The 228,085-nt window shown below is 68.8% G+C and carries 208 protein-coding genes and 1 pseudogene (2 of these 209 running past the window's edge); 127 read left to right on the forward strand and 82 right to left on the reverse strand.

The window, feature by feature from the left end; genetic code table 11:
* Positions 1-523, forward strand: the 3' portion of a protein-coding gene (locus tag ABD210_RS18830) for an alpha/beta hydrolase (RefSeq protein WP_344112983.1). The gene continues 290 nt to the left of window position 1, outside the view; the window shows 523 of its 813 coding nt (coding positions 291-813); its start codon lies beyond the left edge, outside the window; the stop codon is at positions 521-523.
* On the opposite strand, the gene ABD210_RS18835 is transcribed toward ABD210_RS18830, so the two are convergent.
* Together ABD210_RS18835 and ABD210_RS18840 are read right to left on the reverse strand one after the other, a co-directional pair.
* The gene (locus ABD210_RS18835) at positions 498-1,373 is read right to left on the reverse strand and encodes a PaaX family transcriptional regulator (protein WP_344112984.1); all 876 of its coding nucleotides are present in this window, start codon (positions 1,371-1,373) and stop codon (positions 498-500) included. The genes ABD210_RS18830 and ABD210_RS18835 overlap by 26 nt on opposite strands.
* The gene (locus tag ABD210_RS18840) at positions 1,370-2,161 is read right to left on the reverse strand and encodes an SDR family NAD(P)-dependent oxidoreductase (protein ID WP_344112985.1); all 792 of its coding nucleotides are present in this window, start codon (positions 2,159-2,161) and stop codon (positions 1,370-1,372) included. Before ABD210_RS18840 ends, ABD210_RS18835 begins: the two co-directional genes overlap by 4 nt.
* 185 nt (positions 2,162-2,346) lie before the next feature.
* Between ABD210_RS18840 and ABD210_RS18845 the strand changes: the two genes are divergently transcribed.
* The gene (locus ABD210_RS18845; RefSeq protein WP_344112986.1) at positions 2,347-3,996 is read left to right on the forward strand and encodes an AMP-binding protein; all 1,650 of its coding nucleotides are present in this window, start codon (positions 2,347-2,349) and stop codon (positions 3,994-3,996) included.
* Position 3,997: 1 nt separating this feature from the next.
* Here the strand turns inward: ABD210_RS18845 and ABD210_RS18850 are convergent, their stop codons facing one another.
* From ABD210_RS18850 to ABD210_RS18860, 3 genes are read right to left on the reverse strand one after another with little or no spacing between them, the layout of a single operon-like run.
* Complete coding sequence (locus tag ABD210_RS18850) at positions 3,998-4,933, reverse strand: acyl-CoA dehydratase activase (RefSeq protein ID WP_344112987.1); 936 nt, start codon at positions 4,931-4,933, stop codon at positions 3,998-4,000.
* Positions 4,930-6,279, reverse strand: a complete 1,350-nt coding sequence (locus tag ABD210_RS18855) for a 2-hydroxyacyl-CoA dehydratase subunit D (RefSeq protein ID WP_344112988.1) — start codon at positions 6,277-6,279, stop codon at positions 4,930-4,932. Before ABD210_RS18855 ends, ABD210_RS18850 begins: the two co-directional genes overlap by 4 nt.
* 47 nt (positions 6,280-6,326) lie before the next feature.
* Entirely contained in the window at positions 6,327-7,490 is a 1,164-nt protein-coding gene (locus ABD210_RS18860) for a 2-hydroxyacyl-CoA dehydratase subunit D (RefSeq protein ID WP_344112990.1), read from the reverse strand.
* A 169-nt stretch (positions 7,491-7,659) separates the two neighbouring features.
* Between ABD210_RS18860 and ABD210_RS18865 the strand changes: the two genes are divergently transcribed.
* The 8 genes from ABD210_RS18865 to ABD210_RS18900 all read left to right on the forward strand — a co-directional run bounded on the left by ABD210_RS18865 (position 7,660) and on the right by ABD210_RS18900 (position 16,425).
* Positions 7,660-8,814: an acyl-CoA dehydrogenase family protein gene (locus ABD210_RS18865; RefSeq protein WP_344112993.1), complete on the forward strand. Its 1,155-nt coding sequence runs from the start codon at positions 7,660-7,662 to the stop codon at positions 8,812-8,814.
* Positions 8,811-9,725, forward strand: a complete 915-nt coding sequence (locus ABD210_RS18870) for an LLM class flavin-dependent oxidoreductase (RefSeq protein ID WP_344112995.1) — start codon at positions 8,811-8,813, stop codon at positions 9,723-9,725. The genes ABD210_RS18865 and ABD210_RS18870 overlap by 4 nt, the downstream gene beginning before the upstream one ends.
* 5 nt (positions 9,726-9,730) lie before the next feature.
* Positions 9,731-10,726: a zinc-binding dehydrogenase gene (locus ABD210_RS18875; RefSeq protein ID WP_344112997.1), complete on the forward strand. Its 996-nt coding sequence runs from the start codon at positions 9,731-9,733 to the stop codon at positions 10,724-10,726.
* A complete protein-coding gene (locus ABD210_RS18880; protein WP_344112998.1) occupies positions 10,726-11,508 on the forward strand; it encodes an enoyl-CoA hydratase/isomerase family protein in 783 nt (260 codons plus the stop codon). The genes ABD210_RS18875 and ABD210_RS18880 overlap by 1 nt, the downstream gene beginning before the upstream one ends.
* 121 nt (positions 11,509-11,629) lie before the next feature.
* Positions 11,630-12,715 (forward strand): hypothetical protein, encoded by a 1,086-nt coding sequence (locus tag ABD210_RS18885; protein WP_344112999.1) that lies wholly within the window; start codon positions 11,630-11,632, stop codon positions 12,713-12,715.
* A gap of 116 nt (positions 12,716-12,831) precedes the next feature.
* Entirely contained in the window at positions 12,832-13,797 is a 966-nt protein-coding gene (locus ABD210_RS18890) for a ring-cleaving dioxygenase (RefSeq protein WP_344113000.1), read from the forward strand.
* Positions 13,797-14,429, forward strand: coding sequence for an alpha/beta hydrolase (locus ABD210_RS18895; protein WP_344113001.1), 633 nt, complete (start codon positions 13,797-13,799; stop codon positions 14,427-14,429). Before ABD210_RS18890 ends, ABD210_RS18895 begins: the two co-directional genes overlap by 1 nt.
* A 70-nt stretch (positions 14,430-14,499) precedes the next feature.
* Positions 14,500-16,425: a glycoside hydrolase family 15 protein gene (locus tag ABD210_RS18900; protein WP_344113003.1), complete on the forward strand. Its 1,926-nt coding sequence runs from the start codon at positions 14,500-14,502 to the stop codon at positions 16,423-16,425.
* A gap of 12 nt (positions 16,426-16,437) precedes the next feature.
* Here ABD210_RS18900 and ABD210_RS18905 read toward each other — a convergent pair whose 3' ends face one another.
* The 8 genes from ABD210_RS18905 to ABD210_RS18940 all read right to left on the reverse strand — a co-directional run bounded on the left by ABD210_RS18905 (position 16,438) and on the right by ABD210_RS18940 (position 25,722).
* A complete protein-coding gene (locus ABD210_RS18905; RefSeq protein ID WP_344113004.1) occupies positions 16,438-17,778 on the reverse strand; it encodes a dihydrolipoyl dehydrogenase family protein in 1,341 nt (446 codons plus the stop codon).
* A complete protein-coding gene (locus ABD210_RS18910) occupies positions 17,775-18,407 on the reverse strand; it encodes a VOC family protein (protein WP_344113005.1) in 633 nt (210 codons plus the stop codon). Before ABD210_RS18910 ends, ABD210_RS18905 begins: the two co-directional genes overlap by 4 nt.
* A gap of 89 nt (positions 18,408-18,496) precedes the next feature.
* A complete protein-coding gene (locus ABD210_RS18915) occupies positions 18,497-19,237 on the reverse strand; it encodes an orotate phosphoribosyltransferase (protein WP_344113007.1) in 741 nt (246 codons plus the stop codon).
* 243 nt (positions 19,238-19,480) lie between these two features.
* Complete coding sequence (locus ABD210_RS18920; protein ID WP_344113008.1) at positions 19,481-19,834, reverse strand: VOC family protein; 354 nt, start codon at positions 19,832-19,834, stop codon at positions 19,481-19,483.
* A gap of 57 nt (positions 19,835-19,891) precedes the next feature.
* On the reverse strand, positions 19,892-22,618 hold the full coding sequence (locus tag ABD210_RS18925; RefSeq protein ID WP_344113010.1) for a helix-turn-helix transcriptional regulator: 2,727 nt from the start codon (positions 22,616-22,618) through the stop codon (positions 19,892-19,894).
* 116 nt (positions 22,619-22,734) lie between these two features.
* Entirely contained in the window at positions 22,735-23,634 is a 900-nt protein-coding gene (locus ABD210_RS18930; protein WP_344113012.1) for a universal stress protein, read from the reverse strand.
* A 554-nt stretch (positions 23,635-24,188) separates the two neighbouring features.
* Positions 24,189-24,650, reverse strand: a complete 462-nt coding sequence (locus ABD210_RS18935) for an organic hydroperoxide resistance protein (protein WP_425552686.1) — start codon at positions 24,648-24,650, stop codon at positions 24,189-24,191.
* A gap of 298 nt (positions 24,651-24,948) precedes the next feature.
* Positions 24,949-25,722 (reverse strand): IclR family transcriptional regulator, encoded by a 774-nt coding sequence (locus ABD210_RS18940; protein WP_344113013.1) that lies wholly within the window; start codon positions 25,720-25,722, stop codon positions 24,949-24,951.
* 137 nt (positions 25,723-25,859) lie between these two features.
* Between ABD210_RS18940 and ABD210_RS18945 the strand changes: the two genes are divergently transcribed.
* Positions 25,860-27,122, forward strand: a complete 1,263-nt coding sequence (locus tag ABD210_RS18945; RefSeq protein ID WP_344113014.1) for a DUF6986 family protein — start codon at positions 25,860-25,862, stop codon at positions 27,120-27,122.
* 12 nt (positions 27,123-27,134) lie between these two features.
* On the opposite strand, the gene ABD210_RS18950 is transcribed toward ABD210_RS18945, so the two are convergent.
* From ABD210_RS18950 to ABD210_RS18995, 10 genes are all read right to left on the reverse strand, one after another.
* Positions 27,135-28,490 carry an 8-oxoguanine deaminase gene (locus ABD210_RS18950; protein ID WP_344113016.1) on the reverse strand — a complete coding sequence of 452 codons (1,356 nt, stop codon included), beginning with the start codon at positions 28,488-28,490 and terminating at the stop codon, positions 27,135-27,137.
* Positions 28,491-28,500: 10 nt separating this feature from the next.
* Positions 28,501-29,406, reverse strand: coding sequence for a factor-independent urate hydroxylase (gene pucL, locus ABD210_RS18955; RefSeq protein ID WP_344113017.1), 906 nt, complete (start codon positions 29,404-29,406; stop codon positions 28,501-28,503).
* Between the two features lie 4 nt (positions 29,407-29,410).
* Positions 29,411-29,743, reverse strand: a complete 333-nt coding sequence (gene uraH / locus ABD210_RS18960; RefSeq protein WP_344113018.1) for a hydroxyisourate hydrolase — start codon at positions 29,741-29,743, stop codon at positions 29,411-29,413.
* Entirely contained in the window at positions 29,740-30,261 is a 522-nt protein-coding gene (gene uraD, locus ABD210_RS18965) for a 2-oxo-4-hydroxy-4-carboxy-5-ureidoimidazoline decarboxylase (RefSeq protein ID WP_344113020.1), read from the reverse strand. The genes uraH and uraD (ABD210_RS18965) overlap by 4 nt, the downstream gene beginning before the upstream one ends.
* 3 nt (positions 30,262-30,264) lie before the next feature.
* Positions 30,265-31,569, reverse strand: coding sequence for a guanine deaminase (guaD, locus tag ABD210_RS18970; RefSeq protein ID WP_344113022.1), 1,305 nt, complete (start codon positions 31,567-31,569; stop codon positions 30,265-30,267).
* A complete protein-coding gene (gene xdhC, locus ABD210_RS18975) occupies positions 31,566-32,393 on the reverse strand; it encodes a xanthine dehydrogenase accessory protein XdhC (RefSeq protein ID WP_344113023.1) in 828 nt (275 codons plus the stop codon). The genes guaD and xdhC overlap by 4 nt, the downstream gene beginning before the upstream one ends.
* A 17-nt stretch (positions 32,394-32,410) precedes the next feature.
* Complete coding sequence (xdhB, locus tag ABD210_RS18980) at positions 32,411-34,813, reverse strand: xanthine dehydrogenase molybdopterin binding subunit (protein WP_344113024.1); 2,403 nt, start codon at positions 34,811-34,813, stop codon at positions 32,411-32,413.
* On the reverse strand, positions 34,810-36,342 hold the full coding sequence (locus tag ABD210_RS18985; RefSeq protein WP_344113026.1) for a xanthine dehydrogenase small subunit: 1,533 nt from the start codon (positions 36,340-36,342) through the stop codon (positions 34,810-34,812). The genes xdhB and ABD210_RS18985 overlap by 4 nt, the downstream gene beginning before the upstream one ends.
* Positions 36,339-38,264 (reverse strand): 2-oxo-4-hydroxy-4-carboxy-5-ureidoimidazoline decarboxylase, encoded by a 1,926-nt coding sequence (gene uraD / locus ABD210_RS18990; protein ID WP_344113027.1) that lies wholly within the window; start codon positions 38,262-38,264, stop codon positions 36,339-36,341. The genes ABD210_RS18985 and uraD (ABD210_RS18990) overlap by 4 nt, the downstream gene beginning before the upstream one ends.
* A gap of 140 nt (positions 38,265-38,404) precedes the next feature.
* Positions 38,405-39,973 (reverse strand): PucR family transcriptional regulator, encoded by a 1,569-nt coding sequence (locus ABD210_RS18995; protein ID WP_344113028.1) that lies wholly within the window; start codon positions 39,971-39,973, stop codon positions 38,405-38,407.
* Positions 39,974-40,187: 214 nt separating this feature from the next.
* Between ABD210_RS18995 and ABD210_RS19000 the strand changes: the two genes are divergently transcribed.
* The 6 genes from ABD210_RS19000 to ABD210_RS19025 are packed head-to-tail and all read left to right on the forward strand — an operon-like array spanning position 40,188 to position 47,074.
* Positions 40,188-41,048, forward strand: a complete 861-nt coding sequence (locus ABD210_RS19000) for a hydroxypyruvate isomerase family protein (RefSeq protein ID WP_344113030.1) — start codon at positions 40,188-40,190, stop codon at positions 41,046-41,048.
* Entirely contained in the window at positions 41,045-41,944 is a 900-nt protein-coding gene (locus ABD210_RS19005; RefSeq protein ID WP_344113031.1) for a 2-hydroxy-3-oxopropionate reductase, read from the forward strand. The genes ABD210_RS19000 and ABD210_RS19005 overlap by 4 nt, the downstream gene beginning before the upstream one ends.
* Before the next feature lie 13 nt (positions 41,945-41,957).
* Complete coding sequence (gcl, locus tag ABD210_RS19010) at positions 41,958-43,733, forward strand: glyoxylate carboligase (protein WP_344113032.1); 1,776 nt, start codon at positions 41,958-41,960, stop codon at positions 43,731-43,733.
* Positions 43,734-43,743: 10 nt separating this feature from the next.
* Positions 43,744-44,904, forward strand: coding sequence for a glycerate kinase (locus ABD210_RS19015; RefSeq protein ID WP_344113033.1), 1,161 nt, complete (start codon positions 43,744-43,746; stop codon positions 44,902-44,904).
* Positions 44,901-46,244 (forward strand): allantoinase AllB, encoded by a 1,344-nt coding sequence (allB, locus tag ABD210_RS19020; RefSeq protein WP_344113035.1) that lies wholly within the window; start codon positions 44,901-44,903, stop codon positions 46,242-46,244. The genes ABD210_RS19015 and allB overlap by 4 nt, the downstream gene beginning before the upstream one ends.
* A complete protein-coding gene (locus ABD210_RS19025; RefSeq protein WP_344113036.1) occupies positions 46,241-47,074 on the forward strand; it encodes a bifunctional allantoicase/(S)-ureidoglycine aminohydrolase in 834 nt (277 codons plus the stop codon). Before allB ends, ABD210_RS19025 begins: the two co-directional genes overlap by 4 nt.
* On the opposite strand, the gene ABD210_RS19030 is transcribed toward ABD210_RS19025, so the two are convergent.
* From ABD210_RS19030 to ABD210_RS19055, 6 genes are all read right to left on the reverse strand, one after another.
* Positions 47,067-48,716 carry an APC family permease gene (locus tag ABD210_RS19030; protein WP_344113038.1) on the reverse strand — a complete coding sequence of 550 codons (1,650 nt, stop codon included), beginning with the start codon at positions 48,714-48,716 and terminating at the stop codon, positions 47,067-47,069. The genes ABD210_RS19025 and ABD210_RS19030 overlap by 8 nt on opposite strands.
* A 65-nt stretch (positions 48,717-48,781) precedes the next feature.
* Positions 48,782-49,660, reverse strand: coding sequence for a metal ABC transporter permease (locus tag ABD210_RS19035; RefSeq protein WP_344113039.1), 879 nt, complete (start codon positions 49,658-49,660; stop codon positions 48,782-48,784).
* Positions 49,657-50,544: a metal ABC transporter permease gene (locus tag ABD210_RS19040; protein WP_344113041.1), complete on the reverse strand. Its 888-nt coding sequence runs from the start codon at positions 50,542-50,544 to the stop codon at positions 49,657-49,659. Before ABD210_RS19040 ends, ABD210_RS19035 begins: the two co-directional genes overlap by 4 nt.
* Positions 50,544-51,437 carry a metal ABC transporter ATP-binding protein gene (locus ABD210_RS19045; RefSeq protein WP_344113044.1) on the reverse strand — a complete coding sequence of 298 codons (894 nt, stop codon included), beginning with the start codon at positions 51,435-51,437 and terminating at the stop codon, positions 50,544-50,546. Before ABD210_RS19045 ends, ABD210_RS19040 begins: the two co-directional genes overlap by 1 nt.
* Complete coding sequence (locus ABD210_RS19050; RefSeq protein WP_344113045.1) at positions 51,434-52,399, reverse strand: metal ABC transporter solute-binding protein, Zn/Mn family; 966 nt, start codon at positions 52,397-52,399, stop codon at positions 51,434-51,436. Before ABD210_RS19050 ends, ABD210_RS19045 begins: the two co-directional genes overlap by 4 nt.
* A 114-nt stretch (positions 52,400-52,513) precedes the next feature.
* Positions 52,514-54,037, reverse strand: a complete 1,524-nt coding sequence (locus tag ABD210_RS19055; protein ID WP_344113046.1) for an alpha-N-arabinofuranosidase — start codon at positions 54,035-54,037, stop codon at positions 52,514-52,516.
* Between the two features lie 112 nt (positions 54,038-54,149).
* Here ABD210_RS19055 and ABD210_RS19060 point away from each other — a divergent pair, with 112 nt between their 5' ends.
* The 4 genes from ABD210_RS19060 to araA are packed head-to-tail and all read left to right on the forward strand — an operon-like array spanning position 54,150 to position 59,091.
* Positions 54,150-55,217, forward strand: a complete 1,068-nt coding sequence (locus tag ABD210_RS19060; RefSeq protein WP_344113047.1) for a LacI family DNA-binding transcriptional regulator — start codon at positions 54,150-54,152, stop codon at positions 55,215-55,217.
* 30 nt (positions 55,218-55,247) lie between these two features.
* A complete protein-coding gene (locus ABD210_RS19065; RefSeq protein ID WP_344113048.1) occupies positions 55,248-56,927 on the forward strand; it encodes a ribulokinase in 1,680 nt (559 codons plus the stop codon).
* Positions 56,924-57,595, forward strand: coding sequence for an L-ribulose-5-phosphate 4-epimerase (locus ABD210_RS19070; protein WP_344113049.1), 672 nt, complete (start codon positions 56,924-56,926; stop codon positions 57,593-57,595). The genes ABD210_RS19065 and ABD210_RS19070 overlap by 4 nt, the downstream gene beginning before the upstream one ends.
* Positions 57,592-59,091: an L-arabinose isomerase gene (araA, locus tag ABD210_RS19075; RefSeq protein ID WP_344113050.1), complete on the forward strand. Its 1,500-nt coding sequence runs from the start codon at positions 57,592-57,594 to the stop codon at positions 59,089-59,091. The genes ABD210_RS19070 and araA overlap by 4 nt, the downstream gene beginning before the upstream one ends.
* A gap of 264 nt (positions 59,092-59,355) precedes the next feature.
* On the opposite strand, the gene ABD210_RS19080 is transcribed toward araA, so the two are convergent.
* From ABD210_RS19080 to ABD210_RS19105, 6 genes are all read right to left on the reverse strand, one after another.
* Entirely contained in the window at positions 59,356-59,697 is a 342-nt protein-coding gene (locus ABD210_RS19080; RefSeq protein ID WP_344113051.1) for a hypothetical protein, read from the reverse strand.
* The gene (locus tag ABD210_RS19085; RefSeq protein WP_344113052.1) at positions 59,684-59,977 is read right to left on the reverse strand and encodes a hypothetical protein; all 294 of its coding nucleotides are present in this window, start codon (positions 59,975-59,977) and stop codon (positions 59,684-59,686) included. The genes ABD210_RS19080 and ABD210_RS19085 overlap by 14 nt, the downstream gene beginning before the upstream one ends.
* A gap of 2 nt (positions 59,978-59,979) precedes the next feature.
* Positions 59,980-61,209 (reverse strand): Nramp family divalent metal transporter, encoded by a 1,230-nt coding sequence (locus ABD210_RS19090; RefSeq protein WP_344113053.1) that lies wholly within the window; start codon positions 61,207-61,209, stop codon positions 59,980-59,982.
* On the reverse strand, positions 61,206-61,646 hold the full coding sequence (locus ABD210_RS19095; protein WP_344113054.1) for a hypothetical protein: 441 nt from the start codon (positions 61,644-61,646) through the stop codon (positions 61,206-61,208). Before ABD210_RS19095 ends, ABD210_RS19090 begins: the two co-directional genes overlap by 4 nt.
* Positions 61,647-61,723: 77 nt before the next feature.
* Positions 61,724-62,206, reverse strand: coding sequence for a CinA family protein (locus tag ABD210_RS19100; RefSeq protein ID WP_344113056.1), 483 nt, complete (start codon positions 62,204-62,206; stop codon positions 61,724-61,726).
* A 405-nt stretch (positions 62,207-62,611) separates the two neighbouring features.
* Positions 62,612-63,142, reverse strand: coding sequence for a type 1 glutamine amidotransferase domain-containing protein (locus ABD210_RS19105; RefSeq protein WP_344113057.1), 531 nt, complete (start codon positions 63,140-63,142; stop codon positions 62,612-62,614).
* A gap of 182 nt (positions 63,143-63,324) precedes the next feature.
* Here ABD210_RS19105 and ABD210_RS19110 point away from each other — a divergent pair, with 182 nt between their 5' ends.
* Positions 63,325-64,347, forward strand: a complete 1,023-nt coding sequence (locus ABD210_RS19110) for a fatty acid desaturase family protein (protein ID WP_344113058.1) — start codon at positions 63,325-63,327, stop codon at positions 64,345-64,347.
* 78 nt (positions 64,348-64,425) lie between these two features.
* Positions 64,426-65,841 carry a sensor histidine kinase gene (locus ABD210_RS19115; protein WP_344113059.1) on the forward strand — a complete coding sequence of 472 codons (1,416 nt, stop codon included), beginning with the start codon at positions 64,426-64,428 and terminating at the stop codon, positions 65,839-65,841.
* Here the strand turns inward: ABD210_RS19115 and ABD210_RS19120 are convergent.
* Genes ABD210_RS19120 through ABD210_RS19130 form a run of 3 tightly spaced genes read right to left on the reverse strand, consistent with a single transcriptional unit; the run spans position 65,795 to position 68,047 of the window.
* Complete coding sequence (locus ABD210_RS19120; protein ID WP_344113060.1) at positions 65,795-66,502, reverse strand: phosphatase PAP2 family protein; 708 nt, start codon at positions 66,500-66,502, stop codon at positions 65,795-65,797. The two genes, ABD210_RS19115 and ABD210_RS19120, sit on opposite strands and share 47 nt — an antisense overlap.
* Positions 66,503-66,505: 3 nt before the next feature.
* A complete protein-coding gene (locus ABD210_RS19125) occupies positions 66,506-67,183 on the reverse strand; it encodes a response regulator transcription factor (RefSeq protein WP_344113062.1) in 678 nt (225 codons plus the stop codon).
* A gap of 57 nt (positions 67,184-67,240) precedes the next feature.
* Positions 67,241-68,047: a PIG-L deacetylase family protein gene (locus ABD210_RS19130; RefSeq protein ID WP_344113063.1), complete on the reverse strand. Its 807-nt coding sequence runs from the start codon at positions 68,045-68,047 to the stop codon at positions 67,241-67,243.
* 138 nt (positions 68,048-68,185) lie between these two features.
* On the opposite strand from ABD210_RS19130, the gene ABD210_RS19135 reads away from it, so the two are divergent.
* The 7 genes from ABD210_RS19135 to ABD210_RS19165 are packed head-to-tail and all read left to right on the forward strand — an operon-like array spanning position 68,186 to position 75,124.
* The gene (locus ABD210_RS19135; protein WP_344113064.1) at positions 68,186-69,184 is read left to right on the forward strand and encodes a lysylphosphatidylglycerol synthase domain-containing protein; all 999 of its coding nucleotides are present in this window, start codon (positions 68,186-68,188) and stop codon (positions 69,182-69,184) included.
* On the forward strand, positions 69,181-70,428 hold the full coding sequence (locus ABD210_RS19140; RefSeq protein WP_344113065.1) for a glycosyltransferase family 4 protein: 1,248 nt from the start codon (positions 69,181-69,183) through the stop codon (positions 70,426-70,428). Before ABD210_RS19135 ends, ABD210_RS19140 begins: the two co-directional genes overlap by 4 nt.
* Complete coding sequence (locus ABD210_RS19145; protein WP_344113067.1) at positions 70,382-70,930, forward strand: DedA family protein; 549 nt, start codon at positions 70,382-70,384, stop codon at positions 70,928-70,930. The genes ABD210_RS19140 and ABD210_RS19145 overlap by 47 nt, the downstream gene beginning before the upstream one ends.
* Entirely contained in the window at positions 70,927-72,300 is a 1,374-nt protein-coding gene (locus ABD210_RS19150; protein WP_344113068.1) for an FAD-binding oxidoreductase, read from the forward strand. The genes ABD210_RS19145 and ABD210_RS19150 overlap by 4 nt, the downstream gene beginning before the upstream one ends.
* Entirely contained in the window at positions 72,297-73,016 is a 720-nt protein-coding gene (locus ABD210_RS19155; RefSeq protein ID WP_344113070.1) for an SDR family NAD(P)-dependent oxidoreductase, read from the forward strand. The genes ABD210_RS19150 and ABD210_RS19155 overlap by 4 nt, the downstream gene beginning before the upstream one ends.
* Positions 73,017-73,064: 48 nt before the next feature.
* Entirely contained in the window at positions 73,065-74,222 is a 1,158-nt protein-coding gene (locus tag ABD210_RS19160; RefSeq protein ID WP_344113071.1) for a phosphodiester glycosidase family protein, read from the forward strand.
* Positions 74,222-75,124: a decaprenyl-phosphate phosphoribosyltransferase gene (locus ABD210_RS19165; RefSeq protein WP_344113073.1), complete on the forward strand. Its 903-nt coding sequence runs from the start codon at positions 74,222-74,224 to the stop codon at positions 75,122-75,124. The genes ABD210_RS19160 and ABD210_RS19165 overlap by 1 nt, the downstream gene beginning before the upstream one ends.
* Here the strand turns inward: ABD210_RS19165 and ABD210_RS19170 are convergent.
* On the reverse strand, positions 75,121-76,422 hold the full coding sequence (locus ABD210_RS19170) for a sensor histidine kinase (protein ID WP_344113074.1): 1,302 nt from the start codon (positions 76,420-76,422) through the stop codon (positions 75,121-75,123). The two genes, ABD210_RS19165 and ABD210_RS19170, sit on opposite strands and share 4 nt — an antisense overlap.
* Before the next feature lie 101 nt (positions 76,423-76,523).
* Here ABD210_RS19170 and ABD210_RS19175 point away from each other — a divergent pair, with 101 nt between their 5' ends.
* The 7 genes from ABD210_RS19175 (at position 76,524) to ABD210_RS19205 (ending at position 85,640) form a co-directional block, all read left to right on the forward strand.
* Complete coding sequence (locus ABD210_RS19175) at positions 76,524-77,201, forward strand: hypothetical protein (RefSeq protein ID WP_344113075.1); 678 nt, start codon at positions 76,524-76,526, stop codon at positions 77,199-77,201.
* Entirely contained in the window at positions 77,201-77,863 is a 663-nt protein-coding gene (locus tag ABD210_RS19180) for an ABC transporter ATP-binding protein (RefSeq protein WP_344113078.1), read from the forward strand. Before ABD210_RS19175 ends, ABD210_RS19180 begins: the two co-directional genes overlap by 1 nt.
* Positions 77,860-78,567: an ABC transporter ATP-binding protein gene (locus tag ABD210_RS19185; protein WP_344113079.1), complete on the forward strand. Its 708-nt coding sequence runs from the start codon at positions 77,860-77,862 to the stop codon at positions 78,565-78,567. Before ABD210_RS19180 ends, ABD210_RS19185 begins: the two co-directional genes overlap by 4 nt.
* Positions 78,564-81,224 carry an ABC transporter permease gene (locus ABD210_RS19190; RefSeq protein WP_344113081.1) on the forward strand — a complete coding sequence of 887 codons (2,661 nt, stop codon included), beginning with the start codon at positions 78,564-78,566 and terminating at the stop codon, positions 81,222-81,224. Before ABD210_RS19185 ends, ABD210_RS19190 begins: the two co-directional genes overlap by 4 nt.
* Positions 81,225-81,272: 48 nt before the next feature.
* Positions 81,273-82,001 carry a response regulator transcription factor gene (locus ABD210_RS19195; protein WP_344113083.1) on the forward strand — a complete coding sequence of 243 codons (729 nt, stop codon included), beginning with the start codon at positions 81,273-81,275 and terminating at the stop codon, positions 81,999-82,001.
* An 88-nt stretch (positions 82,002-82,089) separates the two neighbouring features.
* Positions 82,090-83,679 (forward strand): MBL fold metallo-hydrolase, encoded by a 1,590-nt coding sequence (locus ABD210_RS19200; RefSeq protein ID WP_344113084.1) that lies wholly within the window; start codon positions 82,090-82,092, stop codon positions 83,677-83,679.
* A 242-nt stretch (positions 83,680-83,921) separates the two neighbouring features.
* On the forward strand, positions 83,922-85,640 hold the full coding sequence (locus tag ABD210_RS19205; RefSeq protein WP_344113085.1) for an HNH endonuclease signature motif containing protein: 1,719 nt from the start codon (positions 83,922-83,924) through the stop codon (positions 85,638-85,640).
* Between the two features lie 278 nt (positions 85,641-85,918).
* On the opposite strand, the gene ABD210_RS19210 is transcribed toward ABD210_RS19205, so the two are convergent.
* The 19 genes from ABD210_RS19210 to ABD210_RS19300 form a co-directional block, all read right to left on the reverse strand.
* Positions 85,919-86,683, reverse strand: coding sequence for a sugar transferase (locus ABD210_RS19210; protein ID WP_344113087.1), 765 nt, complete (start codon positions 86,681-86,683; stop codon positions 85,919-85,921).
* 16 nt (positions 86,684-86,699) lie between these two features.
* On the reverse strand, positions 86,700-87,776 hold the full coding sequence (locus ABD210_RS19215; protein ID WP_344113088.1) for a hypothetical protein: 1,077 nt from the start codon (positions 87,774-87,776) through the stop codon (positions 86,700-86,702).
* A complete protein-coding gene (locus ABD210_RS19220) occupies positions 87,773-89,110 on the reverse strand; it encodes an oligosaccharide flippase family protein (protein ID WP_344113089.1) in 1,338 nt (445 codons plus the stop codon). The genes ABD210_RS19215 and ABD210_RS19220 overlap by 4 nt, the downstream gene beginning before the upstream one ends.
* A complete protein-coding gene (locus ABD210_RS19225; RefSeq protein WP_344113091.1) occupies positions 89,107-90,399 on the reverse strand; it encodes an O-antigen ligase family protein in 1,293 nt (430 codons plus the stop codon). Before ABD210_RS19225 ends, ABD210_RS19220 begins: the two co-directional genes overlap by 4 nt.
* Positions 90,400-90,404: 5 nt before the next feature.
* Positions 90,405-91,457 carry a phosphotransferase family protein gene (locus ABD210_RS19230; RefSeq protein WP_344113093.1) on the reverse strand — a complete coding sequence of 351 codons (1,053 nt, stop codon included), beginning with the start codon at positions 91,455-91,457 and terminating at the stop codon, positions 90,405-90,407.
* Positions 91,454-91,891 carry a hypothetical protein gene (locus ABD210_RS19235; protein ID WP_344113094.1) on the reverse strand — a complete coding sequence of 146 codons (438 nt, stop codon included), beginning with the start codon at positions 91,889-91,891 and terminating at the stop codon, positions 91,454-91,456. The genes ABD210_RS19230 and ABD210_RS19235 overlap by 4 nt, the downstream gene beginning before the upstream one ends.
* On the reverse strand, positions 91,888-93,048 hold the full coding sequence (locus ABD210_RS19240; RefSeq protein ID WP_344113096.1) for a glycosyltransferase: 1,161 nt from the start codon (positions 93,046-93,048) through the stop codon (positions 91,888-91,890). Before ABD210_RS19240 ends, ABD210_RS19235 begins: the two co-directional genes overlap by 4 nt.
* On the reverse strand, positions 93,048-94,061 hold the full coding sequence (locus ABD210_RS19245; RefSeq protein ID WP_344113098.1) for a hypothetical protein: 1,014 nt from the start codon (positions 94,059-94,061) through the stop codon (positions 93,048-93,050). The genes ABD210_RS19240 and ABD210_RS19245 overlap by 1 nt, the downstream gene beginning before the upstream one ends.
* A 5-nt stretch (positions 94,062-94,066) precedes the next feature.
* Positions 94,067-95,326 (reverse strand): hypothetical protein, encoded by a 1,260-nt coding sequence (locus ABD210_RS19250; RefSeq protein WP_344113099.1) that lies wholly within the window; start codon positions 95,324-95,326, stop codon positions 94,067-94,069.
* A gap of 28 nt (positions 95,327-95,354) precedes the next feature.
* Positions 95,355-99,581: a right-handed parallel beta-helix repeat-containing protein gene (locus ABD210_RS19255; RefSeq protein ID WP_344113100.1), complete on the reverse strand. Its 4,227-nt coding sequence runs from the start codon at positions 99,579-99,581 to the stop codon at positions 95,355-95,357.
* 26 nt (positions 99,582-99,607) lie between these two features.
* Positions 99,608-101,071, reverse strand: coding sequence for an RtcB family protein (locus ABD210_RS19260; RefSeq protein WP_344113101.1), 1,464 nt, complete (start codon positions 101,069-101,071; stop codon positions 99,608-99,610).
* A gap of 25 nt (positions 101,072-101,096) precedes the next feature.
* Positions 101,097-102,581, reverse strand: coding sequence for a polysaccharide biosynthesis protein (locus tag ABD210_RS19265; RefSeq protein WP_344113102.1), 1,485 nt, complete (start codon positions 102,579-102,581; stop codon positions 101,097-101,099).
* Positions 102,578-103,801 (reverse strand): DegT/DnrJ/EryC1/StrS family aminotransferase, encoded by a 1,224-nt coding sequence (locus ABD210_RS19270; RefSeq protein WP_344113103.1) that lies wholly within the window; start codon positions 103,799-103,801, stop codon positions 102,578-102,580. The genes ABD210_RS19265 and ABD210_RS19270 overlap by 4 nt, the downstream gene beginning before the upstream one ends.
* A gap of 94 nt (positions 103,802-103,895) precedes the next feature.
* A complete protein-coding gene (locus ABD210_RS19275; protein WP_344113104.1) occupies positions 103,896-104,591 on the reverse strand; it encodes a response regulator in 696 nt (231 codons plus the stop codon).
* 74 nt (positions 104,592-104,665) lie between these two features.
* Positions 104,666-105,313: a response regulator transcription factor gene (locus ABD210_RS19280; RefSeq protein WP_344113105.1), complete on the reverse strand. Its 648-nt coding sequence runs from the start codon at positions 105,311-105,313 to the stop codon at positions 104,666-104,668.
* The gene (locus tag ABD210_RS19285) at positions 105,310-105,933 is read right to left on the reverse strand and encodes a sensor histidine kinase (protein ID WP_344113106.1); all 624 of its coding nucleotides are present in this window, start codon (positions 105,931-105,933) and stop codon (positions 105,310-105,312) included. Before ABD210_RS19285 ends, ABD210_RS19280 begins: the two co-directional genes overlap by 4 nt.
* Positions 105,934-106,191: 258 nt before the next feature.
* The gene (locus tag ABD210_RS19290) at positions 106,192-107,532 is read right to left on the reverse strand and encodes a right-handed parallel beta-helix repeat-containing protein (protein WP_344113107.1); all 1,341 of its coding nucleotides are present in this window, start codon (positions 107,530-107,532) and stop codon (positions 106,192-106,194) included.
* An 83-nt stretch (positions 107,533-107,615) separates the two neighbouring features.
* On the reverse strand, positions 107,616-108,716 hold the full coding sequence (locus ABD210_RS19295; RefSeq protein ID WP_344113108.1) for a sensor histidine kinase: 1,101 nt from the start codon (positions 108,714-108,716) through the stop codon (positions 107,616-107,618).
* Positions 108,688-109,353, reverse strand: coding sequence for a response regulator transcription factor (locus ABD210_RS19300; protein ID WP_344113109.1), 666 nt, complete (start codon positions 109,351-109,353; stop codon positions 108,688-108,690). The genes ABD210_RS19295 and ABD210_RS19300 overlap by 29 nt, the downstream gene beginning before the upstream one ends.
* 154 nt (positions 109,354-109,507) lie before the next feature.
* On the opposite strand from ABD210_RS19300, the gene ABD210_RS19305 reads away from it, so the two are divergent.
* Positions 109,508-109,672 (forward strand): hypothetical protein, encoded by a 165-nt coding sequence (locus tag ABD210_RS19305; RefSeq protein ID WP_344113110.1) that lies wholly within the window; start codon positions 109,508-109,510, stop codon positions 109,670-109,672.
* Here ABD210_RS19305 and ABD210_RS19310 read toward each other — a convergent pair.
* Entirely contained in the window at positions 109,665-111,323 is a 1,659-nt protein-coding gene (locus ABD210_RS19310; RefSeq protein WP_344113111.1) for a phosphatidylglycerol lysyltransferase domain-containing protein, read from the reverse strand. The genes ABD210_RS19305 and ABD210_RS19310 overlap by 8 nt on opposite strands.
* A gap of 150 nt (positions 111,324-111,473) precedes the next feature.
* On the opposite strand from ABD210_RS19310, the gene ABD210_RS19315 reads away from it, so the two are divergent.
* Positions 111,474-112,937 carry a glycosyltransferase family 87 protein gene (locus tag ABD210_RS19315; protein WP_344113113.1) on the forward strand — a complete coding sequence of 488 codons (1,464 nt, stop codon included), beginning with the start codon at positions 111,474-111,476 and terminating at the stop codon, positions 112,935-112,937.
* Here the strand turns inward: ABD210_RS19315 and ABD210_RS19320 are convergent.
* The 5 genes from ABD210_RS19320 to ABD210_RS19340 are packed head-to-tail and all read right to left on the reverse strand — an operon-like array spanning position 112,934 to position 118,043.
* Positions 112,934-113,863, reverse strand: coding sequence for a pyridoxal-phosphate dependent enzyme (locus ABD210_RS19320; RefSeq protein ID WP_344113114.1), 930 nt, complete (start codon positions 113,861-113,863; stop codon positions 112,934-112,936). The genes ABD210_RS19315 and ABD210_RS19320 overlap by 4 nt on opposite strands.
* 8 nt (positions 113,864-113,871) lie before the next feature.
* Entirely contained in the window at positions 113,872-114,576 is a 705-nt protein-coding gene (locus tag ABD210_RS19325; RefSeq protein ID WP_344113115.1) for an ATP-grasp domain-containing protein, read from the reverse strand.
* Entirely contained in the window at positions 114,473-116,116 is a 1,644-nt protein-coding gene (locus tag ABD210_RS19330; RefSeq protein ID WP_344113117.1) for a glycosyltransferase 87 family protein, read from the reverse strand. Before ABD210_RS19330 ends, ABD210_RS19325 begins: the two co-directional genes overlap by 104 nt.
* Positions 116,116-117,396, reverse strand: a complete 1,281-nt coding sequence (locus ABD210_RS19335) for a DUF2064 domain-containing protein (RefSeq protein ID WP_344113119.1) — start codon at positions 117,394-117,396, stop codon at positions 116,116-116,118. Before ABD210_RS19335 ends, ABD210_RS19330 begins: the two co-directional genes overlap by 1 nt.
* Positions 117,393-118,043, reverse strand: a complete 651-nt coding sequence (locus ABD210_RS19340; RefSeq protein ID WP_344113120.1) for a glycosyltransferase family 2 protein — start codon at positions 118,041-118,043, stop codon at positions 117,393-117,395. Before ABD210_RS19340 ends, ABD210_RS19335 begins: the two co-directional genes overlap by 4 nt.
* 122 nt (positions 118,044-118,165) lie before the next feature.
* Between ABD210_RS19340 and ABD210_RS19345 the strand changes: the two genes are divergently transcribed.
* Genes ABD210_RS19345 through ABD210_RS19355 form a run of 3 tightly spaced genes read left to right on the forward strand, consistent with a single transcriptional unit; the run spans position 118,166 to position 120,010 of the window.
* On the forward strand, positions 118,166-118,864 hold the full coding sequence (locus ABD210_RS19345) for a response regulator transcription factor (protein WP_344113121.1): 699 nt from the start codon (positions 118,166-118,168) through the stop codon (positions 118,862-118,864).
* Positions 118,861-119,805: a sensor histidine kinase gene (locus tag ABD210_RS19350; protein WP_344113122.1), complete on the forward strand. Its 945-nt coding sequence runs from the start codon at positions 118,861-118,863 to the stop codon at positions 119,803-119,805. The genes ABD210_RS19345 and ABD210_RS19350 overlap by 4 nt, the downstream gene beginning before the upstream one ends.
* Positions 119,741-120,010 carry an ATP-binding protein gene (locus ABD210_RS19355; RefSeq protein ID WP_344113123.1) on the forward strand — a complete coding sequence of 90 codons (270 nt, stop codon included), beginning with the start codon at positions 119,741-119,743 and terminating at the stop codon, positions 120,008-120,010. Before ABD210_RS19350 ends, ABD210_RS19355 begins: the two co-directional genes overlap by 65 nt.
* A gap of 630 nt (positions 120,011-120,640) precedes the next feature.
* Here ABD210_RS19355 and ABD210_RS19360 read toward each other — a convergent pair.
* Positions 120,641-121,711 (reverse strand): NAD-dependent epimerase/dehydratase family protein, encoded by a 1,071-nt coding sequence (locus ABD210_RS19360; protein WP_344113125.1) that lies wholly within the window; start codon positions 121,709-121,711, stop codon positions 120,641-120,643.
* Complete coding sequence (locus ABD210_RS19365; RefSeq protein WP_344113127.1) at positions 121,708-122,502, reverse strand: S-methyl-5'-thioadenosine phosphorylase; 795 nt, start codon at positions 122,500-122,502, stop codon at positions 121,708-121,710. Before ABD210_RS19365 ends, ABD210_RS19360 begins: the two co-directional genes overlap by 4 nt.
* Before the next feature lie 184 nt (positions 122,503-122,686).
* Between ABD210_RS19365 and ABD210_RS19370 the strand changes: the two genes are divergently transcribed.
* Both ABD210_RS19370 and ABD210_RS19375 read left to right on the forward strand, forming a co-directional pair.
* Complete coding sequence (locus tag ABD210_RS19370; protein ID WP_344113128.1) at positions 122,687-123,172, forward strand: hypothetical protein; 486 nt, start codon at positions 122,687-122,689, stop codon at positions 123,170-123,172.
* 2 nt (positions 123,173-123,174) lie between these two features.
* Positions 123,175-124,158 carry an RNA polymerase subunit sigma-70 gene (locus tag ABD210_RS19375; protein ID WP_344113129.1) on the forward strand — a complete coding sequence of 328 codons (984 nt, stop codon included), beginning with the start codon at positions 123,175-123,177 and terminating at the stop codon, positions 124,156-124,158.
* Here ABD210_RS19375 and ABD210_RS19380 read toward each other — a convergent pair.
* Entirely contained in the window at positions 124,140-125,795 is a 1,656-nt protein-coding gene (locus ABD210_RS19380) for a bifunctional 3'-5' exonuclease/DNA polymerase (protein WP_344113131.1), read from the reverse strand. The genes ABD210_RS19375 and ABD210_RS19380 overlap by 19 nt on opposite strands.
* Before the next feature lie 158 nt (positions 125,796-125,953).
* Between ABD210_RS19380 and ABD210_RS19385 the strand changes: the two genes are divergently transcribed.
* The 5 genes from ABD210_RS19385 to ABD210_RS19405 all read left to right on the forward strand — a co-directional run bounded on the left by ABD210_RS19385 (position 125,954) and on the right by ABD210_RS19405 (position 130,270).
* A complete protein-coding gene (locus ABD210_RS19385; RefSeq protein ID WP_344113132.1) occupies positions 125,954-127,309 on the forward strand; it encodes an aminotransferase-like domain-containing protein in 1,356 nt (451 codons plus the stop codon).
* A gap of 75 nt (positions 127,310-127,384) precedes the next feature.
* Positions 127,385-128,287 carry a pyridoxal 5'-phosphate synthase lyase subunit PdxS gene (pdxS, locus tag ABD210_RS19390; protein WP_344113134.1) on the forward strand — a complete coding sequence of 301 codons (903 nt, stop codon included), beginning with the start codon at positions 127,385-127,387 and terminating at the stop codon, positions 128,285-128,287.
* Positions 128,284-128,865 carry a DUF6891 domain-containing protein gene (locus tag ABD210_RS19395; protein ID WP_344113136.1) on the forward strand — a complete coding sequence of 194 codons (582 nt, stop codon included), beginning with the start codon at positions 128,284-128,286 and terminating at the stop codon, positions 128,863-128,865. The genes pdxS and ABD210_RS19395 overlap by 4 nt, the downstream gene beginning before the upstream one ends.
* 10 nt (positions 128,866-128,875) lie before the next feature.
* Complete coding sequence (pdxT, locus tag ABD210_RS19400) at positions 128,876-129,475, forward strand: pyridoxal 5'-phosphate synthase glutaminase subunit PdxT (RefSeq protein WP_344113138.1); 600 nt, start codon at positions 128,876-128,878, stop codon at positions 129,473-129,475.
* A 33-nt stretch (positions 129,476-129,508) separates the two neighbouring features.
* Complete coding sequence (locus ABD210_RS19405) at positions 129,509-130,270, forward strand: YebC/PmpR family DNA-binding transcriptional regulator (protein WP_344113139.1); 762 nt, start codon at positions 129,509-129,511, stop codon at positions 130,268-130,270.
* Here ABD210_RS19405 and ABD210_RS19410 read toward each other — a convergent pair.
* Complete coding sequence (locus tag ABD210_RS19410) at positions 130,251-130,751, reverse strand: phosphate-starvation-inducible PsiE family protein (RefSeq protein ID WP_344113141.1); 501 nt, start codon at positions 130,749-130,751, stop codon at positions 130,251-130,253. The two genes, ABD210_RS19405 and ABD210_RS19410, sit on opposite strands and share 20 nt — an antisense overlap.
* 170 nt (positions 130,752-130,921) lie before the next feature.
* Between ABD210_RS19410 and ABD210_RS19415 the strand changes: the two genes are divergently transcribed.
* From ABD210_RS19415 to ABD210_RS19470, 12 genes are all read left to right on the forward strand, one after another.
* On the forward strand, positions 130,922-131,383 hold the full coding sequence (locus ABD210_RS19415; protein WP_344113142.1) for a hotdog fold domain-containing protein: 462 nt from the start codon (positions 130,922-130,924) through the stop codon (positions 131,381-131,383).
* A gap of 41 nt (positions 131,384-131,424) precedes the next feature.
* Positions 131,425-132,594 carry a GNAT family N-acetyltransferase gene (locus ABD210_RS19420; protein ID WP_344113143.1) on the forward strand — a complete coding sequence of 390 codons (1,170 nt, stop codon included), beginning with the start codon at positions 131,425-131,427 and terminating at the stop codon, positions 132,592-132,594.
* A gap of 69 nt (positions 132,595-132,663) precedes the next feature.
* The gene (locus ABD210_RS19425; protein ID WP_344113144.1) at positions 132,664-133,137 is read left to right on the forward strand and encodes a DUF2231 domain-containing protein; all 474 of its coding nucleotides are present in this window, start codon (positions 132,664-132,666) and stop codon (positions 133,135-133,137) included.
* Between the two features lie 135 nt (positions 133,138-133,272).
* The gene (ruvC, locus tag ABD210_RS19430; protein WP_344113145.1) at positions 133,273-133,869 is read left to right on the forward strand and encodes a crossover junction endodeoxyribonuclease RuvC; all 597 of its coding nucleotides are present in this window, start codon (positions 133,273-133,275) and stop codon (positions 133,867-133,869) included.
* Positions 133,866-134,468: a Holliday junction branch migration protein RuvA gene (ruvA, locus tag ABD210_RS19435; RefSeq protein ID WP_344113147.1), complete on the forward strand. Its 603-nt coding sequence runs from the start codon at positions 133,866-133,868 to the stop codon at positions 134,466-134,468. Before ruvC ends, ruvA begins: the two co-directional genes overlap by 4 nt.
* Positions 134,469-134,471: 3 nt before the next feature.
* Positions 134,472-135,524 (forward strand): Holliday junction branch migration DNA helicase RuvB, encoded by a 1,053-nt coding sequence (gene ruvB, locus ABD210_RS19440; RefSeq protein WP_344113148.1) that lies wholly within the window; start codon positions 134,472-134,474, stop codon positions 135,522-135,524.
* 167 nt (positions 135,525-135,691) lie between these two features.
* A complete protein-coding gene (gene yajC, locus ABD210_RS19445; RefSeq protein WP_344113149.1) occupies positions 135,692-136,150 on the forward strand; it encodes a preprotein translocase subunit YajC in 459 nt (152 codons plus the stop codon).
* An 81-nt stretch (positions 136,151-136,231) separates the two neighbouring features.
* On the forward strand, positions 136,232-137,977 hold the full coding sequence (gene secD, locus ABD210_RS19450; protein WP_344113150.1) for a protein translocase subunit SecD: 1,746 nt from the start codon (positions 136,232-136,234) through the stop codon (positions 137,975-137,977).
* Complete coding sequence (gene secF, locus ABD210_RS19455) at positions 137,977-139,158, forward strand: protein translocase subunit SecF (RefSeq protein ID WP_344113151.1); 1,182 nt, start codon at positions 137,977-137,979, stop codon at positions 139,156-139,158. Before secD ends, secF begins: the two co-directional genes overlap by 1 nt.
* Positions 139,158-139,697: an adenine phosphoribosyltransferase gene (locus tag ABD210_RS19460; RefSeq protein ID WP_344113152.1), complete on the forward strand. Its 540-nt coding sequence runs from the start codon at positions 139,158-139,160 to the stop codon at positions 139,695-139,697. Before secF ends, ABD210_RS19460 begins: the two co-directional genes overlap by 1 nt.
* Positions 139,698-140,027: 330 nt before the next feature.
* Entirely contained in the window at positions 140,028-142,226 is a 2,199-nt protein-coding gene (locus ABD210_RS19465) for a RelA/SpoT family protein (protein ID WP_344113153.1), read from the forward strand.
* A 310-nt stretch (positions 142,227-142,536) separates the two neighbouring features.
* Positions 142,537-143,193, forward strand: coding sequence for a hypothetical protein (locus ABD210_RS19470; protein ID WP_344113154.1), 657 nt, complete (start codon positions 142,537-142,539; stop codon positions 143,191-143,193).
* A gap of 317 nt (positions 143,194-143,510) precedes the next feature.
* On the opposite strand, the gene ABD210_RS19475 is transcribed toward ABD210_RS19470, so the two are convergent.
* Positions 143,511-144,779: a DUF349 domain-containing protein gene (locus tag ABD210_RS19475; protein WP_425552688.1), complete on the reverse strand. Its 1,269-nt coding sequence runs from the start codon at positions 144,777-144,779 to the stop codon at positions 143,511-143,513.
* A gap of 209 nt (positions 144,780-144,988) precedes the next feature.
* Here ABD210_RS19475 and ABD210_RS19480 point away from each other — a divergent pair, with 209 nt between their 5' ends.
* The 16 genes from ABD210_RS19480 to ABD210_RS19555 all read left to right on the forward strand — a co-directional run bounded on the left by ABD210_RS19480 (position 144,989) and on the right by ABD210_RS19555 (position 162,092).
* Entirely contained in the window at positions 144,989-145,678 is a 690-nt protein-coding gene (locus ABD210_RS19480) for an MBL fold metallo-hydrolase (RefSeq protein WP_344113156.1), read from the forward strand.
* Positions 145,679-145,764: 86 nt separating this feature from the next.
* A complete protein-coding gene (hisS, locus tag ABD210_RS19485) occupies positions 145,765-147,120 on the forward strand; it encodes a histidine--tRNA ligase (protein WP_344113158.1) in 1,356 nt (451 codons plus the stop codon).
* Entirely contained in the window at positions 147,117-148,913 is a 1,797-nt protein-coding gene (gene aspS / locus ABD210_RS19490) for an aspartate--tRNA ligase (protein WP_344113159.1), read from the forward strand. Before hisS ends, aspS begins: the two co-directional genes overlap by 4 nt.
* A 312-nt stretch (positions 148,914-149,225) precedes the next feature.
* Positions 149,226-150,188 (forward strand): glycoside hydrolase family 19 protein, encoded by a 963-nt coding sequence (locus tag ABD210_RS19495; RefSeq protein ID WP_344113160.1) that lies wholly within the window; start codon positions 149,226-149,228, stop codon positions 150,186-150,188.
* Positions 150,189-150,410: 222 nt separating this feature from the next.
* Positions 150,411-151,268, forward strand: a complete 858-nt coding sequence (locus ABD210_RS19500; protein WP_344113161.1) for an alpha/beta hydrolase — start codon at positions 150,411-150,413, stop codon at positions 151,266-151,268.
* A gap of 58 nt (positions 151,269-151,326) precedes the next feature.
* Positions 151,327-151,998: a GntR family transcriptional regulator gene (locus tag ABD210_RS19505; RefSeq protein ID WP_344113163.1), complete on the forward strand. Its 672-nt coding sequence runs from the start codon at positions 151,327-151,329 to the stop codon at positions 151,996-151,998.
* Between the two features lie 261 nt (positions 151,999-152,259).
* On the forward strand, positions 152,260-153,942 hold the full coding sequence (locus ABD210_RS19510; RefSeq protein WP_344113164.1) for an ABC transporter substrate-binding protein: 1,683 nt from the start codon (positions 152,260-152,262) through the stop codon (positions 153,940-153,942).
* The gene (locus ABD210_RS19515) at positions 153,942-154,874 is read left to right on the forward strand and encodes an ABC transporter permease (RefSeq protein WP_344113165.1); all 933 of its coding nucleotides are present in this window, start codon (positions 153,942-153,944) and stop codon (positions 154,872-154,874) included. The genes ABD210_RS19510 and ABD210_RS19515 overlap by 1 nt, the downstream gene beginning before the upstream one ends.
* Complete coding sequence (locus ABD210_RS19520; RefSeq protein WP_344113168.1) at positions 154,871-155,833, forward strand: ABC transporter permease; 963 nt, start codon at positions 154,871-154,873, stop codon at positions 155,831-155,833. The genes ABD210_RS19515 and ABD210_RS19520 overlap by 4 nt, the downstream gene beginning before the upstream one ends.
* A complete protein-coding gene (locus ABD210_RS19525) occupies positions 155,830-157,863 on the forward strand; it encodes a dipeptide ABC transporter ATP-binding protein (protein WP_344113170.1) in 2,034 nt (677 codons plus the stop codon). Before ABD210_RS19520 ends, ABD210_RS19525 begins: the two co-directional genes overlap by 4 nt.
* A 3-nt stretch (positions 157,864-157,866) precedes the next feature.
* Positions 157,867-158,793, forward strand: coding sequence for an acetamidase/formamidase family protein (locus ABD210_RS19530; protein ID WP_344113171.1), 927 nt, complete (start codon positions 157,867-157,869; stop codon positions 158,791-158,793).
* Positions 158,790-159,785 carry an alpha/beta fold hydrolase gene (locus tag ABD210_RS19535; RefSeq protein ID WP_344113173.1) on the forward strand — a complete coding sequence of 332 codons (996 nt, stop codon included), beginning with the start codon at positions 158,790-158,792 and terminating at the stop codon, positions 159,783-159,785. Before ABD210_RS19530 ends, ABD210_RS19535 begins: the two co-directional genes overlap by 4 nt.
* 13 nt (positions 159,786-159,798) lie before the next feature.
* Positions 159,799-160,731 (forward strand): proline iminopeptidase-family hydrolase, encoded by a 933-nt coding sequence (locus ABD210_RS19540; protein WP_344113174.1) that lies wholly within the window; start codon positions 159,799-159,801, stop codon positions 160,729-160,731.
* Positions 160,732-160,819: 88 nt separating this feature from the next.
* Positions 160,820-161,104 (forward strand): VOC family protein, encoded by a 285-nt coding sequence (locus ABD210_RS19545; protein WP_344113175.1) that lies wholly within the window; start codon positions 160,820-160,822, stop codon positions 161,102-161,104.
* Positions 161,105-161,464: 360 nt separating this feature from the next.
* Positions 161,465-161,818, forward strand: coding sequence for a GntR family transcriptional regulator (locus tag ABD210_RS19550; RefSeq protein ID WP_344113176.1), 354 nt, complete (start codon positions 161,465-161,467; stop codon positions 161,816-161,818).
* A gap of 148 nt (positions 161,819-161,966) precedes the next feature.
* Positions 161,967-162,092 (forward strand): hypothetical protein, encoded by a 126-nt coding sequence (locus tag ABD210_RS19555; protein WP_344113177.1) that lies wholly within the window; start codon positions 161,967-161,969, stop codon positions 162,090-162,092.
* A gap of 47 nt (positions 162,093-162,139) precedes the next feature.
* Here the strand turns inward: ABD210_RS19555 and ABD210_RS19560 are convergent, their stop codons facing one another.
* The 4 genes from ABD210_RS19560 to ABD210_RS19570 form a co-directional block, all read right to left on the reverse strand.
* Positions 162,140-163,378, reverse strand: a complete 1,239-nt coding sequence (locus ABD210_RS19560; RefSeq protein WP_344113179.1) for a vanadium-dependent haloperoxidase — start codon at positions 163,376-163,378, stop codon at positions 162,140-162,142.
* A 99-nt stretch (positions 163,379-163,477) separates the two neighbouring features.
* On the reverse strand, positions 163,478-163,549 hold the full coding sequence (locus ABD210_RS32490; protein ID WP_425552712.1) for a putative leader peptide: 72 nt from the start codon (positions 163,547-163,549) through the stop codon (positions 163,478-163,480).
* A 100-nt stretch (positions 163,550-163,649) separates the two neighbouring features.
* A complete protein-coding gene (locus ABD210_RS19565; RefSeq protein ID WP_344113180.1) occupies positions 163,650-164,846 on the reverse strand; it encodes an MFS transporter in 1,197 nt (398 codons plus the stop codon).
* A 53-nt stretch (positions 164,847-164,899) separates the two neighbouring features.
* A complete protein-coding gene (locus tag ABD210_RS19570) occupies positions 164,900-165,505 on the reverse strand; it encodes an AMIN-like domain-containing (lipo)protein (RefSeq protein ID WP_344113182.1) in 606 nt (201 codons plus the stop codon).
* 137 nt (positions 165,506-165,642) lie between these two features.
* Here ABD210_RS19570 and ABD210_RS19575 point away from each other — a divergent pair, with 137 nt between their 5' ends.
* Positions 165,643-166,440 carry a GNAT family N-acetyltransferase gene (locus ABD210_RS19575; protein WP_344113183.1) on the forward strand — a complete coding sequence of 266 codons (798 nt, stop codon included), beginning with the start codon at positions 165,643-165,645 and terminating at the stop codon, positions 166,438-166,440.
* Positions 166,441-166,494: 54 nt separating this feature from the next.
* On the forward strand, positions 166,495-168,996 hold the full coding sequence (secA2, locus tag ABD210_RS19580; RefSeq protein ID WP_344113185.1) for an accessory Sec system translocase SecA2: 2,502 nt from the start codon (positions 166,495-166,497) through the stop codon (positions 168,994-168,996).
* Between the two features lie 44 nt (positions 168,997-169,040).
* Here secA2 and ABD210_RS19585 read toward each other — a convergent pair whose 3' ends face one another.
* Positions 169,041-170,201: an acetamidase/formamidase family protein gene (locus ABD210_RS19585; protein ID WP_344113186.1), complete on the reverse strand. Its 1,161-nt coding sequence runs from the start codon at positions 170,199-170,201 to the stop codon at positions 169,041-169,043.
* Positions 170,202-170,381: 180 nt separating this feature from the next.
* Here ABD210_RS19585 and ABD210_RS19590 point away from each other — a divergent pair, with 180 nt between their 5' ends.
* The 14 genes from ABD210_RS19590 to aroB all read left to right on the forward strand — a co-directional run bounded on the left by ABD210_RS19590 (position 170,382) and on the right by aroB (position 185,145).
* Positions 170,382-171,776, forward strand: coding sequence for a replication-associated recombination protein A (locus ABD210_RS19590; RefSeq protein WP_425552689.1), 1,395 nt, complete (start codon positions 170,382-170,384; stop codon positions 171,774-171,776).
* A gap of 192 nt (positions 171,777-171,968) precedes the next feature.
* Positions 171,969-172,235 carry a nuclear transport factor 2 family protein gene (locus tag ABD210_RS19595; RefSeq protein WP_344113188.1) on the forward strand — a complete coding sequence of 89 codons (267 nt, stop codon included), beginning with the start codon at positions 171,969-171,971 and terminating at the stop codon, positions 172,233-172,235.
* A gap of 761 nt (positions 172,236-172,996) precedes the next feature.
* Positions 172,997-173,959, forward strand: a complete 963-nt coding sequence (locus ABD210_RS19600; protein WP_344113190.1) for a hypothetical protein — start codon at positions 172,997-172,999, stop codon at positions 173,957-173,959.
* Between the two features lie 90 nt (positions 173,960-174,049).
* Positions 174,050-174,472 carry a DUF948 domain-containing protein gene (locus ABD210_RS19605; protein ID WP_344113192.1) on the forward strand — a complete coding sequence of 141 codons (423 nt, stop codon included), beginning with the start codon at positions 174,050-174,052 and terminating at the stop codon, positions 174,470-174,472.
* Positions 174,469-174,726, forward strand: a complete 258-nt coding sequence (locus ABD210_RS19610; protein ID WP_344113193.1) for a DUF6167 family protein — start codon at positions 174,469-174,471, stop codon at positions 174,724-174,726. The genes ABD210_RS19605 and ABD210_RS19610 overlap by 4 nt, the downstream gene beginning before the upstream one ends.
* A 5-nt stretch (positions 174,727-174,731) precedes the next feature.
* Positions 174,732-177,401, forward strand: coding sequence for an alanine--tRNA ligase (gene alaS, locus ABD210_RS19615; protein ID WP_344113195.1), 2,670 nt, complete (start codon positions 174,732-174,734; stop codon positions 177,399-177,401).
* A gap of 40 nt (positions 177,402-177,441) precedes the next feature.
* Positions 177,442-177,900, forward strand: a complete 459-nt coding sequence (ruvX, locus tag ABD210_RS19620) for a Holliday junction resolvase RuvX (protein ID WP_344113198.1) — start codon at positions 177,442-177,444, stop codon at positions 177,898-177,900.
* Positions 177,897-179,093 (forward strand): endolytic transglycosylase MltG, encoded by a 1,197-nt coding sequence (gene mltG / locus ABD210_RS19625; protein ID WP_344113199.1) that lies wholly within the window; start codon positions 177,897-177,899, stop codon positions 179,091-179,093. Before ruvX ends, mltG begins: the two co-directional genes overlap by 4 nt.
* Positions 179,093-179,917: a shikimate dehydrogenase gene (locus ABD210_RS19630; RefSeq protein ID WP_344113200.1), complete on the forward strand. Its 825-nt coding sequence runs from the start codon at positions 179,093-179,095 to the stop codon at positions 179,915-179,917. Before mltG ends, ABD210_RS19630 begins: the two co-directional genes overlap by 1 nt.
* Positions 179,904-181,370: an FAD-binding oxidoreductase gene (locus ABD210_RS19635; protein ID WP_344113201.1), complete on the forward strand. Its 1,467-nt coding sequence runs from the start codon at positions 179,904-179,906 to the stop codon at positions 181,368-181,370. Before ABD210_RS19630 ends, ABD210_RS19635 begins: the two co-directional genes overlap by 14 nt.
* 99 nt (positions 181,371-181,469) lie before the next feature.
* On the forward strand, positions 181,470-182,177 hold the full coding sequence (locus ABD210_RS19640) for a prepilin peptidase (RefSeq protein ID WP_344113203.1): 708 nt from the start codon (positions 181,470-181,472) through the stop codon (positions 182,175-182,177).
* A 168-nt stretch (positions 182,178-182,345) separates the two neighbouring features.
* Entirely contained in the window at positions 182,346-183,548 is a 1,203-nt protein-coding gene (gene aroC, locus ABD210_RS19645) for a chorismate synthase (protein WP_344113205.1), read from the forward strand.
* Complete coding sequence (locus ABD210_RS19650; RefSeq protein ID WP_344113206.1) at positions 183,545-184,045, forward strand: shikimate kinase; 501 nt, start codon at positions 183,545-183,547, stop codon at positions 184,043-184,045. Before aroC ends, ABD210_RS19650 begins: the two co-directional genes overlap by 4 nt.
* Positions 184,042-185,145 (forward strand): 3-dehydroquinate synthase, encoded by a 1,104-nt coding sequence (gene aroB / locus ABD210_RS19655; protein WP_344113207.1) that lies wholly within the window; start codon positions 184,042-184,044, stop codon positions 185,143-185,145. The genes ABD210_RS19650 and aroB overlap by 4 nt, the downstream gene beginning before the upstream one ends.
* A gap of 4 nt (positions 185,146-185,149) precedes the next feature.
* On the opposite strand, the gene ABD210_RS19660 is transcribed toward aroB, so the two are convergent.
* Both ABD210_RS19660 and ABD210_RS19665 read right to left on the reverse strand, forming a co-directional pair.
* On the reverse strand, positions 185,150-186,082 hold the full coding sequence (locus tag ABD210_RS19660; RefSeq protein ID WP_344113208.1) for a hypothetical protein: 933 nt from the start codon (positions 186,080-186,082) through the stop codon (positions 185,150-185,152).
* Entirely contained in the window at positions 186,079-186,684 is a 606-nt protein-coding gene (locus ABD210_RS19665; protein WP_344113210.1) for an RNA polymerase sigma factor, read from the reverse strand. The genes ABD210_RS19660 and ABD210_RS19665 overlap by 4 nt, the downstream gene beginning before the upstream one ends.
* Positions 186,685-186,871: 187 nt before the next feature.
* On the opposite strand from ABD210_RS19665, the gene aroQ reads away from it, so the two are divergent.
* Positions 186,872-187,318, forward strand: coding sequence for a type II 3-dehydroquinate dehydratase (aroQ, locus tag ABD210_RS19670; RefSeq protein ID WP_344114123.1), 447 nt, complete (start codon positions 186,872-186,874; stop codon positions 187,316-187,318).
* Between the two features lie 61 nt (positions 187,319-187,379).
* Positions 187,380-188,591 (forward strand): methyltransferase, FxLD system, encoded by a 1,212-nt coding sequence (gene fxlM, locus ABD210_RS19675; RefSeq protein WP_344113212.1) that lies wholly within the window; start codon positions 187,380-187,382, stop codon positions 188,589-188,591.
* A gap of 84 nt (positions 188,592-188,675) precedes the next feature.
* On the opposite strand, the gene ABD210_RS19680 is transcribed toward fxlM, so the two are convergent.
* Positions 188,676-189,686: a polyadenylate binding domain-containing protein gene (locus ABD210_RS19680; RefSeq protein WP_344113214.1), complete on the reverse strand. Its 1,011-nt coding sequence runs from the start codon at positions 189,684-189,686 to the stop codon at positions 188,676-188,678.
* A gap of 157 nt (positions 189,687-189,843) precedes the next feature.
* Between ABD210_RS19680 and efp the strand changes: the two genes are divergently transcribed.
* Together efp and nusB are read left to right on the forward strand one after the other, a co-directional pair.
* Positions 189,844-190,407 (forward strand): elongation factor P, encoded by a 564-nt coding sequence (efp, locus tag ABD210_RS19685; RefSeq protein ID WP_344113215.1) that lies wholly within the window; start codon positions 189,844-189,846, stop codon positions 190,405-190,407.
* Positions 190,408-190,441: 34 nt separating this feature from the next.
* Positions 190,442-190,852 carry a transcription antitermination factor NusB gene (nusB, locus tag ABD210_RS19690; protein WP_344113217.1) on the forward strand — a complete coding sequence of 137 codons (411 nt, stop codon included), beginning with the start codon at positions 190,442-190,444 and terminating at the stop codon, positions 190,850-190,852.
* Between the two features lie 216 nt (positions 190,853-191,068).
* On the opposite strand, the gene bldD is transcribed toward nusB, so the two are convergent.
* On the reverse strand, positions 191,069-191,581 hold the full coding sequence (gene bldD, locus ABD210_RS19695; RefSeq protein ID WP_026163359.1) for a transcriptional regulator BldD: 513 nt from the start codon (positions 191,579-191,581) through the stop codon (positions 191,069-191,071).
* A gap of 212 nt (positions 191,582-191,793) precedes the next feature.
* Here bldD and pyrR point away from each other — a divergent pair.
* The 19 genes and pseudogenes from pyrR to ABD210_RS19790 all read left to right on the forward strand — a co-directional run.
* Positions 191,794-192,354: pseudogene (gene pyrR / locus ABD210_RS19700) on the forward strand (bifunctional pyr operon transcriptional regulator/uracil phosphoribosyltransferase PyrR); the annotation flags it as partial.
* 167 nt (positions 192,355-192,521) lie between these two features.
* Positions 192,522-193,562 carry an aspartate carbamoyltransferase catalytic subunit gene (locus ABD210_RS19705; RefSeq protein ID WP_344114124.1) on the forward strand — a complete coding sequence of 347 codons (1,041 nt, stop codon included), beginning with the start codon at positions 192,522-192,524 and terminating at the stop codon, positions 193,560-193,562.
* On the forward strand, positions 193,559-194,851 hold the full coding sequence (locus ABD210_RS19710; protein ID WP_344113218.1) for a dihydroorotase: 1,293 nt from the start codon (positions 193,559-193,561) through the stop codon (positions 194,849-194,851). The genes ABD210_RS19705 and ABD210_RS19710 overlap by 4 nt, the downstream gene beginning before the upstream one ends.
* Positions 194,848-195,339 carry a PH-like domain-containing protein gene (locus ABD210_RS19715; protein ID WP_344113220.1) on the forward strand — a complete coding sequence of 164 codons (492 nt, stop codon included), beginning with the start codon at positions 194,848-194,850 and terminating at the stop codon, positions 195,337-195,339. The genes ABD210_RS19710 and ABD210_RS19715 overlap by 4 nt, the downstream gene beginning before the upstream one ends.
* Positions 195,336-196,484: a glutamine-hydrolyzing carbamoyl-phosphate synthase small subunit gene (gene carA, locus ABD210_RS19720; RefSeq protein ID WP_344113221.1), complete on the forward strand. Its 1,149-nt coding sequence runs from the start codon at positions 195,336-195,338 to the stop codon at positions 196,482-196,484. Before ABD210_RS19715 ends, carA begins: the two co-directional genes overlap by 4 nt.
* Positions 196,484-199,885, forward strand: a complete 3,402-nt coding sequence (gene carB / locus ABD210_RS19725; RefSeq protein WP_344113223.1) for a carbamoyl-phosphate synthase large subunit — start codon at positions 196,484-196,486, stop codon at positions 199,883-199,885. Before carA ends, carB begins: the two co-directional genes overlap by 1 nt.
* A gap of 5 nt (positions 199,886-199,890) precedes the next feature.
* Complete coding sequence (locus tag ABD210_RS19730) at positions 199,891-200,991, forward strand: quinone-dependent dihydroorotate dehydrogenase (RefSeq protein WP_344113224.1); 1,101 nt, start codon at positions 199,891-199,893, stop codon at positions 200,989-200,991.
* A gap of 31 nt (positions 200,992-201,022) precedes the next feature.
* Entirely contained in the window at positions 201,023-201,880 is an 858-nt protein-coding gene (gene pyrF / locus ABD210_RS19735) for an orotidine-5'-phosphate decarboxylase (protein ID WP_344113225.1), read from the forward strand.
* 365 nt (positions 201,881-202,245) lie between these two features.
* The gene (locus ABD210_RS19740; protein ID WP_344113226.1) at positions 202,246-203,079 is read left to right on the forward strand and encodes an alpha/beta fold hydrolase; all 834 of its coding nucleotides are present in this window, start codon (positions 202,246-202,248) and stop codon (positions 203,077-203,079) included.
* A gap of 299 nt (positions 203,080-203,378) precedes the next feature.
* Entirely contained in the window at positions 203,379-203,747 is a 369-nt protein-coding gene (locus ABD210_RS19745) for a hypothetical protein (RefSeq protein ID WP_344113227.1), read from the forward strand.
* Between the two features lie 384 nt (positions 203,748-204,131).
* A complete protein-coding gene (locus tag ABD210_RS19750) occupies positions 204,132-204,503 on the forward strand; it encodes a hypothetical protein (RefSeq protein WP_344113228.1) in 372 nt (123 codons plus the stop codon).
* Between the two features lie 59 nt (positions 204,504-204,562).
* Positions 204,563-204,877, forward strand: a complete 315-nt coding sequence (gene mihF, locus ABD210_RS19755; protein WP_344113230.1) for an integration host factor, actinobacterial type — start codon at positions 204,563-204,565, stop codon at positions 204,875-204,877.
* 233 nt (positions 204,878-205,110) lie between these two features.
* Complete coding sequence (gmk, locus tag ABD210_RS19760; RefSeq protein ID WP_344114126.1) at positions 205,111-205,668, forward strand: guanylate kinase; 558 nt, start codon at positions 205,111-205,113, stop codon at positions 205,666-205,668.
* A 2-nt stretch (positions 205,669-205,670) separates the two neighbouring features.
* On the forward strand, positions 205,671-205,976 hold the full coding sequence (gene rpoZ / locus ABD210_RS19765; RefSeq protein ID WP_112238107.1) for a DNA-directed RNA polymerase subunit omega: 306 nt from the start codon (positions 205,671-205,673) through the stop codon (positions 205,974-205,976).
* Between the two features lie 10 nt (positions 205,977-205,986).
* A complete protein-coding gene (coaBC, locus tag ABD210_RS19770; protein ID WP_344113232.1) occupies positions 205,987-207,243 on the forward strand; it encodes a bifunctional phosphopantothenoylcysteine decarboxylase/phosphopantothenate--cysteine ligase CoaBC in 1,257 nt (418 codons plus the stop codon).
* A gap of 60 nt (positions 207,244-207,303) precedes the next feature.
* The gene (locus tag ABD210_RS19775; protein ID WP_344113233.1) at positions 207,304-208,452 is read left to right on the forward strand and encodes a winged helix DNA-binding domain-containing protein; all 1,149 of its coding nucleotides are present in this window, start codon (positions 207,304-207,306) and stop codon (positions 208,450-208,452) included.
* Positions 208,453-208,569: 117 nt separating this feature from the next.
* On the forward strand, positions 208,570-208,893 hold the full coding sequence (locus ABD210_RS19780; RefSeq protein WP_344113235.1) for a winged helix-turn-helix transcriptional regulator: 324 nt from the start codon (positions 208,570-208,572) through the stop codon (positions 208,891-208,893).
* A gap of 198 nt (positions 208,894-209,091) precedes the next feature.
* On the forward strand, positions 209,092-210,285 hold the full coding sequence (gene metK, locus ABD210_RS19785; RefSeq protein ID WP_344113236.1) for a methionine adenosyltransferase: 1,194 nt from the start codon (positions 209,092-209,094) through the stop codon (positions 210,283-210,285).
* Between the two features lie 162 nt (positions 210,286-210,447).
* Positions 210,448-212,487 (forward strand): primosomal protein N', encoded by a 2,040-nt coding sequence (locus ABD210_RS19790; RefSeq protein ID WP_344113237.1) that lies wholly within the window; start codon positions 210,448-210,450, stop codon positions 212,485-212,487.
* A 107-nt stretch (positions 212,488-212,594) separates the two neighbouring features.
* Here ABD210_RS19790 and ABD210_RS19795 read toward each other — a convergent pair whose 3' ends face one another.
* A complete protein-coding gene (locus ABD210_RS19795; RefSeq protein ID WP_344113238.1) occupies positions 212,595-213,593 on the reverse strand; it encodes an ArsR/SmtB family transcription factor in 999 nt (332 codons plus the stop codon).
* Between the two features lie 81 nt (positions 213,594-213,674).
* On the opposite strand from ABD210_RS19795, the gene ABD210_RS19800 reads away from it, so the two are divergent.
* The gene (locus ABD210_RS19800) at positions 213,675-214,901 is read left to right on the forward strand and encodes an MDR family MFS transporter (protein WP_344113239.1); all 1,227 of its coding nucleotides are present in this window, start codon (positions 213,675-213,677) and stop codon (positions 214,899-214,901) included.
* A gap of 81 nt (positions 214,902-214,982) precedes the next feature.
* Positions 214,983-215,606: an HAD family hydrolase gene (locus tag ABD210_RS19805; RefSeq protein ID WP_344113240.1), complete on the forward strand. Its 624-nt coding sequence runs from the start codon at positions 214,983-214,985 to the stop codon at positions 215,604-215,606.
* A gap of 172 nt (positions 215,607-215,778) precedes the next feature.
* Here the strand turns inward: ABD210_RS19805 and ABD210_RS19810 are convergent, their stop codons facing one another.
* Together ABD210_RS19810 and ABD210_RS19815 are read right to left on the reverse strand one after the other, a co-directional pair.
* Positions 215,779-216,978: a hypothetical protein gene (locus ABD210_RS19810; RefSeq protein WP_344113242.1), complete on the reverse strand. Its 1,200-nt coding sequence runs from the start codon at positions 216,976-216,978 to the stop codon at positions 215,779-215,781.
* A 4-nt stretch (positions 216,979-216,982) separates the two neighbouring features.
* Positions 216,983-217,882, reverse strand: a complete 900-nt coding sequence (locus ABD210_RS19815; protein WP_344113243.1) for a C39 family peptidase — start codon at positions 217,880-217,882, stop codon at positions 216,983-216,985.
* Positions 217,883-217,943: 61 nt separating this feature from the next.
* On the opposite strand from ABD210_RS19815, the gene ABD210_RS19820 reads away from it, so the two are divergent.
* The 5 genes from ABD210_RS19820 to ABD210_RS19840 all read left to right on the forward strand — a co-directional run bounded on the left by ABD210_RS19820 (position 217,944) and on the right by ABD210_RS19840 (position 222,437).
* A complete protein-coding gene (locus ABD210_RS19820) occupies positions 217,944-218,183 on the forward strand; it encodes a hypothetical protein (protein WP_344113244.1) in 240 nt (79 codons plus the stop codon).
* A 314-nt stretch (positions 218,184-218,497) separates the two neighbouring features.
* A complete protein-coding gene (def, locus tag ABD210_RS19825) occupies positions 218,498-219,046 on the forward strand; it encodes a peptide deformylase (RefSeq protein ID WP_344113245.1) in 549 nt (182 codons plus the stop codon).
* Entirely contained in the window at positions 219,043-219,972 is a 930-nt protein-coding gene (gene fmt / locus ABD210_RS19830; RefSeq protein WP_344113246.1) for a methionyl-tRNA formyltransferase, read from the forward strand. The genes def and fmt overlap by 4 nt, the downstream gene beginning before the upstream one ends.
* The gene (locus ABD210_RS19835; RefSeq protein WP_344113247.1) at positions 219,969-221,387 is read left to right on the forward strand and encodes an RsmB/NOP family class I SAM-dependent RNA methyltransferase; all 1,419 of its coding nucleotides are present in this window, start codon (positions 219,969-219,971) and stop codon (positions 221,385-221,387) included. Before fmt ends, ABD210_RS19835 begins: the two co-directional genes overlap by 4 nt.
* Before the next feature lie 54 nt (positions 221,388-221,441).
* Positions 221,442-222,437 carry a DMT family transporter gene (locus tag ABD210_RS19840; RefSeq protein WP_344113248.1) on the forward strand — a complete coding sequence of 332 codons (996 nt, stop codon included), beginning with the start codon at positions 221,442-221,444 and terminating at the stop codon, positions 222,435-222,437.
* Positions 222,438-222,508: 71 nt separating this feature from the next.
* On the opposite strand, the gene ABD210_RS19845 is transcribed toward ABD210_RS19840, so the two are convergent.
* Positions 222,509-223,483 carry a DMT family transporter gene (locus ABD210_RS19845; RefSeq protein ID WP_344113249.1) on the reverse strand — a complete coding sequence of 325 codons (975 nt, stop codon included), beginning with the start codon at positions 223,481-223,483 and terminating at the stop codon, positions 222,509-222,511.
* Positions 223,484-223,993: 510 nt separating this feature from the next.
* Here ABD210_RS19845 and ABD210_RS19850 point away from each other — a divergent pair.
* The 4 genes from ABD210_RS19850 to ABD210_RS19865 form a co-directional block, all read left to right on the forward strand.
* Positions 223,994-225,202: a cysteine desulfurase-like protein gene (locus tag ABD210_RS19850; RefSeq protein WP_344113251.1), complete on the forward strand. Its 1,209-nt coding sequence runs from the start codon at positions 223,994-223,996 to the stop codon at positions 225,200-225,202.
* A gap of 55 nt (positions 225,203-225,257) precedes the next feature.
* On the forward strand, positions 225,258-225,470 hold the full coding sequence (locus tag ABD210_RS19855; RefSeq protein WP_344113252.1) for a hypothetical protein: 213 nt from the start codon (positions 225,258-225,260) through the stop codon (positions 225,468-225,470).
* Positions 225,471-225,633: 163 nt separating this feature from the next.
* Positions 225,634-227,337, forward strand: coding sequence for an alpha-amylase family protein (locus tag ABD210_RS19860; RefSeq protein ID WP_344113254.1), 1,704 nt, complete (start codon positions 225,634-225,636; stop codon positions 227,335-227,337).
* A gap of 48 nt (positions 227,338-227,385) precedes the next feature.
* Positions 227,386-228,085 carry the 5' portion of an ROK family transcriptional regulator gene (locus ABD210_RS19865; RefSeq protein WP_344113255.1) on the forward strand. 605 nt of this gene lie beyond the right edge of the window, so only the first 700 of its 1,305 coding nucleotides appear in the window; the start codon lies at positions 227,386-227,388; its stop codon lies beyond the right edge, outside the window.

Here is a 228,085-nt window from a genome sequence, read left to right on the forward strand (position 1 = left end):
CGGCCTGCCACTCGCACTGATCGGCCATTCGCTGGGTGGCATCATCTCGACCCGCTTCGCGCAGTTGTATCCCGGTGAACTCGCCGCTCTGGTCCTGACCGGTCCCGTGGTGGGTGGCAACCCGGCGTTCGAGGCCCTGCTCGCCATGGACCCGATGCCGATCGTGCCCATCGACCCAGCGATGCTGTCGCGCGATCCCGCCACCGGCGAGGCGTATCTGGCCGATCCTCTCGTCTACCACGGCCCGCTGACCCGGCAGACGCTGACGGCGATCTTCGCGTCGGTCGACGTGATCGCCGCCGGTCCGTCGCTCGGCGATCTGCCCACCTTGTGGTTGCACGGCGAGAACGACCCGCTCGCGCCGTACGACGTGACAGCCAAGGCCTTCGAGCACCTGGCCGGCACCGCGTTCGAACAGAAGAAGTACGACGGCGCCATGCACGAGATCCTCAACGAGACCAACAAGGACGAGGTCATCGGCGACATACTGACCTTCCTCAGGTCGTCGGTACGCCCGCGTTGATCTCGTCGAAACGGGCCCGGACGGTTGGTGTCCACTGCGCGCGGAGTACCTCGATCCGGCGGGCCGCCCGACGGCCGATCCAGTCGGGTAGGAGCGCCTCGGGCAGCTGAGGATCGGTGCGGGGGAGTTCCTGCCATTCGCTGACCATTCGCACGTGGGCGAAGAGAGTCTCGTCGCCTCCGCCCGGCCTCAGGTCCGCCATGGCCGCCAGGAGCTGCTCGTAGTGCTCGCTCAGTGCTTGCAGGTCCCATCCCTTCGCAACGATGTCGGACTCGGAGATTCCAAGGCTCTTCACGGTGCCGACGAAGCCGATCATGTGCTGCTCGAGGCCCAGTTCGCCGATCAAAGCCGCGACCTCATCCGCGCGTTCCACGTGCGGGCTGAGCCAGAGTCCGGGCGCCGGGTTGCCGAACCCGGCCCAGGTGAGGCCGGCGTACAGGGGGCGACGGGAGTTGCGGTGAGAGTGCGGGATGTTCGTCAGGACGGACAGCCAGCTCCCGTCCCAGCTGCTGAAGGGGTCGCTGAGTGAGTAGACGCGCGGAGAGCCGGAGTCGAAGATGTGCAGGAGCTTGGGACTCAGCGACCAGCAGACCTCGCGTCCGCGTCGCGTCGGGATGATCCAGTCCGAAGCAGCTGCGCGAGCGATTGCCTGTCGTGCGGTCTGCTCCTCGATGCCCAGCCCCTTGAGGATGTACACGAGGGCGGAGGTCCAGACTGGCCGCCGGGTCGGCCACACCAGCTCGCCCAGGATGGTGACCAGCAGGGAGCGGGCGCTGCCAGGTGTCAGTGAGCCGTTCTCGGGCTTGATCAGCAGCGAGACGGGCGGGGCGCTTCGTCGGGTCGACATCATGCGGCCGAGATGCCGCCGTTCACGCTGATCGCCTGGCCGGTCAGCCGGGCTGCTCCCGGGCCGCCCAGGAACACGATCAGCGAGGCCAGGTCGTCCGGCTCGGCCACGCCCAGGTGGGCCAGTTCGGCGGCCTTCTCGAAGAGGCGCTTGCTGAAACCGTCGCGCAGAACGTTCTCGGCGGTCGGGGTGCCCGCGATCAGGGACGGCGTGACGACGTTGACCCGGATCCCGTCCCGCTTGGCCTCGATCGCGGTCACCCGGGAGAACATCACGATCGCGGCCATCGCGGCGCCGAGCACGCTCTCGCCTGGCGTCGCGACCTTCGCGGCGTCCGAGGCGATGTTCACGATGCTCCCGCCGCCCTGCTCCCGCATCACGGGCAGCACCTCGCGGGTCAGCAGCATCGGCGGAAGGGCCTGGCCGAGCAGGATGCCGGCGATGTCGGCGGGCGGCGTGCGGTGCAGGAGGTCCGGCTGGTACGCCGACGTGACCGAGCTGACCAGGACGTCGAGCGCGCCCAGGGCCTGGTGTGCCTCGGTGATGGCCTCGTGGACCCGGTCCGGGTCGCCGGCATCGGTGGCCAGGAACACCACCTGGGCGTCGGGGCACCGCTGGGCGACAGCTTGGCGGGCTGCCTCGCCGCGTTCCTTGTCTCGGGCCAACAGGGCCAGACGCCGAACGCCCGCGTCCACAAAGGCGAGGGCGCTCGCGAGGCCCACACCTGACGTGCCTCCGGCGATGACGACAGCGGAGTCGGCGTAGGTGCGGACGACGGGTGAAGTGGGCATCGTGCCTCCTGTTTGCTCTTTGCTGAGTCTACATCTACGGACATTCAGTCACTCGGTGTGTCGAGCATGGAGCAACCGTAGAAAAGGCCTGACCATTCGTTTACATGGTCTGACCAAACGGCTATGGTCGAGTGGCCGGGTTCGAGACCGAGCCCCGTTCGCTGTCGTGCTGAGGAGAGCCGGTCATGGTCAAGACGACATTGCTGGAGACGTCCCACTGGCCCGCGGAAGCCGGTGAGGTCCGCGACATCACTGTGTGCGAGATCCTTCGGCACGCGGCCGCCACGGTCCCGGACCGGACGGCACTGGTGGGCTGCGTCGAGGATCCGGCCGCACGACGGCAGTGGACCTACGCCGAGTTCGTGGCCGATTCCGAGCGGGCTGCCCGCGCGCTCCTGGCCAGGTTCTTGCCGGGTGACCGGATCGCCGTCTGGGCTCCGAACAGCGCCGAGTGGATCATCCTCCAGCAGGGCATCAGCATGGCCGGCATGGTCATGGTTGCCCTCAATCCGGCCTACCGAGCCCGGGAGCTGGAGTTCGTACTGCGGCAGGCGGGCGCCGTCGGGCTGTTCTGTGTCGACTCTTATCGCGGGTGCGATATGCCGGAGCTTGCCGCGAGCCTCCGCCCGCGGCTGCCGCAACTGCAGGAGGTCTTGTCCTTCGACCAGTGGGATGAGTTCCTCGCGAGTGGCGACGCGCGCCAGGAGCTGCCGACGGTCGATCCCTACGACATGATCCAGGTCCAGTACACGTCCGGTACGACGGGCTTCCCCAAGGGCGCCATGCTCCATCACATGGGCCTGGTCAACGAAGCGAACTTCGTCGCCGAACGGGCCGGGATGTCCGATGGCGGCGTGTACATCAACGCCATGCCGATGTACCACATCGGCGGCGGCGCGGTGACGTCGTTCGGCGCCTGGGCGAAGCGAGGCACCTTCGTCATCCTGCCCGGCTTCGACCCCGGACTGATGCTGGAGGCCTTCGAGACTTATCGGGGCACCCACACCCTCGTGGTGCCCACCATGCTGATCGCCTTGCTGAACCATCCCGACCTCGCCAAGCGCGACCTGTCCAGCCTGCAGACGATCCTGAGCGGCGCGGCATCTGTTCCCGCCGCCCTCGTCCGCAAGACCACCAAGCTGCTGGGTTGCCAGTTCAGCATCCTGTTCGGTCAGACGGAGACGCACGGCGTGATCAGCCAGACGCGGGTCACCGACAGCCCGGAGGACCAGGCGGACACCGTCGGCATTCCGCTGCCCCGGCTGGAGGTCAAGATCGCCGACCCCGTCACGGGCGAGCCAGTTCCGGTCGGCGCGCAGGGCGAGATCTGCTGCCGCGGTTACCAGAACATGCTCGGGTACTACGAGATGCCCGCCGACACGGCGGCCACGATCGACGAGGACGGCTGGCTGCACATGGGCGATGTCGGCTCGATCGACGAGCGCGGCTTCGTCCGTGTCACCGGCCGGGTGAAGGACATGATCATCCGCGGCGGGCTGAACCTGTACCCGGCCGAGATCGAGGCAGCCCTGCAGGAACATCCCGCCATCGAGACCGCCGCCGTCATCGGCGTACCGGACGAGAAGTGGGGTGAGGAGGTGGGAGCGGTGGTGCGGCTCCGGGCCGGGTTCGACCGGCCGAGCGTCGCCGAGCTCACGGGCTTCCTCCGCGATCAGATGGCCGCGCACAAGACTCCGCACTACTGGACCTTCGTCGAGGAGCTCCCGATGACCTCGACCGGCAAGATCCAGAAGTTCGTCCTGCGCGACCTTGTGGTCAAAGGTGATCTCGTGTTCGACGAAGTCAGGCCGGCGACTGCTGCCAGCGAGGGGTAGCTCAGCCCCGGCGTACGGCGATCGCCTGGCCGAGGTCGACGGTCGACGAAGGCGTGCCGTCGCAGTCCACGCATGAGTGGTCCGGCGGGGTCGCCTGCGGAAACAGCTGGTCGGCGGCGGCCACGTCGTGCGGCGCTGGTTGTGCGCTCGCGTCCCGGGCCGCGGATTCCATTGCCAGCAAGGCCGCGCCGTACGCGCCGGTGATCTGTGGACGTTCGGGCACGACGATCTCGTGGTCGAGTGCCTCGGCAAGGTAGTGAACGGCCGCGGGGTTCCGCGCGACCCCACCCGTGAGGACCACCGGCGTACGGCGTCCTACCTGGGCCACGAGCGCAAGGGTGCGTCCCGCGATCGCGCGGTGGACCGAGGAGGCGATGTCCTCGATCGGAAGTCCCTGGGCGAGCAACGAGACGATCTCCGTCTCCGCGAAGGTCGCGCACATGCTGCTGACCTCGAGGTCGCGGCTGCCCTGCAAAGCCAATGGACCGAGATCGTCGAGGTCGCACTCGATCGCGCGCGCGAGCACCTCGTAGAACCTCCCGGTGCCGCTCGCACACCGATCGTTCATCGCGAAGTCCTCGACGAGACCGTCCTCGTCGACGGCGATGGCCTTGCTGTCCTGGCCCCCGATGTCGATGACGAGGCGTACTCCGGGGCACATGGCGGCCGTGCCGCGTCCGTGGCAGGTGATCTCGGTGAAGGTGCGCTGCACCCCGGGCACCAGGCGTCGCCCGTAGCCGGTGGCGATCGTGCCGGCGACATCATCGGCGTACAGGCCTGCCTCGTCGAGGGCTCGCTCGACGGCGCGCTGCATTCCCTGACGGCTGACGGCGCCCATCTGCACGGTACTGGCAGCGAGGATCGCGCCCAGGTCGTCGATGACGACCGCCTTGGCTGTCGTCGATCCCAGGTCGACGCCCATATACCTCGCAGTCATGTGCGCGCTCCGGCTAGGCGCCCACCCCGCTCGCGCTGTACGTCGATCGTCTCGAGCATCGCTACCAGCCGGCTCTCGAGGATCTCGTCCTTGTAGAAGGAGGCGTCGGCCACGTCTCCTTCGAAGAAGATCGACGGAATGCCGAGCTTCTGCTGGGCGGAGCGCGCCAGCAGCCGCTGCGGTCCGGTGAACGCGCGGCAGGTCCTGGTCGAGTGGAAGACGATGCCGTCGACGTCGTACTCCTCGCAGTCGCGCAGGGTGAGGTAGTCGAGCGTCTTGGTGCCGTGGTTCGTCGGGCAGAGCAGGTAGTGCTGGGCCATCCCGAGCAGCGGGTCCTCGGTGTCGATCAGGTGCGGCTCCTGCCAGAACGCGTTGTGGATGTAGCGGCCGCAGAGCACCGCGGCGCCGTGCTCGGCGAACTTCCGGGACAGGAACCCGAGCTTGTTCCAGTTCATGATGCCGTCGAAGTACAGCCGGTACTTCTCGTCCTTGACGCCTGAGATGCCGGCGTCGAGCCGGCCCTTGATCTCGTCGCGGACGCTGCCGAAATAGTCGACCAGGGCCTGGTCGCCGGGGAGGAAGTTGATCGGTGCGACGCAGGCGATCCAGTCCCAGAAGGTCGCCGGGGCGGGCTTGGCCTTGCAGAGGTCGAGACCTTCGCGCCGCAGCTCGGCGGCTCGCTTGATGTAGGTCATGCTCTCGCTGAGGGCGTCGTAGTCGAACGGACGGCCCGTCTGGGCCTCGATGAACGAGATCAGCTCGCGCAGCTGTTCGGCGACGAAACGCGAGGCGTCCTCCCACTCCGCGCCGGTCAGGTAGCCGGAGTCGGGTTTGTTCCCCCACAGGAACGGGTGGGAGATGTTGAAGATCGGCAGCTGCTTGCCGAAGACCCGGTACGAGATCCCGTCCCACTGCTGGCCCGTGCTGCAGCCGGCGTAGTTGTTGACGAAGAAGTCCGGCGCGGGAAGTCTCGCCGCCAGTTCCTTCTGGTCGTTCAGCCCGACGACGCCGTTCTGCGAGCCATCCGTCCCTTGGAGGGTGAGCACCGAGCAGCCGAGATGGGTCCGCGAGTAGGAGCAGAGCTCGGCGTTGTAGCCGTACTCCGCGCCGGCCAGCTGGGCCGGTCCCTCGAGCTGCTGGGCGGCCAGCCTGGCGGCGAACGCCTCGCCGTGGCACCAGGCCAGACCGGCTGCCTGGAAGATCGGGTTCAGGGCGCCGCCGTTGTACCAGACGATCTGCTTGCCCTGCTCCCGTGCCGTGAACAGGTCGTCCCAGTAGTTGGTGATCAGCTGTCCACCGGCCCGGGTGACGGACAGCCTGTTCGATCGGTCCTCGATGGTCTGCATGATCTGGTCAACTCTCTGCCGAGTGCTGGGGTGTCGGGGTCAGGCCGTCAGGCCGGTACTGGTCGCTTGCGCAGCGTGCGCTCGACGAGTGCCTCGATCCGGGTGCGGAAGGACTCCAGCGGCATGCCCTCGTGCTCGGTCTCGAGCTGCAACTGCGGGATGCCCGCGGCCTCCAAGCCCTTGCGGAGCTCCGGGTAATAGAGCATGTGCGGCTCGCAGAACTTGGGCAGCAGATGGATGACCGCCTCGGCCCCGCTCCGTCGTACGGCGTCGACCAGGTAGACGTCCCAGTCGGCGTCCTGCTGGACGCGGGTGGGGCACGGGATGGTGACGTTGCGCTGGGAGTACCAGCGAGCCAGGGCATCGAGCGGATCGCCGGTCTCGTCGACGTCGGTCGAGACGTACCGGCGGCCGTGGAAGAGGTCGTCGTCCACCACGATCGCTCCGCTGTCCTCGATCGCCTCGAGGAGCTCGCGCTTCGGGGCGTGGCACAGGTGACCGGACAGGTGGACCCGGACCCGGTCGTCGCGGGGAGCGGCCGGCGCCGCGGAGGCGGCATCCCGCAGCAGCGCGTGGTGCTCGACGGGATCCATCACCATGCTGGAGGTGACGAGATCCTGGAGCTGTCCAGGGGTGAACGCCGTGCTCCCCGTACTGCGCTCGTCGAACAAGCTCCTGAGAAGCCGCCGGTCCCGGTTGTGCGCCTCGATGCTGGTGCGTAGGTCCGCTTCACCGACCTGGTGTCCGGTGAAGGACGCGAACTCGGTGCGGAACTCGGCCATCATCTCGGCAACCCGGCGGGGCGCCCACGAGTCGTTCATCGAGCTGTTCAGCATCCCGAAGAACACCGGGGTGTCGGGGAGCAAGGCGCGCACCACGTCCGCGGCCCCGATCAGCTGGATGCAGTGATCGGCCATGAAGATCGCGTCGTAGGAATCGAAGCGACCGGTGGCGGCCTGATCGGCGAGGTTGCGGGTGTAGCCGCAGTAGAACTCGGCCAGCAGCGATCGCCCTTCGGTGACGGGTATCTGGTCGTCCTGGACCACGACGGGCAGGGTTCCCGCGGCGTGGGCGATCTCGCGCGGGAAGTTCATCGGCAAGACCCCGACAACCTTCTGGCCAGGGTGATCCACCCGCCACTGGTCGACGTACCGGCGTGGGTCCCGCGCTACTTCGCTGAGCCGCGCGAGCGCAGCGGTCGCGTCCGGCATGAGCACTCCTCTGGCTGTGGGCTCTGGTCTGATGATCTACTGATCCTGAGATCGAGTCACCTAGACTGTAGAACAATGTCCTGCCTCCGTGAAGAGGGTGGTGCGGTCATGCCATCTAAAGGTATGTTTGGTCAGTCCATTTATGACAACGGCCAGACAAGGAGTCGGGATGCTCTCGTTCGCCTTCAGCGCCGAGCAGGAGGAGTTCCGCCGGCAGTTGCGGAAGTTCGCCGAGGCCGAGCTCGTGCCGCACTACCGGCAGCGCGCCGCCCGAGCGGAATTCTCGTTCGAGGCACACAGGCAACTCGCGGCACTCGGAGTGCTCGGCATCGGGCTCCCCGAGGAGTACGGCGGAACCGGTGAACCTGACCCGATCACGCTCGGGCTCGCTACCGAGGCCCTGGCGTACGGCGACGTCAACGTGGCGGCGGCGCCGGTACAGGTCGGGCTGGTCGCTTCGCAGCTTGCCTGGGGTGGGCGGAAGGCCGTGGTCGACGCGTGGCTGCCGCGGCTGATCGCCGGCGAGGTGGTTGCGGCCATCGCCGTGACCGAGCCGTCGGGTGGGTCGGATGTCGCCGCGCTGCGAACTGAGGCGAGGAAGGTTTCCGACGGGTGGCTGCTGGCCGGCGAGAAGATCGCGATCACCCACGCGACCTCGGCGGCGGTCGGCCTAGTCTACGCCCGCGAGCCCGGCTCCAAGGGGCACGACGGGATCAGTTGCTTCGCGGTCGATCTCGACAGTGACGGCGTTCACCGGACCCACACGCCGGGGATGGGTGCGCTTCCGCTGTGCTGGGGCGGCCTGTCGTTCGAGGACGTCTTCATTCCCGAGGACAGTCTCGTCGGGGAACTCGGACGCGGCTTCGCGGGTGCGATGTCCCACTTCGACTTCAGCCGCCCAGCCCTTGGCTTGCTGTGCCTGGGTGCCGCCCAGGCCAGCATCGACGAGGCAGCCGACTGGGCCACCAAGCGGGAAGCCTTCGGGCGCCCGTTGGCAGCGTTCCAGGGCGTATCGTTCCCGCTCGCCGAGCACGCGACGTACCTGGAGGCCGCGCGCTGGCTGTGCTACCGGTCGCTGTGGACCAGGGACACCGGCGGCCGGCATACGCAGTACGCCGCGATGTCGAAGTGGTGGCCGCCGATCGTGGCCAAGGATGCGATCGAGGCGGCCATCGTGACGTTCGGCAATCTCGGGTACTCCACCGAATTGCCACTTCAGCAGCGCTATCGCGACGTGGCGAGTTACCTGATCGCGGACGGCACGGCCGGTATTCAGAAGCGGATCATTGCCACCGCGATGATGGGACGGGCAGCAGCTCAATGAAGCTCGGCATCTCCGTGCAGGACAGCCTGCTGACCGCGGATCCGGCTGCCAGACGGAGCATCCTTGCTCATGTCGCAGACGCAGGCCTGGACCACGTCACGGTCGGCGACCACCTCAGTTTCCACGACGGCGCCGGCTTCGATGGGCTGGTGTCGGCGACCTCCGTGCTGTCGACCGACGACAACCTCGAGGTCCTCGTCGGGATCTACCTCGCCGGCCTGCGCCACCCGGTGGCAACCGCGCGACAGCTGTCGACGATCTCCCAGCTCGCGCCCGGCCGGCTGGTCCTCGGGGTAGGCGTCGGCGGGGAGGACCGCAGCGAGATCTCCAACGCGGGGGTCGATCCCAGGACTCGGGGTCGGCGGCTCGACGAAACGCTCGGCCTGCTGCACCGCCTGGCCACCGGGGACGCCGTCGACCACGAGGGGGAGTTCTTCACCCTGACCGGCGCGCGGATCCGACCGGCGCCAGAGCCTCGGATCCCGTTGGTCATCGGGGGTTCCGGCGACGCCGCCATCCGCCGTACGGCGAAGTACGGCGACGGGTGGCTGGGGCTCTTCTGCTCGGCACGGCGCTACCGGGACACCGTGCAGCAGATCCTCGCCGCGACCGACCGACGACCCACGTGGTTCGGCCTGAGCATGTGGTGTGGATTCGGACCGAACAACGACCGGGCCGGCGAGCTGCTCGGCCGACGGCTGGAGTCGCTCTACAACCTGCCGGCCGCGAAGTTCCAGCACGTCACGGCCGCTGGGACTGCGGAGCAGGTGGCAGAGCGGCTCGCGCCGTATCTCGACGCCGGGGCGCGTCACCTCAGCATCGTGCCTGTCGCCGAATCGCCGCACGACGGGATCGAGGCGGTGGCCGAGGTCAGACGGTTGCTCTTGGCAAGCTCTGTGACGACGGGCTGATCGTCGTGCGGGCAGTCGTGCAAACCGAGTTCGGCGGACCCGAGGTGCTCATCCCGGGCGACTACCCGGATCCCGTGGTGGCAAAGGGCTGGGAGATCGTCCGGCTGAAGGCCGCGGCGCTCAACTGGCACGATGTGCTGGTCAGGCAGGGCCGGTACGGATCGTCCTTGCCCCATGTGCCGGGCGCCGACGGCGCCGGTACGACCGACACGGGTGACGAGGTCTTGGTGGTCCCCTCCCTCTGGTGGGGCGATGACGAATCCGCCCCCGGTCCGCGCTGGGAGATCCTCGGCGACCGGAGGCCGGGAACATACGCCGAACTCGTGCGGGTTCCCCGCGAGTGCGTCGTACCCAAGCCGCCGGGATTGTCCTGGGCCGAGGCGGCATCCCTCCCGTTGGTCGGCCTCACGACGTACCGGGCCTTGTTCTCAAGGGCAAAACTGCGCCCCGGCGAATCCCTGCTGGTGTTGGGTGCGGGTGGTGGTGTCGCCACCATGGCGATCTCGCTGGGCGCCGCAGTCGGATGCACCGTGATGGTCACTTCGTCATCGACCGGGAAGATCGACCGCGCCCGCGAGCTGGGAGCCTCCGGCGGCGTCCGGTACGACGAACCCGGCTGGCCGCTGGCGGCCAAGGACCTCACCCCTGGTGGTCGCGGCTTCGACGTGGTTCTGGACTCGGTCGGTAGCTGGCGTGACTCCATCCAGACGCTGCGCCCCGGCGGGCGGCTCGTCGTACTCGGCGCCTCTCGCGACGAGCAGGCAACCGTTGACGTGCGGCCGTTCTACTTCGGTCAGTACGACCTGCTCGGCACCACCATGGGCAGCCTGCGCGACTTCGCCGGGCTGCTGCGGCTGATTGACGAACATGACGTTCCACCGCCCGTCATCGACCGGACGTTTCCATTGGACGAGGCGGCTGCGGCGCACAACTATCTCGAGAGCGGTGCCGGCTTCGGCAAGGTTGTCCTCGAGCTGACCCCGGAAAGGACCTACGGCTGATGTCGAGTCACGTGCGATATGAGCTCGACGACCAGGGGGCTGCCTTTCTGACCCTGGATGCTCCGGAGACGCGGAACGCGCTGAGCGACGACCTGCTCGACGACTTGCTGGCGGCCCTCGAGCGGGCGGGCGCCGACGACGCAGTACGGGTTGTGGTGATCGGCTCGTCGCACGAGCGGATCTTTTCGGCCGGCGGGGACCTCAAGGCGTTCGCCGACGACAGCCCCACCCTCACCAAGTACGCCGGGCTGGACCGGTTCCCGAGGCTCTACCAAACCATCGGGGGGCTCGGGAAGCCGGTGATCTGCGCGGCCGGTGGCGACGTGCTCGCGGGGGCGTTCGGGCTGGCACTGGCGTGTGACCTGGTCATCGCCAAGGAGGGGGTCCGGTTCGGGTGTCCCGAGATCAACGTCGGGGTGTTTCCGTTCATGATCTCGGCGCTGATCTACCGCAACATCGACCGGATGAAGGCCAACGAGCTGATGATGATCGGGGACCTGATCGACGCCGCGGAGGCGCAACGGCTCAACATCGTGAACGCCGTCGTGCCTGCCGCGGACTTCGACCAGGTCGTCCGGGCCTGGGCACACAAGGTGGCCGGCAAGTCTCCGCTGCTGATGCGGATGGGCAAGGACGCGATCAACGCCACCCGGGACATGAGCCTGCCGGCCGCCCTCGGAGCTCTCCGCTCCCAGCTCGCTCTCGCCTTCACCACGGCTGACCTCAAGGAGGGTGTCGCCGCGTTCCAGGACAAGCGCGCGCCGGTCTGGAAGCTGCGCTGAGCTATGAATCGAGATAGACGGTTTTCAGCTGCTGGTAGCCGCAGAGCACCGTGTGGGAGCGGAGGGGCACGTATCGCGCCTACGATCGTTCCACGAGTGACTGTCCCAGGGGGATGGGCCGATGGGCGTCGACGTCGTGTTCTGGAGCGTGGTGCTGGCGCGCTTCGTGCTGCCCCTGTTCATCCCGAAGTATCCACTGCCCGCGATCATCGGCTGCCTGGTGTTGGACGCGGCCGACCAGACGATCTTCCAGGCGTTCGGGTTCAATCCGCCGTTCTACCAGAGCTATGACAAGGCGATGGACGTGTTCTACCTGTCCGTGGCTTATACAGCCAGCTTGCGCAACTGGACGAATGTGTCGGCGTTCCGGATCAACCGCTTCCTGTTCTTCTACCGGCAGATCGGTGTGGTGGCTTTCGAGCTGAGTGGCCTGCGGTGGCTGCTGCTGGTGTTCCCGAACACGTTCGAATACTTCTTCATCGCCTACGAAGCGATTCGCTCGCGCTGGAACCCGTTGCGGTGGGGGTTCAGGTTCTGGCTGATCGTCGCCGGCGCGATCTGGGTCTTCATCAAGTTGCCGCAGGAGTACTGGGTGCACATCGCGCAGCTCGACGTGACCGACACGATCAGAGACGTGCCCTGGTTCGGTCCCGCGCTCGCCGCCGGCATCCTCGTGCTCATCTCGGTCGCGCTGTTCGTCGTACGCCCTCGGTTGCCGCAGGGTGACTGGTCGTTGCGGCTCGCGGCCGACCCGTTGCCGGTCGCGATCGACGAGGCGACTGAGCGGGCCGCGTACCACGCTGCGCACGGGAAGGTCTTCGACGAGGCGGCCCTGGAGAAGATCTTCCTGATCGGGCTGATCAGCGTGATCTACGGACGGGTCCTGCCTGGGGTCGAGGCGACCAGCCTGCAGATCTTCCTCAGCGTCGCCTTCTACGCGATCATCAACGCCGCGCTCGGACTGTGGGCGGCGAAGCGCGGTAACTCCTGGGAGTCGGCGGGAGTGTCGTTCGCAGTCGTCTTCGCAACCAACGTCGTACTGGTCGCGATCGCGGACCTTCTGCTCTCGCGGGGACAGGGCCGCCTTCGGTTGATCGACACGCTGTTCTTCGTCTTCCTGTTCAGCATCCTGACGACCCTCTACGACCGCTACCGCCCCATCCACGACTATCGCGTCGAGACGGCGAGGACCGAATCGACCACCTGAGGACGAACCTCCATCCTCAGATTGGTGCCGTCGCTCCGTGGCGGCAGCCGACGTCCGGTCGTAGTGTCGAGGAGGGGCGGCCGATGTCGTCCCGGGTCTGCTGGGAGGGATGAGCGATGGTTGATTCGGTCGCACCGCACGGGCTCCACCACGTAACTGCCATTGCGGAGGATCCGCAGCGCAACGTCGATTTCTACACCACGGTGCTGGGGCTGCGCCTGGTCAAACGGACCGTCAACTTCGACGCCCCGGACACCTATCACCTGTACTACGGCGACGCCTCGGGCAAGCCCTCTACTCTGTTGACGTTCTTCCCCTGGCCGGGAGCGCCGACGGGCAAGCAGGGGACCGGTCTCACGACAGCCACCGCGTTCAGCGTGCCCCCGGAGTCCCTCGGCTGGTGGCAGCAGCGACTGCAGAGCCTCGGCGTAGACGCGGACGAGCCGGTCGCCGGCGCCGACGAGGAGGTTCTGAGGCTGCGCGATCCCGACGGCTTGGTGATCGAGCTGGTCGCGTCCGACGGTGACACCCGATCCGGTTGGGACGGCGTCGCCGCCATACCGTTCGACAACGCGATCCGCGGCCTCTTCTCGGTCACCATGACGGAGCAGTTGCTCGATCCGACGGCCGAAATGCTCGCGGGCCTGCTGGGGATGCGGCACGGCCAGGACACCACCGATGGGTCACGGTTCGTGATGTCCGGCGGAGCTCAGGGCACGGCGGTGGATGTCCGGCCCAGCAACGTGTCTCGCGGGGTCCAGGCAGCCGGAACGGTCCACCACATTGCCTTCCGCGCACCTGACGGCGAGACCCAGGCGAAGTGGCGCCTCGAGCTGATCGAGGCCGGAGTACAGGTCACCGAGATCCTCGACCGGCAGTACTTCACCTCGATCTACTTCCGTGAACCGGGCGGGGTCCTGCTGGAGATCGCTACCGACCAGCCGGGCTTCACCATCGACGAACCGCTGCTGGAACTAGGCCAGCACCTGAAGCTTCCGCCCTGGCTCGAACCGAACCGCGAGCAGATCCAGGCCACGTTGCCATCGCTCCGCGTGCCACCGGCCCCGCAGTCGGACGACTGATGAGCGAGGGCCTGCTGCGGCGGCCGCACGTCTGGCAGCCGGGCTCGTCCGCGCCGCCGCTCCTGTTGCTGCATGGCACAGGTGGGGACGAGCACGACCTCCTCGTACTGCGGCAGCACCTGGCGCCCGACGCGCCCGTGCTGTCGCCTCGGGGAGCCGTTTCGGAGCAGGGGATGGCACGGTTCTTCCGCAGGCTCCGGGAGGGCGTGTTCGACGAGGATGACCTTCGGCTGCGCGCAGACGAACTCGCGGCCTTCCTCACCGCCGCCGAGGAGAAGTACGACGTGACCGCTGGTTCCTGGCTGGCGGTCGGCTTCTCCAACGGAGCCAACATGGCGTCCGCGCTGCTCCTACGCCACCCCGAGTCGCTCGCCGGCGCGGTACTGCTGGCCGCGATGGTGCCCTTCGCGGCGGACGAGCCCAGGGACCACGCTCTTGCCGGCAAGCGGGTGCTCATCGTCAACGGTGACAGCGACCCGATGGCCACACCCGAACAGACCAGCAGGCTGACCGAGCAACTCCGCCGACGAGACGCCGACGTCGAACTGCTGTCGTTCTCCGGCGGCCACACCATCGACGCCGGTCAACTTCCGCTCATCAAGAAGTTCATCGACGCGGGGCCTCCGAACTGAAGGCGGCGGCTGGTCGACGCGGTCTTTGTCGGCGCCACAGACGATCCCTGGCGGAGAGAGAGGAGTGACCTTGCCTGAGTCCCTGGCACGTAACCTCCCTGAAGGTCCGGGTCGAAGCGCGCACCCGCCGATCGCGGACTACGCCTTCCTGTCGGATTGCGAGTCCAACTGCCTGATAGCACCCAGCGGCGCGGTGGAGTGGATGTGCCTGCCGCGACACGACTCACCCAGTGTGTTCGGGGCGATTCTCGATCGCGCCGCGGGGAGCTTCCGGCTCGGTCCGTACGGCGTACAGGTGCCCGCTGCGCGTCGATATCTGCCAGGCAGCCTGATGCTCGAAACGACCTGGAAGTCACCGACGGGCTGGCTGATCGTCCGTGATGCCCTGCTCATGGGTCCTTGGCACAACCTCTCCGAGCGGTCCGCGACTCACCGCCGCACGCCGACCGACTACGACGCCGAACACTGCTTGCTGCGGACCGTCAAGTGCGTCAGCGGCGCCGTGGATCTCTCGATGGTGTGCGAACCGATGTTCGGATATGGCCGCCGGGAAGCGAGTTGGCGGTATGACGGTCCCGGTTACGGCGAGGCGGTGGCCAACCGCCCTGACCTGGATCAGGATGTCACTCTCAAGCTGACTACTGATCTACGTCTCGGTCTGGAGGGTCGCACGGCCCAGGCCCGGACTCGGATGTCGCAGGGCGACACGGCGTTCGTGGCACTCTCGTGGTCGGTCCTGTCGCCGCCCCGGACCTGGGTGGAAGCCGTCGAGAGGATGGGGCGAACGGCCGAGTACTGGCGGCAATGGATCAATGTCGGCGTGTTTCCGGATCACCCGTGGAGCCGCTATCTGGCGCGCAGCGCACTCACCCTGAAAGGACTCACCTTTGCTCCCACCGGGTCACTGCTGGCGGCCGCGACGACCTCGCTGCCGGAGACGCCAAGCGGTGAGCGGAATTGGGACTATCGGTATTCGTGGGTCCGGGACTCCACGTTCGCTCTTTGGGGGCTCTACACCATCGGGCTCGATCGCGAGGCGAACGACTTCTTCTCATTCCTCACCGAAATGTGTGACGGCGATCAGGACATCCAGATCATGTACGGCATCGGCGGCGAACGTGAACTGCCCGAGCAGACACTGGACCACTTGAGCGGCTACGAAGGCGCGAGACCGATCCGGGTCGGCAATGCCGCCTACCTACAGGGCCAGCACGACGTGTGGGGAGCCATCCTCGACTCGGTGTATCTGCATGCGAGATCACGCGACCAGGTCACTGAAAGCCTGTGGCCGTTCCTCAAGCGGCAGGTCGAGGCGGCATCGAAGCATTGGCGCGAGCCCGACCAGGGGATCTGGGAATCACGCGGTGAACCGCAGCACTTCACCTCGTCCAAGCTGATGTGCTGGGTGGCGATGGATCGTGGTGCCAAGCTGGCCCGGCTGCACGACGAGCCCGGATTCGCCGATGATTGGCAGGCAGTCGCCGACGAGATCCGCAAGGACATCTGCGCCAACGGTGTCGACGACAGAGGAGTTTTCGTGCAGCGGTACGGCGCCACGACCCTCGACGCCTCGCTGTTGCTCCTCCCGTTGCTGCGGTTCCTGCCGGCTGACGATCCGCGCGTCCGCGCCACTGTGCGAGCTATTGCCGACGAACTCACCGAGCACGGCCTGGTGCTGCGCTACCGCGTCTCGGAAACCGACGACGGGATGCACGGTGCTGAGGGAACGTTCACGATCTGCTCGTTCTGGCTCGTGTCTGCGCTCGTCGAGATCGGCGAACTGGACGAGGCCACCGCGCTGTGCGAGAAGCTCCTGTCCTACGCGAGCCCGCTGGGCCTCTATGCCGAGGAGATCGACCCGCTCAGCGGACGCCACCTCGGCAACTTTCCGCAGGCGTTCACCCATTTGGCTCTGATCAACGCCATCATGCACATCATTCGCGCCGAGGAAACAGTCCGCACAACTACCTTCGTCCCCGCCCACCAGCGACTCTGACGGACAGCATCCTCAGCTTCGGTTGCTTGGTTTGATCTGGGCCGACAGCGACTTGAGTGCTGATAGGTAGATCTCGGAAAAGGTCGGGAACGGTTGGATGGTGTCGAGGAGGACGTCGAGGGGGACCCGGGCGCGGATGGCGAGGGTTGCTTGCTGGAGCCATTCGCCGGCCTCAGGCCCGAGTGCGTAGGCGCCGGTCAGGCGATCGCCGTCGCTGAGGAGGGTCAGGAATCCGTTGCTCTCGGCATACTTGTGGGTGTATGTCGCCGTTTTCGCGACATCGCGCAGCGCGACGGTCGCGCTGTACCGGCCGTTGCTGGAGCCGACGGAGGCGGCCTCCGGATCGGTGAAGACGACCCGTGGGACGGCGTCGTAGTTCGCCTCTCGATGCTCACCGAGGATATTGGCGGCGACGACGCGGCCCTGGTACTTGCCGACATGGGTGAACTGCCAGATCCCGGTCACGTCGCCGACGGCCCAAATACCCGCGGCGACCTGGAGTCGGCCATCGACGGGTACGCCGTGGGGATCGGCTTCTACCCCGATCGTCTCCAGTCCGATCCCGTCCACCCGCGGCCGGCGGCCGGTCGCGACGAGCAGCCGATCGCCGCGAACCGCACGCCCGTCGTCCAGTTCGAGAACGTACTCGTCGCCGTCACGTCGAGCAGCCGTGGCCCGCGCCCCGACCACGAGCTCGACACCGTCGCGACGCAGTACCTCGCCGAGCGCCGTACCCAGCTGGGCGGGCTCACGCGGCAGCAGATGCTCCGCGGACTCGACGACCACGACCTCGCCGCCGAGCCGCCGGACAGCCTGGGCCAACTCGACGCCGACCGGACCGCCACCGAGCACGAGCAACCGGCGAGGGACCTCCGTCATGCCTGTGGCCTCGCGGTTGGTCCAGATGCCGTCGAGCTCACGCAGCCCGGGGACCGGTGGCACGAACGGCTCGGAACCGTTCGCGAGTACGACGTGATCCGCGGTGTACCGGTGTCCGTCCACATCGACGACACCGGGTCCGGCGAGGCGTCCACGGCCGCGGATGAGGTCGATGCCGCTGTCGGCGAGCCACTTTTCCTGGCCGGCGTCGGAGTAGCCGGAGACCATGAAGTCGCGGTAGGCGAGCACCGCCTGGACGTCCACGGTCGCCGGTGCGGCCGCGTCGTTCGCGGCGTGTGCGGCCTCGCCCGGGCGGAGCAGAGTCTTGGACGGGATGCAGGCCCAGTACGAGCATTCCCCGCCGACGAGTTCACGCTCCACGACCGCGACTCGCAGGCCGCCTTCGGCGAGGGCCCCGGCAGTGTGCTCACCGGGGGAGCCACCGCCGATCACGATGACGTCGTAGTCACTCATAGCGGAAGCTCCTGCCCAGTGCGCTCGGCGACCATGTAGGTGGCGTACCACTCCGGCCACTTCTCGTCGAACTCGCCGCCGTTGCGCTTCTCGTGCTCGCCGTGGGCTGTCGCAGCGCGTTGCAACGCCTGCCGCAGGTCATCCACCGAGGTGTACGTCGTCTCAGCGGGATCAACACGGCCGGGAAGGCGGGTCGTGACCTCCTGCAGCAGCCAGCCGTTGCCGTCCGGGTCGCTGAAGGTCGCGAACGAGCTGTAGCTGGCGCGCTCGTCGGCGGGTCCGGCGGCACGGCCGTCCCCGTCATCGGACTGGAACTGCGCGCCGGGTGTCTTGGGGTGGAATGCCTCGCTGACCTCGATGCCGCGAGCGGCGAGTTCTTCGCGAGCGGCTTCGATGTCGGAGACGATCAGGTAGAGGCCGTTGGTCGAGCCGGGGTCGGCAGTCGTGATGTTGGTACCGAACTGGACCGATGCCGGCGACCCAGGCGGGGTGAACTGGACGACCCGGAAACCGTTGTCGAAGGCGAAGTCGGCGTCGAGTCGCCACTCCAGCTTCTCGTAGAAGGCTTTCGCCCTGTCGACGTCGCTGACGGGGATGACGACGGCCTCGAGCTTGAGATCGATGCTCATTACTTCCTCCTGTGATGTGTGTTCTCGTTATCGAATATGCCTTCGTGGTGGTCGCTTCGCACCAGTGACCATCACTGGTCCGTGCGCGGTCAGGCCGCGCGGTCCAGCAGCGACCAGCGGGGATCGTCGTTTGCCCAGTGATTGACGAGGGCATCGACGGCAAGCTGGTGGACGGTGGGATCGAGGATGCCGCCGTCGGTCGCCGCGTCGAGGATCTCGAGATAGCTGGCGACGGATTCGATCGGGAGTGTCGCGGCGGTCGGAGTCACCGACGCTGCGACGTCGCGCATGTCGACCAGGGTGAAGGCGCCGACGAGGATCGCGCCTTCGCTCTGCAACTCGTCGGCGAAAGCCTCGAGCGCGGCGCCCGAGGACACGGCGTCGTCGACGAGGAGCACCCGCCGGCCGGCGACGGCTCCGCCGCGGACCCGTGGCTCGTGGTCTTCGTGTCCGACGTAGCCGGGCTTGCGGACGAAGGCGAAGGAAAGGTCGCCGGCGAGCGCGACCGCGGTGGCGAGTGGGATGCCACCGGTCTCGGCGCCGACGACGACATCCACGCCGAGCCGATGGGCGAATGACGCGCCGGGTACGGCGAGGTCGTGCAACAGCCGCGGATCGCCATACGCATTCTCGACCGAGAGCGGGTGCAACGGGAGGCGGGTCTTCATGTCCCAGTGCGAGATGCCGGGCCGGACCAGGCCAGGCACGGTGGCGAGCCGAGCGACGAGGTTCGTTCGCGGCTGTAGTGCGGCGGTGAGGCGGGCAACGTCGGCGTGGTCGACGAGCCTTACCCGGTTGGCGTTCGCCAAGGTCAGCTGGTTCGTAGTCATACCATCGACAGTCGCGCCGTATCGCGTTCGTCGCGCCCGTGACGTTCCCTGGTCGTCACCCTGGACGCGCCACGGCCGGCTTCGGTCTGTCAGGCCGGCTGGGAGACGAAGAGCTCGATCGCGATGTTGTCGGGATCCTTGAGATTGAGGTGGAACCAGAGCGGACTTGCCTCGATGGCCGAGCAGACAACGCCGGCCGCGGTCAGGCTGTGCCAGGCCTCCAGTTAGAAGTCGGCACTGCGCTCAACTCCCGGCCAGTAGCCACCGGTTACCGTCGGGATCGCTGAACGCCAGGTACGAGACCCCGGTGGGCCAACGGGTGACGGGACCAAGTGCAGCGCCACGAGCCCGGAGCTCGGAGCAGGCCGCCTCGAGGTCGTTCACCTTGAGCACGCCGCAGGCCGAACCCGGCGCAGCCGTGCTGATGCCCGTGCCGATGAGAATCGAGCATGGTGAGCCCGGCGGAGTCAGTTCAACGACCCGCACATCCCCGGCTACGTCGTCGCGATCGAGCCGGAATCCCAGGGCACGGTAGAAGTGCCGGCTCCGGTCGACATCGGATACGGGTACGACGATTGCCTCGAGTTTGCTGTCCACCAGGCCATGGTCTGCTCCGTCGTCCGTCGTCGCGTCCGTGGAACACACTGGTGTGTGTCAGGCGGAGCGGTCCAGCGCCCTGCGGAGCTGCCGGCGAGAAGTGATCCCCAGCTTGGAGAACGTCTTGCGCAGATGCCATTCCACGGTCCGGGGACTGATGAACAGCTGAGCCCCGATCTCAGGATTGGTCAGGCCGTCGCGGGCCAGCCCGGCGATCTGCGCCTCCTGCGCGGTGAGGTCGTTGAGCGTGTCCGGCCTGCGCTTGCGGACCGTCTCACCGGTGGCCAGCAGTTCGTGGCGGGCCCGCTCGGCGAAGGCCTCGAGCCCCATCTCCTCGAACTGCTGGTGGGCTGTTCGCAACTGTTCGCGGGCGTCGACGCGGCGCCCCTCGCGCCGCAGCCACTCGCCGTACAGGAGGTGGGCACGGGCGATCTCGACGCGGAGGCTGGTCTTGCCGAGGTGCTCGATCGACTGTTGGTAGGCGTCTTCGTCGGCGCTGAGGAGGGCTCGGGTGCGCGCCTCGATGCCGCGTCCCCAGTCGGTCGGGGTGGCCGTGATGCGCTCGGTCAACCAGGCGAGTGCGGTCTCGACGAGTTTGGTGTCACCTGTCCTCGACGCCGCCTCGGCCAGTTCGCCGACGACCAGTACGCCGTACCCGAGGACGTCCTGCTCGAAGACCTGCATCGCCGCGTCGCGGGCAACCTCGTACCTGCCCAGACCGTTGTGCAGCACGGCGTTCGCGTACGTCGCGAAGGCAGCCATCCGGCCCTGGCTGTGCTCTGTCGCCAGCCGGATCGTCGTACCGATCAGCTCGCGGGCGGTCACCTCGTCGCCGCGGAAGGCTTCGAGCAGCAGTTCGCCGTACCCGATGCTGGGATTGCCGGTCGCCGCGGCGATGTCGCGATCTTCCTCGACCAGGTGGGCCACTGCTTTCAGATCGCCGGTCAGACAGATCAGGTTGGCGCGGAAGTTGAGGGCGAACTGCAACTGCACCAGCGCGCCGGTCTCTCGCGCCATTCGGTCCTGCCGGAGGGCGAGTTCGTGTGCGGTGTCGAAGTCCCAGACCTCGACCGCGATGATGCCGCTGGCGCGGTTCCCGGTGAGCCAGAGCCAGTCTCCGATGTTGGCCGCGTCGATCTGAGCTTGGCGTGCCTGGTCGAGGGCCTTGATGAGGTGCGGTGCGGCCGCCGCGTATCCGTGGGTGAGGCGGAGTGCGAATGCCTGGAGGAGCAGGTCGGCCGGCGGGTCCGAAGCAGCCGGGGGAGGAGCCTCGGCTGCTGCGAAGGCGAGAATACCCGGCGCATCGGGACCGCTGGCCCAGATGGCGGCCGACATCGCTTCGAGATAGGCCACGCGCGCCTTGCCAGGATCATGTGGGTCCAGTCGCTTGGCTGCGTTGAGCAGGGTGCGGGCAGCTTCGCGTGCGTGTCCTTGGTCGAAGGCGATCTCACCGCGCAGTTGTTCGGCCTCTGCGGCCCGGAGCGAGTCCGGCGGCCCGCCGGCCACTCCGTTCAGCAGGTCCAGCGCCGCGTCGAGGGCACCAGAACTGCGCTTCGCCGCCGCTGCGGCCAACGTGCGGTCGGCCCTGCGGCCCGGCTCGGGGGTCAGCTCCGCGGAGCGCTCGAGGAACGCTGCGGCCGCGAAGAAGCCGCCGCGCTCCTGTGCCCGCTGCGCGGACCGTTCGAGCTCGGCCGCGACGTCCTCGTCGGGTCGCGAGGTCGCCTGGGCGCGGTGCCACGCGCGCCGGTCCGGATCGAGTTCGGGGTCGGTCGCGTCTGCCAGGGCCTGGTGCACGGCCTGGCGCTCCCGGGCGGTGGCCATCCGGTACGACGCCGACCGGACCAGCGGATGCCGGAACCTGATGTGCCGGCCGAAGGTGATCAAGCCGGACTCGATCGCTCCTGCTGCGGGGTCGGCTCCCAGCCCCAGGTGCTCGGCCGCGCGCCAGAGCAGGGTGGCGTCACCGAGTGGTTCGGCCGCGGCCGCCAGCAGGAGTAGCCGGGTGTCGGCCGTCAGCGGCTCGAGCCGTCGTACGAAGCTCTCCTCGATGTGACTGGCCAACGTCCCCGTCATCAGGCCGTCCGCGAGTTCCGCCGCGGTCCAGGCTCGGGGTAGTTCCAGCAGGGCGAGCGGGTTGCCACGCGTCTCGGCCACGATCCGGTCGCGGACGCGCGGGTCGACCGGACCTGGCAGCACCGAATCAAGGAGGGTTCGCGCGTCGGCGTCGTCGAGCCCTCGGATCTCGAGCTCGGCGAGTCCGGTCAGCTCGTGGGCTTCGCCGTCGCGGACGGCGAAGACCATCACCACGGATTCCGCCCCCAGTCGCCGCGCGACGAACGCGAGAATCCGCGCGGACATGAGATCGAGCCATTGCGCGTCGTCGACAACGCACAGCACCGGCTGTTTGGCGGCCGCGTCGGACAGGAGGTTCAAAACCGCGAGTCCGGTCAGGAATCGATCCGGTGCGGGCCCGGTCAGCAGGCCGAACGCCGTACCGAGGGCATCGTGCTGGGGCCGCGCGAGCCGTTCGATCCGGTCGAGGAACGGCCGGCAGAGCTGGTGGAGTCCGGCGTAGGCGAGCTCCATCTCGGACTCGATCCCGGTGACGCGGGTGATCTGGCAGCCGTCGAGGCGGGCCACCATGGCCTCCAGCAGTGCCGACTTGCCGACTCCTGCCTCGCCGCGGAGCACCAGGGCATCACTGTGCCCCTGCCTGGCGGCGTCGACCAGTCGGTCCAGTACCGCGCGCTCCCGTGCTCGGCCCTGCAGTTCACGATCCGCCATCGCCACCCCGCCGTGATCCGGGCATCCCGACGCCCTACCAGCCCGGTTCTCGTCGGCAGGCGCCACACAACGACCTCAGGCTTGCACCCGAGATCGCCTCGACGCAATGCCGACGCTCAGGCGGCTCTGGCAAGGACAACCGGACCACGAGCCAGGCGGAGGATGTTGTACGTCGCCGAGCCGCTGAGCGCCTGATGGATCAGGCCGCGACGGGGCGAACCGAGCACGGTCAGAGCAGCTGCGGCCGACTCCGCCAGGACGACGCTGTCGACTGGACCGAGCGCGACCTGCCACCGCACATCGACCTCTGGGTAGGCCAGCTGCCAGATCCGCACCGTGTCCTCGAGCTCGCCGCGCTCGATCGACCCGGTCGCGTGGACGACCGTCAGGCCGGTGCCACGGCGTCGTGCGGCGCGGAACGCGAATCCGAGCGCATCCGGCGGGCCGCCGTTGTCGTCGACGCCGACGATCACTCGCCCCGCCGAGCGCCCGACGGAGCCGGCAGCCGACAATCCGATCACCGCGAGTGAGGCCGTCGTACGGCGGACCAGTCGGCGTGCCAGTGCCCGTTCGAACCGAGCGGCCCTCCTGTTGCGGCTGAGCCTGTTGTGGCCGAGGACCACGAGCGCCCCCTCAGTGCTGCGGGCCTCGCTGACCAGAGCCGTGACTTGCCGGCCAGGAAACACGTTGCCCGTGATCCGCAGCGACGGCGCGATCCGGTGGGCGCGGCGGACGGCCGCTGTCACGACTGCTTCGGCGGCTTCACGAGCCCGTAGGTCCACGGTCGGGTTGCCGAGCGGGTCGAGCATCCGTGGCCATTGGAGCGCGTACACGATCCGCAAGCCGGATCCTCGCGCCGCGGCCTCGGCCGCGGCCCATTCGAGCACGTCCCGGTCTGAGCCACGTGCGTCGACGAGGACGACGACCGGTCCGTTGTCCGGTCCGGCCGGCGGCGAGTCCAGGCCGGTGTCTGGCGCGGGTATGGCGGCTTCCTGCCAGCCGCGAAAGAGGTTCATGATTTCCTCCCTTGTCCTGTCACCACCGTCCCGCCGCCGACTCGCCGTCACACCAGGGAATGCCACGGGCCGTTCCCCTGGCCTTCGCTGCATGGTGGTTGCCCCAGTCGTTCACGGGCGGCGCGGTTGCCCGTTCTCCGTGGCTGCCCACTTCCCGGCTCGACCCGCCGGACCAGCGGCCACTTCCCGGCTCGACCCGCCGCACTCAGTGCACTACCCGGCTTGACCCGCCGTGGCCACGTCACTACCCGGCTCGACCCGCCGAAATCAGGCGGGCGGTACGGCGGGTCGGGCCGGGAAGTCGGGCCAGCACGGCCGGTCGGGCCGGGAAGTCGGGGTCAGCGCGGCGAGTTGGCCCGGGAAGTCGGGTTAGTGCGGCGAGTTGGCCCGGGAAGTCGGGTCAGTGCGGCGAGTTGGCCCGGGAAGTCGGGTCAGTGCGGCGAGTTGGCCCGGGACGTGGCCGCTGGTCCGGCGAGTCGAGCCGGGAAGTCGGAATTGGCCCGGTGAGTCGCGCCGGTGAGTCGCGCCCTTTCCAGCCAGGTAGCTGTTCCTGTTCAGGCTGCGATCTGCTCGATGGCCGTGCCCTCGACGGTGAGGGTGACCTCGATGTTGCCGCGGGTGGCGTTGGAGTACGGGCAGCGCTCGTCGGCGCGGGTCATGAGGTCCGCGGCCTCGGCCGGCGACAGGTGCGGGGCGTGCAGGTCCAGGGCGACTTGCAGGCCGAAGCCGCCGTGTCCGGTCGGGCCGATACCGACCCGGGCGGTGATCTGAGAGTCGTTGGCGTCAAGGTGGCGGCCTTGGGCCACCCCCAGCAGCGCGGACTGGAAGCAAGCTGCGTAACCAATTGCGAACAGCTGCTCGGGGTTGGTGCCGGGGCCGCCTTGGCCGCCCATGTCCTCGGGTACGGACAGCTGCAGGTCCAGCCGGCCGTCGGAGGTGCGACCGTGTCCGGCGCGGCCGCCTTCGACGACGGCCTCGGCGGTGTAGAGGATCTTGCTCAGCGGGGTTGCCGGCATCTGTTTCACCTTTCCTGTGGAATGAATTCTCGTGCGGGGAGGACGTCCCCCGATTCTTGGCGTGCTGCGCTGCTCTCGTACATGTGAGGGAACGGGCCGAGTGGCCCGATGTCGACGTACCGGTAGCTCACCACCGCGGCGAGCGCGCTGGCGCCGACCAGACCGGTACGGTTGCGGCGCCCAAGGGCGACGTTGCTCCTCCAGCGGTCTCGCGTCATCCCGGCGAGCCGCCATGCCCGCACCCCGCCAGCCGGTATCCGGCCCGCCCGCTAGCAGTACGAGATGATGGAGCAGATCCCTAGCGCGATTCCCGCAGGTCTTCGGACAATGCCTTGCCGGCCTGGGTGAGCAAGGGGACTGCGTGCTTCAGAAGGTCTTCGGACATGCGACCGGCCGGCCCCGAGATCGAGATCGCCAGCCGTGATGGGACATAGGGCACCGCTACAGCGACACAGCGAACGCCGAGCTCCTGTTCACCCTCGTCGGTGGCGTAGCCCTCCTCCTGCGCCTTGTGCAACTGCGCCATGAACTCTTCCAGGTCGGTGATGGTGGTCTCGGTGTGCTTCGGCATGCCGGTGCGCTGCAGCAGCTCGCGCACCTCGGCCTCTCGCTGCTGCGACAGGATCGCCTTGCCCACGGCGGTGCAGTGGGGGAGGACTCGTCGTCCCACCTCGGTGAACATCCGCATCGAGTGACGAGACTGAACCTGCGCGAGATACACGATCTGGTCGCCGTCGAGCATGGCCATGTTGGCCGACTCGCCGAACTCGTCGACCAGCCGGGCCAGATGGGGGCGGGCCCAGATGCTCAGGACCTGGGAGGAGCTCTCGCCGAGCCGGATCAGCCTCGGGCCGAGGACATACTGCCGCGACGGCTCCTGGCGCAGGTAGCCGAGGTCGACGAGGGTGCGGACGAGTCGGTGGATCGTCGGCAGGGGCAGCCCGGAGGCCGTGGCCAGCTGGGACAGGCCCATGATCCCGCCCGCGTCGGCCATCATCTCGAGAAGCCCGAAAGCCCGCTCGATGGACTGCACGCTGCCAGAGCGGCCCTTACCGCCGTTCTCTTCCGCCACTGCGGCCCCACCCTTCTCGGTACTTCCGGATGACGGAAGTTTAGCGCCAGATCCCGGAAAGGCGGAGGCTGTTGCATCTTCCGCAGAGTAGATATTAGTATCCGCAATACGAAATCCCGAGGATCGAGGTTCGTTTCGTGGAAGCTACCGACATCGATGCGCTCGTGGCCGGCCTGGATCGGCGGCTGGCCGAGGCCGACGCGGCGCTGGCCGCGCTCTACCCGGGCGATCGCGGGGTTCGGCAACCTGTTCACACCGTCTATGTGCCCGCCGACCGGTTTCACGCCGGCACGGTTCTTGAGTGGGCGGACGAGGCCAGAGCTGTGCTCGGCCGGTATGGCGGATCGGCGACGGAGTTGGCCGAGGCGCTGGAGTTGCCGCCGACGCATGCTGTCGAGGTCTACGAGCGGGTCCGCGCCAAGCTCGACCGCGAGCCGATCGAGGACCTGCGCATCGACTTCGAGGACGGCTACGGCACCAAGGCCGATGAGGTGGAGGACGCCGCGGCGGTCGGCGCAGCCCGCTCGTTGGCGGAGACCGTCAAGACCGGCTCGGCCCCGCCGTACCACGGCCTTCGGATCAAGTCCCTCGAGGCGCCGAGCCGCCGGCGCGGCGTGCGCACGCTCGACCTCTTCGTCGGCGAGTTGCGCGAAGCGGGGGCGCTGACGGACGGATTCGTCACCACGCTCGCGAAGGTCACGTCGGTGGAGCAGGTCGAGGCGATGGTGGTCGTGCTGTCGGCGATCGAGCGCGCGCATGCGGTGCCCTCGGGGTCGCTGAAGTTCGAGATCCAGATCGAGACCCCACAGGCGATCCTCGGTCCGGACGGCACCGCACTCGTGGCGCGGATGATCAGGGCCGGCGCAGGACGGGTCACCGGTTTGCACTACGGGACCTACGACTACTCGGCCTCGCTCGGGATCGCCGCGGCGTACCAGAGCATGGAGCACCCGGTCGCCGATCACGCCAAGGACGTGATGCAGCTGGCCGCGGCGGGCACGGGGGTGTTCGTTTCCGACGGCTCCACCAACGTTCTGCCGGTCGGCGACCGCGATTCCGTGCACGCCGCCTGGCGGCTGCACCAGCGACTGGTACGACGCTCGCTCGTGCGCGGCATCTACCAGGGGTGGGACATGCACCCGGCCCAGCTGCCGAGCCGCTTCGTCGCGACGTACCAGTTCTATCGCGAGGGTCTGGAGTCCGCCGCCGCTCGGTTGCGCGCCTACGTCGGCGGGGGTGAATCCGGCTACCTCGATGAGCCCGCGACCGCTGCCGCCCTGGCCGGCTTCGTACTGCGTGGGGTCGACTGTGGTGCCGTCGACAGGTCGGAGATCGACGAATTGATCGGTGTGGATGCCGCGGGCCTGGCTACGTTGGCGAGGCGTCCGCTGCCGTCGTGACAGTGCCCGGCGTCACTTGGCGAGGAGATCGTGCTGAACCTGCGCCACTTGCAAGGCCACAGTGGATTCGTCGACGGTGACCACCGTGTCGTGCTCCACAACGGGCAGTCCGTTCACGAGCAGCAGTTCAAGTGGCGGCGGCGAGCCAAGGACCAGCGCGGCAACCGGATCGGCGATGCCTGCGTGCGCGAGGGTGTCGAGCCGCCACAGCGCGAGGTCGGCGAGTTTGCCCACCTCGATCGAGCCGATGTCGTCCTCGCGGCCCAGGATGCGGGCGCCGTCGAGGGTCGCCATCTCCAGCGCGGCGCGGACGCCGAGCGCCTGCGGGCCGCCCCGGGCGCGCGCGAAGAGCAGGGCGTGGCGCAGCTCTTCGAGCAGGCTGCCGGCCTCGTTGCTGGCAGCGCCGTCCACGCCGAGGCCGACCGGACTGCCGGCCAGCCGTAGATCGGCGACGCGCGCGATCCCGGCCCCGAGGCGAGCATTGGAGCTGGGACAGTGCGCGATCCCCGTTCTCGTCTGGCCCAGCCGCTTGATCTCCGCGTCGTCGAAGTGGATGCCGTGCGCGAACCACACGTCCGGACCGGTCCAGCCGAGTTCTTCGGCGTACTCCGAGGGAGTGCGGCCGAACTTCTCCTGACACCAGTCGGCCTCGTCGGTGGTTTCGGCCAGGTGGGTGTGCAGCCGGACGCCCTTACGGCGGGCGAGTTCTGCTGCCTCTCGCATGAGGTCGCCCGTGACGCTGAACGGCGAACAGGGCGCGACCACGATCCGCAGCATCGAATCCGGCGCGGGATCGTGCCAGCGATCGATCGCGGCCTCGGTCGCGACCAGGATCTCGTCGCGGTCCTGAACCACCGAGTCGGGCGGCAGTCCACCGTCCTTCTCGCTGAGATCCATCGATCCCCGCGCGGGGTGGAACCGCAGTCCCACCTCGGCGGCGGCAAGGATCTCCGCTTCGAGCAGGTCTCCGCCCGCCCGGGGAAACAGGTAGTGGTGATCCGCCGCGGTCGTGCAGCCGGTGCGCGCGAGTCGGGCCAGCGCGCCTTGTGCGGCCACCTGAACGGATTCCTCGTCGATGCCGGCCCAGACGGGGTAGAGAGTGGTCAGCCAGCCGAACAAGGTGGCGTCGGCGGCGAGCCCACGGGTCACCCACTGGTAGAGATGCTGGTGCGTGTTGACGAAGCCGGGTGTGACCAGGCACCCGCGCCCGTCGACCACCCGCGCTCCGTCGTACGCCGGGGCCGGCCCCGCTCCGACAGCGACGATTCGATTGCCCTCGGCAACGACGTGGCCGGTGGCGAGCTCGCGACGCTCCCGGTCGAGGGTGACGACGGTGGCTCCGTCGATGACGATCGTCGCTGTACTCATCGGCCGGTGCTCAGCAGAAGCCCGGTACGGCGTGCCAGGCGCTGCCCGGATCACTGGCGTCGTCGCGGACCACGGTCGCCTCGATGAGGCCGTACGGACGATCCGCGGCGATGAAGACCTCGCCCGGGTTCTCCACGCCGAAAGGGCTCAGATCCACCAGGAAGTGGTGTTTGTTGGGTGCCGAGAACTTGATCTCCGCGACCTCGGGGTGCTGCTCGAGCACAGCCTCGCCCATGCCGTACAGCGTCTGCTGCAGCGCGAGGCTGTGGATCCGGGCGAACTGCTCGAGCAGCAGGCCCTTGATCTGTTCGTACGACTTGTCCCAGTCGACCTCGGTGTGGTCGTAGCGCCACCGTGCGACCAGCGACGTCGCGAGAATGCGGTCGTCCGTCTCCGGCAGGGTGGTGTACCGGTCCTTGAGGAAGCCGTGGAACTCCGAACCGGTGGACTTGAGCACCGTCAGGTCGCGGATGCCGGAGACGACGTACGCCTTGCGTTCGGAGCCACGGCCCTCGACGTTGACGACCGTCGTACGGATGCCGCTGCCGGCCCGGACGAAGGAATGGTCGTGGTCCGCGCCATCGACGGTGATCCGCTCCCACGGATACTCCTCGACCTCGATCCGCGCGCCGTCGGCCGCGGCGGCGGCGTCGAGGAAGTGGCCCCCCAGCGTCAGCGCGAAGTCCTCGATCGCGCCGACGCCCTTCTCCTTGGCGAAGGCGAAGGCGGTGTTCTTCTGGGTGTCGGTGGGCAGCACCTCGCCCTGGTTGCCGGTCGTGTGCGCGTCCTCGAACCGGCCGCGGAGAGCGGACGACACGTTGAGGTCGCGGATCTGGTGGCGCGGGGTGTCACGGTAGATGCGGACGACGCGGCTCTCGGCCTTGCCGTACTGATTGGCTCCCAGGTGGATCGCCATCGGATCAGCTCCCTCGATAGGTGGAAAAGGCGAACGGGCTGAGCAGCAACGGGACGTGGTAATGCCGCTCGTCGGTGATCGTGAAGGTCACGGTGACCTCGGGAAAGAAGATGTCCTGGCCGGACGTCGCCGCGTAGGTCGCGACATCGAACCAGAGCTGGTAGGTGCCGGGCTCGAGCCCGTCGGGCGTCAGCTTGGTGATGCGACCGTCGTCGTCGGTAGTGCCCGTGCCCAGGGCAACGGCCTGGTCGGCGGTGATCCGGGACAGGCTGACCGGGACACCCCGGGCGGGTCGCCCGAGGCCGGTGTCCAGAACATGAGTGGTGACGGTGCTCATGCCGGGATCTCCTCGTCCGCAGCGTCCCCGGCGACGACTTTGGCCAGGCGGAGGACGGCGATCTTGCGCAGTTCGTCCCGCACGACCGCGGCCTCGGTGGCGTGGTCGTTGGTCAGCCGCCGGCGCAGGCTGGTGAGCATCTCCTGGGCCGACAGGCCGGTGGCGCAGATCAGGAAGACCCGGCCGAAACGCTGCTCGTACTCGCGATTGCCTACCGCCAGTGCGGCCCGGATCCCGGCGTCATCAGCGACTCCCGCCTGTTCGCTGCGCGACCACGCGGCCTCGGTGCTGTCGCCATCCGGTCGGTCGCCGATGCGCGGGTGGGCGGCCAGCGCCTGGTCGACCTCGCTGTCCTCGAGGTCTCGCACCGCCAGGTCTGCGACCTTGATGACCGCCGGGGCGTCGCCGTACGGCCGGCCGGCGAGGATGCCGTCGACCCAGCGAGGGACGTCGCAGCAGGCCGCCAGCATCGGACGCAGCCGATCGGCTGGAGCGTGGTTGAAATCCTGCAGATCCACCGATTACCCCTTCTCGTTCGCGGTGTCGACGTGCAGCAGTTGGCCATCGATCCAGACGGCGCGGACGTCTGCGGGGGTACCGAGTGTGAAGACCCGGGCCAGGACGTCCTCGGCGTCGGCGGCGTGGGTGACACCGACGGCCAGCGGCGAACCGTCAGCCGGACGGAGCAGTTGGGCGTCGAATCGCTTGCCGACGCTCAGGTCGCCGACCTCGGCGCTCAGGCCGAGCGCCTCGGCGCCGGCTGTCGTTGCCAGATGCAACAAGTGGGCGGCAGTTAGCGGATGGCCGTGGTCGCCGAGCAACTGCTGGCAGAAGTAGGCCTGCAGCCCCTCCTTCAGCAGTGAGAAGCCCGTGCCGGCACCGACGTCCGAGCCGAGCGCGACCCGCACGCCGTGGTCAAGGTGCCGTCCGAGCGGGAACAGGCCGCTGCCCAGGACGGCGTTGCTGGTCGGACAGTGGGCAACCGTCGCACCGCTCTCGGCGAGCAGCTTGAGCTCGACGTCCGTCGGGTGGACGTTGTGGGCGAGCACACTGCGGTGGTCGAGCAGCCCGTGCCGGTCGTAGGTGCCGGCGTAGTCGCTCCCACCGAAGAGCTCGGCCACGGTGGCGATCTCCGCCTCGTTCTCGTTGAGGTGCGAGGTGAACAACGCACCCGGGATCTCCTCCAGCACGGTGTGGCAGACCTCGAGGAGGTCGTCCGTGCAGGAGAGCGAGAAGCGCGGAGTCACGGCGTACCGGTTGCGACCGACGCCATGCCACCGCGACGCCAAGGCGAGCGACTCGGTCTGTGCGCGCTCCGGGGTGGTGAGCAGCTCCGGCCGCAGGAACCGGTCGCTCACGACCAGCCCGCTGGTGATTCGCAGGCCAACACGTGAGGCGGCGCTGAAGAGCGTGTCCACCGCGTCGGCGTAGTGGGCACCGAAGACCAACGCGCTCGTCGTGCCCGCGGCCGCGAGGCCACGGACGAATTCGGCGGCGACGCCCGCGGCATAGCCGACGTCGGCCATCCGGGCCTCCTCGGGCAGCGCATACTTGTCGAGCCACTCCAGCAGGGGCATGCCCATGCCGCCGACCGCGCGGATCTGCGGGAAGTGGACATGCGTGTCGACGAACCCGGGGAGCACCAGGCCGCCCGTCAGGTCGACGATGTTCTCGGCCGGGTGCGCGCGGCGGAGTTCCGGGTAGGGCCCCCGGGCGGAGATCATGCCGTCCTCGACCAGTAGTGCGGCGTCGGTGGCGACCCGCAGGGTGCCGCCGGTGAACGGGTTGTGCGGGGTGTCGAGGAACGTGCCTCGGAACAGCGTCATGCCTTTGCCTCACGGTGGGCCGGCGCGGAGTTGCGCTCGGCAATGAACAGTTGGAGCAGCCAGGCCGCCACGCTGACCGCGATCGTGGCCGGCTCCTTGCCGGTCAGCTCGGGCAGGCCGATGGGCGTGGTGATCTTCGCGATCGCCTCGGCCGGATTGCCGTCGTCGGCGAGCTTGCGGCGGAACCGCGTCCATTTCGCGCTGGACCCGATCAGGCCGATCGTGGCCAGCTGTCCGCTGCGCAGCGCCGCGTCGCAGAGGGCGGCATCCTCCGCGTGGTCGTGGGTCATCACCAGCGCATGAGTTCCCGGCGGCAGCTCGCCGACCACGAGCTCCGGCAACACCGGGACGTGGTGGACATGCACCCCTGCCACGGCGTCGTCGAGCACGGACAGGCGTTCGGGAAGCAGCTGGCCCGGCCGCGAGTCGATGAGGTGCAGCTCGACGTCGTGCCGGGCAAGGATCCGGGCGAGCTCGAGGCCCACGTGTCCCATCCCGAAGATCGCGACGGACGGAACCACCGGCAGCGGTTCCAGCAACAGCTTCACCTCGCCGCCGCAGCACTGGACCGCCCGCTGGTACGGCGCCTTGTCCGACAGCGCGAACTCCAGTACTTGCGGTTCGGTGGCACGGTCCGCGAGCAGGGCCCGCGAACGCTCCACAGCGACTGCCTCCAGATTGCCGCCGCCGACGGTCGCCCAGGTGCGGTCCTCCGCGACCACCATCTTGGCCCCGGCCTCCCGCGGAGCGTGCCCGCGCACCGACATCACGGTCACCAGTACGCCGGGTCGCCGCTGTTCACGCAGGCGCTGCACCGCTCGCATCCACTCCATCTCGGACGTCACACTCCACTCAACCTGGCGGGGGAGCGGACTCCCTCGCGCTCGAACCCGTCGAGTTGCCCGTGGAGGTGACCGGCTTGCCGGGCGCGGTCGAGCGCCCAGTAGACGGCCTCGGGCGTGGCGGGCGAGGGCAGGTCAACGCTCGTCCCCACGGGGCCGAACGCCGCAGCGGCCTGCCGCAGGGCCTCTCGCACGGAGAAGGCGAGCATCAGTGGCGGCTCCCCGACAGCCTTCGAGCCGTAGACGGCGCCATCCTCATGGGCCTTCTCCAGCAGGTGGACGTTGAAGACCTCCGGCATCTCCGAGAAGCTGGGCAGCTTGTACGTGCTGGCAGCCTGGGTGGCCAGCCGGCCGCGGTTCGGCCCGTCGCTCTCGTCCCAGCGGAGGTCCTCGAGCGTCAACCAGCCGGCGCCCTGGACGAACCCGCCTTCGATCTGGCCGACGTCGATCAGCGGGCTGAGGCTGTCGCCGACGTCATGGACGATGTCGACCCGGCGCAGTGTGTAGGCGCCGGTGAATCCGTCGACCTCGACCTCGGCGGCCGCCACGCCGTACGCGAAGTACTTGAAAGGCTCTCCGTGCATGGCGGCGGGGTCCCAGTGCAGCCCTTCGGTGCGGTAGAAACCGGCCGCCCACAGTTGGACGCGCTGGTGGTAGGCCTCATGGACGACCTCCTCCCACCGCAAGCCCTCCCCGGTGGACGACAGCCCGCGCAGGATGCCGTCCGCGAACCGCACGTCGTGGGCACTGATGCCGAGCCGTCCGCCGGCGACCTGAGCAAGGCGCTCGCGGATCTGCTCACAGGCGTTCTTGATCGCAGCACCGTTGAGGTCGGCGCCGGAACTTGCCGCGGTGGCCGAGGTGTTGGGCACCTTGTCGGTGCGGGTCGGGGCCAGCCGGACGCGATCCAGCGGGACGCCGAGCGTCGTGGCCGCCACCTGCAACATCTTGGTATGCAGGCCCTGCCCCATCTCGGTGCCGCCGTGGTTGATCAGAACCGAGCCGTCCTTGTAGACATGCACCAGCGCCCCGGCCTGGTTGAACGCGGTGAGGTTGAACGAGATGCCGAACTTCACCGGTGTCATCGCCACCGCCCGCTTCGTGTGCGGGTGGGTTGCGTTGAACCGCTCGATCTCCACCCGCCTGCGCGCGATCTCTCCGGACTCGAGCACCTGGCTCCAGCAGGTTTCCAGCCGGTCGGCGTGGCGGACCGGCTGCCCGTACGGCGTGGTGTGGTGCGGCTGGTAGAGATTGCGGCGCCGCAGCTCCATCGCGTCGTACCCCAGCAGGGGCGCGCACCTGCCCAGAAGGTCCTCGACGACGAGCATGCCCTGCGGCCCGCCGAAGCCGCGGAAGGCTGTCTGGGAAGTCTTGTTCGTCTTGGCGATCCGGCCGTCGACGCGAACGTTCGGGATCCAGTACGCGTTGTCGATGTGGCACATCGCGCGGGCGAGAACCGGCTCGGAAAGGTCGAGGCTCCAGCCGCCGTCGGCGGTGAGAGTGGCGTCGAGCGCCACCAGGTGTCCGTCGTCGTCGAAGCCGGCCCGCCATTCGCTGTGGAAACCGTGGCGCTTGCCTGACATCGTGACGTCCTGGGTGCGGTTGAGCCGCAGCCGCACAGGCCGACCGGTCAGGGTTGCGCCGAGGGCCGCGATCGCGGCGAACCCGTGGGGCTGCATCTCCTTGCCGCCGAAGGCTCCACCCATCCGCAGGCACTGCACGGTCACCGCGTGGCTGGGCACGCCGAGAACGTGGGCAACGATCTCCTGGGTCTCCGACGGGTGCTGGGTGCTGCTCTGGACGAAGATCTGGCCGGCCTCGTCGACCAAACAGAGCGCGACGTGGGTCTCGAGGTAGAAGTGCTCCTGGCCGGCGAACTCGAACTCGCCGGAGAACACGTGGGGCGCCTGGGCGAGGGCCGACTCGAGGTCGCCGCGCTCCAGGTGCCGCCCCGTTCCCTGGAAGTTGCCCGCGGCAATCGCCTCGCGGACCGTCACCAGCGACGGAAGCTGTTCGTACTCGATCTCCACGGACGCGGCGCCGAGCCGGGCAGCCTCCAGGGTCTCTCCGAGCACCCAGCAGACAGCGTGTCCGTGGAACATCACTTCGGTCGGGAAGAGCGGCTCGTCGTGCTTCACGCCGGCATCGTTGATCCCCGGCACGTCGTCGGAGGTCAGGACGCGGACCACCCCCGGCACGTCGTACGCGGGCTTCACCTGCAGAGCGGTGATCCGCGCGTGAGCGTGCGGGGACTGCACGGGCCACGCGTGCAGGACGTCGCGGGTGCGCCCGACGAGATCGTCGGTGTAGAGGGCCTCCCCGGTGACGTGCAGCGCGGCGCTCTCGTGCGGCAGCGCCAGGCCGACGACCGCCTGCTGAGGTCGTTCAGACAGCGCACTCATTCGGGTCTCGCTTCTGGTGCGAGGTGCTGGGCGTAGAAGCGGAGCAGCGACTGGCCGAGCATCGCCGACCGGTACGGCGCGCTCGCCCGGTGGTCGTCCATCGGTGTGCCCTCGCCTGCCATCACGGCGGCGGCCTCGCGAACGGTCCGCTCGGTCCATGGCCGGCCTGTGAGGGCGTCCTCGGTGGCCCGGGCGCGCAGCGGCGTCGCCGCCACCCCGCCGAGCCCGATCCGGGCGCGACGCACGACACCGTCCTGGACCTCCACGCAGTAGCCGACCGCGACGCTCGAGATGTCGTCGAAGCGTCGCTTGGCGATCTTGTGGAAGGCGGTCAGTGCCGGCTCTTCCCCCACCCCACCAGCTCCGGTCGATGCCAACGGCAACGGAATGATGACAGCCCGGATCAGTTCGTCGCGAGCCTTGAGGGTTTGCCGGTAGCCGGTGAAGTAGTCCGCGAGCGGAACGATCCGCTCGCCGCGGCGAGACGCAAGCACGAGCGAAGCGTCGAGTGCGAGCAGCGCGGGCGGTGTATCGCCGATCGGCGACGCGGTGCCGAGGTTGCCGCCGATCGTGGCGCTGTTGCGGATCAGCCGCGAGGCGAACTGCGGGAACATCTGCGCCAGCAGTGGAACCCGTCCGGCGAGCAGCCGCTCGATCTCGCTCAGCGTCAGGGCAGCGCCGATCCGTAGCTGATTCCTACCCCGCCCCACCGCCCCGGTCGCCTCACCGGGTCCGAACTCGAACTCCCGTAGCTCGGCCAGCCGGTCCACGGCGACGACCAAGGGAGCCCGAACGCCCCGCAGGTTCACCTCGACCCCGACGTCGGTCGACCCTGCCACGAGCTGCGCGTCGGGTCGCTCGGCCAGCAACTCGAGTACGTCGTCGAGCCCTGCCGGCCGGCGGAACTCCGCCCCGGCTACCGTCAACCTGGTGGGTGCCGGCTGGGGCGGTGGTATGGACCTGCGTGCCGCGAGCGCATCGTCCGCCTCCGGACCGCCTAGCGCGTACGCCGCGTCCCGGATCGGGCGATAGCCGGTGCATCGGCACAGGTTTCCGCTGAGGGCATGGAGGTCGAAGCCGTTGGGGCCGTGCTCGTGGTCGCACTGCCCGGCCGCGGGCGCAGTACGGCCGGAGCGGTAGTACTCCGCGGCCATGCTGCACACGAAGCCCGGAGTACAGAAGCCACACTGCGATCCGCCGCGGACGGCCAGCTCCTGTTGCACCGGGTGCAGGGCGGTGCTCGAACCCAAGCCTTCCGAGGTGATGACCTCCTGGCCGTCCAGGGACCCGAGCGGCAGCAGGCAGGCGTTCACCGCGGTCCACTCGGTTGGACTGTCGATCCCGGGCCGGGCGACGAGGACCGAGCACGCGCCGCACTCACCCTCGGCGCAGCCTTCCTTCGCTCCAGTCAGGCCCCGGTCGCGGAGCCAGTCCAGCACGGTCGTGTGGACGGGAACGCCATCGAGGGGGGTGTCCTTGCCGTTGACCTTGATCGCCGGTGCGCGCAGGGTCGGGATCGTCGTACTCATCTGCTGCTACTCCAGCGGGTCCGTGCGCTGTGGATGGGGTTCGCGTCCTGCAGGAAGTCGTCGTACCGGTAGCCGGCGATCTTCGCGATCTCCAGCAAGGCGGCGGCGTGCTCCTGGTTCTCGCAGTTCCCGAGGCGCTCGCGGCCCTGCTCGACGATCCGGTCGAAGGAGTCCGCGTCCCGCACCGAGATGACCAGGGGGAAGCCGAAGCGCTCGCGGTACGCCTCGGTGATCGCCTCCAGCTCGTCGCGATCCGGCTCGGCCAGGAAGGTCAGCCCCCGTGTGGACTGGTCTCGCAGGGACGCCTCGCCGCTGAGGCCGTCGGCGACGAACTGCGAGCCGAGCTGCGGATAGGCCTCGATCAGTTGGCGCTGTTCCTCGTGCGACCCGGAGAAGAGTGCCTCCTGGAACGAACGACGCAGTGCGTGGGTGTCCGCGAACGGGCGCATGTCCCAGGCTCGTTCGACCATCCAGCGGGGACCCTGGAACAGGCCGGCGAAGGTCTCCACGAACTCGTCGCGGTTCATCCGGTTCACCTGGTCCAGGCGCACCGTGTCACCCGGCTGCCCGGCCACCGCGGGGCCGAAGTCCTTGCCCACGTGGTGGAAGAGGATGTTGAGCCCGATCGCGGTGAGGCTGCCCAGGGTGATGCCGCTGCCGAAGATGATCTCGGCCCAGCCCGGCACTGCCTGGGCGACCTGCGGCTGCGCCGTGACGTACATGGCCAGGCCGACGCTGGTCGCGACGATGACCACGTTGCGATGGTCGTGGAAATCGACCTTGGCCAGGGTCTGGAAGCCCACGACGGCGACGGTGGCGAACATCGCCAGGGCCGCGCCGCCCAGCACGGGGTGGGGGATACCGGCGACCACCGCGCCTGCCTTGGGCACCAGGCCGAGCAGGATCATGATGGCGCCGGCCGCCGCGACCACCCATCGGCTCTTGACCCGGGTGAGCCGGACCAGGCCGACGTTCTCGGCGAAACAGGTGTAGGGGAAGGAGTTGAAGACGCCGCCGATGGTGGTGGCCAGGCCGTCCGCGCGCAGGGCACGGGCGATGTCGTCGCGGCCGATCCGCTTCTCGACGATCTCGCCGGTGGCGAACACGTCACCGGTGGTCTCCACCGCGGTGATCAGCATGACCACGACCATCGAGATGATCGCGGCGACCGAGAACTTCGGCCAGCCGAAGTAGAACGGCGTGGTGACGCCGACCCAGCCCGAGTCGCCGACCGCGGCGAAGTGGGCGTCCCCGAGGACCCACGCGACCAGGGTGCCGACGACCAGGCCGACCAGCACCGCGACCGTTGCCATGAACCCCTTGAAGACCCGCTGGATCGCCACGATCAGCGCGAGCGTCCCCAACGCGTAGGCCAGGTTCTTGCCGCTGGTCGGGTTCGACGTCGGGCCGGCGCCGCCGGTGGCGTCCGCGGCCGCGACCGGTAGCAGCGCCAGGCCGATGATGGTGATGACGGAGCCTGTGACCACCGGTGGGAAGAACCGGATCAGCCGGCTGAAGTACGGCGCGATCAGGAAGGTGGCCAGGCCTGCCACCAGCACTGCGCCGTAGATCACCAGCAGGCCGTCGGTCCCGCCGCCCGCGGCGAGGCCGATCGCGATCATCGGCGATACCGCTGTGAAGGTGACACCCTGCAGTAGCGGAAGCCGTACGCCGACCTTCCAGAAACCGACGGACTGGATGATGGAGGCGATCCCGCAGGTGAACAGGTCGGCGTTGATCAGATGCACGAGCTGCGCCGTGCTCAACCCGATCGAGTTCGCCAGCAGGATCGGTACGATCACCGCGCCGGCGTAGAAAGCCAGGACGTGCTGGGTGCCGTACACGGCGAGCCGTCCCGGGGACAGCACCTCGTCGACGGGATGACGGGTGGCACGGCGGCTTGGTCGCAGGACTGCCTTCATCGGACACCTTCCAAGGGGTCGCGGCGGATCTGACCTGCACGACAGCTTGGGCTCAGGCCGTCGCCCGCGGCAACGAAGGAACCTCCGAAGTTGAGCCGCTCCAGGAGGGCCGGATCTGTGCGATCACCCAAACCGGGCGGTCAGAGCGACTTGAGCGCCAGGAACACGTCGACGCGATCCTCGAACTGGGACAGATCGCGACCGGTCAGTTGCTCCACGCGTTCGATCCGGTAGCGAACTGTGTTGACGTGCAGGTGCAGCGCCTCGGCCGTCCGCGACCACGAGCCCGAGCAGGCGAGGAATTCCTGCAGCGTGGCGATCAGCTCGGCGCCGGTGCGGCGATCGTGCTCGAGCACCGGCCCGAGCACCCGCAGGGTGTAGGTCCGCCGGACGTCGTCGGGCACCGTAGCGAGCAGGAGCACATGCGAGGCGACCTGGTCCGAGGTCACCACGGACACCGGCGTACTGCCGGCCCTGGCCACCCGGTGGGCGAACCGCGCCTCCTCCAGCGCGCCGGCCAGCGCGTCGAGGGCGGTCTCGCCGCTGACGCCGACCGCGAGCCTCGCCCGTGGCAGACCGGGCGAGAGGCGGCCGAACGCCCGGCGTAGCAGGTCGGGGAGCTCGGGGGACGACGGCAGCAACCCCACCAGCAAGCCGTCCCGCCCCGGTGCCACCACCGCGGCGCCGACCGTCAGCGCGACGTCCTCGAACAGCGTGACTGCGACCTCGGCCGGGCCGTCGCCCCGAAGTACCTGACCGGGGTGGTGGGGTGGGGGCAGCATCAGCTCCGTGACGGCGACCACCATCGGACGGTCCGAGTGCGCACCGGCCTGCCGTAGGCGGGTGGCGACCTCGGCCTGGGGGCCACCGGATTCGATCAGGGTCAACGCATCGGCCACCAGGGGGCGCAGCGCCAGTCGACCCTCGTCCCGGCGCACGCGGTCCAGCGCGGCGATGGCGCACAGCTCCTGCACGGTTTCGACATGGTCGCGCGGCCATTGTGCGTGGTCGCCGTCGATGACCAGCACCCAGGCGGTCAGCCGGTTGCCGAGGCCTGATCCGACCGGGAACAGGCTGTACGACGTGCCGCCGGCGTCGGCGACGGCGGGGGTGCGATCGGCGGTGAGGAACCGACGGGTGACCGCGTCGAGCGTCTCGTCGTCCAACTCGCCAGGACCCGGTACGACGTGCCGGCCGGTGGAGGTGATCACGCGGCAGTGGTGCCCGATGTCGGCGGAGATCCGGGCCGCGAGCTCGTCGAGGCTACGCCCGGAGGCGATCGCCGAGAGCAGTTGGCGCTGGCGCACGAGGCTCGCTGACAACCGAGCGCCGGTGTCGGCCGAGCTCGCGGCTGCCACGTGCTCGGTCACATCCGCGAACGCGACCTCCGTGGGCACCTCGATGAGGGTGACCTGGTGGCGGCGGCACGCCTCGAGCAGGTCGTCGGGGACACCGCCCAGCAGCGCCTTGCCGGCGAGGATCGTGGCGGCGCCCCGCCCGGCCACCGAGGCCACGAAGGTCTCGCTGTCCGCGTCGCTGCGGCGCCAGACCAGACCGGTGAGCACCAACTCGCCACCGTTGAGGTAGTTGCCGGGTTCGAGCAGGTCGGTCGTGACCAGCCGCCCGATCGGCCGGTCGGGTGCACCTGGGGCCGCGGAGAGCAGGCGAAGCCCCAGCTCGGGCGCGTCGAGCAGCTCGGAGAGCAGCACGGCACACCTCCTCTGGCCGACGCGGTGACCGAAGCCGGTCCTTGGAGGAACGTACAACGCCCGCACGCGCGCCCGGAACCATCAGCCCGATCCTGGCGGGGGCCTGCGCCGCCGCCGACCGCGGAGCTTGACGCGTCTGCGATCGCCGTCCTATGGTCCTTTCGCAGGACAGAAACAAACTTCCACAATACGGAATTAGCGAGGAAGGGACGCCATGAGTCACGCGCTGCGCTACGAGGTGAACTGCTCGATCCTGTTCACCGAGCTGCCGCTGCTGGAGCGTCCGGCAGCCGCCAAGCAGGCCGGCTTCGACGCCGTCGAGTTCTGGTGGCCGTTCGCCGAGGCGGTGCCGTCGGACACCGACGTCGACGCGTTCGTGACCGCGATCGGGGACGCCGGCGTGCGGCTGGCCGGTCTCAACTTCTTCGCCGGCGACATGCCCGCCGGCGACCGCGGCCTGGTGTCCTGGCCCAAGCGATCCAGCGAGTTCCGGGACAACATCGACGTCACCGTCGGCATCGGTGAGCGGCTCGGCTGCCGGGCCTTCAACGCCCTCTACGGCAACCGGGTCGATCGCGACTCCGCCGGCCGGCAGGACGAACTCGCCGTCGAGAACCTCGGGTTGGCCACCCGTGCCGCCGCGAGGATCTCCGGCACCGTGCTGGTCGAGCCGGTCAGCGGCGCAGAACGGTATCCGCTGCGGACCGCGGCCGACGTACTGGTCGTCATCGATCGGGTGCAGGCGTCCTACGACGTACAGAACGTCGGTCTGCTCGCCGACCTCTATCACCTCGCGGTCAACGGCGACGACGTAGACCGGGTGATCGCCGAGCAGGCCGGCCGGATCGCCCACGTTCAGATCGCCGACGCGCCCGGCCGCAACGAGCCGGGCACCGGCACGCTTCCACTCGAAGGCCAGTTGGCCGCCCTCGCGGCCCACGGCTACACCGGCTGGGTCGGTCTCGAGTACAAGCCTTCCACCACCACAGTCGAGAGCTTCGGCTGGCTGCCGCGCGAGCGCCGTGGCGTCGCCGGGCCGTCGCCGGCTGACACCCCATTGGAGATTCAGTCATGACCAACATCGCCTTCATCGGCCTCGGCATCATGGGCAGCCCGATGGCCGTTCATCTCGCCAACGCCGGTCACCGTGTGGCCGGCTACAACCTCGACCCTGAGCGGACCAGGCCGCTGGTCGACGCGGGCGGACGCGCCGCGGAGTCGATCGCGGACGCCGTGAAGGGCGCCGACGTGGTCTGCGTCATGGTGCCGGACTCTCCCGATGTCGAGTTGGTGCTGACGGGCTCGGGTGGCGTGTTCCAGAACGCCCGGACCGACGCGCTGATCATCGACTTCTCCAGCATCCGGCCCGACGTCACCGTCGAGCTGGCGCGCCAGGCCCGGGCCAACGGCTTCCGGGTGCTCGACGCCCCGGTCTCCGGTGGTGAGGCCGGAGCCAGGAACGCCGCGCTGTCGATCATGGTCGGCGGCGAGGCCGGTGACTTCCAGGCCGCGAAGCCGCTGTTCGACGCCGTCGGCAAGACCGTCGTCCACGTCGGCGCGAGCGGCTCGGGGCAGACGGTGAAGGCCGCCAACCAGCTGATCGTCGCGGCCAACCTCCAGGCACTGTCCGAGGCGGTGCTCTTCCTGGAGGCGTACGGGGTCGACACCAAGGCCGCCCTCGAGGTGCTCGGTGGCGGACTGGCCGGTTCGGCCGTGCTGAACCAGAAGAAGGAGAACATGCTCTCGCGCTCCTTCCAGCCCGGCTTCCGGATCGACCTGCACCACAAGGACATGGGCATCGTCACGGCGGCCGCCCGCGAAGCCGGCGTCGTCGTACCGCTCGGCTCACTCGTGGCCCAACTGGTGGCCTCCGCCCGCGCGAACGGCGACGGCGGCCTCGACCACTCCGCGCTGCTCCGGGGCGTCGAACGCCTCTCTGGTCAGAGCACAGCCGGCAAGACTCAGGACTGAGGAGAGTTCAACGATGACACGCATGCGCGCGGTTGATGCCGCGGTCCTGATCCTGGAGAAGGAGGGCGCCGTCCAGACCTTCGGTCTACCCGGCGCCGCGATCAACCCCTTCTACAGCGCGATGAAGAAGCACGGCGGGATCAAGCACGTGCTGGCCCGCCATGTCGAGGGTGCCTCGCACATGGCGGAGGGCTACACCCGCGCGAAGCCCGGCAACATCGGTGTCTGTATCGGTACCTCGGGCCCCGCCGGGACCGACATGATCACCGGCCTGTACTCCGCTTCGGCAGACTCGATCCCGATCCTGTGCATCACCGGCCAGGCCCCGGTGGCCAAGCTGCACAAGGAGGACTTCCAGGCGGTCGACATCACCTCGATCGCCAAGCCGGTCGCCAAGTGGGCCGTCACGGTGATGGAGCCGGCTCAGGTGCCCGGTACGTTCCAGAAGGCGTTCCAGCTGATGCGCGAGGGCCGGCCGGGTCCGGTGCTCGTCGACCTGCCGGTGGACGTGCAGGTGGCCGAGATCGACTTCGACATCGACACCTACGAGCCGCTGCCAGTCGCCAGACCGGCCGCGACGCGGGCCCAGGCGGAGAAGGTGCTCGCGCTCCTCGGCCAGGCCGACCGGCCGCTGATCGTCGCCGGCGGCGGAGTGGTCAACGCCGACGCGGCCGACCTCCTGGTCGAGTTCGCCGAGATCGTCGGAGTGCCGGTCGTCCCGACGCTGATGGGCTGGGGCACTATCCCGGACGACCATCCGCTCGCCGCCGGAATGGTGGGCCTGCAGACCTCGCACCGGTACGGCAACGCCACCCTGCTGGCTTCCGATCTCGTGCTCGGCATCGGCAACCGCTGGGCCAACCGGCACACCGGTTCGGTCGCGACCTACACCGAGGGCCGGAAGTTCGTGCACGTCGACATCGAGCCGACCCAGATCGGCCGGGTGTTCGCGCCGGACTACAGCGTCGTCTCCGACGCGAGGGCCGCACTCGAGGTCTTCGTCGAGGTCGCCAGGGACTGGGCCGCGGAGGGCAAACTGGCCGACCGCTCCGCCTGGGCGGCGGATTGCCGGCAGCGCAGGACGACGCTGCAGCGCAGGACGCACTTCGACAACGTGCCGATCAAGCCGCAGCGGGTCTACGAAGAGATGAACCGGGCCTTCGGACCCGACACTCGCTACGTCAGCACCATCGGGCTGTCGCAGATCCAGGCCGCGCAAATGCTGCACGTGTACCGGCCCCGGCACTGGATCAACGCCGGCCAGGCGGGCCCCCTCGGGTGGACGGTGCCGGCCACGCTGGGCGTCGCCACCGCCGACCCGGACAGTACTGTCGTGGCTCTGTCGGGTGACTACGACTTCCAGTTCCTGATCGAGGAACTGGCGGTCGGCGCGCAGTTCAACATCCCCTACATCCACGTGGTCGTGAACAACTCCTACCTGGGGCTGATCCGTCAGGCGCAGCGCGGCCTGGAGATGGACTACTGCGTGCAGCTGTCGTTCGAGAACATCAACAGCCCCGAGCTCAACGGCTACGGCGTCGACCACGTCAAGGTCGCCGAAGGCCTGGGCTGCAAGGCCATCCGGGTGTCCGAGCCGGACGAGATCCTGCCGGCTCTCGAGCAGGCCAAGAAGCTGATCGTCGAGTACCGGGTCCCGGTCGTCGTGGAGGTCATCCTGGAGCGGGTGACGAACGTGTCCATGGGCACCGAGATCGACGACATCGTCGAGTTCGAGGACCTGGCCGAGCGCCCCGAGGACGCGCCGACCGCGATCGCGCTGCTCGACTGAGAGGCCGGCGATGTCTTCGGTGATCGTTGCCTCTGACAAGTTCAAGGGCACCCTCAGCAGCGACGAGGTCGCGGCCGCGGTGAGCGCCGGCGTACGGCGAGTCCGTCCCGACGTGGTCGTCGGCTCGGTGCCGGTGGCCGACGGCGGCGAGGGTACCCTCGCCGCCGCGATTGCCGCGGGTTTCGAGCTGGTACCACTGACGGCTACCGGACCCACCGGCGAGCCGGTACGCAGCGGATTCGCCCGGCGGGGCGAGATCGCGGTCGTCGAGCTGGCCGACGTGTCCGGCCTGATCCAGTTGCCCGGCGCCGAGCCGGCTCCGATGACCGCGACCTCGCGCGGCGCAGGCGAACTGGTGGCCGCGGCGCTCAACAGCGGCTGCACCCGGGTGATCCTCGGCATCGGTGGCAGCGCCTGCACTGACGGTGGAGCCGGACTGGTTCGAGCACTCGGAGCCCGCTTGTTCGACCGCAACGGTGAGGACCTCGCCGAGGGCGGCGCAGCCCTGGCCGCGGCGGCGTCCCTCGACGTGACGGCACTCCTGCGGCGGCTGGCCGGAGTCGAGGTCGTCGTCGCGTGCGATGTGGACAACCCGCTGACCGGTCCATCCGGCGCGGCGGCGACGTACGGAGCCCAGAAGGGCGCTGACGCCGCCCAGATCGACGAGCTCGACATGGCTCTGGGCCACTGGGCCACCATCGTGAGCCGCGAGACCGGGCTTGACCTCCGGGACGCGCCCGGCGCCGGCGCCGCCGGGGGAGTGGGCTTCGCGGCACGGGCGTTGCTCGGGGCGGAGTTGCGCCCCGGCATCGACCTCGTGCTCGACTTGGCCGACTTCCAGCAGCGGCTCAGCGGCGTCGACCTCGTGATCACCGGCGAGGGTGCGCTCGACGAGCAGACGCTGCACGGCAAGGCAGTTATCGGTGTGGCCGCAGCGGCCGGCGCGGCAGGAATCCCGGTGGTCGCTGTGTGCGGCACCAACCGCCTGGAGCCGGCCCGGCTGCGCCAGGCCGGGATCGTCGCGGCGTACGCGCTGACCGATCTCGAACCGGACGTACGCCGGTGCATCGCCGATCCCACCCCGCTGTTGTCCCGGCTCGGTGAACGGATCGCGGTCGACCAGCTCGGGGGGAGCCCTACGATGAGTGCAACCGAGAGGGGCATCGCATGACCTCGCTGGACCTCGTCATCCGGGCGCGCCGGGTGGTCAGTACCGCGGGCGAGGTGGCCCGGGTCGTCGGCGTCAAGGATGGCCGGATCGCTGCCGTCGAGCCCTACGACTCCGACCTCGAGGGTGCGGCACGGGTGGAACTGGCCGACGACGAGGTGCTGATGCCAGGCGTGGTGGATTCCCACGTTCACGTCAACGATCCGGGGCGCACCGAGTGGGAGGGGTTCACGACCGCGACCAGAGCGGCAGCGGCCGGCGGTGTCACCACGATCATCGACATGCCGCTCAACAGCATCCCGCCGACGTGCGACGTGTCCGCGCTGCAGCTGAAGCGGAAGACCGCGGAGACCCAGGCGTATGTCGATGTCGGGTTCTGGGGTGGTGCGATTCCCGGCAACGTCGCGCAGCTGCGGCCGCTGGACGAAGCCGGTGTCTTCGGGTTCAAGTGTTTCCTGCTGCACTCGGGCGTCGACGAGTTCCCGCCGCTGGATCCGGCGGAGGTCGAGCTGGCGATGCGCGAGATCAGCTCGTTCGGCGGGGTGCTCATCGTGCACGCAGAGGACGCCCACCGGATCGAGCATGCCCCCTCGGCGCACGGCGAGAGCTACCTCGGCTTCTTGCGCTCCCGACCGCGCGAGGCGGAGAACGCAGCGGTCGCGGAGGTGATCGAGCTCGCCCGCCGGACCGGCTGCCGGGTGCACATCCTGCACGTGTCCAGCGCCGACGTCCTGCCGCTGCTGGCCTCGGCCCGCCGCGAGGGTGTCCGGATCACCGCGGAGACCTGCCCGCATTACCTCACCTTCTGCGCGGAGGAGATCCCGCGCGGCGCAACGCAGTTCAAGTGCTGCCCACCCATCCGCGAAGCCGGGAACCGCGAGCTGCTGTGGAAAGGCCTGCGCGACGGCCTGATCGATCTGGTGGTCTCCGACCACTCGCCCTCGACCATCGACCTCAAGTGCCTGGACAGCGGTGATTTCGGCGCGGCCTGGGGCGGCATCGCGTCCCTCCAGCTCGGCCTGCCGGCGGTGTGGACGCAGGCGCGCCGGCGCGGCTTCACCTTGACCGACGTCGCCCGCTGGATGTGCCAGGCGCCGGCGACTCAGACCGGGCTGCGGCACAAGGGCAGGATCGAGGTCGGCTACGACGCGGACTTCAGCGTCTTCGCGCCCGACGAGACGTTTCTCGTGGACGTCGACGCCCTCCAGCACAAGAACGCCCTGACGCCGTACGACGAGCGGCCGCTCGCCGGCGCGGTCCGCAGTACCTGGCTGCGCGGCGAACCCATCGACATCGAGGCCGACCCGCGAGGGCGGCTGCTGAGCCGAGGAGAACAACGATGACTGAGCCGCGCTACTACTCTCCGGCGGGTGGGCTGCCCGCGCAGACCGAGCTGACCACCGACCGCGCCGTCTTCACCGAGGCGTACGCCGTACTGCCGCGCGGCACGATGCGCGACATCGTCACCAGCCGGCTGCCGTTCTGGGAGGACACCCGGCTCTGGGTGCTCGCCAGGCCGTTGTCGGGGTTCGCCGAGACGTTCTCGCAGTACATCGTCGAGGTCGCTCCCGGCGGCGGCAGCGACAGGCCCGAGACCGACCCGGGCGCCGAGGCCGTCCTGTTCGTTGTCGAAGGCAACGTGATGCTCACCGTGGCCGGCGAGAAGCACGAGCTCGGGCCAGGCGGGTACGCGTTCCTTCCGCCGGCCGCCGACTGGACGCTGCGCAACACCAGCGACCGGGTCGCCAGGTTCCACTTCATCCGCAAGGCCTACGAGCGGGTGGAAGGCATCGACGTCCCCGAGGTTCTCGTCACCAACGAGGTCGACGTCGAGGGCATCGAGATGCCGGGTACGCAGGGGCGGTGGCGGACGCAGCGGTTCGTCGATCCGCTCGACGTCCGCCACGACCTGCACGTCAACATCGTCACCTTCGAACCCGGCGGCGTCATCCCGTTCCCCGAGACCCATGTGATGGAACACGGCCTCTACGTGCTGGAGGGCAAGGCGGTCTACCTGCTCAACAAGGACTGGGTCGAGGTGCAGGAGGGCGACTTCCTGTGGCTGCGGGCGTTCTGCCCGCAGGCCTGCTACGCCGGCGGGCCGGGCCGGTTCCGGTACCTGCTCTACAAGGATGTCAACCGCCACGCGAAGCTGCCCCGGCAACTCAGTTGAGGAGGTCGGCTTCCTCCGGTACGACGACCTCGTCGATCATCCGCTGGATCCGTTCGGTCGGCAGGGCCACCGCCATCGCCCAGAAGTAGATGACGAGGCTGAACACGGTGACGGCGACCATGTCCCACCACAGTGGGAACCACGGGTGCTTCAGCGGGCCGAAGTCACTGAGGTAGACGATCAGGCCCATGCCGATCAGGTAGACGGGCAGCCACTGTGCCGCTCGCAGATCCAGCTGCGGGGTGATCGGATTCAGCTTGAACACCCGGTTGGCGATCAGGATGACGTAGCCGATCAGGATCGCGATGCCCAGCTTCCAGTCGGTGGCCCAGCCCGACCAGAGGATCAGCAGGTTGGCGACGACGAAGGCCAGTGGCGACATCCAGCTCCCGCCGGGCAGCCGGTAGGGACGCTCGGCGTCGGGCATGCGGCTGCGGAACACTCCGAAGGACAGCGGCGCGCCGGCATACATCAGGACGCTGGCGCTAGTGATCAGTCCCACCAGCGAGCGCCAGCTCGGGAACGGCAGGAAGCAGATACAGCCGATCACGAAAGCGGCGATGAGTCCGACCCATGGCACGCCCCTGCTGTTGGTCTTCTCGAAGGTCGATGGTACATAGCCGTTGCGGCTGAGTCCGTAGGAGACCCGGGAGCTGCCGGTGATATAGATCAGGCCGGTTCCGCCGGGGGAGATGACGGCGTCGAGGTAGAGGATCGTGGCCAGCCAGCCCACGCTGATGAGCGTCGCGACCTGGGCGAACGGACCGGTCAGGGTGCTGAACGCGGCGGTGGCCCAGTTGCCCCGGATCTGTGAGGCGGGCAGCGCGGCGATGAACACGATCTGCAGCAGGATGTAGATGATCGCGCCGATCACGATGGAGCCGATCACCGCGCGGGGAATGTCCCGCTTCGGGTTGGTGCTCTCTCCCGCGAGCTGGTCGGCCTGCTCGAAGCCCAGTAGCGCGAAGATGATGCCGCTCGTGGACACCGCGGACAAGATGCCCTTCGCGCCGTAGGGATTGAAGCCGTCGGCGGCGGTGAAATTGCTGGCGTGGAACTGGACGAGGGCGAACACGAAGATCGTCAGCAGCGGAATGCCGACCTTCCACCAGGTCGCCGTACTGTTGGTGCGCGCCAGGAGCCGAATGCTGAGGAAGTTGATGGAGGTGATGACCGCCATCAACCCGACCGCGACGGCGATCCCGGGGCCGGTGAGGATCTGCTGTCCAGCCGTGACCTTGAGCCAGCCTTGTGCCCATGAGTAGTGCTGGCCGTAGGTGATCATCGCCAGCACCTCGATCGGTGCCACCGTGGCGGCCTGCAGCCAGGAGAACCAGCCGAACGAGGCTCCCGCGGCCCCACCGAACGCGTAGTGCGGGAAGCGCGCCGTACCGCCGGACACCGGATACATCCCGCCCAACTCGGCGTGGACCAGCGCCAGGATCAAGATCGCGACACCGCCGATCACCCAGGAGATGATCGCTGCGGGCCCGGCGACCGCCAGGGCACCCTGCGCGCCGAACAGCCAACCGGAACCGATGATCGACCCCTCCGACGCCCAGATCAGCCCGACGAAGCCGATCTGTCGCTTCAGGCCTGGCCGGCCGCGCTGCGCAGAGGGTGTTGTCTCGGAAACGGCCATGCCTACAACGATGACTCGGCGTGGATCAGCGGCGAAGTGACGCTGGCTGCAATCCGGACTACCTGCTAGCGGGTAGTCACGTGCCCAGCCGATCTGCCGGCCGGCCTCCGGACGGCAGGGACGAAGGTGGCGGCGTAGACGGCTGTGGCGGCGGCGAGGATTCCGAAGCTGGGTGGGACGTTCGGCACGGTGTAGCTGAGGGCGAGGCCGGCCCACATCTGGGTGACGGCGAGCGCGGCGGCCAGGGCCAATGCTCGGTAGGGGCGGGCGGTGAGGCGCTGGGCGGCTCCGGCCGGCGCGGCGAGCAGGCCGAGGATCAGTAGCGAGCCGACGGCTTGGGTGGCGACGGCTGCGCAGGCGCCGACTATTGCCAGGAACGCGAAGCCGAGCAGGCGTACGGGCACGCCGCGAGCCGCAGCCACTGCCTCGTCGACGGAGGCGAACAACAGCGGGCGGGCGATAGCAAGGATTGCAACGCAGATGGCCGCTGCGATGAGCGCCGCCGTCAGCGCCTGGCCGGCCGACAGTCCGAAGATCGATCCGAACAACACGTTCACGCCGGCGCTGCCGTTCACCGCGCTGCGGGAAGTCGTGTAGAGGGTGAGGAAGAAGACGCCCAGGCCCAGGATCCAGGAGAAGACGCTGCCGATGGCAACGTCGTCCGGTCGGCCGCGGCGACCCAGCGTGCCGAGGAGCAGTGCGACGGCGATGGTGGCAGCGAAAAGTCCGAGGCGCAGGTCGTAGCCGAGGGCAAGGGCCGCGAGGGCGCCAGTGAACGCGACATGGCTCAACGCGTCGCCGGTGAAGACCTGGGCACGCAAGACCAGGAAGTATCCGGTCAGGCCCGCGGCGGCAGCGATCGCAGTACCGGCGAGCAAGGCGTGCTGGAAGAACGGTCTGCCGAACGCGCCGACCCATTCTGCCGCGACCAGAGCTGTCGTCATGCCGGTACTCCGGTCGGCGCGAGCCGGGGCAGCCGGTCAGCGATCAGACGGCCGAGCCGGGCGAAGACAAAGCCGGCGAACGCGAACGTGGACACGTAGAACCCGATGGGATAAGGGGAGTAGTAGGCGATGATGAGCCCCAGCCAGGTCACTACCAAAGCAAGCGCGACGGACAGCGAGAGGCTCAGGATGGGCCTGGCCGTGAGCACCTGTGCCGTGGCGGCGGGCATCACCAGCAGCGCGAACACCAGCAGAGTGCCGGTGATCTGACTTGCGCCTGCCGCTGCCGCCCCGAGGAGGATCAGGAACAGCGTCGAGAGGAGTCGCACCGGCACGCCACGGCCGGCGGCGACATCGGGGTCGACGGAGGCGAACAACAGCGGGCGTCCGATCACGGCCAGCACGCCAAGCACGGCCACAGCCACCACGAGCAATACCCAGACCTGGGTCGTGGTGATACCCAGGAAGCTGCCGAAGAGCATCGAGGTGACGCCGCCCAGCAGTCCCTTGTAGAGCGCCGTGAAGAGGAAACCGCACACCAACAGGAACGCCTGGATGGTGCCGGTGAGCGCTGATTCACCTCCACCGGCGTCTCGTCCTGCCCGTGGGACAGCGGCGATCACCAGCGCGGCCGCGACACAGAAGGCGAAGTACCCGTAGGTCGCGCTGACGCCGATCAGCGTCGCGCCGGCCGCGCCCGGGAAGCCGACGACGGCCAGGGTGTGCCCGGCGAAGGTCTGCCTGCGCAACACCATGAACCAGCCCATCACCGCCGCCGCGATGGCGACGATCGTGCCGGCCCGGAACGCGTTCACCATGAACGGGAACGCCCACATCTCCTGCAGATCGGTCAACAGGTTCCACGACCACCCGGCCGACGGCATCAGGGCCTGGCATCCTCGGCGTGCCGGTCGCTGTGTTGCGCCGGCGCCTCCGGTTGCCCTACGACGACAAGCCTGCCGTCGGAGGTACGCAGTACTTCGACAGGCGTGTCGTACAGCCGGGACAGCGTCTCGGAGGTGATGACCTGCTCGGGAGTGCCCGCGACAGCGCCGCCCTCGGCGAGGTACACGACCCGGTCCAGCCGGGACAGGATCGGGTTGACGTCGTGTGCGACCATCAGCACGGCCACGCCTTCGTCCCTGCAGATCCTGCCGACGAGTGCGGCCACCGCGGCCTGGTTCGGGAGGTCGAGACTGTCCAACGGTTCGTCGAGTAGCAGCAGTTGCGGGCGGCGTACCAGAGCCTGCGCGATGAGCAGTCGCTGCTGCTCGCCGCCGGAACACTGACCGATCGGCCGGTTCGCGTACGCCGAGGCGCCTACGAGTTCGATGACCTCGGCGATTCGCTGCTTGGCGGCTCTGCGCCGTCGGCCTGGCAGCGGGATGCCCCAGCGGTCACCGTCCCAGCCCAGTCCGACGATGTCCGTGCCGCGCATCCGCAGCGACGCGTCGAAGCTCCGGCGCTGCGGCAGGTAGCCGACCCGTTCTCCGGCCTCGCCCGGCCGTTCGCCAAGCACCCGCACCTGTCCGGCGGCGGGCGGAAGGACACCGAGCAGAACCTTCACCAGCGTGGACTTGCCGACTCCGTTCGGCCCGAGCACGGCGACGAACTCACCCGCGGCCACCTCCAGGTCGACGCCCGACCACAGCGTGCGCCCGCCGATGCGTACTGCGGCGCCGCGCAGCGACACGACTGGAGCTGCCGCGCTCGACGGCGCCTGGTGAGGACCGGCAGCGGAGCGTGCTGCCTCGTGGACTCGCGCTGCCAGGTTCATTTGCCGGTCGCCTTCGCCAGGGCTTGCTCGATGCCCTGGAGCTGACGGACCTGCCAGGCCTGGAACGACACTCCAGCGGGAGTGGGGGTCTCGGTGACGGTGGCGACCGGGATGCCCTTGGCCTCCGCGGCCTTCACCTGGGCCTGCACGTCCGGGGTGGCGTTCTGGCTGTTGTAGATGTAGATCTTGAGCTGCTTGCCGGCGATCTGCTGGTCGATGGCGGACTTGTCCTTCGCGGTCGGGTCCGCGCCCTCGCTGATCGCGCTCAGGAAGGAGTCCGGGGTCAGCATCTTCAGACCGAGCCCGTCAGCGAGCGGGGTGACGATCGACTCGGACGCGCCGATCGGCGTACCGGCGTACTTCGTCTTGAGGTCGGAGATCAGCCGGTTGTACTCCGCGAGGCCGTCGGTCTCGAAGGTGGCCTTCAGTTTGTCGAAGGCGGCGGCGTCGCCCGGGTCGAGGGTCTTGTAGTCGCTGGTGATCTTGTCGATGACCTTGTGGACGTCATCGGGGGAGTACCAGCGGTGCGGGTTGCCGCCGGGCTTGATCCCGACCAGGTCGCCGACCTTCAGCTCGGTGCGGCCGTCGGCGGGGTTCGCGGCCAGCAGCTTGTCCGCCCAGGCGTCGTAGCCGATGCCGTTGACGATCGTGTACTGCGCGCCTGCCACCGTGCGGGCGTCAGCCGCGGTCGGCTCGTAGGCGTGCGGATCGGCGTCGGGGTTGTTGATGATGCTGGTCACCTTGACGTGACTGCCGCCGAGCTGCGACGCGATGCTGCCCCAGAAATTCTCCGCCGCCACCACCTGGATCGTCCTCCCGCCCGCGGCAGCGGTCGACGATCCGGTCGTCGACGCCGCGGTGCCCGAGGTCGAGCAGGAGGCGGCGGTCAGGAGGGCGATGACCGCCGCTCCACCGACGGCGAACCGCCGACGGGCAACGGGGCGGCGACGGACGAACTTCATGGCAGGGGGCTCCTCAAGCCGGCACAGCTGGACCCCCTCAGGCTAGATGAAAACGACTTCCAATACCAATCTCCCTGAGAATCGTCTCAGCGTCACGGCACGCGCGGGTGGCGGTCAGACCGGTGCGCTGATCGTCACGAAGGAGTGTGCCGGGAGTTCCACCCGGAGACCTGCCTCGGAGGTCGAGACGCCGTCGAAGTCCCGCACAGTCACCGCCGCCGGGGCGCCTGCCCTGTTGTGGCTCTGCAAGGTTTCCGCGGTGAGAATCCGGGCTGTCGTCGTCCCGAGGCTGCGGCCGCGGAGGTCCAGGTCGAGCCGGATCGGCTGCTCCGCGTCGAGGTTGGTCAGCGAGATCAGGACGGTGTCGTTCTTGATGCTGGCGGACATCGACAAGGTCTCGAGCTGGTCCTCGCCGACCTCCCGCGTCGTCCCCTCGGACGCCTGGAGGTGGACCTGCAGCGACGCGGCGTCGTGGTGGCCCTTGTTCAGCTCGAAGACGTGGTAGGTCGGGGTCAGCACCAGTTGCTCGGCATCGGTGAGCACCATCGCCTGCAGGACATTGACAGTCTGCGCGATGTTCGCCATCACGAGCCGGTCGGCATGCTGGTGGAAGATGTCGAAGTGGACGCTGGCCACCAGGGCGTCGCGAAGGGCGTTCTGCTGGTAGAGGAAGCCGGGATTGGTGCCTTCCTCGACGTCCCACCAGGTGCCCCATTCGTCCAGAACGAGGCCTACGCGTTTGTTCGGGTCGTAGCAGTCCATCACCCGTGAGTGACCGGTGATGATCTCGTCCACCTTGCGGGCCTTGACCATGGTCCGGTAGTAGTCCTCGACGCTGAACTGGGTGGCACTGCCCTTGTTCTCCCAGCTGCCGGGGACCGTGTAGTAGTGGATCGAAAGACCCTGGAAATAGCCGCGCGGCTCGCGCTGACCGCCGAGGCGACTGACCGCCTTCATCAGGGTCTCGGTCCAGCCGTAGTCGTCGTCGCTGGCGCCGGCCGCGATCCGGTAGAGCTTGTTGTCGCCGTGGTCTCGGCAGTACGTCGCGAACTGGCGCGCCAGATCGGCATACTGCTCGGCGCGCATGTTGCCGCCGCAGCCCCAGGCCTCGTTGCCGATGCCCCAGAACGGCACCCGCCACGGTTCTTCCCGGCCGTTCTCGCGGCGGAGTTGCCCCATCGGGCTGTCGGCGGTGCCGGTCAGGTACTCGACCCAGGTGCTCATCTCACGGACCGTGCCGCTGCCCACATTGCCGTTGACGTAGGGATCGGCCCCGAGCAGGTCGCACAGGGCCATGAACTCGTGGGTGCCGAAGTGGTTGTTCTCCCCGACGTTGCCCCAGTTGGTGTTCACCATCCCCGGCCGGCCCTTCTTCGGGCCGATGCCGTCCATCCAGTGGTACTCGTCCGCGAAGCACCCGCCCGGCCAGCGCAGGTTCGGGATGTTCAGCTGCCGCAGCGCCTCCACCACGTCCAGCCTGATGCCACCCTCGTTGGCGATCGGCGAGTCCTCGCCGACGTAGAAGCCGTCATAGATGCACCGGCCGAGGTGCTCGGCGAAGTGCCCGTACAGATGCCGGCTGATCACCGGCCCCTCGAGATCGAGGTTGATGACGGCCTTGGCGACTGGGTTGCTCATGTGGCAAGAGTGTTAACGCTCACATACCGAGTGGTCAAGAGCCCGGCCACGCCTTGACCACGGGTATGTTAGCGGTAACACTCGTCAGTGCGTCGAGAGAGGACGGGAGTCGATGAGTTCGAGCGAACCGCGGCGGTCACCGGTGATGGCTGATGTCGCCCGGCTGGCCGGGGTGTCGCACCAGACCGTCTCCCGGGTGCTGAACGATCATCCGAACGTCCGCGGCGAGACCCGCGAGCGGGTGCTCGCGGCGATCGACGAGCTGGGCTACCGGCGTAACTTCGCGGCGCGGGCGCTGGTCACCCGCCAGACCCGAACCTTGGGGGTCGTCAGCTTCGACACCACGCTCTACGGTCCGGCCAGCACCATCTACGGCATCGAGCAGGCGGCGCGGGCCGCGGGCTACTTCGTCAGCATCGTCAGCCTGAAGACGCTGACGGCTGCGGGTGTGTTGGAGGCTATCGGCTTCCTGACCGGCCAAGGCGTCGACGGAATCGTCGTGGTGGCGCCGCAGCGGTCCTCCGCTCGCGCGCTGGCAGCCCTGACCACGAATCTGCCGACGGTCGCGGTGGAAGGTGGACGGGCCGGTGGTGTGCCGGCTGTGAGCGTCGACCAGGTGAACGGCGCCCGGCAGGCGGTGGAGCACCTGCTCGAGTTCGGCCATGAAACCGTCTGGCATGTCAGTGGGCCGTCCGACTGGCTCGAGGCCGAGGGGCGCCTGAAGGGCTGGCGCAAAGCGCTGACAGCGGCGGGGCGCCCGATCCCGGAACCGATCGTGGGCGACTGGAGCCCGAGGTCAGGCTATGAGGCCGGCCACCTGCTGGTAGACCAGCCCGGCCTCACCGCGGTGTTCGTGGCCAACGACCAGATGGCGCTCGGCCTGCTGCGAGCCTTCGCGGAGCGTCGCATCAGCGTGCCCGAGGAGGTCAGCGTGGTCGGCTTCGACGACATCCCGGAGGCGGAGTTCTTTCCTCCGCCGCTGACGACGATCCACCAAGACTTCGGCGAGGTCGGCCGCAGGAGCATCGAGATCCTGCTGCGCCGGATCGAGTCCGGCGACGACGGCGGCTACGAGCGCGTCGTCGTCCCTGCGTCCCTGGTCGCCCGCGCGAGTAGCGGACAGGCCCCGCGGCGCCGAACCAAGGCAGCTCCTCGGTCCACCGGCCGGCGTTCCGCCTGATCCACCTGGAGAAAGTAGGGAGACCTTCGTATGAGCAAGGATGTTAGCGCTCACAGCGGGTACGTGATCGGGGTCGATTTCGGCACCCTGTCGGGCCGTGCCGTGGTGGTGAGAGTGGCTGACGGCTCCGAGCTGGGGAGCGCGGTCCATGACTACGAGCACGGCGTGATCGAGGAGCGCCTGCCCGGTTCCGAAGTGCGACTGGGGCCGAGCTGGGCCCTGCAGTCCCCGAACGACTGGCGCGCCGTACTGCGGAACGCCGTGCCCAAGGCGGTCGCCGCAGCGGGCATCCGTGCCGACGAGGTGGTTGGCATAGGTACCGACTTCACGGCCTGCACGGTGCTTCCGACGCGAGCCGACGGGACTCCGCTGTGTGAGGTCGAGGGATTGGCCGACCGGCCGCACGCGTGGCCCAAGCTGTGGAAGCACCACGCTGCGCAGCCCCAGGCGGATCGCGTCAACGCGGTGGCCGAGGAGCGCGGCGAGCGCTGGTTGCCCTTGTACGGCGGCAAGATCTCGTCGGAGTGGGAGTTCGCCAAGGCACTGCAGGTGCTCCAGGAGGACCCGGACAGCTACGCGCGGGCGGATCGCTGGATCGAGGCCGCCGACTGGATCGTCTGGGAGCTCACCGGCGTCGAGACCCGCAACGTCTGCACCGCCGGCTACAAGGGGATCCACACCGAGGACGGCTACCCGTCAACGGAGTACCTGAGCGCGCTCGATCCCGGGTTCGCGGACTTCCTCACCAAATTGGAGCATCCGTTGTTGCCGCTCGGCGGTCTGGCCGGTCGGCTGACCGCGCAGGCGGCCGCCTGGACCGGCCTGCCCGAAGGCATTGCCGTTGCTGTAGGCAACGTTGATGCCCACGTCACCGCACCGGCCGCGAACGCGGTCCAGAACGGGCAGATGGTCGCGATCATGGGCACGTCGACGTGTCACATCATGCCGTCGGACCAGCACGCCGAGGTGCCGGGCATGTGCGGCGTGGTGCGCGACGGCATCGTCGGCGGGCTCTGGGGCTACGAGGCCGGGCAGTCCGCTGTCGGCGACATCTTCGGCTGGTTCGTCGACACCTCCGTGCCGGCCGACTATCAGGCCGAGGCCGAACGGCGCGGCATCAACGTCCACGACTACCTGGTGGAGCTCGCGGAACGGCAGCAGGTCGGGCAGCACGGCCTGGTCGCGCTGGATTGGCACAACGGCAACCGCTCGGTCCTGGTCGACCACGACCTGTCCGCGGTGGTTGTCGGCCAGACACTGGCGACCCGGCCGGAAGACACGTACCGCGCGCTGATCGAGGCGACCGCCTTCGGTGCCCGCCGGATCGTGGAGGCCTTCGAGACCTCAGGCGTCGCCGTCCACGAGTTCATCGTTGCCGGCGGCCTGCTCAAGAACCGCTTCCTGATGCAGGTGTACGCCGATGTGCTGCGGCGGCCTTTGTCGGTGATCGGCTCGGAGCAGGGACCCGCGCTCGGGTCGGCGATTCACGCGGCGGTGGCGGCGGGTGCCTACCCGGACGTCCCGGCGGCGGCTGCTGCGATGGGCCGGCGGACCGAGGGCGCGTATGTCCCCGACGAGGACCGCGCCGACGGCTATGACCGGCTGTACGCCGAATACCGCGAACTGCACGACCATTTCGCCGGCACCGCGCACGGCGGAAGCGGAGTACTGCATCGGCTGCGGGCAATCCGGAATGAGGCGAACCGATGACCGTTTCGACAACACTGCGGCAGGAGTTGGTGGCCCTGCACGCCGAGCTCGTCCGCTACGACCTGGTCGCCTGGACCGCCGGGAACGTGTCGGCCCGGGTGCCCGGCGAGGACCTGTTCGCGATCAAGCCCAGCGGCGTCTCGTACGACGACCTGACGGCCGAGTCGATCGTGGTGTGCGACCTGGACGGCAAGCTGGTCGAGGGCGACCTCTCGCCGTCGAGCGACACCGCGGCTCATGCGTACGTGTACCGGGCGATGCCGGAAGTCGGCGGGGTGGTGCACACGCACTCGCGCTACGCGACGGCCTGGGCGGCCCGCGGCGAGGCGATCCCCTGTGTGCTGACCGCGATGGCCGACGAGTTCGGCGGGGAGATCCCGGTCGGGCCGTTCGCGCTGATCGGCAACGACGACATCGGCAAAGGGATCGTCGCCACGCTGGCTGGGCACCGCTCGCCCGCAGTACTGATGCGCAACCACGGGGTGTTCAGCATCGGCGCGGATGCCCGCTCGGCAGTCAAGGCGGCGGTGATGTGCGAGGACGTCGCCCGCACGGTGCACCTCGCCCGGGCCGGCGGCCCGCTGGTGCCGATCGCGGCAGAGGACATCGACGCCCTCTACGACCGCTACCAGAACGTCTACGGCCAACGCCGAAGGAGTCGATCATGAAGGAAACAAAGGAGATCTGGTTCCTGACCGGCAGCCAGGGGCTGTACGGCGAGGACACCCTGCGGCAGGTCGCGGACCAGTCCCGGAAGGTTGCCGAGGCTCTGGACGGGGCGGCGGAGATCGGAGCCCGGGTGGTGTGGCAGCCGGTGCTCACCGACGCCGACGCGATCCGGCGGATCTGCCTCGCGGCGAACGCGGCCGACGAGTGCGTCGGGGTGATCGCCTGGATGCACACGTTCTCACCCGCGAAGATGTGGATCGCCGGCCTCGATGCACTTCGTACGCCGATGCTGCACCTGCACACCCAGGCCAACGTCGAGCTGCCCTGGGCAGACATCGACATGGACTTCATGAACCTCAACCAGGCCGCGCACGGCGACCGGGAGTTCGGCTACGTGCAAGCGCGGCTCGGCGTCGCCCGCACCACCGTCGCCGGGCATGTCTCAGATCCGGCCGTCCGCGAGCGGATCGGCGTCTGGGGCCGGGCTGCTGCGGCCTTCGACGCGCTGCGCACCACGAAGCTCGCGCGATTCGGCGACAACATGCGCGACGTCGCCGTCACCGAAGGCGACAAGGTCGAGGCACAGCTGCGCTTCGGCGTCTCGGTGAACACCTACGGCGTGAACGACCTGGTCGCGGTGGTCGACGAGATCGAGGACGCGCGGATAGACGACCTGGTCAAGGAGTACGCCGACACCTACCGGCTCGCGGCAGAGCTCAGCGATGGCGGCGATCGGCATGAGTCGCTGCGGTACGCCGCTCGGATCGAACTGGGGCTCCGCGCGTTTCTCGAGGAGGGGTCGTTCACGGCGTTCACGACGAACTTCGAAGACCTGGGCGGGCTGCGTCAGCTCCCCGGTCTGGCGGTCCAGCGTCTGATGGCCGACGGGTACGGGTTCGGCGGCGAAGGTGACTGGAAGACCTCGCTGCTGCTCCGCGCGTTGAAGGTTGCCGGGGGCGGCCGTCCCGGCGGGACGTCGTTCATGGAGGACTACACCTACAACCTCACGCCGGGCGAGGAGCGGATCCTCGGGGCGCACATGCTCGAGGTGTGCCCGACGATCGCGGCCGATACGCCGAGCTGCGAGATCCACCCGCTCGGGATCGGCGGCCGTGAGGACCCGGTCCGGCTGGTCTTCGACGCGGCTCCCGGGCCGGCCGTCGTGGTCGGGCTGGCCGACATGGGCGACCGGTTCCGCCTGGTCGCGAACGAGATCGACGTGGTCCCACCGGACCAGCCGCTCCCAAAGCTGCCGGTCGCTCGCGCGGTCTGGAAGCCACGGCCAGACCTCCGCACCTCGGCCGAGTGCTGGCTGACGGCCGGCGGCCCCCACCACACCGTCTTGTCAGCCGCCATCGGCGCCCAGGAACTCGAGGACCTGGCCGAGATGCTCCGCACCGAACTCCTGATCATCGACGCGGACACCACCAGCCGCCAGTTCCGCAAAGAACTCCGCTGGAACGCCGCCTACCACCGCCTCGCGTTGGGACTCTGAGTGATGCCTGTGACGGGTGCTCGCCCAGAGCCTCCGGGTCGATCTCGTGGCCGGGCCGCCCGGGCGTCACTCGGCGCTGCTTCATCTCGGCCTCGTTGAGGTGGCGCTTGCCGTCGGCCAGCTGATCGCGGGCTAGTCGTTCCAGGCCGACGAACAGGTCGCAGTAGTGGTCGTCGTAATCCTCGATGAGCTTGAAGGTCCAGCGGCTATCTCCAGATCGGGCTGGATCTCGGCTGGTCGCATCATGGCTCCCAGGTACCCGGCTCAGTAGCGAGCCATGTCCTCGAGGGGTTTGAGGTCGTCCCGGCCGGTGCGCGTCTCGACCACGCCGTCGCTGATGCGGGTGATGTCCGCCCAGGGGAGGTAGCAGACGTTGCCGAGGCGGCGGTGCACCAGCCAGCGGATCAACGCCGGTCCGACGTGTCGCTCGTAACCGAGCAGGCGGGTGGACTTCTTCTCCACGACGATCAGCCCGTCGATGCGGAGGGCCGCTTGCATCGACGGTTGCAGCGGTCCGTCCTGGACGAGACGGACGTCCGCGACCCCGCCGATGTCGTGGCCCGCGGCGTCGGTGACTCGATGGCCGAGGAGTTCATTCAGGTGCATCGCCGGCTCCGGGAATCTTGTCGATGATGTGGTGCTCGATCCAGTCGTCGCCCTCGGTCAGGTTGAGCTGTCCGACCGTGATCTCGAGGGCCGTGTCGATCTCGACGATCTGGGTGGTGGGGATCCGGACCCGCCCGGAGATCAGCGCTGTCACCTGCGGCGGGTCGGCGTCGAGGTCGAGCTCGACGTCGTCGACCTTGCCGAGCAGCCGCCCGGTGTGGTTGTCGATGAGTTGCCGGTCCAGCAGGTGCAGCTGGGCGTGCAGAACGCGTCCGGTCATGGTCACTGCCCCGCTCTGGTGATGATCATCAAGGGAATGGCGGCGATCGAGGCGAGCAGCAGCAAGCCGAGGTAGATCAGCGCGAAGAAGTTGAGTACGGCGCTGTTCGTGTGCTCGCCCACGTAGTCGGGGTCGTTGGCGATGATCAGGATCGGCAGGTAGGTCAGCGGGAGTGCCATCGCCGCGAACACCACCGAGTACTCGGTCACCTTCACCGGATCCACCGCGGTCAGCAGGACCAGGATCGACAGGGCCAGGCAGATGATGATGACGATGTGGAACCGGGACGCCTCACGGGGCCGGACGAACTTGCCCCACTGCCAGCCGAAGTACTGCGCGATCGTGTAGCCGCACGACAAAGCGGTCTCGAGTGCGGCGCCGAAGGTGGCCGCGAACACACCGAGCAGCACGATCGCCAACCCCACCTTGCCCAGGGCAACGGCAGTGGGCAGAGTGACTTGGCCGAGGGTGTCGACCTGGATCCCGTGCGGGAAATAGAGGACGGCGGCGCAGCCGGCAATGGCCAGCGACAGCAGGCCGCCGAGGGGGAATCCGATGAAGACGTTGACCTTGCTGGTGGCCAGGTCGCGGGGTGTCCACTTCTCCTCGACGCCGCCGGAGGAGAAGAAGAACACCTCGTACGGCGTCATCGCGGCCCCGAACAGCGCGATCGCGTAGTACGCGTAGGTGCCCCACGTCTCGTGTCCGGTGGGATGCGGATTCGTTGCCTGGTGCACCAGTTGCCCCCAGTCGGGGGCGAGTTTCCACAGCGCCACGGCGAAGACGATCAACAGCAGCCCGAGCAAGCCGAACATCGTCTCGAGGCTGGAGAACTTGACCCGCCAGATCACCAGCCAGACCGCGAACGCCGCGAGCGGCATCCAGAGCAGGTAGTTGACGCCGCTGGCGAGCTCGAAGGCGAGTGCGACACCGCCGACCTCCGCGATCAACGTCAGCAGCGTCACCAGGAACGAAGCGATCAACGCGAACAGACCGGTACGACGTCCCAGCCGCTCGCGGATCAGGTCGAACACGGGCCGCCCGGAGATCGCGACCACCCGGCCCGACATCTCGGCGTACAGGCAGATCCCGATCACGCCGACGACCACGACCCAGGCCAGCCGCAGCCCGAAGCGGGATCCGACCAGGGCGTTGGTGACCAGGTCGCCGATGTCGACGAAGCCGCCGATCGCGGTCAGGATGCCGAGGGTGACGCCGAGCAGCTTCTTCATTCGGCGAGCTCTCCCAACCGCTCCAGCTGCTGGACGGACTTCTCCAGATCGATGACCTGCTTGCGGACCGTGGCCAGGTCGTCGTTGCCCAGGGCAATCCGTAGCTCGGTCAGCTTGTCGCTTGCATCGGAGAGCGCGCCGGAGATCTGGTCATAGGTCTTGCGGGAGGTCGCGGTCCCCGGCTGCTGCGCATCGAAGGTGCTCACGACCTTGCCCAGCGACTGCTCCGCGTCCTTGACCAGCTGCTCCGCGGGCTGGGACCAGAGCTTGTGATCCAGCAGGGACTGAGCCGCCAACCGCGCAGTACTGATTTCCGATACTGCGTCGCGTGCAGCCCGGGCTCCCTCGGACAGCATCTTCTGGTCCGGGTTGCCACAGCCGGCCAGTTGCAGAACGAAGACAACCACCATCGCGACAGTCGCGACCACACGTCCCATCTTGCTGCTCCTCGGTCCGATATCCGGGCAGGAAGCAAGTACCCGGGCCACCGGGGTTGAACCTGGGGGAAATCCGGTCAGGAGACGACGGACAGCAGCAGCGAGAAGGCCGCCACTGTGGCTTCCCACACTACTTCGCTCGCGTCGCCGTCGAACTGGTGTGCGGCGACCTTCTCGCCCTCGGCGGAGCTCACCGCGATGAACACCGTTCCGGGTGGACGTCCCTCCACCGGGTCGGGACCGCCCACGCCAGTGATCCCGACGCCGAGGTCGGAGCGGGTCAGCCGCGCGACGCCGCGCGCCATTTGCCGGGCGCAACGAGCGGTGATCACCGGGCCCGGGTGGACGCCGAGAACCTCGAACTTGACGTGCGAGGCGTAGGCGGTGACGCCGCCGACGAACCATTCGCTCGCCTCTTCGGCGGCCCCGAGATGGCAGGCGAGGCTGCCGCTGGTGAGGGATTCGGCCACGGATACGGTGTGCTCGCCCCTACGCAGCCGCCGCGCGATCATGGCGGCCAACTCCGCGGCATCTTCTGTCAGCTCAGCAGGATCGGACACGCGGTAATTCTGCCCCTTCCGGTGGCGACGGACTGCCGGATCGGTACCCGCCGGCATGCGTGAGTTCTGAACCGCCGAGCCGCCGCCACGGCCGCCGTCACCCAGCCGCCGTACCGCCGTACACCGCTATTTCGGAGTCCGTCGGCCCGACGGTAGCGGGGGGGAAGACTCCTCGAGCCGTACGACAGCCGTAGCTCGGGATCTGGTGGCGTGGCGGTCCCGGACGTGGCGCGCAGCGGTCACGAAGCGGTGACCTTGAACACCAAACAGGGACCGCGGACACGAAATAACGTGTTCAAGGTCCCGACTACCTGTCCCAGGTCCCCACTCTTGGTCGGGGCCGCACCCACCCAGCCCTCCGCGGCCCCCCGCCGAAGGGCATCATCACGAACTACGGCTGTCGTACTAGCCGATGGCCTCGACCAAGGCCTTGTTGAAGACCGGGAGGTCGTCGGGCTTGCGGCTGAAGATGAGGTTGCCGTCGGTGACCAGTTCCTCGTCGACCCAGGTGGCACCCGCGTTGCGGAGGTCGGTCTTCAGGCTGGGCCAGGAGGTGACCGTGCGATCGCGCACCGCGTCGGCCTCGATCAGGGTCCAGGGGGCGTGACAGATGGCCGCCACCGGCTTGCCCGAGGCAACGAAGTCCTTGACGAAGGAGACGGCGGTCTCGTCGGTCCGCAGGGCGTCGGGGTTGGCGACGCCGCCCGGCAGCACCAGCGCGGCGAAGTCGTCGACTGACGCGTCGCCCACCGTCTGGTCCACCGGCCGCTTCTCGGAGGCGGTGAGGTGGTCGAAGGTCTGGACCTCGCCAGGCTGCGGGCTGAGCAGGACGGGCTGGTGTCCGGCGTCGGTGACCGCCTTCCACGGCTCGGTCAGCTCGACCCGCTCGATCCCCTCGGCGGCGACCAGGAAGGCGATCTTCTTGCTCTCGGACATGGTGTCTGCTCCCTTTCCTTCGCTCCGTTTGGCCGGTTGTGACCAGGTACAGGCCGCAGGTGCCCCAAACCACGCCGGATACACCCCCTGCCTGGACTGCTATCGTTGGCGGCAGCATGATCTGCCCCGGACCCGGCAGGACTCAGCAACTTCTGGACCACTGTTGAGCCACGGGAGCCGGGATGACGATTTACGAGAGCACGACACAAGCCAGGGGCAGCGACTTCGCCCCGCTGTTGCGGCAAGTCAAGGAATCAGGCCTGCTGGACCGGCGTACCGGTGGATATCTGCTCTCCATCGGCGTCAACCTGCTGTGCATCGGCGCAGTGGTGGCCGGCATGGTGCTGCTGGGAAACTCCTGGCTGCAACTGCTGCTCGCCATACCTGCCGGGATCTTCACCACCCGCGCAGCCTTCTTCGGTCACGACGCCGGTCATCAGCAGATCTGCCGGTCGCGTCGCCTGCACGACATCATCGGCCGACTGCACGCGAACCTGCTGCTCGGCATGAGCTTCAACTGGTGGAACGACAAGCACAACAGGCATCACGCGAACCCGAACCACGCGGACAAGGACCCCGACGTCGGCGCCGGCGTGCTGGCCTGGACGATGGACCAGGCCGCGACGCGCAAGGGCGTGCTCGGCTGGATGACCCGGCATCAGGCCGCGTTGTTCTTCCCGCTCCTGATCCTGGAGGGCCTGGCCCTGCAGGTCGCCGGCATCCGCTACCTGCTCGCGCGGCCGTGGCGCGAGACCCGGCTGGAGTTCGGGCTGATCGCCGCTCACCTGGTCTGGTACTTCGGGGGGCTGCTGCTGGTCATGTCGCCGCAGAAGGCGGCCGCGTTCGCCGGGCTGCACCTTGCCTTGTTCGGGTTGCATCTCGGCAGCGTCTTCGCCCCGAACCACAAGGGGATGGAGATGCTCGACGAGGACAGACACTGGGGCCACCTGGAGAAGCAGGTCCGCACCTCCCGCAACGTGAATGGGAACCCGTGCACGGACTGGATGATGGGCGGCCTGAACTACCAGATCGAGCACCACCTCTTTCCCAGCATGCCACGCGCCAATCTCCGCCGGGCCCAGGGGATGGTCCGCGCCCATTGCCTGCAGGTCGGGATCCCCTACCTCTCGACGGACATCGTCACGTCTTACGTGCAGGGTCTGCGCTACCTGCACGACGTGGGCAACCAGGGTTCCCCTCGCTGAGCCCCTGCCTGGCAGTATGGCTGCTGCGGGCCGATCGGCTTGTGCTGCTGAGAACGGGCTGAGCGTGGAGGTGCGTGGATGGCGGGGTTGGGACGTGCGCTGGCGGCGATTCGCCGGTCCGGCGTCCGGGGGCGGTCGACGGCCGCCGCGATCGCCGTCGTCGCGGTCGGCCTGGCGGTCGGCGCGGCGGTTCTGCTCCTCCTGCTGCAGCGCACCCTGGTCACCAGTGTCTCCGACCAGGCGGAATCGCGGGCGTTCGACGTGGCGAGCCAGATCTCGGAGGAAGGCCAGACCGGACTGGCCCGGGAGCTGATCGAGAACACCAAGCCGACCCAGCTGATCCAGGTCGTCGACCAGCAGAACCGGGTGGTCGCCAGCTCGTCACCGAAGACGAACGAGGTGGCGCTCACCACCACGCGACCGCCAGTTGACGTGACGGTCATCAACGAGGTCGGCGACATGCCGCTGATCGACAGCGATCACGACCACCTGATCGTTGTCCGCGGCACCGACTATCAGGGGAGCCGGTACACGGTCATCGTCGCCTCGTCGCTGGAGACCCAGCGCGACACTGTTGCCACCGTCACCACCTATCTGCTGCTCGGCTTCCCGCTGTTACTGGCGCTCGTCGGCGTCGCGACCTGGGTGTTCGTCGGGCGGGCGCTTCGCCCGGTGGAGCGGATCCGGCGCCGGGTGCACGGGATCGGTGTCGAGCAGCTGGCCGACCGGGTCCCGGTGCCGGCGGCCGACGACGAGGTCGCCCGGCTGGCCGTGACGATGAACGAGATGCTCGACCGGTTGCAGTCCGGTCAGGAGACGCAGCGGCGGTTCGTGGCCGACGCGAGCCACGAGCTGCGCTCGCCGATCGCCAGCCTGATGGCCGCGCTGGACGTGATCAGTGCCGATTCCACCGGCCGGTCGAGTCTCGAGCTGCACGAGGTCATGCAGGCCGAGACGGACCGGATGCGCAGACTGGTCGAGGACCTGTTGCTGCTTGCCAAGGCAGACGACACCGGTCTGCAGATACAGCGCACCGATGTGGACCTCGACGACCTCGTCGGCGCCGAGCTCCGTCGGCTGCGGAGCGCGGGCGGCCCCGAGATCGAGGGCGTCGTACCGGCTGTCCGGGTCACGGGCGACGCGGACAAGCTGAGCCAGGTGATCCGGAACCTCGCGGACAACGCCGTCCAGGCATCCCGGAGCAAGGTCCGCTTCACGCTGGCCGAGCAGGACGGTACGGCGACGGTCGAGGTGGAGGACGACGGCGACGGGATTCCCGAGTCCGAGCGGGAGCGGGTGTTCGAGCGGTTCGTCCGGCTGGACGCGAGCCGGACCCGGCAGAGCGGTGGCTCCGGGCTCGGCCTCTCGATCGTCCAGGAGGTCGTCCGCGGGCACGGCGGCACGGTGGAGGTCAGGGACTCCCCGCTCGGAGGTGCCCGGTTCGTGGTCAGTCTGCCGGTGCGGGTTGGACAGGCTCCGGTAGCCGCCGGGTGAGGTAGGCGATCGTCACCACCACCGCGAGCCAGGTGACCGCGATGGTCCAGCCCGCCAGCACGTCGGTCGCCCAGTGGTAGCCGAGGTAGACCCGGCTCAGACCGATGCCGATGCTCAGCAACAACGCCGCCGACGCCACGGCGATCCTGGCCGGTGTCGACCGCAGGCCCGCCCAGACCAGCCCGGCGACCATCCCCCAGAACACGGTGGAGTTCAGCGTGTGTCCGGACGGGAACGCGAACCCGTTGTCGACCGGGCCCAGGACGAAGGTGATTCCCGGCCGCTTGCGCTCGACCAGCGCCTTGATGCCGTAGGTCAGGGCCGCTGAGCCCGCCATCGCGAACAACAGCAGGAAGGGCGCCCGCAGGGTGTGCGTCCAGCGCCACAGCAGCGCCGCCGCGATCAGCATCAGGACGATCAGCACGGGCACATCGCCGAGGAACGTCAGCAGATGCGCGATGGCGGTCAGCGGAGTCGTCCGCACCGAGACGGCATCCGACGTGAACTCAGGATCGAAGGCAGCCAGCCCGTCCGACTCCGTGGCGGCGTCGGCGAGACCGATCACGCCGAGCGTGCCGGCCACCGTCACGATGCCGCCCGCCACCGGTACGGCGTACCGGTGGCGGAGTGGTCGGGTGCTGCGCTCGTGCGTCAAGGTCATTCCTCAGCCACCTTCGCTGTCCAATCGGTAGCCCATCCCACGCACGGTCTCGATCGCGTGCCGGTTGAACGGAGCGTCCAGTTTGAGTCGGAGGTAGCGGATGTAGACCTCCACCACGTTCGGGTCCCCGTCGAAGGCGGGGTCCCAGACACTTTCGAGGATCTCCATCTTGCTGACGGTGTCGCCGCGGTGCCGCATCAGGAATTCCAGCAGCCCGTACTCACGCGGCGTCAGCACGATCTCCTGCCCGGCCCGCTCGACCCGCCGCCGGGCCGGGTCGAGGGTCAGGTCGCCGGCCACCAGCACCACCGGGCGCTCAGGTCCGCCGCGACGGATCAGCGCCCGCAGCCTGGCGACCAGGACGAGGAAGCTGAACGGCTTGGTCAGGTAGTCGTCCGCGCCGAGGTCGAACGCGTCCGTCTGGTCGTACTCGCCGTCCTTGGCGGTGAGCATCAGGACGGGTGTCCAGACGCCTCGCTCGCGGAGTTGCTCGAGCACCTTGTACCCGTTGACCTTCGGCAACATGATGTCGAGAACGACCACGTCGTAGTTGTTCTCGGTCGCAGCCCAAAGGGCATCTTCGCCGTTGTGCACGAGTTCGACCACGAACCCGGCGTCGGTGAGCCCACGGCGAACCGTGTCGGCCAGCCGCACCTCGTCCTCCACCATCAACACCCTCATGACCCCAGTCTCAACCCACCGCGCTGAGAATGCGCTGAGTGACCCGGAAGGACCTGATCACCGGTCACTGAGAGTGGCGAACAGCTCGGTGGCCGGGTTCGCGGGGGAGCGGCCGTGCTCGACGAACCACTCCTGGCCGAGCATACGGCGGAAAAGCCAGGGCGGGAGCTTGAGCAGCAGGGACAGAGTCCGCGCGCCTTCGTCGGAGCTGGCCTGGCTCGCGTGCGCCTCGAACGCGCGGCGCTTGGCCTCGGCGTACGCGCGCACGTCGATGCGGTGGGTCAGGTCCTCGCGGGCCGTGTATGCGGCATCGTAATCGCCGGCATGGACGTCAGGCAGTACTCCGGGGACCGCCTCGACGATCCGGATCAACCGGCGGATCAGCGCCCGGTCGATCGTTGCCTCCAGCACCAAGGGGGTACCGGCCAGCCGGGCCGCGTAGAGCCCCGCGGCGTGCACCTGCACATGGTCGGGATGGCCGTAGCCTCCGGCCGGGTCGTAGATCGTCAGTGCGTCCGCCTGCTCTTCGCGCAGCAGCGCCGCCAGCGGCGCGGCCGCCTCCAGTAGCGGTAGTCGGCTGAAGCTGCCGTCCGGTGCTTGCTCCGAACGGGACCAGCCGGAGTCGGGGAAGCTGAAGCGGACCACCCGTGCGCAACCGAGCGCCGCGGCGGATCGATCCAGCTCGTCCTTGCGGCGCGCGGCGAGGTCCGACCGGTAGGCGGAGGCCGCGAGGCCTGCTTCGCCGTCGGTCGCCACCGCGAGCACGACGCGGTGCCCCTCGGCTGCGGCGCGTGCGAGGGTACCGCCCATCAGCAGGGCTTCGTCGTCGGGGTGTGCGTGGAACGACACCAGGGTGAACGGCACCTGCTGAGCATCGCACGGCGATCCGGGCCCGGCACAGCGGCTCTCAGCGGCCTCTCAGTGACCTCATTCCACGATGGTTCAATGACGAACGGCGCGGATGCAGATCCCCGGTCAAGGACAGCCGGCAGGACCCGGCGGATGATCACCTCAGTGCTGACGGGCATTGCGACGCTGGCGCTGGTCGTCCTGCTTCCGCGTGCCGTCGGGACCAGTTGGGCGACGGTCGGAGGCATCCTCGGCCGGATCTCGCTCACCGGCATCGCAGCCCTGACCGTGGTGTGGATAGCCGGTCTCTGGGCGCATTCGTTCGTGCTGGCTGCTTCTCTGCCGGGGCTCTCGAAACGCCGGGGGCTGACCCTGAGTCTGACGGGCAGTGCGGTCGCGAACGTGCTGCCGCTGGGTGGTGCGGCCGGCACCGGACTGAACTTCGCGATGACCCGTCGCTGGGGTTTCACCTCGGCAGCGTTCGGAGGCTTCCTCGCCATCACCACCCTGATCAACGTCGTGGCCAAGCTGGGCGTGGTCGCGGTGGCGCTTGCCCTGACTCCGCTCGCACACAGCGCCGCCGCACTACCCATCGGCCGGACCGGTCTGCTGCTGCTGCCCGTGCTTGCCGCGCTGGCGGGGGTCGTCTGGTTCCTGGCCGGCGCGGAAGCCGCCGCGACCACCGGCCGGGCGCTGGACCGGCTGATCGGCGTGTTCCGACGCCGATCAGCCCTGGCGACCTCCCTGCCAGAGCTCAGGTCCTCCATCCTGCGAGTGTGCCGGCGCGGGTGGCGGCCGATGACGCTCGGCATGATCGCCTATCTGGTGCTGCAGCTGGCTTTGCTGTGGTTGTGCTTCCACCTGCTCGGGGTGTCACTGCCTGTCCCGGTCCTGATCACGGGGCTGGCCGTCGAACGCCTGCTCACGCTGATCACGATCACGCCGGGCGGCGCGGGCGTGGTCGAAGTCGGGACCACGGCCGCGCTGGTGGCGCTCGGGGGTGATCCGGCTGCCGTCGCGGCCGGGATCGTCCTTTTCCGCGGGTTCACCTACCTGCTGGAGATCCCGGTCGGCGGCGTGACGCTGGGGATCTGGCTGCTGCGCGATCGTCGGCGTACGGGCGGCCGCGGACGTACGGCGGTGGCGGCGTGAAGATCGCACTCGTCAGCGACTGCTACCTGCCGCGGCTGGGCGGGATCGAGATGCACGTCCACGATCTCGCGGTCCAACTGCGCCGCGCCGGGCATGCCGTCACGGTGTTCACCATCACCGACTCACCCTCGCACGCGAGCGACGTGCCGGTGGTCCGGCTGCCTGCCCTCGGTGGGTTGCCGATGGCAACCGAACGGCTGCGCGAGGCGCTCGTCCGCGATCATTTCGACGTCGTGCACGCGCATACGTCGCTGTTCTCGCCGCTGGCCTGGAGTGCCGCGCGGATCGCGGCCGCGGAGGGCCTGCGGGCGATCATCACCATGCATTCGCTGCCCGCGGCCGGGGGAGTGCTGGTGCCCCTGTTGCTGGCCGGTCTGGATCGCGGATTCGGGCCGAGCGTGCGGTGGACGGCGGTCAGCGAAGTGGTGGCGAACTCGCTGCGTCAGGCCCTGCCGGGCCGCAAGGTCGAGGTCTTGCACAACGGGATCGATCCGGCGCCCTGGCGTGAGCCTGAGCGGCAGGACCACGTGTTGACCGTGGTGAGCACCATGCGACTCGCACGGCGGAAACGGCCGGGTGCCCTGCTCCGCACGCTGCAGAACATCCGGAAGCAGCTTCCCGACGACATACCGCTCCGAGCCGTTGTCGTGGGCGCTGGTCCACAGGCTCCGGCTCTGACGCGGGTTGTCCGGCAGCGCGGGATGGAATGGGTCGAGCTGCCCGGCCGGCTGACCCGGTACGAGATCCAGCAGCTCTACGCGGCAGCGGACATCTACCTGGCCCCGGCTGAGCTGGAGTCGTTCGGAGTCGCCGCGCTGGAGGCCCGCTGTGCCGGCCTGGCCGTGGTGGCGATGGCCTCGGGCGGGGTCGGTGAATTCGTCCGGCCGGGGATCGAGGGGTACCTGGTCGACAGCGACCGGGCCATGGCCGAGGTCACTGCCGGACTGCTGACGAGCCCGCTGACGTTGCGGAAGATCCAGGAGCACAACAGGTTCACCGACCCGTCGATGACCTGGGAATCGGTGGTCGCCGCGCACCTGCGCGCCTACCGCTCGATTCCCGCTCAGCTTGCTCTCAGCGAGGACTTCCTACCGTCGATCTCATGGACTTCCCGACGATCGTGGAGCTTGACCGATGAACCTGCTCGACCCGCAAAGCTTGCTCTCCCAATTGGGGCCGTGGGCCGTGCTGCTGGTGATGTTCGCCGAGACCGGTCTGCTGATCGGATTCTTCCTCCCGGGTGACTCGCTGCTGTTCACGGCCGGGCTGCTGACCACGACCGGGATCCACCTCTCGCTCCCGCTGACGCTCGTCTTCGCTCCGCTCGGCGCGATCGCCGGGGCCCAGGTCGGCTACCTGATCGGCCGGCGGTTCGGACCGTCACTGCTCGAGCGCCCCGGTCGACCCCGGCTCGCGCAGGCCGCGCAACGCGCCCGCGAACACCTCGAGTCGTACGGCGTGGGCCGCGCGGTGGTGCTGGCCCGCTTCGTCCCCGGCGTCCGCACAGTGATGAATCCCCTGGTCGGCGCCTTGCGGATCGACGCCCGGAAGTTCACCCTTTGGCAGGTCGCCGGTGGGGTGGTCTGGACGGTCGGCCTGGTGCTGGCCGGACATCTGCTCGGGTCGCAGATCCCGGGCGTCGACAAGTACCTGCTGCCGATCATCGCGGTCATCATCATCGTCTCGCTGATCCCGGTGGGTCTGGAGATTCTGCGTCAGCGGCGGGGATCCAGGCCGATCGCATGAACCCGGACGAACCTACCGTGGCGCTGTCCGGCTGGGGCCGGGCGTCACATCGACAGGGCCTGGTCCGGCGCCCGGTCTCCGACGAGGACCTGGTTCGCGTGGTCCGGTCGGCCTCGCACCTGACGGTTCGCGGCGCGGGGCGCAGTTATGGCGACGCCGCGCTGCCGGAAAGCGGGACCGTGCTCGACATGACCGGCCACGACCGGGTGCTGTCCTTCGACGAGGGCATCGGCGTGATCGTGGTCGAGGCAGGTGCTGTGCTGGCCGACCTCGTCGACCAGACCCTGCCGCTGGGATGGCTGCTCCCCGTCCTCCCCGGTACAGCCCGGATCACCGTGGGCGGGGCGATCGCCAGCGATGTCCACGGGAAGAACCATCCAGGTGCGGGATCGTTCGGCCAGCACGTGGTCTGGCTGTCGCTGCTGCACCCGGACGGCACGACCAGCGAAGTCTCGGCGGTACAGGATCCCGACGCCTTCTGGGCGACGATCGGTGGCATGGGTCTCACCGGCGTGGTCCTGCAGGCGGCGATCCAGCTGCAACGGGTGGAGACCGGCTGGGCATCCCAGCGCCGACGGCGAACCCGCTCGCTCGACGAGACGATCGACGTACTGCGTGAGCTCGCGACCCGGCAGGAACTGGACCCGAACCTGCATGTCGTGGCCTGGCTGGACGCACACGCGCCCGGGCGGCGACTCGGCAGAGGAGTGATTGACGAGTCCCGGCCGGCCGGGCTGGCGGAACTCCCGGCATCCCTGCAGCGGCTGCCTGATCGGCGCCGCGTCACGGCACGCAGGGCGATGCGATCGCTGCCCGGACCTGGCGTGGTGTTCGGCGCCACGATCGCCGCGGCCTCGGCTGCGCGCTGGCATCTGGCCGGCGCCCACGATTGGGGCCTGCTGCCGTTGACCTCTGCGTTGTGCCCGCTCGACCGGGCGGATTTCTGGCCTGCCGCCTTCGGCCGCCGCGGATTGATCCAGTACCAGTTCGCCATTCCCGCGGACGCCACCGAGGTGCTGCTCCGCGTACTTGCCTGCCTGCTCGGGCGGCGGATGGCGCCCGCGCTGGCGACACTGAAGAATCTGGGTTTCGGCACCGCCGGCCCGCTGTCGTTCCCGATCCCCGGCTGGACGTTGGCCCTCGATCTGCCCGCGCGGTGGGTCCAGGACGGCGACAGCCTGCGCACGATCGACGCGATGGTGGCCGAGGCCGGCGGAAGGGTCTACCTGGCCAAGGATTCCGTGGTCGACCCGGCGCTGATCCCGACGATGTACCCGCGACTGGAGACGTGGCGTCGCACGCAGGCCCGCCTCGATCCGGGGCGGCGGTTGACCTCAGCTCTGGCCCAACGTTTGGATCTGCTGCCATGAATCGTGGAACCGCCTTGTTGGTAGGAGGTTCGTCACAGATCGGCATGGCCGTGCTGATCGAACTCCTCGGGCCACCGCCGCGTCGCGTAGTACTGGCGGGACGGCCGAGCGAGGAACTGTGGGAGAACGCCGAGAAGCTGCGTGATCTCGGGTATCACGTCACCACCACCCAGTACGACGCGGCGTTCCAGGCGGACGAGATCGAAGGAATGCTGGAGCATGTCGTCGCCGACAACCAGCTGGGGCTGGCGGTCGTCGCGGTGGGGTCGATGGCCGGGAAGTCTTTCGCAGAGGGCCTTGTCGTCAACGGGCTGGCTGTCGCCGCGCTGGTCGAGATCCTCGTCCGGCGGATGAGTGCGGCCGGCTCCGGGCAGTTGGTGCTGCTCTCGTCCGCCGCGGCGGCCAGACCACGCACCGCGATCGCGGCGTACTCGTTGGGTAAGCAGCTCGCGGACTCGACCGCTGTGCTGCTTGCTCCCCAGGCCGCGGCTGCTGGAGTGCGCATTCTCGTCGTCCGGCCGGGATTCGTGGCGACACGGATGACTGACGGGCTCACGCGGCCTCCACTGTCGTCCACTGCGGCGCAAGTGGCTCAGCGAGTCGCGCAGACGCTTCCCGGTCAAAGCGTCGTCGTGTGGGTGCCCAAGCCAATGGGGCTGGTGGTCTGGCTGCTCCGCCGTCTGCCGAGCCGATTGTTGCCGGAAACCCTACGCTGACAGGGTTTTCTCCGGAACTTCTCAGGATGTATTCGGTGTACTGGAAGCATGAAGCAATCGCTCCCGATCCCCGCGAAGAAGGCCCGGCGCCGCCGGCGCCGACGGTGGATCGCGCTCGGCATCTGCTTGCTACTGGTGGTGCCGGCCATTTCGTACGTGCGCGCCCTCCTGTATCCCGGTAACGCCACGTTCGCCGTCCGGTCCGTCGAATGGGTCCGAGACCATGGTGGCGGCAAGATCATCGACACCATCGAGACGTGGAAGTACTCGCGCCAGGCGCCGCCCGCAACCGGTAATCCGAGTGACATCCCGGCGGCTGGAACGGCGGCTGGAACGGCCGGGAAAGCCGCGCCGACGCCAGGTCAGCTCGCCGGCCTGCCGAAGGTCAGCCTGCTGCCGGGCGTGAAGCCACTCGCCCACGAAGGTGTCTGGAGTCCGGCCCGGCAGGGCGCGGGAGGCAAGTCCCTGTTGTGGACCACCTGGGTCCGCCCGGATCCCGGGCACCTGCCGGTGACAGCGGCCGCGGCCCTCATCCCGCAGGGCTCCGACATCGTCCGGCTGATGCCGGGGACCAGAGAGCCGGTGGTGGGAATGGCTTCCAAGAACGGCTACTCGGTGCCGAGCAGTGCCGTGCCGGGTCTGGTCGCGGTGTTCAACGCCGGCTTCAAGATGCATGACTCGAAGTCCGGCTGGTACACCACAGAGGCGGGGGCTGCTGTCCCGCTGGTCGACGGTCGCGCCTCGGCGGTGATCGACCGCAACGGAGTGGTCCGGATCGGCGCGTGGAACCAGACCGTGCGGATGAGCCCCGACGTGGTCGCGGTCCGGCAGAACCTCGACATGGTGATCACGAACGGCAAGATCGCCGGCGGTCTGGCCGACAACGCGACCGGCGCCTGGGGGAGCACCCGCAGCCAGTTCGAGTACACCTGGCGCTCCGCCCTCGGAACCGATGCCAAGGGCAACCTCATCTACGTCGCCGGGAACGGCTTGACGCTGGCCACACTGGCCTCGGCCATGCACCAGGCCGGGATCGTGAACGGGATGGAGCTCGACATCCACTCCGCGATGGTCAGCTTCAACATCGAGCAGCCGGTCGGCAATCTGTCCGTCAACAACCGCAAGCTGCTGCCTTCGATGAGCTCGCCGGCCGATCGCTATCTCCAGGCCGACCAGCGAGACTTCTTCTACGTCGTGGCCCGCTGATGACCGACCTGCGCAAACCGCCGGCCGTACTGCGGACCACCCGTCATCGCTTGCCGCTGCTGAAACTCAGCCGGCCGCAGCAATGGCACAAGGGCGCGATGCTGTTCGCCGCCCCGGCCGCCGCGGGCGTGATCGATCAGCCGACAGCACTGTTGCGGGCGACGGTGGCGGCGATCGCGTTCACGTTGCTCTCGATCGGGATCTATGCGTTCAACGATGTCAGGGACGCACCGGATGATCGCCGTCACCCACGCAAGCAGTACCGGCCGGTGGCCGCCGGTCTGATCAGCCCGCCGGTCGCCTTGATCTGGGGTGGCGCAGCGGCCGTCGCTGGCCTCGCCACTGCGGCATCTGTCGGCCTACCGACTCTGGGGCTGGGAATCGCCTACCTTGTCACGCAGCTGCTCTACGTCTACGGCCTCAAGCACGTCGCTGTGGTGGACGTGGTCGTCGTTGCCCTCGGCTTCGTACTGCGGGCCGCGGCCGGAGCCACCGCGGCACGGGTGCCGGTGTCGAACTGGTTCCTGCTGGTCTCGTTGTTCGGCGCCCTCTTCCTGGTCGCCGGCAAGCGGCGGGCGGAATGGGCCGCGGCAGATGCACGGAGCAGGCCGGTGCTGGCTGCCTATTCGTCCGCGTGGCTGGACCAGCTGACGACGGTTGCTCTACTCGGGACCTCCCTTTCCTATGGCCTCTGGGCGTTCCAGTACCTGGGTCACGACGTCTTCCGCGAGTTGCTCGCGGTGTCGTTCCTGCCCTTCCTGACCGGCCTGTTGCGCTACGGCCTGCTGGTCTCGAGCGGACGCGGTGAGCTGCCGGAGCACGAGATCTTCCGTGATCGCGTTCTCCTCGTCGCGGGCCTGTCCTGGGCTCTCCTCGTCGGCGCCGGGTTGTACCTGGCCTAGTTGTCGAGGTCTGGGTCGTCGGGATCCGGCATCAGGATGCTGAAGGTGGTCGGTGCCGTGCTGACCAAGGTGAGACGTCCACCCTGCGACTCGGCCAGATCACGGGCCAGGCCCAGGCCGACGCCGGAACCGGCCCGGCTGACCCCGCGCTGGAAGAGGTCGCTGGACCCGTCGGCGATGGCGCCCTCGTCAGCGACGTCGATCGCGACCGCCCCGAAGGCATCCCGGATGGTGACGAGCACCGTGCCGTGGCCGTGCACCCTGGCGTTGTCGATCAGGACGTCGAGGATCTGCTGCCAGGCGTTCAGGGGGACCTGGAGCAGCCCCGTCCCCTCCTTCGCGACGAGATCGATCCGGCGCCCCTGCCCGGCCAACGACTTGTGCCACCGATGACGCAGTTCGGTGATGAGTTCGTCGACCGTGCCGAGCTGGGCCGCATCCGGCTTCTGCGGCTTCAACCGGGACAGCGCAAGCACCTGCTCCACTGTGCGCTGGAGCTCGCCGGACTGCCGCAAGGCCTCCTCGAGCGCCTCGCGATGATCCGCGGCCGGATCGTTGACCGCGGACTCCAGTCCGAGTTGCAGGCCGGCAAGGGGCGTCCGCAGTTGGTGTGACGCGTCGGTGGCGAAGTGGCGTTCGTGATCCAGGACGGCGGCGAGCCGGGTCACCATCGCGTTCTGTGCCCCGGCCGCCGCATCGATCTCCGGGATGCCGCTCGGCGCCGCGCGGGCGGTCAGGTCGCCGCCGGCCACCGACCGTGCGGTGTCGGCCAGCGATTCGAGCGGTTTGCTCAAGCGCCGTGCCTGTCGCACTGCCACCGCCACCCCGACCAGGAGCGCGAGCACGGCCAGCCCCGCGACACCCAGCCAGGCCAGCAGGATCCGGTTCCAGATTCCGCTGGTCGGCGAGGACGCTCGAACGACGCCGATGACGCGTTCGGAGCTGGCGACCGGGACCGCGACCACGAGCTCGCCATTCGCACGACCCTGCGTCACCACGCCGCCCAGTGCCGATCTCGTCGTCGCGTCGGCGACGGCCGGACCGGCGCCCGCCCGGAACTTCAGCGACCGGTCGTACACCGCGACCCGCCCGTCGGTGATCGGAGCCGGCAACTCGAGCGGATCGCCGACCGCGATGTCCGGTCCGACCTGAACCGCGGCAGCCAGCGCCGCACGCTCCAGTTCGGTGCGTTCGTCGGCGAAGTAGGAGATTCGGATCCCGACGCCGAACGGCACGGCCAGCAGCACCAGAGCAACCGCTACGGCGACGATGGCGACCCTGCTGACTCGCTGTCTCATGGCTCCATCATGGTGGCTCGATCGACCCACCGGCACACTTTTGCCTTCCTCTAACCCGAGGCAGGCCAACCGCTTACCTGCTCCTGCCTAGCGTCAACTCCATGAAGATCAGGCAACTAATAGTCGTTCCGCTCGCCGTGGTGACGCTGACCGGATTCGCCAGCGCCTGCAGCAGTTCCGGCAGTTCGGGCTCGGCGGCGTCCACGCCGTCCACGGCTCCGACGTCCCAGGCGAGCACTCCGTCGACCAGCACCACGCAGCCGCCGACCGGGTCGGCCACGACGCCTCCGAACCCGGTCGCGACCGAGTCGAACCCGCCGGGTGACATCCCGGACAACCAGGCGTACGTCGCCTTCCAGCCGCCTGGTGGCGGCTACTCCGTCAAGGTGCCCGAAGGCTGGGCCCGCAGTACGGCGGGCGCGGTCACCTCGTTCGGCGACAAGCTCAACCGCATCCAGGTGGGCGCGACGGCCGCGACGGCGGCACCGACCACGCAGTCGGTCAGCAGCCAGCTCGTGCCGGCGCTGCAGCGGCAGGTGCCCAAATTCGCGATGGGCAAGGTGAGCGAGATCTCCCGGCCCGCCGGCAAGGTCGTGCTGGTCACCTACCAGGGTGACTCCAGCCCCGATCCGGTCACCGGCAAGGTCGTCCGCGACGCGTTCGAGCAGTACCTGTTCTTCCAGAATGGCAAGTTGGTCACCCTGACGCTGTCCGGACCGACCAACGCGGACAACGTCGACCCGTGGAAGATCGTGTCCGAGTCCGTGCGGTGGGCGTGATGACCGAGGCCCTGCGCTGTCAGGACCTGTACCGCTTCTTCCGGGCCGGTGACGAGGAGACCCTTGCGCTGCGCGGGGTCAGTCTGCAGGTGGCTCGCGGCGAGACGGTCGCGGTGGTCGGTCCGTCCGGCTCGGGCAAGTCGACCCTGCTGGGTTGCCTGGCGGGTCTGGACGAGCCGGCCGGGGGAGCGGTCACGATCGGTGGCGAGCAGATCAGCCACCGTCCCGAGCCACTGCGGGCAAAGATCCGCAGCCGGCGGCTCGGCATCCTGCTGCAGTCCGGCAACCTGCTGGCTCACCTCGACGTGAGAGACAACATCCGGCTCGCCCAGGCCGCGGCCGGCCGGAAGCCGTCGCGGTCTCCGGAGAGCCTGCTCGAGGAGGTCGGCCTGAGCGGGCGCGGCCGCGCGATACCGACCGAGCTGTCCGGTGGTGAGCTGGCCCGGGCCGGACTTGCGGTTGCCCTGAGCAACGAGCCGGACGTGCTGCTGGCCGACGAACCCACCGGTGAGCTGGACGGACAGACCGAGCAGGTCGTGCTGGAACTGATCCGGTCGGGAGCCCGCCGGGGTCAGGGTGTCCTGCTGGTGACCCACAGCGCGGTGGTGATGCGGATCGCCGACCGCGTGATCGAGCTACATGACGGACGGATCGTCGCATGACTGAACAATTTCTGACCCCACCCCACCACCCCGGTCAGGTGGTCCGCTGCGTTGACGCGGCCAGGACGTTCGGGCACGGGGACACGGCCGTCGTCGCGGTTCACGGCTGCACCTGCGAGGTCTCCGCCGGGGCCCGGATCGCCATCACGGGCCCTTCGGGCTCGGGGAAGTCCACCCTCCTTCACCTGCTGGCAGGTCTCGAAGCACCAACGAGCGGGGAGGTCAGCTGGCCTTCCTTCGGGTCGACCGCGGTCGAACGGTCCCGCGACATCGCTGTGGTGTTCCAGGGCCCGAGCCTGCTCCCCGCTCTCGACGTACTGGAGAACACGATGATGGCTGCCGTTCTCACCGGGACGGACGAAGCCACTGCGAAGGAACGCGCGCTCGCGGCTCTCGAGATCGTCGGAGTCGCCGCCCTGGTGAACCAGTTGCCCGAGACGCTCTCGGGTGGCCAGGCGCAGCGGGTCGCCGTCGCGCGGGCCCTGACGCTCCGGCCCCGGTTGCTGCTCGCGGACGAGCCGACCGGGCAACTCGACGCGACCACCGGCCGCCACGTCATCAACGTGCTGTTCAAGGCCGCTGATGAAGCCGGCGCCGCTCTCGTCATCACGACCCATGACCAGGCCGTCGGCGATCGGTTCGACGAGCAGTGGGAGATGCGCGACGGCAGACTGTTCACGCCCGTCAAGGGAGAGCTCCTGTGATCGCACTCTGGCTCGGCGGCCTGGTCCGTCGACGTGGTGGCCGACTGCTCGCCACCGCCGCTGGTGTCTCCTTGTCCGTCGCCTTGATCGCAGCGCTCGGCGCCTTCCTGACTGCTTCACAAGCCACCATGACAGCCCGTGCTGCCTCCTCGGTCGCGGTCGACTGGCAGGTCGAGGTCCAGCCCGGCGGCGATCCCGCCGCCGTCCTGAACACGGTCCGTACGACGCCAGGAGTCGGTTCGGCGGAGGCGGTCGCCTTCGGCCGCACCACCGGATTCGAGTCAAGCCTCGGCGGATCCACCCAGACCACCGGGCCAGGCGTCGTCCTCGGCCTGCCGCCCAACTATCGCAACGCGTTCCCGGGGGAGATCCGGCAGCTCACCGGGCGGACGGACGGGGTGTTGCTGGCCCAGCAGACGGCGGCGAACCTGCACGCGGCGCCTGGTGACACGATCTCCATCGGTCGCCCGGGGCTCGCTCCGGTCAAGGTGCAGGTGGCCGGCGTCATCGACCTGCCGCAGGCGGACTCGCTGTTCCAGAAGGTCGGAGCGCCGCCGCAGTCCCAGCCGTCGGCGCCACCGGACAATGTCCTGCTGTTGCCGCAGGCAACTTTCCGGCAGCTGATGGCGCCGGCCGCGGCGACGGATCCCGCGGCCGTGACGACGCAGATCCACGTGCGCCGGAACGCAACGCTGCCGAGTGCACCCGCGAGTGCCTACACGACCGTCATCGGGGCTGCTCACAACCTGGAAGCCGGGCTCGCCGGTGCCGGGGTGGTCGGCAACAACCTGGGCGCGGCCTTGGGCGCGGCCCGCAGCGACGCGTCGTACGCGCAGATCCTGTTCCTCTTCCTCGGCGTGCCCGGCGCGGTGCTGGCGGCTCTGCTGACGGCGGCTCTCGCAGGCTCGGGCGCGATCCGCCGGCGGCGTGAGCAGGCCCTGCTCAGGGTTCGTGGACTGCGGTCCGGTCAGGTGATCGGTCTGGCCGCGATCGAGGCCGGACTGGTCGGGCTCGGCGGCGGTCTGCTCGGCCTCGCGCTGGCGGCGATCGTCGGACGAGTCTCCTTCGGGGCAGCCACGTTCGGAGCCGGCGCCGGATCCACGCTGCTGTGGTTCGGGATCGCCTTGCTGGCGGGACTTCTCGTCGCCGCTGCCACCGTGCTGGTACCGGTTCTGCGTGACCCGAGGACCGGCACGGTCAGTGAGGCGCGTCAGCAGGTCGGGCAGGTCAAGAACCCGCTGTGGATGCGGCTCGGCCTGGACTTCGTGTTCCTGGCGATCTCCTTGCTGGTTTTCTGGGCCTCGAGCAACAACAACTACTCGTTGGTGCTGGCGCCCGAGGGAGTGCCGACCATCTCGGTGTCCTACTGGGCGTTCTTCGGTCCCGCTCTGCTCTGGTTGGGTGGTGCCCTGCTGCTCTGGCGGCTGTCCGCGCTCGCGTTGCAGCACGGACGACGCCCGCTGACCCGGCTGGTCCGGCCGATCACCGGCACGCTGGCCACCACGACCGCGGCGAGCATGTCGCGGCAACGCCGCCCGCTGATCAGGTCGGTGGTGCTGCTGGGGCTGGCGATCTCGTTCGCGGCGTCCACGGCGACCTTCAACTCGACGTACAAGCAGCAGGCCGAGGCCGATGCGATGCTGACGAACGGTGCCGACGTCACCGTCACCGAGTCGCCCGGGGTGATCGTCGGACCGGATGCGGCGAAGCAGTTGACCGCGGCGAGCGGCGTGAAGGGAGTCGAACCGATCCAGCATCGGTTCGCCTACGTGGGGTCGGACCTGCAGGACCTGTACGGCGTACGGCCGGCGTCGATCGGCGGAGCGACCGCCCTGCAGGACGCGTACTTCGTCGGCGGGACGGCCCGGCAGTTGATGGACACCTTGGCCAAGCAGCCTGACGCGATCCTGGTCAGCGACGAGACGGTGAAGGACTTCCAGCTGTCCCCGGGTGATCTGTTGAAGCTCCGGCTGCAGGACAGCAAGACCAAGGCGTTCCGGAGCGTGTCGTTCCACTACGCCGGGATCGTGAAGGAGTTCCCGACCGCGCCGAAGGACAGCTTCTTCGTCGCGAACTCCGACTATGTGGCACGGGCGACCGGGAGCAACGCCGTCGGCGCGTTCCTGGTCGACACCGGCGGCTCCGGGCAGCAGGCCGTTGCCACCCAGTTGCGGCAGCAACTCGGCGCGTCGGCCAACGTGACCGATCTGACCCAGGTCCGGTCCAAGATCGGTTCGAGCCTGACATCGGTCGATCTGTCCGGGCTCACCAGGTTCGAGCTGGTCTTCGCCATCCTGATCGCAGCCGGGGCGGGCGGTCTGGTGCTGGCCCTCGGGTTGGCCGAGCGGCGGCGGGCGTTCGCCATCGCGACCGTCCTCGGAGCAAGTCGACGGCAGCTGCGTGGGCTGGTGTTGAGCGAGGCGATCACCGTCACCGTCGGTGGGCTGATCGGAGGTGGTCTCGTCGCCTGGCTGCTGGCACGGATGCTGGTCAAGGTCATGACCGGTGTCTTCGATCCGCCGCCGTCCGCGATCGCGGTGCCGTGGCTCTACCTGATGGCGACGGTGCTGGTCGCGGTAGGCGCCATTCTGGCCGGCGCGCTGGCCAGCGCTCGCGGCTCCGCGCGGCCGCCGGTGGAGGAACTACGCGAACTGTGACCGGTTTTCTCAGCGTCAACTCAGCGAACAGGTCCTACCGTTGGCTAGGTGGGGATCAGCAGCGACCGGCGCGTGGTGGTCGTCGTCGAGGACGACGAGACGATCGGCCGCCTGCTGGACCGGGCTCTCGAGAGCAACGGGTACCGGTCGTTGTGGTTCCGTGACGGGCGCTCCGGCCTGGCGGGAGCGCGCCGCGAGCAGGCCGAGGTCGTCCTCCTTGACCTCGGCCTGCCCGATCTGGACGGCATCGAGGTCGCGCGCCGGCTCAGGTCGGAGCTGCCGGAGCTGCTGCTGGTCATCCTCACCGCCCGGAGCGACGAGATCGACATCGTTTCCGGCCTGGACGCGGGGGCGGACGACTACCTGCTCAAGCCGTTCAGCCTCACTGTCCTGTTGGCCAGGTTGCGGGCCCACCTCCGGCACCGCTCCACCTCGCGCACCGGCGGGCCGGTGCGGATCGCTGACCTGGTCCTCGACGGCGCCGCCCGGCGGTGCACTGTCGGCGGTGCCGAGCTGGCCTTGCGGCCGAAGGAGTTCGAGCTACTCGAAACGCTTGTGCAGAACGCCGGTTCGGCGGTTTCGCGGGAGGACCTGATGGCCAGGGTCTGGGACGAGAACTGGTTCGGGTCGACCAAGACGCTCGATGTCACGATGGCCTCGCTGCGCCGGCGGCTCCAGGAAGCGGGGGAGGCGGGCCAGGTGCCCGCGAGGCTGCCGACGCTGAACACGCTCCGGGGTCACGGCTATCGGCTCGACCCACCCGACGAGCCGCTCTGACGTTCGCGCGGTATTTGGTTCAGACGACGTAGCCGCTCTCATCCAGGCGGGTGATGATCAGGGCGCCTGGGGCCGGGAGCCTTGGGCTATGAGTGAAGCGAGGGTCACTGCGCTGGGTCATGCCGGGTTGCGTGTCGACGCGCCGGGAGTCCGCTTGCTGGCTGATCCCTGGTTGTCTCCGGGCGGTGCCTTCCTCGGCGCCTGGTTCCCGTTCCCGGACAACTCGCACCTGCTGACGCCGGACCTGCTCGACGTGGACCTGGTCGTCGTCTCGCACGAGCATCTGGACCACCTCGACCTCGACCTGATCGCCGGCCTGCCCGCACAGATCCCGGTGGTGATCCCGCGCTATCCGTCCACCATCATGCAGCGCCGGCTCCGGGCGATAGGCCGCACCCGGGCCGTCGTACTCGATGCCTGGCAGCGGTATCCGCTCGGTGACGATCCGGACGATTGGCTGACCGTCATCCCTGAGCAGTGCCCGATGAGCCACGACGCCGCCGTCCTGATCAAGGTCGCCGGGCGGAGCGTGCTGCACACGAACGACGCGCGGATCTCGCTGGCGCAGACGCGGCGCGCGATGGCCGAGGTGGGCGGGGAGTTCGACCTGATGGGTGTGCAGATGTCCGGCGCCAGTTGGCACCCGGTGCGCTACGAGTACGACGAGGCCGAGCGGGAGCGGATCTCGACGATCAAGCGGATCGGCAAGTTCAAGGCGGTCACCCGGCTGCTCCGTAGTATCCAACCGCGGCTTGTGATGCCGTACGCCGGGCCGCCCTGCTTCCTCGACGACGACCTGTTCGAGCTGAACAGCGGCCTCCGCCCAGGTGGCATCTTCCCGGACCAGGGTGAGGCGCTGGCGTGGCTTGCGGAACGCCTTCCGCAGCAGCCGGGCGTCTGTCTGCTACCGGGCGACGCGGTCGGGCTGGGTGACCTCGAGGTCTTCCGTGATCCGCACTGGCAGGAGTTCTCGCTCGAGGCCGGTGTGCGAGAGCGACGCCGCTACCTGGAGGCCTATGCCGCCCGACGCCGACCTGCGATCGAGGCCGCCTGGGCCGCGAACCCGTTGCCGGCCGCGGGCTTCGCGGAGAGGTTCAAGGCGCACTTCGAGTCGCTGGGCACGCTCTCAGAGTACTTTCTGGCCCGGATCGGTATGACCGTCCGCTTCGAGGTGTCCGGGCCTGGCGGGGGTGTCTGGGACGCGCACATCGGACCTGATCGGGTATGGGTCGAACTGGACGGCGGGGAGGGGCACGCCGACTACCGGCTGGTCCTCGACGGCCGCTGGCTGGACGGTGTGATCTCCGGCCGCACCCGCTGGGAGGAACTCCTGCTGTCGCTGCGATTCACCGCCCGGCGGCAGCCGGATCGCTACAACGACTATTTGGTCGGTCTGCTGAAGCACGCCGACCGCGCGGCGCTCCGAGCCGTGGAGCGGTTCGAGGATGCCCGTGATCCCGAGGAGACCATCGAGATCACCGTCGGTGGCGAGCAGTTGCAGGTGGGCCGGTTCTGCCCGCACGCCGGCGAAGACCTGGCTGAGACCGGGGTCGTCGTCAACGGCGTCCTTCGCTGCCTGGGGCACAACTTCGAGTTCGACCTCACCACCGGCAGTTGCCTCAACGCCCGCTGCGAGCCTTTGGTCGTGAGACCTGCCTACATCTCCGAGGCTGTCTGATTGCCTTCAGCCACGCGACTCCGGCTGCCGCTGGTGTAGCAGGCGCTGCTGTCGAGGTGTTGGACGCGCAAACGCAGCCTCACGTTGGGCTGTGGACAACTCAGTCCTTTTCACCAGCTCTGCGTCCACAGGTCTACGGTTGCTGTGGACAACTTGGCGGGTTTCGGTGCCTCACGGAATCCCTTATCTATAACGGGTTCTCGGCACAGAAACTGTCGGCGGCCCCGTCTACAGTTATCGGTATGGATCTCGTGGAGATGCGGCCGGTGTGGTCGATGAGTGGCAGCGAACAGCTGACCGCCCTCGACGCGCTGTACGACGAGATCAGCCGGCTGGAAACCTACCGGCTCCAGGTCCTGGCCGGCTTCGACGCCGGCGGCCACGCCAAGGAGCTCGGCGCCCGCGACACCGCCGAACTCGTGTCGTTTCGGCACCGCCTCGACAAGGCCGACGTCCGCCGCGACCTCAAACTGGCCGCGGCGCTGCCCAAGTACGAACTCGTCTCCGCCGCCCTGCCCACCCCCGGCCTCGACGGCGACGAGCCTGGCAGCGAGCGCGACCCCGCCGCACCAGACAGCGACCAGACCGGCGAGGACCAGACCACCGGTGACGAGCAGGCCGACGAGGAGAACGCCGACGGCGCCGCGGGTGGGGACGTTCCGGTGCTGCTGCATTTGGCGCAGGCGAGGGCGATTGTGTCCGCGTTGGAGAAGGTCCCGACCACGGTGCCGGTGGAGGATGTGGTCGCGGCGGAGGAGCAGATGGTGCGGGCCGCGCGGCACCTGCCGCCCGGAGATCTGCGCGACCTCGGCCGGCAGATCCTGGAGTTGCTCGACACCGACGGACCCGAACCGGCCGAGGACAAGGCCTACGCCCGCGAGGCGTTCTGGATGAAGAACGCCGACCACGGCCTGAAGTTCGGCGGGTTCCTCGCCAACGAGAACGCCGAGTTGCTCAACACCCTCATCGACGCCAACGCCAAACCGCACAAGACCATCGACGGCGAACAAGACCCCAGATCCCGTGACAAGCGGCAGGCCGACGCGTTGACCACGGTGCTGAACGCCGCCGCCGGTGCCGGCACCACCGGCCACGGCGTCATCAAACCCCACATCACCGTCACCATCGACCTCACCGACCTCCAAAACGCCGTCGCCGCCACCAGCAACGGCAACGGCGAGAACGCCGAAGGCAGCGGGAACGGCGGGCTCGGCGGGCCCGGCGGGCCGGGCGGGTTTGATGGGCTGGGTGCCCTCGACCACACCAACCCGGGGTTCGGCCGGTTCGTCTACGGCGGCAACCTGTCCGCCGCCGCCGTCCGGCGGCTGGCCTGCGACGCGGGCGTCGTCCCGATCATCCTCGGCTCCGACTCCGAACCTTTGGATGTGGGGAAGGAGGAGCGGTTCGTCAACCGGGCGATGCGCCGCGCGCTGAACTTCCGTGACAGGGGCTGTGTCGTGTGCGGTGCACCGCCGATCCAGTGCGATGCCCACCACCTGATCCATTGGATCGACGGCGGCCCGACCGCGATGTGGAATCTGGTCCTGCTCTGCCGGGCCCATCACATCCAGATCCACCACGGCCACTGGACGATCACCATCACCGGCGGCCGCGTGAATGTCACCCGACCCACCTGGGCCGAACCCGGCCGCCTCCCACGCCTCAACCGCCGACGACCACCCGGCGCACCTGAACATGGCGCGCCCGGTTCACCCGATTCAGCCGGCGCGCCCGAGTCTTCCGGCGCGCCCGGCGACGAGGGACCACCGCGCCCTGCCCCGGCCTGGCCGTACACCAGCGACATCCCCTGGATCACCCCCGAGGAAACCGCACGCCTCAACCCTTGGGGCGACGAACCACTCCACGCCACACCCGCGCGCACCCCAAGCAGCGCAGCGACCGACACCACCTGGAAGGCGCCCTGGGACGACGACCACGACACCGGATCCCCCGGCCCGTAAACCCCACGCCAAGTCGCCCTCCCGCGACCTTGACTGACGCCGGTCCGGGCGGCGCATCGAACACCACCGGCCAGAGGATCGTGTTCGGGCTGTGCAAGGCGATCACGTCGCCATGCTGGATGCCGAGCTCGGTGAAACCGGCCGCCACTACGGGGTTGCAGGAGCCTGCTCTCCTCATACCGTGCGGCGCCGCCGGCGGCGGGCAGCGACCGTGCGGCGCCCGCCGGCGGGTGCGGGCACGGAACCACCCCGTTATCGCGGAAGAATCCGAAGTACCTTCACCTACCCGCAGCGCTAGAGGCACGAGGTGCCCTGTCGTCATTGAGCGGCGAGGGACTCGCGTGGACCGGAATCCGCTGGACGGGGCGCTGGAGGTCGGCGGCGCCGATTACGAAGAGGGCGGTGAGGGCCAGGTAGTGCAGGGTGCGGCCGACGGTTGGCCGGTCGAGGTACTCGCGGTCGGCGGCCACGCGGAGGGGGACCAGGACCTCCAGGTAGTAGGACTCGACATCGGGCCAGTCGGCAGGAGGGACAGCCGAGCGTTCGCGGTAGTAGAGCTGGGCGGGCCCGGTCAGTCCCGGCCTTGCCATCAGCACGGACCGGCACGACGAGGGATATCGCCGGGCCAGGGCGTCGCTCTCGGGGCGCGGGCCGACCAAGGTCATCTGACCGCGCAGCACGTGCCATAGCTGGGGGAGTTCGTCGATCGCGGTCCGGCGTAGGAAGGCGCCGAGCCCGGTGATCCGGGCATCCGCCTGGGCGGTGACTCCGGGGCCGGAGGCTACCTCTCGCATGGTTCGCAGCTTGTAGAGGACGAACCGCCGGCCGTGCTCGCCGACCCGGGACTGGTTGAAGAACACCGGGCGGCCACTCGTCAGCAGGATCAGCCCTGCGATGACTGCAACGAGAGGCAGCAGGACCACCAGCGTGACCGCCGCCACGACGATGTCCAGCCCGCGCCGCGCGGGGCCGACTGCACCGTAGCCAGGTCGAACTTCGCCGCGGTGCCGGGCCGGGGCGCGGAGACGGCTGCTCAGTGACATGGTCTGCTCCTCATTCTCAGCCGGTGCCGGCGGCAACGAAAATGGCGGCGAACGCTGCGGCTGCCAGGTCGCACTCGTGTGCGAACCCGCGGTCGTCGGTTGGCATGGCCGAAGGGGTCATGTGGGTTGCGAGCTGGGTGCCATGGCTCCGCAGCTGGACGAGATTGGTCCACAACGGGTTGGGCAACAGGTCGGGGCCGAGCAGACTGACGATGTTGCCTTCGTAGTGCTGCCGCCACGTCCAGATGTCGACCGCCCGCGCGCCCGCCGCGACCGGTACGTCGATGTAGGTGGCAGTGTCTTTGGCTGCCTGGTCCGGCGAACCCTGGTATCCGTTCGGCTCGGCCAGCGCCTTGCGCGCCTGCAGCATGGTGAGCTGTGGCCAGCCCTGGTCCCGGACCCGCTTCCAGGCGTCCGACTGGGCTTCGCGCTTGGTGATTCCCCACTTGGCGTAGGTGGCGTCGTCGAGCAGACCGGTGCTGAGGTCGAGTCTGTCGATCAGCCCGGCGCGGAGATAACTCTCGACGGCCGCTGCAGTGGCGGCCGGGTACTTCAGCCGGACCCGCTGAGCACAACCGAGCTGGTTGGTCCCTAGCCAAGGTAGACAGCCGAGCTCGGGCACGACGGCGTCCACCAGCAATTGCTTGCCGGGGGCAACCTTGGTCAGCTGGGTCTTCGCCTGCCGGAGGAATTCGGCAGCATCGGCCATCGTGGTGAGGCCGTCGCCGTAGCCGATCTCGTCGGAGATCTTGAACCCGACGACGCCCGGCACCTTGGCCAGCTCGCCGAGGCGGGTGATCGCCTGGGCGAAGGAGTCCGGCCCCTGCTGCCAGCGGCTGACCAGGTCGGTCTCCCACCAGATGGCGACTCCGCGTTTGTGCAGTGCCTTGGCCAACGCGACGTACTGGTCTCCAGCCGGTACGCCTGGCCCGGAGGCGGGGTTTGTCGACGGCTGGGCTTTGCTCTGGACCGGCGGCGGTGTCGCCGTGCCGCTGGCTCCGGTGGAGGTCGCTGTAGGGCTGCTCGCCGGTTGATTGCCGGAGCAGCCTGTGACCAGGAGAAGCGCCAGCGTGGCGATTGCTACGGCCTTCATGTCGACGCCTCCGCAGGTACCGGGGTCCTGTTGCCACGCTGCCTGGGCAGCCTGGTAAGCCGGAGCAGGAGGTAGACGAGCAGCGCGTCCGTGGACAGGTAGGCGGCCGTCGACGCGACCGCGGCTCCGAGCGCACCGAAGCGGGGAATCAGCAGCAGGTCGAGCACCACCGTGATGACGAGACCTGCCCCAAGGACGATCGAGTTGAGTCCGGGGGTGCCACGCCCGTACAAGTAGGCACTGGCAACCCCGGAGCCGCCCGCCAGCAACATGCCCGCCAGCAGGACCCGGGCCGGCGTGACAGCCGGACCGAACTGGGCGCCGTACAGCAGGCGCATCACGGGCGAGGTCAGCAGTGCCACGGGCAACGCGGCGACCGCGATGCCGACCAGCGTCGGCCGGACCGTGCGGCGCGCCGTGGCGGCCGCCTCCGTCCCTCCGAGACTTGCCAGCCTCGGGTAGAAGACCCACGTCAGAGCCGTCCCCGGCAGCCTGAGCAGTTCCGCGTATTTCGACGCGACGGCGTATGCGCCCAGTACTGCCGGGCCTGCCATCGCGCCGAGGATCGCGAAGTCGAGCCGCAGATTGAGCAGCGTGATGAGTCCGCCGACCTGACCGCGGAGTCCATACGACGCGACCTGCCGGCCCAGGGCGCGATCCGGCCGACCCCACCAGCCGCGGTCACCCCGGGCCAGGCCGAGCCGTCGCCAGCCGAGCCGTCCGCTGACCCGCCGCCAGGCCTCGACGGCGACGACCAGGTCTGCCAGCGCCAGCCCGACGATGATGGCGGCAACTCCGTGGATCCCGATCAGTAACGGCAGCAGGTAAGCGGGAAGGAAGGCGAGCTCCTCGGCGGCGATCACGATGTCGCCACCGCGTCGGTCTTCCAGGCCCTGGAGAGCCGTCTTGCCGATGGTGAGGAACAGTTGGGTCGACACCGTTGCTCCGGCCGCCGCGATCATCCACTCAGATTCGTGCGGGAAGAACACCTTGGCGATCAGCGGTGACACAACCACCCACGCGACCGTGCCGGCCAGGCCACCGCCGAAGCCGAGCACGATGAGCGTCGGCCACAACCGCGGCAACGTCCGTCGGGGTGCGGCGAGGAAGTAGGCGAGAGCGCCGGGCAGTCCGAGCACGCAGAGCACGCCGACCAAGCCGGGCAGCATGCGCAACAACGCGTACTCACCGACCGCCGCCGGGCCGCCGATCCGCGCGACCACGACCGTGGCGAGCGTCAGCCCGGTGATTGCCAGCCCGCGGGCCGAGCAGTTCGCGAGCACGGTGCGGAAGAGCTCGCCGGTGACCGGGATCCGCAACCGCGGCCCGCTCACGACGGCCGCCTCTGCTGGTCCTGCATCACCAGCACGAGGGCCGCGACCAGCCCGAGCCAGGTCCAGAGATGGCGGAAATGGAGCACCTCGTAGAACCCTGCCGCTGTCGCCATCACCGGTCCTATCACGGCCAGCAGCCAGGCTCTTGGAACGTGGTCGGCGTACGCCTTCGGCAGCGTGCCCACCACCAACCGGACACAGCGAGCGAACACGGCGACTCCCAGCACCAGCAGGCCGAGCGCGCCGATCAGCCCGCGCTCCAGCAGGGTGGCCAGATAGTCGTTGTGTGCCTCCTTCACGTACGGCGCCTGGTGGGCGGCGAGCGTCGCCTTCGTACGGGCCGGCCCATAGCCGGTGGCGTCTCCCTGCAGGAAGAGATCGGCACCCTCGTTCACGATCGTCGCGCGCTCGCTGGTGGAGCTGCCGCTCCGGCCGAAAGAGTCGCGCAGCAGCGGGACGCTCCCGGCTGCTGCTTCACGGATCTGGCCGAGGTCCACCCGCGGCATCACGAACACGGCGACCATTCCGGCTACCAGAACGGACGCGGCGAGGGTGGTCAGGCCCGCGAGGGCGCCGAGTCGCCGGTACCTGCTGACCGCGAAGCACAGCACCAGCCCTACGAGCAGCGTGAGCATGGCTCCGTTCGACCCGGTGAAGCCGATCGCGGTCAATACCAGGATGTAGGCGATCCGCCGCACTCCAGGCGAGCGCGGACACTGGCAGGCGCCCATTACGAACAGCGAGACGACCAGGTAGTTCCCCGCCAGGTTCGGATCGCCGAAGGTGTACGACGCCCTGACGCCGTCCTTGGCAGAGACTCCACTGAGTGCGTTGATGCCGAGCAGGTAGGCGGCGGCCATCACGCCTGAGTAGATCGGTGCGGTCCGGCACCAGGCCCGGGTGACGACGGCGACGATGGTGGGGTTTTGACGGCCCAGCGCCAAAGCAGCCGACCACGCGAGCAACAGGACATCCTGGGCCAGGACCAGACCGACGCCGACGGGTGCCTCCGACACGTACGCGGCGAACGCACCGCCGAGCAGCAGACCCGCGATCCCTGCCAGATAAGGCACTTTGACCGGAAGGTGCTCGCGAACGGACCACAACAGGGCGAGCACGATACACAGCGTCATACCCACGTCGGCCAACGCGGTGTTGCCCGGCCCGGCGGGGACGAGGAACGGCAGCAGACAGACGGTGAGCCCCATCATCGTCGCCAGCACGTCGCCGCGGGGGAGGTCGGGCCGGTCGATCCGGCCGGGGGAGCGCTGGGGTGTTTCGATCGTCATGGTCGTCAGCCCTGTTCCTGCTGTGTTGTTGGCGGCCAGGGTGGAAGCCCGGCCAGCAAGGTGAGATGGCTGCCGCCGAACTCGTCGGAGTTCGCCAGCGCCGCGATCTCGCCAAGCCCGGTAAGGGCGGCGCTGTACCAGAGCTCAGCCGGCAGGCCCAGGGTGCGGAGCCCGTCGCGGAGGTATTCACGGACCAGATCGGGCAGCCAGCCCCGGCTCAGCAGGCCGTAGCTGATGCCCGGGCCGAACCCGACATGCCGGAGGCCGCGATGCCGGAGTACTCGATGGCCTGGACGGGTGTGGCGGTCCAGGTAGAGGCAGTAGCTCAGCGCGAACCGGATCAGATCGCGCAGCGGACAGCCGCTCCGCGTGCCGCCTTCCCAGTCGATCACTCCTGAGATCGCGTCGTCCGCTACCAGCAGATTGCCGAACCAGTAGTCGCCATGCACGACGGTCTGCGCCACTGCGTGGCCGCTGAGCTGTCGATCCGCTGCGGCGAGTCTGATCAGCGCGGCCTCGAGGTGCGGGTGTGCGTGCCAGCGGTCGCGCAGTTGGGCGCTCACTTGCCCGGCCCACGTGATGGGGGCCGGTTCGCCGGCAGTGGCGGTCTGGAACCTGCGGAGCCACCCGCCGGCCAACGCGAAGTCAGCGGCGACCAGCCGGGACCGCCCGGTATGAAGCCAGCGGTGGTACGGGACGCTCATCGGCGTACCGGGTAACGCGGTCGACACCAGCGCGGGCAGCCCGCCGCTGTCCAGCGTTTCGACGTACTGCGGGATCGTGCCGGCGATGCTCCCCAGACGGGAGTCGCGCAGCTGGATCAGCATGGTCGTCTCGCGTCTGATCGCCGCGGCGGCCGCGGGCGTGGCCGGGATCTTGATCGCCACCGCCCCGGTGGGTCCGGTCGGATAGGTGTTCGCGGCGGGCGTGACGACGAAGGTGAGCTTGGCGTCCGGATCGCGGGAGGCGGCGATCAGGACGCCGCGAGTGGCCGGCGCGAACAGCACCTCGTGGACTGAGCCCGGCAGCGGGTGGACGGCTCTGGTTGCCTCGGTCATGAGCGCCTCCCCACCAGTGCGCGGCCGGGTGCGATCGCTCCGGTCCAGCTCCAGGGCAGGATCCGGGCCAGGCCAAGCAGCGCGGATGCCGGTAGGGCGGTGATAGCCAGTCCCGGCGGCACGGTGGCGATCGCGGTCCAGAAATGCCGGACCGCAGCCTCGCTGTCGTCGATCATCACGATCGCGCTCCGCATCGTGGGCAGCACGATGAACTCCCGCTCGACCTCGACGGAGAACCGCCGCGCGAGCCGGCGCAGCCTGCGGCGGGCAAACGGCCGGTGGTCGAGCAGGACGACAGGCAGGTCCGGTGCGAGCCGGCCGACTCCCGCGGCGTCGGTCGTACGCGCGTCTATCTCGATCGTTCCCAGCGGGCACAGCGCCATCCAGGGCGACAGCCGAGGATGTGGCCCGCGGGCCTGCTCGGGGACACTCATCGCGCCACCACTCCGGCCGTCCGCTCGGTCGAGTAGACCTGGTCGAGTACCTCGCCCAGCCGCTCCGAGTCGAAGTCGCTCCCGGCCCGCGTCCGCCCCTGCCTGACCAGCCGTTCCGCTGTCCGCGGATCGTCCAGTACGCCGTCGATGGCGGCGGCGAGCAGTTCCGGCCGACCCGGCGGAACCAGCACGCCGCTCTCGCCCGGCACCACCAAATCCGGCACCGAGTTGACCGCCGTGGCCACCACTGGAATGCCGCACCGCATAGCCTCGACGACGGCACACGGCAGACCCTCGTACCGACTGGCCATCGCGAACACGTCGAAGGCCGGCAGCAGACTCGCCACGTCGGTTCGTTCGCCGGCGAACACGAATCGCTCGGCAAGACCGGCCCGGCGGACGAGTTCCGTTGCCTCGGCAAGGCCCGGTCCGGAGCCTATCCACACGGTGACCGCGTCGGTGTGCCGCAACTTGGCGGCCGCCGCGATCAGATGCTCGGGCGCCTTCTGGTAGTCGATCCGCCCGACCGTCCCGACCACTGGCGTCAGCTCGCCGATGCCGAGCCGGGCTCGGGCCACCCCCCTCGTCTCCGCTGTTCGCGGAACCGTGATCGCCTCGACCACGGGCGCGATCGTGCGCAGCGTGGACGGCCTGGCCAGACCTCGGCGCAGCGCCTCCGTGGCCACGCCGGTGCCGATCGCCAGCACCGCATCCGTGATCCGCGCCAGCCGTCGCTCGATGCCGATGTACGCCGCCTTGCGGAGCGGGCTCTGGAACTCGTGGAACGGGAAGCCGTGGTAGGTGTGCACGATCAGCGGGACCTCGGCACGATGTGCGGCGACCCGGCCCAGGGCTCCCGCCTTCGCGCTGTGCGTGTGGACCACGTCGTACCGACCGGTCCGGCAGCGCTCGGTGAGCTCCCGAAGGGCGGTGAGGTCGTCCCGCGGAGAGAGCGGTGCCACCAGCGACGGCAGCAGGATCACCTCCATCCCCGCGGCTTCGGCGCGGTCGGTCAGTGGCCCGCCCTGGCCGGTGATGATGGTCACGCGGTAGCGGTCGGGGTCGAGGGGGAGGACTCCCCGCAGCGCCACGCCGCCCGCGCCCGCGATGAATCTGGTGACGATCTGGGCGACTTCGATCCGCTGCGTGCTGTGCATCAGTGGACTCCGTTCGAGCGGACGGCGGCGAGGGAGGTGGCGAGCAGTTCGGACAGGCCGGCGCCGGGCTCCTTACCGAGCTGCAGCTCGACGCAGGGGAGTCGTGCTGTCAGGGTCGCGGCGACCTGCTGGACCTGCGGATGCACCGGCCCGCATCTGGTGGCGAGTGCCAGGACCGCTACCAGCGGCCAGAATCGGCGTAACTCGCCGCCGGCGTAGGTTCCGGCCACCAGGCCACGGGCGGCCTGGCCCGCGCTGATCGGCCTGACCTGAGGCGCAGCACCCGCCCCGCGGCGTAGGACGACGATCAAGCTCGGCCGCAGCGACCTCGCTCGGCCGGTCCAGGTGTGTTCCCGCCGGTGATGGAAGGCGCGCTTCCCACCCGGCAGGTCGGTCAGCTCGGCCGGCAGCCGAAGGGGCTCGGCCAGGCCGTGGGCCACGGTTCCGTCGCAGACCGCGATGTTGTCGCAAGTCGCTCGCGCCCCCGCGGCGAGTTCTCGTGACACCAGGCTGGACTTGCCCACGCCGCCGGGTCCGGCCAGCATCACCGCGACTCCGTCGACCTCCACGACGGAGACGTGCAGTGGCGCGAAGCCTTGCTGCACCGCGAGCCACAGCGCCGGATAGTGAACCAGGACCTGCCCGGTGAGTGCCCGGTGGCGGGCGGGTAAGAGGCGTGCAGCCGCAGACTCCCTGGCGGTCGGCGTCCAGCGGCTGGAGACCTGCAGTCCGTCTTCGTCGAGCGACCAGCGCTGGCTGAACCCGGAACCGCCGACGCTGTCGATGATCGCCTCGCCCTGCCCGGTCGCCCAGGCGCCGCGAGTGATCGGCTCGCAGCGCGCCGTCCCGAAGCGCTGTCGCTTCGCCTCGAGCGAGACGACGAGGTTGGGCAGGTCAAGGCTGGGGATCAGCTGCTGGTCGGCCGTACCGGTGGCGGCGAGGGTCGCGCGGACCAATCCGGGATCGCCCTCGATCGCCACACGCTGTCCGGCCGTGTGGATCAGCACGTTCACGCCGCTCACAGGAACCTGCCGAAGCGGCGCCTGGCCGGGCCCTTGACGATGCCGAGGACCGGCCAGCGAACGGCCTTGAGTACGTCGTCGAGGTCGTCGAGGCGGCGCAGTAGGACAGTCCCGGCCGAGATCACCACGACGCCGGCCGTCATCTCGTCCTGTGGGGTGACTGCCGACAGCCCGGTGAACCGCACGTTGGCGAACGGCACGCCCTCGTCCGCGTCGAGCTCGAAGACCCCGCTGCCGGACTCGTCGATCCCTGCCGGTGAGCTGGACGTGCTCCTCAGCTTGCGTGGCGTCGACGAGAAGCCCGACAGCGCGAACAGCAGTTGGCTGACGGTGTCGGTGTCCGATTCGTCCGCGCCCATCAGCACCACCGCGTCGACGCCCTGCCGCCGGGCCGCGAGTGCCATCGTGTTGCGCAGTGAGCCGATCTCTTCGGTCGACTTGCCCAGCACCGGGGCGTGCAACAGGTGGGCCAGCGCCCGAACGCTCGCGACGCGTGGGCGCGTCGTCTCGAGGATCGCCGCGGCGGTCAGGCCCAGGATCAGCCCGAGCAGCACCGCCAGCGCGGCCTGTGGGAGCAGCGCCGACTTCACCTGGACGACCTCGGGCTTCGTCCCGATCTGCACCACGATGTCGCGGGTGGCGTCGGCGACCACGAGCGTGGACCGCTGGCTGGTCAACTGGGCCAGCAGTTGGTCCGCGGACTGGATCTGGGTCTGGAGATTCGCCCGGGCGTTGATGTCGGCGATGCCGCGCAGTTGGTCGGCGAGCTTGTCGCGATGAGCTGCCGCGTCCTGGACCTCCTTGTCCAGCTTGGCTTTCGCGTCGTTGAACACGGCGCGGTCGCCGTTGTTCATGAACAGCGCGACCCGGTCGGCCAGCGCCGACACGATCTTCGCGGCCGCGAGCGGGTCATGGTCGGTCACGCTGAGCTCGACGATCGACGACTCACCGAGCCGCTGGGCCGCGACATGGGTGGCGGCGAAATCGACGACGCCGCGCTGCACGCCCGCCTCCTTCAGCGAGGCCTCCAGGACGCTCGGTGTCGTTGCCAGCGCCAGCACCCGACTGCTGATCCCCTCGGCCTCGGTCGCCGACTTCGGCGCGCCGGACAGTGCCTGCAGGCGGATCGAGGCCAGGGAGACCGCGGGTTTGTCCGCGTGCAGCCCGATCGCGACCGCGACCGGCAGCAGGATGCACACCAGGATGATCCCCAGGTGGGCCCGCACGATCCGACGGAACATCTCTTCGATGGTCATCGTTGCGCCCTTCGTCCATTGTTCTGGTTCACGGCAGCACCAGCACTGCCTTGGTCGCGGAACTGGACAGGCCGACCGTGTCGGTCACCGTGACCTTGACCGTGAACAGCCCGATCGAGGCGTAGGTGCAGGTGGTGGTCGGAGTCGTCTGCGGCGGTTTCGCCGCGCCACTGCCGCAGTCGAACTGATAGGTCGCTATCGGTGACTTGTCGACGCTGGTCGAGCCCGAGGCGTCCGCGATGACGGACTGCTTGGTCTTGATCGACGACTTGTTCAGCTTGAGCACCGCGGTCGGTGGCACGTCGGCGAGGATCTTGACCTGTGCCGTCGCACGGCTGCTGATGCCGGCGGTGTCGAGCACCGTCACCGAGGCGGTGAACGTGCCGGCGTTCGGGTAGCTGCAGACCGTCGTCTTCGTCGTCAGCGGACCAGTCGTCTGGCCGTTCCCGCAGTCGAAGCTGTAGCCGGCCAGCGGTCGTCCGTCGGCGTCCGACGAAGCGGAGGCGTCCAGCGTGACCTGTTGCGGCCGGTAGGCCTGACTAGGCGTGGCCGTCAGTCTCGCGGTCGGCAGACCGTTGGGCTTGACCACCACCGGTGCTCCGGTCCAGGTGTCGCTCAGACCGGCCGCATCCGTGACCGTGACGGTCGGAGTGAACGTGCCGGCCGCAGCGTAGCTGCAGGTGCCGGTCGACTGCGTCAGCGCCGTGCCGTTGCCGCAGGCAACCTGGTAGCCACTGATCGGAGCACCGAGTGGTGCACTGGTCGAGGCATCCACCGCGACGTCCAGGGGTGCGAAGCCGGTGCCCGGCGTGGCCGTCACCCTCGCAACAGGACCGACGTACTCGAAGGCTCCGAGGTCAGCGAAGACGATCGGTCCGGTGCCCGTGTTCGCGACCAGCGGGTCGTCCGCCGGTGCCGTGCCGTCCCGGTTGGTCGCGGTCCAGGCAGCGGGCGTGGTGTCGGCCGCGTCGATAGCCGGCGAGGCGCTGGTGAGGTGCAGGTTGCGGCCGGTGAGGTCCGCGAAGCGAGGGTTGGCCGCGTTGCCGGTGGGCTCCTGACCGCTGACTGTCCGGAACGCTGCCATCGTCGAGTAGGGCTGCGATGCCCACTCGAAGATCGGCCCGTTGGCGGCGGTCTGGAACACCAGGTCGCGGTCCAGTGTGGTGCCCGGGCTCGACGACTCGTCGACCCTGATCTCACCGATCGTCCTGGTGCTGCCGACGGCGTTGTCCATCGCCACGTTGTCGCGGATGGTGGCCCCGCTCGAGCCCCCCTCGAAGTTGATCCCGGCGGTGGCGTTGCGCACCACCGTGTTGGCGATCACCACCGAGCCCGGTGCGCCGAAGTCGTCGATGCCGTGGTCGCCGTTGTCGTACACGACGTTGCGCCGGACGGTCGTACCGGTGGCGCCGGTGTAGGACTCGATGCCCGAGTCGTCGTTGCCATAGGTCAGGTTCGCCTCGACCAGGGTTTGCTGCGAACCCGAGCTGACGTCGATGCCGGTCGCGATCCGGGTCGCCAGTCGTCTGTTGCCATACGCAATCACACCGGCCACCGTCACCCGCGTGCTGCCCTGCACGCTGACGCCGTGGAACTGGTTGTCGTGACTGACGGAGGTCTGCAGCGAACTGTCGGTCGAGTTGAAGAACCGAACCCCGATCGAGAGGTTGAAGGAGGACTGGACACCGGTCAGCGTGGCGTTGGTGGAGGCATCCACCGTGACACCGGGCGCCCCTTCCTGGGCCACGTCGACGTTGCTGACGGCGACCCGCTGGGTCCGGTCCAGGTACACCCCGTTGAAGTTCTGCTGCCGGAACGCGAAGCCTGAGACGGCGACATCACTGACCTGCCGGAGCAGTACTCCGAAGCTGCGGGCGCCGGCGGAGACGATGTGGCCCGTGGCCGGGTTGGTCCCGCCGGTGTCGACGTACAGGGTCGCCGCCGCGGTGTCGTAGAACCAGCTACCGGACGTGGTGGTGGTACTACTCGTTGCCTTGGGCATAGGTTGTCCGTCGAGGAAGACCTGGGCCGGGACGACGGCGTACGCGTGCTTCCAGGCGGTGGTCGTGGTGGCGGTCCAGCCGGCGGCGTCGGAGACGTCGTTCGAGCCGACGATGACCGCGTTCGGTGAGGTCGCCTTGAGCGTGATCGGGTTGGCCGGTTCACCGCTGCTGGTGATCTGGACCTGCTCGCGGTACTGGCCGGGGCCGACCAGGGCGGTATCGCCTGCCAGCAGCTTGCGGGTGGCCGCGCCGATGGTGCAGAACGGTGTGGCCACGGTGCCCGGACCGATGTCGGTGCAGGCGGTGTTGGTCTGCTCGACCGAGTAGGTCTGGACCGGCCTGGTGCTGACGATCTCCTGGGCTGTCGCCGAGTCCGGCAGATCGGCGCCGTCCCGCACGGTCACTGTCACCGAGTAGGTGCCGGTACTGCCGTAGGTGTGAGTCGCCGTCGGACCCGGCTGCGGACCGACCACCGTGCCGTCACCGAAGTCGAACGTGTACGACGCGATGCCGTTGAGATCGGCGTCGCTCGATCCGCTGGCGTCGGCGGTCACCGGTAGCGTCGGCGGAGTACTCATCGTCGCGGGGTCGAGGATCAGCGCAGCGTGCGGCGCGTAGTTGGTCCCACCCGCGACGGGCTGGAACTCCAGCGCACCACGGTCCGCGTAGGTCGGGCTGCCGCTGCCGGTGTCCGGCACGATCGGGTCGTCGGCGAGAGCGCCGCCAGTGGGATCGGTCGAGCTGAATCCACCGGCGGCCGAGTTCGCGGCGTCGACCGCGGTCGAGCCCGGCGTGAGCCGGAAGTCCCCGGATGCGGGTGCGACGAAGTCGGGGTCGAGCGTGGACCCGCGGCTCTCCTGCCCGCTCGCTGTGGCGTAGGCGGAGAGCTTCTTGTAGATCACGCCGCCGACCTTCGTGGTCGGCGCGGTGCTGTGGTTGAAGGCCGTGTCGTAGTCCGCGTTGAATCCGGGGACCGACCCGGCGTCGACATAGAGGTCGTACTCCGTCGCGGTGACGCCGTTGTCGACCAGCACGTTGTTCGCCAGCGTGGCGCCGGTCGAGTTGCCTTCGACCGAGATGCCGTCGCGCCGGTTCCCGTACGACGTGTTGTTGACGTACCGCACGCTGGTGGACGACAGCGTGTCGAACCCGTGGTCGCCGTTTCCGTAGGAGATGTTGCGGGCCACGAGCGCCCGATGGGACCCGTTGTAGACCTGGATCCCGGTGTCCTGGTTCTGGTACGTGACGTTGTTGCTGACTGTGTTGTCGGGCGAGGTCGTGTTCACGTCGATGCCGGCGGAGGTGGCGGTCGGGCTGGTCGACGTGTTCGCGAAGGCGCTGTTGCCCGTAATCAAGTTGTTGGTCGAGGTGGACAACCCGATGCCGTGCAGGCCGTTGTGGTGACTGGTGGAGCCGGTTACGGTGACGCCGCTGGATCCGGCCAGCCTGATGCCGGTGGAAAGTGATCCGTCGACGGCTGCGGCTCGTACGGTGATGCCGCCACCCGGGCACGTGTCGATCAGGATGCCGTTGCCGGCTGACTCCGACGCGGTGACGTGGTCGATGGTGGTCGCCGACGACGAGAGCAGGCGGACCCCGGCGAGATTCGGCCGGACGATCTGTAGGTTGCTGATGACAACGTTCTGCCGGCCGCTCGCGGTCACGCCGAACGACTGGGCGCCGGCCTCGATCTGGTGGCCGTCCGCAGGGTTCGTGCCACCCGTGTCGACGTACATGACCTTCGCCGTGGCGTCGTAGAAGTAGCTGTTCGGTGTGGTGGTGGTGGCCGAGGTGGCTGCGGGGAGTCGTTGTCCGTCGAGGAACACCTGACGAGGAACAGAGGCCGGCGCGTACGGCGTACTCCAGGCTGTGGTGGACGTTGCCGTCCACAGCGCGGTACCACTCAGGGCGCGGGTGCCGAGGACGATGACGCCCGGACCGTCACCGGTCACGGTGATCGGGTCGGTGGCTGTGCCGGAGGCGCCGATGGTGACCTGCTCCCGATAGGTGCCTGGAGCAACGTGCACGGTGTCGCCGGGGAGGACGGCCTTCTTGGTCCCGGCGGCGATCGTGCAGAACGGCAGGGTCTGCGTGCCCGACCCGGTGGCTGTGTCGCTGCAGTTGGCCGCCGCGGTGTTCACCCAGTAGCCGGTGCCGACCGCGCTGGCCGGACTGCCTGTGACCACGAGCAGGCTGGGCGCGGCCAGGATCATGACTGATCCGGCCGCCAGCCGCTTGAGCCGTCTGTTCATCATCTCTCCTGCTTGTGGGACGAGCGTTAGTGGAGTACTGCGATGGGTCGCATGCGGGCGACGGGCTTGACCAGCCCATTCCGGACGAGGACGTCGAGTGCCGCGTTCACGCCGCGGTCGTCGAAGTGGAAGGCCTCGGTCGGAGCACCGTCGTCGTAGCGGAAACGCCGCGTCATCCGGCCGAGCGGGTCGTTGTCCGACAGGCCGCGCGTGACGAGATCGGACACGACGGTGCCGGCGCCGTGGCAGGCCGAGTAGAGGCTGGCCGCCGCGTTGTCACCGGCCACGGCCAGATAGCTCGAGGTCCGGTGCGTTCCAGGCAGGAGCACGGCCTGACCTGTGTCGGCGAAGGTGGTTCCGGGCGACATCATGGCCGCGGGAAAGGCGCGGCAGGAGTTGTGCCGGTGGACCACGGCTGTGCTGCCGCCGACCGGTTCCTCGTAGATACTGTTGTGCGGCGAGTCGACCACCAGCCGGCCGGTGGCACCACCGAGCGATTCACCGGCGATCCGCCGGAGCGCGGCGTACGTCGCGGTACGGAAGGCGAAGCCGTAGTTCATCGCCGCTGCGGTGGCCAGCATCAACCGCTGACCCTCGTCACTGGCCAGGTCCAGCGGGTCGCAGCCGTCGGTGAAGTAGAGGCTCAACCGAGCCTTCAGCTGGGCGAAGGACCTGGCCGAGCGCAGGTGGAACCACGGCTTGAGGGCCGCGTTCACCGCCTTGAGCTGGCGCGGGTAGTCCTTGCGGCGGAAGAACAGCCGCCCGATCTCGCCGGTGAAGACGCCACCGCCGCCGTGGTACTGGATGGTCAGCTGGCCTTCGGTCACGCCCAGTTTGGTCGCCCGGTCGGGGTCGAGGATCTCCTCCACCCGTTGCAGCTCGACGAAGTGGTTCGACGGTCCGACCGTGCCGAACCGGTACCGGGCCAGCTGGAAGGCGATCCCGGGGAGTTCCGCCTCCAGCCGGCCGATGCCGCCGTACCGCTCGAGGTCGATCCGGCCGCCCTCCTCGATCCGCTCGAGGTCGTCGGCCGGGGCCCCCCACCGGTCGACGCTGAACTCCGAGCCGTTCTCGACCGCCTTGACGACTTCCCGGCGGGACAGCTCACGGGTGCCGCGGGTCGGGTACGGGTATCGCTCCCGGACCGCCCGCATGAACCGCTCGACGGCCTTGTCGTCCGGTACCTCGGAGTCGACCGCGATCAGCGCCATCCCGCAGTTCACCGACGAGCTGGTCAGGTCGGGACGGATCGTGCCGGTGGTTGCGACGGCGACGCTGGATGGCAGTTCCATCTTCGACTTGTGGTGGAAGTCGGGCAGCACGACGGGTGGCGCGGCCAGGTCCGCGCCCTCGACGCGATGACCCAACGCCCCGATCGTGGCGCGGTCAGCCGGTAGCAGGCTGCTGTCATCGAAGACCGTCGGGGGGGTGTGGACGGTTCCGTCGAGGACGCGGACGTCGAGTTGTGATGGCCTGGCATCAGTGGTCATGTTCTGCTCGCAGTCGTATCGGTGGTCAGAAGTCGTCCGGGTAGGGCGCGCCCGCGGTCACGGCGGACACCAGGCCGGGGGCCGGGTTGTACTCCGGGACCAGTCGACGCAGGTGCCGGAACACCTCGTCCGGGCGGTTGTGCGAAGCGGCGTCGTAGAGCTCCCGCAGTCCGGCCCGGAATCCCGGTACGGCGCGCTGTGGCCGGGTCATCGAGATCCGCGGGTGGTCCGTGGGCAAGGCTTCCTCGTCGACGCCGAACAGTTCCTCGGTCAGCTTCTCGCCGGGCCGCAGCCCCGTGTACCGGAAGGTGACCTCGCGGACGTTCAGCAGGTTGGCGAAGTTCCTGACCAGGTCGACGATGCGGACCGGTTCGCCCATGTCCAGGACGTAGGTTGCGGACCCGTCGGACATCCGGGCCGCCTCCAGCACCAGGCCGACGGCCTCCTCGATGGTCATGAAGAAGCGGTTGACGTCCGGGTGCGTGACGGTGACCTCCGACCCGCTGGCGAGCTGGTCGCGGACGACGTGCAGCAGCGATCCGCGGCTGCCGAGGACGTTGCCGAACCGGACGGCGGTCAACACGGTGCCGGACCCGTGGTGAATGTCCAGGACGAGCTCGGCCAGTCGCTTGGTTGCCCCAAGCACCGAAGCGGGGTTGGCCGCCTTGTCGGTCGAGATCAGGACGAACCGCTCGACGTCGTGGGCCAGCGCTGCCTCGACGAGGTTCTCCGTGCCGCGGACGTTCGACTTGACCCCTTCGCACGGGTGGCGTTCCAGCACCGGCAGGTGTTTCAGCGCGGCCGCGTGGAAGACGACCTGCGGCCGGTGGTCGCGGAACAGTTGGTGGATCCGTTCGGCGTCGCGGATGTCGGCGACGACCGTGCTCTCCGTGTCCAGCAGAGCTTCGCCCCACAGGTCCAGCTGGGTTCTGTGCAGGTTGGACTCGTCGTGGTCGAGCATGATCAGCTCGGCAGGGCCGAAGCCGGACACCTGTCGGCACAGCTCGCTCCCGATGGACCCACCCGCGCCGGTGACCAGCACCCGTTTGCCGCTGATCGCCTCGGCCGCACCGCGGCTGACGACGTGCAGCTCCGGCCGGCCGATCAGCGGCCCGACCTGCAACGCGCGCATGTCGGTGCCGGCGATCTGCCGCTGTAGAGCCGCCAGGAACGGCGGCAGGTGCAGCACGGTCACGCCCTGCGCGGCGGCCCGCAGCCCGAGCCGCTTCACCTCGTGCGGAGGCATCGACGGAATGGCGACCACGACAACGTCGACCCTGTTGCGTTCCAGGACCAGCTCCAGGTCGGCCAGGGTGCCGAACACCCGCCGACCGCCGAACCGCCTGCCCTGCTTGGTGGTGTCGTCGTCCAGGAAGCCGACCGGATCCAGCCCGAACGAGCTGACCCGGTGCAGGTCGCGGGCCAGTGCGAGCCCAGCCTCACCGGCCCCGACGACGATGGTCCGCAGCAGGTTCGTCTCGCTCTGCCGTAGCAGCACAGGCTGACTCATTGCCTTCCCCTTCTTGAGAATCGCCCGAGGGCGATGTCTGCCAGCACCGCACCCACGGCATCGACCTGGTCATCGGACAACCGGGGATAGATGGGCAGCGAGAGCAGTTGCTCGGAGAGCGCGTCCGCGCCGGCCAGACCGCCCGGTGGGATCAAGGTGTGCCGCCGGAAGTACGACAGTTGGTGGACCGGGATGAAGTGCACCGAGGTCCCGACCGCCCGGTCGGCCAGCTGGGCGATCACGCCGTCGCGGTCGATCCCGTCCGCCGGCTGTACCCGCACCGGATACAGGTGCCATGCGTGCAGACCGTCGGCGGGGCTCGGCCGGTGGGGGAGCAGGATCCCCGGCAGCCCGGCGAGCTGTTCGTCGTACCGGGCCGCGATCTCGGCCCGTCGGCGTTGCCAGGCCGGCAGATGGGTGAGCTGCGCCCGTCCCATCGCGGCCTGCAGGTCGGTCATGTTGGCCTTCAGGCCTGCCTCGGCGACGTTGTAGCGCCACTTGCCGCCGGGCAGGTACCGCCGCCACGCGTCCGCGGTCATCCCGTGCAAACGGGCCCGCCGCAACCATTCCGCGCGGTCCGGGTCATCGGTGGTCACCATGCCGCCCTCGCCGAGCGGGAGGTTCTTGGTGGCGTAGAAACTGAAGCAGGTCGCGCCGCAGCCCGAGCCGACCGGGATCGCGCCGGTGTAGGTGCCGACCGCATGCGCGGCGTCCACGACGACCCGGTCGCGCGACAGCACAGCTGCATCCGCCAGCGCGGACACATCGGCCGGATCGCCTGCCCAGTGCACGATCGTCATCGCCGCCGGCCGGCCGAACGCCCGTACTGCGTCCCGCACTGTCGCGGGCGTCGGCATCCCCGTCTCCATGTCCACGTCGACCAGCACCGGCTGCAAGCCCGCATGCAAGATGGCCTGGACCGCACCGCAGAACGTCAGCGTCGACGTCAGCACCAGCGATCCCGCAGGCAGGTCGAAGGACCGCAGCGCGAGCTCGATCCCTGCTGTACAAGAAGAAACCGCCACTCCGTGGTCTGCTCCAACTTCAGCCGCGAACTCGTTCTCGAAGGCAACCACCTCGCGGCCGGTGGTCACCCATCCCGACCGCAGCACCCGCAGCGCGGCGGCCTGTGCTTCGTCGCTGATGTAGCAGTCCGCGAATGGCACGGCGACGTCGTCAGCCGGTACAGCGCGTGGCACAGCATTGATTCGGGTAGTCATCCCGTTTGCCCCCCTCAGAGCACCCTGCAATGACCTCGACGCTACGACCCGCGGCGCCGCGGCCGCGCCCGACGACGGGGTGAGAACCGCTACGTCAATGAGACGATCCGGGCCGGCTGAGACCGTGCGGGTTGTCGGTCTCGTCGATGCCTTGCACGCCTTGTGAACGGGCGAAGGCGACCAGTGCCAGTGCGGAGTGCTGATCCGACCGGCGCAGCAGGCTCTGTACGTGGGTCCGGACCGTGTTCATCGACAGGAAAAGGTGCTGGGCCACCTCGGCCCTGGTCATCCCGGAGACCAAGCAGCGCAAGACTTCCAGTTCCCTCGGAGTCAGCGTGTCCTCGAAGGCGGAGGACTTCTTGCGACTGTTCAGATCGGCGAGCAGCTGGGTCAGCACCGGTTGCAAGGTCGACGGAGCCAGGTACATCTGGCCGTCGATGACCTGCCACAGGGCGTCGACCAGTGTGTCCAGGCGGGTGGTCTTGGACACCCAGCCCTTCGCGCCGCACTCGAGCGCCTTGACGATCAGCCGTGGTTCGCTGTGGCCGGAGAGCACGACCGCCGTCGGCGCGTCCTCGACGGTGGCGAGCTCGGTCAGCAGCTCGAACCCGGACTCTTCAGCCAGGCTCAGATCGAGGAGCACGAGATCTGGGCGATCCGAGCTCAGCAAGGCGCGAGCAGCGTCGAGCGAGCCGGCCAGCTCTACGCGATCGATGCCGTGCTCGGCCAGCAACTGCCCGGCCAGAGCTTCCGCGAACACGCGATGGTCGTCCACGAGCAGAACGACCACCCCGGCATCGTCCGCTAGGTCCGCCTGCACAGTCTCAGCTGACTGCTCGGGCCGAGCCGACGCCAATTCCCCGGTCATCGCCGCGGGCGCCGGACGGAAGTCAGTGCCGCTACGTCGACCAGTCCGGCAGCCGCTGCGGCCCGGGCGACCTTGCCGCGGCTGTGGACCCCCAGTTTGCGCAGCACCTGCTGGACATGGGTGCGGATCGTATGGCGACTCACCCCGAGTCGATCGGCCATGGTCTGGGTGGAGTGCCCCTGCACGACGAGTCGCAGTACCTCCAGTTCGCGCGTGGTCAGCGCGTCCAGGACGGCGGCAGGGGCGGATCTGCGCTCCGGCGTCGACCAGCCCGCCGCGACTCGCTCGCCCGCCGCGACCCGGTCCATCGCGTCCAGCAGAACCGGGAACGCGCAGGCCTTGTTGACGAGCCCGTCGAGCAACCCTTCGCCGTACGCCTCCCAGACCTCCTCGTGGCCGGAGTCGGTCAGCATGATGACAGCTGGTCGGGAGTCCACTGCGTGCAATCGCCTGGAGAACTCGATCAACGACGGGGGGCCGGTCACGGCATCCAACACGCAGATGTCCGGGCCCAGCCTCGCGGCCTCGTCCAGGAGTACCAGCGGTTGATCGGTGATGGTGACCACCTCATGTCCTTGCTGGGCGAGGGCAGTGGCCAGCACTGAGGCGAACAACCATTGCTCGTCGCAGACCGCGAGCCTCATGCCGGTCGCACCGGACGCCGGGTCGCAGGCAGGCAAAGCCGCACCGACGTCCCCACCCCTGGGCCACTGGAGATCTCCAGCCTTCCCCGGCACGCACGGACCGCGGCCGCAACCACCTGCAGGCCGTGGCCGGTGCCAGAACTGATGCCACCGAAGCCTGCGCCGTCGTCGTGGACCTCGACGCGGGCACTTTCGTCGTTTACCTCGACCTGGACCGAGACGGTGCCGGTCGAGCCGGCGGCACGGCAGGCGTTGTCGAGCATGTTGCCCACGGCCCGGCGAACAAGTGCCTGGTCGCCGCGGACCAGGACGGGACCGGACCGCTCGGTGACGACCGGGGCGCGATAGGTCACTCGTGCGACCTCGGCACACTCGGCGACCAGCCGCGTCAGGTTGACCACCCCCACCCGGTGCCCCCCTTCGGCATCCAGCAGTTCCGAGATCGCCTCGAACTGTTGGTGAATCAAGGACAGTGGCTGGCCCCCGGGCTCCCGCCCGGGTGCGGTCGTGGACAGCAGCAGACCTGCGGCGACGTACTGCCGCAGGTCGTGACAAAGTCGCGCCGATTCGGTAGCGGAGTTCTCTCCGTCCGATGATTCAGGCACGCTGACAGCGTTCATCTGACCCCCCTCAGGTCATCACCGAGTCAGCCGTCACCCCTGCGGCTCCGTGCTCGCCCACCCCCGCCGGTATCGGCTACGGACGGTCATCCCGCCCTGGCCCCCAGGCACGCACGTCTCGGTCTCAGGCCTCCAGTAGAGACTTCCGCGTGCCTGAGCCGCGGCGTCCGAGCGGTTCCGTCATGGTCCGGTCATCTTTCTGTCATTATTCGTTCGCCTGACGGTCCATGGCTGTTTCTCACTCAGGGTGACTCGGTTCTACTGGCCCGGCTGGTACTCGTAGGCACCGAGATCGTCGTACCGCCGGGGTCCTTCGGCGTGCGTATTGGCGGTCGAGGGATCGTCCACCCGCGGATTGCCCACGATGTCCGAGGACTGCGCGCCGGACACCCCGGAGTCACCGCGGTCGATCGCCGGCGAACCCGCCAGCAGCCGCAGGTTCCCTCCGGCCGCGCCGGCGAACCGAGGATCCGCCTGCACGCCGTTCGCCTCCTGGTGGGTCGCCGCCTGCATCGCGGCGAGTGAGGTGTAGGTCGTCTTGAAGGCGTACAGCTTGCCGGTCGTGGTGAGCCAGACGAGGTTGTGGTCGACCGTGGTGCTGGCCGGTGCCGAATCCCAGATTCCGATGTTCCCCGCCCGGCGGGCGCAGGCGATGCCCTTGTAGGCGGGATAGACGGCATTGTCGACGGCAACGTTGTTCACCACCTGGTAATCGCCCGAGGTGCCCTCGACATTGATGCCAGTGGTGCAGTTGCGGTAGACCGTGTTGCCGATCAGCCGGCCACCGGTGACGTTGAGGTTGTCGATCCCGTGATCGCCGTTGTTGTAGGTGACGTTCAGCGCAGCGAGGTTGTTGTTGCCGCCGGTGTAGAACTGGATGCCGGAGTCCTCGTTGTCGTGGGTGACGTTGCGCAGCACGGAGTTGCCCGGGCTGACGACGTTGATGCCGTTGGCATTGCGCTGGAACCCCTCCGCGTTGAAGCTCGCGGTGTTGCCCTCGACGGTGATGCCGGTGGCGCCGGCGGTGAGCAGGATGCCGGTGCCGTTGTTGTGGTGGGAGTAGTTGCCGCTCACCACCGACGAGGTGGCGCCGCGGATGCTGATTCCGGGAGCCGTGTGGCTCTTGACCGGTTGGCCGGCGCCCGAGACCGTGTTGCCGGTGATGGTGAGGTGGTCGCCGTTCACCACATAGATGCCATCAGCAACGGTTCCGGCGAAGGTGAGGCCGCTGAGCGTCAGGTAGCTTCGGCCGGAGATGTTCGCGCCGAAGTAGGTCGAGCCGACGATCAAGGGGCTACGACCCGGCCAAGCGGTGATCGTTACCGGGGCGGCGGCCGTTCCCGACACCACCGGCTTGATCGTCTCGCCGTAGGTGCCGTCCCCGATGAAGAGGGTGTACCCGGCGGCCAGCTTGCTGACGCCCTTCGCCACCGTGCAGTACGGCGCCGTCGCGGTCCCCGGGCCGGCGTCCGAGCAGCCGGCCGCCGTCTTGTCGACGTACAGGGAGGTCGTCGCGGCGTGCGCGAGCGATGGGAACGCCAGAATTCCGGCCGGTAGTAAGGCCAGGGCGCACAAACCGGAAATCCTGGTTCGTTTCATCCTTTCAGGCTAGAAGCGAGCAGATCCCATCACATCGCGCAAACGACGTAGCCGTCCTGGTTCGGCGAGCTGAGCCCGGGACCTCATCCGGCCTGCCGGGTTCTCGGGATCGTGAGCTCGAAGATCGCACCACCTTCAACGGCGTTCCGCACCGTGAGCGAACCGCCGTGCGCGGTCGCGGCCGCGTGCGCCATCGATAGACCGAGGCCGGTGCCCTCCGGTCCGTTCGGGGGCATCCGATGCCAGAACCGGTCGAAGACAGCTCCGAGGTCCTCGGAGCCGATCCCGGCCCCCGAGTCGGCCACGACGATCGTGCATGTCGTCTGCGGAACCCGGCAGGTCAGGCTGATGGCATCGCCGTCCGCCGTGAAGTGCACGGCGTTCTCCAGCAGCGCGTCGACGGCCATCGCGAGCCATTCCGGGTCGACCAGCAAGATGCCCGTCTCCTCGCTGCTCACGCTCCAGCGCCGGCCGGCACTGCTGCGCCAGTTGTCCCCCAGTTCCCTGACGAGTTCGGCAAGATCGGTGGGCTGTCGTCGCAGAGCCGAACCGGTGTCGAGCCGGGCCAGCGCAAGCAGGCGGTTGGACAGCGCGGACATCCGCTCGAGCTGGGTCAGGGCGACGGACAGGTCTGCCTGCACCTGGTCGGGCAGTGCTGTCATCGCCGCAAGCTCGAGATGACCGCGGGCGATCGTCACCGGAGCACGGATCGCGTGGGAGGCGTCGCGGAAGAACTCGCGCTCGCGGTCGACCCCCGCCTGTTGCAGGCGGGCCAGCTCCGTGACCTGACGTAGAGCCGTCACACGGCGCTGGGCGTGCCACACCATGGCCAGCATCACCAACGGCATCACCGGGATCTCGGCCAACTGGGCCCGGGCGATGAAGCCCTCCTCGGCATGGCTCACCAGCAGCCAGCCGCTCGGGAGGCTGATCACGAGGATCACCGCGACCGTCGGTGCGACCGGCCACACCCGGTAGCCGTAGGCGAGCGCCAGCCCGAAGAAGATGAAGTGGAACGGCCCGGACTCGTGTCCGGGTAGCGCCAGCATCAGGATCATCATCGCGACCACGAAGACAGCGAGCGCGACGTCGACCACCAGACCTGTCCATGGGTGGCGGACGACGGCGGTCGGCACCGTGGCCGGCTCGGCGAGGTCAGGCGCTCTGGAGCTGATAACCGACACTTCGCACCGTCAGGATGAGGTCGGACCGCAGTTTGGCGCGCAGTCTGCCGATACATACGTCGACCACATTCGTGGTCGGGTCGAAGTCGTAGCCCCAGACTTCCGAGAGCAGCTCCTGCCGGGAGCAGACGGCGTCCGGGTTCCGCATCAGATGCAGCAACAGGAGGAACTCGCGCTTCGACAGCGGTGTCGGTTCGCCGTCCACCAGCAACAGTCGGGCCTGCTGGTCGAGCACCAGGTTGCCGACGCGGAGCGTTTGCTTGCGGCGCTTCGAGGTGTCCTCCTGCAGTCTGCTGCGAACCCGGGCGAGCAGTTCGCGGATCGCGAACGGCTTCGCCAGGAAGTCGACCGCGCCCTGCTCGAGGCAGGCGATCCGCAGCTGGACGTTACCGGTCGCGGACAGGATCATCACCCGCAGCGAGCGGTCCTGTGCCATCAGGGCGGACAGCACGGCTTCGCCGTGCACTCCCGGCATCACCAGGTCGAGGATGACCAGATCAGGTCGCTCGCTGAGTGCCAGCCGGATGCCGTCCAGCCCGTCAGTACAGGTCAGGACCTGATAGGTCTCGGTCTCCAGCGCCCGTCTGACGAAGCTCAGCAGATCCGGCGCGTCGTCGATGATCAGAATCTTGGTCATCGTGCCCCCCTCAGGATGATGACCTTTCACTCCCGGCGGCCATTGTCCGTCGCCGTCGCGGCTCACGATAGGGGGTGGCCGTGGTTTGTGGCGGAGATTCGGCCAGCGTCAAGCACCCATGCCTACGAGGCGTGACGTTTCGGAGACTCAGCGGGTGTCGGCGCCGACCGACTGGATCAACGTCAAGGCCGACGGGTGCTTCACTGCCGACGGGGACGGGCCCGCGGACCTCAACGGCAGCCCGACGGTCGTCGACGTCGACGGCACCTCGGTGATCAACCCCCTGTGGGCGTTCGACGGGTGCTTCTCGCTCAGCTAGTTCCAGGAATTTTGAGGAAGGCCTCGGCGCGCAGGGCGGCGGTGCTGATCCGGGGGAGATCCCGGGCGCGGGGGAAACAGATGAACCGGGGGTTCCAGCTCGGCTGGTACTTGGCGTTCGCGCGGTAGAGCGACTCGATCTGCCAGAACCTGCTGACGATCAGCAGCGTGCGGTACCACAAGCGCAGTACCGGGCCTGCGCCCAGCTTGCCGCCGCGTTCGAACACGGCACGGAAGACGGCGAAGTTCAGCGAGACCCGGCGCACGCCCAGCGCCGGGGCCTTGCAGAGCAGCTGCGTGATCATCAGCTCGACCACGCCGTTGCCCGCGTCGGGTGATCTGGTCATCAGGTCGAGGGAGAGTCCGTCGGTGTTCCAGGGCACCAGCGCGAGGATGGCCACGACGGAACCTTCCTCGTTGCGACAGGCGACGATCACCGTGCCGGGATCGCGCGAATCGCCGAAGCGGCCCAGTGCCATGGAGAATCCGCGCTCGGCCTGGCCGTCACGCCACTCCGCGGTGAGGTGCGCGAACCGCTCCAACTCGACCGGGTGGAGCTCGGCCGCGCGGTTCACGGTGACCGTGTAGCCGCGACGAAGCGCCTTGCCGGCCGCCTGGCGAACCGACCGCCGGGAGCGATCCTCGAGAGCGAAGTCGTCGACGTCGACGATTGCTTCATCGCCGAGCTCCAACGCGTCGAGGCCGTGCCGGCGGTAGACGGTCGCGCCCTGCTCGCTCGCGCCCAGAACGGCGGGGATCCACGCGTAGCGTTTCGCTTCGGTCAGCCAGGCCTCGATCGCGCCCGGCCAGGCCTCGCGGTCGCCGAGCGGATCGCCGCTCGCCAGCGACACCCCGGCGACGACCCGGTAGGTGATCGCGGCCTTCCCGGAAGGAGAGAAGACGACCGACTTGTCATCGCGCAGGGCGAAGTAGCTCAAGGAGTCCGAGCAGTAGCGGCCGAGCAGCTCGCGGAGCTGCTCAGCTTCGGCTGGCAGCAGGTGGTGCGGTCCGCGGGCGGGGCGCAGGGCCACGGTCAGAGTGGCGACCGCGACCATCACCCCGAGCAGGAGCAACGTCGTCTCGATCCGCCCCTGGACCCTGGCCGAGCTGAACGCCGCCGGACCGCTGATACCGACCAACCCCAGCCAGGTCTCGTTCAGCACCTGCAGGGGATTCAGCGAACGGGTGAGTGCGTGGCGGTCGACCAGCAGGGAACCGATCCCGACCATTGTCGCGAAGACGGTGGCCAGGACGAAGGTCGAGGCCGTCCTCGGCCAGCTTCGTGGGTCGGGATGGCCGGCGAAGGCTGGTCGTGCGGCCACCAGCAGGCCGATCACGACCGCCGTCGCCGCTGCCTGCTCGGGCTCGTGAGCGGTGAAGTGCAGGACGGCTAGACCGGCACAGGCGATCAGTGCGCCGGCCCAGGCGCGGCGCTTCCGCCGAACCAGTCCGCGCGACAGGATCACCAGGGTCGCGCCGAGGGGAGCAGCGGCGCCCGCGACCTCGGGAACGAAGGCAGGCAGGATTTCCGCCATCGCGTGCAGCCGGGGCCGCAGTGGCGGGACGGTGGCATCGAGAATGCTGAGGATGCCCAGCAACCCGACCAGCCCGGTCGCCCAGGGCGCCACCCGATCCGGCGGTGGGGTTCGCATGCCCCCACCTTTGTCCTGCCGCGCTGAGCGAAAGCTGAGTCACGTGGACAAACGCGCGGCGGCGGTCGCGGGTGGGGTGGTTCACGCGTGAGCGGGTCGTGGGTAACCTGGCGGGCGCCGCTTGGCTTGCGGTTGACCGAATAGGAGACGATGTCCACCGTGACCTCACGACGTACCTCCGACGCCCAGGCCCGGCCTGCCCCGTCGGAAGTCGACCCGGCCGTCGCCGGCCTGACGGTGGGCCTCGGTGGTGCGGCAGGCCGTTTTGCCCGGCTCGGCAGCTCCTGGTGGACGCCCTTGCGGATCGCGCTCGCCGTGTGCACTATCACCTTCGCGCTCGGGGTGCTGCAGAAGGCGCCCTGCATGGAGGCGGGCTGGGACCGGCAGAGTTGGCGGCCGTTCAAGGCGCTGTGCTATTCGGACATCGGTTACCTCTATCAGGAGCGCGGCTTCGCTGAGGGCAACCGGCCGTTCCTGGACACCGGCAACTACCCGGTGCTGGAGTACCCGGTGCTGACCGGCGGGTTCATGGAGGTCGCGGCGAAGATCACCTGGACCATCACGGGCGATCCGAAGAAGGACGTCACCGTCGAGCAGAAGCGCGACACCGCCGGAGTCTTCTTCGTCGTCAACGTCGTGATGCTGTTCCTCTGCGCGCTCTTTCTGGTCGGCCTGACGGTCGCCACCGCGCGAGGTGTCGCTTCCCGGCCAGGCGCGGCCCGTGGCCAACCACTAGACGCCCTGTACGTCGCTGCTGCGCCGGTGCTGGCGTTCACCTCGACCATCAACTGGGATCTCTTCGCCGTAGTCCTCACGGCCGGCGCGATGTTCGCCTGGTCGCGCGGCAAACCGATCTGGTTCGGGATCCTGCTGGGCCTCGGAACGGCGGCCAAGTTCTACCCGTTCCTGCTGCTCGGGCCGCTGCTGATCGTGTGCATCCGCGGCCGGAAGCTGTGGCCGTGGTTCCAGGCGGCTGTCGCCGCGGGCGCTTCGTGGGCCCTGGTGAACGCGCCGATCTACCTGCTCGCGAAGAACGAGTGGATGTCGTTCTGGGTCTTCAACGACCAGCGCGAGAGTGACTACGGGTCGATCTGGTACGTGCTGAAGCTGGCCGGCCACGAGGTCACCGACGTGAACCGGCTGAACATCGTGATCTTCGCCGGCCTCTGCCTGTCGATCGCGATCCTCGGCCTGATGGCACCGCGACCTCCTCGCTTCGCGCAACTGGCGTTCCTGGTGGTCGCCGCGTTCCTGCTGGTCAACAAGGTCTACTCGCCGCAGTACGTGCTTTGGCTGCTGCCGCTGGTCGCACTGGCCCGGCCCAGGCTTCGCGACTGGCTGATCTGGCAGGCCTGCGAATGCTTCTACTGGATGATGGTCTGGCTGCATCTGGCCCAGTTCCTCGCACCTGGGCAGCCGGATGCGCCCGACAAGATCTACTGGTTCGCCGTAGTCCTGCGGATGGCCGGCACGCTGTGGCTGATGCTGGTGGTGAGCCGGGACATCCTGCTGCCGGAGAACGACCCGGTTCGCCAGGGTGATGTCGTCGACGATCCCGGTGACGGGGTGGTCTCGGATCTACCGCCGCGGCAGCTGGATCCGGCGCACGCCTAGAGGACCAGCTTCGACACGTCGAGGTTGCCCCCGCTGACCACCGCGGCGGTGAGGCCGTGCGGTTGGACCTTGCCCTCGAGCAGGGCGGCGAAGGGTGCGGCGGCGGCTGGTTCGAGGGCCAGCTTGGTGCGGGACATGACCAGGCGGGTGGCTTCGACGATCGCGCCTTCGCTCACGCGGACCAGTTGGTCGACGTACTGCTGGATGATCGGGAAGTTGCGCGTGCCGCAGACAGGTGCGGCCAGACCGTCGGCGACGGACTTCGAGGTCGGCAGCTTCAGCGGTTCGCCCGCTTCGAGGCTGCGGCTGACCACGTCCGCGGTCTCGGGCTCGATGCCGATCACGCGGATCGTGGGTTTGAGCAGCTTGACCGCGAGCGCGACCCCGGAGATCAGGCCGCCGCCGCCGACCCCGACCAGGACGGTGTCGATGTCCGGGCGATCCGCGAGCAACTCGAGGCCGAGGCTGCCGTGCCCGGTGATTACGTCGAGGTCGTCGAACGGGTGCACGCCGGTGAGCTTCCGCTCGTCCCGGATCGACTCGTACGCCGCCATCAGATCACCGTCGACGAGTTCCACCTGAGCGCCGTACGCGCGGGCCGCCGCGATCTTCGCCGGCACCGCGGTCTTCGCCATCACCACGGTCGCCGGTACGCCGGCCGCGCGCGCCGCCCAGGCGAGGGCCCCCGCCGCGTTGCCAGCCGAAACCGTGATGACGCCGTGCTCGCGCTCCTCGGGCGTCAGCCGAAGCGTCTTGTAGAGCAAGCCCCGCACCTTGAAGCTGCCGGTCTTCTGGAACAACTCGGCCTTCAACGTCAACCGCGCCCCGAGTTCCTGATTCAGCGCGGACGATTCCACCATCGGCGTCCGATGAATCCGCCCTTCCAGCTCCGCGGCAGCCTGGCGGATCTCTTCGAGTGTCGGCATTCCCCAGCTCAGTCCAGCCGGGCGGCGAGGGCGGTGGCGAGCTTGTCGTCCGCGGCTGGGAAGTCGAGCAGATAGAGGTAGGGCTCGATGAGTTCGAGTTCCATCAGGAGGAACCGGCCGCCGGCGACGACGCCGTCCACCCGGGCGTAAAGCGGCGCGCGGCGGGTGTCGACAGCGGCCAGGGCTGCTGTGGCGGCTTCCCGTACTGCGCTCGGCGCTTCCGCCAGGGCAGACGTTCCACCGAGGACGAGCTGGACGCGGTAGTCGCCGTCGGCCGGGCGCTTCAGTACTGCGTGGCTGAACTCCCCGTCGATGAACAGCAGCGACCACTCGCCCTCGGACTGGATCTCCGGCAGGAACGGCTGCACCAGGTACGCGGCCTCCGGCAGGTCGTCCATCGCGCGGCTGAGCTCGTCCGAGCCGGCGATCCCGCGGATCGTCTGCAGGGCGTTCGCGCCGACCGTCGGCTTCACGACGATCTCCTGGCCGGTCAGCCCGGCGACCACCTCGCGCAGACAGGGGCCGGCGGCGATCTGGGTCGGCACGATCGCGACGCCACGCTCACGGAGCTCGAGGAGGTACCTCTTGTCGGCGTTCCAGCGGACCAGGTCACTGTCGTTGAAGACCGGCACCTCGGCCTTGTCGAGCAGACCGAGCCATTCGGCGAATTCGACGTACCGGGTGTGGTAGTCCCAGACCGACCGAAGCAGCACGGCGTCGAACGAGGACCAGTCGACCGACGGGTCCGTCCAGACCCGCGCGACCGGGTCCAGCCCGGCGGCCTGGAGCGCGGCGACGAGGGGCAGGTCGTCCGGGTGCAGTTCCGGGAAGCCCGCCGACGTTGCCAGAGCGATACGTGTGGACACGTCCTTCAGTGTCGGAGCGCCTCGGGGGCGCGTCAAACTCATTCCCGGCGCTCGGACGGTGACGCAAAGTGATCGTGGTGATCACGATGCCGGCTGCTACCAGGTCGATCAGCCCCTGCCGGACGTCATGCCCGAAGTTCGCGTAGGCGAGGTAGGCGGCGACCGGTACGACGAGCCATTCGAACCGTCCGGCCAGTACTGCGAGCGCGATCAGCGGCAGTCCGTACCACGGGTAGGTCGGCGTGGTGATCAACAGCGCGGCGCCGTACAGCCAGCAGCAGGTGACGGCGATCGGCTCACGTCCGTGCCGGCGGATCGCCAGGAGCGCGAGGCCGACGGCGAGGAGCCCGGCGACCAGTTGACGGGGCTCAGGAGGCAACACCAGCGCGAGAATCGCTGAGCGGGAGCTCCCGTCGGAGAAGCCCTCCTGGGTGAGGTAGCCCGGCAGGAAGCCAACGACCAGGGTGCCCGCGACGGCGAGGTGCGGCAGGTAGGACGCGACGAAGGTGCCTAGGGCAACCAAAGGTGTCCGCGGCCGGCGGGTGGTGAAGGCCGGGAGGAGAAGCAGGGGGATCAGCTTCACACTGGCGGCGGCTCCCAGCAGCAAGCCGGTGACGATCGGTCTGCGTCGGGCGGCGGTGATGACCGCAGCGACGATGAGCAGCGCGGCGAGGATGTCCACGTGTGCGGCATTTCCTGCCTCAAGAGCCACGATCGGTGACCAACCCCACAGGGCCGCCCAGCGAGGATCACGCCCGCGGCGCCGGAGTTCTCCAGCGAGTAGTGCTGTGAGTACGACGGCGAGTGCCGCCGCGGCTACCTGGAGTCCGAGCGTGCCGGCAGACCAGGGAGTCACCAGCGCCATCGCTGTGAAGTACGCCTGGGCCACGGGCGGGTAGATGGTCGGCACGCGCGGACGATTGATCAGGGTTCGGGGATCGTCCGTCGAAAGGGCAGCGACGGCGGCGGGGTCGTGTGGCACTCGGGGTGGGCCGGTCACCCCGGACTTCTCCGTGGGGGAGAGGCCGGGGAAGAGCAGTGGGTCGCGCAACCGGGCCAGGGCGTCGTCGAGCGGGACATGGGAGTAGGGCGAGCTGCCGGAGAGCTGCACGCGGCCGTCCCAGACATAGCGATAGGCGTCCGTGCTGGTGATGGGAGCAGCGACCAGACCAGGCAGCTGGCACAGCACCGCACACACCACCACTCCCAGCACAGCGCCGCGGCCCGCAGGACGACGCGTGATCGCCCAAACGAGCCCAGCGACTAGTGCACAGGCCGTCAGCAGGGCGGGATTCTGCCACCAACTGGCGCTCTCGGCCGCGATAACCCCAGCGCACGCGGCCGCCGCAACCAGTCCGCCGGCAAACGGGCCGAGGCGGGTAGCCATCAATAGGCCTGGGCGAGCTCGGCCACGGAGGCGGTGCGGCGGAAGGTGAGGAAGGCTCTGCCGTCGGCGCGCCAATCCTCGGTGGCCCGGAGGTCGGCGGCCTGCGCGTAGCGGAGTACGGCGCGGCTGCCCACCCTTGCCCAGGGCAACGGATGTGATCGCCGCCCGCCGGCACTGCGGAGGACGATCGGCGCAGGGTCGTCCAGGTCGTCATCGGGATCGGCCTCGACCAGCACCAGCCCTTCCGGCCGCACCAGCTCGGCGCACCGCCGCAGCAATGACCTCGGTGCTCCACCGATGCCGATGTTGCCGTCCATCAGCAAGACGCTGCCCCAGCGCCCCTCACCCGGGAGCGGCTCCTGCACCGGCCGCCGCAAGGCAGGAGCGCCTCGCTTGGTCGTCAGCATCACCGCCAGTGCGGAGATGTCGACGCCCAAAGCCGGGATCCCTCGTTCGGCCAAGGCGGTCACAATCCGGCCAGGCCCGCAGCCGATGTCCAGCACGGGACCCTCGCAGCGGCTCAGCGCCAACCGATCCGCGGCATCGGCCGGTGCTCGCCAGCGATCTACCTCGGACAGCGACGGCACCGCCCGTCCATCGGTGCCGGTGGCAACAACCCGTGCTCCGCCGAGCGCCTTCTCGAAGAGGAGTCCCGGATGCGCCGAGTGCTGCAAGCGCCGGTGCAGCCGCGATACCCGTAGATGAGGAAAGGCGGCCGCCAGCGCAGCCGCATCGGCAGGCGTATCCAGGTCCCGCAGCATCGGCAGCAGGAGGACGCTGTAGCCCAGAGACCGAAGCCGCTCGAGCTGATCCACGCCGGTGTGATCAGTTGACATCGGCACGCCGACAAGGGCGCGGCGGTCGGGCTTGCGCAGGCCAAGACACCAATACCCGCCGTCCTCAGTCAGTCCCAGTACTGCGTCGTGGCCCGCCCAGTCGACCATCAGCAGCTCGGGAGTCACCTGCGGGGTGTCCATGCCGACGAGGAGCATCGGCAGTCCCGAGTAGGCGTCCTCGAAGGCGGCTGCGAGTCGCTCGTCAAGGCCGTCACCACGCTGCGGTACGACGTGGAACCCCGGCGGCAGCCATCCCGTGGAATCACCTTCGAGCGCGACGACATACCGGCGTACCGGGGTGGCTCGGACGGCGGCGAGGGTATCTGCCAGGGAAGCGCGGGCGAGCGCGGCGGCCTCGCTCGGGGTGAACTCGGTCTGCAGCCGGGTCTTCACCCGGCCCGGCACGGGCTCCTTCGCGATGACGATGAGGCTACCGGCCGTCATCGGGAGAGCACCTTCGTCATGTCCTTGACGGCTCGGGCAGCACCGAGCGGCGTCCCGGTGACTTTGGAGCGGCCCGCCCGCGGCAGGTAGTCAACGTCCACCTCGGCGATCCGCCAGCCCGCGTCCGCGGCGCGAACCACCGTCTCCAGCGGATAGCCCGAGCGGCGGTCGACCAGGCCGAGGCCGAGCAACGCCTCGCGGCGAGCGGCTCTCATCGGGCCGAGGTCGTGCAACCGGGTCCCGGTACGGCGCCTGATCCGGCGCGAGAGTTCCGCGTTGGCCAGCCGGAGATGCCACGGCCAGGCGTCCCGCGAGACCGGTCGGCGGCGACCCAGCATCAGGTCGCTCTGCGCAGCCAGGACGGGCGCGGTCACCCGGACCAGCTGGCGCGGATCCAGCGACGCGTCGGCATCGAGGAAGGCGACGACCGGTGCCGTGGCGGCTTCCAGCCCGGCGTGGCAGGCGGCGCCGTACCCGCGAACCTCGCACGGAACGACAGCCGCGCCGAGATCGGCAGCGATCTCGGGCGAGCCGTCGGTGGAACCGTTGTCGACGACAACGGCACGAACCCCGGCGGGCAGGCGGCCGAGCACCCACGGCAACGCGGCGGCCTCGTTGAGGCAGGGGAGGATGAGATCGACTGACACCCTTCGACCGTAGGGAAGTTCCGCGCTGAGCTGGCGCGGAAGGCGAATACGGCTCGCTTACATCCCGATCCGGACAGCGGGAGGAGGCGCTCGACCGGCAGCCGAAGATCTACGCTCGTTGCGTGGCTACTCGTGTACTCGTGGTGGACGACGACCCGACCGTGTCGAACGTGGTCTCGGCGTACCTGACCAAGGCCGGCTACGACGCCCGCGTGGTTGCCGACGGCGTGACCGCGGTCGAGGTCTGGCAGCAGTGGAAGCCCTCGGTGGTGGTGCTGGACGTGATGCTCCCCGGCCTGTCGGGGCTGGAAGTGTTGCGCCGGATGCGCGCGGCCGACGACGGCGCCGCTGTGATCATGCTGTCTGCCCGTGGCGAGGAGGAGGACCGGCTGGTCGGCCTGGAGTTCGGCGCCGACGACTATGTGGTCAAGCCGTTCAGTCCGCGGGAGCTGACCTTGCGGGTGCAGGCGATGCTGCGGCGGGAGGAACGCCTGGGCGGGTTGGACCTGACCCCGACCAAGCTGAGCGCTGGTCCGATCTCCGTCGACACAGCTGCGCGAACCGCCTTCCTCAACGATGCCGAGCTGTCGCTGACGCACCGCGAGTTCGACCTGCTGGCCTTCCTGGTCGCGCATCCTGGCAAGGCCTACACCAAGGCCGAGCTCCTTCGTCGGGTCTGGGGCTGGGACTTCGGCGACTCGTCCACCGTGACCGTGCACGTACGTCGATTGCGGGAGAAGATCGAGCTGGATCCGTCCGATCCGCGGCTGGTGCTGACCGTGCCGCGGACCGGCTACCGGTTCGCAGGTGAGGCCGGATGAACCGCGACACCGCCATGATCCTGGCGCTCACCACGGGGTGGACCCTCATCGTCGCCGCGATCGGCGGGCTGATCCTGTGGCAGTTCCGGCGCCGCTCGCTCCGCATCACCATGATCGTCGTGGCCCTCGCTCCGATGGCCGCCGCGCTCGCCGCCGTGCTGCAGAGCGTGCGGGCGATGTTCATCTCGGAACACGACTCACTCGTGGTGCTTTGGACGCTGGCGTTCTCGGCCCTGTTGGGCCTGGCGATGTCCGTCCTGCTCGGGCACTGGATCACCGCGGGCTCGCGTGACGTCGGCCGCCGCCTGCGCCACCTGGGTACGTCGTACGAGCCGGCTGCAGGCTCCAACGGCAGCGTGCCGGCCGAGCTCGCTGCGCTCACCGATGAACTGGAGCTGACCCGCAAACGGCTGGCCGCCTCCAGTGAACGAGAACGCGCGCTGGAAGCCAGCCGACGGGAACTGGTCGCCTTCATGTCTCACGATCTCCGTACGCCGCTCGCCGGGCTCCGGGCCGTCTCCGAAGGGCTGGAGGACGGGGTCGTCGACGATGTGCCAGGGGCGCTCAGGCAGATGCGGACGACGGTCGACCGGATGACGGGGCTGGTGGACGACCTGTTCGAGCTGTCCCGGTTGTCGGCGGCGCCACCTCCCAGGCGGAGGTCCGCGGTCAGCCTCCGGGAGCTCGCGGAGGACGTGGCTGGGGAGACTTGCGAACACGCCCGGTCGGAGGGTGTCTCACTGACCGTGGAGACGCCACCGGACGACGATCGGCTCGCAGTACATGGTGATGCCGACGAGCTCACCCGGGCGGTGACGGAACCTGGTCGGCAATGCGATTCGCCATACCGAACCGGGCGGAACTGTGAAGCTGGCGGTGGATCGCGAGGCGGACGGACGGGTTCGGCTCGCGGTGACGGATGGCTGTGGTGGCATACCTGACGACGACCTCGAGCGGGTGTTCGACATCGGCTGGCGCGGGGACGAGCAGCGCACACCGGCCAACGGGTCGAGCAGCGGCGGCGGTCTGGGGTTGGCGATCGCCCGCGGGGTGGTCGAGTCGCACGAAGGCAGCATCGCCGTGAACAACGTCGACGGCGGCTGCGCCTTCGAGATCGAACTCCCGCCGGTGGGGATCAGCTCCTGAGAATCACGGGGCTCACCCGGCCCAGTCCCGGACGGCTGAAGTCGTCCGCGGTTCGGCCTGCTGATCGGCCTGGGGCGTCTGTTACTAACCGGTGGACTCCTCGGCAAGACCACGCCCTGGTTCGGACGGGGTCGGTTGCGAGTGGCGCGGGGGTGAGCCGCGTCGACGCGAGATGGACTGGGCGGGCTGCGGACGCCCGGCCGGAGTGCGGTGCAGGCGCGTCTTGCCGGCGACATAGGCAGAGGCCGAGTGGTTATGTCGCGGCGCAGCACAACAACCAGGCCCACTCGGGCCGGCCGGGCTCGACCCGGTGACCACCACATGCGCGGGGATCTCGGGGCTGGCCCGGTGACGACCGCCTGTGCGGGGATCTCGGGGCTGGCCCGGTGACGACCGCCTGTGCGGGGATCTCGGGGCTGGCCCGGTGACGACCGCCTGTGCGGGGATCTCGGGGCTGGCCCGGTGACGACCGCCTGTGCGGGGATCTCGGGGTCGGCCCGGTGACGACCGCCTGTGCGGGGATCTCCGGGCTGACCCGGTGACGACCACATGCGCGGGGAGTCCGGCTGGTGCCGGGGATGGGGGCGGCGGGTTGCGGGTCGGCAGCCGAGCCGGGGTGGCACCCGGGGATCAGTTGCCGAGGAGATCGGCGATTCCGGTGGTGAGGTCGTAGTCGGGCTTCCAGCCGAGACGGGCGCGGATCCGGTCGGAGGACGCGGTGATGTGCCGGACGTCGCCGAGCCGGTAGGCGCCGGTGACGACCGGCGCGGGTCCGGCGTACGCGCGGGAGAGCTCTTCGGCCAGGTCGCCGATGGTCCGCACGGTTCCGCTGCCCACGTTGTACGCCGCGAACTGCGGGTGGTCCGTGCTGGCTGCGGTGGTGTTGGCGGCGGCGGTGATTGCGGTGGTGGTGATCGCGGTGGCTGCGGTGGTGACGGCGGTCGCGATGTCGCGGACGTGGATGAAGTCGCGGCGCTGGCGGCCGTCCTCGAAGACCTTGGGTGCCTCGCCGCGTTCCAGCGCCGAGCGGAAGAGAGCCGCGACGCCCGCGTACGGCGTATTGCGGGGCATGCCGGGTCCGTACACGTTGTGGAAGCGCATCGCCGCGACCCGGCCGCCGGTTTCCCTGGCCCAGGTGGCCGCGAGGTGTTCGCCGTTCAGCTTGGTCGCCGCGTAGGTGTTGCGGGGATCGGCTGCCGCTGACTCGTCGACGAGGCCCGGCCGAAGGGGCTCCCCGCAGCTCGGGCAGGGCGGCTCGAACTGGCGATGGTCGAGGTCTTCGATCCGACGGGGTCCGGGGGCGACGGGTCCGTGGCGGTCGCATTCGTAGCGGCCTTCGCCGTAGACAACCATCGAGCTGGCGTAGACCAGGTGGCGCACGTTCCGACGGCCCATCTCGCGGAGCAGCACGGCGGTTCCGAGGCTGTTGGTGCTGACGTAGTCGTCCATGTCGTCGAGGTCGTCGCCCAGCCCGACCTTGGCTGCGAGGTGGACGACTGTGTCGACTCCTGTCAGTGCCTTGCCGACCGCCTCGGCGTCTCGGATGTCAGCGACGAGGAGGTTCTCGGTCTGTGGTGGACGGTGGGTGTGGACATCGCGGCGGAGGGAATCGAGCACTGTGACCTCGTGGCCCTCAGCAACGAGTTGGGTATGGACGTGCCGGCCGATGAAGCCGGCGCCACCGGTCAGCAGGATCTTCACCAGAGGTCCTCTCCGGCGGTGCCGTCCAGCGAGTGGCGGCAACTGCAGTCGGTGTCGGGCTTGGGGAGCTGGCCGATCACCTCGGTGAGTAGGTTCTTCAGGCGCCCGATACTGCGGCCGAAGACGGCGATCACCTCGGCCTGCGTGACACCGTCGCCGGCCGCGATCCCCGCATCGTGGTCGGTGACCACGGCGACCGAGGTGTAGCAGAGTGCGAGCTCCCGGGCGATCGATGCCTCGGGGGCGCCGGTCATCCCGACGATCGACCAGCCCTGGTCGGCGTGCCAGCGCGACTCGGCGCGGGTGGAGAACCGGGGACCGTTGATCACCACCATGGTGCCGGTCGGGACCACCTCATCGTTGCCTGCGGCAATCACCGTCTGACGGCCGACAGCGCAGTACGGGTCGGCCGGCGAGACGTGGACGACCGGAGCGGCGACCCCGTCGTACACGGTGTGAGCACGGCCCCAGGTGCGGTCGACGAGCTGGTCGGGGACGACGAACGTGCCGGGGGTGAGTTCAGGTCGAAGCGATCCGACCGCGCACGGGCCGAGCACCTGGCGGACGCCGAGCTCGCGGAGTGCCCAGAGGTTGGCGCGGTAGTTCACCCGATGCGGCGGGAAGCGGTGGTCCGCGCCGTGCCGGGGGATGAAAGCGACCTCGCGGCCGTTCACCTCGCCGACGACCGGTGGTTCGCTGGGTGGCCCGAAGGGGGTGTCGACCTCGACCGGACGAGCTTCCGAGAGGAACGAGTAGAAGCCGGATCCGCCGATCACACCGATTTCTGCCATGGCTCCGACCCTAGGAGCCTCGCGGATGCCGACTACCCGATCCGGCTGGACCGTCAGCACTCCGTAATCCCGGCTGCCTTCGTCGAACTGCGGAGGGCTGGGAAGGCGCGGTCGGCGTCGGGCGGTGAGACTCCCGCAAGGTGTCGTCCACCTGCGGCGCAACGGAGGATGGTCGAATGGGCGGGTGGAGCTCGCCTGGGTGATCGTCGCGGTGGCGGCCGTGCTGCTCCTGCTGGGTGCCTATGGGAGTTGGACCGCTGGGCGGCTGGACCGGCTGCATCACCGGGTGGCGACTGCGCGTGCGGCCCTCGAGACGGAGCTCGCGCGCCGCTCGGCGCTCGTGGCAGAGCTGGCCGGCAGCGGGGTGCTGGATCCAGCGTCGTCGTTGCTGTTGCTGGACGCCGCGCATCGCGCCCGCGCCGCGAGCGAGGAGGAGCGCGAGCACTGTGAGTCGGCGTTGACCCGGGCGATCGGCGCGACCGGCACCGATGCGGAGCCCTGGGCGAGTGAGCTGGGCCTGGCGATGCGGCGGGTGCAGATGGCCCGGCGGTTCCACAACGACATAGTGGTGTCGACGCGGGAGTTGCGGAGGCGACGGCTGGTCACCTGGTTCCGGCTGGCCGGGCACGCGCCGATGCCAGGCACGATCGAGCTGGAGGACGGCAGTTGACGGTGACGGACGAGACCATCTTCGCCGCCGAGGCGGAGAAGTACCGGCATGAGTTGCGGGTGCATTGCTACCGCATGCTCGGCTCGTACGACGATGCCGAGGACCTCGTGCAGGAGACGTTGCTGCGGGCCTGGCGGAAGCGTAGGGACTTCGAGGAACGGTCGAGCTTCCGGGCCTGGTTGTACAGGATCGCGACCAACGCGTGCATCGACGAGTCGCGTCGCCCGCAGCGGGTGTTGCCGCACCAGCTCGAGCCGCCGTCGTTTCCTCCGAAGCCGCTGCCGGCGCGGGATGATCTGCCTTGGCTGCAGCCGTTCCCGGACGTCCTGCTCGACCGGGCCGAGGAACCCGACCAGAAGGTCGTCCGGCGCGAGACGATCGAGCTCGCGTTTCTCCTTGCCATCCAGCACCTACCGGCCCGGCAGCGGGCCGTGTTGATCTTCCGGGACGTGCTCGGCTGGTCGGCCAAGGACACCGCCGCGGCGACGGAGCTCACTGTGGCGGCGGTGAACAGCGCGCTGCAACGAGCCCGGCCGGTACTGCGGGAGCACCTGCCGTCGCGACGTCTGGACTGGGCCCCCTCGGGTGACCCGACGGCTGAGGAGCAGGCGCTGCTGGCGAAGTACATGGAGGCATTCGAACGGGCCGATCCGGCGGCGCTGGTCGCCCTGATGCACGAGGATGTGCGGATCACGATGCCGCCGTACCCGTTCTGGTTCCTCGGCCGAGCGGACGCCGAGCGCGCGATGGCCGCCAACCTCGATCCGGCCGGCAATTCGTACCGCGGTCACTGGCAGTTCCTGGTCGCCGGTCTGAACCGGCAGCCCGCGCTGGCGGCGTATCTCCGCGAGCCCGGCGACACGATCTACCGCCCGTTCGGCTTCGACGTCTTCCGTATCGAGAACGGCCTGATCGCGGAGATGACCGCCTTCGAGATCACCGATTTCGCCCGCTTCGGCCTCCCGGATCACTTGGCGTCGGCGTAGCACTCGACGATGGCGGTGGTGAAGGGGAAGCGGGTCGGGGTTGCGCCGAAGGTGATGCGGCCGGCCAGGTCGCCGGCGGCCTGGATCGCGGCGGCGACCTCGTCGGCCTCCTCCGCGGGGCAGTGCACGATCACCTCGTCGTGCTGGAAGAAGACGAGCTCGGCCTTGAGGTCCGTGATCGACTGCCGCAGCGCGGCCATCATCAGCAGCGCCCAGTCGGCGGCGCTGCCCTGGACCACGAAGTTCCGGGTGAAGCGGCCGCGCGCCCTGGTCCTGCGGCCGTCCACCTGTGGCTCGTCGGCGGGCGGACCTTCCAAGGTGGCTGCGTCCAGTTGGGAGCCGGACGGCGGGCACGTCCGGCCGAGCCAGGTCCGCACCAGCTTGCCCTCCTCGCCGGCCCGAGCGGCGTCATCCACGTAGGCGACCGCCTTGGGGAACCGCTTCCGGAGGTCGGCGAGGTTCTTCAGCCCGTCTCCCGACGTCTGCCCGTAGATAGCACCCAGTACGGCGATCTTGGCCTTCGCGCGATCACCCGAGAACGCCTTGTCCGAGACCGCCTTGTAGAGGTCGTCGGCGGCCCCGGCGACCTCCATCAGCGCCGGGTCGCGCGAGATCGCCGCGAGCACGCGGGGTTCCAGTTGGGCGGCGTCGGCGACCACCAGCCGCCAGCCCGGATCGGCGACCACCGCGCGACGAATCACCTTGGGGATCTGCAGCCCACCACCGCCGTTCGTGATCCAGCGGCCCGACACTGTGCCGCCGGGGACGAAGCCCGGGCGGAACCGGCCGTCGTGAACCCAGTCGTTCAGCCAGGTCCAGCCGTTGGCCGTGTAGATCCGGTAGAGCTTCTTGTATTCGACCAGTGGCTCGACTGCCGGGTGATCGATGGTCTGCAACTCCCAGCGGCGAGTGGAGTTGAGCTGGTATCCCGCCTGCTTGAACGCCTTCAGCACATCGGCAGGCAGGTCGGGTCTGACCCGCCGCCCGAAGGCATCCGAGACCTGATCGGCGAGTTCGGTCAACCGTCGCGGCTCACCGCCACCTGCGAATCGCTGTCCGAGCAGTTCGGTCAGCAACGCCCGATGGGTCTCCGCGCTCCACGGCAGGCCGGCGCGATCCATCTCGGCGGCGATGAGCATTCCGGACGACTCTGATGCCGTGAGCAACCGCATTCGGTCCGGGTGCTCGGCCTCTTGGTGCCGTCGGAGCTGGTCGGCATAAACCTTCAGCAGCGCCCCGAACGACACCGGCTCGGCCTCGATCTCGAACAGCGACGTCTGCTCGCCAGGGTCGGTTGCTCGCAGAGGTGGATCAGCAGGCACCGGCGAGTTCGTCAGCCGCGCCCACGCGGCCGCCGCCGACCGCGGCTCGCCCAGCCGCCCCTCGTGCCCGAGCAGCAACACCTCGGCACTCTCGATGTCGTAACACCGCTCCACCCGCACTCCGGCCGCGAGCAGGCGCGGATAGATCTCCGGCGTCGAGCGCCACACCCATCGGGTCACCTGTGGACGCGATCCCACCGCAGCCGCCAGATCCGCCTCGTGCCGGATCTCACCGGCAGGCTGACCGTCCGGATGCAAGGCGACGAGCAACGCCCCGCCACCCTCCGCCGGCGCCACCGCCCACCGCTCGTCCATACCCCCGATCCTTACACCGCCCACCGACAATTCCCCCCACCTTCACCTCCCCCCGCTGTGCGTCCGAAGAAGTGGGGGTCCTGCCCTCCACTTCTTCGGACGCAAGCTCCTAGCGAGGCGGTGGCGGGGTGGTAGTCCAGTGGTGGAAGACTGGACTTATGTGGCGGGGGAGCGACCTGGATCCGGCGGACGGGACGAAGACCGAGCAGGTCGAGGCGCTGGTGCTGCGCCGGATCGAACGCGGTGACCTGTCGATCGGGTCGAGGCTCCCCTCCGAGAGAGTGCTGGCCGAGCGACTCGGGCTCAGCCGCGTGACCGTAGTACGGGCTCTGGACCAGTTGCGGGCGGACGGCGTACTGGAGACCAAGCGCGGCTCCGGGACGCATGTGCGGCCGCTCGATCGGCTGCTGGATCCCATTGCGCCGGCCTCGACCGTCACTGCGGGAGATCAGCCCGTCCTGGATCTCCGGTTCGCCACCACGGCGGCTCCGCACGATGTGGCGGAGGTTGCTGCCCAGATCGTGGCCGACGGGCTGCCGCACGCGATGGGCGGCGACGGGCCGCCGCCCGGCGGATCAGTAGAGCTTCGTACTGCGTTGGCCGAGCGCCTCACTGTCGAGGGCGTTCCGACAGCGCCGGGCCAGCTCACCCTCACGGTTGGTGCCGCGGCTGGACTCAATGCGGCATTGGCCGGGCTGGACCTAGGACCCGGTGTGGCAATCACCGAGACCCCGACGTACCCGGCAGCCTTCGACCTCCTGCGGAAGCACCGGCTGGACGTGGTCGGGTGGCCTGCCGGTGTGTGGGACACCGACCAGCTCGCGCATCTGTGCAGGCGACACAAGCCGAAGGTGATCTATCTGCAGGCGGACAACCACAACCCGACCGGCCTGAGCCTGCCTGCCGACCGGCGGGCCGCCGTGGTCGAGATCGCCCGGCGATACGACGCGGCGCTGATCAGTGACGAGACCATGCGGCCGCTCTGGCTCGCGAGTGGAGACCAACCTGAGCCGCTCAGCCGCTACCCCCGTACTGTCAGCGTCGGATCGCTGAGCAAGACGGTATGGGGCGGGCTGCGGGTGGGTTGGGTCCGGACCGGCCGGCAGCTGCGCAGGCGGATCAACACGGCCGCCCAGCTCAGCGTCACCTCGCCCAGCGCCCTGGACGATCTGCTCGCGCAGGCGATCCTCGGCCGCCTCGACCGGGTGATCTCACGGCGCAAGACCCGGCTGCGGACCAACCTCGCGGCGTTGGAAGCTGGGCTGAAGACGCTCGACGGCGTTGCCTGGCCGACTCCGACCGGTGGGATGACGCTCTGGCTGGAGCTGACCGAAGTACGGGCCCGCCGGGTGCTGGAGACGGCTCGCGAACAGGGGTTGCTGCTGGGGGCAGGCGACCTGTTCACTCCGGACGGGACGGACCGGCGGCACATCCGGATTCCGTTCACCGCGCCGCCCGCCACGCTGCGGCTGGTGGTGGCCCGGCTGGGGACCGCGCTGGCTCAGTCCAGTTGATCTGAGGTGGACTGAAGATAAGCCGCTGTCGCGACCTAAGCTTGAGACGTGCCAAGCCGCGACCAGGAGGATGTAGTGACCGAGATCCAGAACAGCCCGCAGACCGGAACCGCCAAGGTCAAGCGGGGCATGGCGGAGATGCTCAAGGGCGGCGTGATCATGGACGTCGTCACGGCCGAGCAGGCGAAGATCGCCGAGGACGCCGGTGCCGTCGCGGTGATGGCGCTCGAGCGGGTCCCGGCCGACATCCGCGCCCAGGGCGGCGTCTCCCGGATGAGCGACCCCGACATGATCGACTCGATCATCAGCGCCGTCTCGATCCCGGTGATGGCCAAGGCCCGGATCGGCCACTTCGTCGAGGCGCAGGTGCTGCAGAGCCTCGGCGTCGACTACATCGACGAGTCCGAGGTGCTCACCCCGGCCGACTACGCGAACCACATCGACAAGTGGAACTTCACTGTTCCGTTCGTCTGTGGAGCGACCAACCTGGGCGAGGCGCTGCGCCGGATCACCGAGGGCGCGGCGATGATCCGCTCCAAGGGCGAGGCCGGCACCGGTGACGTCTCCAACGCGACCACCCACATGCGCCAGATCCGCCAGGAGCTCCGCAAGCTGCAGAACCTCCCCGAGGACGAGCTGTACGTCGCGGCCAAGGAGCTGCAGGCGCCGTACGAGCTGGTCAAGGAGGTCGCTGCCGCGGGCAAGCTGCCTGTCGTGCTGTTCACCGCCGGCGGCATCGCCACCCCGGCCGACGCCGCGATGATGATGCAGCTCGGTGCTGAGGGCGTGTTCGTCGGCTCCGGCATCTTCAAGTCGGGCAACCCGGCCCAGCGCGCCGAGGCGATCGTCAAGGCGACCACCTTCTATGACGACCCGGACGTGCTGGCCAAGGTGTCCCGCGGTCTCGGTGAGGCGATGGTCGGCATCAACGTCGACGAGATCCCGCAGCCGCACCGCCTGGCCGAGCGCGGCTGGTGACAGGAGTCGCCGGGCCGGCCGGTCTGCGCGCGGTCGACGATCGGACGGCCCGGGAGCTGCGGGGTCTCGCCCGCGTCCTGGTCCGGTCCGGGTACGCCGACCGCGCCGCCGCGACGGCCGCGCTGACCGAGGCCGTGCGCGAGGATGCTCCGTCGGCCGACGCCGGCTCATTGGTTCCCGAGCTCATCGACGAGGCAGTCGCGTCGCTGGCTGAGGACGCGGCCACCTGGCCGGCCGAGACGGACCCGGACCGGCTGGACGCAGTACTGGACGAGCTGGAATCGCTCGGGCTCGTGGTGGTCCGGTATACGTCGGACCATCACGCGGCTCGGCGGGTGCTCGAGTCGGCCGTGGAGCCGAGGGGGCTGGTGTTCTTCACCGACACCGACGTCTGGCATGCGGTCGACTTCGGGATGCTCGAGTTGAAGGTCTGGCACCCCGACACGGCCAACGTGGCGCCGGGGGAGCCGCTCCTGGAGGACCTGCTCGCGCTGCTGCGCGAACGCGGCCTGCCCGCGGTCTTCGACGAGGGCCGCATCGAGGTGACGGTGAATTGGCAACGCCGGGTGAAGCTGTGAGAGGAGAAGCGTGAGCAAGCCTGTGATCGGGGTCTTCGCGTTGCAGGGCAACGTGCGGGAGCACCTTGCGATGCTGGCGCAGGTCGGCGTCGAGGCCCGACCGGTACGGCGGCCGGCCGAGCTGGCGGCTGTCGACGGCCTGGTGCTGCCGGGTGGCGAGTCGACCACGATGGACAAGCTGGCCCGGTCGTTCGAGCTGTTCGAGCCGCTGCAGAAGCGGATCGCGGACGGCATGCCGACCTTCGGCACCTGCGCCGGGATGATCATGCTCGCGAACGAGATCACCGGCGGGATCGAGGGTCAGGAGACCCTCGGCGGGCTCGACGTGACGGTGCGCCGGAACGCCTTCGGGCGCCAGGTGGACTCGTTCGAGGCGGACCTGGAGTTCGCCGCGTTCGACACGCCGTACCACGCGGTGTTCATCCGGGCACCGTGGGTGGAACGGGTCGGCCGCGAGGTCGAGGTGCTCTCGACAGTGAGCTCTGGTCCGGCCGAAGGTAGGATCGTCGCGGTTCGCCACGATCGGCTGCTGGCCACGTCGTTCCATCCGGAAATGACCGGGGACGCCAGGCTGCACGGATATTTCGCCGATCTCGTGCGCGACCTCTAGTCAGCAGCAAGCGGTAGAAGGGTTGGGTTCGCGATGTCAGGCCACTCCAAATGGGCCACCACGAAACACAAGAAGGCGGTCATCGACTCGAGGCGCGCCAAGCTCTTCGCGAAGCTGATCAAGAACATCGAGGTGGCCGCCCGCACCGGCGGCGGCGACCTGGCCGGCAACCCCACCCTGTACGACGCGGTCCAGAAGGCGAAGAAGTCGTCCGTCCCGAACGACAACATCGACCGCGCGGTCAAGCGCGGGTCCGGCGCCGAGGCGGGTGGCGCGGACTGGCAGTCGATCACCTACGAGGGCTACGGCCCGAACGGTGTCGCGATGCTGATCGAGTGCCTGACCGACAACCGGAACCGGGCCGCGGCCGACGTACGGACCGCGATGACCCGCAACGGCGGCTCGCTCGCCGACCCGAACAGCGTCGCCTACCTGTTCAACCGCAAGGGTGTGATCGTGCTCGGCAAGGAGCAGGACGGCAAGAAGTTCACCGAGGACGACGTGATGGAGGCTGTGCTCGAGGCCGGCGCCGACGAGGTGAACGACCTGGGCGACTCCTTCGAGGTGATCAGCGAGGCCAGTGACCTGGTCAAGGTCCGGACCGCGCTGCAGGACGCCGGGATCGACTACGAGTCGGCCGACGCCTCGTTCGTGCCGTCGATGACGGTCGAGCTGGACGCCGACGGCGCCGGCAAGATCTTCCGGCTGATCGACGCCCTCGAAGACAGCGACGACGTGCAGAACGTCTTCGCCAACTTCGATGTCTCCGATGAGGTCATGGAGCAGGTGGGCTGACCGGGGTTGTCGCTTCCTCCACGGGCGGCGGCGGCCAGCGACGCAACGCGAGGATCGCTACCGCCATCGCGAGGATGAGCCCCATCAGGATGAGCAGTTCGATGCCCTGCGGGTTCCATCGGAACGATCGCTCGGCCTCGGCCGTCACGAGCAGGAGGCGGCGAACCCCGGCGATCAGTCCGACCACGAGGAAGGGCTCGGCCTGCAGTTGCTGTTCGGTGATCGTGATCCGCACGGTATGCAGTAGCTCGGCCACGATGAACAAGACGAGGGTCTTGTCGAGGATCGACAACACGACATCCAACGCGTTGTACGGGCCTCTGAGAGCCATGACAACGCTGTCGATCACGTCGATCAGCAACACGAGCGCCAGGACGGACAGCAGCACGGCGACCGCCACGTGGACCAGGTCCTCGATTGTCCGCAGGGAGCGGACGACTCGGGCGATCAGGCCGCTGCGATGGGCACGCATCAGGTTCATCAAGTCGTCATCCGACCCGACCTAGGCAATGGCGGCCAGCCGCTCTCTGTCTGATCGCCTAGCCAACTGTCTGTCCGCTTCCAGAGCGTGTCAACACCCGCGCCTGGGCGCCCTGGCCGCCGAAACAGTTGTGATCGACCTCGAAGTGACTGGCGGGTAACATGATCGCCATGGCGAATCAGGTGCTTGGGATGTGGGAGAAGTTCCGGGTCATGCCGGGTGGCACGCGGGCGTTCTCGGTGGCCTTCACCTGGAAGGCGCCGTACTTCCGGTCCATCCGGCCGCGGTTCGTCCACGTCAGCCCGAACTACGCGTCCCTGGTGCTGCCGAAGCGGCGGGCGGTGCAGAACCACATCGGCACGGTGCACGCCATCGCCGTGTGCAACGGGCTGGAGGCTGCCATGGGCGCCCTCGCCGAGGCGACCGTCCCGAGTGGGAAGCGCTGGCTCCCCAAGGGCATGGAGGTCGCCTACCTGGCGAAGTCGACGTCGGACCTCACCTGCTCTGCCGAGACGGATCCGGACGCCTGGACGGCCGGCCCCGACGTGCCGGTCCGGGTGAAGGCCACACGGGAAGACGGCACGGTGGTCGTCGAGGGCACTATCAATCTCTGGGTGACCGACAAGCGGTAATGCTCTCGCCCGGTGGCGGCGGCTCGTCGTAGGGTCTGGGCGTGACTGATGCCTTGCGACTCGTCGACATCACCGCGGCACACCTGGACGACGTGATCCGCGTCCGGTCCAGGTCCTTCGGACCGCTGGCGGCCGCGAACCGGGAAGAGTGGATCAAGGACGCGCAGGAGTTCATCGACGACGGCCGGTTCGTCGGTGTCGTGGATGGCGAAGAGGTGGTCGCCGCCGCCCGGTTCTGGGCCTTCCAGCAGTGGTGGGGTGGCCGGCAGGTGCCGATGGCCGGTGTCGCGGGCGTGGTCGTCGCACCGGAGTACCGGGGTCGTGGAGTCGGCAGCAAGCTGATGCGCGGCGTGCTCCAGCGCACCGCCGAGAAGGGCTTCCCGATCACCGCGCTCTACCCGGCCACGACGGTGATCTACCGGCACCTCGGCTACGAGTTCGGTGGCCACCGGTACCGTTTCTCCTTCCCTGCGGCCGATCTGCGCTCGCTCGGCGGCAAGGACGTGAGCATCCGCCGCGCCGGTCCGGACGACGCGGGTCGCCTGCTCGAACTCGTGGCCGAAGCCCACAGCACCGGCCGGAGCAGCGGACCGCTCGTCTGGGCCGAGTCGAAGGTGGCCGAGTGGCTGGAGGACGAGGACAACTTCGGCTACCTCGCCGAGGACGGTTTCGTCGTCTACAACTGGGACGACGGCGACCTGCGCGTCGACGAGATCATCGCCGGTTCTGAAGCCACCTCCCGTGCCCTGTGGGCAACCGTCGGGTCCGGCTCGTCCATCGCGAACACCGTGAAGGCGTATGTCGCTCCGAACGATCCCGTGCATCTGCTGGTCGAACACGAGGCCGACAAGCACGCTCAGCTGCAGCGGTGGATGCTCCGTATGGTCGATGCTCCGGCTGCGATCGCCGCACGCGGCTTTGCCACCGGCGTCTCGCTCGAGGCCGACCTGGACCTCGACGACGCCGAACTCAGCGGAAACACGGGCCGTTGGCACCTATCCGTCGCCGAGGGCTCGGGCCGGCTCACCACTTCCACCGCCACCGGTGACGCCCTCAGGCTCGGTGCCCGCGGACTAGCCGCCCTGTACGCCGGTACGCCGCTCGCTACGCTTCGCCGGTCCGGCCTGGCCGCAGGTGGATCCACCAGCGCGGACAGCGCGATCGACACTGCCTTCGCCGGCGCCCCGTCGTACATGCTCGACTACTTCTAAGCCGCGGCTAAGAATCCTTCACTTACCTAGTGCCCGTCCCTGTACTCCCAGAGAAGGGCACCGCCCCCAATGTTCGACACGATCAACGGTCTGCCGCTTCATCCCCTCATCGTCCACGCGGTGGTGGTTCTGCTGCCACTGTCGATTCTCGGCGTCCTGGCCCTGGTCATCAGGCCCCGCTGGCGCGCGAGATACGGCGTACTGGTCGCCGCGTGCGCCTTGATCGCGACCATCCTGATCCCGGTCGCGACCCAGAGCGGGGAGTCGCTGGAGAAGCGCGTCGGTGATCCCGGCCGGCACGCCCACCTCGGGGACCAGTTGCTCTGGTTCGCCATTCCGGTCCTCATCGTCGCCGTTGCCCTGGTGCTGGTGGAGCGTGGCGTCACCGATCGCATCGCCCGGCGGCCCGTGGCCGGCGCTGTGGTGTCGGTCGTGGCCGTCGTGGCTGCCGTGGCAGCGGGCGTGCAGGTCTACCGGGTCGGCGATTCCGGGGCACGCGCGGCTTGGGGCGATCAGGTCTCCGGTTCAGCCCAGGGCAAGTAGCCGGGGAGGCTCCCTGCCTGCCGCCGGCGCCTCGGCGAGTGCCACCCAGCACTCGGCGGGGCGCCTCGGCGCGTCGATTTCTTCGGTGGCGGGCTGGACTACTAGGGTTGTCGAACAAACGTTCGGAGGTGGTCCATGCGCGTGCTCGGCGTCGACCCGGGGCTCACCCGGTGTGGCCTCGGCATCGTCGACGGCACGTCCGGCCGGCCGCCCACGCTGGTCGCCGTCGGGGTGATCCGGACACCTGCCGACCTGGACGTGGCCAAGCGGCTGGTCCGGATCGAGACGGCCATCGAGGAATGGATCGCCGAGCACCGGCCGGACGCGGTCGCTGTGGAGCGGGTCTTCGCTCAGCACAACGTGCGGACGGTGATGGGCACGGCCCAGGCGTCGGGCGTGGCGATGGTGGTCGCCGCGCGCCACGGACTGCCGGTTGCGCTGCACACGCCGAGCGAGGTCAAGGCGGCGGTCACCGGTTCGGGCCGCGCCGACAAGGACCAGGTCACGACCATGGTGACCCGGATCCTGAAGCTGGCCGAGCGTCCGACGCCGGCTGATGCCGCCGACGCACTCGCGCTGGCGATCTGCCACGTGTGGCGCGGCGGTGTGACGAGCCGGCTGCAGGAGGCTTCGGAGGGCCGGGTGCATCTGGAGGCGCAGGCACAGGCTCAGTCGCGGCTTCAGGTCGCGAGGTTGCGGGCCGCGGTGGCGGCCCAAGGAGGGAAGCGATGATCGCGTTCGTGCGCGGCCCGGTGGCCGCGATCGGAGTGGACAGTTGCGTGATCGAGGTCGGGGGAGTCGGGCTGCAGCTCTACTGCCACCCCGGCACCTTGGCGACCCTGCGGCCTGGGCAGGAGTTCAAGCTGGCCACGTCGATGGTGGTGCGCGAGGACTCGCTGACCCTCTACGGCTTCGCCGACGCGGATGAGAAGGAGTTGTTCGAGCTGCTGCAGAGCGCGTCGGGCGTCGGCCCCAAGTTGGCCCAGGCGGCGCTCGCGGTGTTGAGCCCGGACCAGCTCCGACAGGCGGTCGCCTCGGAAGACCTGGCCATGCTGGTGAAGATCCCCGGCGTCGGTAAGAAGGTGGCGCAGCGGCTGGTGCTGGAGCTCAAGGACAAGATCGGGATGCCGTCGAAGATGGTCGCCGGGCGGCCGCTCCAGGCGACCGGGGCCTGGCGCGAGCAGGTGCACGCCGGTCTGGTCGGTCTCGGCTGGTCCGCTCGCGACGCCGACGACGCGGTCATCGCGGTGTCGCCGCTCGCTATCGACTCCGCCGAGCCGTCGGTGCCGGATCTGCTCCGGGCCGCCCTTCGCGCGCTGTCGAAGGCCTAGCGGATGGAAGACAACGTCAGGCCGCTGGTGTCCGCGGACGCGGTGGATCTCGAGGAACGCAAGATCGAGTCCGCCCTGCGGCCGCGCACCCTGGCCGAGTTCGGCGGGCAGCGCCGGGTCAGCGAGCAGCTGGAGCTCGTTCTGCATGCCGCCCGCGGGCGCAATCGAACCCCGGACCACGTGCTGCTGTCAGGCCCGCCCGGATTGGGCAAGACAACCCTGGCGATGATCATCGCGAGCGAGCTGTCCGCGCCGCTGCGGGTGACGAGCGGTCCGGCCATCCAGCACGCGGGTGACCTGGCGGCGATCCTGTCGGGGCTCAACGAGGGCGAGGTGCTCTTCCTCGACGAGATCCACCGGATGTCTCGCCCGGCTGAAGAACTGCTCTACATGGCGATGGAAGACTTCCGTGTCGACGTGATCGTCGGCAAGGGGCCGGGCGCCACCGCCATCCCGCTGGAAATCCCACCCTTCACGCTGGTCGGGGCGACCACCCGGGCCGGTCTGCTGCCGGGACCGCTGCGGGACAGGTTCGGATTCACCGGGCATCTGGAGTTCTACGACGCGGCCGAGCTGGAGAAGATCGTCAACCGGTCCGCGGCGCTGCTGGAGGTCGACATCACTCCTGAGGCCGCGGCCGAGATCGCCTCCCGGTCCCGCGGCACACCCCGGATCGCCAACCGGTTGCTCCGCCGCGTCCGCGACTACGCAGAGGTACGGGCCGACGGCATCGTGACGCTCGCGCTGTCCAAGGCGGCGCTCGAGCTGTACGAGGTGGACAAGATGGGCCTCGACCGGTTGGACCGGTCCGTGCTGGACGCTCTGTGCCGCCGCTTCGGCGGGGGACCGGTCGGGCTTTCGACGCTCGCGGTTGCGGTCGGCGAAGAACGTGAGACTGTGGAGGAAGTGGCCGAGCCGTTCCTGGTCCGGTCGGGCTACCTGGCGCGGACGCCGCGTGGTCGCGTCGCCACCCCGGCGGCGTGGCGGCATCTGGGCCTGGCGGTTCCGAAAGGCGCGACCTTCGCGGACACGCTTTTCGACACAGATGATGAATAAGGGGACCGAGTAACGCAAACGTGACCCCGCGTCATGCGGTACTTCTTGCCGCCCAGGGTTAGACTCCCCGGTGGCCTGATCCCCAGGTCATCCCGCTGCGACCTGCGCGCTTGAGCAGAGCGTGCGGGGCGCCCGTACCTACTCTCTACGAAGGATTCTGAGTCCCGATGGTATTGATCGCCGCACCGATGGCCTCCTCCGGTGGCTCGGGTATCACCTTGCTTCTCCCGCTGATTCTGATCGTCGGGATGATCTGGTTCATGAGCCGTACCCAGCGCAAGCAGCGCCAGAAGCAGGCCGACACGGTCGCCGCGCTCGCGCCGGGCACGAAGGTGATCACCACCAGCGGCGTGGTGGGCATCGTCGAGGAGGTCGACGACGAGTACGTCACGGTGGAGATCTCCGACGGCGTCCTGGTCCAGTTCGTCAAGCAGGCGATCGGCCGGGTGGTCCCCGAAGAGGCGCCGGCCGATGAGGTCGTCGAGGAGACTGCGGACGAGCCCGTCGACGAGACCGCCGACGAGAAGACCGATGAGGCCGCGCGGGACACGGTCGACGTACCGGAGACGGGGGCGGACAAGGTGCAGGACAAGGCCAAGCTGCCTCCCACGCACACCGAGAACTGATCACCCGTCCTATCGGCGTGCGGTGCGCAAGCGCCCCGGTGACGCTGCAGCGCGCCCAGTAACGCAAAGGTTGAATCACACGTGGCAACGACGACGACAACCCGCCCCGGGCGGCTCCTGATCGTCCTGGGAGTCATCCTGGTCCTGCTGTTCGGGATCATGGGACTCACCAAGACCTGGAAGCCCAAGCTGGGGCTGGACCTGCGGGGCGGCACAACCATCACGCTGACCGCCAAGTCGCTGGCCGGCGGCGGCAAGGTGACCGCGGAACAGCTCTCCGAGGCGAAGAACATCATCTCCCAGCGGGTGAACGGCGCCGGTGTCGGCGAAGCGGAGATCACCACGTCGGGAGCCGACCACATCAACGTGGCCGTGCCCGGATCCAACCAGGACAGCCTGGTCAAGCAGATCGGCCAGACCGCTCTGCTGTACTTCCGGGTCGTGTACGACGCCCAGCCGGGTGCGCCCGTGCCGACGCCGTCACCCTCGGCGACGCCCACCGGGAAGCCGTCGGCCACGCCGAAACCCAGCACCACGCCGAAGGCCAGCACCACCATCAAGCCGTCGGGGACGCCCTCGGCGACGCCGAAGGGGCGCGCCTACAGCAGCGTGCTGGGGGCTGCGACCCCGACGCCGACTCCCAAGCCGAGCACCCCGGTGCCGTCGACGCCCGCCACGCCGCCCGCGGCCGCCGGTGACCCCCTGAACTACACGCCCGACGCGACGACGCAGGCTGCCTTCGCGTCGTTCCAGTGCACTGGTAAGAAGCCGGACGCGTCGCAGGACGACCCGAACAAGCCGCTGATCGCCTGCGACCGCGCCGGTCAGTACAAGTACCTGCTCGGCCCCGCGATCCTGAAGGGCACCGACCTGACCGACGCCAGCGCAGGCATCCCGCAGGGTGGCTTCCAGTGGCAGGTCAACCTGAAGTTCAGCGGTCAGGGCGGCGACAAGTTCCTCAAGGCGACCACCGCCATCGCGCAGCGTCCGCAGGGGCAGAACCTGTTCGCGATCGTGCTGGACGGCGAGGCGATCTCGACCCCGAGCGTGTCGGGCCCGATCCCGGGTGGTCAGGCGCAGATCACCGGCTCGTTCACCGAGGCCGAGGCACGCGATCTGGCGAACGTGCTGAAGTACGGCGCGCTGCCGGTGTCCTTCGAGACCTCGACGGTCGAGACTGTGTCGCCGCAGCTCGGTGGCGACCAGCTGTCGGCCGGTATCACGGCCGGCATCATCGGCCTGGCGCTGGTGATCATCTTCTCGTTCCTGTACTACCGGGGCCTCGGTCTCGTCGTGGTGATGTCGCTGGGTGCGGCCGCGGCGCTCACCTACGCTTCGGTGGTGCTGCTCGGCAAGTCGATCGGCTTCACTTTGACCCTGGCCGGTATAGCCGGTCTGATCGTGGCGATCGGTATCACCGCGGACTCGTTCGTCATCTACTTCGAACGACTCCGCGATGAAGTCAGAGAAGGTCGCAGCCTGCGCTCCTCGGTGGAGACCGGCTGGGCCCGCGCCAAGCACACCATCATCGCGGCCGACTCGATCTCGCTGCTCGCCGCCGTGGTGCTCTACATCCTCGCGGTCGGCGGCGTGAAGGGCTTCGCCTTCACCCTCGGCCTGACCACGCTGATCGACCTGTTGGTGGTCTTCATCTTCACCAAGCCGATCGTCACGCTGCTGGCCCGGACCGACTTCTTCGGTCACGGCCACAAGCTGTCCGGTCTCGACCCCGAGCACCTCGGCGTCGAGCGGTTGCCCGGCCAGATGAAACCGACGGCCCGTCCGGCCAAGCCGACGACGCGCAAGCCCGTGGGAGGCGAGGTCTGATGTCGAAGCTCGGAAGCATCGGTGCCCGGTTGCACCGCGGTGAGGTCTCCTACGACTTCATCGGCAAGCGCAGGCTGTGGTTCACCATCTCGATCGTCCTGGTGGTCGTCTCGCTGGCCGGCCTGTTCGCCCGCGGTCTTGCCCTCGGCATCGAGTTCAAGGGCGGCGTCGAGTACCAGACCAACGTGAAGGTCACCAGCAGCACCGTGGACGACTTCACCGCCGCGGTGAAGGCGACCAACGCCAAGGACCTCGGTGACCCGATCGTCACCACGGTCAACAACGACAAGGTCTCGATTCAGACCCGGCCGCTGAGCCAGGACGACATCACCAAGGTCCGGACCGCCGTCGCCAAGCAGGCCGGCGTCACGGTCGACAAGGTGAGCACCCAGCAGATCGGTGCGTCGTGGGGTAGTCAGATCGCGAACAAGGCGATCTGGGCCCTGATCGTGTTCCTGGTGCTGGTCTTCCTGGTGATCTGGGCCTACTTCCGAGAACCGAAGGCCTCGATGGCCGCGATCATCGCGTTGGTGCACGACGTCACCATCACGGTCGGCGTCTACGCGCTGATCGGCTTCGACGTCACGCCCTCCACCGTGATCGGCGTACTGACCATCCTGGGTTACTCGCTGTACGACACGGTCGTGGTGTTCGACAAGGTCCGCGAGAACACCCGCGGCATCACCGGAAACAACCGTTTCACCTACAGCGACGCGACCAACCTGGCCGTGAACCAGACCATCGTGCGGTCGATCAACACCACGCTGATCGCGCTGCTGCCGGTCGGTTCGATTCTGGTCGTCGGCACCTTCGTGCTGGGCACCGGCCCGTTGAAGGACCTGTCGCTCGCGCTGTTCGTCGGTATCGCGGTCGGTGCGTACTCGTCGATCTTCATCGCCCCGGCGTTGCTGGCGGTCTTCAAGGAGCGCGAGCCGGGCATGCAGGCGCTGCGTCGTCGGGTGCTCGCCAAGCGCGGCGGGACCGTCACGACGGCTTCTGGCGCGCCGGTGCCGGTGGCTGCCACGGCCGGAGCCACCGCGGTCGGGAACGAGCCCGCTGCCCGGAAGCAGGACCGGCCGAAGGCTGGTACGCCGGTGGCGTCGAGCCGTCCGGTGAAGTCGTCGAGCGGCGCCGGCAGGCCGCAGCCGAGTCGCAAGCCGCGGTCCAAGCGCGGTAAGTGATGCGTTCGCTGGAAGAGATCCTGAAGGACGGCATCCGCGACATCCCGGACTACCCGCAGGCGGGAGTGGTGTTCAAGGACATCACCCCGCTGCTGGCCGACCACGAAGGCTTCAGCCAGGTGGTCCAGGCGCTCGCGGCGTCCGGCCGGGATGCCGACGGCAACGTCGTGGTCGACAAGGTGGTCGGGATCGAGGCCCGTGGCTTCATCCTGGCCGCCCCGGTCGCGCTCGCCCTCGGCGCCGGCTTCGTGCCGGTCCGGAAGAAGGGCAAACTGCCGGCCGCGACCTACGAGGAGTCGTACGCGCTGGAGTACGGAAAGGCCACCATCGAGGTCCACCAGGATGCCTTCGAGCCGGGGGACCGGGTGCTGGTGATCGACGACGTGCTGGCGACCGGAGGCACGGTCGAGGCCTGCCTGCGTCTCGTACGGCGTTGTGGCGCCGAGGTGGTCGGCACCGCGGTGCTGCTGGAACTGTCCTTCCTGCCGGGCCGGGAGCGGCTCGCGGGGGAGCAGTTGACCGCCGTCGTGACGGTCTGAACCAGGCCTTCGTCACTGTCTGAAGTCAGTTGTCACGTCAAATCGGCGTGTTGTCCACAGGCCGTGTCTGCCTGGTTGGCTGCTTCCCCCTAGACTGGTGCTCTGTCGGCGGAGGGATACAACGTGGGCGAAGACCCGGCGATGACTTCAGCGGTACCGGACGTGGTCCCGCATGAGCCTCCGCGCGCGCCTGCAGCGGCGCGTCCGATGGTCAGCTCGTCGCCGCCTGCTGCCGCCCCTCCCGCTGCACAACCGCCTCGGATCGCTCCGGCTCGCGTCCGGGCGCGCCTAGCCCGACTAGGTGGCACCAGGCACCCGAACAGGGCGCCGATGCTCGAGCCGCTGTTCCGGGTGGTCCGGGCGACCCACCCCAAGGCCGACCTCGCGATCATCGAGCGGGCCTACCGGACGGCCGAGAAGTATCACACCGGCCAGCTCCGCAAGAGCGGCGATGCGTACATCACGCATCCGCTCGCGGTCGCCACCATCCTGGCCGAGCTCGGTATGACGGCGCCGACGCTGTGTGCGGCGCTGCTGCACGACACCGTCGAGGACACTCCCTACACGCTCGACGAGCTGAAGAAGGACTTCGGCGAAGAGATCGCCATGCTGGTCGACGGCGTCACCAAGCTGGACAAGGTCAAGTACGGCGAGTCCGCGCAGGCCGAGACGATCCGCAAGATGGTCGTCGCGATGGCCAAGGACATCCGGGTGCTGGTGATCAAGCTCGCCGACCGGCTGCACAACATGCGCACGCTCGGCTTCCTGCGGCAGGAGAAGCAGGAGCGGATCGCCCGCGAGACGTTGGAGATCTATGCCCCGCTGGCCCACCGGCTGGGTATGAACACCATCAAGTGGGAGCTCGAGGACCTGTCCTTCTCGACCCTGCATCCCAAGGTGTACGACGAGATCGTCCGGCTGGTCGCCGAGCGGGCCCCGTCGCGCGACGAATATCTGGCGTCCGTGATCGACCAGGTGCACGAGGACCTGCGCGCCTCCAAGGTGAAGGCGACCGTCACCGGTCGGCCGAAGCACTACTACTCGATCTACCAGAAGATGATCGTCCGCGGCCGCGAGTTCGGCGACATCTACGACCTGGTCGGCATCCGTGTGCTGGTCGAGTCGGTCCGCGACTGCTATGCCGCGCTCGGTGTCCTGCACGCCCGATGGAACCCGGTGCCCGGCCGGTTCAAGGACTACATCGCGATGCCGAAGTTCAACATGTACCAGTCGCTGCACACCACGGTGATCGGCCCGCAGGGCAAGCCGGTGGAGCTGCAGATCCGCTCCTTCTCGATGCACCGCCGAGCTGAGTACGGCATCGCCGCGCACTGGAAGTACAAGGAAGACCCGAACTCGCCGGCCCCCGAGGTGGGCGCGCCGCCGAGCAGCGACGTCGGCGGCCCGAACGACATGCCGTGGGTGCGGCAACTGGTCGACTGGCAGCGGGAGACGTCCGACCCGTCGGAGTTCCTCGACTCGTTGCGGTTCGAGATCAACAACTCCGAGGTCTACGTCTTCACCCCTCGCGGTGACGTGATGTCGCTGCCGGCCGGGTCGTCACCGGTCGACTTCGCCTACGCGATCCACACCGAGGTCGGGCACCGCTGTATCGGCGCCCGGGTGAACGGGCGGCTGGTGCCGCTGGAGAGCACCCTCGAGAACGGCGACGTGGTCGAGGTCTTCACCTCGAAGGCGCAGGGCGCCGGTCCCTCGCGCGACTGGCTCAGCTTCGTCAAGAGCCCCCGCGCCCGCAACAAGATCAAGCACTGGTTCAGCAAGGAACGCCGCGACGAGGCGATCGAGCACGGCAAGGACGCGATCGCGAAGCAGCTCCGCAAGGAGGGACTACCGCTGCAGCGGCTGCTGTCGCACGAGACCCTCACCGCGGTCGCGAACTCCCTGCGCTACCCGGATGTGACCGGCTTGTATGCCGCGGTCGGCGAGAGCCACGTCAGCGCCCAAGCCGTCGTGCGGCGTCTGATCGAGACGTATGGCGGAGAAGAGGGCGCGGCCGAGGACCTTGCCGAGGGCCTGCGGTTGCCTGCCACCCGCGAGCGCCGAAAGCGCACAGCTCGCGGCGACGCCGGCGTCATCGTCAAGGGTGCCACCGACGTGCTCTCGAAGCTTGCCCGCTGCTGTACGCCGGTGCCGGGCGACGAGATCATCGGCTGGGTCACCCGAGGTGCCGGTGTCTCGGTGCACCGCGCCGACTGCGCCAACGTGGAGAACCTGCAAACCCAGCCCGAACGCATCGTCGAGGTCGAGTGGGCACCCACCGCCCAGTCGGTCTTCCTGGTGGCCATCCAGGTGGAAGCCCTGGACCGAGCGCGGCTGCTGTCGGACATCACCCGCGTGCTGTCCGACTACCACGTGAACATCCTGTCGGCCGCCCTGACGACGACCCGGGACCGGATAGCCAAGTCTCGCTTCACCTTCGAGATGGGCGATCCGACTCACCTAGGCCACGTCCTCAAGGCCGTCCGCTCAGTAGAGGGCGTCTTCGACGTCTACCGCGTCACCCAATAGAGGGTCTCCATCCAGTAGGCCGCAGCTGAGTCGGCGCGGCGTACTGGCGCTTGGCTCCGGCCTGCTGGTGTCCGGCTCCGGTCTGCTGACGGCTTGCACTGGTTCCAGCTCGAGCAGCGGTTCCACCAGCAGTAGTTCCAGTGCAAGCAGCCCGGCAACGCCTAGCTCGGGTGGTGCTTCTCCTGTGCCTTCGAGCCCTGATTCGACCTCGACTCCGACGCCGCGTGGTCGTCCCAGCATCGCGTTGCCGGAGGTTCGGCGATGGGCGCCGGGCCGTGGCGAGATCCAGCCGCAAGTGAAGGTGCAGGCCGTGCGAGCAACGGAGAGCCTGCTCCAGCGTCCGGGAGTGCGGTCGGTGGTCGAGGTGATCGACGCGCAGTACGGCGGCATCCTGTCCGACTCGGCGAGCGTGCTCGTGGTCTGTCGGCAGTACTCGCTGGTCGATGGCGGGGTCAGAAGTGGCGGCACAACGGTCGACGTACGGCTGATCAGATCAGGTCAGACCTGGCGAGTAACGGCACTGCACCCCGCCCAGCCCGGATCGGCAGCATCGCGTCTGTCCGCGTCCGCCACCCGCGTGCTGGCGAGCGACCGGATCATCCTCCCGCCCGCGTCGATGGCGGATGTCAGATCCGGCCAGGTCCACGACACCGTCCTGAACGCGATGCTTCGCCTGGCCCAGAACTACCGGATCGGTGTGAGCGTGATCCGCTCCGGCCACCCGCAGAACGTCTTCGGCACCAACCGTCCCAGCGATCACCCCCGGGGCCGAGCGTTCGACACCTGGCAGATCGATGGCCACGCCGTAGTCGACCCAGCCACCTCCGGCTCCCTGATCACCGGCTACATGCGCGCAGCCGCCGCGGCCGGTTCCTACAACGTGGGCGGCCCCTACCGCCTCCCAGGTGCGACCTACTTCTCAGACGCCACCCACCACGACCACGTCCACGCCGGCTTCAGCACCTGACCACCGCACGACTGCGCGGGTTGCTTTTCAGGACTGGCTTTATGCCGCTGTCCCTAGCAGTCCGGACAGGTTGCCCAAGGCAGCGATCTATAGCCGAGCTACACCTCCAGCATCCGTCGACGATGCCCGCCCCACCCGCAACCGGCGCGCCGGGGGAACGAGTGTGAGGGCTGTGCGAGCGAGTGTGAGGGCTGTGCTGGCGGCAAGCGCTTGCTGACGACACGCCGGCCACACTCGATGAGGAGAAACAGCGACCCCGGGCGACCGGGAGCTGCGACGTAGGAGTGGTGGAGGTCCGGCCACGTCGCAGTACAGGGTCAGCTGAAGTCGGCGAGGGCGTTCTGGGCTTGGGTCAGCCAGGCTTGGCGGGCTTCGATGGCTTCTCGGGCTTCCGTCGCCTTGCGGGTGTTGCCCTGGGCTTCCGCCTTGGCCGCTTGCTTCTCCAGGTCGGCGATCAGGGCCTGGAGCTGCTTGACCGTGGCTTCGGCGCGGGCTCGGGCCTCGGGGTTGCTGCGGTTCCAGACTTCGTCCTCGGCGGCCTTGACGGCTTGCTCGACGGTTCGCAGGCGGGAGTCGATCGCGCGCATCGAGTCGCGGGGGACCTTGCCGATGGCGTCCCAGCGGTCGAGGAGGTCGCGGAGTTGGTCGCGGGCGGCCTTGGCGTCGTTGACCGGGAGGATCGCCTCGATCTCGACGAGCAGGGCCTCCTTGGCGGCCAGGTTGGCGACCTGCTCCTCGTTCTCCTCGGCCTGGATCGCGTCGCGCGCGCCGAAGAAGGCGTCCTGGGCGCTGCGGAACCGGGCCCACAGCTTGTCGTCCACCTCACGCGGGGCCGGACCGGCGGCCTTCCACTGACGCATCAGGTCGCGGAAGCGTCCTGAGGTTGGTCCCCAGTCGGTGGACGCGGCGAGTCCTTCCGCCTCGGCGGCCAGGCGCTCCTTCACCACGGCGGCCTCATCGCGCTTGGAGGACAGCTCGGCGAAGTGCTGCTTGCGGTGCCGGGTGTAGGTCGTCCGCGCGGAGGAGAACCGGTGCCACAGCTCGTCGTCGCTGGACTTGTCGAGCCGGGGGAGCGCCTTCCACTCGTCCAGGAGTTCGCGCAGCCGGGTGACGCCGTGCCGCCAGTCGGTGCCGGCGGCGATCGTCTCGGCCTCGGTGGCGATCTTGGTCTTGGCCTCGCGGGCCTCCTCGACCTTCGCCGCGCGTTCGGCCTTCTTCCTCTCCCGCTGCTGGGCGACGAGCGGGGTGAGGGAGTCCAACCGGGCCCGCAGGCCGTCGAGATCGCCGACGGCCTGAGCCTCGTCGATCGAGCTGGTGACCTTCTTCACCGCGGCTCTGGCGTCGTCGGGGGACACGGTGCCCGCCTGGACCCGCTTCTCCAGCAGATCCACCTCGAACTCGAGGGCGTCGTACCGGCGGGTGTAGAAGGCGAGGGCCTCCTCGGGGTTCGCGTCAGGCCACTGGCCGACCGCCCGTTCGCCGTCCTTGGTCCGTACGAAGACCGTTCCGTCGTCTGCTACCCGGCCCCAGCTTTCCTCGGCCACAACTCGCCCCTTCCGGCGGTATGTACTGCGCTCGTGCCCCATTCTGGTTCGTTCCCGGTTCACCACGGCAAACAGGGGCCAGTCGGGCGCGTCGGGACCTCTCCCCACGCGTATCACTGAACAATCACAAACTCCCGTGCGCTACGCAACGGGGTTGCCATCACAATCAAGCACAGAACAATCCGGGTCGAAGCCAGTGCCGGGGCACCGGTAGCCTTGGGTGGTCCCGAACTGTTCCAGGAAGGTTTGTCGTGCTCATCGCCGGGTTCCCCGCGGGTTCGTGGGGTACGAACTGCTACGTCGTCGCCACCGGCCAGGGCGCGGAGTGCATCGTCATCGACCCCGGGCAGGATGCCTCGACGGGTGTCGAGCAGGTGGTTCGGGAGAACAAGCTGAAGCCGGTCGCGGTCTTGCTCACGCACGGGCACATCGACCACATGTTCTCGGTGCTGCCCGTTTGCGGCACCTACGACAGCACCGCGTGGATCCACCCCGACGACCGGCACCTGCTGAGCGACCCGATGGCCGGGATCAGCGCGGAGAGTGCACGGATGCTGCTCGGCGGTGACCACTCGTTCGCCGAGCCTGACGACGTCGAGGAACTGAAGGACGGCCAGAGCCTCGAGCTCGCGGGCCTGCGGTTCACCGTCGACCACACCCCGGGGCACACGCGTGGTTCGGTGACTTTCACTACGCCGTACGAGGGGCCGGAACTGAACGGCGCCGTCCCCGCCGTCTTGTTCTCCGGTGACGTGTTGTTCGCAGGGTCGATCGGGCGGACGGATCTGCCGGGAGGCGACCATCCGACCATGCTGCATACGTTGGCCACCAAGATCCTGCCGATGCGCGACGAGATCGTCGTCCTGCCGGGTCATGGTGGCCAGACCACGATCGGCCGGGAGAAGGCGACCAACCCCTACCTGCAGGACCTGGAGACTTAACAAGTCATGACCGAGCAACGCGAGGGCATCATTCAATTCAGTGCAACTTGTGCCTCGTCGGCGCCCGGAGCGAAGCGAGGACGACGATGAGTCGGGTGACCCCGATCAGTGGGTTCCCCGAGTTTCTGCCGTCCGAAAGGATCGTCGAGCAGTACTTCCTCGACACGATCCGGGAGACGTTCGAGCTGCACGGGTTCGCGTCGATCGAGACGCGTGCGGTGGAGCCGATCGAGCGGCTTTCCAACCAGGGCGAGGACACCGACAAAGAGATCTACGCGGTACGCCGGCTCGGTGCGTCGGCTGATGACGAAGGACCTGGGCTCGGGCTGCACTTCGACCTGACGGTGCCGTTCGCGCGCTACGTGCTGGAGAACTCCGGCAAGCTCTCCTTCCCGTTCCGGCGCTACCAGATCCAGCGGGTCTGGCGCGGCGAACGCCCGCAGGAAGGGCGGTTCCGCGAGTTCACCCAGGCCGACATCGACGTGGTCGGCGACGGCACCCTGCCGTTCCACTACGAGGTCGAGCTGCCGCTCGTCATCGCCGACGCGTTCAGCAGGCTGCCGATCCCGCCGTTCCGGATCCAGGTCAACAACCGGCAGATCCCCGAGGGGTTCTACCGCGGCCTGGGCATCGAGGACGTCACCAGCGTGCTGCGCATCGTCGACAAGCTGGACAAGATCGGCCCGGACAAGATCACCCAGCTGCTCACCGCGGCGGACGGGCCGGCCCTGACGCCGGAGACCGCCAAGCAGGTGCTGCGGCTGGCGGAGATCTCGGCGACCGACGCGTCGTTCGTCGAGCAGGTCCGGGCGCTCGGTGTGCAGCACGAGATCCTCGACGAGGGCCTCGAGCGGCTCGCGGCGATCATGACCGCGGCCAACGAGCACGCCCCGGGGCTGCTGGTCGCCGACCTGAAGATCGCCCGCGGTCTGGACTACTACACCGGCACGGTCTACGAGACCCAGCTGATCGGGCACGAGTCGTACGGCTCGATCTGCTCGGGCGGCCGTTACGACTCGCTCGCGAGCGACGGTAAGACGACCTACCCGGGCGTCGGGATCTCCATCGGGGTGTCCCGCCTGCTCGCCCGGTTGTTCAGCCAGGGCCTGCTGAAGAGCTCCCGCAGTACGCCGACCGCAGTACTGGTTGCTCTCAACAACGAAGACGAGCGGGCGGACGCGATGCGTACCGCGGCGGCTCTTCGTCAGCGGGGGATTCCCGTCGAGGTCGCTCCGGCGGCGGCGAAGTTCGGCAAGCAGATCAAGTTCGCGGATCGCCGGGGGATCCCGTTCGTGTGGTTCAAAGGCCCGGCGGACGGGCCCGGCGGCGACACAGTGAAGGACCTCCGCTCCGGCGACCAGGTCCCGGCCGATGCCGCGAGCTGGACGCCGCCCACCGAAGACGTACGACCAGGTATCGAAACCCCTCAGGAGAACTCGTGATCCGTACCCATTCCGCAGGCTCGCTGCGTGCCGAGCACACCGGGCAGACCGTCATCCTGGCGGGCTGGGTGGCGCGGCGGCGCGATCACGGCGGCGTGGCGTTCATCGACCTGCGCGACTCCAGCGGCACGGTCCAGGTGGTCATCCGGGACGAGGACGCCGCGCACGACCTGCGCGCGGAGTACTGCCTGAAGGTCGTCGGTGACGTCTCTCCCCGCCCCGAGGGCAACGCGAACCCGAACCTGCCGACCGGCGAGATCGAGATCATCGCGACCGAGGTGGAGGTCCTGAACGAGGCGGCCCCGCTGCCGTTCCCGGTCGAGGAGCACCACGCCACGCCGGTGAACGAGGAGGTCCGGCTGAAGTACCGGTACCTCGACCTGCGTCGCCAGGGCCCGGGTGACGCGCTCCGGCTGCGCAGCAAGGTGAACAAGGCCGCTCGGGACGTGCTCGCGAAGCACGACTTCATCGAGATCGAGACGCCCACGCTGACCAGGTCCACGCCGGAAGGCGCGCGGGACTTCCTGGTCCCGGCCCGCCTCCGGCCGGGTTCCTGGTACGCGCTGCCGCAGTCGCCGCAGCTGTTCAAGCAACTGCTGATGGTGGCCGGCATGGAGCGGTACTACCAGATCGCGCGCTGCTACCGCGACGAGGACTTCCGCGCGGACCGGCAGCCGGAGTTCACCCAGCTCGACATCGAGATGAGCTTCGTCGACCAGGACGACATCATCGCGTTGTCCGAGGAGGTCCTGGTCGAGCTGTGGAAGCTCGCCGGGCACGAGGTGCAGACCCCGATCCAGCGGATGACGTACGCCGAGGCGATGGCGCGGTTCGGCAGCGACAAGCCGGACCTGCGGATGGGCCTCGAGCTGGTCGAGATGACCGACTACTTCAAGAACACCCCCTTCCGGGTTTTCCAGGCGCCGTACGTCGGGGCCGTGGTGATGCCGGGTGGAGCCGACCAGCCGCGGAAGCAGCTGGACGCCTGGCAGGACTGGGCGAAGCAGCGTGGCGCGCGTGGTCTGGCGTACGTGCTGGTCGGGCAGGACGGCGAGCTCGGTGGACCGGTCGCCAAGAACCTGTCCGAGGAAGAGCGCGCGGGCCTCGCCGACCACGTGGGCGCGAAGCCGGGCGACTGCATCTTCTTCGCGGCCGGCGCGGTCAAGCCCTCGCGGGCTCTGCTCGGTGCGGCCCGGCTGGAGATCGGCCGTCGTGGCGGACTGATCGACGAGTCGGCCTGGTCGTTCGTGTGGGTCGTCGACGCGCCGCTGTTCGAGCCGGCCGATGACGCGACCGCCGCGGGTGACGTGGCCGTCGGGTCGGGCGCGTGGACGGCTGTGCACCACGCGTTCACGTCGCCGAAGCCCGACTCGCTGGCGACCTTCGACACGGACCCCGGCAGCGCGCTGGCGTACGCGTACGACATCGTCTGCAACGGCAACGAGATCGGCGGTGGGTCGATCCGTATCCATCGTGAGGACGTGCAGAAGCGCGTGTTCAAGGTGATGGGCCTGACCGACGAGGAGGCGACCGAGAAGTTCGGCTTCCTGCTCGACGCGTTCAAGTTCGGCGCCCCGCCGCACGGCGGGATCGCGTTCGGCTGGGACCGGATCACCGCGCTGCTGGCCGGAGCGGACTCGATCCGCGACGTGATCGCGTTCCCGAAGTCCGGCGGCGGCTTCGACCCGCTGACCTCGGCCCCGGCTCCGATCACCCCGGAGCAGCGCAAGGAAGCCGGCGTCGACGCCAAGCCCGAGCCCAAGGGCGACGCGAAGGCTGAAGCGAAGGCGTAGCCAGCGATTTGCGTCCGAAGGACTGCGGGGCTGGACCCGCGGTTCTTCGGACGTTGTCGTTTCGGTGGTGATCGTGGTGTCGTGTCGCGATTTGCGTCCGAAGTACTGCGGGGCAGGACCCCCGGTTCTTCGGACGTTGTCGTTGGCAGTTAGCTGTCACGGCAGCGTGCACTGCTGTCGAAAGGGTTGAGCATGAGAAGGACTCGGTGGAAAGTAACTGTGTCGTGAGTTGCGGTAGGCAACTTTTCACGACGCCTTTCCTCGGAGTTCCGCCCCTCAGAGTTCCGCCCCTCTGCCCGCCCGGGAGACGTCATGCTGACAGCACGAATGCGCCGTATCCTCACCACCGGCCTGGCCCTGACCGGGCTCGCTGCCGGCGGCCTGATCGCCGCCACGCCGGCCCACGCCGCCGTGTTCCAGACCTATGGGACAGGGGTGAACGTCCGCTCGGACGCGTACCTCTCATCGCCCGTGGTGCGGACACTGCCCGGTCCGACCTCGATCGACGTGGACTGCCAGAAGGCGGGTGACCTGGTCACCGTGTCCGGCGGCTCCAGCAGGTGGTGGGCGCACGTGCCCGCCCTCGGCGGCTACGTCTCCGTCGCGTACGTCGCGATCCCCGAGGACAAGTTGCCCGGCGTACCGGAGTGCGGCGGCAACCCGAACCCGCCGTCCGGGGACATCACCCTGGCCGACGTGCAGGCGATGTTCGGCAGCCGGATCGCGAACCCGTCGCTGGTGAACACCGGACTCCCGTCGCTGAACCAGGCGATGCGCGACGCGAACATCAACACGCCGTACCGCAAGGCGGCCTTCCTGGCGACGCTCGTGCACGAGTCGCGGTTGGAGTACAACATCCGCGAGATCGGCGACACCAGGCCGTACGGCGGCCGCGGCTACATCCAGCTGACCGGCGACTTCAACTACCGCCCCGCCGGCCAGTACTTCGGTATCGACCTGCTCGGGAACCCCGAACTGGCCAGGTCGCTGCAGTGGAGCGCCCCGATCGCCCGCTGGTACTGGACCGTTGCCCGCAACATCAATCCCTTCGCCGACCAACTGAACATGGGCAAGGTCAACGCCGCGATCGGCTACCCGGCCGGCGCCGAGGACCAGCGCCGCTGCGACTCCTTCAAGAACGCGATCCGCTATCTGACCGGGTCGGTCCCGGCCGGAGTCGTCTGCACCCGCTCGAAGGCTTACGCCGGCGACACCAGCAAGCTGACCCGCGCCCAGTTCGACGCCCTCGGCAAGACCGGCGGTGGCCTCGGCTAGCCGACGTCTCCCCGCCGGGCCATCGTGTCAGGTGGCTCGGCGGGTGACTTCGAAGGCGAGGGTCAGTTCGGCAAGGGCCCGGGGGTCGGCGACCCGTTGTGATCGACGAAGCTTCGGCGCTCTGACGAGGGTCTGCCGGAACAATGACAGCACCCGCTCCGCAGGCACACACTGAGCGCACCAAGAGGCACGAGTCTCGTCGGCAGGAAAGGGAGATTTCCGATGTCCGAGTATTCGCCCGGTGTTCCCGAGACCATCGAAGAAGAGATCGAGCGGGCCAACGCGTCCGGAAGGACGCCCGTGGTGTTCATCCACGGCTTGTGGCTGCTGCCCAGCAGCTGGGACCGTTGGGCGGTCGTCTTCGCCGAGGCCGGCTACACGCCCCTGACGCCCGGCTGGCCTGACGACCCGGAGACCGTTGCCGAGGCCAACGCCCACCCTGAGGTGTTCGCCAACAAGACGGTCGGCCAGGTCGCGGACCACTACGCGGCGGTGATCGGCAAGCTGGACAAGAAGCCGGCCGTCATCGGTCACTCCTTCGGTGGGCTGCTCGCCCAGATGGTCGCTGGGATGGGCCTGTCCGCGGCGACCGTGGCGATCGACGCGGCCCCGTTCCGTGGCGTCCTGCCGCTGCCGATCTCGGCGCTGAAGTCGTCGGCTCCGGTGCTAGGCAACCCGGCGAACCGGCATCGCGCAGTACCGCTCACCTATGACCAGTTCCGGTTCGCCTTCGCCAATGCGGTTTCCGAGGAGGAGGCGAAGGAGCTGTACGACGCGTACGCCGTACCGGCCCCGGGTGCTCCGCTGTTCCAGGCGGCCGCCGCCAACCTCAATCCGTGGACCGAGGCCAAGGTCGACACCGAGAACCCTGACCGGGGACCGTTGCTGGTCGTCTCCGGCGAGAAGGACCACACGGTGCCCCGGGCGATCGCCGAGGCTTCGTTCAAGCGGCAGCAGCGCAACCCGGGGACCACCGAGTTCGTCGAGATCGCCGGGCGGGGTCACGCGCTCACCATCGACAACGGCTGGCGCGAGGTCGCCGACACCGCGCTCACCTTCATCCGGCGCTTCGTCGGCTGACCAGCCGCGAAGGCGGAATCGATCGGAGAAGGCCGCTGCTTCGTATACGATGAACCGGGTGACCTCGAACTCGGTCCTCGTGGGGGACAGCCACCTGCCGCTGCGTGACGTGGTGGCGGCGGAGCTGCGCCGGCTGATCCTGGATGGTTCGCTCGAACCGGGCGAGCGTCTGGTGGAGGATCGGCTCGCGCAGTTGCTGGGCGTCTCCCGCAACCCGATCCGGGAAGCGATGCGGGTGCTCGAGGCCGAGGGATTCCTCGATGTCGTGTCGCGGCGGGGCGCCTTCGTGGCCAAGCTGTCCGGTCGCCAGGCCGACGATCTGTTCCATGTCCGGCTCGCGCTCGAACCACTGGGCGCGCGCCTGGCGGCCTCTGCCGAGGAGCGCGAAACCTCCCTGCTGGCGAGGGCCTGGGCCATTCTCGACCTGGTGAACTCCTCCGGGCCCGAGGAGGATCTGGACACCCTGTCGACCTTGCACACCGAACTGCACTCGCTGATCTTCGAGATGACCCGGAACGACTATCTGATCGCCATCGCGATCCCGATGGTCAAGCGCGGCCAATGGCTGCTCCGGCAGGCCGCGCCGCTGCAGAACCCCGACGCCTGGGCCGAGCACCACGGTCTGATCGCGGCAATCGAGGCCGGCGACGCCGACCTGGCCGAGGCTGCCGCCCGGCACCACGTACTGAACGTGCGCAGCACCATCCGGCCGCGGCTCGACCAGGCATAGCCGCCGATCAGCAGCGGGCCTGCTGATCTTTCCGTATACAGCGGCGGTACTGCGATCCTTCCGGCCGCCGCGCCCGAACTGCCCCGATCTTTCGCCGACGGTCCTGGCAGCTGCCCTTGGTTTCAAGCATGATCGTGGGTGGTAGGCGGCGTAGAACGCGCCGAGACGAAACCAGCTCGTGGCGGCTCGGAAATCTGGACGTAGCAAATCCCGTATACAACATACGGAAGAGCTTCGTTTGCGAGCCAAGGAGCACGTCACATGGACCACCATCCCCTGCATCTCCCCTCCGCAAGCCGCGCTGTCAGCCGGCCGATGTCCCGCCGCCGGCTGCTCGGGCTGGGCGGTGGTCTGGCCGCCGGGATCGGGCTCGTCCCGATGCTCTCGGCCTGTGGAGCCGACGACACCGCGTCGTCGGCCTCCGCGTCCGCCGGCGGCGGCACCCTCACGATGGGCATCAACGCGACGCCCGACACGCTCGACCCCGGCGCGACCGGCCTCGCTCTGACCCTGCTGATCTCCTTCGCCCTGTTCGACCCGCTGGTCTACTGGCTGCCCGACGGCAACGGCGGCAGCGCGTTCCACCCGGGCCTGGCCGAGTCGTGGAAGATCTCGCCGGACGCTTCGGTCTACACGTTCAAGCTGCGCAAGGGCGTGACGTTCCACGACGGCACACCGTTCAACGCGGCCGCGGTCAAGGCGACGTACGACCACGTGGTCGACCCGAAGACCAAGTCGAAGAGCGGTCTCGGCGCGCTCGGTCCGTACAAAGAGACCAAGATCCTCGACGACTACACCGTCCAGATCATCTTCACCGCGCCGAACGCGTCGTTCCTGCACCAGCAGGCGGCCGGCAACTTCGGCATCTCCTCACCGACCGCGCTGGCCAAGTACGGGCCGGTGGGCTTCGGCAACAACCCGGTCGGGACCGGCCCGTTCACCTTCCAGAGCTACCAGACCGGCAACCAGCTCACGCTGCTCAAGAACCCGAAGTACACCTGGGGTCCGCCGGCGCTCGGCACCGGTCCGGCCAAGCTCGACAAGCTGATCTTCCGGATCGTCACGGACGACAGCGGTCGCTACAACGCCCTGCAGAGCGGCCAGTTGCAGATCGCGATGAACCTTCCGCCCAACAACATCTCCGCGGCGCAGAAGTCCGGCAAGTACCAGCAGTTGCTGGTGCCCTCGATCGGCACCCCGCTCGGTATGCCGATCAACGTGACCAAGCCGCCGACCGACGATCCGCTGGTGCGGCAGGCGATCATGTACGCCGTCGACCAGGACGCTCTGGTCAAGGGGGTCCTGTACGACGTGTACAAGCCGGCGCACAACGTCCTCACGCCGATCACGCCCGGCTTCAGCGAGGCGGCCGGCAAGAGCTACTCCTACGACCCGGCCAAGGCGGCCGCGCTGCTCGACCAGGCCGGGTGGACCGCGGGCAGCGGCGGCACGCGGACCAAGAACGGCCAGAAGCTGAACCTCGACATCATCCTGTTCAGCGGCGCCGGGATGGAACTGCCGGCTCAGTTCGTCGTGTCGGAGCTCCAGAAGGTCGGCTTCAGCTCGAGCACCAGTGTCCAGCCGTTCGCGACCGCGCAGGCCAGCTTCAACTCCGGCGTCCACAACCTCGGCTCGTTCGGCTACTACGGCGCGGATCCCTACCTGCTCAACATCTGGGTCAACTCGAACGCGATCCAGTCCGGCTTCAACTGGTCGCACTACAAGAACCCCGCGGTGGACCAGATGATCGCCAAGGCGAACGCAACCGCCGCCGACGCGACCCGGAACAGCCTCTACCAGCAGGTCGGCACGAAGCTGATGCAGGACTCGATGTACCTGCCGCTGTGGGACGTCGCCGGCGCGTTCACGTTGTCGCCGAAGGTGAAGAATTTGCACCAGACCCTGAACGGCTACCTGGCGTTCCACAGCGCCACGCTCGGCTGATGACGCTTTTCATCCTGCGTCGCCTCGGTTCCGCGATCCCGGTCGTGGTCGGCATCACCGTGATCTCGTTCGCCCTCGTCCATCTGGTGCCCGGCGACCCGGCCAAGGTGATCCTGTACGGCTCGAACGCGTCGCCGGAGCAGATTGCCCTGCTCCGGCAGCAGTTGGGCCTGGACCAACCGATCTGGCGGCAATACTTCGACTTCGGGGACAACCTGCTGCACGGCAACCTGGGCACATCGTTCCTGACCCAGAACTCGGTCGCCTTCGAGCTGCTCTCCCGGGCGCCGAGCACGCTGGTCCTCACCGCGGCGTCGATGCTGGTGGCGATGGCGGTCGGCATCCCGCTCGGTCTGGTGGCCGGGAGGCGGCCGGGATCGATCCTCGACACGGTCGCCCGCGGGGTTTCGTTCGTCGGCGTCGCCGTGCCGTACTTCTTCCTCGCGCTGTTGCTCGTGCTGGTCTTCAGCGTCAAGCTGCACTGGCTGTCCGCGATCGACGACGGTACTGCGAAGAGCCTCGTCCTGCCGGCGGTCTCCCTGGGCTGGGGGTACGCCGCGATCCTCACCCGGCTGGTCCGCGGCCGGGTGATCGAGGAACTGCGCAGCGACTACGTGAAGTCGGCTCGAGCCCGGGGGAGTGGCGAGTGGCGGGTCTTGCTCAGGCAAGTACTGCGGAACTCGTCCGTGCCGGCCGTCACCACCATCGGCCTGCAGTTCGGCAACATCCTGACCGGTGCCGCCATCACCGAGGTGATCTTCGGCCGGGCCGGTCTGGGCAGCTTCCTGGCGACCTCGATCACCAGCAAGAACATCCCCGTCGTCCAGGGTGCCGTCGTGGTGATCGGGATCGGCTACGTGCTGATCAACCTCGGCGTCGACCTGGTCGTCGGCGCCATCGACCCCCGCACCCGGCAGGAGGCAGCCGCATGAGCTCAGGTGATCCCGTGGCGTTGGGTTCTGTCCCGGTCCGGCTGAGCAAACCCGGCCGCCGGTCCACCAAGGGGCTGAGGGCAACGATCGCCAGAGCGGTACTGCTCCTTGCGGTGCTGCTGGTGCTGATCCTGCTCGTCGCTCCGGGCCTGTTGGCTCATGTGGATCCGGTGGCCACCAGCGACGCGAACCTGCAGGGTCCGAGCGGTAGCCACCTGTTCGGGACCGATCTGCTGGGCCGCGACGTCTTCAGCCGCACGGTGTACGGCGCGCAGCCGGTGCTGCTGGCGAGTCTGCTCGGAGTGCTCCTCGCCACTGCGTCAGGGGTCGCGATCGGGGTCCTCGGCGGGATCGCGCCGCGCTTGGTCAACGCCGTGGTGATGCGTCTGGTGGACGTGTTCCTCGCACTGCCTGTGCTGCTGATCGCGCTGATCCTGATCGCCACCGCGGGCTCGGGCGTCCGCAGCATCGTGCTGGCCATCGGCGTCGCCTTCACCCCCGGCTTCGCCCGCGTCGTGGAGTCCTCGGTACGCCGGTTGCGCAAGGCCGAGTACGTCGAAGCGGCGCAGGTGTTCGGATCGAGCACCCTCCGCACGTCCTGGCGGCATCTGCTGCCGAACCTGCTCACCGAGGTGGTCGTTCTCGGCAGCAGCGCGATCGGCTGGGGCGTGCTGACCGCGACGACGCTGAGTTTCCTCGGCCTGGGGGTCCGATTGCCCGCACCGGACTGGGGGAGCGACCTTGCGGCAGGCGCGACCAACCTGGCCGATGCCTGGTGGCTCTCGACCTTTCCCGGCCTGGCGATCATGGCGACGATCCTGCTCGCCAACTTCTCCGGCGACTACCTGATGCGCGTGCTGGACCCGCGCGAGGGCGTGCGGCTGGGACGCAGCTTCCGGCAGTTGGCCACCCGGCTGTCCAACACCCGGCTGGCCAAGCAGGAAGGTGACAGCAAATGAGCCCGCTGCTCGAGGTCACCGGCCTCCGCACCGAGATCGACACCAGGCAGGGAAAGATCCGCCCGGTCGACGGAGTCACCTTCTCCGTCGAGGCCGGCGAGACCCTCGGAGTGGTCGGGGAGTCAGGCTCCGGCAAGACGATGACCGGCATGTCGATCATGCGGCTGCTCCCGCCGGGTGGGTCGATCGTCGCCGGTTCGATCCGCCTGGACGGCCAGGAGCTCACCGACCTCTCCGAGCCGGAGATGCGCAAGCTGCGTGGTAGCCGGATGGCGATGATCTTCCAGGACCCGATGACCTCGCTGAACCCCGTCCGCACCATCGGCAGTCAGCTTCGCGAGGCGTATCGCATCCACACCGGCGGGAGTCGGGCCGCCGCGACCACCCGGGCCACCGACGTCCTCGGGCTGGTCGGGATGCCCCGGCCGCGAGAGCGCCTCGACGACTACCCGCACCAACTGTCGGGCGGGATGCGGCAGCGGGTGATGATCGCACTCGGCCTGATGTGCGATCCCGGCCTGCTGATCGCCGACGAGCCGACGACCGCGCTCGATGTCTCGATCCAGGCGCAGATCCTGACGCTGATCGACGATCTGAAGTCGCAGTTGTCGATGGGCGTGCTGCTGGTGACCCACGACATGGGCGTGATCTCGGAGTACGCGGACCGCGTCGCGGTGATGTATGGCGGACGGATGGTGGAGCAGGCCGGCGTACGGGAGTTGTTCGCGGCGCCCAGGCACCGGTACACCGAAGCGTTGCTGGCGGCGATGCCGACTCTCGAGCTCGACCGCCGTGCGGACCTCGCCACGATCCCCGGTGCGCCGCCGAAGTTGCTGGAGCTGCCGCCGCAGTGCCGGTTCGCGCCCCGGTGTGCCTTCGCCCAGGACGATTGCCGGCAGGCGGACCCGTCCCTTGTCGAGTCCGGGCCCGGCCACCTGCATGCGTGCTTCCATCCGGCCGACGAGAGCTCGTCGCTGCTGATCGGGACGGAGCGGCTCAGGTCGCGGCCGAAACAGGAGCCGGGAGGAAGCGACACCCTCGTGCAGCTCTTCGACGTGCACAAGAAGTTCGGCCTGCGGTCGCTACGGCCGTTCGGCCCGAAGCGAGCCGTGCACGCGGTCTCCGGCGTCACCCTGAGCATCGGCGCGGGGGAGACCATCGGCATCGTCGGGGAGTCCGGCTGTGGCAAGACCACCATCGGCCGGATGCTGGTCGGCCTCGAGCGCCCGACCAGCGGCTCGGTCATGTTCGACGGTCGCGATCTTGCCGCCCAGGGACGCAACGTACTGCGGAAGCGGCGACGCGATCTGCAGATGATGTTCCAGGACTCCGCCGCCGCGCTCGATCCGCGGATGACCGTGGCGGCGCTGATCGAGGAGCCGCTGGTCGCGCAGGGGGTCGGCACCCGGCGCGAGCGTCGCCGGACCGTCAGCGAGTTGCTGGACGCGGTGGGCCTGCCACCTGAGGCGGCACAGCGCTATGCGCACGAGTTCTCCGGCGGTCAGCGGCAACGGATCGCGATGGCCCGGGCGCTGGCGCTTCGGCCGAAGGTGATCGTCGCCGACGAACCGGTCTCGGCGCTGGACGTCTCGGTGCAGGCACAGATCCTGAACCTGATGCGGTCGCTGCAGGACCGCTACGGCCAGACGTACGTCGTGATCTCGCACGACCTGTCCCTGCTGAAATACCTGGCCGACCGGATCGGGGTGATGTACCTGGGCCGGCTGGTCGAGCTCGGCGCGAGCGAGGACGTCTACGGTGCGCCCAGGCACCCCTACACGGCCGGCCTGATCAAGGCCATCCCGGCGCCGGAATCGGCGAAGACCGACCAGGCCCGATCGGTCGGCCTCGGCGGCGAACTGCCGTCAGCGATCGACCCGCCGAGCGGCTGCCACTTCCGGACGCGTTGCCCGCTTGCCACCGATCGCTGCGCTGAAGAGGTACCGGCGCTCGCGGCCGCTGACGGCCTGCACGCGGTCGCCTGTCACCACCCCCTGACCACCACCGAACTCCTGACCATGGCGAGGTAGCGGATGCCCAACACCCACAAGCTCGATCCCACCCCCCAGACGACCATCGACGTGTTCACCGCGGAGCGCCCGCCGGTGCTGAGCGTCGACCCCGGCGACACCCTGATCGTCCACTCGCTCGACGCCTCCGGCTACTTGTCGCCGCAGACGACACCGGGCGAGCAGCAGCCGAAGATGTTCGCCGAGGCGCGCGGACACTGCCTGACCGGGCCGATCGCGATCAGCGGCGCCGAGCCAGGCGACGTACTGGCTCTCCAGCTCCTCTCGCTGACGCCGGATCCGTGGGGCTGGACCGTCGCGGGGGCATTGAAGTCGCCGATCACCGAACGGCTGGGCGTCACCGACAAGCCGTCCTGGTTGCTCTGGGATCTTGACTCCGAGGCCGGCACCGGCAGCTGCAACGGTGGCTTCACCCGCGAGTTGGCTCCGTTCCTGGGCGTGATGGGCGTGGCGCCCGAGGCGACCGGTGAGCACTCGACGATCCCGCCGCGGGCCGTCGGCGGAGGCAACATCGACTGCAAGGAGTTGGTGGCCGGGTCGACGCTCTACTTGCCGGTGGCCGTCGCCGGCGCGATGCTCAGTCTGGGCGACGGACACGCCGCCCAGGGCGACGGTGAAGTCGGCGGTACCGCGATCGAGTGCCCGATGACCACTACGCTGACCGTCGACCTGGTCCGGGAGGAGCGCCCCATCGACACCATTCACGCCGAGACCCCGGCCGGGCGGGTCACCTTCGGCTTCGACGTCGACCTCAACGTGGCGATGGGTGATGCGCTGGACGCGATGGTCCGGTGGATGCAAGCGATCCTCGCTGTCGACAAGAGCACCGCCCTGGCGCTTGCGAGCACCTCCGTCGATCTGCGGGTCACCCAGGTCGCGAACCAGACCTGGGGCGTCCACGCCCTGCTGCCGACCGGAGTACTGGTATGACGACTGTGCAGAACGGAATCTTCGAGCTGGGCGAGTTGCCGGTCGAGCGAGGCGGGGTGATCCGCGACGCGAAACTGTCCTGGCAGACCCACGGCACGCTGTCGCCCGCTCGGGACAACGTGATCGTCTACCCCTGCAGCTACGGTGCGACGCACGAGACCCAGGACTGGCTGGTCGGTCCCGTGCTCGATCCGGAGCGCTGGTTCATCGTGATCCCGGACATGTTCAGCAACGGGCTGTCCTCGAGCGCTTCCACGGATCCGGAGTACCCGTCGCTGGTGACGATGGCGGACAACGTGCACGCGCAGTACAGGCTTCTCACCGAGCAGTTCGGTGTCACCCGCGTCGCCGCGGCGTACGGGTTCTCGATGGGCGCCGGTCAGGCCTATCACTGGGCGACGCTCTACCCGGACTTCGTCGAGCGGGCGATCGTCGTCTGCGGCAGTGCCCGTACTTCGTTGCACAACAGGGTCTTCCTCAGAGGCCTGCTGAGCATTCTCGAGGCGGCCCCCGAGCACCTCGGCAACGGGCGGTTCTCCTCGGAGCCGGTTGCCGCGATGCGCGCGTTCGCCCACGTGTACGCCGGCTGGGGGCTCAGCCAGGACTTCTACCGTGCCCGGCTCTACGAGTCTCTGGGTGCGCCGGACCTGGACACGTTCCTGCAGACCGACTGGGTGGACCGCTTCGCCGAGGGGCGCGCGGCCGACAAGTACGCGCAGGCGCTGACCTGGCTCGAGGCCGACGTGAGCACGCCGTTCGGCGGCGACCTCGACGTTGCCCTGGGCGCCATCGTCGCGCGCGTCCTGCTGATGCCGTCGGCAACGGACCTGTACTTCCGTACCGCGGACAACGAGCTCGAGCTGGCGTCGTTGCGCAAGGCCGAGCTGGTCGAGATTCCCAGCATCTGGGGGCATCGGGCCGGCTCACCGGCCGACATCCCCGCCGACCTCGAGTTCCTGAGCCGCCACGTGCGCGCCTTCCTCGAAGACTGAGAGGGACCTGCCGATGACCGTTGCCGAGCCTTCCTACCAGGTGCTGCCGCCGACCATCGAGGGCCGCATCCCGTTCGACAAGGGCGAGACCTGGTTCCGCGTCACCGGCGACCTGTCCAGCGGGGTCACGCCGCTGGTCGTCGCCCACGGCGGCCCGGGAGCCACCCACCAGTACCTGCTCTCGCTGACCGCCTTCGCGGATCCGGACGGCCTGGCCCGGCCGGTCGTGCACTACGACCAGCTCGGCTGTGGGAACTCCACGCACCTGCCCGACGCCGACCCGTCGTACTGGACCGTCGAGCTGTTCCTGGCCGAGCTCGACAACCTGGTGACCCTGCTCGGGATCGCGGACGACTACCACCTGCTCGGCCAGTCCTGGGGCGGCATGCTCGCGGCCGAACACGCCGTACTGCGGCCGGCAGGCCTACGTCGGCTCGTCATCGCGAACTCGCCCGCGTCGATGCCCCTGTGGCTCGAGGCGGCCGCGTCGTTGCGGGCTGAGCTCCCGCCCGTGATCGACGAGACCCTGCGCTCCCACGAGGAGGCGGGGACGACGGACTCCGCGGAGTACGAGACCGCGATGAAGACGTTCTACGACCGGCACGTCTGCCGCGTCGTACCGAATCCGCCGGAGGTGCGGGCGGCGTTCGCGTCCCTCGAGGAGGACCCGACCGTCTACCACACGATGAACGGGCCCAGCGAGTTCCATGTGGTCGGCAGCCTGCGGGACTGGAGCATCGTGGACCGCCTCCCCCAGATCGAGGTGCCGACGCTGGTGATCTCGGGCGCGTACGACGAGGCCGCGCCGGTCGCGGTGACGCCGTACGCCGAGCTGATCCCGGACGCGCACTGGGAGATCTTCATGGCCTCCAGCCACATGCCGCACGTCGAGGAACCCAGCCGCTACCTCACCGTGGTGGAGTCGTTCCTCCGCGGGAGCAGCTGACCCCAGCGCGACGGGTGTGGCAAAGTCGGAGCCGTGACGGTCGGCCAGGTCCCCGTTGAGCTGCTGCCGCAGCTGCGGCGGGCGCGGGATGTTGCCGATCGCAACTTCGCGGAGCCGGTCGACCTGGCCAGGCTGGCGGCGGCCGCCGGGGTCTCGAAGAAGTACCACTTCCTGCGGTGCTGATGCTGCCCGCTTCGGCATCGCCACCGACGACTGCCGCAAGACCTTCGACGAGCTGGTCGCGAAGGGCGTCGAGTACATCCAGGAACCCTCCGACCGCCCGTACGGCGTGGAGGCGGTGCTCCGGGACAACTCCGGCAACTGGCTCGTCCTGGTCGAGCAGAAGCCCTACGGCCCGGACGGCTTCGCCTGATCCGGTCGGCTCGGCGCGGCAGAGTTGGCCTGATCCGGTCGGTTGACGTGGTTGGCTGCCGGGTTCTTCGCCCGGTAGCGCCGAGCAAGCCGCCAGCGGGCGAAACCGGCGGCATCGGCCCGGTCGCCTGGGCGCCACGCCAACCGGTCCGCCCGGATCCAGGGACTTCGGACACCTTGGTGGGACCGTGGACACGATATTCGTTGTCCGAGGTCCCCGGTGGGGGTACTGACCCCCGATAACTGGGCGGATCCGGGCATGTACTCGCGCTCCAGATCGTGGAGATGTCCGGCCGCTGCCGTCAGACCTCGCTGGCCGGGGGACGGCAACCACCCACTGCGGACGTGATTGGGTGGGCCGGTGATCATCTCGGTGGACCCGGCCGCGCCTCAGCCGCCGTACGAGCAGGTGAAGCAGCAGATCGAGGACCAGATCCGGCGGGGTGAGCTGGCACAGGGGACGCGGCTGCCGACCGTACGGCAGCTCGCGGGTGAAGTCGGGCTGGCCGTGAACACGGTCGCCCGGGCGTACAAGGAGCTCGAGGCAGACCGGTTGGTGGAGACGCGAGGACGCAACGGCACCTTCGTGCTGGCGTCGCGCAGTCAGGTGGACGACGAGGACACCCGGGCGGCGGCAGCGGCCTTCGCCCGGGCCGCGCGGCGCGCCGGCCTGAGTCTCGCGGAAGCGACCCGCGTCCTCCACGACGCCTGGTGATCGCTGGACCGGTCCCTTCGGTAGGTCTCGGGAAAGCGACCCGCGTCCTCCACGGCAACCGGTGATCGCGGACCGGCCGAAAGCCTGGCGGCTCGCGGGCTGACCGCCGCGGCCCGCTGAACCAGGGCTCGGCGGAAACGATTCCAATTTGCTCACCGACAACGTTGTCCGAGGTATCCCCGACATCGCCGCGCTGGCGCCGCTGCTCACGGGTCCCTACAAGCTGGTCCGGGGCGACACCTTCTTCGACCTCCTCAACCGCACCCTCCAGTGAGGCACGCCCCGGCGGGAAGGTCCGCCGTCTTCCCGCCGGGGCGTGGGTCAGCGGAACAGGCGGTCGGCCTCGCGCAGGGCGTTGGCTGCTACCTGTCGACCGAGGGTGACTCCGGCCGTGTCGGCTGTGCGGGTGTGGATTCCCGACCAGACGCGTGCGTCGACGTTCTCAGTGGTGAGCTGGTGCCAGCCGGTGTAGGTGCGGGTCACACCCGGCGCGCTCGGACTCCCGATCGTGTAGGGCTTGGCCGTGCGCCCGCCGACGAGCGAGGTGAGAACCTGCTCGGCCGCGCCGGAGTAGGTGTTGTGGCCGCTGGGGTAGTCAGGGTGTGCGGGCGTGGTGTGCAGGGGCGTCCAGTCCGGGTCATCGGTTGCGCGGATCGCGGTGATCGGACGCCAGCTCTGGTACGCGTACTTCGTGTCCGACGTCGCGATCTGCGTGTCCACCGAGGCGACATGGAACAACGCCACCAGCTTGGCCCTTTCCACCAGCGCCTTCCGCGCCGACTCCGCCAGCGCTACTCGCAACGGAGCCGTGTAGAGCACGTATGACGAGCCGAGCCAGAAGGTCGCCGTGTCGGTCTGGGCCTGGGTGCGGGTGGTGCTGTCGAACGCCCCGGTCGCCTGTACTTCGGCCAGGTCGCGGAGGTAGCGGTCCGACCCGACTGCTGGCGGTGGGCCTGGGCGGAACTGAGCTGGCTTGGTCAGCAGGAAGGGCTTGGCGGAGCGATTGCCGTACTGCGTGGCCGGGCTGTAGGTGGGCGGCGTCGGCTGCCAGATCCCCGGGCCGGCAGGCGGTGGGGTGAACGGTGCGTTGACCGATGCCGGATCCAACCCGTCCTCGGCGCGTGACGCGAGCACCGTCTGCGCCTGCTTGCGGCCGGCAGCCAGTCCTGCTGATTCCGCTGTACCGTCAGGGATCCGGGCGAGCGTGGTCGACAATGACTGGTCCAGCTGGGCCTTTCGTGCGGGGACCAAGGTGACCAAGGTTTCGTGGACCGCCCCGGCCAGCGCTGCTTCGCGATAGTCCTGCGCCCGGCCGCTGGACGGCGTACGGAGCAGGGCGCGGGTGGCGGCCACCCAGCCGATCGCCCAGGTGCGGTTGTTCGTCACCTGGGTGGGTGCGCCTGCGGCAGTGATGGTGTCAGCAGTGACGTCGTACCACTCCAGTGCGACGTCTACCTGCTGTGTCGTAGCTGCGGAAGTCGGAACGGTCAATGCCGCGGACAAGGCGAGGGCGGGGGCGGCCGCCAAGGCAAGCGAACGGCGGACAGATCTCTGGTGCACGGGAACTCCTCTGTGGGACGCAGAAGCGCTGCGCAGGCGGGTGGCGCTACGCAGTAAGGAAGGTGAGTAAGACAGAGCGGAGCAGCTGGACGTACTTGGTCAACAGCTGGCGCTGGACGTGCGCATCAGATCGACATGGCGTCGCGCCACCAACCTGATCTCCGCACTCATGAAGCGATCATGGCACGCCTACCGCCCAGGTGGGAGAGTGTATTACTACCTGGACGGTAGACATTCAGCTTGGCGCCGCCATGACCGGCCCGCGCGGCGATCAGTCGTCGCGGGGGAGGGCCGGCGAAACGGCCACCAGGCAGCCGGAGAGGACGAGCGGCAGGATCATCGCGTGCTGAACGCCGAAGTGCTCGACCAACTGGCCGATCATCGCCGGCCCGACCAGGAACGCCGCGTACCCGAAGGTGACGACGATGGCGAGCATGCGTCCGCCGCCGACGTGACCTGCGACGGCGTAGACCTGCGGCGCGACCAGACCGAGGCCCAGTCCGACAAGCGCCCAGCCGATCAGCAGCAAGGGCAGGGGATCGGTGAGCACCGTGATGAAGTAGCCGGCGATCGCCGTGACCGCACCCACGCGGACCACGGCGCGGCGGCCGACCCGGGCGACGGCGCGGTCGCCGAGCAATCGGATGATCACCATGCATCCGCTGACGCAGACGAGCCCCAGCGCGCCGGTCGAGGGGTCGATCTTCGCGACATCGGTGACGTGGACCGAGGACCAGTCGACAGCCGTTCCCTCCGCGAGTCCGAAGCAGAAGGCCATCAGCCCGAGCGCCCACGCCAGCCGCGGGATCGCAGTACGGACGCCGTCTGGTTTGTGCTCGATCCGGCGGCCGTCCGGCACGATCCGGAATGCCACCGCGATCGCGATGATGCCGACCACGCAAAGCGTTTCGAGTGCCGGTCCGACGTTGGCGCCGCCGGTCCGGTCGAGCAGGCGGGCGATCAGCACGATGGTCCCGGCCGCGGTGAGGTTGCCCAGACTCCAGAACGCGTGGAAGCGGCTCATGATCGGTCTCGGCCGGGATTGCTCCACCTCGACGCCGAGCGAGTTCATCGCCACGTCCATCGCGCCGTTGCCGAGGCCGGCCAGCACCATCGCGACGATTGCCCAAGGCAATGACGAGGTGATCGCCAGCAGGCCGACGCCGGCAGCCAGGACGGAGAGGGTGACGAGGGCGACCGGCCGGGCACCGATCTTGTCGGCGAGCCGTCCACCGACCTGCATCGAGACGACCGCGGCAGCGGCAAGGCAGAACAGCAGCAGCGAAAGTCCCGACGCGCTCACGTCGAGCCGCTCTCGCAGGGCGGGAAGGGTCCCGCCGACCCCGCCGATCAGGGCGCCGTTGGTGGCGAAGAGAAGGAACACGGCAGCTGCCGCGGTCCGCGATGACATCGAGGGTGACGTGCCGCGGACCCGCCGCAACAGCCCCTGGCTCTGCAGCAGGTCCACCCGGACATTCGAACATGTCTGCTGACCGGTCAGCAACTTCTCCCCGGGGTCGCCTACCAGGTGTGGGCGACGTCTACCACGATGCGGCTGCCGGAGCCTGGGCCGGCGACGGTGAAGACGCGGAACGGGAGGCGGGCGCGGACGCCGAGCCCGATCGTGGTCTGGCCCTCGAAGCTGCCGGCGTAGGCAACCTGACGGAACGTGCGGTAGCCGGCCACGTTGGTCAGCTCCTTGCGATTGGCCGGACGGTAGGTGGATCGGCCGGCGTCGTTGTAGTCAGGAACGTGGGCGATGATCTCCAGCTTCGCGCCGCCGCGCAGCGGAACGCGGAAACCCGATCCGTCCTGGTAGACGTTCGACACGTAGCGCACGTGAGATCCGGACTGTTTGCCCGAGACATCGAACACGATGCGGTCGAAACAGGCGTGCCGGCCGGTGCGGATCCCCGTCAGTGTCCCGCGGCCGAGCGGGCTGCTTGCCTTAGGCAACGAGCCCCACTTGGTGCTGCAACTGGTGGCAGTGCTCGCCGCGGTGGTGCTCGCCGTCGCTGTCCCGCCGGCGATCGCCGGGATGGCGACCGCTCCCGCCGGGACGGCGGCGACGGCGAGGACGGCGATCGCGGTACGGATCGGTTTTCGGATGGTGCGGATTGCCTTCATGATGTCCCCCTTCAAAGACACCCGTTAGACGCCCGCTCCGGGGCCGATAGTTGTCGTTCGGGGGTGGTGATTTCAGGTGCCCGAACAACCACGAGCGGCGACCGAAAATCTGTTGCCGGAGGGGGCAGGATGAGGCCATGAGTCCTGACGAGCTGCTCGAGGTGTTCCACCGCCGGATCCGCCTGCCGGACGCCGACACCATCCCCGGCTGGAAGGTGGAGCACGACGGTCTCGTGCATCGCTCGTACCTGGACGGACCGGGCGGCGGCGGGTTCGTCGAGACACCTCGAGGGCTCGGCGACGACCCGGACGCGGTGATCGCGGCGGAGATCGAGTTCTTCGGCAAGCGCGGGTTGCCGTTCGAGTGGAAGACCTACGGCTACGACGAGCCGGCGGATCTCGGGGAGCGGCTGACCCGGGCCGGGTTCGTGGCGGAGGAACCCGAGACGCTGATCCTTGGCGAGGTCGACACCATCCTGGCCCGGCCTTCCGCGCTCCCGTCGAAGGTGGTGCTGCGCGATGTCGAGGAGGCGGCCGACTTCCACCGCATCGCAGTACTGATGGACACCTTGTGGCACAACGGGCTGGAGCGGATCGAGGAGCGGCTGGCGGCCGAGTCCCGGATGTTCCCTGACCGGCTGGTGGTGACGCTGATCGAGGAGGCGCTGAAGGGTCCGGACGGTCCGGCGTTGACGGCCGCCTGGATCCGGTTCCATCCAGGCACCGGGTTCGCCAGTCTGTGGGGCGGGGGCACGCTGCCGCAGTGGCGGCGGAAGGGGTTGTACAGCGCGATCCTGGCTCACCGGGCCCGGATCGCCAAGGACCGTGGGTTCGAGTTCCTCCGGGTGGACGCGTCCGAGGACTCCCGCCCGATCCTGCAGAAGCTCGGCCTGCACGCCGTCACCACCACCACGCCGTACCAGTTCACGCCCTGAACACGCGGGGCTGCCGCACGGAACGAGCCGTCGAGGTTGTACGTTGCGGAGATCATGGCCATGAAACTGACCTCGCGCTTCCGCCGGCTCCTGCAGCGCCCCGGCTCGATCGACCTCGGCCCGTACGAGCGGCTCACTGTCGCGATCGGCGAGGCGGAGGAATCGCTCCAGGAGTTGACCGACGACGAACTCACCGAGGTCGTCACCGAGATGCGGACGCCGGACGGCCTGGACGAGGGCGACCTGATCGAGTTCCTCGCGCTGGCCCGGGAGGCCGGCAAGCGGGCCATCGGCGAGCGCGCGTTCGACGGCCAGATCGTCGGCGCACTGGCGCTGCTCCGCGGCCGGATCGTCGAGATGGCCACCGGCGAGGGCAAGACCCTGGCCGGTGCGTTCGCCGCCGCCGGGTATGCGGTCGGCGGCCGCCGCGTCCAGGTGATGGCCGTGAACGACTACCTCGCCCGCCGCGATGCGGAGTGGATGGGCCCGGTCTACAAGCTGCTCGGCGTTTCCGTCAGCCACATCGGCCAGGCCTCGACGCCGGAGGAGCGCCGGGAGGCGTACCAGGCCGACGTCTGCTACGCCCCGGTCAGCGAGCTCGGCTTCGACGTACTGCGGGACCGGCTGGTCTCCGATGTCGCCGATCGCGTCACGGTGAAGCCGGACGTGGCGCTGGTCGACGAGGCCGACTCCGTCCTGATCGACGAGGCCCGGGTGCCGCTGGTCCTGGCCGGTGCGACCCGGTCCGAAGAACTCGACGACGACGTGGTCGCGTTGGTCCGCACTCTGCGCGCGGGGACCGACTACGAGGTCGACGGCGACGGCCGGACGGTCGCGCTCACCGACAAGGGCACGGACAAGGTCGAGGAACACCTGGGCGGGATCAACCTCTATGAGGACGAGAACCTCGAGCGGCTGACCCAGATCAACGTCGCGCTGCACGCGGAGGTGCTGCTGCGCAAGGATGTCGACTACCTCGTCCGCGACGGCAAGGTCAGCCTGATCAACAACAGCCGCGGCCGGATCGCCAAGCTGCAGCGGTGGCCGGACGGTCTGCAGGCCGCGGTCGAGGCCAAGGAGGCAGTGCCGGTCAGCGACTCCGGCGAGGTGCTGGACAGCATCACTGTGCAGGCGCTGGTCAGCAGCTACCCGAAGCTCTGCGGCATGACCGGTACTGCGGTGGTGGTGGGCGAGCAACTCCAGGAGTTCTACCAGGTCGAGGTGGCGCTGGTCCCGCCGAACAAGCCGAACATCCGGATCGACGAACCGGACCGGCTCTACCTGACCGTCGAGCAGAAGAACGCGGCGCTGGTCGAGCACATCAAGGAGATCCACGACACCGGCCGGCCGATCCTGATCGGCACGCACAGCGTGGAGGAGTCCGAGCAGCTGAGCGACCGGCTCGAGGCCGCCGAGGTGTCGCACGTCGTACTGAACGCCAAGAACGACGCCGAGGAGGCCGCGATCGTGGCCGAGGCGGGTGTGCCGGACACGGTGACGGTGTCCACGCAGATGGCCGGTCGCGGTACGGACATCCGGCTGGGCGGTCGCGACGAATCGCACGAGAAGGACCGCGCGGCGGAGCTCGGCGGCCTGTATGTGGTCGGGACCGGTCTGCACGCGTCGCGCCGGCTGGACGACCAGCTGCGCGGCCGCGCCGGACGCCAGGGCGACCCCGGCGGTTCACTGTTCTTCGCGAGCCTCGGCGACGAGTTGGTGACCCGGTACTCCGTGACATCGGGGCTGCGGCCGCAACCGGACGAGAACGGCCGGCTGACCGACCGCAAGGCGCTCGCGATGCTCGAACACGCCCAGCGGGTCGCCGACGGCGCGAATGCCGAGCTGCACCGTACGACGTGGTCGTACCACCGGTTGACGGGTCAGCAGCGGGCGATCCTGCTCGACACGCGGGAGAAGGTGCTCACCGAGGACCTGGCGGCCGAGGAACTGTCCGGCCGCGTGAAGGAGCGGTACGAGGAGTTGGTGGAGGAGGTCGGCGAGGACACGGTCAAGGACGCGGCTCGCAGGATCGCATTGCACCATCTGGACCAGCGCTGGAGCGACCACCTGGCTTATCTGGCCGATCTGCGCGAAGGGATCCACCTGCGCTCGCTGGCCGGCGGCATCGTGCACCTGAAGCCGATCGACGAGTTCAACAGGTCCGCGATCGCGTCGTTCGACACGCTGATCGAGGACGCCTGGACCGAGGCGGCCGAGACCTTCAAGGAAGCCGAGATCACTTCCGACGGTCTGGATGAAGAGGCGTCCGGGGTTCCGCGGCCGACCGCGACGTGGACGTACCTGGTCAACGACAACCCCTTCGGCACCGAGGCCGACCGGATCCTGGGCCGTCTCCGCAACGCCATCAAGCCCGCGTCCGTGGCCCAGTCCGAGGAGATTCCCGCAGAGGAGTTCGAGGATCTCCCCGAAGAGCTGCGCGACCTCGACGACGACGAACTGCCCGAGGAACTCCGCGACCTCGACGACGAAGACCTCCCGGAGCAGCTCCGGGAGGTCGACGCCGACGGGGACGAGAGGCCGCGCGACAAGGACTGAGCCGGCCGGGCGCGCGCGGGGATCACCCCGCGCGCGCTGATGACTCAGTGCTTGGGGAGTAGGGACTTGGGGATGTAGGCGGCGACGAGCTTGTTGCCGTCCACTGCCTCGGCGATGACGAAGTCGACCGCGACGCTGCACAGGGCGTAGGCGTCGGCAGCGCTCAGGGCTCCCTTGGTGACCTCGCGCAGGTAGTTGATCGCTTCGGTCGCCGCCATCTGGAGTGCTGTGTCCAGGTCGGCGTTGATGCCCGTCGTCACCATGTGGTCAGGCAGTTCGGCCCGCGGGTAGACCAGGGACGCACCCTTGCGGACGGTGAACTGCGCGGTGAAGGACATCGAGTGCTCGATCGCGGTCTGGTCGATCTCGCCGTGCCCCTGCGCGCCGTGCGTGTCGCCGATGTAGAACTGCGCACCCGGCCGGAACACCGGCAGGAACAAGGTCGACCCGGCCGTCAGGTCCTTGATGTCCAGGTTGCCACCCCAGCGGTTCGGCGGGTTGGCGGAGACGAAGCCCGCATCGGCGGGCGGCGCGACCCCGGTGATCCCGGCGAACGGCTTGAACGGGATCCGGATCCCCGGCGCGAACTGGTAGTACTCGTTGTGCTTGTCGAGCGTGAGCAGCCGGGTGGACCGTTGGGCGAGCAGCCCGGACAGCACCCCGCTGCCGGGGCCGGTGCTGTTGATCCCGTACGGAACCCGCGGCGACAGGTCGAGGATCTTGATCTCGAGGACGTCACCAGGTTCGGCACCCTCGACGTACAGCGGACCGGTGAGGACGTGGCCGCTGGATCCCGGCGTGCGCGGGATGGTGGAGATGTCGATCAGTTCAGGCAGTACCTGGTCCGCCGGTACGCCGAGTGCCTCGAAGTACGCGACGGGACCGCCGACCGCCGAGGCGCCCGACTGGTTCACCGCGTTGATCTTGACGACTGTTCCGGACTTGACGGTGAGCACCGAGGGCCGGTCGATGGGGAACCAGCCCCACAACGAGTTCTCCTTGGTGGCCTGCAGTAGTACGTCGTACTTCGGCTTGCCGCCGCCGAAGCCGCGTGGAGCGGCGGCTGCGGCGCCTTCGGTACTGAGGGCGGTGCCGAGGGTGAGGCCGGCGCCGGCCGCGCCGGCTGCCTGCAGGATCCGGCGCCGGCTGAGGCGCGAACGGGCCTCGGTTGATTCGTTCCGGCCAGATGAGGTGGTCGGTTGCACAGATGACCTCCGTGTCAGTGGTTGGCAACGCCACCGAGCCTCGGGGGAGTTTGTTTCCTTCGTCAATGAATTAGATGTCAGATTTGTTAAATTGTTGAACAATCCGGCCATCGTGGTGGTGGGCTGGTCGTTGGCTGGCTGGCGAGCCGAGTGTCGGTGCTGCTGGGTAGGGTCATGGGTGTGAGCGAAGGTTTGTTCGATCTGCCGGGTGCGCCCGCCCCTGCCCGCGGGGGCGGCAGCCTGACTGACGTCGACCACAGTTCGGCCCCGTTGGCGGTGCGAATGCGACCGCGGAGTCTGGACGAACTGGTCGGGCAGCAGCACCTGTTGGCTCCGGGATCACCGCTTCGCCGGCTCGTCGAGGGCGACCAGCCGATGTCGTTGCTGCTCTGGGGTCCACCCGGCACCGGCAAGACCACGATCGCGGCCGTCGTGTCACATGCGACCAACCGCAAGTTCGTGGAGTTGTCCGCCGTCACGGCCGGCGTCAAGGAGGTCCGTCAGGTCATCGACGGCGCTCGTCGCGATCTGGCCCGCCCCGGCAAGACCGTCGAGACGGTTCTGTTCATCGACGAGGTCCACCGCTTCACCAAGGCCCAGCAGGACGCCCTGCTGCCCGGAGTGGAGAACCGCTGGGTCACGCTCGTCGCAGCGACGACTGAGAACCCGTTCTTCTCCGTCATCTCCCCGCTGCTGTCGCGATCCCTGCTGCTGACCCTGGAATCACTGACCGACGACGACATCGCAGTACTGCTCGATCGGGCGCTGACGGACGAGCGCGGCTTGAACGGCGAGTTCGAGCTTGCCGCCGACGCGAAGGACCACCTGCTCCGGATGGCTGGGGGAGATGCCCGGCGGGCGCTGACTTATCTGGAGGCCGCCGCGGGCGGTGCCCGGGCGAAACAGGCTGAGGCGGCAGACCGCAGTACGGACGGGCCGGCGGTGATCGACCTGAAGACGCTGGAGACCGCAGTCGACCGGGCGGCCGTGCGATACGACCGGGCCGGCGACCAGCACTACGACGTGGCGTCCGCACTGATCAAGTCCATCCGCGGCTCGGACGTCGACGCCGCGATGCACTACCTGGCCCGGATGATCGAGGCCGGCGAGGACCCCCGGTTCATCGCGCGCCGCTTGGTGATCTCGGCCAGCGAGGACATCGGCATGGGCGACCCGACCGCGCTCGGCGTGGCCGTCGCCGCCGCGGACGCGGTCCAGCTGATCGGCATGCCCGAGGCCCGGATCAACCTGGCCCAGGCCGTCGTCGCGCTGGCCCTGGCGCCGAAGTCGAACGCGGTGATCATGGCGATCGACTCCGCCATCGCGGACGTGAAGGCGGGCAAGGTCGGCCCGGTCCCACCCCACCTGCGCGACGCCCACTACGCGGGCGCGAAGAAGCTCGGCCACGGCTCGTCGTACCAGTACTCCCACAACGACCCCCGCGGCGTGGTCCCCCAGCAGTACGCCCCGGACGTCGTCGACGACGCGGAGTACTACAAGCCCACCCGCCGCGGCGGTGAGGCCGCGTACGCCGACCGCCTCGCCAACATCCGCAAGATCCTCAAGAACCGCTGAGCCGATGAACCGGCGGCCGACCTTGCCAAGATCCTGAAGGACCGCTGAGCCGATGAACCGTGGGCCGACCTCGCCAAGTTTCCTGAAGGACCGCTGAGCCGATGAACCGGCGGCCGACCTCGCCAAGATCCTGAAAGACCGCTGAACCCATGAACCGTGCCGCAGAGCACGTCGAGGCGTTCAAGCCTCGCCGTGACCACCGGTGACTGGACCAGCTTCGCCGCCCGCTTCGCCGAAGACGCCCGGATGTCGTTCCCCGGCCTCCCGATCGGCCCGTACGACGGCCGCGCGGCGATCGCCAAGGCATACCAGGACAACCCTCCGACCGAAACCATGACCATCCTGTCCGGCGACGATCACAAGGTCCGCTTCCGCTGGTCCAGCGGCAACACCGGCACCATGCACCTCACCTGGACCCCCACCGCCCACCTATCCACCCTCACCATCACCTTCGACTGACCCCACCCCTCGGCTGGGCTTGCCCCGACTTACCAGGGCTGGAGCGGACACTTGGCCCGCGCTGATCGGTGCTCTGCCCGCGTGGACCGCCCGGCGTAAACCTACTCGTCGGTCCTCGGGCGCGAGCTGGGTCTCGGGCAGCGCGTGCTCGGTGGTGATCGGCTCATCGAGTGTGGCCACCGTTCCGTTGGAGAGCGCTTACCGGCAGCAAGGTGGTCACACTCGACGGCACGGTCCTCACGGTCGGCGGCAATTCCCGCATTCGGCGGCAATTCCCCACTCGGCGGGAAATCGTCGCACTCGGCGGGAAATCCCACGCTCGGCGGCGGTGTCGTGGCCTGCTGGGGCTTCGCGGTGATCCCTCTCGTCGACTGTGCGCAACGTGCCGTTGGAAAGCCTTTACCGACGGCACGGTGCCCTCAGTCGGCGGCAAAGTCCTCACGCTCGGCGGCGGGTGCGGCGGGGTGGGGGTGCGGGGACGTCGGGTGGGGGTGCGGGGACGTCGGGTGGGGGTGCGGGGACGTGGGGTGGGGGCGATGTGGGGGTGGGGGACGTGGGCATGCGGGATGTGGGGGTGGGGGACGTGGGCATGCGGGATGTGGGGGTGGGGGACGTGGGCATGCGGGATGTGGGGGTGGGGGACGTGGGCATGCGGGATGTGGGGGTGGGGGACGTGGGCATGGGAGCACAGTGGCTTCAGTCGAAGGGCTCCATGTGGATAACGGGCGGCCTAGGGGCGCAAAGAACGTCAGAGTGGGGGGATGAGGGTTGATGGGCGGGCGGTGGCTCGGCGGCGGCGGGACTTGGTGGACAGCGGGGTGACTCGGGCGCAGTTGGAGTCGGGCGAGTGGACGTCTCCCCACTTCGGGTATCACCGGTCGGCGCAGGTGAATGACCCGATCCGGCAGCGCATCGTCGACGTGGTCGCGGTCGGGCCGGAGGATGGTGTGGTGGGCGGGTGGGCCGCGGCTTATCTGCAAGGCGTGGCCTATCTGGATGGGGGCTGGGGGCACCCAGGTCCTGGGCGAACCGGTGAGCCGGTGCTCCTGGTGGTTCCTCCGCAGAGGGTGGTCAAGCGCCCGGGCATCGTCACGTTGCGGGCGACCTTGGAGCCTGGCGATGTCGTCGAACCGCAAGGAATCCGCTGCACGTCGGGGGCCAGGACGGCGTACGACATGCTCAGGTTGGCCGGCGATCTCACCGAGGCGGTGGTAGCGGGTGACTGCTTGCTGCACGCGGGAATCACCGGCGCCGGAGCCATCTCGGCGTACGAAGCAGATCATCCCCGTCGACGAGGCGTCCGTCAGTTGCGGGCGGCGCTGCCACTTCTTGACCCCGGCGCCGCTTCGCCACCCGAGAGTCGGCTGAGATTGCTCTGCCGGGAAGCCGGACTCCCGCCCCTGCTCGTCAACGTGCCCGTCTTCGATCTGGCCGGAGATTTCCTCGGCATCGTCGATCTCCTGGAGCCGTTCGCCGGTCTCGGGCTCGAGTACGACGGGGCGCATCATCGAGAGCTCGGCCGGCACACCGCGGACAACCGGCGGGAGGAAGGGCTGGAGGCGAACGGGCTCGCGATCGTCCGGGTGACGTCGTTGGACCTCGAGGACGAGCGGGCCACGATCGGGCGGATCCAGGGGGCTCACCGGAGGCGGTTGTTCCGGGACCGCGCGGCCGAGACGTGGACCTGTCGGCCGCGGCTCGCGGGAGTTGGTGGGGGACTGTGATCTGGGGGATGGTGTCCTGTGGGAAGCCCGGGGAAGCCGCGCGATAAAGTCGGGCGGTCCACGAGGTGACAACGGAAGGTGGATCGTTCCATGAGCGTCGGTGAAGTCGCGGGGCTGATCGCAGCCTGTGCGCTGCTCATCCTGGTAGGTCTGCTGGCCTATCCGATCCTGAAGCTCGGCAAGGTGCTCGACGAGACCCGGATCATGGTCAAGGGTGTCTCGGACTCGAGCATCCCGCTGCTCGGTGAGGTGACCACCACCGTGGCGACCACGAATGCCCAGTTGGCAAAGGTGGACACCATCACGGACAACGCCACCACCGTGACGACCAACGCGGCCGCTCTCGCGTCCTTGTTCGCGGCGACCGCGGGCGGGCCGCTGGTGAAGGCGGCCGCTTTCACCTACGGCGTGCGCCACGCGCTCGGCGAGAGCCAGCGCAAGAACGTGTCGCGCCGGGTGAAGGAAGAGATGAAGGCCGAGCGCAGGGCGAAGAAGCGCGGTGACGTTCTGTGAAGCGGATCGTTTGGTTCATCATCGGCACCCTCGTCGGGGTCTACGTGGTGACCCGGCTGAAGCGGCGGGCCCAGGCGCTGGCGCCGGAGAGTCTGCAGGCCTCGGCCGAGAAGATGGCCGGCGCGATCCGGCACTTCGGCGACGAGGTCCGGGCCGGGATGGCCGAGCGGGAGACCGAACTGCGCGACGCGCTCGGCATTGATACGGCTACAGACACAGCGACAACTCAGACACAGCGTGAGGACTACCGGTAACACCCATGGAAACCAGTGAGATCAGGCGGCGGTTCCTGCAGTACTTCGAGGACCGCGGTCACACGGTGGTCCCGAGCGCGCCGCTGCCGGCCAGCGACCCGAATCTGCTGTTCGTGCCGGCCGGCATGGTCCCGTTCGTGCCGTACTTCGTCGGCCAGCAGACTCCGCCCTTCCCGCGCGCGACGAGCGTGCAGAAGTGCGTCCGGACCCTCGATATCGAGGAGGTCGGCAAGACCACCCGGCACGGCACGTTCTTCCAGATGAACGGCAACTTCTCGTTCGGCGACTACTTCAAGGACCAGGCCGTCCAGTACGCCTGGGACCTGGTCACCAAGCCGCAGAGTGAGGGTGGCTACGGCTTCGACGAGTCGGTCCTCTACGCCTCGGTGTACTACGAGGACGACGAGGCGATCGACATCTGGAAGCGGGTCGCCGGGCTGCCCGACGACCGGATCGTCCGGCTCGGGATGAAGGACAACTTCTGGTCGATGGGCGTGCCGGGTCCGTGCGGCCCGTGCTCGGAGATCCTGATCGACCGCGGCCCGGAGTTCGGCGCCGAGCGGGACTGGGAGGCGGGCGACCGCTACCTGGAGTTCTGGAACCTGGTGTTCATGCAGAACATCCGTGGTGAGGGCCCGGGCAAGGAGGGTTACCCGATCCTCGGCGAGCTGCCGAAGAAGAACATCGACACCGGCCTCGGCCTCGAGCGCGTCGCGTACCTGCTGCAGGGCGTCGACAACATGTACGAGATCGACGAGGTCTACCCGGTCATCGAGAAGGCGTCGGAGCTGAGCGGCCGCAAGTACGGCGCCGATCCGATCGACGACGTCCGGTTCCGCGTGGTCGCCGACCACGTTCGCAGCGCGCTGATGATCATCGGCGACGGCGTCACCCCCGGCAACGAGCAGCGCGGCTATGTACTGCGCCGCCTGCTGCGCCGGGCGGTCCGCTCGATGCGCCTGCTCGGCTACGAGGACCCCAGCCTGGTGGAACTGCTGCCGACCAGCCTCGAGCAGATGAAGAAGTCGTACCCCGAGCTGGAGGCCGACTTCGGCCGGATCAGCCAGATCGCGTACGCCGAGGAGGAGGCCTTCCGCCGTACGCTGACCGCCGGGACCTCCATCTTCGACCTGGCCGTGAAGAACGTGCAGTCGCAGGGAGCAGCGCAGCTCGCGGGCGCGCAGGCGTTCCAGTTGCACGACACCTACGGGTTCCCGATCGACCTCACCGTCGAGATGGCCGCCGAGCAGGGTCTGCGGGTGGACACCGAGGGCTTCAAGACGCTGATGACCGAGCAGCGCGAGCGGGCCAAGGCCGACGCGCGGGCCAAGAAGGCCGGCCACGCGGACACCTCCGGCTACCGGGAGCTGCGCGAGAAGGGCGTCACCGAGTTCACCGGTTACCAGGAGCTCTCGACCGACTCCCAGGTCCGCGGCCTCCTGCGGGACGGCGTCGTGGCGTCGGCCGCGGAGCAAGGTGAGACGGTCGAGGTCGTGCTCGAGAAGACCCCGTTCTACGCGGAGTCGGGTGGCCAGATCGCCGACGAGGGCCTGATCGTCGCCGACGGCGCGAAGCTGCAGGTGCTGGACGTGCAGCGCCCGGTCAAGGGTCTGATCGTGCACAAGGTGAAGGTGCTCGAAGGTGTCGTCCAGCCGGGTCTCGACGTGCACGCGCAGGTCGACCACGAGTGGCGGGTCTCGGCCTGCCAGGCGCACTCCGGCACGCACGTCATCCACGCGGCGCTGCGGCAGGTGCTCGGCCCGAACGCGTTGCAGAGCGGTTCGTACAACAAGCCCGGCTACCTGCGGCTCGACTTCGCCTGGTCGTCGGCGCTGGACCAGGCGACCCGGAGCGAGATCGAGGAGGTCGCGAACCTCGCGGTGCGCCAGGACCTGCCCGTCTCCGCGCAGTACATGACGCTTCCGGAGGCTCGCGAGTGGGGCGCGCTGGCGCTGTTCGGCGAGACGTACGACGAGCAGGTCCGCGTCGTCGAGATCGGCGGCCCGTGGTCGCGTGAGCTCTGCGGTGGGACGCACGTCAAGCACTCGTCGCAGGTCGGCGCGCTGACCGTGACCAGCGAGTCGTCGGTCGGTGCGGGTGTTCGCCGGCTCGAGGCGTTCGTCGGCATGGAGGCGCTGCACCACCTCGGCAAGGAGCGGGCGCTGGTGCGACTGCTGAGCGAGTCGCTGAAGGCTCGCCCGGAGGAACTGCCGGCCAGGATCGCGGATCTTTCCGAGCGGTTGCGTGCTGCCGAGAAGGAGCTCGAGAAGGTCCGGGCTGGCCAGGTGCTGGCCGCGGCCGCGGAGCTGGCGTCGAAGCCGAAGGACGTCTTCGGGGTCGCGTACGTCGGCCACCGGGCTCCCGACGGCGTGAACGGTGGAGACCTGCGCAAGCTCGCCCTCGACGTACGGGGCCGGATGCCGGCTGACCGTCCGGCGGTGGTCGCCGTCCTGAGCGTGAACGACGGCAAACCGGCCGTGGTGGTCGCCCTGAACGACACCGCCCGCGAGTGGGGGCTGAAGGCAGGCGACCTGGTCCGGATCGCGGCCGAGCAGCTCGGCGGCCGTGGCGGCGGCAAGGACGATGTGGCCCAGGGTGGCGGAACCGATGCGGCAGGTGTCGACGGGGCGCTCGCCGCGGTCGAACATGCCATCGGCCAATCGGTGACCGGCTGACCATGATGCGACCGACGTGCCCCCTGTGCGAGGCAGACTGATGCGCCGGGGGGTGCGGCTCGCGCTCGACATCGGGGACGCCAGGATCGGCGTCGCGACAAGCGACCCCCACGGCATTCTCGCGACGCCGGTGGAGACGGTGCGACGCGGCCCGGGCGATCTTGACCGGATCGCTAGTCTCGTGTCCGAACTCGACGCGTTCGAGATCGTGATCGGCCTGCCGCGCTCGCTGTCGGGCGGTGAAGGGCCGGCCGCGGTCAAGATTCGCGACACGGCGGAGCAGGTCAGGGTGAAGGTGCAGGCAGGGAACTCGGGAACGGCGGTACGGCTGGTGGACGAGCGGTTCACCACGGTCACGGCCGAGCGGATGCTCCGGGAACGTGGGAAGAAGGGCTCCAAGCGGCGGGCTGTGGTCGACCAGGCCGCCGCGGTCGTGATTCTGCAACATGCGCTCGACTTCGAGCGTGAGACCGGCAACCCACCGGGGAGGCCCCTGTGAACGGAACATCGGTGGACCAAGACCTGAACGAGGGCGACGACCTGCACGAGAATCTGGGCCTCCGCCCGGAGAGCAGGGTCGACCGCCGGGCGAACCGGCGCAAGGCCCGGACCCGGCGCGGGTTCGGCTGCTTCGCCGGGCTGATCTCGCTGATGGTCGTCGGCGCCCTGATCACCGGTCTGGTGGTCGGCTTCGGCAAGGGCCGTGACGCGCTGGAGAAGCTCTTCTCAGCTCCCGACTACACCGGCGCCGGGACCACCGCGGTGACGGTCGAGATCACCAAGGGGCAGAGCGCGCAGGCGATCGCCGACACGCTGGAGAAGAAGGGCGTGGTCAAGAGCGCCCGGGCCTTCGAGCGGGTCGCGCGGGACGATCAGCGCTCCCGCCAGATCCAGGCCGCGACGTACACCCTGAAGAAGGAGATGTCGGCGAAGGCGGCGCTGGAACTGCTGCTGGACCCGGCCAAGTCGGTCCTGGTCACCCGGATCAGCCTCCCCGCGGGCCGGACCAAGGCCGAGATCATCGACCTCCTGCAGAAGTCGAAGGCGGCCAAGTTGCCGCCGGGTTCCGCGGCGGCCGCGATTGCGAAGCCCTGGTCGCTGGGGATCCCGGCGTACGCGAACAGCAACCCGGAGGGCTTCCTCTACCCGGGGACCTACGACATCCCGAAGAACGCCACGGCGTACTCGATCCTGAAGATGATGACGGCGCAGTTCGCGAAGACGTCCGCGGAGTTGAAGCTGCCGCAGACCGCGCAGCGCAAGAAGCTCGACCCCTACCAGGCGGTGATCGTGGCGAGCATCATCTCCGCGGAGACGAACCGGCCGGAGGACTATCCGAAGGTCGCCCGGGTGATCTACAACCGGCTGCAGAAGGGCATGCGGCTGCAGATGGACTCCACGATCCACTACGTCACGGGCCGCAACGGCGGCGTCTTCACCACGGCCGCCCAGCGCAGCATCGATTCGCCGTACAACACCTACAAGTACCGCGGGTTGCCGCCGACGCCGATCAACTCGCCGAGCCGGGACACCCTGCGGGCAGCGCTGAACGCCACGCCGGGCTCATGGCTGTACTTCACGCTCGTCAACCTCGACACCGGTGAGACCGCGTTCGCCTCGAGCCCCGATGAGCACCAGAGGAACGTGCAGAAGTTGCAAGCGTGGTGCGCGGCTCACACCGGTCGTTGCTGATGACTCGTTGTGCCGTGCTCGGCCAGCCGATCGCCCACTCGTTGTCGCCTGCCATGCATCGCGCCGCGTACGCCGAGCTCGGGCTGGACTGGCAGTACGAGGCGCACGAGGTCGGCGAGGCCGAGCTCAGGGGATTCCTGAGCACGCTCGGCGATGACTTCCGCGGGTTGTCCCTGACGATGCCGCTGAAGCGCGTCGCGCTGGAGTTGGTGGACACGGTGGATCCGGTCGCGGAGCTGATCGGTGCGGCGAACACGATGCTGTTCGAGCCCGACGGGACCCGTTCCGCGCACAACACCGACGTACCGGGGCTGATCGCGGCGTTCGGCGAGCGCGGGATCACCACGGCCGATACCGCGGTCGTTCTGGGGGGTGGGGCGACGGCGGCATCCACCCTTGCGGCTTTGCGGGGTCTCGGCGTCAGCGAGGTGACGGTCGTCGTACGGGAGGTAGCGAGGGCAGAACGGCTGCGGGATCTTGCCGCCGAGCTGGGGCTGAAGACGTCCGTCGCGGACTTCGGGCAGGTCGAGCAGATCGGCGGTTTCGACCTGTGCGTTTCGACGCTGCCGGGTGGTGCTGTCGATCCGTGGGCCGAGCACTTCGCGGCCGTCGCGCCGGTGGTCTTCGATGTCGCCTATCACCCGTGGCCGACGCAACTCGCGATCGCGGCGCACCGGATCGGTACAGAGCTGTTGAACGGCCTTGATCTCCTCGTGCATCAGGCGACCCTCCAGGTGGAGATGATGACAGGTAGGTCGCCCGCGCCCCTGGCGGCGATGAGGTCCGCCGCGCGTGAGGAGCTCGACGATCGTGAGCCAGCTTGACCGCCGCACACTTCTGAAGGCCGGCAGCGCCCTGGCGGCCGTCGGTCTGACCGGCTGTTCCGACTCGAAGCCCGCGAACGCCGGTCCTGAGGGCTTGATGGTGGCGGCACCGGATTGGAACGGGTTCCGGCGCGGGTTGAACGGCAAGCTCTACCGGCCGGGCGAGACCGGCTACGACGCCGCACACCAGATCTTCAACCCCCGATTCGATTCGATCCGGCCGGCCGGCGTGGTCCGGATCTCCACGGTGGACGATGTCCGCGAGTCGATCCTGTTCGCGCGGAAGAACAAGCTGGTCTGTGTCCCCAAGGGTGGCGGCCACTCCTATGTCGGTGCTTCCACGGTCAGCAACGGGCTCGTGGTCGATGTCGGTGCGGCGCGCAGCATCAGTTACGCCGACAACGTGGTCACTGTCGGAGCCGGCGCGAAGCTGTACGACGTCCACGCTTTCCTCGACAAGTACGGCAGATCCCTGCCGACCGGAACGTGTCCCACGGTCGGCATCGCAGGGCTGGCCCTTGGTGGTGGCATGGGCGTGCACACCCGGTCCTACGGGCTGACGTGTGATCGGGTGCTGTCGATGCAGGTGGTCACCGCCGACGGTGTGTTCCGCACGGTCAGTCCGACCCAGGAGCCCGAGTTGTTCTGGGCGCTGCGGGGTGGAGGCGGCGGGAACCTCGGGATCGTGACGTCGTTCCGGCTGGCGACGATCGGGGCAGGCAAGCTCGGTTTCTTCCGGCTGAGCTGGCCTGAGGCGAAGGCCGCGGCTGTACTGCGGGGCTGGCAGCGGTTCGCTCACGACGCACCGGCGACGGCCTGGGCCAACCTGCACATCGATGCCCAGAGCAACGGAACGGTGTCGGTCCACGCGGTCGGGGTGTCCACCACGGGATCGGCCGCTGCCGCCGCCGCGCAACTGGAGTCGTTCGTCGGCTCGAAGGCGACCGGCCGTTCGATCACAGTGAAGACGCACCTGGAAGCCGTGAAGTATCTGGGCGGCGGCACGACCAGTCCGCGGACCGGGTTCCTGGCCGGCTCCGACGTACTGCGGGGTCCGATGGACGCGGCCACCATCAATGGGTTGATCGGCGCTGTGAAGGCTGCCGCACGCGCGAAGGTGGTTGGGTCGGCGATCCTCGATCCGCTGGGTGGACAAGCCGCGAAGCAGCCTGCGGGTGGTGCCGCGTGGCCGTGGCGGTCCGCGCTCGGCGTGATCCAGTGGTACTCCGGGCTCGCCCCGCATCCGTCGTCGACGGCACTCCGGGCCGCGCAGAACTTCCTCACGTCAGGGCACCACGCGGTCGCCAAAGCGTCGGCTGGGGGATACGTGAACTACGTCGAGGCCGGTCGGTCGGTCAACTCCTACTACGGCGGCAGCCTGACCCGGCTGCGCGCGGCGAAGAAGAAGTACGACCCGACCAACTTCTTCCACACCTCCTACACCTTCTCCTGAGCTGGCGAGCCGGGCAGTTGGTCGACCAGCCTGCTCGGGGTGGCGCGTTGTCCACAGGGTGTCGGTGGGGTGGTCCGGGATCGTCTAGGCTCCTGGATCGTGCCGGCTGACAACGCGTTGCTCGCCGCGGCCGCCGGAGTGGTGCTCTGCGGACCCGCGGCCTTCGTGCTCGGCCCGTGGCTGATGCGGCGGATCCCCGAACCCGAGCTGGACGAAGGCGAGACCAAAACCCCGTACGCCGAGCTCGCCACGCGCGGCGCGGCGTACTGGTGTGGCGCGGCTGCGGCGGTCGCCGGTGGTCTACTCAGGTGGAGTCTGGGGACCTCGGCGGGGCTCGTCGCTTGGTTGCTGCTGGCTGTCGTCGGCGCCGTGCTGGGGTATATCGACACCCACACGAGGTACTTGCCGTCGGCGATCATCTGGCCGTCGTACCTGGCTGTCGGCGCGGCGCTGGTGATCGGCGCCGCGGTGTCGGGGGAGTGGGGATCGCTGCGGCGCGCCGCGATCGCCGGGGTGATCGGGTTCGGCGTGTTCTACCTGCTGTGGTTCGTGTTTCCGCGGGGGGTCGGGTTCGGCGACGTACGGCTGTCGGGCTTGCTCAGCATGGCGCTGGGGTGGCTCGGCTGGGGGCAGCTCATCACCGGTCTGTACGGCGGGTTCTTCCTCGGCGCGGTGCTGGGGATCGTGCTGACGCTGGCGAAGGTGTTCAAACGCAGGCAGATGTTCCCGTTCGGGCCGTTCATGCTCGTCGGCGCCCTGGTCGGCGCACTCGTGGGCAACGCGCTGGAGCAGCTCTACCTGCACTGAAACGGCCGTGACGGTCACCCGGGCGGTTCGCCAGCCGGCTAGCGGGTTCTTCGCCCGCTAGCGCCGAATGAACCCGTTATCGGTCGAAATCCCGCCAGCGGCCGGCTGGGATGCCGGCGTACTGAGACTGCCAGCGAGTTCGTGGGGGGAGCGTGAAAGAATCACGGCATGCTGCGCTGGCTCACCGCCGGCGAGTCGCACGGACAAGCGCTCGTCGCCGTACTCGAAGGTCTTCCCGCAGGCGTCCAGGTCACCACTGATGATGTGGCCGACGCCCTCGCCCGTCGTCGTCTCGGCTACGGCCGCGGCGCCCGGATGAAGTTCGAGCGGGACGAGGTGACGTTCATCGGTGGTTTCCGGCACGGGCTGTCGCTCGGTAGCCCGGTCGCCATCCAGGTCGGCAACACCGAGTGGCCCAAGTGGGAGCAGGTGATGTCCGCCGATCCGGTCGATCCCGACGTGCTCGCGGACCTGGCCCGGAATGCGCCGTTGACCCGGCCGCGACCCGGTCACGCCGACCTCGCGGGCATGCAGAAGTACGGCTTCGACGAGGCCCGGCCAGTGCTCGAACGCGCCAGCGCCCGGGAGACCGCGGCTAGGGTAGCGCTCGGCGAGGTGGCGGCCAGGTTCCTGAGGCAGGCGTACGGCGTGACGATCGTGAGCCACGTGGTCGAGATCGGGACGGTGAAGGCGCCCTACGGGTCGATCCCGACGTTCGAGGACGTCGCCCGGCTGGACGAGGACCCGGTGCGCTGCCTGGACGCGCACGCGAGCAAGGCGATGGTGGCCGAGATCGACACCGCACAGAAGGCCGGTGACACCCTCGGCGGCGTGGTCGAGGTGGTCGTCGACGGTCTGCCGCCGGGCCTCGGCAGCTACGTGCACTGGGACCGCCGGCTCGACTCCAAGTTGGCCGGCGCGCTGATGGGCATCCAGGCGATCAAGGGTGTCGAACTCGGCGACGGCTTCGAACTGGCCCGTACTCCGGGGTCGCAGGCGCACGACGAGATCGTCGTGGACAACGGTGAGGTACGCCGTACCAGCGGCCGGTCGGGTGGCACCGAGGGCGGCATGAGCACGGGCGAGACCCTGCGCGTCCGCGCGGCGATGAAGCCGATCGCCACGGTGCCGAGAGCGCTGCGCACGATCGACACCGCGACAGGCGAGGCGGCTTCGGCGCATCACCAGCGCTCGGACGTCTGCGCAGTACCGGCCGCCGGGATCGTCGCGGAGGCGATGGTCGCGCTCGTCCTGGCGGATGCGTCGATCGAGAAGTTCGGCGGGGACTCGGTGGCCGAGACCTCGCGCAACCACAAGGCGTACCTGGCCGGCCTGCCGAGCACGATCGCCGCGCGCGAGTGGGACCAGTGAGCCCGGTCGTCGTCCTGGTCGGCCCGCCTGGTTCGGGCAAGTCGACCATCGCCGCGTTGCTGGCTTCGCGCTTGGGGAAGACCCACCGCGACACCGACACGGACGTGGAGAACGAGGCGGGCAAGCCGATCTCGGACATCTTCGTCGACTCCGGCGAGGCCGCCTTCCGCAGTCTCGAGCGGGCTGCCATCGTTGCCGCACTGCAGGACGAGGGTGCCGTGCTGTCGCTGGGCGGTGGCGCGATCCTCGATGCCGACACCCGGGCGGATCTTGCCGGGCACAACGTGGTCTTCCTTGACGTCTCGCTCAGTGAAGCGGCCAAGCGCGTCGGCCTCGGCGTCGCCAGGCCGCTGCTGCTCGGGAACGTCCGGACCCAGCTCAGGAACCTGATGGAGGCCCGCCGGCCCCTGTACGCCGAGGTCGCCAAGCTGACGGTGGACACCGACGGACGCGCGCCGGAGGACCTCGCCGCCGAGATCGTGGAGCACCTCGGATGACCGCCGAACCTCGCCGGATCCGCGTCGAGGCGGCCGCGCCGTACGACGTTGTGATCGGCAACAATCTGCTCGGTGAACTGCCCGGGTTGCTCGGGGACGCGGTGCAGCGGGTCGCGGTGATTCACCCGCGGGCGTTGCGGACCAGCGGCGACGCGATCCGGGACGACCTGACCGCGGGCGGTTTCACCGCACACGCGATCGAGATCCCGGACGCCGAGGAAGCCAAGTCCGCAGAGGTTCTCGCGTACTGCTGGTCGGTCCTCGGGCAGGCGGGGTTCACCCGGTCCGACGCGATCGTGTCCATCGGCGGCGGGACGACGACAGACCTCGCCGGCTTCGTCGCCGCCACCTGGTTGCGGGGCGTGAAGGTCGTGCACATTCCGACCACCTTGCTCGGCATGGTGGATGCGGCTGTCGGTGGGAAGACAGGGATCAACACCGCCGAAGGAAAGAACCTGGTCGGCGCGTTCTGGGAACCGGCCGGGGTGCTGTGCGATCTCGCCGCGCTGGAGACCCTGCCGCGGCACGATTACGTGAGCGGTCTGGCGGAAGTCGTGAAGTGCGGCTTCATCGCGGATCCGGTGATCCTCGACCTGGTGGAGAAGGACCCGGCCGGCGCGTCCAGCCCGGCGTACGAGCACACCGAGGAACTGATCGCCCGGGCCATCCAGGTGAAGGCCGATACGGTCGGCGCCGACCTGCGAGAGCGGACCACCGCGGCCGGGGGACCGATCGGGCGGGAAGCGTTGAACTACGGGCACACGCTCGGCCATGCGATCGAGCGGCTGGAGCGGTACAAGTGGCGCCACGGTGCCGCGATCAGCATCGGCATGGTCTTCGTGGCGGAGCTCGCCCGGGCCGCGGGCAAGCTGGACGATGCCACCGCGGACCGGCATCGCGCTGTGCTGGAATCGCTCGGGCTGCCGGTTTCCTACCGGGCGGATGCGTGGCCGCAGTTGCAGGACGCGATGAAGCTGGACAAGAAGACCCGGGCCGATCGGCTTCGTTTCGTCGTACTGGACGGTCTGGCCAAGCCGTCCATCCTCGAAGCCCCCGACCCGAGCCTCCTCATCGCCGCCTACGCCGAGATCAGCGGCTGAGGAGTCATCGCTTGGGCACCGGCAGGCTCACGTGTCCGAATTTGCCGTCGGCTGGGACACGCGGCTCGACAGTGGTGCTCTGAACCTCAGTAGTGCCTTTGCCGTTGCTGTCGAGCTGTTGCGTCTCGAGCTGGACCTTGTCGCCGATCGCGAGGGCCGCCTGGTTCCAGGCGCGGATGTAGGCGAACCCGTCGACGACCTTGGTGGTGAACCACGGGCTGGCCTTGCCCTTGAGAATCAGGCGTTGCCGCACGGCGGCCACCTCGGGACCAACCACGATCCACCTGTCGGTGACGAGCTTGTCCGGCTTGTTGTCGAGCACGATAGTGCCGGCCATGCCTCCGCCGGTGCCGTGGATCCCCTGCTTGCTGGTGGCGAACGTCGCCCAGTCGTAGCCGAACGTGGTGCTACCGTCCGGCCGCTTCTTGGTCACCTGGCCGACGCACCCGTAGGTCTTGCCGCCGGACTTGACCACGACGGTCTTGTCCGTGGCCTTCGGGTCCCAGCCGCTGCGGACCACGGTCGGGTGCAGGATCGCGTTGACCTTCGCATGGCCGTCGGGCCAGTTGGACGGCAGCCGGTCAGGAGATTTCCAGGGGTCCGTGGCGCCGATCATCAGGGCGCAGGCCTTGCCGAACTCGGACGCCTGCGCCGGGGTGAGCCTGCCCGCGTCGATCGACTGACCCAACCCGGCGGGTGTGCCGGCGGTGTGTTTCGTTGCCCCGGTCTGCGACTGGCCGGCAGGGCCCGTGCCGTCGTCGGACTTCATCAGGGCGGGCACCGTCAGTACGCCGCCTGCGATCACGGCGATCGACGCCGCGGCCGCGACCGGCATCAGCCAGCCCCTCCTTGCCGGAGCGGAGTCCGCTGCGAGGACGCGATCGAGGATGACTTGTTTGTCGGGGAGCGGTCGCTCCGCCGGGAGTTGCTTGATCATCTGAGACCCTCCGTGCTGCCGAGATCGATGAGGCCGGCCAGGCGCGCCCGCGCTCTGGCCAGCCGGGACTTGACGGTGCCTTCCGGTACGCCGAGCACGCGGGCGGCTTCGGCGATCGAGCACTCCGACCAGACGACGAGCTCGACCGCCTCGCGCTGTTTGGCGGGGATCCGGTCGAGGAGCCTGCGGAGGTCGCTCATCGCGCGTTGGTCGTCCACCTTCGCGGCCGCCGTCGCGGAGTGATCGGGCATCGTGCGTGCCTGGTCGACCAGCTCGATCCGGTCCGCGAGTGCCGCCTGCCGCCGGGAGGAGCGCAGTACGTTGCCGCACTCGTGCCCGGCCATGACAAGCAGCAGCGGCCGGGCGCTGTCCAGCGTCAACTGGTCGATCCGCCCGGCGCGGGCGCGTCGCCAGACCGCCGTGAACGTCGCTTGGACGATATCCTCGGCGCTCGACCACGACGAAGTCCTACGGAACGCGAAGTTGTAGACCGCGTCGCTGTGCCGATGGAAGAGATCTGCCAGGGCTTGCTCGTCGGCGTCCCGAAGTCGTTCCCACACGTCGCGGTCGTTGCCGACCGTTTGCCCGGGGCTGACTTCCATTCGCCGCATCCCTACTGTCGCCGCTCTTGTGCTCACACCCGGAAGAGTCCGGCAGGTCCTGCGCGGGTTCCGCTACCGTCGGCCCCGTTCTGCCGGCAGCGGGTCTGCACAAGTGTGGGACGGGCGGAGGTCAGAGGGGTGCGGCGACGTGGGCGGGCGGGGGCCCTAAGGTGGGGATGTGACGGATGTGGCTGGTGGGCGGCGGGTATTGGTGCTGAACGGACCGAATCTGGGTCGGCTCGGTTCGCGGGAGCCGGACGTGTATGGCGCGACGACGTTCGCGGACCTGGTGGCCGACTGCGAGAAGACGGGCGCCGACCTAGGGCTCGAGGTCGAGGTCCGGCAGACAGACGACGAGGCGGAACTGGTCGGCTGGCTGCATGAAGCCGCCGACAACAAGACACCGGTGGTGCTGAATCCAGCAGCTTTCACGCACTACTCGTACGCCCTGCGCGACGCCTGCGCCCAGCGCACCGCCCCGCTGATCGAGATCCACATCAGCAACCCGGCCGCGCGCGAGGAGTTCCGCCACACGAGCGTCGTCGCAGCTGTCGCCACCGGCACCATCGCCGGCTTCGGCCTCGACTCCTACCGCCTGGCCCTCCGCGCCCTCACCACCCTGAACGCCGGCTAGCGCCCGCGCAGGACGCCTGCCGACGCCTTCGAGACCTCCGTGACGAGGCAGACTGGCCCTCATGACTGCCGCAGACAACGAACGGTACGCCGGGACGTTGCGCGCGACACTCACCGAGCAATTGGTTGCCCAGGGCTCCATCACCGATGAGCGAGTGGCAGCCGCCTTCCGGGTTGTACCGCGGCACGAGTTCGTTCCACTGGTGCCCTTGGAAGTCGCGTACGCCGACGACGTCGTCCTGATGAAGCGCGACGATTCCGGGGTCGCGATCAGTTCGGTGTCGCAGCCGGCGGTGATGGCGGTGATGCTCGAGCAGGCCGACATCCGGTCCGGACATCGAGTCCTGGAGATCGGCTCCGGCGGCTACAACGCTGCCCTGCTGAGCGAATTGGTCGGGCCCGGGGGAGAGGTCACGACGATCGACATCGATGCCGATGTCATCGACCGAGCCCGGCAGGGGTTGGCCGCCGCGGGATACGACAACGTGCGGGTCGTGCAGGCCGACGGTGAGTTCGGATCGCCGGAGAGCGCTCCCTATGACCGGATCCTGGTGACGGTGACGGCCTGGGATATCGCGTCTGCCTGGATGGACCAATTGGCCGAGCACGGGCGCATCGTCGTACCGCTGCGGTTGCGTGGTCAGACCCGCTCGATCGCTCTTGACCGGACGACGGGCGGCTCGTTGCGGAGCCGGTCGATGGCGTTGTGCGGGTTCGTCTGCATGCAAGGTGCCGGGGCGGGTTGCGAGCGGCTGGTGGGGATGCACCAGGACCAGGTGAGCCTTCGCTTCGACACGGACCAGGAGGTGGTGGAGCCGCCGGAGGAAGTCCTGAAGCTGCCGAGGGTCGTCGTCTGGTCGGGTGTCCTGGTGAACCGCGAGGAACCGCTCTCTGACCTGAACCTCTGGCTCGCGGCGAGTCGGCCGGGCTACTGCATCCTGGCCGCCCAACGATCTGCGGTGAAGAAGGGCCTGGTGTCCGCGATACCGAGCTGGGGCACGTCGGCGACTATTGCCGACGACACCCTCACCTATCTGACCTCGCGTCGGACTGCCGACGAAGAGGTTGTCGAGCTGGGCGCGACCTCCCACGGAGCAGCCGCCGCCGAGCATGCCGAGAGCTTGGCCGGAGAGATCCGGCGCTGGAATCACGACTACCGCCAGGGCCCGGACCCGGTCCTCCACGTCCACCCCGCCGACACCCCCGCCACCCGACTCCCGCCCGGCTTCCACCTCACCAGACCCCACACCCACCTGACCTTCACCTGGCCCTAGCCGCGGCCGACTGAGGCGGGTCGACTGGGCCGGTTACCTGGGCCGGTTATCTGGGCCGTTTCCTGGGCCGGTTACCTGGGCCGGTTACCTGGGCTCCGCCGGGGGTGGAGTGGGGCGGCCGTTGTTCTGGACGGTCTGCCAGAGCTCGTCGATGTCGGAGCGGTCGTCCTGGTCGGGCTTGTCGACCCAGCCACTGGCCCAGACGTTCTCGTCCGGGTCGGTGTTGAAGACGGATTCGGCGAACGCGGCCGACCCGACGTACCGGGTCTCGGCTTCCTCGGGATCGGCCGGGGGAGCGCTCTCCCGGCGCTCTGAGGCGTTCCCGTCGGCGGAGCGGGGTGCCGGGCTGGTACTGCGGGGTGCCTGGCCGGGGCCGGCGACCAGGGCGCGGGCGTAGCTCTGGGCCTCGATGATGCCCATGTCCTGCTCGTCGCAGAGCAGCCGGACGGCGGCGACCTCGCTGCCTTTCGACATCAGTTCGCGGACGCGGTTGTCGATGTCGCCGCTGGGCGGTTTGCTCTGCTGCGGGCGGTGGGCTGCGCCTCGGTCGGGCTGCTGAGCTTGGTAAGACGGTGACCAGGTCGACGCCTGTGGCATCTGGAACTGCCCGGGGTGGAACTGCGGCGGCTGGAATTGGGGCTGCGGTAGCTCCGGCGGCTGGAACTGCCCGGGCGGGGTGTACTGAGTCGCAATACCCGCATACTGCCCCGGAACCTGCTGCCCCGGAACGCCGTACTGGCCCTGCTGGGCGGAGCCGGTTGCGTTCTGGCCGGCCTGCATCCGCTGCTGAAGCATCCCGGCCAGCTGAGCCGAGCTCTGCGCCCGCCCCAGCGGCTGCCCCGGCACCGAACCCTGCTGCCCCGCGCCTGCCTGCCCAGGGAACGTCTGGCCCGGCACCGGCGGTCCGGAGGTCGGCTGGGTGAACTGGCCCTGGAACTGGGTGGGCTGGTTACCGCGCTGCTGCGCCTGCATCCGCTCGACCAGCCGCTGGATCTTGGGGTTCGGATTCGTGCTGTTCCGCGCGACGGACCGGTCGTTCACCTTCTTGATGATGAGGCTGACGATCACGAGCACCAGGGGAATGAGGACTTCCATCGCATGCCTCCCGAGGGTCCCGTGAGGAACCTGCCTGACGTCGGGCCGAAGCCCCTGCAGTTCAGGGTAGAGGCCGCCGGGGTGCGCGAGTCGGCCGCAGGGCGTTGTGACCGCTACAATCTGCCGTACCGCTGATTACTTTCGAAGGGTTCCCCGCGTGGCAACGACGAACGACCTCAAGAACGGCATGGTGCTCAACCTGGATGGGCAGCTGTGGTCCGTCGTGTGGTTCCAGCACCACAAGCCCGGCAAGGGTGGAGCCGTGATGCGGACGAAGCTGAAGAACGTCCTGTCCGGCAAGGTGGTCGACAAGACCTTCAACGCCGACGTCAAGGTCGAGGTCGCGAACGTCGACAAGCGGGACATGACGTACCTGTACAACGACGGCGGCTCCTACGTCTTCATGGACAGCTCCACCTACGAGCAGGTCCACATCACTCCGGAGGTCGTCGGCGAGGCGTCGCACTTCCTGCTGGAGAACCAGAACGCCATCGTCGCGGTGCACGACGACCTGCCGCTGTACGTCGAGCTCCCCGCCTCGGTCGAGCTGGCCGTGGAGTACACCGAGCCCGGCCTGCAGGGCGACCGCTCGACCGGTGGCACGAAGCCGGCCAAGCTCGAGACCGGATACACCATCCAGGTCCCGCTGTTCCTGACCACCGGCGAGACGGTCAAGGTGGACACCCGGACCGGGGACTACCTCGGCCGCGTCACGTCCTGATCGCAGTAGCCGATACTGGAGCTGACAACAGAACATGTCTGCCCGTAGCAAGGCCCGCAAGCGCGCACTCGACGTGCTGTACGAGTCCGAGGTCCGGGGGCTGCCCGTGGGCGGCACCCTGGCCGACCGGGTGGCCGACAACGACCCGCCGGTGAACGAGTTCACCGTGGCGCTGGTCGGGGGTGTCTCGGAACACATCGATTCGATCGACGAACTGCTCAGCACGCACTCGGTCGGCTGGTCGCTGGACCGGATGCCGGCCGTGGATCGCAACATCCTGCGGATCGGCGTCTACGAGCTGCTGTTCGACGAGCAGGTTCCGGACGTGGTGGCGGTCAGCGAGGCGGTCGCGATGGCGCGGGATCTGTCCACGGACGAGTCGCCCGCGTTCGTCAACGGACTGCTGGCCCGGCTGTTGCAGCTCAAGCCGACGCTCGGGGTCTGACAGCACCCCAGAGGCCGAACAGGCCCGGTACCGCCACGGTGCGGTGCCGGGCCTTCTCATCATCCCCGTGCGCGGCGCGGGGGGAACGGCCCCGGCCTGTGTACTGCAGTTGCTCAATACTTCGGTACTACGTGTTGCTGCTGGCCCGATCCGTCAAGGAGCGGGCAGGCGGCCGAGGGCAAGCTGCTACGAGCCCCGACCGTCATACGCCCTGACTCAGGCGCCGGCCGCTTCGGACTCCTCGACGTCGCCCTTCGCCTCCGGGTTGAGAACTCCCCAGGAGATGAAACGCTCGGTCAGAGTCGTCGGCGACTCGTCGTAGATCACGGCGAGGGTGCGCATGTCGTCCTGACGGATCGACAGCACCTTGCCGTTGTAGTCCCCGCGCTGAGCCTGGATCGTGGCCGCGTACCGCGTGAGCGGACCGGCCTCACTCGCGTCGAGGTGTTGCAGGGCCTCCAGGTCGAGGATCAACCTCGGCGGAGCGGCTGCCGCAGCGGCCGCACTGGCGGATCCAGGGAGCAACTCACGAATCGGCACGCCATAGAAATCGGCGAGCTCCGCAAGCTTCTGGACGGTGACGGCCCGATCGCCACGCTCGTAAGAGCCGACGACGACCGCCTTCCAGCGACCCTTGGACTTCTCTTCCACACCATGCAGCGACAAACCTTGCTGCTGGCGGATGGCGCGCAACTTGCCGCCTAGTGTCTTCGCGTATTCGCTAGGCACGCTGGTTCTTCCCTCCGACTTTGGTCAGTGACCCATGTGAAGGCCCGATTGGGGTGGGCCGTTTGGTGAAACCCCCCACGATTACACAGAGTAACAATATTCTGGGCCGGAGGCCAGCGTCAAGACGGCGTGTCACATCCGATAGCATGTCAAGTGGTCCGAACGTCCTTTAAAGACCCGTCCAGAGAGGCGGGAAAGGAGGAACGGTAGCGATGAGCCCTGCCTTGGTACCCGGGTCGCACGACTCGAAGTCAGTACCGCGCACAGTGCTGGATGCTTCCGACATTTCCCGGGCATTGACCCGGATCGCGCACGAGATCCTCGAGCGCAACCGGGGTGCCGACCCGGTCGTCCTGCTCGGCATTCCCACCCGTGGGGTGGGCCTGGCGACCCGCATCTCCGACCGGATCGCCGCGGTCGAGGGACAGAGTGTGCCGACAGGATCACTCGACGTGACGATGTACCGCGACGACATCGGGCTGAAGCCGGCCCGCGCGCTGGAGCACACCGACATCCCACCCGGCGGAATCGACGGCAAGGTGGTCGTCCTGGTCGACGACGTCCTCTTCTCCGGCCGCACCATCCGCGCCGCACTCGACGCGATCGGCGACATCGGTCGCCCGAAGGCGGTCCAACTGGCCGTCCTGGTCGACCGGGGCCACCGCGAACTCCCGATCCGCGCGGACTATGTCGGCAAGAACCTGCCCACCTCACTGGTCGAGCGGGTCACCGTGCATCTGACGGAGTACGACGGGGCCGACGCCGTCCTGATCGCCGACAAGCCGCCGGGCGACAAGCTCGGATCCGACAAGGCCGGCACCGACAAGCTCGGCATCGACAAGGCCGGCACCGACAAGCTGGGCATCGACAAGGCCGGCACCGACAAGCTGGGCACCGACAAGAGTTCGGCCGGTTCCGGCAAGACGGGAGCGACCGCGTGATGCGCCATCTGCTGAGCGCGGGCGACCTCAGCCTCGATGAAGCCAACCTGATCCTGGACACCGCCGAGGAGATGCGCTCGCTGGCGGACCGCCCGATCAAGAAGCTGCCGGCACTGCGTGGCCGCACGGTGGTGAACCTCTTCTTCGAGGACTCCACCCGGACCCGGATCTCGTTCGAGGCCGCGGCCAAGCGACTGTCGGCCGACGTCATCAACTTCTCCGCCAAGGGCTCGAGTGTGAGCAAGGGGGAGAGCCTCAAGGACACCGCTCTCACGCTCCAGGCCATGGGCGCGGACGGGGTCGTCTGCCGCCACGGCTCCTCCGGCGCGCCGCACCTGCTCGCGACCTCGGGCTGGATGACCGGCTCGGTCGTGAACGCCGGCGACGGGACTCACGAGCACCCGACCCAGGCCCTGCTCGACGCCTTCACGATGCGACGCCACCTCGGTTCGCTCGACGGACGCCGGATCACGATCGTCGGCGATGTCCTGCACAGCCGGGTGGCCAGGTCGAACGTGCTGCTGCTGTCCACGCTCGGCGCGGAGGTCACCGTGGTGGCACCACCCACGCTGCTGCCCGTCGACATGTCCGCCTGGCCGTGCAACACGTCGTACGACCTGGATGCGGCGTTGCCGAAGAGCGATGCGGTGATGATGCTGCGGGTTCAGCGGGAGCGGATGAACGACGCCTTCTTCCCGAGCGCCCGCGAGTACACCCGGCGTTACGGGCTGGACGTGCACCGGATGGCGCAACTGCCCGACGAGGCGATCGTGCTGCATCCGGGGCCGATGAACCGCGGCATGGAGATCAGCGCCGACGTGGCCGACTCGACCCGCTCGGTGATCGTCGAACAGGTCACCAACGGCGTCGCGATCCGGATGGCCGTCCTCTACCTGCTGCTCTCCGGAAGTAGCGACACCACGAGCACTGACACCACCAGCACTGACACCACGAGCACAGACAGCCCCAGCACTGACACCACGAGCAGCGACAGCCCGAGCAGCGAGACCACGAACCCGACCGAGGAGACCACCGCATGACCGCGTACCTGATCACCGGAGCGAGCATCGTCGGCGCTGAGGTGGCGGACCTGCTGATCGACGGCGGCGAGATCGTCGCCATCGGCAACGACCTCGACCGGCCCGAGGACGTCGAGATCATCGACGGGAGCGGTCTGATCGCGCTCCCCGGCCTGGTCGATCTGCACACGCACCTGCGCGAGCCGGGCCGTGAGGACGCCGAGACGGTGCTGACCGGCACGCGGGCCGCCGCGATGGGCGGCTTCACAGCGGTCCACGCGATGGCCAATACCGACCCGGTCGCCGACACCGCCGGCGTGGTCGAGCAGGTCTGGCGGCTCGGTCGCGAGGGCGGGTACTGCGACGTGTTCCCGATCGGCGCTGTCACCGTCGGGCTGAAGGGCACGCAGCTCGCCGAGCTGGGCGCGATGGCCGACTCGGCTGCCCGCGTCCGCGTGTTCTCGGACGACGGGCAGTGCGTCTGGGACGCCGCGCTGATGCGCCGCGCGCTGGAGTACGTGAAGGCCTTCGGCGGCGTGGTCGCGCAGCACGCGCAGGAGCCCCGCCTCACCCAGGGCGCGCAGATGAACGAGGGAGCGCTCTCCGGCGTTCTCGGCCTGACCGGCTGGCCGAGTGTCGCCGAGGAGTCGATCATCGCCCGCGACATCCTGCTCAACGCGCACGTCGGTTCCAAGCTGCACATCTGCCACCTGTCCACCAAGGGCTCGGTGGAGATCGTCCGCCTGGCGAAGAAGCGCGGCCTCGAGGTCACCGCCGAGGTCACTCCGCACCACCTGCTGCTGACCGAGGACCTCGCCGCGTCGTACAACCCGGTCTACAAGGTGAACCCGCCGCTGCGGACCAAGGAGGACGTCGAGGCGGTCCGTGAAGGTCTGGCCGACGGCACGATCGACATCGTCGCCACCGATCACGCGCCGCACCCGGTGGAGGACAAGGACTGCGAGTGGAGCGCGGCCGCGTTCGGGATGACCGGGCTGGAGACCGCTGTTTCGGTGGTCCAGCACGCGATGATCGACACCGGGCTGATGAGCTGGGCGGATCTCGCCGACCGGCTGAGCTACCGCCCGGCCGCGATCGGCCAGGTCGGCGACCACGGGCAGCCGCTCGAGGTCGGATCACCGGCGAACGTGACCCTGATCGACCCGGCCGCCCAGCGCACCGTCGTACCGAGTGAGACGGCGTCGCTGTCGCGCAACACGCCGTTCGACGGGATGACGCTGCCTGGTCGCGTCGTGGCGACCTTCCTGCGCGGTACGCCGACCGTGCTCGACGGGAAGCTGACCAAGTGAGGACAGTTCTGGGCATCCTCGCCACGCTGGTGGTGATCGGGGCGGGCTGGTTCGCGATGTATCGCGGCTGGCGCAACCGCCAGGCGCGGCAGTCCGGCCTCGCCCCGCTGCCGTCCGTGCCGACCGATGCCAAGGGCACCAGAACCGAGGGCGTGTACGTCGCGACCACCACCGCAGGCGACTGGATGGACCGCATCGCCGTGCACGAACTCGGAGTCCGTAGTAACGCGGACCTGGCCGTCAGCGAGGCCGGCCTGATCTTCCACCGGCAAGGTGCCGCGGATGTCTTCATCCCCGCCGACCACCTGACCGGCGTACGGACCGACCGGGGGATCGCCGGCAAGGTGACCGCCGAGGCGTCCGGGCTGGTGGTGGTCACCTGGAACCACGACGGCCACGAGCTCGACACGGGGTTCCGCCCGCGCCGCAAGGCCGATTCCGCCACCTTGACCGATTCCATCTCGACCCTGATCGGAGCCGAGCAATGAGCCAGGCTGCCCTTAAACCGGCGCTGCTGGTCCTCGAGGACGGCCGCGCCTTCGCCGGTACGTCGTACGGGGCGACCGGTGAGACCTTCGGTGAGGCGGTGTTCACCACCGGGATGACCGGCTACCAGGAGACGCTGACCGACCCGTCGTACCACCGGCAGATCGTCACCCAGACCGCGCCGCACATCGGCAACACCGGCGTGAACGACGAGGACGACGAGTCCCAGAAGATCTGGGTCGCCGGGTACGTCGTCCGCGACCCCGCGCGAGTTCCCTCCAACTGGCGGGCGAAGCGCTCTCTCGACGATCAGCTGAAGGGACAGGGCATCGTCGGCATCTCCGGCATCGACACCCGCGCCCTGACCCGGCACCTGCGCGAGCGCGGCGCGATGCGGGCCGGGATCTCCACCGAGATCCTCGACGCCGAGCAACTGCTGAAGAAGGTGCTGGAGCAGCCGCCGATGGCCGGCGCCGACCTGGCCGCCGAGGTCACCGCGCCCGAGGCATACGTCGTACCGGCCGAGGGGGAACGCAGGTTCACCGTGGTCGCGCTCGACCTGGGGATCAAGTCGATGACGCCCAAGCGGATGTCCGAGCGCGGGATCGAGGTGCACGTGCTCCCCGCCACGGCAACGCTGGAGGAGGTGCTCGCGCACAACCCCGACGGCATCTTCATGAGCAACGGACCGGGTGACCCGGAGACCACCGAGCACCCGACCGAACTCCTGAAGGCTCTGCTGGCGCAGAACAAGCCGTACTTCGGGATCTGCTTCGGCAACCAGGTCTTCGGCCGGGCGTTGGGGCTGGGCACGTTCAAGCTGAAGTACGGACACCGCGGCATCAACCAGCCGGTGCTCGACCGGGCCACCGGCAAGGTGGAGATCACCTCGCAGAACCACGGCTTCGCCGTCGATGCACCGATAGAGGAGAAGGTCGAGACGCCGTACGGGACCGCCGAGGTCAGTCACGTGTCGCTCAACGACAACGTGGTCGAGGGACTCAGGTTGACCGGCCAGGACGGACGGGTACTGGCGTTTTCCGTGCAGTACCACCCCGAGGCGGCCGCGGGTCCGCATGACTCCGCCTACTTGTTCGACCGCTTCGTAGACCTGATGGCCGCGTCATCAGAAAGGGCCGGCAGCTGATGCCACGTCGTACAGATATCGACTCGGTGCTGGTGATCGGCTCCGGCCCGATCGTGATCGGCCAGGCCTGTGAGTTCGACTACTCCGGCACCCAGGCGTGCCGGGTGCTCAAGGAAGAGGGTTTCCGGGTCATCCTGGTGAACTCGAACCCGGCCACGATCATGACGGACCCGGAGTTCGCGGACGCGACCTACGTCGAGCCGATCACCCCTGAGTTCGTCGAGAAGGTGATCGAGAAGGAGCGTCCCAACGCCCTGCTCGCCACCCTGGGCGGACAGACCGCCCTGAACGCAGCAATCGCTCTCCACGAGAACGGCGTGCTGGACAAGTACGGCGTAGAGCTGATCGGCGCCTCGGTGGACGCGATCCAGCGCGGCGAGAACCGCGAGTCGTTCAAGGCGATCGTGGAGAAGCTGGGCGCCGAGGTCGCCCGCTCGGTGGTCTGCCACACCCTCGACGACGTGCTCGCGGCGGCCGGCGAGCTCGGCTTCCCGCTGGTCGTCCGGCCGTCGTTCACGATGGGCGGCGTCGGCTCCGGGATGGCGTACAACGAGGCGGACCTGCAGCGGATCGCGGGCGCCGGACTGGTCGCCAGCCCGACCACGGAGGTCCTGATCGAGGAGTCCATCCTGGGCTGGAAGGAGTACGAGCTGGAGGTGATGCGCGACAAGGCGGACAACGTCGTGATCATCTGCTCGATCGAGAACGTCGACCCGATGGGCGTGCACACCGGCGACTCCGTCACAGTCGCGCCGGCGATGACGCTGACCGACCGCGAGTACCAGGTGATGCGGGATCTTGCCATCGGCATCATCCGCGAGGTCGGCGTCGACACCGGCGGCTGCAACATCCAGTTCGCGGTGGACCCGGCCGACGGCCGGCTGATCGTGATCGAGATGAACCCGCGGGTGTCCCGCTCGTCCGCGCTGGCGTCGAAGGCGACCGGCTTCCCGATCGCGAAGATCGCGGCGAAGGTCGCCATCGGCTACACGCTGGACGAGATCCCGAACGACATCACCAAGCAGACCCCGGCGAGCTTCGAGCCGACGCTGGACTACGTCGTGGTGAAGGTGCCGCGGTTCGCGTTCGAGAAGTTCCCGGCCGCCGACGCCACCCTCACCACGCACATGAAGAGCGTGGGCGAGGCGATGGCGATCGGCCGCAACTACACCGAGGCCCTGCAGAAGGCGCTGCGTTCGTTGGAGAAGCCAGAGGCGCGGTTCTCCTGGGCCGGACCGCCTTCGACCGACCTGGAGTCGTTGCTGGAGGCAATCAAGACGCCGCACGACGGACGGCTGCGGACGATCATGGACGCGATCCGCGCGGGGGCTTGTCCGGAGCAGATCTTCGAGGCCACCCGGATCGACCCGTGGTTCGTGGACCAGCTGTACCTGATCCACGAAACCGCTGGGCAGGTCGCGGCGGCGCCCCGGCTGACTCCGGAGATCCTGAAGCTCGCCAAGCGTCACGGTTTCTCCGATCTCCAGCTGGCCGAGATCCGCGGACTGGCCGAGGACGTCGTCCGCGGCGTCCGGCAGGCACTGGGGATCCGCCCGGTCTTCAAGACGGTGGACACCTGCGCTGCCGAGTTCGCGGCCACCACGCCGTACCACTACTCGTCGTACGACGAAGAGACCGAGGTGGCTCTGCGGACCGAGCCGGCCGTGCTGATCCTCGGCTCGGGGCCGAACCGGATCGGGCAGGGGATCGAGTTCGACTACTCCTGCGTGCACGCGTCGATGGCGCTGCGCGACGCCGGCTATTGCACGGTGATGGTGAACTGCAACCCGGAAACGGTCTCCACCGACTACGACACCTCGGACCGCCTGTACTTCGAGCCGCTCACCTGCGAGGACGTGCTCGAGATCGTGTACGCCGAGCTGCAGGCCGGCCCTGTCGCCGGGGTGATCGTGCAACTTGGTGGTCAGACGCCGCTCGGCCTGGCGCAACGTCTCGCCGACGCGGGGGTGCCGATCGTCGGTACTTCGCCTGAGGCGATTCACCTGGCTGAGGAGCGCGGTGCCTTCGGCAAGGTGCTGTCCGACGCCGGGCTGCCCGCGCCGAAGCACGGTACGGCGATGTCGTTCGACGAGGCACAGTTGATCGCCGCGGAGCTCGGGTTCCCGGTGCTCGTGCGGCCGTCGTACGTGCTGGGTGGTCGCGGTATGGAGATCGTCTACAGCGAGGCCGAACTCACGGCCGCGCTTCGGCGGTTGAGCGGCGACGCGCTGGCCGCGAACTGGGAGCACCCGGTGCTCATCGACAGGTTCCTGGACGACGCGGTCGAGATCGACGTGGACGGGCTGTTCGACGGCACGGAGTTGTTCCTGGGCGGCGTGATGGAGCACATCGAGGAGGCCGGCGTGCATTCGGGCGACTCGTCCTGCGCCCTGCCGCCGATCACGCTCGGCAACGCCGACATCCAGAAGATCCGCGAGTCGACCGAGGCGATCGCTCGTGGTGTGGGTGTGCGGGGGCTGCTGAACGTGCAGTACGCGCTCGCCGGAGATGTGTTGTACGTGCTGGAGGCGAACCCCCGCGCGTCACGAACGGTGCCGTTCGTCTCCAAGGCGACCGCGACTCCCTTGGCCAAGGCTGCCGCTCGGGTCATGCTCGGTGCCTCGATCGCGGAACTGCGCGCCGAGGGGATGCTGCCGGCTTCGGGCGACGGCGGGACCTTGCCTGCCTCGACGCCGATCGCGGTGAAGGAAGCGGTGATGCCCTTCAACCGGTTCCGGACGATCGACGGGTCGTCGGTGGACACGATCCTCGGGCCGGAGATGCGGTCGACCGGTGAGGTGATGGGCATCGACGACAACTTCGGTACTGCGTTCGCGAAGTCGCAGGCGGGTGCATCGCAACCGTTGCCGGCATCCGGCAAGGTGTTCGTGTCGGTCGCCAATCGGGACAAGCGGCACATGATCTTCCCGGTGAAGCGGCTTGCGGATCTCGGCTTCGAGATCTACGCCACCGAGGGCACGGCCGATGTGCTGCGCCGGAACGGGGTCGAGTCGACCACGGTCCGCAAGAGCAGCCAGGGCCCCGGGCCGAACGGTGAGCCCACGATCGTGCAGATGGTCCAGGACGGCGAGTTGAACCTGATCGTCAACACGCCGATCGGGGTCACCCAGGGCGGGTCGCCGCGGATCGACGGGTATGAGATCCGGAGCGCCGCGGTGGCGCGGAACATCCCTTGCATCACGACGGTGCAGGGGCTGGCGGCCGCCGTACAGGGCATCGAGGCACAGCGAGCCGGAGACATCGGAGTGCGCTCTCTGCAGGACTGGACGTCCCGAATCCGCGGCGTGCCCGACGCCGTTGAGGGTGCCGCCGCCGGCTCGGTGGAGGGTGGCGCCGCAGGCGCGGTCGCGGGTGCTCCTTCCGACGCCGTGGAGGGCTGAACGGGATGTATCGGCGGGTGGTCAGGCCGGTGCTCTACCGGCTGGGCAAGGGGGACGCGGAGGTCGCGCACGAGCAGACGCTGCACGGGCTGCGACGGCTGAGCCGCGTTCCCGGCGCAGTGAGCGCTCTCTCGCGTTCTTACGGTTCTCTGCCGACCGGCCTGGCCCGAACGGTCTTCGGAGTACGTTTCCCGAGCCCGGTCGGACTGGCGGCCGGGATGGACAAGAACGGCATCGCCCTGCCCGCCTGGCGAGCGCTCGGTTTCGGGTACGTCGAGGTCGGCACGGTGACGGCGCATGCGCAGCCCGGGAATCCCAGGCCGCGGTTGTTCCGCCTGGTCGAGAGCGAAGCCGTGATCAACCGGATGGGCTTCAACAACCTCGGCTCGCAAGCACTGGCCGAGCGGCTCGAGGGATACGGCGATCTCGGGTATCCGCTGGGTATCTCGATCGGCAAGTCGAAGGTGACTCCGCTCGAGGACGCCGTCGAGGACTATGTCACCTCACTGCGGCGGCTCTACCGCTATGGCGACTACTTCGCGGTCAACGTGAGTTCCCCGAACACTCCGGGACTGCGTTCTCTCCAGGACTCGGGCCACCTTCGAGAACTCCTCACCGCCCTCCACGCCGAAGCGTCGTCTCTGATGTCCCGGGGGTCGTCGTCTGGGCCGAGCGTGTCCCCGGCCGCCGGGCCGAAGCCGATCCTGGTGAAGATCGCGCCGGATCTCACCGAGTCGGCGATCGACGAGCTGCTCGGGGTCTGCACCGATGTGGGCGTCGCGGGGATCATCGCGACCAACACCACGATCGGGCGGTCGGGACTCGCCGCGTCAGACCAGGGTTCGGCGAGTGAGGCGGGTGGCTTGTCGGGCCGGCCGTTGACCGAGATCTCCGCCAAGACCGTCGCGCACATCCACGCGGAAACCCAGGGAGCGCTTCCCATCATCGGCGTCGGTGGGATCCTCGATCCGTCCGACGCCGCCCGCCTTTTCGACGCCGGTGCGAGCCTCGTGCAGCTCTACACCGGCCTGATCTTCCGCGGCCCCGGCCTGGTCCGCCGCACCAACCGCCTGCTGACCCACCAGCCCCGAGGACATCTCCGATGAGCCTCGCCGGACAGACCCGAGGACACATCTGATGAGAGAGCGTGATCTCCCTATGAGCAACCAGCCGTTCGGCGTCCGTCTTCGTGCCGCCATGACCGAGCGTGGTCCACTGTGCGTCGGGATCGACCCGCACGCACATCTGCTGGAGGCGTGGGGCCTACCGGACGACCCGGAGGGTCTCGCGTCGTTCACCTATGGCGTGGTCGACGCACTGGCCGATCGCGTGGCCGTGTTCAAGCCGCAGTCCGCTTTCTTCGAGCGCTTCGGCTCGGCAGGCATCGCAGTACTGGAGCAGGCGACGATCCGCCTCCGCGAGGCCGGCGCGCTCGTGATCATCGACGCGAAGCGCGGCGACATCGGCTCGACCATGTCCGGCTATGCCTCCGCATACCTCGCCGAGAAGGCGCCGCTCGCCTGTGACGCGTTGACCGTGAGCCCGTACCTCGGCTTCGGCTCCCTCCAGCCCGCAATCGACGCGGCGCGCGAATCCGGCGCCGGCCTGTTCGTCCTCGCCCTCACGTCGAACCCGGAGGGCCCGCAGTTCCAGTCCGCCCGTACGGCGGCTGGCCCGACCGTGGCAGGTGCCGTCCTCGACGGTCTGCGCGAACTCAACGCCGACGCAGACGACCTCGGCTCGTTCGGAGCAGTCGTAGGCGCCACAATCGCGCGCACCGACGAGAACCTCGACATCCGAGGCCCACTCCTCGCTCCCGGCCTCGGAGCCCAGGGTGCCACCCCGGAGAGCCTCGCAGCGGTCTTCGGCTCCGCGGTACACAACGTCGTCCCCTCGAGCTCCCGCGAGATCCTCGCCGCCGGTCCAACCCCCACCGCACTCCGCGACGCCGCCGCCCGCACCAACGACGCCTTCCGCACCGTCCTCGGCTACTAGGCCCGCGGACCCGGCAGTCGAGCCCCCGCCGAACGCCGGTCGCGCTTGGGGAGCTCGGACACTCTTTTGGGCACCTCGGACACCCTGTGGGGCCCTCGGACACCCTGTGGGGAGCTGGGACACCCTCTGGGGACCTCGGACACCCTTTGGGGAGCTGGGACAGGTAATTGCTTGTCCGAGGTGCCGACTTGTTGTCCGAGGGCACGGTTTCTGGCCGCGCCGCGTGTGCTTCCTGCTCCAGGGCGAGATGGATCTTCTCTGAGGGCTCCCCGGTCTTCCGTGGGTGCGATGTCGAGGGGATCGTTGGGGCTCCGACGTCTGGGCTGATTGGTCGCGACGGCGCGGCCTGGAGGCGGAGGTGCCTGATGAGCGTGGAGAGCCGATACCTGGACGTGCCCGGGGCGAAGTTGCACTACGAGGTGCGGGGGCGGGGGCCGGTCCTGCTGATCATCCCCGGTGGGCCGGCTGACGGGAGCATGTTCGGACCGCTCGCGGAGGAGTTGGCGGCGGAGTACTCGGTCGTCACCTATGACCCGCGGGGGCTGAGCGAAAGCACGCGGGACAACCCGGACGAAGACGTGACGGTCGCAGAACAGGCTGATGATGCGCGGCGGTTGCTGTACGAGTTCGGGCCGGAGCCGGCCTATGTGTACGGGAACAGCGGGGGAGCGATCACCGGGCTCGAACTGGTGACGCTCTTTCCGGGCCGGGTGAAGGCTCTCCTGGCTCACGAGCCGCCGCTGACCGAACTGCTGCCCGATCGTGAAGAACAGCGGGTATTCGGTGAGGCCCTGCTCGCCGTCTATCGGGAAGCCGGCGCGGTCGCCGCCTTCCAGCGCTTCATCAGCGACACGGGGATCGTGCCGAGCGCTGACGGGCAGGACGAGTCAGGGCAGGTGCCGCCGGAGCTGGAGGCACTGCTGGCGCGGATGGTGCCGAATCTCGACCTGTTCTTCGGGCACATGTTCAGAGCGATCGTCGGCTACGTGCCGGACCTGGACGCCCTGCGCGGAACCTCGACCCGTGTCGTCGTAGCCCGGGCCGCAACCACGGACGGGGAGATCGCAGCCCGTACTGCGGAGGCGCTGGCGGACTCCCTCGATCAACCCCTTGGGATCCTCCCCGGCGACCACGGCGGCGGTGGCGTCAGCCCAGCCGAGTTCGCCGCCGCCCTCCACGTCCTACTGACCTGGAAGTAGTCCCCAGCGGATCCGGGCGGACCGCCGGCACTCACCAAGGGCCGCTTGGTTGGTCGTCTGAGGGTCTGGTGAGCGTGACGCCCGGAGCCGGGCGGTCGTTGGTCAGTGCTGGGCGTCCGCTGCCCGACGACCCTGAGGTGATCAGAAGCTGTCGGGCGGGACGCAGTTGGGGCAGTGGTGGCTCCTGGGGTGGAGTGAGGGGGTTGTCACGGTGTGTCGGGGACGGGATTGGCCCCCAGGGTCCGGAAGTGTTGCGGTGACGGGGAGAGACGGTCTTCCCGCGGAAGTTAGGAACGGAATTGCGTAAGGTTGCGGCCCTCGCGGCGGTACTGACAATGAGCGTCGGCATGTTGACGGCGTGCTCGGGCGGCAGCTACTGCACTGAGCTGCAGAACTATGCCGAGGCGGTCAAGAACCTCGACATCAAGGACTCCGCAGCGGTCGACAGGATGCGCGGCGAGGCCAAGAAGCTGTCCAAGTCGGCGCCGGACGACCTGAAGGACGACTGGAAGATCGTGCTGGACTACGCGGACAAGGCCAAAGCAGCCAACGGCGACCAGAGCAAGCTGGCGGAGCTGGCCAAGAACGACGGCGAGAAGATCGCGGCGGCCTCCACGGCGATCGCCAAGCAGGCCAAGGACACCTGCAAGGTCACCATCGGTTCCTGACCCCGTCGAAGGCACCAGCGACAATGCGAGTGGCGGCGGCGTCCCCAGTACCGGGCGCCGTCGCTGTGTCCCGACGACGGGTCGCCGCCGTCGGCGTGTCCGAGGACCGGCGGTCGACGCCGACGTCTCCCGAGGACGGGCCCCGGCGTCTCCCGAGGACGGGCCCCGGCGTCTCCCGAGGACGGGCCCCGGCGTCTCCCGAGGACGCGTCCCGGCGTGTCCCGAGGACGGGCCTCGGCGCCGGCGTGTGCGAGCTGGCCGGCATCGGCGCCCGACTGGCCCGGGCAGTGTGAAAGGGGCGGTTTGCTGTTGGGTTGGTCACGGCCGGTAGCGTCGTCGCCAACATCCCCAGGACGACTCCCGAACCCCGAGGACGAGAACCAGATGCGCACTGTAGTGATGACCGCCACGATGATCGTCGCGGCCGCCGGCCTGACCGCTTGCACGGACGAGCAGGCGTACTGCGTGGACCTCGCCGGGTACGCCGCGTCCGCGGTGAACGTGGACCCGCAGAACCCGGCCGACTACGTGAAGATCCTCGAGGACGCGAAGAAGCTGCAGGACAGCGCGCCGACGGAGGTGAAGGACGACTGGGCCGCGATCGTGACGTTCGCCGAGAAGGCCCAGAAGGCCGGCACGGACCGCGTCCAGCTGGCCCGGCTGAGCAAGGAGACCGGCTCCGTGACCACGGCGTACAAGGCGATCGCGACGCACGCGAAAGACTCGTGCAAGGTCGATGTCCCTGAGCTGAACTGAGGCTGTCCTGTCGCGTGTTAGGTTCAGCGGCGAAGCCACAAAACGGGACAGGTGAAACGGTGCCACTTCCTTCTTTGACCCCGGAGCAGCGTGCGGCGGCTCTGGACAAGGCCGCGGCGGCGCGGCGTGAGCGTGCGGAGATCAAGAACCGGATCCGGCACTCGGGGGCGTCTCCGACGGAGGTGCTCCACGAGGGGCAGACCAACGACGTGATCGGCAAGATGCGGGTGACCGCGCTGCTGCAGTGCATCCCCGGTGTCGGCAAGGTGCGGGCTCAGCAGATCATGGAGCGGGCCGGGATCTCCGAGACCCGCCGGGTGCGCGGGCTGGGGACGAACCAGATCGCCGCGCTCGAGCGCGAATTCGCCGAGTGAAACTGATGGCGACGGAGCTGCTGCCGGGCACGCTGGACACAGGTGAGCTGAAGATGAATTCGGACACGGGGAACGCTTCGGGCCAGGAAACAGCCGAGATCCACGGCATTCCCTCGCCGACGGACGGCAGCAAACCGGCCCACGCCAGCGGCAACAGCCCGGCGCAGGGTGATGCCAGTGACGCCGCCAAGGGCGACGGGAGCGCAGCAGGCCGCAGTACGGGCGGGGCGCGGTTGACTGTGCTGGCCGGGCCGACCGCGGTCGGTAAGGGCACCGTGGCCGCGGACATCAGAGAGCGCTTCCCCGACATCTGGATCTCGGTCTCCGCGACCACTCGCAAGGCACGGCCTGGTGAGGAGCACGGAGTTCACTACCTGTTCGTGTCGGACGAGGAGTTCGACCGGATGATCGCCGACGACGAGTTGCTGGAGTGGGCCGTCGTGCACAAGGCAGCCCGGTACGGTACGCCGCGGCAGCCGGTGCTGGACAAGCTCGCCGAGGGCCGTCCGGCGCTCCTGGAGATCGACCTGCAGGGCGCGCGTCAGGTCCGCGAGAGGATGCCGGAGGCGCATTTCGTCTTCCTGGCGCCCCCGAGCTGGGACGAGCTGGTCCGCCGGCTGGTCGGGCGGGGCACCGAAACGGCCGAGGAGCGGGAGCGCAGGCTCCAGACGGCTACTCTTGAGCTGGCGGCCGAGAAGGAGTTCGACGTCACGATCGTGAACGCCTCCGTTCGGGAGGCGGCCGATCAGTTGGTAAAGTTGATTCAATCACCCTCCTCTGGAAAGAGCTGAACTTGTCTGGCAACCAGCCCGTCGCCATCGGCATCACCTCCCCGCCGATCGACGACCTGCTCACCCGCACCGACTCGAAGTACAAGCTGGTGCTGTACTCCGCCAAGCGGGCTCGGCAGATCAACGCGTACTACTCCCAGCTGGGCGAGGGCCTGCTCGAGTACGTCGGTCCGCTCGTCGAGACCCACGTCCAGGAGAAGCCCCTCTCGATCGCCATGCGCGAGATCAACGAGGGCGTCCTGACCTGCACGGACATCGACCCGGAGGCCGAGGCGGAAGCCGCAGCCGCTGCGGAGAAGTCCGAGTAATCACCTGTCGATGACAGCGACCGGGGACGAGTCCAAGCCGCGGCCCTCGGTGGTGCTCGGTGTCGGCGGCGGCATCGCGGCGTACAAGGTGTGCGATTTGCTGCGCCGGTTGACCGAGTCCGGTCACCGGGTCCGGGTGGTGCCCACCGCGGCCGCGCTCGAGTTCGTCGGCGCGGCCACCTGGGCGGCGCTCTCGGGCCAGCCGGTCACGGCCGACCCGTTCGACGACGTGCACGAGGTTCCGCACGTCCGGATCGGTAAGGGCGCCGACCTCGTCGTGGTCGCGCCCGCCACCGCGAACCTGATCGCCAAGGCGGCCCACGGCCTGGCGGACGACCTGCTCACCAACACCTTGCTGACAGCGCGCTGCCCGATTCTCTTCGCGGCGGCGATGCACACCGAGATGTGGGAGCACCCCGCGACGCAAGCCAACGTGGCGACCCTGCGTTCACGCGGCATCACGGTGCTCGATCCGGCCGTCGGACGGCTGACCGGCGCCGACACGGGTCGCGGCCGACTTCCGGAGCCCGCCGAGATCTTCGCGATCAGCCAGCTGATGCTCGCCGACGAGACCGCCCGGGCCGCCGGCCAGTCCGTCGCCGATCTGACCGGTAAGCACATCCTGGTCAGCGCCGGCGGCACCCGCGAGCACCTCGACCCGGTGCGATACCTGGGCAATTCCTCGTCCGGCAAGCAGGGCTACGCGCTCGCCCGGATCGCGGCCGCACGCGGCGCCAAGGTCACCCTCGTCGCGGCGAACTCCGAGTTGCCCGATCCCGCGGGCGTCCAGGTCGTCCCGGTCACCAGCACCCGCGACCTGTACGACGAGATCACCGGGCGCGCGGCTGATGCCGATGCGATCGTGATGGCGGCTGCTCCGGCCGACTTCCGGCCGGCCGATGTCGCGGAGCACAAGATCAAGAAGACCGCCGACGGATCAGTGCCGGCGGTCAGCCTGGTGCAGAACCCGGACATCCTCGCGACCATCTCGCACGATCGGCAGCGCACGGACCAGGTGATCGTCGGGTTCGCCGCCGAGACCGGTGACGCCGAGCACAGCGTGATCGAGCTGGCCCGGACGAAGCTCGAGCGCAAAGGCTGCGACCTGCTGGTCGTGAACGACGTGTCCGGAGGCAAGGTGTTCGGCAGCGACAACAACGAGGCCGTCATCCTCGACCGCGACGGTGGCGCCCTGCACGTCCCCTCCGGCAGCAAGGACGCCCTAGCCGGCGTCATCTGGAACCTGGTCGCCACCCACTGGCACTAATCCGCCGACGGGTCAGGCAGCGGTCAGTAGCTGTCCTCTTCTGGACCTAGCCTCTCGGGTATGGGTACTACGGAGGTCGGCTGGGAGTCGGTGGTTTCGCGGCGGATGGCTCGGCATCACCTGACCACTCCAGCGGCGAGCAGCCCGGCGGACGTAGTACGGGCTATGTGTGGGGCGCATGCGCAGGTGTTGTCGGCTGCTGAGGTTTCCGTGGCGCTGCGGCTCGAGAGCGCGACCCGAGTGGATATTCAGCGAGCACTCTGGGACGACCGGACCCTGGTGAAGACATTCGGCCCGCGCGGCACCGTGCATCTCTTGCCAGCGGAGGATCTGCCGCTGTGGACCGCTGCCTTCTCGGCGCTGCCGAGATCTGGTTCGGCGCGGCCGGAATCGATGCGGATGACGCACAACCAGACCGACCAGGTGATCGAGGCTATCGGGGCGGCGCTCTCCGAGGATGAGCTGACGATCGACGAGCTCAGTGAGCAGGTCGTCGCCCGGGCCGGCTCGTGGGCGGGGGATCTGGTGATGCCCGCGTTCCAGGAGTTCTGGCCGCGGTGGCGTCAGGCGATCGGGACAGCCGCGCAGGCCGGAGTCCTCTGCTACGGGCCGAATCGCGGGCGCAAGGCCACCTATTCCAACCCGCAGCGGTTCACGCCGTTCGAACCCGAGAACGGCGAGGAAGCGCTCTCTGAGATTCTCCGGCGGTTTCTCCACGCCTACGGCCCCGCAACGCCCCAGCAATTCGCGAAGTGGCTGGCTACCTCACCGGCAGTCATCGCGAAGTTGTTCGCGGCAACGCCGGAGCTGCGGGAGGTCGAGCTCGACGGCAAGCCGGCGTGGCTTGTCGACGGAGACAGTGAGCTGCCGAAGGAACGAGCCAGCGGCGTACGACTACTGCCGTACTTCGACGCGTACGCCGTCGGCAGCCATCCGCGCGAACTGCTCTTCCCTGGCAAGGCGTGGACGCGGGCGTTGGCCGGGGGACAGGCCGGGAACTATCCCGTCCTGCTGGTCGACGGGCTCGTCGCCGGCGTCTGGCATCAGCGACGAGCCGGCCGCAAGCTGCAGGTCACAGTCGAACCCCTCCGTCGATTGAGGGCCGCCGACCTCCGCGATCTCGACGACCAGGTGAGCCGCCTCGGCGAGATCCTCGACGCGACACCCGCGCTTACGATCGGCGAAGTCACCGTCGGCGGGCACGCCTGACGATTTCAACCACGGCCTCCCGGCACTCAGTGCTACGGTTTTCATAGCATCGGCAGCAGCCGGGTGTGCCGCTACTAATTCAGTATCGCAACTGTCGAAGACGCATTGGGAGTGCGAATGACTCCGGTACCAGCGCGGCCGGCTCGCGGATCGCAGACCGGGCGGCCGATGCTGGCCGCGTTCGACCTGCTCGGGCGACGGTGGGCTCTGCGGATCCTCTGGGAACTCCGCGGCGGGCCGGTCGGATTCCGTGCCCTGCAACAGCGATGCGACGATGTTTCGCCGACCGTTCTGAATACCCGGCTCGGGGAACTCCGCGAGGCCGGCCTGATCTGGCAGGACGAAGCGAAGGCGCACGATCTGACCGCGCTGGGGCGAGACCTGCAGCGAGCGCTCAAACCCCTGCAGGCCTGGTCCGAACGCTGGGCTGCCCAGACCTAGGCTGCCGCAGCAGAGCGAAGCCTAACCTGGCTCGCCAGGCGGCGGTGTTCACAATGTGAGCCGGACATCCCGCCATGTGGGCGGTTCGGCGCCGTCGCGCTGACCGTAGCCCGAAGTGCTGGCATACTTCCCAGGAGCATGCGAGGGCGGGGTGGGATTCCCCGTCGTGTGGCCGAACCAGAAACCTGAGGGAGAACCGTGGCACGGCGCCTATTCACGTCCGAGTCCGTGACAGAAGGTCATCCGGACAAGATCGCTGACCAGATCAGTGACTCCATCCTCGATGCCCTGCTGGCCGAGGACCCGAAGAGCCGCGTCGCGGTGGAAACCCTCGTTACGACCGGTCTGGTGGTCGTGGCCGGCGAGGTCACCACCAAGGCGTACGTGGACATTCCGGGGATCGTCCGGAACCGCATCCTCGAGATCGGTTACGACTCGTCGCTGAAGGGCTTCGATGGTGCGTCGTGTGGCGTCCAGGTCGCGATCGGCAGCCAGTCGCCCGATATCGCGCAGGGCGTCAACACCGCCTATGAGACCCGCGCCGACGCGTCGGTGGACGCACTGGACCTGCAGGGTGCCGGCGACCAGGGCCTGATGTTCGGCTACGCGACGAACGAGACCCCCGAGTTGATGCCGCTGCCGATCACCATCGCGCACCGGTTGTCCGAGCGGCTGTCCGAGGTGCGCAAGGACGGCACGATGGCCTACCTGCGTCCGGACGGCAAGACCCAGGTCACGGTCGAGTACGACGGCGACCAGGCTGTCCGCGTCGACACCGTCGTCGTGTCCAGCCAGCACGCTGCCGACATCAGCCTGGACTCGATGCTGACGCCGGATGTGAAGAAGCACGTCGTCGACCCGATCCTCGAGCAGTTCGACATCGACTCGACCGACTACAAGCTGCTGGTGAACCCGACCGGCCGCTTCGAGATCGGTGGCCCGATGGGCGACGCCGGCGTGACCGGCCGCAAGATCATCATCGACACCTACGGCGGCATGGCGCGTCACGGTGGCGGCGCGTTCTCCGGCAAGGACCCGTCGAAGGTGGACCGTTCGGCGGCGTACGCGATGCGCTGGGTCGCCAAGAACATCGTCGCCGCGGGCCTCGCCGCTCGCGCCGAGTGCCAGGTCGCGTACGCGATCGGCAAGGCCGCGCCGGTCGGCTTCTACGTCGACACGTTCGGCACCGAGACCGTGCCGGTGGGGAAGATCAGCGACGCGGTGCTGGAGGTCTTCGACCTGCGCCCGGCCGCGATCATCCGCGACCTCGACCTGCTTCGCCCGATCTACGCCCAGACCGCCAAGAACGGCCACTTCGGCCGCACCGGCGAGGACTTCACCTGGGAGCGCACCGACCGCGTCGAGGCCCTGAAGGCCGCCGTCGCCAAGTAGGTCTCGCACCGCAACTGCCCGCGCCCCTCGTGGTCGCGGGCAGTTGCGCTTTGAAGCCAAAATCGGTGCCCGTGGGCCGGAATGGGTAGCGGCCGGAGGCTCGGTCGGCCTGTTGTCCACAGGGTGCGGTGCGTTGTCGCCGTGGCCGACTAGAGTTCCCCAGTGGCACAGAACGGGGACTCACCTGAGCAGTTGACGCTGCTCCGCGAAACCGTTCGCCGTTCCCGCACCAAGGAACCGGCCGGGATCACGTCGGCGCTGCCGGTGGCCCGGATCGCGGTGGATGTGTCGCTGCCGCACCTGGACCGCCCGTTCGACTACCTCGTGCCCGACGATCTGGCCGACGCGGCCCAGCCCGGTGTGCGAGTGAAGGTCCGGTTCGCCGGCAAGGACCTGGACGGGTTCGTGCTGCAGCGGATGGAGTCGTCCGAGCATGAAGGCAGGCTCGCGCGGATCCGCAAAGTCGTCTCACCCGAACAGGTGCTCACGCCCGAGGTCGCTGATCTCTGCCGCGCCGTCGCCGACCGGTACGCCGGGGTGCTGGCTGATGTGACTCGACTTGCGGTCCCACCCCGGCACGCGAAGGTCGAGGCCGAGCCGCTTCGGTGCATCCAACCCATCCGGCCGGCTGCGTCTTCGTCCGTGTCGGAGTGGTCGCCGTACCCGCAGGCAGCGGGATTCCTTGACGCACTCAGCCGTTCGGAGGCCGCCCGCGCCAGCTGGACCGCAGTACCGGGTGCTGATTGGGCACTCGCGTTCGCCCAAGCCGCGGCGGTTTGCGCGTCGACAGGTCGCGGTGCCCTGCTGCTCGCGCCCGATGCGCGCGATCTGGAGCGGTTGGCCGCGGCGTGCACCGACGTGCTCGGGCCGGACGGGTTCGTGACGCTCTCCGCCGATCTCGGACCGACCGCCAGGTATCGCGCATTCCTCTCGGCCTTGCGCGGTTGCACCCGGGTGGTGATCGGCACGCGGGCCGCCGCCTTCGCGCCGGTGACCGACCTCGGCCTGGTCGCGTTGTGGGACGACGGTGACGATTCGTACGCCGAGCCGCGCGCGCCTTATCCACATGCCCGGGAGGTGTTGCTGCTTCGCGCTCATCGGCAGAACTGCGCGGCGCTCCTCGGTGGGTTCGCCCGATCCGCGGAGACGGCCGCGCTGCTGGAATCGGGCTGGGCGGCCGAGCTGATCGCCGATCGGGCCGTGATCCGCGCGGCTGCTCCCTCCGTGCATATCGCGGGGGAGTCCGATACGGATCTGGCGCGGGATCCGTCCGCTCGGGCGGCGCGACTACCTCACCGGGCCTTCGAGGTCGCGCGCGAGGGCCTGCGGTCGGGTCCGGTGCTCGTGCAGGTTCCGCGAGCGGGGTATCTGCCGAGCCTGGTCTGCCAGACCTGCCGAGCTCCTTCCCGGTGTGCGACCTGCGGTGGTTCGTTACGTCGTACGGGTGGTTCCGGACCGCCGAGTTGCAGCGTCTGCGGGCGACCCGCGGCGGACCATCGGTGTCCTGAGTGCGGCGACACCCGGATGCGAGCCGCCGTGGTCGGCGCGCGGAGAACGGCCGAGGAACTCGGGAGAGCGTTTCCTGGCGTTCTCGTCCGTACTTCGGGGGGCGACAACGTGCTGGACACCGTGACGGACAAGGCCGCGCTGATCGTCAGCACGCCCGGCGCGGAACCAGTCGCAGAGAGCGGCTACAGCGCCGCCTTGCTCCTGGACACCTGGCTGTTGCTCGCCCGGCCCGACCTCCGTGCGCCGGAGGAAGCCGTACGCCGCTGGTTCAACGCGGCCGCGCTGGTTCGTCCGGCCCGTGACGGTGGAACCGTGATCATGGTCGGGGAACCCTCGGCGAGGCCATTGCAGGCCGTCGTTCGGTGGAGCCCGGAGGGTTTCGCCGCGCGAGAGTTGGAGGAACGTCGTACGGCCCGGCTGGCTCCTGCGGCGAAGCTCGCTGAGGTGACCGGGCCGACCGAGGCGGTATCCGATCTGCTCGCGCGGTTGCGGCAACTGGTGGATCCGCAAGCTGGGTTGGAAGTCCTGGGCCCGGTAGAGGTCGACGACGAGACAGCTCGCGCGGTCGTGCGGACGCCTCGCGCTGCCGGAACCAGCCTGGCTCGCGCGTTGAAGGAGGCCCAGGCGGCCCGCAGTGCCAAGAAGGCTGCCGGCTCGGTGCGGATCCAGGTCGATCCCGCGACCTTCGGCTGACGGCTGACGGCGTACCGGTGACGGCTTCCGGTGCCGGCTGAGACGGGAGGACTGGGGAGGGCTGCGGCCGGACGCGGCCGGAGGGGTGCGACCGGAGGGCTGCGGCCTTACGCGCTTGCTGTTTCGAGGCCGGCCGGCTGTGAGGCGGCGAGCAGGTGGTTGCCCAATGACGTGCGGTGGTACAGCACCGCTCGGCCGTCGCGGCGGGAGTCGACCACGCCCGCATTGCGCAGGATGCTCAAGTGGACGCTCAAAGTGGGAGCGGAAACGCCTAGCTGGTGAGCCAGGTGCGTGGTGGACATCGGCAGATCGAGGTGGCCCACGATCGCAGCGCGGGTTCTGCCGACCAGCTCGGCGAGCGGGGACTCGCTGACGTCCTGCTGGCTCTCCCAGAGTCGGCCGAGCCCACGCGGCGGGTACGTGATCGTGGGCACGTGCGGTGCAGCCGTGACCGGAAGAGCAGCGGGCCAGGTGAAGACGCAGGGCACAAGTAGTAGTCCCTGGCCGGGCAGCGGCACACCGTCGCAGCAGTAGGGCCGCTCAATCTCGATCCGATCACCGCTGAAGCGGACCGACGGATGCAGATTGCGGAACAGCCTGTCCACCCCACCCGCGGCGAGCTCGTCGAGCCGGAACGCGAGATCTTCCTGGAGCAGCGCGCGCATCCGGCGCCAGTCCGGCTCGATCGTCCGGTGCCAGTAGCTGTCGAGCGCGGCGGTGATCCGATCGAGTGCTTTCCGCGGATCAGCGATCAGCTCCGCCAGCAATGGGTGTGGGTGGTCGAGCTGCAGCTTGGACAGCTCGTCGACCACCAGGTGGTGCGGCGTCGCGGCCACTGCGGCGAGACCCGATTCGAAGCTGGTCGACCGCCGAGGCGGTGCCGGGGTGATGAAGTCGGGGATGTACCCGATCGGGGGGATGAGTGCCCTGAGCAACGTGAGGTCGTCGCCCGCCACTATCGGCCGGACCTTGCGCAGCCAGGGACCGTGGACGCTGCCGGACGTGCTGTTGCTCAACGCACGGACGCTCGTGACCGTCTCCCACACCGGGGAGAAGGCGAACCTGATCCGGCTCACGTCGTCGGCGGTGAGCCTGATAGTGATCACCCGAGCACCATAACCCGGCTGGCACGATTAGTCCTCCGCCTAATGTTCGACAGCTCGCCGAGTGCGCTCGACAGTAGAGGCATGAACGAGATCGGAGCTCCGCGAGAGAGCGCTCCCCGCCTTCCCCGGGCGTTCTGGGCGCTCTGGGTCTGCCAGCTGGTCAACCGCCTCGGCAGTTTCGTGCAGCCGTTCCTCGTCCTCTACCTGACCCAGGACCGCCACCTTTCAGCCGGTACTGCGGGGGCCGTGGCGGCAGCCGTCGGCGCCGGCTCGGTCGTATCCCAGGTGGTCGGTGGCTGGCTGTCCGACCGGGTCGGCCGACGCCGAACCATGCTGCTCGGCTTCTTCGGTACTGCGGCTGCGCTGATCCTGCTGGGCTCGGCGCGTTCGATGGAGACGATCTGGGCCGCCGCTTTCGTCGTCGGGCTGATGGGCGACTTGTTCCGACCGGCGGTCCAGGCGACCGTGGCCGACCTGCTCCAGCCGAGGGAGCGCGTTCGCGCGTACGGCCTGCTGTTCTGGGCGATCAACCTCGGCTTCTCGGTCTCCACGGTCAGCGCGGGCGTCCTCGCGAGCATCGGCTACAGCCTGCTGTTCTGGATCAACGCCGGTACGTCGGTCGTGGCGGCGCTGGTGATCTGGCGAATGGTCCCGGAAACCCGGCCGGTTCTCGACGAGGGACCACGCCGGTCGTTGCTGCCGGTGGCTCTGCGCGACACGACCTTCCTGCTGATGATCCTGATCCAGATCGGCTACGCGACGATCTATTTCCAGGGATACTCCACGCTCCCACTGGTGATGGCAGCCGACGGCCTGCCCAGCTCGACGTACGGGCTGGTGATCGCACTGAACGGCGTGGTGATCGTGGTGGTCCAGCCGTTCGTCAGCCGGCGGCTCGCGACCTACGACCGGCCGAAGCTGCTGGCGTCGTCGATGCTGATCGTCGGACTCGGCTTCGGTCTGGGCGCGGTGGTGCACAGTTGGTGGGGCTACGGGCTGTCGGTGGTCGTCTGGACGATTGGCGAGATCGGCTTCGCGGCCGTGCTCGGCGCCGTGCTCGCCGACCTGGCGCCGGTAGATCTGCGCGGCGGCTATCTGGGGCTCGCAGGCAGCATGTCCTTCGGCCTCGGCAGCGTGATCGGCCCGCTGCTCGGCACCAACACACTCGAGTACGCAGGCCGGGCAACCGCCTGGCTGGGTTGCGCCGTCCTTGGCATCATCCTCTTCGTCGCCCAGCTCGCACTCGCGCCGTCGCTTCACGATCGCGCCCGATCAGCGGCGGCCGCCACGGCCGCCGCCGGGTCGTGAAGGCGTTCGACCGGCTGAGGTGCAGCGGGTGGATCGGGACACGGAGGCAGTCGCTGGGAGCGGTTTCGTAGGCTTGCGGGCATGAGTGAGCCGAAGGTTGCCAGCGTCGTGTTCGATATCGGTGGGGTGCTGCTGGACTGGAGCCCGGACTACCTCTACGCCGAGTTGATTCCGGACGCCGCCGAGCGGGTGCACTTCCTGACGAACATCGCGACGCCCGACTGGAACCGGCAGCAGGACGCCGGCCGGAGCTGGGCCGAGGCCGTCGCCGAGCTCACCTCGGTGCACCCGGAGCACGCCGAGTGGATCGAGGCGTACGACAAGGGCTGGCTGAAGATGGTGAACGGCGTCATCCAGGGCACCGCCGACCTGCTCACCGAGCTGCGCGACCAGCAGATCCCGACCTACGCGCTGACCAACTTCTCAGAGGAGAAGTGGGGGGTCGCCAAGGAGGCATTCCCGATCCTCGGCGGCTTCGTCGGTGAGGTTGTGTCGGGCCGGGAGCAGACGATCAAGCCGGACGAGAAGATCTACCGCATCCTGCTCGAGCGCTATGACCTCGACCCGGCCCGCACCTTCTACACCGACGACGTCCGGCACAACGTCGACGGCGCCCGTGCGGTAGGCATCGACGCCGAACTCTTCGTCGGCGCCGATACCCTCCGCAGGCAACTGAGAGAGCGCGGTCTCCCGCTCCACCCCTGACCCTGCCGGCCCCACTCTGGCCGGATCGCGGCCGCGGCACCGGGGACCGCGCCAACAACGCGGACCCGCCGCCCTTCTCTGCATTCGTGAGGACGCCGCTCCACCGGCATCACGAGAGCGTCCTCGGGCCGGAATCGCGGCGGCGGCGACCGCCCCTCCAGCAGCTCCGGCGTCAGGCGGTGGTGGCGAGGAGCGCTTCGGTGTACTTCGAGCCGCCGCCGAGGTGGGCTGCTTCGACGAGGAGTTGACCGTCCTGGCAGGAAGGGGCCGTCAGGGCGGTGTCCGGCGGAGTGGCGTAGATCCGCTGCGGGCGAGCAAGGCCCGGTTGCCAGCGCTGGATCTGGAACGCCTCCACCCCATCGGAGATGGTGCGGACCTCCCAGTGGATCCAGTTGCCGCAGGCCACGATCGTGTCGGTGACGATCTGGCCGAGGGATCGGGTCGCGCTGTCGCCGGTCTCGCGGAGGTAGGCCTTGCTCGAGTACTGGTCGGGATCGGACGCGCCCACCTCCGACCAGATGGTTGCTCCGCGCAACGTGGCGCCGCTCCACTGGATGCAGTTCTTCGCCGCGGCCACCGGTCGTGCAGGACCACCGGACAGCGGTGCGGTGAAGAGCCGCTTGCACCGTTGCGGGCTCGATGGCGCGGTGAGCTGGCTGAACGTCACGGAGTCGGCAGATACGATCGGATCGGCGACATATCCCGGGTCCGGCACGCAGCTCACGCTGCGCGTCTTCAACGACGCGAGCTCCGCGATCACCAGGCACGACCTGCGCCGGCTGTCGGTCGAGCTGTACGCGAAGGTCCCGTCATACGCCCCCAGCTCCGGCTCGGAGATCGCAGGGAGCGCTCTCTGCTTCGAGAGATCCGTTCTCGTCCCGGTCGTGAGGTCGTACCGATAGGCCCGGATCTCCGGATCGGGCCCGTCCGACCGGATGTCCTCGATCAACGCCCACTTGTCATCGATCACGACCGGCGACTGTGCGACGAACCCAGCGAGCGGCGCATGCCGCACGACGACCCGTTTGCTCGCGCGATCCGTCACCGTGGTGGTTCCGGCCTCGTCACTGCTCCGCGTGACCAGGTATTTCCGTTGGGCGGTGACGACATGCTGCCCATCCACCGGTTGGCGAAGCACCTTCGTCCATGCAGGCGGACCACCCGGGCTCGAGCTCGGCGTACCGGTCGGGCCTGACGGCGTACCACCCGGGCTGGATGGTGGAGTACTCCCCGACCCGGCGGTCGGCGTACCGGCGGTGGGTGAGGTCGAAGGAGCGGGGTTGCCTTGGTCGGTGCCGGACGAGCAGGCGCTCGCGAGCAGACCGAGGGAGAGGACAACAGCGACAGACGGTACGAGGTCTGATCGGCGCATCCGCCTACAGACCGATGTTCTTGAAGGAGTTGGCCAGGGTTGCGTTGAACAGGGCCGATGCCGGGATGTTCTTCGGGCCGTTGGTCACGTTGCCGCGACTGTTGAAGCGGCGCTCGTTGAACACCTCGAAGATGCCGATCGTGCCGTTCTTCGTGTCGTACCCGCGGCCGACCTGGTAATGCCCGCTGTGGTTGAAGGCCAGATATGGGAAGTACCGCTTGAGCAGTTGCACGTGTTCGATCACGGGCGCCGGTGCGGCGTCGGCCAGGTGGTTCTGGTGCACGGTGAAGAACTTCTTCGTGTCCCAGTGACCGACGTTCTGCACGATGTAGGTGCCGGCGGCAATGTCCCACTTGGTCTTCAGGTTGGTCTGCTTCACCATCGCGGAGATCGCAGTACCGGAGCTGGTCGAGCCGAGGTCCTTCGCCCAGGAGGCCTGGGTGTCCTGCTGCTTGTCGTCCGCCCAGTCGATCGACTGGAACGTCGCCGGGCCACACCAGTAACCCTTCTCCTGCGAGGTCTGGTAGCCCTTCATGATGTACGACGAACTCGGCAATGCGGGCTTCAGGGGAGTGGGCGGACCCGGCGGCGGGGGAGTCGTCCGCGTCGGTTCACCGACACCCAGCAGACGCAGGGCGCGTGCCTTGTCCCGGCCGTCCCAGGCGGTCTGCAGCTCCTCTAGTTCGGCAGCCACGCGCTGATCCTTCGGCATCGCTGCCCGCTCCGCCACGAAGGCCGCGGGACTCTGGTCGCCGGTGGCGATGTCCTGCTCCACGCCCGTGTCACCGGTTGCCCCGACGTCAGGCGTCGTCGCGGTCGCGCTGAGCTCGGCACCGGTCGGCACCTGGTCGACGAAGCCGAGGCCGAGGCAGTAGTTCTCCTCGTCGAGCTTGAAGCAGCGCATCACCCGGGTCGCTTGTTCGGCCGCACTGACCCGGAGCGTCTGATCGTCGGGCGAGGTCTGGGTGACCTGGGTCGCCAGTTCGCTCCACGAGTGCGCGACAGCCGGCCAGTTGTCGTCCGGCGCGGTGGGATCGGGCTCCGGCGCGATGGTGGGATCCGAGGAGGGCCCGGACGAAGATATGGACGAAGGAGCGGACGAAGGTGCCGAGGAAGATGCTGACGAGGGCGTTGACGACGGCGTGGAAGAAGGCGCCGATGACGGCCCTGATGACTGCCCTGATGACTGCGTGGCAGAAGGTTGAACGGCCGGCGTCGACCCGCTGGGCCGCTCGTGCGGCTGATATGCGGCGGCGGTTCCGGCAAGGGGCGCCTGCGCGAGCAGGGCACCCAGGAGGATCAGTGCTGCTGCCCCCCGTGTCGCTGTGGGCATTGTGGTCTCCCGTTGGGCGTGTGACTGTCGTGACTGTGGGTACGCCTGGGAACACAGTACGTGCTTGGGGCAACAAAGGGGAGGCCCCATCAGCCCCAGCAGTCCCACCGGCCGCGCGGAGCTCGGCCCTGAGCGGGCCCACTAGACTGAGCGCGTCCCCCGTTCTGTGAGTGCTGTGGAGTCTGTGTGTCGGTCCAACCCATCCGCCTGTTCGGCGACCCTGTTCTGATCACCAAGGCCGACCCGGTCGTCGATTTCGACGCCGAGCTGCGCCGCCTGGTCGCCGACCTCACCGACACCATGCAGGCCGCACCCGGTTCCGGCCTGGCGGCGCCCCAGATCGGCGTCGGCCTGCGCGTTTTCACGTACTTCGTCGAGGGCGAGCTCGGCCATCTGGTCAACCCGGAGCTGAGCCTGTCCACCGAGGACCAGCTGGGGCCGGAGGGCTGCCTGTCCATCCCCGGCCTCACCTTCGACTGCAGGCGGGCGCTGAGCGTGATCGCGAAGGGCTTCAACATGTACGGCGAACCTGTGGTGATCGAGGGCTCCGACCTGCTGGCGCGGTGCATCCAGCACGAGACGGACCACCTGGACGGCGTACTGTTCGTGGACCGGCTGGACGCCGAGACGCGCAAGTCCGCGATGAAGGCGATCCGGGAGGCGGAATGGTCCGGCCTCGGCGGCCCCCCGCAGCTCAAGGTGTCGCCGCACCCGACGAACGGACTCGGCCTGTGAGAGTCGTCTTCGCCGGCACCCCGGAGGTGTCGGTCACCGCACTGAAGGCGATCGTTGCCAGCGGCCACGAACTCGTTGCCGTCGTCACCCGTCCCGACGCTCCGGCCGGCCGCGGGCGCAAGCTGGTCGCGTCACCGGTCGCCCAGTACGCCGAGGAGCTCGGCGGCGTCGAGATCCTCAAACCGGTCAAGCCGAGTGATCCCGACTTCCTCGAGCGGCTCCGGGAGATCGCGCCCGACGCCTGTCCCGTCGTCGCCTACGGCGGGTTGCTACCCCAGGCCGCATTGGACATCCCGGAGCACGGCTGGATCAACCTGCACTTCTCCGTGCTCCCGGCCTGGCGGGGCGCCGCACCCGTGCAGCACGCGATCATCGCCGGCGACGACGTCACCGGCGCGAGCACCTTCCGGATCGTGAAGGCGCTCGACGCGGGACCCGTGTACGGCGTACTGACTGAGCGCATCGGTCCGAAGGACACGGCCGGGGATCTCCTCACCAGGTTGTCCGAGTCCGGCGCCAAGCTGCTCGTCGACACCCTCGACGGCATCGAGGCGGGCGTGCTCGAGGCCCGGGAGCAACCGGCCGACGGCGTCACCCTCGCGCCGAAGCTGACCGTCGAGGACGCCGAGCTGGACCTCACCGCGCCTGCCCAGCGGGTGGATCGCCTCGTCCGCGGCTGCAACCCCTCGCCGGGCGCGTGGACCACGTTCCGCGGCGAACGCCTCAAGGTGCTCGAGGTGAACCCGGTCGACGAGCGGCTCGAACCGGGCGAGCTCCGGGCCGCGAAGTCTTCGGTGCAGGTCGGGACCGGCAGCAAGGCGCTCGAGCTCGTCACGGTCCAGCCGCAGGGCAAGAAACCGATGGCCGGAGCGGACTGGGCCCGCGGCGTACGGATCGTCGACAAAGACCGTCTGGGCGCCGAGTGAGCGACCGCAGTCCCCGCAACCGTGCCCCGCAACGCCGTCCGGACAGGGTCCGCCAGCTCGCCTACCGGGTGATCCGGCAGGTCACCTCCGAGGACGGCTACGCGAACCTCGTCCTCAACAAGGCCCTCCGCGACCAGCGGCTGAGCGGCCGCGACGCCGCCTTCTGTACCGAACTCGTGCACGGAACGTTGCGCTGGCAGGGCACGTACGACGCGGTCCTCGCGCGCTGCGTGTCCCGCCCGCTGGCCGATCTCGATCCGGAGCTCCTCGACCTGCTCCGCCTCGGTGCCCACCAATTGCTGCGGATGCGGGTCGACTCGTACGCCGCGGTGAGCGAGATGGTGACGCTGACCCGCGCCGAGGTCGGGCAGAGCCGCAGCGGTCTGGTGAACGCTGTGCTCCGCAAGGTCAGCCAGCGGTCGCTCGACCAGTGGATCAGCACCATCGCGCCGTCGCCGGATGACGATCACCTCGGCTATCTCGCGATCGCCAAGGCCCATCCGCGCTGGGTGATCGAGGCCTTCGCCAACGCCCTTGCGTCCGAAGAACCCGGGGTCCTGCCCCACCCCTCTTCGGACGCAAGCGGGTTGGAGGACCTGCTCGATGCGGACAACGATCCGCCTCGGGTGACGTTGGTGGCACGGCCCGGGCTTGCGGACCTGGATGAGCTTGTCGAGGCCGGAGCCACCCGCGGCCGCTGGTCGCCGTACGCCGCTGTGTTGCAGGGCGGCGGCGATCCTGGCCGGATCGGGGCGGTGGCGACCGGGCGTGCCGGTGTTCAGGACGAGGGGTCGCAACTGGTCGCGACGGCGCTGGCCATGGCTCCGCTGGACGGTAGCGACGCCCGGTGGCTCGACCTGTGTGCGGGGCCTGGTGGCAAGTCCGCTCTGCTGGCAGCACTGGCGAACCAGAGGGATGCCCTGCTGACGGCGGTTGAGCCGCTCAAGCATCGCGCCGAACTGGTCCGCGCCAACCTGCGCGCTATACCGGGCGACCACCGCGTGCTGGTGGAGGACGGCACTAAGCCGACCTGGCCGGCTGGCTGGTACGACCGGGTGCTGGCGGATGTCCCGTGCAGTGGGCTCGGGGCATTGCGCCGCAGGCCTGAAGCGCGCTGGCGCCGTACGCCGGAAGACGTGGTTGAGCTGCGGCCGCTTCAGGAGGCCCTGGTGGGCTCCGCGATCACCTCTGTGCGGCCGGGAGGCGTGGTCGCTTATGTGACGTGCTCGCCGCATCACGGGGAGACCCGCGCGGTAGTGGACGCGGTACTGGCTCGGCGCGGCGACGCAGTACTCGAGGACGCCCGGCCGTTGTTCCCCGGTGTGCCGCTGCTGGGCGAAGGTCCGGACGTGCAGTTGTGGCCGCACCTGCATGGAACAGACGCGATGTACCTGGCGCTGATCCGCCGTATCTGATCGGTCCGTGGACCTGCTGTCAGGAGTGTGAGGTCGAACGGTCATGATAGACGGGTGACAACGACGGACTTGCGCCCTGCCCGGACCGCTCAGCAGAGCCAGATCATCGGGGTGACCTCCGCTTTCGGCATCGGCACGCTGGTCGCGATCCAGGGGCGCATCAACGGCGATCTCGGCCATCGGCTCGGTGACGGGATCGCGGCGGCGCTGATCTCGTTCGGGTCCGGGCTGGTCATCCTGACGATCGCGTGCGTCGTGGTCCCGGGGATCCGCGGTTCTCTCGGCAACGTCTGGCGAACCATCCACACCCGCTCGAACGGGCAAGGCCTGCTCCGGTGGTGGCAGTGCATCGGTGGTCTTGCCGGGGCGTTCCTGGTCGCCTCCCAGGGCATCACCGTCGCAGTGATCGGCGTGGCCGTCTTCACCGTTGCAGTGGTTGCAGGACAGGCCGTGACCAGCCTGCTGGTGGACCGGCTGGGCTTCGGGCCGTCCGGGCCGCAGCCGATCACGCCGCTGCGACTTGTAGGCGCCCTGCTCGCTCTGGTTGCGGTGGTACTCGCCGTGTCCGAGCGGTTGAGCCATCCGTCCGGCCTGCTGCTCGCAGTACTGCCCGCTCTGGCCGGCATCTTCACGGCGGTCCAGCAGGCGATCAACGGCCGGGTGGCGCACACAGCCTCAGCTGACGCCTACGGCGCGCTTGCCGCCGGCACCATCAACTTCATCGTGGGCACGTCGGCGCTGCTCGTCGTCTTCCTCGTCGACCTCGTACTGCGTGGCGCACCGCCGCACGGTCTGCCGAGCGAGCCGTGGCTGTACTTCGGGGGCGCGTGCGGCGTCGTCTTCATCAGCGCGGCAGCCTCTGTGGTACGGGTGGTGGGCGTGTTCGTGCTCGGACTCGGCACGATCGCAGGTCAGCTGATCGCCAGCCTGCTGATCGACCTCTTCATCCCCGCGTCGAACAATGCCGTCACCGGCCAGGTGGTCGGCGGAACCCTGCTGGCGCTGGTCGCTGTCGTGATCGCCGCGCTCCCGAACCTGCGCCGGAGCTGAATCTCCCGCGTCCGGCCTGTCCCGCTTGGGGCGGTGCGCGGCCAGCACCGGCTGTTCTTCATGCTGCCCGGCTACGGTGCTGGCGCGACACCCGCTTCCACTGGGGTTTTCGGCCTCCTGCCCGATCTGACAGCACTCACCATCCCCTGGGACACGGCCACCCCGGTGAGCACGATCAATGCGCCGACCGGCTGGTACCAGGTGAGGTGCTCGTCGAGAACGAGTACGCCCACGATGATCGCGAAGATCGGCATCACGTAGGTGACCATCGACGTCATGCTCGCGCCGATCAGGCGGATGATCCGCAGGTTGAGCACGAAGGCGATCCCGCTGCCCAAGGCGCCCAGGGCGACCACACTGGCGACCACCTCGAACGAGAGTGACCACGGCAGCGGCGGAGCGTGACCTGCCACGATCGGCGCGACCACCGCGAGCTGGACGGTGGCGCAGAGCAGCAGACCCGCCGAGAGCGCGGTACCGGAGAGCTTGCTGCCGGCGATGAACCGCTTCTGGTACGGGATGGCGACGCCGTACGAGCAAGCGGCAGCCATGCAGAGCAGCTGACCGGTGAGGTCCGCGCCGCCGTGGAGCTGCCAGGCGCCGAGCACGACCATCATGCCGACGAATCCGAGGAGCAGCCCGACTGCGCGCTGCAGCGTGAACTTCTCGGTACGGAACACCAGCACTGCGATCGGCAGGACCACCAGCGGGGTGATCCCGTTCCAGATGCCGGCCAGGAGCGACGGGACGCGCTGCTCCCCGTACCCGAACAGCGTCCAAGGCAGCGCGGAACCGATCGCGCCGAGCACGAACGTGTGCGCCCAGATGCGCGGCTCGCGGGGGAGGGACTCGCGCTTGATCGCAAGGATGATCAGGAGCACCAGCGCGCCGGCCACCACCCGGCCGAGTGCGAGGTAGGCGGGGTGGAGCTCGCGAACTCCGACCGAGATGAACAGGAAGCTGCAGCCCCAGATCGCGGCCAGCAACAACATGGTCGGAAGCCACGCCCGGACGGGGGGCTTGTCAGGAGTCGTCACAGTGCTCACTCCTGACATCCTGCAGCATCCCTTCGACATTTCCCGCATTCCTGCCCGCTCATCGCCGTCGACCCCGTCCGCGCAACCTTCCTGGTTGCAGCCGGAGTGCGGCCAACTGCGGGTGTCGCCGTACACCCCGGTGAAGTCGAGGACGAAGCGGACCGCCGGCACTCACCAACCCGGTTGGTGCGGTTGTGTCTGAGCGTGCGGGCTGGCCGATGGGGCCGGTTGCTGAGTGTTGGCGGTCCGCTTCCGGCGATAGACAGGGGCGGCTTGGTCGTCGCTGGGGGTGAGCGGCGGCGGGCGGTAGGTGGTGGGCGGCGGGCGGCGGGCGGTGAGCGACGAGCGGTGGGCGGCGAGCGGGCGGCCGACGAGCGATGGGCGACGGGCGACGGGCGGCGAGCGGTGGGCGACGGGCGACGGGCGGCGGGCGGCGGGCGGCGAGCGGTGGGCGACGGGCGGCGGGCGGCGGTGGACAGTGGATGGTCTGGGGGGCCGGGGCGGGAGAGGATGACGGGCATGGGTGCCTATGAGGTTGAAGCTGTCCGGAAGCAGTTCCCGGCTCTGAACGAGGGGGCCGCGCATTTCGACGGTCCCGGTGGTTCGCAGACTCCGCAGATGGTGGCTGACGCGGTCAGTTCGGCGATGACCTCCGCGCTGGCGAACCGGGGCCGACTGACGCCTGCCGAGCGTCGGGCCGACGGGATCGTGGTCGGGGCGCGTCAGGCGATGGCGGATCTGCTCGGCACTGAACCAGGCGGCATCGTCTTCGGCCGGAGCATGACCCAGTTGACCTACGACTTCGCCCGGACCCTCGCCAAGGACTGGGGCCCGGGGGACGAGATCGTGGTGACCCGGCTCGATCACGACGCGAACGTTCGGCCCTGGGTGCAGGCAGCCTCGGCGGTCGGCGCGACGGTTCGCTGGTTGGCCTTCGACCCGTCCACGTCCGAGTTGGACGACATCACCCCGTTGCTCTCGTCGCAGACCCGGCTAGTCGCCGTCACGGGAGCGTCGAACCTGATCGGCACCCGGCCGGACGTCGCAGCCATCGCCTCGAAGGTGCATTCCGCGGGAGCCCTCGTGTACGTCGACGGGGTGCACCTGACCGCGCACGCGCCGGTGGACGCAGGTTTCGCGGACTTCTACGCGTGCTCGCCGTACAAGTTCTTCGGACCGCACTGCGGGGTCCTCTCGGCGTCGCCGGCGCTGCTCGAGGGATTGCGGCCGGACAAGTTGCTCCCGGCAACTGATGCGGTTCCCGAGCGGTTCGAGTTCGGCACGTTGCCGTACGAACTGCTCGCCGGGACCACCGCGGCCGTCGACTTCCTGGCCGGACTCGGAGGACTCGCCGGGCTGGGAGGAGCGGGGGAGAACCGGAGAGAGCGCTTACTGAGTTCTCTGGCGTTGCTGGAGTCGTACGAGGACGGGTTGCGGGTCGAGCTGGAAGCCCGGCTGGCTGCGATCGACGGAGTCACCTTGTACGGAAGGGCCGAGCATCGTACGCCGACCCTGCTCTTCTCGGTCGCGGGGCACGAATCGCCAGCGGTCGCCGCACAGCTGGCTGCCGCCGGGGTCAACGCACCGGCGGGCTCCTTCTACGCGCTGGAGGCATCGCGTCACCTCGGCCTTGGGGACGGCGGCGCTGTCCGAGCGGGAGTTGCTCCGTACACGAATCAGTCGGACGTCGACCGTCTGGTCGATGCCGTCGAGAGTCTGGTTTCCTGACGTAGCTCCCGGGGGAAGCCTCCAAGGACAACCGCCCCAGCGGCGGACCGCCCCCATGCCCACCAAACTCTTGACCACCGCCGCCCTGCTGCTGTCGACTCCGACAGCTCTTCCCGCCAGACTCCGGCAGTACGGCGTTCGCGGACCCCACAGTGAGCGCTCGAGGGCTCCGAACGGTCAACCGGCCAGCCTCGTCACCCGCTTCATCCCGAGCCAAGGCGCAGGCGCCGGCGAATCCGGTGAACTCAGCTATTACACGACCTACTGACCCCCATTCGGACGCCCTTGACACCCCTGAAATCGACTAACTAAAGTCCGTGGGGTAAGTCTGTCGGCCCCTTCTCCCTACCTCCTGCTCGCTTGCGGCCCCGGGCAGAGTCGCCCGGAGAGCGCTCCCTGGTTTCTGGACATGATGTGGAGGAGTAGGCGGAGTGAGAGAACCGAGCAAGGTCTTCGTTCAGGTCGGCCCGAGTGACGGCCTGGTCGTCGCCAGCGCCGGCGGACAGACCTGGACCGCGGCCGGCATTGCTGTCACCTGGTCCGCGCCCGGTGACGCGGACGCGCCCGGTGACGCGGACGCCCCCGGTGACGCGGGCGCCCCCGGGCGCACGGATTTCTCCGGGACGGCGAGTGTCCGGACCGCGGGCATCCCCGGGACCGCGGGTGCTGGAGACGTCATCGTGCGCGCCGCCGGGGTGGTCTCTCGGGTGGCTCTTCGGTGGGAGGAACCGATCCCCTCGGAGGTTCTGGTTCTCGGGGACGCCTGGGAGCGCTCCTACGGTGATCTGCAGTGGCGCCACCTCCAGCCTGAGCGGCTGCTGCCGTGGTACTGGCTGGCGCACGACCGTCAGAGCGGAACCACGAGTGGCATGGGCGTCGACGTCCAGCCGGCCGCGTTCTGCTCCTGGACCGTCGACCCGGGCGGCATCACGCTCTGGCTGGATCTCCGCAACGGCGGCGGTCCCACCCGCCTCGACGGCCGCTCGCTGACCGCGGCCACCGTCCGCCGGTTCGACGATGCCGGCACGCCCTGGTTGACCCTGCACGCCGCGGTCGCGGCCATGAGTTCCCGACTACCGGCACGACCTGAGCCCGTGCCGGTAGTCGGGGCGAACAACTGGTACTACGCGTACGGCGAAGGCTTCGACGAGAAGGCTGTCCTGCAGGACGCGGCCACCGTGGTCGAGCTCGCCGCTGGCCATCCGGTCAAGCCGTTCTCCGTCGTCGACGACGGGTGGAATCCGGGCGGCAACGGCTCCGGCGGTCCCTGGGAGAGCGGTATCTCGGGGATCTTCGACGACATGGCCGGGACCGCAGCTGCGGTCAAGGAGATCGGCGCTCGACCCGGGCTCTGGTTCCGCCCGCTGCTGTCTCGAGAGAGCGGTCCCTGGGGTCGCCCGGGCCAGGCTGACGGACCCGGCCGTGCGCTCGATCCGTCGTACCCGGAAGTCCTTGAGTTGGTGCGCGCGGATCTGCACCGCTTTCGGGACTGGGGCTACGAACTCGTGAAGCACGACTTCAGCACCTACGACGTGTTCGGCCGGTTCGGCCCGGCGATGGGCGCGCGGCTGACCGACGCCGGGTGGCAACTGCATGACCCGACTCGGACGACGGCCGAGATCGTGCTCGACTTCTATCGCGAGATCCGCGCGGCGGCGGACGACGTGGTACTGATCGGGTGCAACACCGTCGGGCACCTTGCGGCCGGCCTGGTCGATGTCCAGCGCACCGGGGACGACACCTCGGGGCGCGACTGGGAGCGGACGCGGAGGATGGGGATCAACTCCCTGGCCTTCCGGCTCCCGCAGCACAACCGGTTCTTCACGCTCGATGCGGACTGTGTGCCGTGCACCCCGCAGACGCCGTGGGAGCTGAACCGGCAGTTCCTCGACCTGGTGGCCCGCTCGGGGAGCGCTCTCTTCGTCTCCGTCGATCCGGCCGCGCGGACAGCACGGACGGATCGCGATCTCAGCGACGGTATACGGTTGGCGCTCAGTGGCGGGGACGCCGCAGTTGGTGGAATCGAGCCGCTGGATTGGCTGGTGAACACCACGCCTACCGCTTGGCGAGCTGATGGCGGCACGCTGCGGTACGACTGGTCGCAGCCCTGGGGTGCGGACCCGGCATCGGGCTGAAGTCCGTCGGGGCGGGCTGGGTCGTTGTGGAGAGAGGCAAGGGGAGTGGTGAGCACCGAGCAGCCACCGGCGGTGGTACGCCGGGGTACGAACCTCGACCGGGTCGGTGGGTTCAACGACACCGTGGTGCTGGACGCGATCCGGCGCGCGGACCAGCGACTGAGCCGGGTGGAGATCGCGGCAGCAACCGGTCTCTCGGGTCAGGCCATCTCCAACATCACCCGTCGGCTGCTCGTCGCGGGTCTCGTCCGCGAGGCCGGCCGGCAGAAGAGCACCGGCCTCGGCAAACCGCGCACCTTGCTCGAGCTCGAACCGACCGGCCAGTACGCCGTGGGCGTGCACCTGGACCCTGCGGTCGTCACCGTGGTCATCCTCGATCTGACCGGTCAGGTCGTCGCGCGGCGCAGGGCCGAGACGCCGGCAACGGATGATCCGGGCCTGTTGATCGCCGGGATCGCGGCCACGGTCGAAGAAGTCATCGCCGAGGCGAGTGCCCCCCGGGAACGAGTGGTCGGTGTCGGTATCGCCGCGCCCGGCCCCATCGACGTCGAGCGTGGCGTAGTGGTCAATCCGCCGAACCTGGCCGCCTGGCATCTGGTCCCGCTGCGCGATGCGCTGCGGGAACGAACCGGGTTGCCGGTGCTGCTGGACAAGGACGTCACCGCGGCTGCCTCCGCTGAGAAATGGGCCGGTGGTTCCAACGGCCGCGGGAGTTTCGTGTTCTTCTACCTCGGCACCGGTGTCGGTG

This window comes from Kribbella alba, from assembly GCF_039529635.1.
Lineage (GTDB): Bacteria > Actinomycetota > Actinomycetes > Propionibacteriales > Kribbellaceae > Kribbella > Kribbella alba.

Excerpts from the sequence above, each read along its gene's own strand:
- ABD210_RS18835 (WP_344112984.1), bottom strand. The coding sequence starts at position 1,373 with ATGATGTCGACCCGACGAAGCGCCCCGCCCGTCTCGCTGCTGATCAAG.
- ABD210_RS18840 (WP_344112985.1), bottom strand. The coding sequence starts at position 2,161 with ATGCCCACTTCACCCGTCGTCCGCACCTACGCCGACTCCGCTGTCGTC.
- ABD210_RS18845 (WP_344112986.1), top strand. The coding sequence starts at position 2,347 with ATGGTCAAGACGACATTGCTGGAGACGTCCCACTGGCCCGCGGAAGCC.
- ABD210_RS18850 (WP_344112987.1), bottom strand. The coding sequence starts at position 4,933 with ATGACTGCGAGGTATATGGGCGTCGACCTGGGATCGACGACAGCCAAG.
- ABD210_RS18855 (WP_344112988.1), bottom strand. The coding sequence starts at position 6,279 with ATGCAGACCATCGAGGACCGATCGAACAGGCTGTCCGTCACCCGGGCC.
- ABD210_RS18860 (WP_344112990.1), bottom strand. The coding sequence starts at position 7,490 with ATGCCGGACGCGACCGCTGCGCTCGCGCGGCTCAGCGAAGTAGCGCGG.
- ABD210_RS18865 (WP_344112993.1), top strand. The coding sequence starts at position 7,660 with ATGCTCTCGTTCGCCTTCAGCGCCGAGCAGGAGGAGTTCCGCCGGCAG.
- ABD210_RS18870 (WP_344112995.1), top strand. The coding sequence starts at position 8,811 with ATGAAGCTCGGCATCTCCGTGCAGGACAGCCTGCTGACCGCGGATCCG.
- ABD210_RS18880 (WP_344112998.1), top strand. The coding sequence starts at position 10,726 with ATGTCGAGTCACGTGCGATATGAGCTCGACGACCAGGGGGCTGCCTTT.
- ABD210_RS18885 (WP_344112999.1), top strand. The coding sequence starts at position 11,630 with ATGGGCGTCGACGTCGTGTTCTGGAGCGTGGTGCTGGCGCGCTTCGTG.
- ABD210_RS18890 (WP_344113000.1), top strand. The coding sequence starts at position 12,832 with ATGGTTGATTCGGTCGCACCGCACGGGCTCCACCACGTAACTGCCATT.
- ABD210_RS18895 (WP_344113001.1), top strand. The coding sequence starts at position 13,797 with ATGAGCGAGGGCCTGCTGCGGCGGCCGCACGTCTGGCAGCCGGGCTCG.
- ABD210_RS18905 (WP_344113004.1), bottom strand. The coding sequence starts at position 17,778 with ATGAGTGACTACGACGTCATCGTGATCGGCGGTGGCTCCCCCGGTGAG.
- ABD210_RS18910 (WP_344113005.1), bottom strand. The coding sequence starts at position 18,407 with ATGAGCATCGATCTCAAGCTCGAGGCCGTCGTCATCCCCGTCAGCGAC.
- ABD210_RS18915 (WP_344113007.1), bottom strand. The coding sequence starts at position 19,237 with ATGACTACGAACCAGCTGACCTTGGCGAACGCCAACCGGGTAAGGCTC.
- ABD210_RS18925 (WP_344113010.1), bottom strand. The coding sequence starts at position 22,618 with ATGGCGGATCGTGAACTGCAGGGCCGAGCACGGGAGCGCGCGGTACTG.
- ABD210_RS18930 (WP_344113012.1), bottom strand. The coding sequence starts at position 23,634 with ATGAACCTCTTTCGCGGCTGGCAGGAAGCCGCCATACCCGCGCCAGAC.
- ABD210_RS18935 (WP_425552686.1), bottom strand. The coding sequence starts at position 24,650 with ATGCCGGCAACCCCGCTGAGCAAGATCCTCTACACCGCCGAGGCCGTC.
- ABD210_RS18950 (WP_344113016.1), bottom strand. The coding sequence starts at position 28,490 with ATGAGTACAGCGACGATCGTCATCGACGGAGCCACCGTCGTCACCCTC.
- pucL (WP_344113017.1), bottom strand. The coding sequence starts at position 29,406 with ATGGCGATCCACCTGGGAGCCAATCAGTACGGCAAGGCCGAGAGCCGC.
- uraH (WP_344113018.1), bottom strand. The coding sequence starts at position 29,743 with ATGAGCACCGTCACCACTCATGTTCTGGACACCGGCCTCGGGCGACCC.
- guaD (WP_344113022.1), bottom strand. The coding sequence starts at position 31,569 with ATGACGCTGTTCCGAGGCACGTTCCTCGACACCCCGCACAACCCGTTC.
- xdhC (WP_344113023.1), bottom strand. The coding sequence starts at position 32,393 with ATGCGAGCGGTGCAGCGCCTGCGTGAACAGCGGCGACCCGGCGTACTG.
- xdhB (WP_344113024.1), bottom strand. The coding sequence starts at position 34,813 with ATGAGTGCGCTGTCTGAACGACCTCAGCAGGCGGTCGTCGGCCTGGCG.
- ABD210_RS18985 (WP_344113026.1), bottom strand. The coding sequence starts at position 36,342 with ATGAGTACGACGATCCCGACCCTGCGCGCACCGGCGATCAAGGTCAAC.
- uraD (WP_344113027.1), bottom strand. The coding sequence starts at position 38,264 with ATGAAGGCAGTCCTGCGACCAAGCCGCCGTGCCACCCGTCATCCCGTC.
- ABD210_RS19000 (WP_344113030.1), top strand. The coding sequence starts at position 40,188 with ATGAGTCACGCGCTGCGCTACGAGGTGAACTGCTCGATCCTGTTCACC.
- ABD210_RS19005 (WP_344113031.1), top strand. The coding sequence starts at position 41,045 with ATGACCAACATCGCCTTCATCGGCCTCGGCATCATGGGCAGCCCGATG.
- gcl (WP_344113032.1), top strand. The coding sequence starts at position 41,958 with ATGACACGCATGCGCGCGGTTGATGCCGCGGTCCTGATCCTGGAGAAG.
- ABD210_RS19015 (WP_344113033.1), top strand. The coding sequence starts at position 43,744 with ATGTCTTCGGTGATCGTTGCCTCTGACAAGTTCAAGGGCACCCTCAGC.
- allB (WP_344113035.1), top strand. The coding sequence starts at position 44,901 with ATGACCTCGCTGGACCTCGTCATCCGGGCGCGCCGGGTGGTCAGTACC.
- ABD210_RS19025 (WP_344113036.1), top strand. The coding sequence starts at position 46,241 with ATGACTGAGCCGCGCTACTACTCTCCGGCGGGTGGGCTGCCCGCGCAG.
- ABD210_RS19030 (WP_344113038.1), bottom strand. The coding sequence starts at position 48,716 with ATGGCCGTTTCCGAGACAACACCCTCTGCGCAGCGCGGCCGGCCAGGC.
- ABD210_RS19035 (WP_344113039.1), bottom strand. The coding sequence starts at position 49,660 with ATGACGACAGCTCTGGTCGCGGCAGAATGGGTCGGCGCGTTCGGCAGA.
- ABD210_RS19040 (WP_344113041.1), bottom strand. The coding sequence starts at position 50,544 with ATGCCGTCGGCCGGGTGGTCGTGGAACCTGTTGACCGATCTGCAGGAG.
- ABD210_RS19045 (WP_344113044.1), bottom strand. The coding sequence starts at position 51,437 with ATGAACCTGGCAGCGCGAGTCCACGAGGCAGCACGCTCCGCTGCCGGT.
- ABD210_RS19050 (WP_344113045.1), bottom strand. The coding sequence starts at position 52,399 with ATGAAGTTCGTCCGTCGCCGCCCCGTTGCCCGTCGGCGGTTCGCCGTC.
- ABD210_RS19055 (WP_344113046.1), bottom strand. The coding sequence starts at position 54,037 with ATGAGCAACCCAGTCGCCAAGGCCGTCATCAACCTCGATCTCGAGGGG.
- ABD210_RS19060 (WP_344113047.1), top strand. The coding sequence starts at position 54,150 with ATGAGTTCGAGCGAACCGCGGCGGTCACCGGTGATGGCTGATGTCGCC.
- ABD210_RS19065 (WP_344113048.1), top strand. The coding sequence starts at position 55,248 with ATGAGCAAGGATGTTAGCGCTCACAGCGGGTACGTGATCGGGGTCGAT.
- ABD210_RS19070 (WP_344113049.1), top strand. The coding sequence starts at position 56,924 with ATGACCGTTTCGACAACACTGCGGCAGGAGTTGGTGGCCCTGCACGCC.
- araA (WP_344113050.1), top strand. The coding sequence starts at position 57,592 with ATGAAGGAAACAAAGGAGATCTGGTTCCTGACCGGCAGCCAGGGGCTG.
- ABD210_RS19080 (WP_344113051.1), bottom strand. The coding sequence starts at position 59,697 with ATGCACCTGAATGAACTCCTCGGCCATCGAGTCACCGACGCCGCGGGC.
- ABD210_RS19085 (WP_344113052.1), bottom strand. The coding sequence starts at position 59,977 with ATGACCGGACGCGTTCTGCACGCCCAGCTGCACCTGCTGGACCGGCAA.
- ABD210_RS19090 (WP_344113053.1), bottom strand. The coding sequence starts at position 61,209 with ATGAAGAAGCTGCTCGGCGTCACCCTCGGCATCCTGACCGCGATCGGC.
- ABD210_RS19095 (WP_344113054.1), bottom strand. The coding sequence starts at position 61,646 with ATGGGACGTGTGGTCGCGACTGTCGCGATGGTGGTTGTCTTCGTTCTG.
- ABD210_RS19105 (WP_344113057.1), bottom strand. The coding sequence starts at position 63,142 with ATGTCCGAGAGCAAGAAGATCGCCTTCCTGGTCGCCGCCGAGGGGATC.
- ABD210_RS19110 (WP_344113058.1), top strand. The coding sequence starts at position 63,325 with ATGACGATTTACGAGAGCACGACACAAGCCAGGGGCAGCGACTTCGCC.
- ABD210_RS19115 (WP_344113059.1), top strand. The coding sequence starts at position 64,426 with ATGGCGGGGTTGGGACGTGCGCTGGCGGCGATTCGCCGGTCCGGCGTC.
- ABD210_RS19120 (WP_344113060.1), bottom strand. The coding sequence starts at position 66,502 with ATGACCTTGACGCACGAGCGCAGCACCCGACCACTCCGCCACCGGTAC.
- ABD210_RS19125 (WP_344113062.1), bottom strand. The coding sequence starts at position 67,183 with ATGAGGGTGTTGATGGTGGAGGACGAGGTGCGGCTGGCCGACACGGTT.
- ABD210_RS19135 (WP_344113064.1), top strand. The coding sequence starts at position 68,186 with ATGATCACCTCAGTGCTGACGGGCATTGCGACGCTGGCGCTGGTCGTC.
- ABD210_RS19145 (WP_344113067.1), top strand. The coding sequence starts at position 70,382 with ATGTTCGCCGAGACCGGTCTGCTGATCGGATTCTTCCTCCCGGGTGAC.
- ABD210_RS19150 (WP_344113068.1), top strand. The coding sequence starts at position 70,927 with ATGAACCCGGACGAACCTACCGTGGCGCTGTCCGGCTGGGGCCGGGCG.
- ABD210_RS19155 (WP_344113070.1), top strand. The coding sequence starts at position 72,297 with ATGAATCGTGGAACCGCCTTGTTGGTAGGAGGTTCGTCACAGATCGGC.
- ABD210_RS19160 (WP_344113071.1), top strand. The coding sequence starts at position 73,065 with ATGAAGCAATCGCTCCCGATCCCCGCGAAGAAGGCCCGGCGCCGCCGG.
- ABD210_RS19165 (WP_344113073.1), top strand. The coding sequence starts at position 74,222 with ATGACCGACCTGCGCAAACCGCCGGCCGTACTGCGGACCACCCGTCAT.
- ABD210_RS19170 (WP_344113074.1), bottom strand. The coding sequence starts at position 76,422 with ATGAGACAGCGAGTCAGCAGGGTCGCCATCGTCGCCGTAGCGGTTGCT.
- ABD210_RS19175 (WP_344113075.1), top strand. The coding sequence starts at position 76,524 with ATGAAGATCAGGCAACTAATAGTCGTTCCGCTCGCCGTGGTGACGCTG.
- ABD210_RS19180 (WP_344113078.1), top strand. The coding sequence starts at position 77,201 with ATGACCGAGGCCCTGCGCTGTCAGGACCTGTACCGCTTCTTCCGGGCC.
- ABD210_RS19185 (WP_344113079.1), top strand. The coding sequence starts at position 77,860 with ATGACTGAACAATTTCTGACCCCACCCCACCACCCCGGTCAGGTGGTC.
- ABD210_RS19200 (WP_344113084.1), top strand. The coding sequence starts at position 82,090 with ATGAGTGAAGCGAGGGTCACTGCGCTGGGTCATGCCGGGTTGCGTGTC.
- ABD210_RS19205 (WP_344113085.1), top strand. The coding sequence starts at position 83,922 with ATGGATCTCGTGGAGATGCGGCCGGTGTGGTCGATGAGTGGCAGCGAA.
- ABD210_RS19210 (WP_344113087.1), bottom strand. The coding sequence starts at position 86,683 with ATGTCACTGAGCAGCCGTCTCCGCGCCCCGGCCCGGCACCGCGGCGAA.
- ABD210_RS19215 (WP_344113088.1), bottom strand. The coding sequence starts at position 87,776 with ATGAAGGCCGTAGCAATCGCCACGCTGGCGCTTCTCCTGGTCACAGGC.
- ABD210_RS19225 (WP_344113091.1), bottom strand. The coding sequence starts at position 90,399 with ATGACGATCGAAACACCCCAGCGCTCCCCCGGCCGGATCGACCGGCCC.
- ABD210_RS19230 (WP_344113093.1), bottom strand. The coding sequence starts at position 91,457 with ATGACCGAGGCAACCAGAGCCGTCCACCCGCTGCCGGGCTCAGTCCAC.
- ABD210_RS19235 (WP_344113094.1), bottom strand. The coding sequence starts at position 91,891 with ATGAGTGTCCCCGAGCAGGCCCGCGGGCCACATCCTCGGCTGTCGCCC.
- ABD210_RS19240 (WP_344113096.1), bottom strand. The coding sequence starts at position 93,048 with ATGCACAGCACGCAGCGGATCGAAGTCGCCCAGATCGTCACCAGATTC.
- ABD210_RS19250 (WP_344113099.1), bottom strand. The coding sequence starts at position 95,326 with ATGACCATCGAAGAGATGTTCCGTCGGATCGTGCGGGCCCACCTGGGG.
- ABD210_RS19255 (WP_344113100.1), bottom strand. The coding sequence starts at position 99,581 with ATGAACAGACGGCTCAAGCGGCTGGCGGCCGGATCAGTCATGATCCTG.
- ABD210_RS19260 (WP_344113101.1), bottom strand. The coding sequence starts at position 101,071 with ATGACCACTGATGCCAGGCCATCACAACTCGACGTCCGCGTCCTCGAC.
- ABD210_RS19265 (WP_344113102.1), bottom strand. The coding sequence starts at position 102,581 with ATGAGTCAGCCTGTGCTGCTACGGCAGAGCGAGACGAACCTGCTGCGG.
- ABD210_RS19270 (WP_344113103.1), bottom strand. The coding sequence starts at position 103,801 with ATGACTACCCGAATCAATGCTGTGCCACGCGCTGTACCGGCTGACGAC.
- ABD210_RS19280 (WP_344113105.1), bottom strand. The coding sequence starts at position 105,313 with ATGAGGCTCGCGGTCTGCGACGAGCAATGGTTGTTCGCCTCAGTGCTG.
- ABD210_RS19285 (WP_344113106.1), bottom strand. The coding sequence starts at position 105,933 with ATGAACGCTGTCAGCGTGCCTGAATCATCGGACGGAGAGAACTCCGCT.
- ABD210_RS19290 (WP_344113107.1), bottom strand. The coding sequence starts at position 107,532 with ATGAAACGAACCAGGATTTCCGGTTTGTGCGCCCTGGCCTTACTACCG.
- ABD210_RS19300 (WP_344113109.1), bottom strand. The coding sequence starts at position 109,353 with ATGACCAAGATTCTGATCATCGACGACGCGCCGGATCTGCTGAGCTTC.
- ABD210_RS19310 (WP_344113111.1), bottom strand. The coding sequence starts at position 111,323 with ATGCGAACCCCACCGCCGGATCGGGTGGCGCCCTGGGCGACCGGGCTG.
- ABD210_RS19315 (WP_344113113.1), top strand. The coding sequence starts at position 111,474 with ATGTCCACCGTGACCTCACGACGTACCTCCGACGCCCAGGCCCGGCCT.
- ABD210_RS19320 (WP_344113114.1), bottom strand. The coding sequence starts at position 113,863 with ATGCCGACACTCGAAGAGATCCGCCAGGCTGCCGCGGAGCTGGAAGGG.
- ABD210_RS19330 (WP_344113117.1), bottom strand. The coding sequence starts at position 116,116 with ATGGCTACCCGCCTCGGCCCGTTTGCCGGCGGACTGGTTGCGGCGGCC.
- ABD210_RS19335 (WP_344113119.1), bottom strand. The coding sequence starts at position 117,396 with ATGACGGCCGGTAGCCTCATCGTCATCGCGAAGGAGCCCGTGCCGGGC.
- ABD210_RS19350 (WP_344113122.1), top strand. The coding sequence starts at position 118,861 with ATGAACCGCGACACCGCCATGATCCTGGCGCTCACCACGGGGTGGACC.
- ABD210_RS19365 (WP_344113127.1), bottom strand. The coding sequence starts at position 122,502 with ATGGCAGAAATCGGTGTGATCGGCGGATCCGGCTTCTACTCGTTCCTC.
- ABD210_RS19380 (WP_344113131.1), bottom strand. The coding sequence starts at position 125,795 with ATGGACGAGCGGTGGGCGGTGGCGCCGGCGGAGGGTGGCGGGGCGTTG.
- ABD210_RS19385 (WP_344113132.1), top strand. The coding sequence starts at position 125,954 with ATGTGGCGGGGGAGCGACCTGGATCCGGCGGACGGGACGAAGACCGAG.
- ABD210_RS19405 (WP_344113139.1), top strand. The coding sequence starts at position 129,509 with ATGTCAGGCCACTCCAAATGGGCCACCACGAAACACAAGAAGGCGGTC.
- ABD210_RS19410 (WP_344113141.1), bottom strand. The coding sequence starts at position 130,751 with ATGAACCTGATGCGTGCCCATCGCAGCGGCCTGATCGCCCGAGTCGTC.
- ABD210_RS19415 (WP_344113142.1), top strand. The coding sequence starts at position 130,922 with ATGGCGAATCAGGTGCTTGGGATGTGGGAGAAGTTCCGGGTCATGCCG.
- ABD210_RS19425 (WP_344113144.1), top strand. The coding sequence starts at position 132,664 with ATGTTCGACACGATCAACGGTCTGCCGCTTCATCCCCTCATCGTCCAC.
- ruvC (WP_344113145.1), top strand. The coding sequence starts at position 133,273 with ATGCGCGTGCTCGGCGTCGACCCGGGGCTCACCCGGTGTGGCCTCGGC.
- ruvA (WP_344113147.1), top strand. The coding sequence starts at position 133,866 with ATGATCGCGTTCGTGCGCGGCCCGGTGGCCGCGATCGGAGTGGACAGT.
- ruvB (WP_344113148.1), top strand. The coding sequence starts at position 134,472 with ATGGAAGACAACGTCAGGCCGCTGGTGTCCGCGGACGCGGTGGATCTC.
- yajC (WP_344113149.1), top strand. The coding sequence starts at position 135,692 with ATGGTATTGATCGCCGCACCGATGGCCTCCTCCGGTGGCTCGGGTATC.
- secF (WP_344113151.1), top strand. The coding sequence starts at position 137,977 with ATGTCGAAGCTCGGAAGCATCGGTGCCCGGTTGCACCGCGGTGAGGTC.
- ABD210_RS19460 (WP_344113152.1), top strand. The coding sequence starts at position 139,158 with ATGCGTTCGCTGGAAGAGATCCTGAAGGACGGCATCCGCGACATCCCG.
- ABD210_RS19465 (WP_344113153.1), top strand. The coding sequence starts at position 140,028 with ATGCTCGAGCCGCTGTTCCGGGTGGTCCGGGCGACCCACCCCAAGGCC.
- ABD210_RS19475 (WP_425552688.1), bottom strand. The coding sequence starts at position 144,779 with ATGGGGCACGAGCGCAGTACATACCGCCGGAAGGGGCGAGTTGTGGCC.
- hisS (WP_344113158.1), top strand. The coding sequence starts at position 145,765 with ATGAGTCGGGTGACCCCGATCAGTGGGTTCCCCGAGTTTCTGCCGTCC.
- ABD210_RS19495 (WP_344113160.1), top strand. The coding sequence starts at position 149,226 with ATGCTGACAGCACGAATGCGCCGTATCCTCACCACCGGCCTGGCCCTG.
- ABD210_RS19500 (WP_344113161.1), top strand. The coding sequence starts at position 150,411 with ATGTCCGAGTATTCGCCCGGTGTTCCCGAGACCATCGAAGAAGAGATC.
- ABD210_RS19510 (WP_344113164.1), top strand. The coding sequence starts at position 152,260 with ATGGACCACCATCCCCTGCATCTCCCCTCCGCAAGCCGCGCTGTCAGC.
- ABD210_RS19515 (WP_344113165.1), top strand. The coding sequence starts at position 153,942 with ATGACGCTTTTCATCCTGCGTCGCCTCGGTTCCGCGATCCCGGTCGTG.
- ABD210_RS19520 (WP_344113168.1), top strand. The coding sequence starts at position 154,871 with ATGAGCTCAGGTGATCCCGTGGCGTTGGGTTCTGTCCCGGTCCGGCTG.
- ABD210_RS19525 (WP_344113170.1), top strand. The coding sequence starts at position 155,830 with ATGAGCCCGCTGCTCGAGGTCACCGGCCTCCGCACCGAGATCGACACC.
- ABD210_RS19530 (WP_344113171.1), top strand. The coding sequence starts at position 157,867 with ATGCCCAACACCCACAAGCTCGATCCCACCCCCCAGACGACCATCGAC.
- ABD210_RS19535 (WP_344113173.1), top strand. The coding sequence starts at position 158,790 with ATGACGACTGTGCAGAACGGAATCTTCGAGCTGGGCGAGTTGCCGGTC.
- ABD210_RS19540 (WP_344113174.1), top strand. The coding sequence starts at position 159,799 with ATGACCGTTGCCGAGCCTTCCTACCAGGTGCTGCCGCCGACCATCGAG.
- ABD210_RS19545 (WP_344113175.1), top strand. The coding sequence starts at position 160,820 with ATGTTGCCGATCGCAACTTCGCGGAGCCGGTCGACCTGGCCAGGCTGG.
- ABD210_RS19570 (WP_344113182.1), bottom strand. The coding sequence starts at position 165,505 with ATGAAGGCAATCCGCACCATCCGAAAACCGATCCGTACCGCGATCGCC.
- ABD210_RS19575 (WP_344113183.1), top strand. The coding sequence starts at position 165,643 with ATGAGTCCTGACGAGCTGCTCGAGGTGTTCCACCGCCGGATCCGCCTG.
- secA2 (WP_344113185.1), top strand. The coding sequence starts at position 166,495 with ATGGCCATGAAACTGACCTCGCGCTTCCGCCGGCTCCTGCAGCGCCCC.
- ABD210_RS19600 (WP_344113190.1), top strand. The coding sequence starts at position 172,997 with ATGAGGGTTGATGGGCGGGCGGTGGCTCGGCGGCGGCGGGACTTGGTG.
- ABD210_RS19605 (WP_344113192.1), top strand. The coding sequence starts at position 174,050 with ATGAGCGTCGGTGAAGTCGCGGGGCTGATCGCAGCCTGTGCGCTGCTC.
- alaS (WP_344113195.1), top strand. The coding sequence starts at position 174,732 with ATGGAAACCAGTGAGATCAGGCGGCGGTTCCTGCAGTACTTCGAGGAC.
- ruvX (WP_344113198.1), top strand. The coding sequence starts at position 177,442 with ATGCGCCGGGGGGTGCGGCTCGCGCTCGACATCGGGGACGCCAGGATC.
- ABD210_RS19630 (WP_344113200.1), top strand. The coding sequence starts at position 179,093 with ATGACTCGTTGTGCCGTGCTCGGCCAGCCGATCGCCCACTCGTTGTCG.
- aroC (WP_344113205.1), top strand. The coding sequence starts at position 182,346 with ATGCTGCGCTGGCTCACCGCCGGCGAGTCGCACGGACAAGCGCTCGTC.
- aroB (WP_344113207.1), top strand. The coding sequence starts at position 184,042 with ATGACCGCCGAACCTCGCCGGATCCGCGTCGAGGCGGCCGCGCCGTAC.
- ABD210_RS19660 (WP_344113208.1), bottom strand. The coding sequence starts at position 186,082 with ATGATCAAGCAACTCCCGGCGGAGCGACCGCTCCCCGACAAACAAGTC.
- ABD210_RS19665 (WP_344113210.1), bottom strand. The coding sequence starts at position 186,684 with ATGGAAGTCAGCCCCGGGCAAACGGTCGGCAACGACCGCGACGTGTGG.
- fxlM (WP_344113212.1), top strand. The coding sequence starts at position 187,380 with ATGACTGCCGCAGACAACGAACGGTACGCCGGGACGTTGCGCGCGACA.
- ABD210_RS19680 (WP_344113214.1), bottom strand. The coding sequence starts at position 189,686 with ATGGAAGTCCTCATTCCCCTGGTGCTCGTGATCGTCAGCCTCATCATC.
- nusB (WP_344113217.1), top strand. The coding sequence starts at position 190,442 with ATGTCTGCCCGTAGCAAGGCCCGCAAGCGCGCACTCGACGTGCTGTAC.
- ABD210_RS19705 (WP_344114124.1), top strand. The coding sequence starts at position 192,522 with ATGCGCCATCTGCTGAGCGCGGGCGACCTCAGCCTCGATGAAGCCAAC.
- ABD210_RS19710 (WP_344113218.1), top strand. The coding sequence starts at position 193,559 with ATGACCGCGTACCTGATCACCGGAGCGAGCATCGTCGGCGCTGAGGTG.
- carA (WP_344113221.1), top strand. The coding sequence starts at position 195,336 with ATGAGCCAGGCTGCCCTTAAACCGGCGCTGCTGGTCCTCGAGGACGGC.
- carB (WP_344113223.1), top strand. The coding sequence starts at position 196,484 with ATGCCACGTCGTACAGATATCGACTCGGTGCTGGTGATCGGCTCCGGC.
- ABD210_RS19730 (WP_344113224.1), top strand. The coding sequence starts at position 199,891 with ATGTATCGGCGGGTGGTCAGGCCGGTGCTCTACCGGCTGGGCAAGGGG.
- pyrF (WP_344113225.1), top strand. The coding sequence starts at position 201,023 with ATGAGAGAGCGTGATCTCCCTATGAGCAACCAGCCGTTCGGCGTCCGT.
- ABD210_RS19740 (WP_344113226.1), top strand. The coding sequence starts at position 202,246 with ATGAGCGTGGAGAGCCGATACCTGGACGTGCCCGGGGCGAAGTTGCAC.
- ABD210_RS19750 (WP_344113228.1), top strand. The coding sequence starts at position 204,132 with ATGCGCACTGTAGTGATGACCGCCACGATGATCGTCGCGGCCGCCGGC.
- coaBC (WP_344113232.1), top strand. The coding sequence starts at position 205,987 with ATGACAGCGACCGGGGACGAGTCCAAGCCGCGGCCCTCGGTGGTGCTC.
- ABD210_RS19775 (WP_344113233.1), top strand. The coding sequence starts at position 207,304 with ATGGGTACTACGGAGGTCGGCTGGGAGTCGGTGGTTTCGCGGCGGATG.
- ABD210_RS19780 (WP_344113235.1), top strand. The coding sequence starts at position 208,570 with ATGACTCCGGTACCAGCGCGGCCGGCTCGCGGATCGCAGACCGGGCGG.
- ABD210_RS19800 (WP_344113239.1), top strand. The coding sequence starts at position 213,675 with ATGAACGAGATCGGAGCTCCGCGAGAGAGCGCTCCCCGCCTTCCCCGG.
- ABD210_RS19805 (WP_344113240.1), top strand. The coding sequence starts at position 214,983 with ATGAGTGAGCCGAAGGTTGCCAGCGTCGTGTTCGATATCGGTGGGGTG.
- ABD210_RS19810 (WP_344113242.1), bottom strand. The coding sequence starts at position 216,978 with ATGCGCCGATCAGACCTCGTACCGTCTGTCGCTGTTGTCCTCTCCCTC.
- ABD210_RS19815 (WP_344113243.1), bottom strand. The coding sequence starts at position 217,882 with ATGCGCTGCTTCAAGCTCGACGAGGAGAACTACTGCCTCGGCCTCGGC.
- ABD210_RS19850 (WP_344113251.1), top strand. The coding sequence starts at position 223,994 with ATGGGTGCCTATGAGGTTGAAGCTGTCCGGAAGCAGTTCCCGGCTCTG.
- ABD210_RS19855 (WP_344113252.1), top strand. The coding sequence starts at position 225,258 with ATGCCCACCAAACTCTTGACCACCGCCGCCCTGCTGCTGTCGACTCCG.